Source organism: Actimicrobium antarcticum (assembly GCF_039536745.1).
In the GTDB taxonomy this organism is placed as follows: Bacteria; Pseudomonadota; Gammaproteobacteria; order Burkholderiales; family Burkholderiaceae_D; genus Actimicrobium; species Actimicrobium antarcticum.
Genome location: NZ_BAAAZE010000016.1, coordinates 56,838 through 222,867 on the forward strand (window position 1 = coordinate 56,838; position 166,030 = coordinate 222,867).

Annotated in this window: 141 protein-coding genes and 2 tRNA genes (1 of these 143 running past the window's edge); 97 read left to right on the plus strand and 46 right to left on the minus strand. The window is 57.6% G+C overall.

The window, feature by feature from the left end; all coding sequences use genetic code 11:
• Both ABD720_RS18520 and ABD720_RS18525 read left to right on the plus strand, forming a co-directional pair.
• Positions 1–219: the 3' portion of a VOC family protein gene (locus ABD720_RS18520; RefSeq protein ID WP_344765633.1), read on the plus strand. The gene continues 174 nt to the left of window position 1, outside the view; the window shows 219 of its 393 coding nt (coding positions 175–393); the start codon falls outside the window, past its left edge; it ends in the stop codon at positions 217–219.
• Between the two features lie 668 nt (positions 220–887).
• A complete protein-coding gene (locus ABD720_RS18525; protein ID WP_344765635.1) occupies positions 888–2,078 on the plus strand; it encodes a multidrug effflux MFS transporter in 1,191 nt (396 codons plus the stop codon).
• A 105-nt stretch (positions 2,079–2,183) separates the two neighbouring features.
• Here ABD720_RS18525 and ABD720_RS18530 read toward each other — a convergent pair whose 3' ends face one another.
• Genes ABD720_RS18530 through ABD720_RS18540 form a run of 3 tightly spaced genes read right to left on the minus strand, consistent with a single transcriptional unit; the run spans position 2,184 to position 7,180 of the window.
• Positions 2,184–3,029, minus strand: coding sequence for a DUF6671 family protein (locus ABD720_RS18530; RefSeq protein ID WP_344765636.1), 846 nt, complete (start codon positions 3,027–3,029; stop codon positions 2,184–2,186).
• A complete protein-coding gene (locus ABD720_RS18535; RefSeq protein ID WP_344765637.1) occupies positions 3,026–5,590 on the minus strand; it encodes a YbcC family protein in 2,565 nt (854 codons plus the stop codon). The genes ABD720_RS18530 and ABD720_RS18535 overlap by 4 nt, the downstream gene beginning before the upstream one ends.
• Before the next feature lie 18 nt (positions 5,591–5,608).
• Positions 5,609–7,180: an NADH-quinone oxidoreductase subunit L gene (locus ABD720_RS18540; protein ID WP_344765638.1), complete on the minus strand. Its 1,572-nt coding sequence runs from the start codon at positions 7,178–7,180 to the stop codon at positions 5,609–5,611.
• Positions 7,181–7,277: 97 nt separating this feature from the next.
• On the opposite strand from ABD720_RS18540, the gene ABD720_RS18545 reads away from it, so the two are divergent.
• Both ABD720_RS18545 and ABD720_RS18550 read left to right on the plus strand, forming a co-directional pair.
• Positions 7,278–8,186, plus strand: coding sequence for a LysR family transcriptional regulator (locus tag ABD720_RS18545; RefSeq protein WP_344765639.1), 909 nt, complete (start codon positions 7,278–7,280; stop codon positions 8,184–8,186).
• Positions 8,187–8,257: 71 nt separating this feature from the next.
• Positions 8,258–8,788 (plus strand): PaaI family thioesterase, encoded by a 531-nt coding sequence (locus tag ABD720_RS18550; RefSeq protein WP_344765640.1) that lies wholly within the window; start codon positions 8,258–8,260, stop codon positions 8,786–8,788.
• Positions 8,789–8,818: 30 nt separating this feature from the next.
• Here ABD720_RS18550 and ABD720_RS18555 read toward each other — a convergent pair whose 3' ends face one another.
• The 6 genes from ABD720_RS18555 to ABD720_RS18580 form a co-directional block, all read right to left on the minus strand.
• Positions 8,819–11,479, minus strand: coding sequence for an EAL domain-containing protein (locus tag ABD720_RS18555; RefSeq protein ID WP_344765642.1), 2,661 nt, complete (start codon positions 11,477–11,479; stop codon positions 8,819–8,821).
• 395 nt (positions 11,480–11,874) lie between these two features.
• The gene (locus ABD720_RS18560) at positions 11,875–12,456 is read right to left on the minus strand and encodes a hypothetical protein (protein WP_344765643.1); all 582 of its coding nucleotides are present in this window, start codon (positions 12,454–12,456) and stop codon (positions 11,875–11,877) included.
• Between the two features lie 266 nt (positions 12,457–12,722).
• Positions 12,723–14,726, minus strand: a complete 2,004-nt coding sequence (locus ABD720_RS18565) for a sensor domain-containing protein (protein ID WP_344765644.1) — start codon at positions 14,724–14,726, stop codon at positions 12,723–12,725.
• Between the two features lie 80 nt (positions 14,727–14,806).
• Positions 14,807–15,571, minus strand: coding sequence for a LytR/AlgR family response regulator transcription factor (locus ABD720_RS18570; protein WP_344765645.1), 765 nt, complete (start codon positions 15,569–15,571; stop codon positions 14,807–14,809).
• Positions 15,572–15,595: 24 nt separating this feature from the next.
• Positions 15,596–16,849, minus strand: coding sequence for a sensor histidine kinase (locus tag ABD720_RS18575; RefSeq protein WP_344765647.1), 1,254 nt, complete (start codon positions 16,847–16,849; stop codon positions 15,596–15,598).
• Positions 16,850–16,948: 99 nt separating this feature from the next.
• On the minus strand, positions 16,949–17,191 hold the full coding sequence (locus ABD720_RS18580; RefSeq protein ID WP_344765648.1) for a hypothetical protein: 243 nt from the start codon (positions 17,189–17,191) through the stop codon (positions 16,949–16,951).
• A 285-nt stretch (positions 17,192–17,476) separates the two neighbouring features.
• Between ABD720_RS18580 and ABD720_RS18585 the strand changes: the two genes are divergently transcribed.
• Positions 17,477–17,842 (plus strand): transposase, encoded by a 366-nt coding sequence (locus tag ABD720_RS18585; RefSeq protein ID WP_344765649.1) that lies wholly within the window; start codon positions 17,477–17,479, stop codon positions 17,840–17,842.
• 116 nt (positions 17,843–17,958) lie between these two features.
• Positions 17,959–18,303, plus strand: a complete 345-nt coding sequence (locus ABD720_RS18590; protein WP_344765651.1) for a hypothetical protein — start codon at positions 17,959–17,961, stop codon at positions 18,301–18,303.
• A 430-nt stretch (positions 18,304–18,733) separates the two neighbouring features.
• Here the strand turns inward: ABD720_RS18590 and ABD720_RS18595 are convergent, their stop codons facing one another.
• From ABD720_RS18595 to ABD720_RS18615, 5 genes are all read right to left on the minus strand, one after another.
• A complete protein-coding gene (locus ABD720_RS18595) occupies positions 18,734–19,624 on the minus strand; it encodes a Crp/Fnr family transcriptional regulator (protein ID WP_344765652.1) in 891 nt (296 codons plus the stop codon).
• Between the two features lie 854 nt (positions 19,625–20,478).
• Positions 20,479–21,123 (minus strand): response regulator, encoded by a 645-nt coding sequence (locus ABD720_RS18600; protein WP_344765654.1) that lies wholly within the window; start codon positions 21,121–21,123, stop codon positions 20,479–20,481.
• 33 nt (positions 21,124–21,156) lie between these two features.
• A complete protein-coding gene (locus tag ABD720_RS18605; protein WP_344765656.1) occupies positions 21,157–22,344 on the minus strand; it encodes a sensor histidine kinase in 1,188 nt (395 codons plus the stop codon).
• A 207-nt stretch (positions 22,345–22,551) separates the two neighbouring features.
• Complete coding sequence (locus tag ABD720_RS18610; protein ID WP_344765658.1) at positions 22,552–24,717, minus strand: CHASE domain-containing protein; 2,166 nt, start codon at positions 24,715–24,717, stop codon at positions 22,552–22,554.
• 352 nt (positions 24,718–25,069) lie between these two features.
• A complete protein-coding gene (locus ABD720_RS18615) occupies positions 25,070–25,852 on the minus strand; it encodes a 3-hydroxybutyrate dehydrogenase (RefSeq protein WP_344765660.1) in 783 nt (260 codons plus the stop codon).
• Between the two features lie 241 nt (positions 25,853–26,093).
• Here ABD720_RS18615 and ABD720_RS18620 point away from each other — a divergent pair, with 241 nt between their 5' ends.
• Both ABD720_RS18620 and ABD720_RS18625 read left to right on the plus strand, forming a co-directional pair.
• Positions 26,094–26,552 carry a DUF2721 domain-containing protein gene (locus ABD720_RS18620; RefSeq protein ID WP_344765843.1) on the plus strand — a complete coding sequence of 153 codons (459 nt, stop codon included), beginning with the start codon at positions 26,094–26,096 and terminating at the stop codon, positions 26,550–26,552.
• A 94-nt stretch (positions 26,553–26,646) separates the two neighbouring features.
• Positions 26,647–27,972 carry a dicarboxylate/amino acid:cation symporter gene (locus ABD720_RS18625; RefSeq protein ID WP_344765845.1) on the plus strand — a complete coding sequence of 442 codons (1,326 nt, stop codon included), beginning with the start codon at positions 26,647–26,649 and terminating at the stop codon, positions 27,970–27,972.
• Positions 27,973–28,046: 74 nt separating this feature from the next.
• Here ABD720_RS18625 and ABD720_RS18630 read toward each other — a convergent pair whose 3' ends face one another.
• The 7 genes from ABD720_RS18630 to ABD720_RS18660 all read right to left on the minus strand — a co-directional run bounded on the left by ABD720_RS18630 (position 28,047) and on the right by ABD720_RS18660 (position 35,947).
• On the minus strand, positions 28,047–28,373 hold the full coding sequence (locus ABD720_RS18630; protein WP_344765662.1) for an NIPSNAP family protein: 327 nt from the start codon (positions 28,371–28,373) through the stop codon (positions 28,047–28,049).
• Positions 28,374–28,437: 64 nt separating this feature from the next.
• Positions 28,438–29,646: an extracellular catalytic domain type 1 short-chain-length polyhydroxyalkanoate depolymerase gene (locus ABD720_RS18635; RefSeq protein WP_344765664.1), complete on the minus strand. Its 1,209-nt coding sequence runs from the start codon at positions 29,644–29,646 to the stop codon at positions 28,438–28,440.
• Positions 29,647–29,666: 20 nt separating this feature from the next.
• Complete coding sequence (locus ABD720_RS18640; protein WP_344765847.1) at positions 29,667–30,083, minus strand: CopG family transcriptional regulator; 417 nt, start codon at positions 30,081–30,083, stop codon at positions 29,667–29,669.
• 193 nt (positions 30,084–30,276) lie between these two features.
• Positions 30,277–31,407 carry an extracellular catalytic domain type 1 short-chain-length polyhydroxyalkanoate depolymerase gene (locus ABD720_RS18645; RefSeq protein WP_344765666.1) on the minus strand — a complete coding sequence of 377 codons (1,131 nt, stop codon included), beginning with the start codon at positions 31,405–31,407 and terminating at the stop codon, positions 30,277–30,279.
• A 156-nt stretch (positions 31,408–31,563) separates the two neighbouring features.
• Positions 31,564–32,997 carry a methyl-accepting chemotaxis protein gene (locus ABD720_RS18650; protein ID WP_344765668.1) on the minus strand — a complete coding sequence of 478 codons (1,434 nt, stop codon included), beginning with the start codon at positions 32,995–32,997 and terminating at the stop codon, positions 31,564–31,566.
• Between the two features lie 177 nt (positions 32,998–33,174).
• Complete coding sequence (locus tag ABD720_RS18655) at positions 33,175–35,316, minus strand: putative bifunctional diguanylate cyclase/phosphodiesterase (protein WP_344765670.1); 2,142 nt, start codon at positions 35,314–35,316, stop codon at positions 33,175–33,177.
• A 505-nt stretch (positions 35,317–35,821) separates the two neighbouring features.
• Positions 35,822–35,947: a hypothetical protein gene (locus ABD720_RS18660; protein ID WP_344765672.1), complete on the minus strand. Its 126-nt coding sequence runs from the start codon at positions 35,945–35,947 to the stop codon at positions 35,822–35,824.
• Between the two features lie 541 nt (positions 35,948–36,488).
• Here ABD720_RS18660 and ABD720_RS18665 point away from each other — a divergent pair.
• Positions 36,489–38,183, plus strand: coding sequence for an autotransporter assembly complex protein TamA (locus ABD720_RS18665; RefSeq protein WP_344765674.1), 1,695 nt, complete (start codon positions 36,489–36,491; stop codon positions 38,181–38,183).
• The gene (locus ABD720_RS18670) at positions 38,173–42,141 is read left to right on the plus strand and encodes a translocation/assembly module TamB domain-containing protein (protein ID WP_344765675.1); all 3,969 of its coding nucleotides are present in this window, start codon (positions 38,173–38,175) and stop codon (positions 42,139–42,141) included. The genes ABD720_RS18665 and ABD720_RS18670 overlap by 11 nt, the downstream gene beginning before the upstream one ends.
• Before the next feature lie 17 nt (positions 42,142–42,158).
• Here ABD720_RS18670 and ABD720_RS18675 read toward each other — a convergent pair whose 3' ends face one another.
• Together ABD720_RS18675 and ABD720_RS18680 are read right to left on the minus strand one after the other, a co-directional pair.
• Positions 42,159–43,325 carry a patatin-like phospholipase family protein gene (locus ABD720_RS18675; protein ID WP_344765677.1) on the minus strand — a complete coding sequence of 389 codons (1,167 nt, stop codon included), beginning with the start codon at positions 43,323–43,325 and terminating at the stop codon, positions 42,159–42,161.
• 37 nt (positions 43,326–43,362) lie between these two features.
• Positions 43,363–44,574: an EAL domain-containing response regulator gene (locus tag ABD720_RS18680; RefSeq protein ID WP_344765679.1), complete on the minus strand. Its 1,212-nt coding sequence runs from the start codon at positions 44,572–44,574 to the stop codon at positions 43,363–43,365.
• A gap of 242 nt (positions 44,575–44,816) precedes the next feature.
• Here ABD720_RS18680 and ABD720_RS18685 point away from each other — a divergent pair, with 242 nt between their 5' ends.
• The gene (locus ABD720_RS18685; RefSeq protein ID WP_344765680.1) at positions 44,817–45,023 is read left to right on the plus strand and encodes a hypothetical protein; all 207 of its coding nucleotides are present in this window, start codon (positions 44,817–44,819) and stop codon (positions 45,021–45,023) included.
• Between the two features lie 65 nt (positions 45,024–45,088).
• Positions 45,089–45,277, plus strand: a complete 189-nt coding sequence (locus tag ABD720_RS18690; protein WP_344765682.1) for a DUF1289 domain-containing protein — start codon at positions 45,089–45,091, stop codon at positions 45,275–45,277.
• A gap of 2 nt (positions 45,278–45,279) precedes the next feature.
• Here ABD720_RS18690 and galE read toward each other — a convergent pair whose 3' ends face one another.
• Positions 45,280–46,305, minus strand: coding sequence for a UDP-glucose 4-epimerase GalE (galE, locus tag ABD720_RS18695; RefSeq protein ID WP_344765683.1), 1,026 nt, complete (start codon positions 46,303–46,305; stop codon positions 45,280–45,282).
• A gap of 280 nt (positions 46,306–46,585) precedes the next feature.
• On the opposite strand from galE, the gene ABD720_RS18700 reads away from it, so the two are divergent.
• From ABD720_RS18700 to ABD720_RS18750, 11 genes are all read left to right on the plus strand, one after another.
• On the plus strand, positions 46,586–48,043 hold the full coding sequence (locus tag ABD720_RS18700) for a Ppx/GppA phosphatase family protein (RefSeq protein WP_344765685.1): 1,458 nt from the start codon (positions 46,586–46,588) through the stop codon (positions 48,041–48,043).
• A 68-nt stretch (positions 48,044–48,111) separates the two neighbouring features.
• The gene (locus tag ABD720_RS18705) at positions 48,112–48,609 is read left to right on the plus strand and encodes a hypothetical protein (RefSeq protein ID WP_344765687.1); all 498 of its coding nucleotides are present in this window, start codon (positions 48,112–48,114) and stop codon (positions 48,607–48,609) included.
• Between the two features lie 181 nt (positions 48,610–48,790).
• Complete coding sequence (locus ABD720_RS18710) at positions 48,791–49,564, plus strand: GNAT family N-acetyltransferase (protein ID WP_344765689.1); 774 nt, start codon at positions 48,791–48,793, stop codon at positions 49,562–49,564.
• A 362-nt stretch (positions 49,565–49,926) separates the two neighbouring features.
• Positions 49,927–51,834, plus strand: coding sequence for a threonine--tRNA ligase (gene thrS / locus ABD720_RS18715; protein WP_344765691.1), 1,908 nt, complete (start codon positions 49,927–49,929; stop codon positions 51,832–51,834).
• Between the two features lie 60 nt (positions 51,835–51,894).
• Positions 51,895–52,416 carry a translation initiation factor IF-3 gene (gene infC, locus ABD720_RS18720; protein WP_344765848.1) on the plus strand — a complete coding sequence of 174 codons (522 nt, stop codon included), beginning with the start codon at positions 51,895–51,897 and terminating at the stop codon, positions 52,414–52,416.
• A 152-nt stretch (positions 52,417–52,568) separates the two neighbouring features.
• Positions 52,569–52,766 (plus strand): 50S ribosomal protein L35, encoded by a 198-nt coding sequence (rpmI, locus tag ABD720_RS18725; RefSeq protein ID WP_326940747.1) that lies wholly within the window; start codon positions 52,569–52,571, stop codon positions 52,764–52,766.
• A gap of 27 nt (positions 52,767–52,793) precedes the next feature.
• Complete coding sequence (rplT, locus tag ABD720_RS18730; RefSeq protein WP_344765692.1) at positions 52,794–53,153, plus strand: 50S ribosomal protein L20; 360 nt, start codon at positions 52,794–52,796, stop codon at positions 53,151–53,153.
• A 122-nt stretch (positions 53,154–53,275) separates the two neighbouring features.
• Positions 53,276–54,292: a phenylalanine--tRNA ligase subunit alpha gene (gene pheS / locus ABD720_RS18735; RefSeq protein WP_344765694.1), complete on the plus strand. Its 1,017-nt coding sequence runs from the start codon at positions 53,276–53,278 to the stop codon at positions 54,290–54,292.
• An 87-nt stretch (positions 54,293–54,379) separates the two neighbouring features.
• Positions 54,380–56,809, plus strand: coding sequence for a phenylalanine--tRNA ligase subunit beta (gene pheT / locus ABD720_RS18740; protein ID WP_344765696.1), 2,430 nt, complete (start codon positions 54,380–54,382; stop codon positions 56,807–56,809).
• Between the two features lie 78 nt (positions 56,810–56,887).
• A complete protein-coding gene (locus ABD720_RS18745; RefSeq protein ID WP_486303575.1) occupies positions 56,888–57,241 on the plus strand; it encodes an integration host factor subunit alpha in 354 nt (117 codons plus the stop codon).
• Positions 57,242–57,250: 9 nt separating this feature from the next.
• Entirely contained in the window at positions 57,251–57,640 is a 390-nt protein-coding gene (locus tag ABD720_RS18750) for a MerR family transcriptional regulator (RefSeq protein WP_344765699.1), read from the plus strand.
• 502 nt (positions 57,641–58,142) lie between these two features.
• Here ABD720_RS18750 and ABD720_RS18755 read toward each other — a convergent pair.
• Both ABD720_RS18755 and ABD720_RS18760 read right to left on the minus strand, forming a co-directional pair.
• On the minus strand, positions 58,143–58,445 hold the full coding sequence (locus tag ABD720_RS18755) for a hypothetical protein (RefSeq protein ID WP_344765701.1): 303 nt from the start codon (positions 58,443–58,445) through the stop codon (positions 58,143–58,145).
• A 203-nt stretch (positions 58,446–58,648) separates the two neighbouring features.
• Positions 58,649–59,311 carry an ankyrin repeat domain-containing protein gene (locus ABD720_RS18760; protein ID WP_344765703.1) on the minus strand — a complete coding sequence of 221 codons (663 nt, stop codon included), beginning with the start codon at positions 59,309–59,311 and terminating at the stop codon, positions 58,649–58,651.
• Between the two features lie 292 nt (positions 59,312–59,603).
• Here ABD720_RS18760 and ABD720_RS18765 point away from each other — a divergent pair, with 292 nt between their 5' ends.
• Both ABD720_RS18765 and ABD720_RS18770 read left to right on the plus strand, forming a co-directional pair.
• Positions 59,604–61,328 (plus strand): pyrroloquinoline quinone-dependent dehydrogenase, encoded by a 1,725-nt coding sequence (locus ABD720_RS18765; RefSeq protein ID WP_344765705.1) that lies wholly within the window; start codon positions 59,604–59,606, stop codon positions 61,326–61,328.
• 90 nt (positions 61,329–61,418) lie between these two features.
• Positions 61,419–61,994, plus strand: coding sequence for a c-type cytochrome (locus ABD720_RS18770; protein WP_344765707.1), 576 nt, complete (start codon positions 61,419–61,421; stop codon positions 61,992–61,994).
• Between the two features lie 68 nt (positions 61,995–62,062).
• Here the strand turns inward: ABD720_RS18770 and ABD720_RS18775 are convergent, their stop codons facing one another.
• The 3 genes from ABD720_RS18775 to flgA all read right to left on the minus strand — a co-directional run bounded on the left by ABD720_RS18775 (position 62,063) and on the right by flgA (position 63,644).
• Positions 62,063–62,536, minus strand: a complete 474-nt coding sequence (locus tag ABD720_RS18775; protein WP_344765709.1) for a flagella synthesis protein FlgN — start codon at positions 62,534–62,536, stop codon at positions 62,063–62,065.
• 3 nt (positions 62,537–62,539) lie between these two features.
• A complete protein-coding gene (gene flgM / locus ABD720_RS18780; RefSeq protein ID WP_344765711.1) occupies positions 62,540–62,845 on the minus strand; it encodes a flagellar biosynthesis anti-sigma factor FlgM in 306 nt (101 codons plus the stop codon).
• Positions 62,846–62,951: 106 nt separating this feature from the next.
• Positions 62,952–63,644 carry a flagellar basal body P-ring formation chaperone FlgA gene (gene flgA / locus ABD720_RS18785; RefSeq protein WP_344765713.1) on the minus strand — a complete coding sequence of 231 codons (693 nt, stop codon included), beginning with the start codon at positions 63,642–63,644 and terminating at the stop codon, positions 62,952–62,954.
• 171 nt (positions 63,645–63,815) lie between these two features.
• Between flgA and flgB the strand changes: the two genes are divergently transcribed.
• Genes flgB through flgF form a run of 5 tightly spaced genes read left to right on the plus strand, consistent with a single transcriptional unit; the run spans position 63,816 to position 67,333 of the window.
• Entirely contained in the window at positions 63,816–64,229 is a 414-nt protein-coding gene (gene flgB / locus ABD720_RS18790) for a flagellar basal body rod protein FlgB (RefSeq protein ID WP_344765715.1), read from the plus strand.
• A gap of 5 nt (positions 64,230–64,234) precedes the next feature.
• On the plus strand, positions 64,235–64,639 hold the full coding sequence (gene flgC, locus ABD720_RS18795; RefSeq protein ID WP_344765716.1) for a flagellar basal body rod protein FlgC: 405 nt from the start codon (positions 64,235–64,237) through the stop codon (positions 64,637–64,639).
• A gap of 20 nt (positions 64,640–64,659) precedes the next feature.
• Positions 64,660–65,328, plus strand: a complete 669-nt coding sequence (flgD, locus tag ABD720_RS18800) for a flagellar hook assembly protein FlgD (RefSeq protein ID WP_344765717.1) — start codon at positions 64,660–64,662, stop codon at positions 65,326–65,328.
• 30 nt (positions 65,329–65,358) lie between these two features.
• A complete protein-coding gene (flgE, locus tag ABD720_RS18805) occupies positions 65,359–66,579 on the plus strand; it encodes a flagellar hook protein FlgE (RefSeq protein WP_344765718.1) in 1,221 nt (406 codons plus the stop codon).
• 16 nt (positions 66,580–66,595) lie between these two features.
• A complete protein-coding gene (gene flgF, locus ABD720_RS18810) occupies positions 66,596–67,333 on the plus strand; it encodes a flagellar basal-body rod protein FlgF (RefSeq protein WP_344765720.1) in 738 nt (245 codons plus the stop codon).
• Between the two features lie 51 nt (positions 67,334–67,384).
• On the opposite strand, the gene ABD720_RS18815 is transcribed toward flgF, so the two are convergent.
• Positions 67,385–68,365 carry an NADPH:quinone oxidoreductase family protein gene (locus ABD720_RS18815; protein ID WP_344765722.1) on the minus strand — a complete coding sequence of 327 codons (981 nt, stop codon included), beginning with the start codon at positions 68,363–68,365 and terminating at the stop codon, positions 67,385–67,387.
• A 119-nt stretch (positions 68,366–68,484) separates the two neighbouring features.
• Here ABD720_RS18815 and surE point away from each other — a divergent pair, with 119 nt between their 5' ends.
• From surE to rlmD, 5 genes are read left to right on the plus strand one after another with little or no spacing between them, the layout of a single operon-like run.
• Complete coding sequence (gene surE / locus ABD720_RS18820; RefSeq protein WP_344765724.1) at positions 68,485–69,222, plus strand: 5'/3'-nucleotidase SurE; 738 nt, start codon at positions 68,485–68,487, stop codon at positions 69,220–69,222.
• Positions 69,219–70,049 (plus strand): protein-L-isoaspartate(D-aspartate) O-methyltransferase, encoded by an 831-nt coding sequence (locus tag ABD720_RS18825; RefSeq protein WP_344765725.1) that lies wholly within the window; start codon positions 69,219–69,221, stop codon positions 70,047–70,049. Before surE ends, ABD720_RS18825 begins: the two co-directional genes overlap by 4 nt.
• Before the next feature lie 42 nt (positions 70,050–70,091).
• Positions 70,092–71,021 carry a peptidoglycan DD-metalloendopeptidase family protein gene (locus ABD720_RS18830; protein ID WP_344765726.1) on the plus strand — a complete coding sequence of 310 codons (930 nt, stop codon included), beginning with the start codon at positions 70,092–70,094 and terminating at the stop codon, positions 71,019–71,021.
• A complete protein-coding gene (rpoS, locus tag ABD720_RS18835) occupies positions 71,022–72,023 on the plus strand; it encodes an RNA polymerase sigma factor RpoS (RefSeq protein WP_344765727.1) in 1,002 nt (333 codons plus the stop codon). It begins immediately after the preceding gene.
• A gap of 55 nt (positions 72,024–72,078) precedes the next feature.
• On the plus strand, positions 72,079–73,422 hold the full coding sequence (gene rlmD / locus ABD720_RS18840) for a 23S rRNA (uracil(1939)-C(5))-methyltransferase RlmD (protein ID WP_344765728.1): 1,344 nt from the start codon (positions 72,079–72,081) through the stop codon (positions 73,420–73,422).
• Positions 73,423–73,491: 69 nt separating this feature from the next.
• Here rlmD and ABD720_RS18845 read toward each other — a convergent pair whose 3' ends face one another.
• Positions 73,492–74,184 (minus strand): Bax inhibitor-1/YccA family protein, encoded by a 693-nt coding sequence (locus tag ABD720_RS18845; protein ID WP_344765730.1) that lies wholly within the window; start codon positions 74,182–74,184, stop codon positions 73,492–73,494.
• A gap of 179 nt (positions 74,185–74,363) precedes the next feature.
• On the opposite strand from ABD720_RS18845, the gene ndk reads away from it, so the two are divergent.
• The 16 genes from ndk (at position 74,364) to ABD720_RS18925 (ending at position 90,983) form a co-directional block, all read left to right on the plus strand.
• Positions 74,364–74,789: a nucleoside-diphosphate kinase gene (gene ndk / locus ABD720_RS18850; RefSeq protein ID WP_344765732.1), complete on the plus strand. Its 426-nt coding sequence runs from the start codon at positions 74,364–74,366 to the stop codon at positions 74,787–74,789.
• 70 nt (positions 74,790–74,859) lie between these two features.
• Positions 74,860–76,026, plus strand: coding sequence for a dual-specificity RNA methyltransferase RlmN (rlmN, locus tag ABD720_RS18855; protein WP_344765734.1), 1,167 nt, complete (start codon positions 74,860–74,862; stop codon positions 76,024–76,026).
• A gap of 14 nt (positions 76,027–76,040) precedes the next feature.
• The gene (gene pilW, locus ABD720_RS18860) at positions 76,041–76,817 is read left to right on the plus strand and encodes a type IV pilus biogenesis/stability protein PilW (RefSeq protein ID WP_425548011.1); all 777 of its coding nucleotides are present in this window, start codon (positions 76,041–76,043) and stop codon (positions 76,815–76,817) included.
• Entirely contained in the window at positions 76,810–77,829 is a 1,020-nt protein-coding gene (locus ABD720_RS18865) for a RodZ domain-containing protein (protein ID WP_344765737.1), read from the plus strand. The genes pilW and ABD720_RS18865 overlap by 8 nt, the downstream gene beginning before the upstream one ends.
• Positions 77,826–79,109 carry a flavodoxin-dependent (E)-4-hydroxy-3-methylbut-2-enyl-diphosphate synthase gene (gene ispG / locus ABD720_RS18870; RefSeq protein ID WP_344765738.1) on the plus strand — a complete coding sequence of 428 codons (1,284 nt, stop codon included), beginning with the start codon at positions 77,826–77,828 and terminating at the stop codon, positions 79,107–79,109. Before ABD720_RS18865 ends, ispG begins: the two co-directional genes overlap by 4 nt.
• 48 nt (positions 79,110–79,157) lie before the next feature.
• Positions 79,158–80,537, plus strand: coding sequence for a histidine--tRNA ligase (hisS, locus tag ABD720_RS18875; protein ID WP_344765739.1), 1,380 nt, complete (start codon positions 79,158–79,160; stop codon positions 80,535–80,537).
• Positions 80,538–80,549: 12 nt separating this feature from the next.
• Positions 80,550–81,200 carry a tetratricopeptide repeat protein gene (locus ABD720_RS18880; protein ID WP_344765740.1) on the plus strand — a complete coding sequence of 217 codons (651 nt, stop codon included), beginning with the start codon at positions 80,550–80,552 and terminating at the stop codon, positions 81,198–81,200.
• A 149-nt stretch (positions 81,201–81,349) separates the two neighbouring features.
• Positions 81,350–82,465, plus strand: a complete 1,116-nt coding sequence (gene bamB, locus ABD720_RS18885; protein WP_344765741.1) for an outer membrane protein assembly factor BamB — start codon at positions 81,350–81,352, stop codon at positions 82,463–82,465.
• 9 nt (positions 82,466–82,474) lie between these two features.
• Positions 82,475–83,818, plus strand: coding sequence for a ribosome biogenesis GTPase Der (gene der / locus ABD720_RS18890; protein WP_344765743.1), 1,344 nt, complete (start codon positions 82,475–82,477; stop codon positions 83,816–83,818).
• 243 nt (positions 83,819–84,061) lie between these two features.
• A complete protein-coding gene (hfq, locus tag ABD720_RS18895) occupies positions 84,062–84,298 on the plus strand; it encodes an RNA chaperone Hfq (RefSeq protein ID WP_344765745.1) in 237 nt (78 codons plus the stop codon).
• Between the two features lie 38 nt (positions 84,299–84,336).
• On the plus strand, positions 84,337–85,455 hold the full coding sequence (gene hflX, locus ABD720_RS18900) for a GTPase HflX (protein WP_344765747.1): 1,119 nt from the start codon (positions 84,337–84,339) through the stop codon (positions 85,453–85,455).
• Between the two features lie 81 nt (positions 85,456–85,536).
• Positions 85,537–86,841 (plus strand): FtsH protease activity modulator HflK, encoded by a 1,305-nt coding sequence (gene hflK, locus ABD720_RS18905; protein WP_344765749.1) that lies wholly within the window; start codon positions 85,537–85,539, stop codon positions 86,839–86,841.
• Positions 86,841–87,755, plus strand: coding sequence for a protease modulator HflC (hflC, locus tag ABD720_RS18910; RefSeq protein WP_344765752.1), 915 nt, complete (start codon positions 86,841–86,843; stop codon positions 87,753–87,755). The genes hflK and hflC overlap by 1 nt, the downstream gene beginning before the upstream one ends.
• 193 nt (positions 87,756–87,948) lie before the next feature.
• Positions 87,949–89,100, plus strand: a complete 1,152-nt coding sequence (locus ABD720_RS18915) for an ATP phosphoribosyltransferase regulatory subunit (RefSeq protein ID WP_344765754.1) — start codon at positions 87,949–87,951, stop codon at positions 89,098–89,100.
• Between the two features lie 3 nt (positions 89,101–89,103).
• Positions 89,104–90,417: an adenylosuccinate synthase gene (locus tag ABD720_RS18920; protein WP_344765756.1), complete on the plus strand. Its 1,314-nt coding sequence runs from the start codon at positions 89,104–89,106 to the stop codon at positions 90,415–90,417.
• 11 nt (positions 90,418–90,428) lie between these two features.
• On the plus strand, positions 90,429–90,983 hold the full coding sequence (locus tag ABD720_RS18925) for a phosphoribosyltransferase (RefSeq protein ID WP_344765758.1): 555 nt from the start codon (positions 90,429–90,431) through the stop codon (positions 90,981–90,983).
• Between the two features lie 266 nt (positions 90,984–91,249).
• Here the strand turns inward: ABD720_RS18925 and ABD720_RS18930 are convergent.
• Positions 91,250–91,334, minus strand: a tRNA-Leu gene (locus tag ABD720_RS18930).
• Positions 91,335–91,589: 255 nt separating this feature from the next.
• Here ABD720_RS18930 and rnr point away from each other — a divergent pair.
• The 4 genes from rnr to ABD720_RS18950 all read left to right on the plus strand — a co-directional run bounded on the left by rnr (position 91,590) and on the right by ABD720_RS18950 (position 96,278).
• Positions 91,590–93,971 (plus strand): ribonuclease R, encoded by a 2,382-nt coding sequence (rnr, locus tag ABD720_RS18935; protein ID WP_344765760.1) that lies wholly within the window; start codon positions 91,590–91,592, stop codon positions 93,969–93,971.
• A gap of 14 nt (positions 93,972–93,985) precedes the next feature.
• Positions 93,986–94,714: a 23S rRNA (guanosine(2251)-2'-O)-methyltransferase RlmB gene (rlmB, locus tag ABD720_RS18940; protein WP_344765852.1), complete on the plus strand. Its 729-nt coding sequence runs from the start codon at positions 93,986–93,988 to the stop codon at positions 94,712–94,714.
• Between the two features lie 111 nt (positions 94,715–94,825).
• Positions 94,826–95,575, plus strand: coding sequence for a serine O-acetyltransferase (cysE, locus tag ABD720_RS18945; RefSeq protein WP_344765761.1), 750 nt, complete (start codon positions 94,826–94,828; stop codon positions 95,573–95,575).
• 10 nt (positions 95,576–95,585) lie between these two features.
• On the plus strand, positions 95,586–96,278 hold the full coding sequence (locus ABD720_RS18950) for a YceH family protein (protein WP_344765763.1): 693 nt from the start codon (positions 95,586–95,588) through the stop codon (positions 96,276–96,278).
• 58 nt (positions 96,279–96,336) lie between these two features.
• On the opposite strand, the gene ABD720_RS18955 is transcribed toward ABD720_RS18950, so the two are convergent.
• The 5 genes from ABD720_RS18955 to ABD720_RS18975 form a co-directional block, all read right to left on the minus strand.
• Positions 96,337–97,161 (minus strand): UDP-2,3-diacylglucosamine diphosphatase, encoded by an 825-nt coding sequence (locus ABD720_RS18955; RefSeq protein WP_344765765.1) that lies wholly within the window; start codon positions 97,159–97,161, stop codon positions 96,337–96,339.
• Between the two features lie 39 nt (positions 97,162–97,200).
• Entirely contained in the window at positions 97,201–97,689 is a 489-nt protein-coding gene (locus ABD720_RS18960) for a peptidylprolyl isomerase (protein ID WP_344765767.1), read from the minus strand.
• 71 nt (positions 97,690–97,760) lie between these two features.
• Positions 97,761–98,339 carry a peptidylprolyl isomerase gene (locus tag ABD720_RS18965; RefSeq protein WP_344765768.1) on the minus strand — a complete coding sequence of 193 codons (579 nt, stop codon included), beginning with the start codon at positions 98,337–98,339 and terminating at the stop codon, positions 97,761–97,763.
• 10 nt (positions 98,340–98,349) lie between these two features.
• Positions 98,350–99,609, minus strand: a complete 1,260-nt coding sequence (locus ABD720_RS18970) for a L,D-transpeptidase family protein (RefSeq protein WP_344765770.1) — start codon at positions 99,607–99,609, stop codon at positions 98,350–98,352.
• Positions 99,609–100,742, minus strand: a complete 1,134-nt coding sequence (locus tag ABD720_RS18975; RefSeq protein WP_344765772.1) for a L,D-transpeptidase Cds6 family protein — start codon at positions 100,740–100,742, stop codon at positions 99,609–99,611. Before ABD720_RS18975 ends, ABD720_RS18970 begins: the two co-directional genes overlap by 1 nt.
• Positions 100,743–100,947: 205 nt before the next feature.
• Here ABD720_RS18975 and cysS point away from each other — a divergent pair, with 205 nt between their 5' ends.
• From cysS to ABD720_RS19010, 7 genes are all read left to right on the plus strand, one after another.
• Positions 100,948–102,342, plus strand: coding sequence for a cysteine--tRNA ligase (gene cysS, locus ABD720_RS18980; protein WP_344765774.1), 1,395 nt, complete (start codon positions 100,948–100,950; stop codon positions 102,340–102,342).
• 5 nt (positions 102,343–102,347) lie between these two features.
• Positions 102,348–102,998, plus strand: coding sequence for a DNA-3-methyladenine glycosylase family protein (locus tag ABD720_RS18985; protein WP_344765775.1), 651 nt, complete (start codon positions 102,348–102,350; stop codon positions 102,996–102,998).
• 57 nt (positions 102,999–103,055) lie between these two features.
• A complete protein-coding gene (locus ABD720_RS18990; RefSeq protein ID WP_344765777.1) occupies positions 103,056–104,030 on the plus strand; it encodes an acetyl-CoA carboxylase carboxyltransferase subunit alpha in 975 nt (324 codons plus the stop codon).
• A gap of 13 nt (positions 104,031–104,043) precedes the next feature.
• The gene (gene tilS, locus ABD720_RS18995; protein ID WP_344765779.1) at positions 104,044–105,435 is read left to right on the plus strand and encodes a tRNA lysidine(34) synthetase TilS; all 1,392 of its coding nucleotides are present in this window, start codon (positions 104,044–104,046) and stop codon (positions 105,433–105,435) included.
• A gap of 194 nt (positions 105,436–105,629) precedes the next feature.
• The gene (locus tag ABD720_RS19000) at positions 105,630–106,880 is read left to right on the plus strand and encodes an aspartate kinase (RefSeq protein WP_344765781.1); all 1,251 of its coding nucleotides are present in this window, start codon (positions 105,630–105,632) and stop codon (positions 106,878–106,880) included.
• Positions 106,881–106,959: 79 nt separating this feature from the next.
• A tRNA-Ser gene (locus tag ABD720_RS19005) sits at positions 106,960–107,052 on the plus strand.
• Between the two features lie 413 nt (positions 107,053–107,465).
• Positions 107,466–108,317 (plus strand): PA4780 family RIO1-like protein kinase, encoded by an 852-nt coding sequence (locus ABD720_RS19010; RefSeq protein ID WP_344765783.1) that lies wholly within the window; start codon positions 107,466–107,468, stop codon positions 108,315–108,317.
• Positions 108,318–108,331: 14 nt separating this feature from the next.
• On the opposite strand, the gene ABD720_RS19015 is transcribed toward ABD720_RS19010, so the two are convergent.
• A complete protein-coding gene (locus ABD720_RS19015; RefSeq protein WP_344765785.1) occupies positions 108,332–108,727 on the minus strand; it encodes a hypothetical protein in 396 nt (131 codons plus the stop codon).
• 43 nt (positions 108,728–108,770) lie between these two features.
• Here ABD720_RS19015 and ABD720_RS19020 point away from each other — a divergent pair, with 43 nt between their 5' ends.
• The 24 genes from ABD720_RS19020 to ABD720_RS19135 all read left to right on the plus strand — a co-directional run bounded on the left by ABD720_RS19020 (position 108,771) and on the right by ABD720_RS19135 (position 138,983).
• Positions 108,771–109,358 (plus strand): hypothetical protein, encoded by a 588-nt coding sequence (locus tag ABD720_RS19020; protein ID WP_344765787.1) that lies wholly within the window; start codon positions 108,771–108,773, stop codon positions 109,356–109,358.
• Between the two features lie 287 nt (positions 109,359–109,645).
• On the plus strand, positions 109,646–109,795 hold the full coding sequence (locus ABD720_RS19025) for a hypothetical protein (RefSeq protein ID WP_344765788.1): 150 nt from the start codon (positions 109,646–109,648) through the stop codon (positions 109,793–109,795).
• Between the two features lie 224 nt (positions 109,796–110,019).
• The gene (flhD, locus tag ABD720_RS19030; protein WP_344765789.1) at positions 110,020–110,337 is read left to right on the plus strand and encodes a flagellar transcriptional regulator FlhD; all 318 of its coding nucleotides are present in this window, start codon (positions 110,020–110,022) and stop codon (positions 110,335–110,337) included.
• 68 nt (positions 110,338–110,405) lie between these two features.
• The gene (gene flhC / locus ABD720_RS19035; RefSeq protein ID WP_344765790.1) at positions 110,406–110,960 is read left to right on the plus strand and encodes a flagellar transcriptional regulator FlhC; all 555 of its coding nucleotides are present in this window, start codon (positions 110,406–110,408) and stop codon (positions 110,958–110,960) included.
• A 51-nt stretch (positions 110,961–111,011) separates the two neighbouring features.
• Positions 111,012–111,782 carry a class I SAM-dependent methyltransferase gene (locus ABD720_RS19040; RefSeq protein WP_344765792.1) on the plus strand — a complete coding sequence of 257 codons (771 nt, stop codon included), beginning with the start codon at positions 111,012–111,014 and terminating at the stop codon, positions 111,780–111,782.
• 302 nt (positions 111,783–112,084) lie between these two features.
• Positions 112,085–112,945, plus strand: a complete 861-nt coding sequence (gene motA / locus ABD720_RS19045; RefSeq protein WP_344765793.1) for a flagellar motor stator protein MotA — start codon at positions 112,085–112,087, stop codon at positions 112,943–112,945.
• Between the two features lie 35 nt (positions 112,946–112,980).
• Positions 112,981–113,970, plus strand: a complete 990-nt coding sequence (gene motB, locus ABD720_RS19050) for a flagellar motor protein MotB (RefSeq protein ID WP_344765795.1) — start codon at positions 112,981–112,983, stop codon at positions 113,968–113,970.
• 46 nt (positions 113,971–114,016) lie between these two features.
• A complete protein-coding gene (locus ABD720_RS19055; RefSeq protein WP_344765797.1) occupies positions 114,017–114,565 on the plus strand; it encodes a chemotaxis protein in 549 nt (182 codons plus the stop codon).
• Between the two features lie 90 nt (positions 114,566–114,655).
• Positions 114,656–115,021 (plus strand): response regulator, encoded by a 366-nt coding sequence (locus tag ABD720_RS19060; RefSeq protein WP_344765799.1) that lies wholly within the window; start codon positions 114,656–114,658, stop codon positions 115,019–115,021.
• A gap of 79 nt (positions 115,022–115,100) precedes the next feature.
• Complete coding sequence (cheA, locus tag ABD720_RS19065) at positions 115,101–117,287, plus strand: chemotaxis protein CheA (protein WP_344765801.1); 2,187 nt, start codon at positions 115,101–115,103, stop codon at positions 117,285–117,287.
• 13 nt (positions 117,288–117,300) lie between these two features.
• Positions 117,301–117,813, plus strand: coding sequence for a chemotaxis protein CheW (locus ABD720_RS19070; protein WP_344765803.1), 513 nt, complete (start codon positions 117,301–117,303; stop codon positions 117,811–117,813).
• A 173-nt stretch (positions 117,814–117,986) separates the two neighbouring features.
• The gene (locus tag ABD720_RS19075) at positions 117,987–119,699 is read left to right on the plus strand and encodes a methyl-accepting chemotaxis protein (protein ID WP_344765805.1); all 1,713 of its coding nucleotides are present in this window, start codon (positions 117,987–117,989) and stop codon (positions 119,697–119,699) included.
• Positions 119,700–119,735: 36 nt separating this feature from the next.
• Positions 119,736–121,286, plus strand: a complete 1,551-nt coding sequence (locus tag ABD720_RS19080; protein ID WP_344765807.1) for a methyl-accepting chemotaxis protein — start codon at positions 119,736–119,738, stop codon at positions 121,284–121,286.
• 19 nt (positions 121,287–121,305) lie between these two features.
• Positions 121,306–122,187, plus strand: coding sequence for a CheR family methyltransferase (locus ABD720_RS19085; protein ID WP_344765809.1), 882 nt, complete (start codon positions 121,306–121,308; stop codon positions 122,185–122,187).
• 8 nt (positions 122,188–122,195) lie between these two features.
• Positions 122,196–122,804 (plus strand): chemoreceptor glutamine deamidase CheD, encoded by a 609-nt coding sequence (gene cheD, locus ABD720_RS19090; protein WP_344765811.1) that lies wholly within the window; start codon positions 122,196–122,198, stop codon positions 122,802–122,804.
• Between the two features lie 14 nt (positions 122,805–122,818).
• The gene (locus tag ABD720_RS19095; protein ID WP_344765813.1) at positions 122,819–123,895 is read left to right on the plus strand and encodes a protein-glutamate methylesterase/protein-glutamine glutaminase; all 1,077 of its coding nucleotides are present in this window, start codon (positions 122,819–122,821) and stop codon (positions 123,893–123,895) included.
• A 99-nt stretch (positions 123,896–123,994) separates the two neighbouring features.
• Positions 123,995–124,393: a chemotaxis response regulator CheY gene (gene cheY / locus ABD720_RS19100; protein ID WP_344765814.1), complete on the plus strand. Its 399-nt coding sequence runs from the start codon at positions 123,995–123,997 to the stop codon at positions 124,391–124,393.
• Between the two features lies 1 nt (position 124,394).
• Positions 124,395–125,057: a protein phosphatase CheZ gene (cheZ, locus tag ABD720_RS19105; RefSeq protein ID WP_425548009.1), complete on the plus strand. Its 663-nt coding sequence runs from the start codon at positions 124,395–124,397 to the stop codon at positions 125,055–125,057.
• 64 nt (positions 125,058–125,121) lie between these two features.
• A complete protein-coding gene (locus tag ABD720_RS19110) occupies positions 125,122–126,336 on the plus strand; it encodes an EAL and HDOD domain-containing protein (protein ID WP_344765816.1) in 1,215 nt (404 codons plus the stop codon).
• 280 nt (positions 126,337–126,616) lie between these two features.
• The gene (locus tag ABD720_RS19115; protein ID WP_344765817.1) at positions 126,617–129,550 is read left to right on the plus strand and encodes a bifunctional diguanylate cyclase/phosphodiesterase; all 2,934 of its coding nucleotides are present in this window, start codon (positions 126,617–126,619) and stop codon (positions 129,548–129,550) included.
• Between the two features lie 374 nt (positions 129,551–129,924).
• A complete protein-coding gene (locus tag ABD720_RS19120) occupies positions 129,925–131,283 on the plus strand; it encodes an efflux RND transporter periplasmic adaptor subunit (protein WP_344765818.1) in 1,359 nt (452 codons plus the stop codon).
• A gap of 10 nt (positions 131,284–131,293) precedes the next feature.
• Positions 131,294–134,386: an efflux RND transporter permease subunit gene (locus ABD720_RS19125; RefSeq protein WP_344765819.1), complete on the plus strand. Its 3,093-nt coding sequence runs from the start codon at positions 131,294–131,296 to the stop codon at positions 134,384–134,386.
• Entirely contained in the window at positions 134,383–137,577 is a 3,195-nt protein-coding gene (locus ABD720_RS19130) for an efflux RND transporter permease subunit (RefSeq protein WP_344765820.1), read from the plus strand. The genes ABD720_RS19125 and ABD720_RS19130 overlap by 4 nt, the downstream gene beginning before the upstream one ends.
• A gap of 8 nt (positions 137,578–137,585) precedes the next feature.
• A complete protein-coding gene (locus tag ABD720_RS19135; protein ID WP_344765821.1) occupies positions 137,586–138,983 on the plus strand; it encodes an efflux transporter outer membrane subunit in 1,398 nt (465 codons plus the stop codon).
• A gap of 28 nt (positions 138,984–139,011) precedes the next feature.
• Here the strand turns inward: ABD720_RS19135 and ABD720_RS19140 are convergent, their stop codons facing one another.
• The gene (locus ABD720_RS19140; protein WP_344765822.1) at positions 139,012–140,736 is read right to left on the minus strand and encodes an amidohydrolase family protein; all 1,725 of its coding nucleotides are present in this window, start codon (positions 140,734–140,736) and stop codon (positions 139,012–139,014) included.
• 80 nt (positions 140,737–140,816) lie between these two features.
• Positions 140,817–141,293: a CesT family type III secretion system chaperone gene (locus ABD720_RS19145; RefSeq protein ID WP_344765823.1), complete on the minus strand. Its 477-nt coding sequence runs from the start codon at positions 141,291–141,293 to the stop codon at positions 140,817–140,819.
• A 219-nt stretch (positions 141,294–141,512) separates the two neighbouring features.
• Between ABD720_RS19145 and ABD720_RS19150 the strand changes: the two genes are divergently transcribed.
• From ABD720_RS19150 to ABD720_RS19200, 11 genes are all read left to right on the plus strand, one after another.
• Complete coding sequence (locus ABD720_RS19150) at positions 141,513–141,932, plus strand: type III secretion system chaperone family protein (protein WP_344765824.1); 420 nt, start codon at positions 141,513–141,515, stop codon at positions 141,930–141,932.
• A 244-nt stretch (positions 141,933–142,176) separates the two neighbouring features.
• The gene (flhB, locus tag ABD720_RS19155) at positions 142,177–143,319 is read left to right on the plus strand and encodes a flagellar biosynthesis protein FlhB (protein ID WP_344765825.1); all 1,143 of its coding nucleotides are present in this window, start codon (positions 142,177–142,179) and stop codon (positions 143,317–143,319) included.
• Between the two features lie 451 nt (positions 143,320–143,770).
• Positions 143,771–145,873: a flagellar biosynthesis protein FlhA gene (gene flhA / locus ABD720_RS19160; protein WP_344765826.1), complete on the plus strand. Its 2,103-nt coding sequence runs from the start codon at positions 143,771–143,773 to the stop codon at positions 145,871–145,873.
• Positions 145,870–147,213 (plus strand): flagellar biosynthesis GTPase FlhF, encoded by a 1,344-nt coding sequence (gene flhF / locus ABD720_RS19165; protein WP_344765827.1) that lies wholly within the window; start codon positions 145,870–145,872, stop codon positions 147,211–147,213. Before flhA ends, flhF begins: the two co-directional genes overlap by 4 nt.
• Positions 147,206–148,030, plus strand: a complete 825-nt coding sequence (locus tag ABD720_RS19170) for a MinD/ParA family ATP-binding protein (protein WP_344765828.1) — start codon at positions 147,206–147,208, stop codon at positions 148,028–148,030. Before flhF ends, ABD720_RS19170 begins: the two co-directional genes overlap by 8 nt.
• A gap of 31 nt (positions 148,031–148,061) precedes the next feature.
• Positions 148,062–148,796, plus strand: a complete 735-nt coding sequence (locus ABD720_RS19175) for an RNA polymerase sigma factor FliA (protein ID WP_344765829.1) — start codon at positions 148,062–148,064, stop codon at positions 148,794–148,796.
• On the plus strand, positions 148,778–149,518 hold the full coding sequence (locus tag ABD720_RS19180; RefSeq protein ID WP_344765830.1) for a flagellar motor protein: 741 nt from the start codon (positions 148,778–148,780) through the stop codon (positions 149,516–149,518). The genes ABD720_RS19175 and ABD720_RS19180 overlap by 19 nt, the downstream gene beginning before the upstream one ends.
• An 8-nt stretch (positions 149,519–149,526) precedes the next feature.
• Positions 149,527–150,369 carry a flagellar motor protein MotD gene (gene motD / locus ABD720_RS19185; protein ID WP_344765832.1) on the plus strand — a complete coding sequence of 281 codons (843 nt, stop codon included), beginning with the start codon at positions 149,527–149,529 and terminating at the stop codon, positions 150,367–150,369.
• 191 nt (positions 150,370–150,560) lie between these two features.
• On the plus strand, positions 150,561–151,601 hold the full coding sequence (locus tag ABD720_RS19190; RefSeq protein ID WP_344765833.1) for an ABC transporter substrate-binding protein: 1,041 nt from the start codon (positions 150,561–150,563) through the stop codon (positions 151,599–151,601).
• A 6-nt stretch (positions 151,602–151,607) separates the two neighbouring features.
• Entirely contained in the window at positions 151,608–155,057 is a 3,450-nt protein-coding gene (locus ABD720_RS19195; protein WP_344765834.1) for an ATP-binding protein, read from the plus strand.
• A complete protein-coding gene (locus ABD720_RS19200) occupies positions 155,054–157,135 on the plus strand; it encodes a diguanylate cyclase domain-containing protein (protein WP_344765835.1) in 2,082 nt (693 codons plus the stop codon). Before ABD720_RS19195 ends, ABD720_RS19200 begins: the two co-directional genes overlap by 4 nt.
• Before the next feature lie 132 nt (positions 157,136–157,267).
• Here the strand turns inward: ABD720_RS19200 and ABD720_RS19205 are convergent, their stop codons facing one another.
• The 6 genes from ABD720_RS19205 to ABD720_RS19230 all read right to left on the minus strand — a co-directional run bounded on the left by ABD720_RS19205 (position 157,268) and on the right by ABD720_RS19230 (position 164,463).
• Positions 157,268–157,582 (minus strand): hypothetical protein, encoded by a 315-nt coding sequence (locus ABD720_RS19205; protein ID WP_344765836.1) that lies wholly within the window; start codon positions 157,580–157,582, stop codon positions 157,268–157,270.
• A gap of 95 nt (positions 157,583–157,677) precedes the next feature.
• Entirely contained in the window at positions 157,678–158,904 is a 1,227-nt protein-coding gene (locus ABD720_RS19210; RefSeq protein ID WP_344765837.1) for an MFS transporter, read from the minus strand.
• Complete coding sequence (locus tag ABD720_RS19215) at positions 158,888–159,346, minus strand: MarR family winged helix-turn-helix transcriptional regulator (RefSeq protein WP_344765838.1); 459 nt, start codon at positions 159,344–159,346, stop codon at positions 158,888–158,890. Before ABD720_RS19215 ends, ABD720_RS19210 begins: the two co-directional genes overlap by 17 nt.
• Positions 159,347–159,661: 315 nt before the next feature.
• Complete coding sequence (locus ABD720_RS19220; RefSeq protein WP_344765839.1) at positions 159,662–161,203, minus strand: SpoVR family protein; 1,542 nt, start codon at positions 161,201–161,203, stop codon at positions 159,662–159,664.
• The gene (locus ABD720_RS19225) at positions 161,200–162,468 is read right to left on the minus strand and encodes a YeaH/YhbH family protein (protein WP_344765840.1); all 1,269 of its coding nucleotides are present in this window, start codon (positions 162,466–162,468) and stop codon (positions 161,200–161,202) included. The genes ABD720_RS19220 and ABD720_RS19225 overlap by 4 nt, the downstream gene beginning before the upstream one ends.
• Before the next feature lie 72 nt (positions 162,469–162,540).
• The gene (locus ABD720_RS19230) at positions 162,541–164,463 is read right to left on the minus strand and encodes a PrkA family serine protein kinase (protein ID WP_344765841.1); all 1,923 of its coding nucleotides are present in this window, start codon (positions 164,461–164,463) and stop codon (positions 162,541–162,543) included.
• Positions 164,464–166,030 lie beyond the last annotated feature (1,567 nt).

Below are 166,030 nucleotides of genomic sequence, written 5' to 3' on the forward strand. Positions count from 1 at the left end.
AACGGCGAAGGCGCAACCTTTGCCAACGGCGGCACCATCGGTTTTACCTGCACCTCGGCCGAGCAGGTCAAGGCGTTTCACGACATTGCGGTTGCCAATGGCGGCAAGTCGATCGAAGACCCACCGGGTCTGCGAGAAGGTGGCATGGGGGCGATGCACCTGGCCTATGTCCTTGATCCGGACGGCCACAAGCTGTGTGCCATTTACCGGGGCAAATAGGATCGTTTGGCAGATGCCGTATCGGTGCGCGTTTGGTGTATTGCTTCAGGCGAACTGCCAGCGCGCTCAGACGTGGCGTTGATACGGAGACGGTGGCGCCATCACCACATTTGATCGTGGTGGTCGTGCAGCATCTGGCTACTTGCCGCGTTGTCTCGCGTCCCGCCACAGGCGGTGAAGGGTATTGGGCGTCGAGGATGCCCCGACAGGACATTCCTGTATGGCTCTGATCCGGAACAGATTTAGTCCAGAACAGCCAGCGCTGTCGACCATGTTCACGCCCGTGTTCATGGTTGACTGGCTGTCGCAATCCTGTGCGTCCGACTAACGCGCAGGAAGATCACCGCGTCTCGGAACCAAACGATTCCAGGCTACACACATGGGTGGCTTCGTTGCTCCCGTCACGGTTGGTATTGCGCCGCAATGCAGGCCGCTATTGGTCGCAGCAGTTGCCCGTGTGGGTAACGAGCTTGTCAACGAAGATCAATCACGGTAGCCACGAAGACAACACCAGAATCTACGCCCACAAGGTTGACGTGCCACAATGCGGCCCGATAGACAGGCCGCGGGTGCTGGTGGCAGTACATGCACCCTGCAGGTGCTGAACATGACGCTGTCCATCCCGTCCAACCCGTTTTTTTACCTCTGCCGTTCCAAGGAAATCTTCATTGAATACCCGTACCCTGACGCTGGTGCTAGCCGGCCTGGCCATGCTTGGCCCGTTCGCCACCGACACGTATTTGCCGTCCTTCGTCGCACTGGGCGAACATTTTTCGGTGGGCCCGGTACAGGTCCAGCAAACCCTGAGCATCTACCTGTTCGGCTATTCGCTGATGACGCTGTTCTACGGCACGCTGTCGGATTCGTTCGGCCGTCGGCCAGTGATCCTGGCCTCGCTGCTGATTTTCATCACCGGGTCGATCGGCGCGACACTGGCACCGAGCTTCACATGGCTGCTGGTGTTCCGGGCGATGCAGGGCATGTCGGCGGGTGCCGGCATGGTGATCGGGCAAGCCATCGTGCGCGACCGGCTTAGTGGCGCAGCGGCGCAGCGGATGATTGCGCAGATCATGATGGTGTTCGGGATCGCGCCTGCGGTGGCACCGGTGGTGGGCGGACTGTTGCAGGTGGCATTTGGCTGGCGCGCGGTGTTCGGTTTCATGACGGCGATTGCGCTGCTGCTGTTGCTGGCTTGCCAGCGCTATTTGCCCGAAAGCCTGCCGGTGGCCGAACGCCAGCCGCTCCATCTGGGCACGATTGCCGGCAACTACTGGAAGGCGATCCGGCATCCGCAATTTTTGTTGCGTGCGCTGGCCATTGGCTGCTGTTTTGGCGGATTTGGCCTGTATATCGCCTCGGCTGCGAGCTTCGTGATGCAGGTTCTGCATCTGCCCGAGACCGCGTTTGCGTGGCTGTTTTTGCCGCTGATCGGCGGTATCGTGATCGGCTCGGCAATCAATGCAAAGGTCGCACATCACATCAGCACGGCCGTCATGATCGGCCGTGGATTCATGGTTATGGCGCTGGCCTGCGTGCTCAACCTGATCTACACCAGCCTGTTTGTCGCCGCCGTGCCGTGGGCTGTGTTGCCGATCATGCTGTATGCATTCGGCATGGCGCTGGCCTTGCCGGGGATGGTCATGAAAACGCTCGACCTGTTTCCGAAGGTGCGCGGGCTGGCGGCGTCGCTGCAGAATTTTGTGCAGATGCTGATCTTCGCCATTGTCTCCGGCTTCGTCGCGCCGCTGGTGTTCGACAGCGCCTTCAAACTGGCTGCGGGCCTGGCCGTCGGGTTGGTGGCGAGCGTGATTTTCTGGCGGCTTGCAGCGCAGGCGCAACCGGTGGCAAGACTGGCTTGAAAATCTCGCTTCAGGAATTGAACCCGGGACACCGACCTGAATCAAAGCAGCCAAAGTTCAGCGTATCCGTGCCTGGTCGTAATCACCATGCCGACAGGTCGCGACTCAAGGATTGCAGCTAGCGCAGTGTTTCGGCTCGGCGAACGCACAGTCGGTCCTGGTCTGCACGGACGTGTGCAGGCAACGACCGCATTTCCACACTTCCGTGAGATAGCCGGAGGTCGGTCGGCCGCACACCGAACATGGCAGGCCCGGCTGTCGCTCGCTGACCCAGTACCCGGGAGATGCGCACTCGGGGCAGCACGATTGCAGGCGCTTCAGCAGATCCTGCGCGGCCTGTTCAATGTGCTGCATGCGACTCGGGTTGGCAAAGGCCCGCAGGTCGGTCTCGACGAACACCTGCCGATTGCCGGACTGCGCCAGGCATTGCTCGAAACTCGCTTTCAGACCAGTCCAATCCGACACGCCTTTATGGACGCGGGTGTCGTCCTGGTCCTGAGGACGCAGCACCAGATGATGGTCCGGGAAGCCCACCCCAGCGGCAAAGGATTCGACCGCCGGCCAGTCACTTGCCTGCACATGGCTGCTGTGCCCGGGCCCTTGCGCCATACCGACCACTTCGATGCCGAGCCTGTCGTCAATCAACACCAGCAGTTCTATATTCCATGGAAACATGCCCGCAAAAGGATCGAGGTCGAAACTGCCCTCACTGGCCATGCCGAGCGACAGACCGGACAATTCCATGCCGATGCGCGCCTTGCGGCGTGCGGCGTCGAGCTGGGAGCCGGGGCGCCGGATGTCGCGCGTGAAGGTGCCGAGCTGGTCGGTATCGAACCCGGTCACATGCTTGATCACACAACCCAACGCAGGCTCCAGTATCGGCGCGATGACTTGCTCCTTGCCGTGCTGCGTCAGGAAAGCGATCTGTTGTCCGGCATAGCTGCTGCTCATGCCGCTTCCAGTTGCAACGGCTGCCAGACACCACGCTCGTACTGTCGTAACGCGTTCTGATCGTAGCGCCAGAGATGCAGCCATCCGTTGTCCAGCAGTTGCCGGAGTACGGCATGCTTGCCGATCACGCGATCGATGGCTTTTTGCGGCGCATCGATGACCACGGTCAGGCGCAGGGGTTCATGCATCCAGCGCTCGCCGTCGTGCAGCGATTGGCGCGACAAGCCGATGCGCAGGTCGCCGCCGTTACCCTCGAACACGCCGATGTTCCCGCCCACCACGTTGTGCAGCACCTTGTTACCGCTGCCCAGCCGAAGCGGATCGCAGGTCGAGGCGTGGTATTGCCAGTTGATCCAATGCGTCACCAGCATCGGCGCCGTCATCAGCAGTTCCAGCACGCTGCCGTCGCCATCCTGACTGGCGTCGTAATCGTGCAGGAAGCTGCGTCCTTCGAGGGTCAGACCCAGGCTTCGATGGCGTGGCGCGATCACGAAAGCAGCATTGCCGGCCAGTCCCCATTCTGGCCGGGTTTGCGCGCCGTCATTGGCGCGGCGGCGTAGCTGATCGAGCAACTCGCCGCACGGGGCGTGCGGATTCAATTTCAGGCTCGGTGCCCGTTCCCGGCGCACCTGATCGGAGGCTTGGGCAAAGCCATCCTGCAGACGGTTCCAGTGCTCCTGCGCAGCCAGTGGCGCCAGGTCGAGGTCGAAACCCTCGATCTCGTCCGTGGTGGTGTTGTGCAGGGCGGCGACAAACCAGGTGGCGTCGGGGATGTTGAGGCCCTGCGTGCGCAGTGCGGCGCGAACGTCAGACGCATTGAGCAATTGCGCCAGGCTGCGGGCGTTGACTTCACCGGTTTGGCCGCAGCACGCGCCGCAATCGAGGGCGGCCGCATGGGCGTTGTTGGTCGACTGGCTGCCATGGCCTACCAGCAGCACGAGAGGCGCGCAACGGCGGTCCAGTCCCATGGCATGTAGCACGCCGGAAGCAAGCGATACCCTGGCGTCGCGTGCCAGGCCCACCAACTGCGGCCGGCAGATGGAACGGTAGCGCGCAGGCAGTCCGTCGAGATCGTCACGCGCTCTGGCGTGTTTGGCGGGATTGATCCATTGCCCCAGCTTGGCCAGGTATCCGACGCCGGCGGCTTCGACAAAAGAGAACGCGGAACCGGGCCAGCGACTGGCTGCATGCCACTGTTCGGACCAGCCGAAGCGGTCATGGCGGGCCCGGGCGGCCGCGCTCTGCAGGGCGTCGTCCGTCTTGCCGCCAGCGGGTTTCGACGTAACGATACGGTCTGCCACTTCCATGGCCGGCGCCAGCAGCCCTGGCAGTTGCGGGCGCCTGGCCAGCGTTGCCAACGGGGTATAAGCCACCGGCAATCCGAAGAATCCCGCGAAGCCGACAGTTTCCATGGCGGGGCAGGCCGCTTCGAGTGCGCGGCGCATCGGCTCGCTGCGCACATCGATGCAAAAAGCCGCCTGTACAGTTAGCGCCTGCGCCACTGCGCTTGTGTGGTCAGTGCCGAGTAGCTGCTGTGCCAACCATCGCTGATAGCCCAGTTCCAGCGCGACTTGCCAGACCTCATCGACCAGCAGCGCGTCTTCGGCCTGTGCCAGCAAGGTCGCTGCCCGGCCCCATTCGCCATTCAACGCATCGTATGCCTGGGCGGCTGCGGCCTTATTCTTGCATTCCAGCAAAAGCACGCCCCACGCCAGTCGAATCGCCAGCAGATCACGCGTGTGGGTGTCCTGTCGCTCCTCCAGGCGGGCCTGCCAGCCCAGATAGGCACACCAGGAAGCCCAGCCGTTCACGGTCAGCAACACCGCCTCCAGGTAATCGGCCCAGACCGCAGGCGGCAGCCCCAAACGCTGTAGCACCCACCGCTCGGCATCCTGCCGTGTCGCTGGCAGCGCGTCGAGCGCGCGCTCCATGTCGGGCAGTCCCATCAGAAAGCCGATGCCATGATCATGCTGCAGCGTCTCGCGCCAGAAGGCATACAGACCCTGCGACCGTTCGGGCTGCCAGTCAGCCTGATGTTCGTCAAAATAAGCGGCACAGGTCTGACTCACCTGATGCGTGACCGCCTGCCGCCAGGATAGACGGGTATGACGCAGCGGATCGTTATCCAGAACGTCGATCAGCACCGGCAAACGTACTACTACTGGCGCGGTGCGCAAGGCCGCGACGCATTGCGCAGGCGTCAACCCGGCCGACTTCGCCGCCGGCACCCTGGACAGCGCAAGATCAAGATCCTCGCTGCCGATACGGCCTTCTTGCCAGGCGCGCAGCTGGCCATCGCGTGGTGGAAATACCTGAATCCCGCCCAGGACCGCCATGCGAGCGGCGACCTGGCGTACCGGCTTGTCGATGCGCGACCAGTGCGGGTTGACGGCGATGGCCCGATCCAGTGGCCAGGCAGGCGCAATCGTGTTGCAGGCCTGCTCGCAGGCAGCCTCGATGTCGCGGTTTGACACCGCGTGTCGTGCAGAATCGGCTGCGGTTGCGGTTGCGGTCGCGGTTGCGGGGACGTCTTCTTCGTTGGGTTCAACGTAATCGTTCATTGGATACTCCTCGAACAGTCATTTTTTCCGGGCATCATCGGTTTTCATCGTGGTCACGATCGGCCTGTCGATGGGGAGTGCCTTGGATATCCAGCGGGTAGGCCAAAGCCGCAACGCCAGTCGGGTGTAGATTTCATCCATATAAAAACCGGCGTAGATCCGTCGCCGCCAGGCGCCCAGGGATCGGGGACGCAGTTGCAGCGTCGCCAGACACAGATACAGAGCGGCCATGCCGGTCAGCGCGATTTTTCCCAGCGTGTGATGGGGTGCATCGTGTATGCCCAGCGGCAGGGCATGGGCCAGCAACGCCAGCCCGGTAAGTCCGGCCACCATCAGCAAACCAAAAAGTCCTTGCCGGAACAGGGTTCTCGTCTGATCGCTCCCGGCCGGTAGCCATAGCATGGGTGCCCAGGCCAGCCCCAGCACCACGCTCCACCACCAGGGCCAGGCTGCGTTGCTCAATACCGCCTGAATCAGTAACACCATCGGCACCGCGACAGCCGGGGCCAGCAAGAGACTGATCGGTGCGGCGGTTACCGTGCCGCGCATCACATGCAAGCGGGTCTGCCGCACCACCATCGACGCTGACAGAAAAGCGTGCGCCTTGTACAGCGAATGCCCGAACAGATGTAGTGCCGCCAATGTGTACAGCCCGAGACCGCATTCCAGCAGCATGAAGCCCATCTGGGCGACAGTCGACCACGCCAGTCGCACTTTGATGCTGATGCGGGTCAACATCACCAAACCGGCGATCACGGCAGTGCCCAGCCCGAAGGTCACCAGCAGCGTGCGCGCCAGGTCTGCCTGCTCCAGCAACGGCGCAAAACGAATCAGGATATAGCCGCCCAGATTCACCACGCCGGCATGCAGCAAGGCCGACACGGGCGTCGGCGCTTCCATCACCTGAATCAGCCAGCCGTGCACGGGCAGCAGCGCCGTGCGCACGACCACGGCGAGCACCAGGCATACCGCACTGAGCTGCAGATTGTCAGTGATGCCTTCGCGCGCCAGAAACTGCCACATGTCTGAGAATGAACCGCTGCCCACCGCGACCCACGCCGATGAGGCGGCAAGGATGAGCAGCACGTCGGCGAGCCGATCTGCGAGACGCTTCTTGTGCGCCGCCAGCGTGGCAAATGGCCGGTCGGGATAGAAGCACAGCAGATGCTGCAACGCCACGCCGACCAGCGCCCAGGCCGCGATCAGGACCACCCAGTGATTCGCCAGCACCAGCAACTGAACCGCCGACAACACGCCTGCCAGAGCCGCCGCGTAGCGCCGCTGTCCGGGCTCTCCTTCCAGGTAACGTGCAGAAAACGCAGCGATAACGGTACCGAGCAGCTGTACCAGCACGGCCATGATCATGCCGAACGGACTTGCAGCTAGCCAGTGCCGCAAGCCCGTGGCTTCCATACCTGTCAGACCTGTCAGACCGACCAGCACGGTGAACGCCAGTGCTAGCCCGGACAGCCGAATGAATATGCGCCAAAGCCCCGCGACCGACCTGCCAGGTCGCAGAGAAATCAGCATCAGCAGAAACATGAGTGTTGCGGGCATCAGTACTACAACGCCGAGAAGGTAGTGGGTCATCGAAGTGCTCTCAATTACTGGTTTGCGACAGTGTGGATACCGACGCTTATTCTGTAAAATACATTAATCAGAACGATTGAATACATAAAACAGAACGATGAAACTGGAACAACTGAATTTTCGCCATCTGTTCTATTTCTGGCGCGTCGCCAAGGTCGGCCATCTCACGCATGCGGCGCAGGAGTTGCACACCTCGCAGTCCGCGCTGTCGGCCCAGATCCGTCAGTTGGAGGAGCGCCTCGGTGAGGCCTTGTTCATGCGCGAAGGACGCCGGTTGGTGCTGACCGACGCTGGTCAGCTCGTGCTGGCCTACGCCGAGAACATCTTCGGCATCGGGCAGGAAATGCTGGGTCGTCTTCAGGGACGCAGCGAAGGGATGACACGGCTGCGCGTGGGCAGCGTGGCCACGCTGTCGCGCAATTATCAGGAGAACAGAATCCGGCCATTGCTGGAGGACCCGTCACTGGTGCTGACGCTCGAATCCGGTCTGCTGGAAGACTTGCTGACGCGCTTGATGCAGCATCAGCTCGATGTGGTGCTGACCAATGAAACGGTGCCTTCGGAACCGAATCGGCCGTTGCATTGCCGCTTTCTGGGTAGTCAGGCGATCTCGCTCGTCGGCCCGGCCCGACTCTGGAAATCCCGCAGCCTGCGTGTGCCGGAGGATCTCGACGGTCTTGACATCGCCTTGCCCGGACCGCGCAGTGCGCTGCGGGCACAGTTCGATGCCATGTGCACGGCATCCGGCGTCGCCCCGCGCCTGCGTGCCGAGGTGGATGACATGGCCACGCTGCGGCTGATTGCACGCGACAGCAGCTGGCTGACCGTTCTTCCGGAGGTGGTGGTGCAGGACGAACTGCGGTCTGGCTATCTGGTTTGCGTCGGCCAGTCGACATTGCTGCAGGAGCACTTCTACGCAATCACCACGCCGCATCGTCATCGTATTGCATTGCTGGAACGCTTGCTAAGCGGTGATCCGGAGAGTTCAACGGCAACGTCGGATTGAGCTACGCCGCACGAATATTGCGATTTAAAAAATTTCCGGAATTCCGGCCTACATCTTTAAAGAAAATCACCATGAATTCAAACGACCTGCTTGATGTCTGGAATGCGGACGCTGTGGCGGCGCGTACCCGCCTTGCGGCACCGGGCGTATCCAGCCTGGAACAATTACGGGAACGCAGTGGCATGGACTTTTTGCAGGCCATCGGCGACGGCGTGTTGCCATCGGTGCCGATCGGCATGCTGCTGGGGTTTGTCCCGGTACAGTGGGAGCCGGGCCGGATGGTGTTCCAGGGTACGCCCGGCACCGACCATTACAACCCGATGGGCAGTATCCACGGCGGCTATGCGGCGACCTTGCTGGACTCCTGCGTCGGTTGTGCGGTGCATTCGATGCTGCCGGCCGGCAAGGGCTACACCACGCTGGAACTCAAGATCAATTACATCCGGGCGATGACAGACAAGACCGGACCGGTGCGGGCCGAAGGCAAAGTCATCCACGTTGGCGGACAGACCGCGATTGCGGAGGGACGCATTACCGATGTCCACGGCAAGCTGTATGCGTTTGCCACAACCACCTGCCTGGTGTTTCCGATGCCGATGTGATGGTGCTCGACTTCCTGCGCCGACGTTTTTTCAGGCGGCCTCGCGCAGGCCGCTCACCAGATATTCGAACTCGGCAAGCCGCACTGGCTTGCTGAACAGATAGCCCTGATAGTCGTGGCAATCCAGTACAGCCAGAAAATCGCGTTGGGCTTGGGTCTCGACGCCTTCGGCAATCACTGTCAGCCCCAGGCTGTAACCGAGCGCGAGTATGGTGCGCACAATTGATGCATCGTTGGGATCGGTCAGCACGTCGCGCACGAACGAGCGGTCGATTTTCAGCTGGTCTAGCGGCAGGCGTTTCAGGTACGACAGCGACGAGTAGCCGGTACCGAAATCATCCAGAGAAAAGCGCACGCCCTGCGCCTGCAGCACGGTCATTTTCAGGATGATGTCTTCGACATCCTTGAGTAGCAGACTCTCGGTGATTTCCAGCTTGAGCAGTGCCGGGTTGGCACCCGTGCTTGCCAGGATCGCCAGCACCTGATCGACGAAATCCGGGCGCTGGAACTGAAACGCACTGACGTTGACCGAGATGGTGAGCGCGGCCAGACCGGGTTGCACTGCCCAGCTGGTCAGCTGCCGGCAAGCGTTATCCAGCACCCAGTTCCCCAACGGCAGGATCAATCCGGTTTCTTCTGCCAGCGCAATGAATTCGTAAGGGGCAACAATACCGCGCTGTGCATGCTTCCAGCGAACCAGAACTTCCACTCCGGTAATGGTGCTGTTGCCATCGACTTGCGCCTGGTAATAAAGGACGAAGTCTTCCTGTTCCACCGCATTGCGCAGTTCGACTTCCAGCGCGGCGTGGGCATCGACAGCATCCTGTATTTTCGGATCAAAAAAGCGCAATGTGTTGCGACCAGCAGCCTTGGCCTGATACATCGCGAGATCGGCACGCTTCAATAATTCGGCGTCGTTGGTCTTGTTCTGTGCGAACAGGGTGATGCCGATACTGGGCGTGCTGTGGTGCGCGTGCCCCGCCAGATCGTAGGGCACGTTGAGTGCGGTGAGGATTTTTTCGCCGATGGCTTCGGCCTGGATCGCGGCACTGCCCGAGTGCTCGCTCAGGTCTTCCAGCATCACGACGAACTCATCACCGCCCAGCCGCGCCACCGTATCGACTTCGCGTACCGAGGCGGCAAGGCGTTTTGCGACCTGCTGCAGTAGCAGGTCACCCTTGTCGTGGCCGAGCGTATCGTTAAGTGCCTTGAAATTATCCAGGTCAATGAACATCAGTGCGCCGTCGCGCCCGGTACGCAGGCTGCTGGCGAGGGCGCGGCCTAGCCGGTCCAGCAGCATGCGGCGGTTCGGCAGCGCGGTCAGTGAATCAAAAAAGGCCAGCTGGCTGATTTCTTCTTCGGCTGCCTTGCGCAGGGTGATGTCACGCAGCGCAAGATGCAAGATCCGGTAGTCGTCAGCATCGGTGGCAGGCGCATCAAACGCGGCAGATGCCCAGACGCTGACATCAACGATCCTGCCATCGCTGCATTGCAGTTGCAGTTCGACGTTGGGCATTTCATGCGTGCTTAAAAACTGCCGGAATGTGCTTTGTGCCAATGCGGCACTACCCGGACAACACAGCGACAGCGCCTTGCTACCAATGATCTGCTGCCGGCTGTAGCCGGTAATGGTCAGCAGGGTCTGATTGCAGCCGATGATATTGCGTGATTCCAGATCGACGCTCAGGAACATGTCGGGTGACTGATCGTAGAGGTCGCGATATTTGTTGTCGGCTTTGGCACGGTCGAGCTGGCGTCGATGGAAAAAATAGCCAGCGGTGGCGAGCAGGATGGTCAGCGCCGCCAGCAGATAGCCGCTGAAATCGCCGAGCCGGGCTTCCCTGACTTCATAGACGCCAAACCATTTCAGATACAGCGCCTCGTAGGTGCCATTGGACTTGGTCAGTGCCAGCGCTTCATTGAGCCGGCTGAGCAGTTCTGATTGCCCTTTGTTGACGGCAAAAGCGAAGCGCTGTGCGAAGCCGGCCTTGAGTTCGAGCGCCTTGAGGTTGGACAGATGTTCGGCCTGCAGGGTTTGCATGCCGGTCAGCTTACTCAGCAACATCGCGTCGTGTTTGCCTGATGCCAGTAATTGCAAGCCCTCGGCGGCGGTATCGACCAGCACGAGTTGCTTTGTCCATCCACGGGATGTGGCGTAGTCGAATGCCATGTCGGCGTTGACGACGATGACCGACTTTCCGGCCAGGTCGTCTTCGGTCAGGATTGTCGCGTTGTCTTTACGCACGAACACCGCGCCAGTGACGATCACATGCGGCACCGTGAAGTCGGCAAACTTGCGGCGTTCGTCAGATATCGCCAGGTTGATCAGGACATCAGCCTTGCCGTCTTTGAATTCCTGCAGGAGCTGGTGGAAAGGGCGCACATGGATGGCGTAATCCAGACCTGCTTCCTTGGCCACTGCCTTCCACAGATCCACCGTAAAACCGCCCGCGCTGTTATCGGTCATGCCCGTAGAAAAGGGCGGATATTGTTGTTCGCTGCCGACGACCAGTGTGACGCGGGAGTCAGACCGGTAGTCGGTCTCGGATGATGCGATCACTGCGCCGACCGGTCCGTTCACCAGCATTAATATCGACACCAGCATGAATCCGGACAGGCGGTCGCGCCATGCGGATCGCCGTGTTGAGAAGCACGTCCCTGAAGTCGATGGTTGATTCTGGTGGGGTTGCATGGGTGCTTTTGATCGTGAGCTCAGGTAGGCACTGCGGAAGGTCGGCAATCGCGATATGGCGCACCTCGCCTTTGTCAGGAGCAGTCTTCTAGTTTTTTGCCAGGGGTTGCATTAAATTAATAGTTTCTCTTGGCAACATGCTAAAGCAAATGGCGCGTGTCGGCTATCGGATCATTTGAGAAAGGAGGCAAGACGCAGTCGGGAGCAAGCTGCGGAATGGTCTGGCTTGCGAAATTGCGGGAAAAGTATCAGCGCAGCGGCGTGACGCCAAGCACGGCATTTTGTCGGCTTCAAGCGCAGGTCCAAGTGGCCTGCGTCGCCCGGCGTCGCAACAAATGCCGCTGTCAAAAAATGGATGCGCACTATTGGATGGCGCATCGCTGGTTGTTCGAGGATTACGGCTCGCCGTCCTGATCCTGTCTGATTTGGAGTGCAGGCAGCGCCTGCGGATCGAAGTCTACCCAGTCGCCATCGTCGATTTGCCCCTCCGTACGTTCGAGTTCATGGGCCCCGACCGAGCGTAATACCGCGAGAGCACGTTGTTCAGCCTGCGTATCCGATACGGTGACGGCGACCAGCAGGCCGGGATGGCGTGGCGCGACAAGATTCTCCTGACCCTGCTCGGATTCGCCACGTTCCTTCATCGAAGACAGTCCACCGACCAGTCCGGCAACGTGGGCGCCAACCAGGCCACCGGCGACAGGTGCCACCGGTCCCAGTACAGGCAAACCTGCCAAGCCAATGGCAGCGCCGACTATCGCACCTGCGGCTCCACCGGCGACCGTGCCCGTACCGCTATCTTTCGCTCCGGGAGATTGTTCGCGTTCGTCACCGATCGGGTGGAGATCGTGCCGGCCGTGAGGCGTGACATAAAAGCTGCTGATCGAGCGCCGATCAAAACCAGCTTGTTCCAGTGCTGTAATGGCACGTTCGGTTTCTGTCAGTTCTTGAAAGCGTCCGACTAAAATTGTGCTCATGGCAATCCCCTCTTGTTGTTGTCTTGGAAATAAGTATGACAAATGGTCGCTGGAAGGACTGTTCGACAGCGAACTTAGCCGGCGTGGGCTTGCCTCGGCGTTACGGCGATATTTTTTTCGGCGCTAGTCAGCGGCAACTGAATAATTGCGCCGAGTGGAATGACACTGGTTCGGCGTGACCGGCGCTTGAATGCGCCGGTTCCGTCGGAACTGGGTAAGCCGCGTTACGCCGGGAAGTGCGCGTCAGAAATCCGAACGCCGAGCGGTCAAGCCGTGCGCGCCAGCAAATACGATGTCCGGAAGGTATTGCGACCTGCCGCCTTGGCGTCATACAACGCCTCATCGGCACGGCGTAGCAACGCATCGCCATCGCTTTCGCTGTCATCACCAATGGCTATGCCGATGCTGGTACTGACCTTGCGCGCAACTCCAAGGATATCGAAATCGGCGGCCATCGCTGCGATGATCTTGGCTGCGACCATCGCGCTTTCATCCGGTAAATGCAAGCCTTCCAGGATGATCACGAATTCGTCGCCGGCCAGCCGCGACACTGTGTCGGTCGAGCGTACCGAACGCAACAGCCGACGCGAAAATTCGCGCAACACTTCATCGCCACTGTGGTGACCCAGCGTGTCGTTGATGGACTTGAAATGGTCGATGTCGAGAAACATCAGCGCCATCGCCTGGCCGCTGCGCCGACTGCGGGCCATGGCTTCGGCGAGTTTTTCATCGAACTGGTTGCGATTCGGCAGGCCTGTGAGGGTGTCATGACGCGCCAGGATGCGCAGCTTGTTCTCGACCACCTTCAGATTAGTGATGTCGTTGATCATGCTGCAGACGCCACTGAATTGCTGGTTCTGGTCGACCTGTGGCAGGTAAGCGGCCTGGTAATAATGGATGATGTCGTCTTGCCGGGATTCGAATTCGAAGCGGGCAATATGGCCTTGCCGTGCCTTTTCAAAATGGATTTTGTGGCGCGCCGCTTCGTCCGGCGTCATCAGTTCGACCACGTGGTGGCCGCGGATGCGTGAAAGTGGACGTCCGAACCACTGTTCATAGGGTTGATTGTTGAACTGAAAGCGCTCGTCGGCATCGATGAAGCTGACCAGCGCCGGCAAACTGTCGGTGACGCTACGCAGCAAGTGGTCACTCGCCTGTTGGCGCAATTCGGCGAGCTTGCGTGGAGTAATGTCGACCACCATCGAATAGAACCCGATGGTCAGGCCAGCAGCATCGAGGTCAGGAATGTAGTCATGCAGGAAATAGCGTTTGTCGTTCTTCTCGGACTGCTGTTCAAAGCTGACCCGTTCACCGCGCAAGACTTTCTTGATGTGGAGTGCGAGTTCTTTGTAGCCCGCTTCGCCGGTTACCTGGCGCACTGTTTGTCCCAGCACCTTCTCCGGCGCGAGATTCAGGATCGTCTCGTAGTGACCGTTGCAAAAACGATAGTGCTCTTCCTGGTCAATGTAGGCGATCAGCGCCGGCATGTTGTCCGTGATCATGCGCAAGCGCATTTCGCTTTTGGCAAAGGTGTGCTGGGCGCGCTTGAGTTCGGTAATGTCTTCTGCCAGCGAAATGAAGCCCGCTACCCGGCCATCGGCGTCGAGTTCCGGGACGTAGCTGACCCGTTCCCATCGCACCGCGCCAGTGTGCGTAACTAGTCGCTCAAAATTAATGGCGCGGCCGCCCATTACTTCACGCATGAATACCTCGCTCTGGGCATAGACATCTGGGCCAAGGAGTTCATGTAATGGCAGACCAGTGAGTTTGTCGTAGGCGACGCCGTAGTCTTGTTCGTATTTGCGGTTGGCAAAAATGACGCGTCTATCCGCATCAACATACGCGACCAGTGCCGGAATATTGTCGGCAATCAGACGCAGCCGCTGTTCGCTGGCGTGATAGCGGTGGTCGGCGTGCTGCCGCTCTTTCAACAACAGATCGAAGGCATTGGCCAGGTCAGTGATGTCATTGCCGGTGTTGCTGGTGCAGCCCAGGTTACTTGCATGAATGCGTTGTCGCAATTGCTGCAGCGGGGCGATCTGTCGATGGATGGTGTACCACACCAGCATGCCAAACAGCAGCGACAGTGCCACTGCACTGGCAAGAATGGTTTGCGCCATCGCCGATAACTGTTCAGACGTTAGCGTGCCGAGATATTGCCTGGTCAGGTTCAGGGAAGCTGCAGCGCCTAGCAGAATTGCCAGCGCAACGAGCAGACTGACTGTCAGGGCTACCCGGGTTTTCAAATTGAAGTTGTCCAGTAAGCGCATGCACGGAGGTCTCTTGCCGGTTAGTCGGGGAATTTGGCGACATTCTGATGTCACCCCAATACCTTACCATGGAGCGCGACCTACATTTGCTTGAAAAGGTGGGCGAAACTGCGGCTTACTTCGAGCTTGTCAGATTTGCCTTTGACCATCACTAGCTGGCGTCCGCGCAAGTCACGCGTGACACCGTCGATGGAATGGACGTTGACCAGTGTCGAACGATGGATTTGCCAGAACAGTTCCGGGTCGAGCTCGACCGCGAGGTCGCGCACCGGCTTGCGAATCAGGGCTTCATACCGCGCCGTCTGGACCCGGGTGTATTTTTCGTCGGATTGAAAAAACAGGATCTCGGCAACCGGAATCATCCGTAGTTCCTGCCCGACCGATGCCTGTATCCATTGCAGCCATACCGGTTTGGTCGTGCTGCCGATGTGGTGCGTCAGTTGCGCCAGCATGCCTTTCAGGTCTGACGACGTGTCGGTCGGCGTTGCCTTGAGACGGGCCTTGAGCCGCTCCACGGTCATTTGCAGGCGCTCGCTTTCGGCAGGTTTCAGCAGGTAATCGATGGCACCCTGTTCAAACGCGTCGACCGCATATTGGTCGTAGGCGGTGATGAAGACGATGTGGCTGGCATTGCCGATGGCTTGTGCAGCATCAAGTCCGTTCGTGCCCGGCATGCGGATATCGAGGAACGTGAAATCAGGCTGATGTTCCTGTACCAGGGCGATCGCTTCATTGCCGTTACGGGCTTCGCCGATGATCTCCAGTTCTGGCCAGACCTGTTGCAGCCGCAGCCGCAAGTGGTCGCGCATCAGTCGTTCGTCGTCGGCAATGATTGCTGTTGGCATGGGATGGCGTCCTGTAGCGAAGAGTTATTTTGCCAACGTGTAAGGGACTTCGATCGTGGCAATTACGCCACCCACCGGGTTTGGCACAATGATCAATTGTGCTTCGATACCGTGCATTAGCTTGAGCCGTTCGCGAATGCTTTGCAAGCCGAGTCCGGTCCCGTCGCTGGCAATGGCGCCAAAGCCGAGTCCGGTGTCGGTGACGGATACCCGCAACACCCTGTCGGCGATCTCTGCCGACAAGCGCAGTGTGCCGCCATCTGCTTTTGATTCCAGGCCGTGCTTGATGGCATTTTCGACCAGTGATTGCAGCATCATCGGTGGGAATGCGGCGCTGCGCAGGCCATCCGGAATCTGCCAATCGACGATCAGCCGCTCTTCCATGCGCATTTTCAGCAGATCGAGATAAGCCCGGACCATGTCGACTTCTCGACCCAGATTGGTAATCGGCGCGTTCTCGCGCATTTGCGGTAACACGGCGCGCAGATACAGGATCAGGCTGTGCTGCATGCGCGCTGCGCGCGGTGGATCGGTCTCGATCAGGTGCTCGACCGATGCCAGCGTATTGAACAGGAAGTGCGGCTCAACTTGCGCCTGCATCATCTGCATCCGTGCTTCGCTGACCTGGCGCTGCATGGCTTCGCGTTCGGCAGCCGCATTGGCGATTACAGCTTGTGCTTCAGCGCGCTTCTTGCCACCCATGAGTGCTTTGGTACCGAACAGGCCAAGTATCAGCAGCAGAACAAAATTCATGAACCAGTCAGATGATTTTTCGCGATAGGTTTCCACTTTCTGTGCTGCGGCGTCGTCGACTGCATCTGCGATGACATCCTGTACTTCCCGGCTGACTTCGGGAGGCAGGCTGATATGTACGTCGCCGGTGGCAGGACTTGTTGCGGTGACCGCGTTGGCGTCCGTTGCGGGTGTTTCCGGAATGACTGGCACGGCTGGTGGCGAGGCGGTCGCAGGCTTGCTTTTGGTGATGTGAATACCGGTGGCATCAATCCGGATGTCGGAATCGCCGTCGTCGATCAATTTTGATCGGCCGTGGGTTACTTTGCCGCTACCGTGTTTTTCCGAACGCACGTCGGGCGAGCTGGAAGAAAACAAGGTTTCCTGCATGATCGATCCAGCCGTTAAAACCAGGATGGCGAACAGGATGAATTTCCACCACGATAGCTGTGTCACCCAAGTGGCGGTCGTATCGAACGCCTGCCGGAATTTGTCGGACAGCGTGGCCAGAAATTGTTTGGTTGTTGCGCCTGAGATCGGAGTCATTGGGACAGTGTCATGGTGATTGCTATGATGAATCGGGTGCCAGTGTAACGTGGCCTTGGCGGAAAGTGACGGGCTGCGTGCCTGGTTTTACAGCACTTTTCAGCCTTTACGGCCAGCCAGTTTTACGACAACGACTTCCTTGCGCTCGCGATCTTGCAGCAAAGCTTGGGTCAATCGGATTTTCTCAATCTGACTCAAACGCTTCCCTATAACAACTATTTGTGGCAGGACGATGGTTTTTTCCTGGCTGGCGGAGGTCGTCGCGGTGCGGTCAGCGGCGAGGACCTGGGTGCTGCACAGGGTGAGCAGGGTGATGATCTTGAGAATATGGAATGTGTTCATCGGGTTTCCTTTGTTGTGATTGGTTGCGATGAGAGCACTTTAGGCAGAAACATTTGTCGGCACCATGCCATTGCGACGAACCGCGTAATTCGTGGGACGGACATCAAAAAACGGGGGATGGACAGTAGTCAGGAAGCCGCGAACGACACCGACTTCGCTGGTAAACAGGGCGTCCTTGTTGCCGAAGGAGGTAGCTGTCTGCCTGATCGCGTCTGTACCGAGTGCAGTGGTCTCAGTTGCCCGTAACCCTCCAACAGGTGGAAAATCACCACCTCAGGAGTTCACATGGCAAAGCAAGGCAAGACATTCGACCCGAACCTGAAACGTGCAGCGGTCCGCATGATCAAAGACCAAGGATTGAGCGTTCAAAACGTCAGCGAGTCGATGGACACCGAATCCACCGCGATCCGACGATCGTTGACGCGGTACGGCGAGGAGCAAAGTGGTCACCCAGGTATTGGCAGGTCGCTCGCCGCCGAGGAGCAACATATCCGACAGCGCGAACAGGAGAATCGCCAGCGCAAGGGAGACGTTGACCTGTTAAAAAAGCTTCGACCTTCTTGCCCGCGAACTGAAATGATTTATCAAGTCGTTCGTGGCTTCCAGAAGAAGGCCGTTTCAGTCACGCACAGTTGCGTGTCCTGTCAGTAAGTCGATCCGGCTAATACGGGATCCTTCGTCGTTCTGTAAAGCCACTTTTATGCAAGACCAGCGTGCACCTCAAGGTAGCTTCTGCGGCCAGCCATCAAAGCTAGGGCAGTCGTCGGTTGCTCACGGCCATGGAGAATTACGTTCTCCAGATTGGTCAGTACAAGGTGCGTAATTTGATTCGTAAAGATCTGTTAAAGCCAGTCTGGATGTGGAAATTTATCCAGACAACCGACAGCAATCACGAACTGCCAATCGCCGCCAGCATACGGAGTCGGCAATTCAACTCGGCTGCACCGAACACGGCTTCGGTCGCCGATATCACCCTCACGCGAACGGGCTACGGATGGCTCTGCCTGGCAATCGTGCTGGATTTGTACGCCCGACGCATGGTTGCATGGAATATGGTGCCGACCATGCAGGCCGAGTTGGTCTGGGATGCCTTGAATATGACGATTCAATAGCGACGACCGGCGCCGGAGCTGATTGTTCATTCCGATCGCGGCAGTCAATGTGCCAGCGCGCCTTACCAAGATATTGTGGATGAGCAAGGCTTCGTTTGCAGCATGGGCAGGAGAGGAAATTGCTGGACGTCAGAGCATTGCTCTGACGCCATCGCCGAACGATTCTTCTCGAATTTCAAGGTGGGGCGTGTCTGGCAGCGCCAATGCGCCAATCACACCGCGGCCAGGAATGACATCGTCAGCTTCTACAACTGTGAGCGGCAAACTCAGTACTGGGAAATCTGCTACCTACCGTCTACGAGCGGGAAATGGCAGCAAAAAACCCTATCGTCGTGTCCAAAATTAGTTGACCACAGCAAAGGACTGAAATTTGTCGTGCAATCGATTCCACGCAACGACCTCACATTTAGCCGTTCCTCCTGCGACTGGCTCACACCGCTGTCGGAAATGCCTCGCAAGGTGCGCCAGATCGCTGAGATGCCTCACGTGGCTGCTGTCGTGCTTTTCTTGAGGCGACTTGCTTTGCGCGCGCACTCGATGGCGGAAGTCGTCGTAATGTTTTTAACGCTTCCGGGTCCTTAATACCGATGGAGCGCTGATCGACGGTGATCAATCCGATTTCGTTGAATGCTGAAAGCGTACGGCTAACGGTTTCCAGAGTCAATCCGAGATAGCTGCCAATCTCATGGCGCGTCATGCGCAGATTGAAAAGACGGCTTGAGTACCCCATGTCGGCATATCTGTCGGATAGCGACACCAGGAATCTCGCCACCCGTGCCTCAGCGCTAAGGGCGCCGAGCATACTGATCATTGCCTGCTCCCTTACCAGTTCACGACTCATGACGCTATAAATCGAGTGTTCGAATTCTAGGTGGATTCTGCCGAGGGCAGTCAGCTTCTTGAATGGCAACAAAATTAAATCACAGTTTGACAGGGCGACAGCTTCTGATGCGTAGCGACGTGTGTGAATTCCATCAACGCCGAACAGATCGCCTTTCATGGGAAAGCTGAGTACCTGTTCATTACCAAACTCATCAATCAAGACTGTCTTCAGAAAGCCCGAGTGGACTATGTATAACGCATCAAACGGCTGGCCAATAGTGTGAATACGCTGTCCAGTTTTGAATTGGACATGCTGGAATAACAATTCTTCGTCAGCGATCAGCGACGCGGAGGACGCGGGAATACGCAGGACTTCGCATAGTTCCCTCAGATTGGACCAAAGCTTACCCTGGCGTTGCCAACCAGTTTCGAGTGGGGATGCATTTAACGCGGGCGGGGTCGATTCCGTTCGGACGGGAAGTATTTGAGTTGACGACATAACCGGCTCCTATTCCAGGATAAGACAAACTTTATGAATGCAGCGAATTGCTTCGCCGACATTGGTGCAGCACGGGAACGGCGACCGAAATTGAAAAACAATTTTCCTGAATTTCGCGCCACTTTTTGCAGAGACGCATTACAGGCGACTCTGCCGTTTGTCTCTTGGAGATGTTGAGAAGATGGCGGTCGATACCTGTCTATCGCATGGGGACGAATGGCATTAGGCCAGCGACATCTGATCGACTACCTTACTTATCACGAACTCCTGATGCACATTCGCCCAATTGGGTGAGGCGCACATTGTTTTTGGGCCAAGTTGACATTTACATGACTAAATAAACTTTAAAAAAAGTGATGTGCCAAACTCGGAATATTTTTACTAATTCAATATTTTTACTAATGCAATATTTTTAATTCCATTTCATTAATATGTGGCCTGAAAGCATCTGGGTTCATGCCACTCGGCACCCTGTTTTCTAGACCTGAAATTTCGTCATGGAGTAGATTTTCGGGTTGTAAGTGCTTGTTACAAGTTAGTATTATGGCAACCTGCATGACCAATTACTATCGGTATGCGCTGAATGCGAAGGTAGGTAGTTTGATTCTTGTTGTAGGGTTTTTCCTACTTTTTAGGCGCTTGAGGCCAATGTTTGATGCAGATGGTGACGCTTGAAGTGCCGGTCAGACGATGAGTCCGACCATATCGCTCGCTGAGAGTCTGGTGCAGGAGTATTCGTGAAGCTCACGTCACTGAAGTCCTGTAGAACCGATTGCTACGGACGCTGCTATAGCTGCTCCTCGCTAACTACTTTTGCATTTTGATGCCTCCATCGAGGGCGACCGGTGGCGCTGCTAAATTTTGAACGGTTTGAGCAAACGAAATGCGACGGCATATTGCACAAGTTCCGCCAATGAGGTCATGCTCATTTTAAGAAGGATGCGTGTCTTGTGCGTACTGACAGTTTTGGCACTCAGATGCAGCAGGTCGGCAATTTCAGTGATACTTTTGCCGTTGACCAGCATGCTGAATACCTCGAATTCCCTGTCAGACAACTTCTTGTGCGGGTAATGTTCATCAGAAGGCATCGCATCCATCGCCAATTGCTCGGCCACTTCATTGCTGATGTAAGGACGTCCTGATGCGACTTTGCGGATGGCGCTGAGCAATTGCGTTCCGGCACTCTCCTTGGTCAGGTAACCCCGAGCACCTGCACGAATTGCACGAATGGCGTATTGCTCTTCTTCGTGCATTGTGAGGACCAGGATAGGTAGTTTTGGGGCCTCGTCTTTGATCTGGCGTATTAGTTCGACTCCGCTACGGCCGGGCATCGACAAGTCAAGCATCAACAGGTCGAAGCCGCCTTTGCGTACCTGTGTGAGAACTTCAAAGCCGTCGATAGCCTCGCCGACCACCTCAATATCGTCTGCTCCATCGAGAATTCTCTTCAGTCCTTCGCGCATGATGGTGTGGTCATCAGCAATTAGTAGTCGGATCATTCGTTGGAGGCTTGGCGAGAAGGGGTGGCTTGACTAGTGGGGTACCAGTGGAATCGAAGCATGTATGGCCAAGCCTTTCGCCTCGATGTTGTTGATACTGATAGACCCGTTTAGAGTATAGATGCGTTCTTGCATGCCAATCAATCCATAACATCCTGGCTTGGATCGTGATCCGCCAGTCAGTCCAATACCGTCGTCCTGAATCAACACATCGAGCGTCGAATCGTCCTGCCAAAGGAAAATGGATACTTCGGACGCAAACGCATGACGCTCAATATTGAGCAAGCTTTCTTGTACCAGTCTGAAAACCGCCGATTCAATCGTGCCACTTGCAGCCATTGCCGGACAGTGGGTCGTCAACTTACAGAGGATGCCGGTTTTTTTTGGGAAGTCACTCGTGATCCACTGCAATGCTGCAATCAGTCCGAAATCATCCAGCAACGGTGGACGCAGCGTGGATGCAATACTCTTTGTTCGCGCAATGAGGATGTCGAGTGTCGTCTGCATTTGCGCGACATAATGCTGCGCCGTGGCCTGTTCCGAAATCACCTCATGCTGCAGCCAATCCATATCAAGCTTGAGTACGCTCAGACTCTGTCCGAGATCGCCGTACAGCACTTCAGAAAAGCGACGTTTTTCGACTTCGCAAGCTTGCTGCGAGGCTACTGCCCGAGTACGAAATTTTTTGTCGACATAATGCAAATCCAGGGCAGTAATGGCAATGTCCTTCTGCACACGCAGGACAATCGGAAAAAAAAGTTCACCACGAATGATGACGCTGGAGATAGAGGCTTCCAGAAGGAACGTACTGCCGTTCGCATGTCGTCCGGTTGCTTCCGAGCGAATACACAAGCGACGGCTTGCTTGTCGCTTATTGCTGATCGTTGGCAAAGAAGATTGATGTATCGGAAACGGGGATAAGGGTAGAAAGACGTCCAGTTGGTGGGCCACAAGATGGGATGCCCCATAGCCAAATAATGCACCTGCATCGCTATTGGCAAGTACGATCTGACTGGCGGCGTCGACCACAATGACAGCGTCCATCGACGATTGTACGATTGCTGACAACCAGGAGCCGAGGCGATCAGCTGGAAAACGTTTTGCCGTCGCAATGCGCTCGGACGCTCCGGCGATACGATCCCGGGGGTAATGCATTCCGTCAACTCTGCCTTCGGATAAAGTAACTGCGTGGTGCGTGTCAATGGGATGGTGATTCAGCATGGCAGTACGATCTCCGCTATTTTTTAGTGATCGAAGCCATTTATCCACGATGCTGGTCTCGAATGTCAGCAGACAAGTTACCGGAAACACATTTTCGGTAATTGATAAATCACAAAGCAGGACTGTATCTACGCGAAGAATGTGGGACGGGAAGCACCCTTCCACGGAGTAGTCTCGTTGTAAAGGCACGGGGCGTGACGAGTTCGATCATGCATCGATTTTGTTGACAGGGATCGAAATGGTAATGACGACCCCACCTCCCATAGTGGACGCGATCTGCATCGAGCCATCCAGTGCAAACACACGTTCCTGCATGCCGATCAAGCCAAACGATCCCGATTTTTCGCGATCCTGGTTGCTGATTCCCTTGCCGTTATCAGCCATCGTTAATAGTAATTCGTTGGCGGCGTAATCGATCTGGATGCGCACGGTGCTTGCTGCGGCATGTTTGGTCACATTGCTTAACGCTTCCTGGACCAGGCGATAGATCGGTGTTGCAAGACCCGGAGGGATGTGCGGCAGGGGCGCCGGAACCTGCAGGTCACAGTGGATCCGGTGTCGCTTGGCGTGCCCGTCGAGCAGCAGTTCGAGGGCTCTGAACAAGCCATATTCTTCGACCAGTTTCGGTGGAAGGTTTGCGACAATGCGTCGCACCGAAATCACCATCGCATCGACCAATTCGTGCAGCCCGTCGAGCTGGCGTATCAGGCTGCCGTCGGTTTTTTGCAATCGCAGATGCAGGGCATCGAGATCGATCTTCATCGCCGCGAGCAACTGGCCGAAGTCATCGTGCATTTCCTGGGCAAGGTATTTTTGCTGGCCTTCTCGAAGACTGTCGAGTGTGGCGATCCGGTGTTGTAATTGCCGTTGCGTCTGGTCGATGCTTTCCTGCGTCAAAGGTATTGCCTCCGCCGACATTGATGTCGTTGGTAATGCTGTTCCAGGTAACTCGTCAAGAAGAATGGTGTGCAGCGGAGCGGTCCAGCTACCAGTCCGGAAAATGGTCGCTTCAAATGGAAACAGTTCGCCATTAGCGCGTCGTGCCAACTGACTGTTCTCGTTGCGCAGTCGATAGGCGGCCAGTTTTGTGGCATTCAGTGTGGTCACGGAAATCGGTTGTGCTCCCTTCAGGCGGTGCGGTAGCAAACGTGACAGATGCACTCCGATGATGCTGGCGCTGCTGGTCTGGAACAGCTGTTCCGCGCCGGGATTGAATACCATGACACGCTGCTTGCGATCGAACGTGATGATCGCCTGCTTGCTCAGCGCGGTGATCGCGGCAAGTTGAAGTTGACTTTGGCCGATTTGCTGGGCGGTCAGGTGTGCTTGTTTGCCTGCCAATGCACGATGTCGCAGGACTAGTTGACACAGCCAGAATAGCAAAGCGCTGAACAGCAAACCTCCTGCTGCAACGAGTGTCGTCTTGCCGCCGGCAAAGGGGCCTCGCGGCGCCTCAGCTTCGATGGTCCATATCTGGTCGACCAGGGCGACAGACATCAGCTCGATAGCGTTGCTCATGTCGCGAATGGCACTCTGGTATAGCAACGATTGCGGTGTGCGTTGTGCGCTATCGAAAACGCGCAAGGCGATGCGCGGCTTCGGCAGGTCGGTGAGTCCAAGTAGTGCGTCGTTGATCTGCAAGACCGCGAAGACAAAGCCGACCAGGTTTTTTCGACGTTGGCCAAGCGTCGTCGGGATAGCGTTGCCCGGGAAAACCGGCAAGATCATCAATACGTCGCGAGAACCGGACGGCTGCCGCAAGCGATATCGATCCGGGGTGCTGCCCAGCACCATCAAGCCGGTGTCAGTAGCACGATCGAGCAGGGACGAAATTGCCGGGTCCGATAACAGGTCGAAGCCCGGCGCGCTGAGTTCAAGCCCGGACTCGGGCGCGACGTATACCACCGGTGTCAATGCGTCACCGGTGTGTAGCGGATGGATACGGTAGTCGGCGCGGCCGTCACTACGCATTGCATTGACCAGCGCCTGTTTTTCTTTGCCGCTGATGCGTTGCGCATAGCCGAGCTGTTGCAGACCATTTGGCAAACCGAGTCCGAGCAGTTGCTGCTGGTAAGCGGTCCAGGTGTGTCGCTGGACGATGCGATTGAGCATCAGCATCGCGGCGGTACTGCGCAAGAGCTGGATACTTCCAGCGAATTGCAATTGCAGGCTGGCGCTGACCTGCCGGGCTTGCTGTTCGGTATTGATCACTGCAATACGATGCTCACTGCTACGCATGACGGATACCAGTAATGCCGTTGCGCCGAGTGAAAGCAGAAGCACCAGCCATCCCGCATAGTGCATGGCGCCGACCATCAGCGTCTTCAGATATTGCGTGCCGGACGTGGTTGAAAAGTGCGGAATGGGTTGCATGGACTAGTGGGAAATAGGTGATGCATCAGGATCCTGCAGAAGCGTGTAATTGCTTTGCTGTCATGCGCGGAATCGTGTTTCATGGAAGTGAAAATGCCGGGCTAGTCTCCGTAAAAGCGACGGCCGATGGTATCAAGGGTTGATATCGAATTTGCAATTTATCCGCCGCGTGTGGCAGGCACGCATCATTGCCGGGCAGAATAAAAACGGGAGTGACGAACGGGAACTGAAGGTAGGAAATGAACGGGACGTATTGGGCAAAACCGGCTGTGGGAGGTCAGCGCCGGCTACAAAAAAATTCTGGTACCGCGGCCGGACCCGGCAGGTTCGGCCTCGGTATCAGGCAAGCAGATTACTGCATGAACCAACCATGGCTGACCACGATCGATTGTCCTGTCAATGCGTTGGTCGGGAAGGATGCCAGGAAAGTTGCTGTGCGAGCGACATCGGCGGTGGTCGTGAATTCACCATCGACCGTATCTTTTAACATCACGTTTTTGATCACGTCGGCTTCGCTGATGCCGAACTGCTTGGCCTGTTCCGGAATCTGCTTGTCCACCAATGGCGTACGTACAAAGCCTGGGCAGATCACGTTGGAACGGATATTGTTTTTGGCACCTTCCTTGGCGACTACTTTGGCCAGGCCAATCAAGCCATGCTTGGCGCTGACATACGGCGCTTTCAGCGGCGATGCTTCATGGGAGTGGACCGAGCCCATGTAAATGATGCTGCCTCCATTGCCGCTGGCAATCATCGCGCGCATGCACGCACGTGTGGTCAGGAAGGCGCCATCCAGATGGATCGCCAGCATTTTTTTCCACTTTTCAAGTGACAGGTCGACAATTGGGCTGATGATCTGGATACCAGCATTGCTGACCAGAATATCGACGCTGCCCCAGGCGGCGACGACGGCAGCGATGCCCTGGTCAACTTGCTCTTCGCTGGTCACGTCCATGGCGATTCCCATGGCAGTGCCACCGGTCTTGTTGATTTCGTCGGCGGTGGCGCGAGCGGCATCGAGTGCCAGGTCTGCAATGACGACGCGGGCGCCTTCCCTGGCATATTCAAATGCAATTTCCTTGCCGATTCCGCTGGCGGAACCGGTAATCACGGCGACTTTTTGGTTGAGTAACATGGGTCATTCCTTTTTCTGGTGGCGGGAAATTCTTTTGAGATGGCGCAGAACAATCGCGTTAGCCCAGCGAGTATAGAACCTGTGGCGATAAACTACCGTTTCGGTTCTGGCCTTGCGTCGATCCGGCAGTGCCCGGATTTTTACGTTACCCTCCGTGACTTCTTTCTGGTGCGCGCAGCATGGCAGCAAATCCATCAACCAGCCGACCATTTTCATCAATCGATTCTTCCCAAAAAAAATTATGGAAATCCAGCTCGGCGACGTCGGCCACATCATTCAACTTGCGATCGCCCCGGTATTTCTTCTGACGGGTGTAGGTACTCATCTGGTAGTGCTGACCAATCGCCTGTCCCGCATCATCGATCGGTCCCGCAAGCTGGAGGAGCGGATGCATGTGGTCGTGCAGGTTGACCCCAACGATGCGGTCGAGATTGCCGTTCTCTACCAGCGCGCGCATCTGATCAACGCAGCCATTTCCCTCGCAACGGCATGTGCCTTGCTGGTATGTCTCGTGATTGCGACCTTGTTCATCGGGGATGCGTTCAACCTCGGTTTCGGTAAATTCATTGCAGCGCTGTTTGTGCTCGGTATGCTGTCATTGATCGGCAGTTATTGTTTCTTCATGCGCGAAATTGTGATTGCTACCCGGACGCTGACCATGCGGCGCATGCTGATGAGTCCAACGATCTTGTCGAAGTGAATGTGGAAATCCGATATTGAACATAGTTCCTCGGGCCGTCAGAATGCGCCACTTCTTTTTGTGAATTGCCCGCTTTTTTACCGGAGACACCGCAATACCGCGCCAGCCTTTTTATAAATCCCTGTACGTCCAGGTCCTGACCGCGATCGTGATCGGCGTTGCGCTCGGTCATTTCTATCCTGAAGCCGGTGCCGCCATGAAGCCGTTCGGCGATGGCTTCATCAAGCTCATCAAAATGATCATCGCGCCGATCATTTTCTGTACCGTCGTCATCGGTATCGCCGGGATGGAAGACATGAAAAAGGTCGGCAAGACCGGCGGTCTGGCTCTGCTGTATTTCGAGGTAGTCAGCTCCGTCGCGCTGGTCGTGGGCCTGGTCATGGTGAATCTGTTCCAGCCGGGTGCCGGCATGAACATCGATCCGGCATCGCTCGACACCAAAGGCATCGCCAGCTACATCGCACCCGGCAAATTGCAAACGACCACCGAGTTCCTGCTCAATATCATTCCAACCAGCGTGGTCGATGCATTTGCCAAAGGCGAAATCCTGCAAGTACTGATGTTCTCGATCCTGTTCGGATTTGCGCTGCATCGTGTCGGTGGCCGTGGCACGCTGGTGTTCGACTTTATCGAAAAGACCTCGCACATCCTGTTCGGTATCGTTGGCGTGATCATGAAATTTGCATCGATCGGTGCGTTCGGTGCCATGGCATTCACGATCGGCAAATACGGTGTCGGTTCGCTGGTGTCGCTGGGCAAACTGATGGGGACGTTTTATGGCACCTGCCTGCTCTTCATTTTTGTCGTACTCGGCACTATCGCCCGTGCGCATGGATTCAGCATCTGGAAATTCATCAAGTACATCAAGGAAGAATTGTTCATCGTCCTTGGTACGTCCTCGTCGGAGTCGGTCCTGCCACGCATCATGGCCAAGATGGAAAACCTGGGTGTCAAGAAATCGGTGGTCGGTCTGGTCATTCCAACGGGCTATTCATTTAACCTCGATGGCACCGCGATTTATCTGACGATGGCCGCCGTGTTCATCGCCCAGGCCACCAATACGCCGATGACCCTGATGCAGCAAATCACTTTGCTGGCCGTGTTGCTGCTGACGTCGAAAGGTGCGGCGGGCATCACCGGTAGCGGTTTTATCGTACTCGCGGCGACCCTGTCGGCGGTGGGCGGCGTGCCGGTTGCGGGCCTGGCGCTGATCCTGGGCATAGACCGCTTCATGTCGGAAGCACGCGCACTGACCAATCTGATCGGCAATGGCGTAGCGACCGTGGTGGTTGCAAAATGGACTGGCGATGTTGACATGGCCAAGCTCAAGCAGACTCTCGATCATCCGGACGCCGTCGAGACCGACGAGCCGGAAGTATTGTCTGAGCAGACCCACGGGGTGCCGCAAGCGCCGCTGTAAGAAATCCTTCGAGTGCTCTGCATGACGCACGGAGCTGCATGCCAGCCAACGGCCACGACATCGTGGCCGTTGGCTTATCGCACCGCCGAATACGTGGTCGGTACCATCAACTGGTTGTCGATACGTTCGACAATGATACCTTCGGCCTCGCTGGCAGCACGCTTGGCGATCCAGTCGGTATCGCTGGCGAACGCATTCCACTTCGTTTCGCGGTCAGCGAGGCTGTCCCACTCCAGCATGTAGGTCAGGGTCTGGTTGCTGGAGCCGACCAGCGTGGTCCAGAAGCCGACTTGCCGGATACCGTACTTTTCCCAGAAGGCGAGCGTGGTGGTTTCAAAACGCTGGTGCAGCGCGGGCAGTCGCCCCGGTGCGCAATGGTAGATGCGTAATTCATGGATCAAAGTCGGTCTCCTGACATGGGAAGAAAGCCGATGGCGCAACCTGATGCACCATCGGTCGAATGCGCTATTGCGTTTGCGTGGCGAAGAATCGCATCATTTCGCGGGTTGCTTGCGGTCCGCGCTGATCGGTGTAGGTGCCTTTGCTACTGCCGCCCGACCAGGCATGACCGGCGCCATGAATCAGCCATTGTTCGGCCAGTGGTGCGCCGTCATTGGTGGCATGCAGGGTGCGGGTATAGGTGTGACCGCCGGGAACGCTGCCGGTTTCGACCGACGCGCGACCGCCAGCGCGAACCTGTTGCTGGATCAGTTGCTCGCCATTGCGCGGACTGACGGTGCTGTCCCGATCACCATGGAAAACAATAATAGGCAGCGCATCCCGATTCGATGATGTTGCTGCACGCGCCGCGTTCATGCCGGAGCGCATTGCCTGCATCGCCGATGGCAGATCCGTCGCTGCGCCGAACGGCAAGCCGGAATGCACGCCGACTGCGGCGTACAGATCGGGATAAGTGTGGCCCATGATCGCCGCCATCGCGCCACCTGCCGACAAGCCGGCGACATACACCTGTTTGGTATTGATGTTGTAGCTGGCGATGATCTTGCGCGTGATGTCGGCAATGATGGACGGCTCGCCCTGTTCGCGTTTCTGGTCGATCGCCTTGAACCAGTTCCAGCATTTCGAGGTGTTCGCCGATTCGGACTGGGCCGGATACAGCACGAAGCACGGCGTCTGCTCGGCCTGTGCATTCATTTCGGTGCCAGCGGCAAAGTCATCCGGGTTCTGGGTACAACCATGCAGCATGACCACCAGCGGCAGCGCCTGTCCGGTGTAAGCCTGCGGCACATACAGTTTGTACTTGCGCGTGCCGGCGGCATTCGTCAGCGACTCCGACAGAAACTGGCCACCCGCAGGACTGGGGCCATCGCCGTGTTTCGGCTGAGGACTACCGCCCGGCGTGTTGATGCCAAAACGTTCCAGCAGATCCGCAACAAACGCCGGAACGCCGGCATTCATCCCCGCGGATTGCGGGTTGGCCTCGGCGTCCGCCGACGGTGCCGTGTAGGGTGCTTTTGCCGAGGATTCCCGTCCTGGAGGCGGCGGATTGATGTCCTTCATCACAGGCTGGTCGGGCTGGTGTTGCGGTTGAGCGCCCGGCAACACCCGTTGCAGCACCTGCTGGATCAGACCGGTTGCGCTGCCTTTCTGGCCTTCTTTCAAAAGGCTGGTCGCTTTTCGCATTACGTCGAGCATGTCGATATTGATTTTCATGTGTGTCCTTTAAATACGAGTTATTTGATTCGGCCGGCCAATGCACGTTTGACCTCGGCGCTTGCATGCAGCGCACCGAGGACCGTGATCGATTCGATGGCCGCCAGCGCGAGTTCGCCACTAACATCGGTCGCAATACTGGCCATGCCGAGAATTTGAATGTCGAGTTTTTGACCGGAGGCACGCGCTGCTTCGAGGTCGCTGCGGGAGAAATGATGCAAACCCAGCACCATGCTCTTGCGTGCCACGGTTTGCCGTACGACGTCTGCGTGCGTCCCCAGCTGGTTGCGAATCGCCGTGCGTATCATGTCGGTGCGATTGGAATAGAACCCTTCCTGCACCAGCAAGTCGATCTGGCCCAGGTCGATCAGGCCGAGGTTGATGGTGATTTTTTCACTTTCGGCGATGCGCGGAGCAGGTTGCTCCGGCGTCACCATGTCGATGGTGCGCAGTGCATCGTCCGCGTAGCTGGTCTGCGATGTGCTACTTTTTTCTGCCATGTACCCTCCATAAGCCATCCATAAACCATCTGTATGGATGGAGTATAGGCAGATCGCCGGTACAGTCAATCACTCTGGCAGCGATTGACCGGGCTAAGCGAGGCGGCGCACATTGTGCAGATAGTGCGCATCAGCGCGCGGTCGCCGCGGCCGGCACACGTCGGTGCGGCGCAAAAAAATTCCACATCATCCGGCTCGCATCCGGTCCTTTACGCTCGTTGAATGGCAACTCGGGATCGCCGCCACTCCACGCGTGGTTGAGTTGCCGGATTTCGCACAGGCGCAACATGGTCTTTTTTCCGACGCGGTAATCGATGGTCTCGAACGCATGTGCCGAGCGAGCACTGCGCCCGCCTGCGCTGAATCTGGCGGGTTGCCGCTGTTCGTTTGTCAGGCCATTGAGCTGGCAAAACTGCTGCGCCAATTGATGAAAATTGATCGGTCGAACTACGGTGTCCAGCTGTCCCTGAATCAGGATTGCCGGCATCGCAGGGAAAGTCTCTATTGACGCCTCCGTTACCTCCCGGATCGCTGTGCCGACTAGTTTCAGGCCGCCGCGTTGCATCACGCCATAGCCGCCAACGCTGGTGCTGGCTGCGCCGAAGATCGTTCCCGAATGCAGTCCAACGGCCGCGATCAGTTGCGGATGGCGTAATGCGATGATGTGGGCCATCGACGCACCAGCCGACAAGCCGGCCAGGTATACCCGCGCCGGATCGAAGCCATGGCGTTTGACGACCTGTTCGATGATGGCCGCAATCAGACGCGCCTCGCCGCCACCATCCTGAATATCCTTGCGGTACCACGGCCAGCAACGGTTGCGCTGCGCGCGCGCCGATTGCTGCGGATAGAGCACTCCGAACCCCTTGTTTTCACCCAGCGCATTCATGCGCGTGCCTTGCGCGAACTCGACAGCGGTTTGTTCGCAACCATGCAGCATGACCACCAATGGCGTGCCTGCAGCTGCAGCGTCTGGCGCAGTCATTGCGGAGGGACGGTAGAGCCAGTACTCCATGCGTCTGCCGGGCACGGAATCTATGCCGGCTTTCGACACGAAGGTCGAGCGTCCCCAGACGCTGTCAGTTGTTTTTGCAGTAGCTGGCTTGATCGCAGTGGTATTCGCCGCTACCGATTTCCTCGCGGTTTTTTTCAGAGGTGTCGGAGCAAGCAGCGCCTTGACGAGTTTGTTGGTCTGTTTGCGCCCGACCTTGCCGATTTTTCGGACGTTACTTCGCCATAGGCTTTTGAAGAGAGAAAACATGATGGTTTGCCGGTTATGCTGGATCGGCCTAGGTTAGGCGATAGCGATGCGCGACTCAGTTAGACAGCGCACTTAAAGCATTGTGCAGTGCACTATCACGCGCTACGGTATGGCGTGACCGGTCAGCCGCGTACCGCCCCGGTAGCTTTTCTCCGCTCAGGTAGTCAACGACATGGTTACTTGTCGGACTTGCGCGCGCAGATCAACACTCACGTCACTCCCAAGCCGAAAACTGCCAACCAGCTGCACCAGCCGGTTGGCATGCTCGCGTTGGCTGGTTGCCGCTGCGGCAGATTGTTTAACCAGTGCCGCGTTTTGCTGAGTCATCTGTTCCAGTTGCATGACCGAGTCATTAACATGATGAATCCCGGCACTCTGCTCCGACGCAGCCAGGGTAATCTGGCCAATGATCTCGGCGACCCGCTGAGCCGACCCGACAATCTCGGCCATGGTTTTCCCGGCATCGCTCACTTGCATCGAGCCAGCTTCAACTTGGTCGACACTGGCGCCGATCAGATCCCTGATCTCGCGTGCAGCCTGGGAAGAGCGACCTGCCAGGCTACGCACTTCAGTGGCGACGACAGCAAAGCCACGGCCTAGTTCCCCCGCGCGCGCCGCTTCAACCGCGGCATTGAGTGCCAGGATGTTAGTCTGGAATGCGATGCCGTCGATTACGCCAATGATGTCCGCAATCTTGCGTGAACTGGTGTTGATTCCGTCCATGGTGCCGACTACCATTGCCACCACGGTACCCCCGTGTGCGGCCACCTCGGCAGACAGGTTAGCCAGTTGATTCGCCTGGCGTGCAGCGTCGGCGGTTTGTGAAACGGTGCGAGTCAACTCTTCCATGGAAGAAGCGGCGGTTTGCAAGTTGGTGGCGGCCTGCTCCGTTCGATTGCTGAGATCGTCGTTACCTTCCGATATTTCCGCGCTGGTTACCTGCATCGACTCGGCCGATCTGCGTACTTCGTACATGGTTTTGCTGAGTTGCCGTGACATTTCTCCTAACGCCCGGGTCATGTCACCAACCTCGTCATCGCGGCTGCTCTTGATGTCAAGACCAAGATTGCCCCGAGCGACTTCGCGGGCGATGGCGCTGGCACTTTTTATTTCCGTCACGACTTTTTTCTGTGCGCGCCAGCTCAGGCCTACCGACGTTGCGACTGCGCTCAGCCCAATCAGGGTCAGCAGCACATTGATATTTCTGGCTCGCTGTTGTGCAGTGACGATCACTGCTGCCGACAAGTCGTCGACATGCACGATCAATAGCCGCATGGCTTGCGCCAATTGTGCGAAGGTGGTGTCTGCGCTGCGCATGACAGACAATCCTGCGCCGGCGCCGGTCTCTGCCGATGAGCTGCTGATGGCCAGGTCGATCTGGCCAGCGTAGGTGTCGGCCAGTCTGGCGAGGCTGGATATTGCAGCGGCTGATTCCGTATCTCGCTGTGCCAGACCGGACGCGCCTTCAACAACGCGCTTGAAACCTGTGAGTTGTTGGCGCAGGTCTTGCCGCAGGGCTGAAATTTTTTGCTGGTCCATGGATCCGATCAGTCCCAGATTGCGATAGACGCTGGTGTGAATCTGGCTCATCTGCTCCTGCGCGTTGCTTAAAGTGCGGTAGTCATCAGATTGAGAAAGCACGGTATTTTCCACGATGCTGCTTTCTCTCCCGACTAGGAACAGCGTGGCTTGTCCGATGGAGAAAATGACCAGCGCGGTTAATAGCGGCGCAATGAGGAGTTTTTATCAAGTTTCACAGTAATTCCTTTAAGTTGGCAGGCCGTCAAACCATGCTTGCAAGGCGACGCCATGTAACGGACGGCCGGTCAAATAGCCCTGGATCACATCGCAACCCAATCGAATGATGGTGGCGCGCTCGGCCTCCGTTTCCACCCCTTCTGCGGTCACGGTCATGTCCAGCCCATGACCCATTTCGATCATGGCTTTGACCAGTTTTTGGGTGCCCGGCTGGGTATCCACGCCGTCAATGAAACTGCGGTCTATCTTGAGTTCGCTGACCGGCATTTGTTGCAGGTAGGCTAGCGACGAATAGCCGGTACCAAAATCATCAATGGAAAGTGGCATACCAATCTCGCGCAAGGCGTGCAACAGGGAAATGCTGTGCTGCGCATCGTTCATGAGCCCGCTCTCGGTAATCTCCAGTCGCAGGCTGTGGGCTGGCACACGGCTGGCAGTGAGTTTTTTGACGACGCGCTGTGCAAAATCCTTGTCCTGAAGGTCGCGTGTACTGACATTCACGGCGATGCTGAGCTCGGGGTGGCTGGTTTGCCAAATCGCCAGGGTATGCAGAGCCTGGTCCAGCATCCAGTCAGTTACTAACGTGATGTAGCCGGTTTGCTCGGCAAAGGGCACAAACTCGGCCGGCGACACAAAGCCGCGTGTGGGATGCTGCCATCGCACCAGCGCTTCGGCACCCACAGCGCTGCCGGTGACGAGCGAGAACTTGGGCTGCAGCCACATTTGCAGCTGCGAGGTCGCAACGGCCAACCGCAAATCGGAAAGCAGGTTGAGATGCCCAAGCCGGGCCGCCTCCTGCGCCTCGCTGTACCACGCAAACCCCAAGGCAGCGCGCTTGGCCGAATGCAGGGCCACTTCGGCGTTGCGTAGTAGCGCGTCCATCGCCTGTAGCGGCGCATTGTGATTGTTCGCGACCAGCCCAAAAGCGAGGTTGAGGTCAACGCTGTGACCATTGCAGACGGCTGGTGCTGCCATCGCTACCTCGATACGCCCGCGCAACTGATCCACACTGTCCCGGTCTGGCGCGTTGAACACCAGCGCAAAGGTGCCACCTGAAATTCGCGCCAGCACCGGTTGCGGACCAATCAGATCCGCTTCTGCAGCGCCCTGCAGAACGTCATTGATGCGCAACGCTATCGCCTTGATTACAGTATCGCCAGTGGCATAGCCGAGAGTTTCGTTGATAGTTTTCAGGCGGGCCAGATCCATCAGAGCCACGCTGTTTCCGACCATTGCGCCTGATGCGTCCGGCTGCAACAGCATGGCGCGGTTGGGAAGGTCCGTTAGAGGGTCATGAAACGCCAAGTGTCGTAGTTCGTGCTGGTGCCGGACTACCGCTTGCGTCATGCTGTTGAGCGCGTGTCCTACACGATCCACCTCTTGAGTGCCCGTCGAGGACACTCTGCTGGCGTAGTCGCCCCGGGCGATACGTTGGGCTGCTTCTTCGATTTGTGTCAGCGGATTAACCACGCTGCGCGCTGTTCCTACGCTCAATCCGATCGCCAGTGCAATGGCAACGCCTGAAACGATGGCACGCCACAATGCAACCTGTTCAACGTGATGCCGAGCCTGTTCAACCTGGGCTTCGATACGGCCGCGCTCACGTTGCAGCAAGGAGTTCGACTCCACCAACATCGCTTTAAGTGCCGGATTGAGCCGGTCATGCAGCAGCGCCGTGGCCGCTGGTAAATTGTTGCCTTCGATTTCGTCGGCGGTGTCGATAAATGCTTCGGCGTACACGGCGCGACATGCTTGCAGGCGCTTGAGGGTGGTTTCCTGATCGGTATCCATCAACTCTGTTGCGAGTAGTTCGATGATGCCGTCGATACGGCGGTTGCGGGCGTCGATATCGGTGTATTCTGCGATCCGGTTTTCGCGTGGTGCATAGACCAACCGCGTTAGCGCGATGCCAACTCCTTCGGTCTGTAGCGACAGCGATTGCACACGCAGCATGCGTGGCAAGTCGGTTGTGGCGAAGTGGTCATTCAAACTGGCTTGGGAGTATCCCTGCAGCGTCGCCTGCCCCAGGGTTAACACCATCATCACGACCATCAACCCGAATCCCAGCGCCAGTCGCCAGCTAATGCGTTGCGGAAGATAGGCACCAAGCCTGGCATGCCAGACAGATTTCGGTATGTCGGAACGCACCATCTTTTAATCCTCCAGCCAGCGGCGCAGCGGCGCAGCAGCGCATCCAGCAAGTTTTGCTGTTGGCGCACCAGGTGGCTTATGCCAACCCACGGTGTACACGTTCGGCTTCGTCCGTATAACTTCCTGCGCAGGCACGACAGTACTCGAGTGAGTCAGAGTGGCTCTGGCGCCAAAACGGTCGATGGCGTGGCGGTCTTTCACGCAGAGGGATGGAATAGTGAGTTCGCGCATGATCCCAAATGGCCAGGCCCACACCCGGGCCCAAAAAAACATCTTGGAATACCCTTACAGAGAATCAATTGCACGGCAGTATTCCTTCCGGTTGACATCATGAGAATGCTGCCAGCCTTGCCCATCGGGGGGCGGCGTCGGGTTTTCGCGGCGTCGTCCAGCGTCAGATCCTGTCGGTCTTTGCATGTGCCATTCGACAGGTATTTCCATTTCATTTTGTCTATGTAACCACCCTAGATTGATCCACACAGAAAATTACTCCCAAAATAACGGCTCAGTCATTTTGAGCGATTTTAGTAATGTCAACGTATGTATTTTTCTTGGCCACAGCGGGTAATGACGTCATGGATAAAACCATCAGTACAGTGGCGGTAGCAGATACCATTACGCGTTGATTCATCGTGACACTCCTACATGGAAAAATAATTCTGAATGGGTATTTAACTGAATCGTGCATGTTTCGAAAGCAAAGGGCCAGAGGTCACCGATACGCGAGTATCGCTTGGTCAGTTAAACAGGCGTGTGCTTACAGATTACGAACAAGAAAGTTAAGCTTTCGCTGTTACGCGCCATTTTCCTCATAGTCGTCGGCCCGTGCCATCGTTACCATGTATTCCAGTTCGACCCGTCGCCATGATTCTTGAATGCAGCGAAGCCCCGGACTCCATTGACTGCACGCACCAGGCTCGTCACTGTCTCGAACAAGGTCCAAGCACGCAGCATGAGTCGGGCTGTGTTTCCATAGCGAAATCACGCAGAAAATTATCGAAACAGCGAATACCTGTTAGACACTACAATGTGGCGAAATACCCTTACCGAGCCCGATTCGTTTGCCTAACCATTTACTGTTTCATCCCCTTTTGCGGGTTCCTGTCACATCACGATGCGTCCTCTTTTGCTGCGTGCTGGCGTCACTGTGTCTGCAGGCTGCGCAACCTGCAATGGCACAATCGTCCTCGGCTGCTTATACGCTCGAGATCACTGGTGCAGGTCCGCTGACCCGGTTACTCAACGACTTCCTCGATATTCGCCAGCATGCGAGCGACGCCGACATCGCGCCTGACGAACTCCAGCGGCTGGCTGGCGCTGCGCCACAGCAGGTCCGCGAATTGCTCGCTACCGAGGGTTATTTTGCACCGGCCATTCGGCAGGAAATCATCACCACCGGCACCCGTCCGCTGGTGCGCATCGAGGTCGACCCGGGCCAGCCGACCGTGGTGGATGCCGTCGATATCCAATTCGCCGGGGCCATCGCCGAGGACAACGATGTCAACGCGCGGCGCAGTGCCATCCTGCGACGGCAGTGGTCGCTCGCCAAAGGCGCCATCTTTCGCCAGGGCGACTGGGATAACGCCAAGGGAAACCTGCTCAAGAACCTGCTCAGCCGCGACTATCCGGCGGCCAGCCTGCCACAGAGCGAAGCACGCATCGACCCGCAGCGACATACCGCTACCTTGACCGTCGAAGCCGATTCCGGTCCTGCTTTTACGTTTGGTCCGCTGCAAGTGCAGGGTCTGAAACGCTATCCGCGCAGCCGCATCGATGTGCTCAATCCGCTGCAACCCAATGAACCCTATTCGCAAGACCGGCTCAACGAATTGCAGGCGCGGCTGCAGGACAGCGGGTATTTCAAGTCGGTCTTCGCCACCATCGACGTCAATCCGGAACAGCCGCTGACGGTGCCGGTACGCGTCGATGTCACCGAGAACCAGCGTCGCCGGCTGTCATTGGGTGGTGGTTTTTCGACCGACACCGGGCCACGCTTGCAGGCCAAGTTTCTTGACCGGAATTTCCTGTCGCGCGACTGGCGCCTCGAATCGGAGCTGCGGATTGATCGCAGCACGCCACTGCTGGCGGCCGAGGTCACGCTGCCGCCTATCAGCAATGGCTGGACGCCCAGCGTCGGTGGCCGGTTCGAGCGCACCGATATTTCCGGTGAAATCAGCGACCGATTGCGCACTGACGCGCGCCTGACCAGCCCTGACAAAAACAACGAACAAGCCATTGGCGTTTCCTATCTGGTCGAGAATCAGCGCATTGATGGCAACATCGCCAATAACCGGCACGCGCTGATCGCCACCCATGCCTACACACGCCGTCGCGTTGATAACCTGCTTGATCCGCGGCGCGGTTATGTGGCGGCGATTGAACTTGGTGTCGGCGTGCGCGGCCTGATGACGGAACAAAGTCTGGTGCGGGTGCTGGGTCGGGTGACCTGGCTCGAACCCTGGACCCGGCAGTGGAAGACGGTGGTGCGGGCGCAGATCGGGCAAGTCTTTGGTGCCAGTCGTGACAGCGTGCCGGGCGATCTGCTGTTTCGCACCGGTGGCGACCAGACGGTGCGCGGCTACGGCTACAACAGTCTGGGCGTATCCGAGAACAATGCGGTAGTTGGTGGTCGCGTGATGGCGCTGCTCAGTACCGAACTGGTCTACCAGCTTACGCCGCAGTGGGGCGCTGCGGTGTTCAACGATGCTGGCAATGCGGCCGATTCGTGGCGCGACTTCAAGGTGGTGATGGGTACCGGGGTGGGCGCGCGCTGGCGCAGCCCGATCGGTCCGGTCAACCTCGACCTGGCGTATGCGCACGAGACCCGACAACCGCGTCTGCATTTCTCCATCGGCTATGGCTTCTGATCCGGCACCGGTTCCCGTGCACCTGAAACGCTGGCAACTTGTCCTGATGCTGGTGGCGGGCCTGCTGTCGCTGCTCGTGGTGCTCGTCGGCGCATTGGTTGGCACCGAAATCGGTGCGCGCCTGTTGCTGACGCAACTGCTGCAGGTGCCGGGATTGCAGATCGAGGGCGTGCAAGGTCGCCTGCTCGGACCACTGCGCATCGCCAGGGTTCGACATGACGGCCTGGGTCAGACCGTCACCCTCAACGATCTGCGACTGGATTGGCAACCGCGCGCCTTGCTCAATGGCCGGCTGCATGTCAACAGGCTGCGACTGGCCAGTATCGACATCACCAGCAAGATCGACCGGCCCGACGAACCAGTGATGCTGCCGGCGCGCATTGCCTTGCCGTTCGACCTGCAGATGGATCAGGTGCAGGTGGATGGCGGCGAACTGCGCAAGGGGCCGGTCAGTCTTGTGCGACTGGGCGGCTTTGGCTTCAAGCTCGATTTCGACGGTGCGCGCTATTTGCTGCAACTGGATCGGCTGGACGCGCGTGTCGGTACAGGCGCAAGTGAAAACACCTCCGCACTGAGCGGTAACTTCAGTGGCCAGGCCACCTTGTCGGCGATCAGTCCGTATGCCCTGCAGGCACGCATCTCCAGCGGGGCACAGGCGACACTCGACCAACATGTCATCGGTGCCAGCGGTCGGGTCGATCTGTCCGGTTCTCTGGCCGAGTTGGTCGCGGCGCTGGACCTGACCATCAATCAGGCGCGCGTCACCGGCGAGACGGTGTTGCGGCCGTTTTCCGACAAGCCACTGGGACGCACGACACTGCTGGCGAAGGCGCTCGATCTGTCGGCACTGCAGTCGACATTGCCGACTACGTCGCTCGATATCGCGCTGCTGGCAGCCGATGTCGGCAGCGGTCAGCTTACCGTGCGCAATGTGCAGGCCGGAACGCTGGACGCGGCTCGCTTGCCACTGCGCGACTTGCTGATCGATTTCACGCAGCAAGACGGACGGATTACGTTCGGCAAGATCGACCTGGCGCTGGGCTCGGACCAGCTGCCAGCCGGATCGCTGCGCGGTGACGGCACGTTCGCGCAGGGTGCGCTGACGCTGGCACTGGTGGTCGACAAACTCAACGGCCAGCGCCTCGACAAGCGCATCAATCCGACCAGTCTCAGTGGCAATGTTGGTGTCCTGAGTGCCGGCGGCAAGCAGGAACTGACCATCGACCTGAGCGAGCCGGCTGGCCGCAACACCTTGCGCCTGTCGGCTCACGCCACCGTGGCCGATGCCGCACTGGCGATCGACCGCGCGCAATTGCAACTGGCCGATGGTCGCCTGAGTGCGACTGGCGAACTGGCTTTGGCCGGGACGCAGGCGTTCCGTGTTACGGGCAAGGCCAGCCGCATGCGCTTGCAGGATCTGGGGCAGTTCGCGCAAATGCCCGCGCTGGAACTGACCGGCGATTTCACGCTGTCGGGCGCACGTGCGCCGCAACTGAGCGCGGATCTGGTGTTCCGGCTGGTCGATAGCGTCGTGGCTGGCCGGCCATTGCGTGGAGAAGGCGAAGCCCGCTTGCGGGCCGATGTACTCAAGGTTCCGAATCTGTTGCTGGTGGCCGGCGACAACCGCCTGACGGTACAGGGCGAACTGGCCGACGCCGGATCGGCACTGGCGTTCACGCTGGAGGCGCCGAAGCTCGACCAGTTGGGTCCCCTGTTTGGTGGCGCGCTGACAGCCAGCGGTACCCTGCGTGGCAAGATCCGTAACCCCGACCTGACTGCGCAATGGCAAGCCACCAACCTGCGCCTGCCGGGCGCACTGCAGGTCGCCAGCCTGCAAGGAAAAGCTGCCCTGCGCATCAATCCGGAGCAAGCGTTTTCGCTGGATCAGGCCGTCATCGATGCCACCGCCAGCGGCGTCAATACGGCGACGCAAAAGCTGGCGGGACTGACTGCCCACGTCGAGTTTGCCACCCGTGCCGATGCGCCACTGGCCATCGCGATCGACGCCACCGGCATCGATGCGACGGGCCTGCGTGCGGACAAGGTATCGATCACCGCCAATGGCACCACCGGCCAGCATGCACTGAGCGCAAGCATGATCGATCCGGCGCAAACCCTGCGCGTAACTGCCCGCGGCGGCCTGAAGTCGTTGCGGCCCGATGCGCGCTGGCAGGGCAGTGTCGACAGCCTCGAAGGCAGCGGCCAGTATGTCGTGAAGCTGCTGGCACCGGCGGCGCTGTCGCTGTCGCAGGAGAAGGTCACGCTGGATAATTTCCGTTTGAAGGTGCAAGGCACGACGCTCACCGTCGAGCAGTTCCTGCGCGACGCGACCGGCATCGTTACGCGTGGCCGCTTCACGCAACTGGAGGTGGCGTCGCTGCTGGCCTTGCAACAGCCCGCGCCGCCGATCGCCTCCGACCTGCAGCTCGGTGGCGAGTGGAACCTGACGATTGCCGAGGCAATCAGTGGCAGTGTCCGGGTCCGGCGCGAAATGGGTGACCTGACCATGCGCGGCAATGCGCCGGTGGCGCTGGGCCTGAGCCAGCTCGACGCGGTCATCGACGCGGTGGACGGACGTCTGAGTGCGCGTCTGAAAGTGGAGGGCAAACAGCTCGGACACATCGATGTGTCAGGCAGCGCGGTGGCCGGACGCGGCGCCGAGCGCTACACGCTGCCGGCAAACTCGCCGCTGAAGGCGACAGCGACGATCGCAATCCCCTCGCTGAACTGGGCCGGTCCGATCATCACCGCGGCAATGGTCACCGAGGGCAGCCTGCAAAGCGACATCGCCATCAGTGGCACCATCGCGCAACCACGTTTTGGCGGGCGCATTACCGGTAGCGATTTGCGCGTATTCCTGTCCGACCAGGGCATCGATTTGCGCAAGGGCGTGCTCGACAGTACGTTCGAGGGCGAGCGGCTGGTGGTGCGCAAGCTGCGTTTTGAAAGCGGTGGTGGCACCTTGAACGCAACGGGCCCGATCAATCTGACAGCCGGTTTGCCGGAGGCGCAAATCAGCCTGAAGGCCGATCAGTTCCCTGTATTCAATCGCAGCGATCGCAAGCTGGTGCTCAGTGGCACGAGCGAAATCGGCTGGCGCGATCAGCGCGCCAGCGTGACCGGTGCGTTCAAGGTCGACTCGGGCAGTTTCGACCTGGGTCGCGCCGATGCACCGGCGTTGTCGGACGATGTCGTGATCGTGGGCAGCACCCGCAAATCCGGCCAGCGGGTGGCCGCAGCGATCGATGTCAGCATCGACCTGGGCCAGGGCGTGGCGCTGCGCGGTCGCGGCCTGGATGCGCTGCTCACCGGCGACATGCGCATTCTCGCCAGCGGCAATGAAGCACTGCGCGGGCAGGGCACGCTCAACATCGCGCAAGGCACGTACAGCGCCTACGGCCGCAAGCTGGCGATCGAGCAGGGTGTGTTGCGCTTCAACGGACCGCTCAATAATCCGTCGCTGGATATCGTGGCGATGCGGCGCAGTACGGTCGGCGCCAATGTCGATGTCGAAGCCGGTGTCGCGGTGCGCGGCACGGTGCTGGTGCCACGCGTCACGCTGGTGTCCGAGCCGACCGTCAGCGACGCCGACAAATTATCCTGGCTGGTGTTGGGACGCCCGCTGGCCAGTGCCGGTAGCGGTGATGCTGGTGCGTTACAGGCGGCTGCTTCTTCGCTGCTGTCGCAGGGTGCGGCGGCCGGTGTGCAGTCGCAACTGGCGTCGGCGTTTGGCCTGGAAAATTTCAGTGTCGGAAAAAGCAGCGACAGTCTGCAGCAGCGCATCGTCACCGTCGGCAAGCAGATTTCTGCACGGCTGTATGTCAGTTACGAGCAGGGACTGGAAAGTGCCAATAGCGTGCTGCATTTCCGGTACACGCTGACACCGAAACTGACGCTGGAAGCCGAAGCGGGCGCACGCAGCGCCGTGTCGCTGTTTTATAACGTGCTGTTCGACTAGTGCATGGCACCGGTGGATTATTTTGCGACCGCCTTCAACGGTGAGTTGTCATACGGTGGCAATTCATGCACCACGACGCCGACACCATCGGCGACTTCGTTGAGCCAGCCTTTTGACCCGATTGCCCGCAACGCATCCTTGTAGCCTTGTTCCCAGCGCCATTCAATCGAGCCCCTGGAAAAGTTGATGTCCTTGGATGCCATGTGCCAGTCGCGCCCGGCGTAAGGCAGGCGCACGATATGCATCGTGGTGTTGCAGCCGAGGGCTGCCAGTTCCTGAATGTCGCTGGCGGTTTTCAGATGCCCGGGCATCTTTTCGTGCAGCGCATGCAGCGTGCGGCGCAGGTTGTGCAGCTTCAGGTATTCATTGATGTATTGCTGCGAGCGCGAGGCGAACATGACGTCTTTCTGGCGCGTCTGGACCTGGTCCAGCGTGGTCGGTTCGGGGCCATTGGCACTCCACAGATCGACCATGAAACACAGGGTATTGGTGCGCGGTTCATCATCGAGCACGGTATCGAGCGGCGTGTTCGAATACAAGCCGCCATCCCAGTACAGCTCGCCGTCCACGCGGATGGGAGCAAACCCCGGGGGTAGTGCGCCACTGGCCATGATGTGCTCGACGCCAAGTCGCTGGTGTGCATTGTCGAAACTGACCAGTTCACCGCTGGTGACTTTGAGCGCATTGACCGTCAGGCGCATGCGCTTGCGCGAATTCAGATAATCGAAATCGACCAGTTCGCCGAGGGTGCTGGCGAGTTCGCTGGTGTCATAAAAACTGGCAAATTCCGGTTCGACTGCCAGCCCCATCGGGAACAGGCTGAACGGACGTGGTGCAAAAAAACCCGGTACGCCGCGCACCATCGCATCCATCGTGGCCACCACGGTATTGAGCCGGCGGGCTTCGTCGGTGACCTGGTTCAGGTCGACATTGTCCCGATGCGAGATGCGCTCCCAGAATTCACGCAGTCGCGGGATGCGCATCGGCTGCTCATTCCCGGCAATGATGGCCGCATTGATCGCCCCGATCGAGGTGCCCACTACCCAGTCGGGCGTCAGGTCGTGTTCGTCGAGAGCCTGGTAAATGCCAGCCTGGTAGGCACCGAGTGCGCCGCCGCCCTGAAGTACGAGGGCAATGCGTTGTGAGCGAGGGTTTTCAGGAACAGGGGGAGGAACGATTTTCATGCGGGAGTCGGGTAATGTACGAAATTGAACAACGACATTAAAAAAATTGAGACCATTCACGCATCCAGTTTGGCAGTGCGGTGGCGTCCATGGGTTTTGCGATATAGAAGCCCTGACCGTAAGTGCAACCCATTTTTTTGAGTAAATTCCACTCTTCGCGGGTTTCGATGCCGACCGCGACCGAGTTGCGTTCCAGCTTGCGCGCCAAGTCCAGTGAGGCACTCAGTACGATGCCGAGTTCCGTATTTTCGGTTGCGCCGGCGACGAACGATCTGTCGATTTTCAATTCGGAGAACGGAATTCGCAGCAGTTGCTGCATGCTGGTATTGCCGGTGCCGTAATCATCCACCGAGAGCTCGAAACCCTTCATGCGCAAGCGCAACATGTTCTCAAGTCCTGCCGGAGTCTCCTCGGTGAGGGCGGATTCCGTAATTTCAAAGATTACGAAGGGTGCATCCAGGCGATGTGCCGCTACCTGGTCGGCAATCGTGTCGGCGGCTTGCGGATCGCTCAGCAGCGTCGAACCGAGGTTGATCGATACCGAAATCAGGAAGCCCGTGTCGTGCCAGCTTCTGCAAGCTGCCGCCGACTGATCGATCATCGTGGCAGTGAGACGATCAAGCTGATGATGTTGTTCGAGCAGAGGAATGAATTTGGCCGGCAAAATAACGCCGTGGATCGGATGCACCCAGCGGGCGAAGGCTTCAACACCACTCACGCGTCCACTGTCGAGGTCGACCTTGGGCTGGAACCAGGGCACGATCTGGCCGCTTTCGAGGGCCAGCAAAACCTCATTGATACTGAAGTCGGGAGCCGCGGGGCTGTTCTCGTGTGCCGAGTGGGCGTCTCGCTTGCAGCGCAACATGTACCGTTCAAGCAGCGCTGCGATGGTGTCTTCCTCCACCGGTTGCTGGAGAAATCCGATCAGATTGATGCCATACGCCTTCGTCAGCGTTTCTACCGAAAACAGTAGCGTGGGGTCGACGGCACCGGACATGATGACCGCGGTATTGCTATTCATTTTGGCCATGTGGCGGATCATTTCCATGCCATCCATACCCGGCATGTGCATGTCGATCACGCCGACATCAATCTGTTGCGACTGATCCTTGAACATCCGCAATGCCATTTGACTGTCAACTGTGCCCGTCACATTGACGGCACCGAGGTTTCCTAACAGTGAACTGAGCCATTGCCGCTGCACGGCATCGTCCTGAACCACCAAAAAACGCAGATGCGCAATATCCATTCATATCCTCAACAGCTTTCATGCGAAGTCGGCTGACCTGCGCGAACCTCAGTGCACACCAGTATTGCATGGTTAATTATTACTTATGGTAACTATTTTTGGTCTCGCAGGAAATCGGCCGCCGCTGCTGATGCGTCATTTGTTATGTATTCGACATGGAACTATCGTCCTTGCGGGGGCGACTTACTGGGGTAAGGATTATCTAAAACACAATCACGCTCGCCACATTTCATGGAGTTCTTATGACCACCAAATTACTTAACTCGTTCGATGTCATTGAAATAATGGTTGCGGTCGCACATGATCAGAATAATTCGGAGCCCTATCGGGCGCGTTACCGCGAGGCCCTCAACAGTCTGGTTCGGCTGGTGCGTGCCGAGCAAATGCTGGAGATGCAGCGCGACTTCAACAAACTGACGCAGTTCAGCGATACCCGATCCCATTATTGAACGTGCTGGACCGGGAGGGTGCCGGAGATAGATAATTCCGGATGCCTTCCATGCCTCCCGCGCCCATGACCCCACCGATCCGTCCAGACACACCTTGCGTTGCCGTTTGCTCTACCACCTTCGATGATGTCTGCCGGGGTTGTGGCCGCACTGTGGCGGAAGTCGCGCAATGGGTTTTCATGAGCCAGCCAGAAAAAGATCGTGTCTGGCTGCGCATCATCGCCGAAGGATATCCACGACGCGCGGACAGATAATTTTATTCCGCGAAGCCTTGCGGATTATTGCTCTGCCAACGCCAGTGATCGGCACACATCTGGGCGATTCCTCGCTCTGCCGTCCAGCCCAGCAGTTCTTTCGCCTTGCTGGCATCGGAAAAGCACTGGGCAATATCGCCGGGACGACGCGCTGCAATGCTGTACGGCACCGGTTGTCCACTGGCTTGTTCGAACGCCCGCACGATGTCGAGCACGCTATAGCCAATACCTGTACCCAGGTTCACCGTAAATCCCTGCTGGCGATCGAACAGATGCCGTAGCGCGGCAACATGTCCGATCGCCAGGTCGACGACATGGATGTAATCGCGCACGCCAGTACCGTCGGCAGTCGGATAGTCATCACCGTAGACGGAGAGCTGTTTCAGGCGTCTGACAGCAACCTGTGCCACGTACGGCATCAAATTATTCGGGATACCGCGCGGGTCTTCGCCGATCAGGCCACTGACGTGGGCGCCGACCGGATTGAAATAGCGCAGCACGCCTATCGCCCAGGATGGATCCGACTTTGCCAGATCCGCCAGCAACTGCTCGACCATCAGTTTCGAGCTGCCATAGGGATTGGTGGTGTTCAGGCGCGCGTCTTCGCGGATCGGCACGCTTTCCGGATCGCCATAGACTGTGGCCGAGGAACTGAACACGAACACCGGTACGCCCGCTCGTTGCATTTCTTCCAGCAAAATGACGGTGCCACCGACGTTATTGTCAAAATACATCAGCGGTTTCGCGACCGATTCCCCGACCGCTTTCAAGCCGGCAAAATGGATGACGGCATCGATATGCACCGAGCTGAAAATCGCGGCGAGAGCGGCGCGGTCGCGTACATCGCCTTGCCGAAAGTCGACCGGCCTTCCCGCAATCTGGCGAACGCGCTCAAGAGAAATCGATGAACTGTTGCACAGATTGTCGAGTGCAACGACATCGAAACCGGCAGCGAGCAGTTCGACGCAGGTGTGTGAACCGATGAAGCCTGCCGCACCGGTAACGAGGATGGTCTTTTTGTCGGTCATGGGAATCCTGTGGAATTTTGTTGAATTTTGCTGGTAACAGAGATCGCAAGCGCGCACCGTGCGGCGTCGCATTCACTGCGACGTTGTCCGACACGCCGTCTGCCCGCAGTGTACGTGAGTGCCGTCATGATGTCGTCACGGCAAGGCGCTATCGTTCATTCACGGCAAACTCGGCCCGGCGCGTGCGGAAAAATTAATTCGCAATATTGTTTATATCAATTCCTATCCCTTACACTCTTGGCGAGTCAGTTGTGTCATCAATCATGGAAAGAGAAATTGCATGTTCGCTGCAGTGGATTTGGGATCGAATAGTTTTCGTCTGCATATCGGTCGTCACGAAGAAGGCGCCATCCGCATCGTCAAGTCGGCACGCGAACCGATTCGATTGGGCGCCGGCCTGGATAGTCGCGGCAACCTGACCGAGGCCGCGATGCAATCGGCGCTGGCTTGTCTGGCGCGATTCGCCGACATCCTGAGTGCGTATCCGTTGACCGAGGTCCGCGTGGTGGCGACAAACACCATGCGGATCGCAAAGAACGCCGCACAATTTTTGCCGCTACTGGAAAAGGCCATGCGCCATCCGATCGAGATCATTTCGGGCGAAGAGGAGGGGCGTCTGATCTATCTCGGTGTGGCCAGTTCACTCGATATCGAACATGAGCGCCGGTTGGTGATCGACATCGGTGGCGGTTCGACCGAGCTGATACTCGGCCACGGCAACGAGATCGAACGGGTCGAATCGTTCGGTATCGGAACGGTAATGCAAAGCCAGACGTTTTTTCCGGAAGGGCGCATCGATGCGGCGTCGTACGATGCGGCGATCCTGTCAGCGCGGTCGGTGTTCGAAGATGCCGCGCCGCCGTACCGTCCGCACTTCTGGAATGTTGCGTACGGCTCATCCGGCACGATCCGGGTGATTGCCGAGGTGATCGCCCGCAACGCGCTCGGCGACGGTCGCTTGTCCATCGCCGGACTGCACGCGCTGAAGTCACGTTTCATCGATGCCGGACAAGTCAGCCGGATCGAGCTGTCCGGCATGAAGCCGGAACGCGCCGCCGTCATGGTCGGCGGGCTGGCGATCCTGATCGGGCTGATGGAAGAACTCGGCGTCGAGCTACTCGCGCCAATTGAAGCTGGCTTGCGCATGGGCGTGCTGTGGGATCTGCAACTGCGCGGTACCCGACGCGATCGGCGAGACCAATCGGTGCGGGCTTTCCTGCAGCGGTTCCAGGCCGACGAATTGCGTGCCGGTCAGGTCGCCGAGGTGGCCAGCTCGCTGTACGCCCAGCTCAAGCCTGCCGGTGACACCTATATCAAGCCCCTGTTCTGGAGCGGTCTGCTGCATGAGATCGGGATTGCCATCTCGCACAGTGGTTACCACAAGCATGCGGCCTACATGATCGAGCATGGCGACCTGCCGGGCTTCACGACCCGCGAGCAGCGCACGATGAGTACGCTGATCCTTGGCCAGAAAGGTAATTTGCGCAAGCTCAACGATGCGTTAAGCGACGCTGACTTTGCCAAGGCTGTTCTGGCGCTGCGTCTGGCGGTAATGCTGATGCATGCCCGGATCGGTATCGAGCCCGGCTATCTGCGGCTGAAGATGAAGACACGCATCGACATCGAGCTGCGGCGCGACCTGATTGATCAGCATCCGACGCTGTTGTACTGGCTCGAAAAAGAGCGCGAATCCTGGCACGAGGTCGGCATCGATGTCGGGATCCGGCACATCAGCTAGGTCGATTTCTTGCAGAAAAAAATAAAACGATTTATATTGTTTATACGATTATAAGCGAGGGAAAAAATATGGCCACCACACCATCACAAAAAGCGCCGGCAAAAAAGCCGGCCAACACGACTGCCGTGACAGCAAAAGCGCCCGCCGCCAAGGCGGCAGTCATTGCCAAGGTCGTTGCACCTGCACCAGTCGTTGCGTCTCCCGCCAGTGCGGTAAAGGCGGAAGTCAAGCCAGCGGTGAAAGCGAAACCGGTGGCGCGTAAAGCACCAATTGCCGCACCAGCTCCTGCGCCCGCTGCTGCGCCGGCAGCCAGCCCTGCTGGCGTCGTTCGTGAAAAATCAAAAAAAGAGAAGCTGGTCCGCGACAGTTTCACCATGCCGCAAATCGAATATGCCGCGCTCGGTGAAGTCAAGAAAGCCTGTTTGAAGGCAGGCTTCGAAGTCAAGAAAAGCGAATTGTTGCGACTCGGCGTGATGCTGGTCCGGAATATGGAGCTGACCAGGCTCAAGGCTGCCATCGCAGCCTTGGCACCGCTGAAAGCAGGGCGTCCGAAAAAAGACAAGTAAGGTTATTCAGCGTCATTCGGCTCTGTCAAACGCGCGCTCCTCTCATCGGCAGCGCGCGATTTTTTTGGCGTTTTTACAGCGCGCGATCGGCGTTGTCGTGTCATCCAATTGACACGCAGTCGTCATTTCGCTGACACACTCGGCAGTTACGCTCTAGCCGTCTCCATACCGAGGGCGAAGAATGCAATTGCTGACGACGACGGCCGATGCCGCAAACAGTTCCCCCCGACTCACATTGAGCCTGGCGACCACGCAGGAAGAAGTGCGCGAGGTCCAGCGACTGCGCTACAAAGTGTTCATCGAAACCATGGGCCTGGTCGCACTACAAAATCCGGACGGGCTCGATCATGATGAATTCGATGCCTATTGCGACCACCTCGTCGTGCGCGACACAGGATCCCTGAAAGTCGTGGGTACTTACCGCGTCATGAGTCCGCATGCAGCCCGAACGCTGGGCCAGTATTATTCCGAAAAAGAGTTTGACCTCAGCCGACTCGATCACCTGCGTCCGCGAATTGCTGAAGCGGGACGTGCCTGCATTCACCCCGACTACCGCAGTGGCAGCGTCATCATGTTGTTGTGGGCGGGTCTTGCCGCGTTCATGAAGAAGGAGCAGTGCGACTACCTGATCGGTTGCGCAAGCATCAGTCTGGCAGATGGTGGTCACAACGCGGCGGCGCTGTATCGTGCGCTGGCCGCCAGTCACCAGGCACCCTCCGAATATCGCGTTACGCCGCATTTGCCTTTTCCGATGGACAGTCGCGAGACGGGCCATGTACCGCGCATGCCACCGCTACTCAAAGGGTATTTGCGCAGTGGCGCATGGGTCTGTGGCGAGGCGGCCTGGGACCCCGATTTTCACAGTGCCGACTTGTTCATGTTGTTGCCGCTTGCCCGGCTCGATAGTCGCTATGCCCGTCATTATCTCGGTTCACCGAAGACTGTTAGCCAGTAAACCCGGACGGGGAGGGTCGGGACGTCCATGAGTGCGGCACGTGCTGTCATCCCCTTTTGTGCAATCCGTCGGCAGGCCATGTCGATGCTGCGATATTCCATGCTAAGATTTGAGCCGTAAAAGTTTTACAGCCATTCATGGATCGGCTGCAATTTCCCGGTACGCAGAAAAGGAATCCGGTGATGACACCGCGAACGACGACCACTATTTGCAAGCGACGCTAGTCGGGTCTTTTTCGTGCATGGACAACTGGAAAAGCGCGACAGGCTCGCGCTTTTTTTCGTCCATAGTTTCCCGGTTTTTCCTGCCTTACAACCTAATTCAATCTGGTGCGGTATCGACTCCGCACCATGGAGCACACAATGGTTTCAGTTCGTCTTCCAGATGGTTCGCAGCGTCAGTTTGAACAGCCAGTCACGGTTGCGCAGGTGGCAGCCAGCATTGGTGCCGGTCTTGCAAAGGCCGCACTGGCCGGCAAGGTCGATGGCAAGCTGGTGGATACATCATTCCTGATCGATCACGATGTCGCGCTGGCGATCGTGACTGACAAGGACGTCGACGGACTGGAGGTGATCCGTCACTCCACCGCGCACTTGCTGGCGTATGCGGTCAAGGAGTTATTCCCTGATGCGCAAGTGACGATAGGCCCGGTCATCGACAACGGCTTTTATTACGATTTTTCGTACAAGCGCCCGTTCACACCGGAAGACCTGGCTGCCATCGAAAAGAAGATGGTCGAGCTGGTTAAGAAGGATGAGCCAGTAACGCGTCAGGTCATGGCGCGCGACGACGCCGTGGCCTATTTCATGTCCATCGGCGAAGCCTACAAGGCTGAGCTGATCGGAGCGATTCCGGCAGATCAGGAAGTATCTCTGTACACGGAAGGCAAATTTACCGATCTTTGCCGGGGTCCGCACGTGCCGTCGACCGGCAAGTTGAAGGTGTTCAAGCTGATGAAGCTTGCGGGTGCTTATTGGCGCGGCGACTCGAAGAACGAAATGCTGCAGCGGGTGTACGGCACTGCCTGGGCCAAAAAGGAAGATCAGGAAGCCTATTTGCACATGCTGGAAGAGGCAGAGAAACGCGATCACCGCAAATTGGGTCGCTTGCTGGATTTGTTCCATTTCCAGGAAGAAGCGCCAGGCATGATTTTCTGGCATCCGAAGGGCTGGTCAGTCTGGCAGCAGGTCGAGCAATACATGCGCCGCGTGTACCAGGACAACGGCTATCAGGAAGTCAAGGCGCCGCAAATCCTCGACATCAGCCTGTGGGAAAAATCCGGGCACTGGGAAAACTACAAAGAGAACATGTTCACGACCGAGTCGGAGAACCGCTCGTATGCCCTGAAGCCCATGAACTGTCCGGGTCATGTCCAGATTTTCCGTTCCGATATGCGCTCGTACCGCGATTTGCCGCTGCGTTACGGTGAGTTCGGTCAGTGTCATCGCAACGAACCCTCCGGATCGCTGCATGGCATCATGCGGGTGCGTGGTTTTACGCAGGACGATGGCCATATTTTTTGTACGGAAGACCAGATCCTTGAAGAATGCGTCGCCTACACCGAGCTGCTGCACAAGGTATATGCCGATTTCGGGTTCTCCGCGATCACTTATAAAGTTGCCACTCGTCCCGAAAAACGCGTCGGATCAGAAGAAGCCTGGGACAAGGCAGAAAATGCCCTGATCACCTCGCTCGAACGTTCGGGTTGCGCTTTCGAGATTTCTCCGGGCGAAGGTGCATTCTATGGTCCGAAAATCGAGTACACGCTGACTGACGCGATTGGTCGCGCATGGCAGTGCGGCACGATGCAGGTGGATTTTTCCATGCCAATCAGGCTGGGGGCAGAGTACGTCGCCGAAGACAATACCCGCAAAGTGCCTGTCATGTTGCATCGGGCGATCCTCGGGTCGTTCGAGCGATTCATCGGTATGCTGCTTGAAAATTACTCCGGCGCCTTGCCAATCTGGCTTGCGCCAGTGCAGGTGGTTGTCCTGAATATCTCCGAAGGTCAGGCCGACTATGCGAGAAGCGTCACACAAGCCCTGAAGAAACAAGGGTTTAGGGTTGAGTCTGATTTGCGCAACGAGAAAATAACCTATAAAATACGCGAGCATTCCGTTCAGAAGGTTCCATATATCGTTGTTGTGGGCGACAAAGAGCGTGATGCAGGTACAGTGGCAGTGCGTGCGCGAGGTAATGTTGATCTGGGTGCCATCGGTATCGATGCATTGATTAGCCGCCTCATCGATGAGGTGAATTCAAAGGCCTGATCGGAACAGCCGGAAGCGCGACAGCACAGCCGACCCATTTGATTTTTTAAGGAAATTACAATAGCTACTGACAAGTCACATCGCATCAACGGTGAAATTACCGCTCCAGAGCTTCGTTTGAGTGGTGTAGAGAATGAAGCTCTTGGTATCGTCACCCTTGCAGAGGCCTTCCGCATGGCGGAAGAGGCAAACGTGGATCTGGTTGAAATTGCGCCGACAGCGCAACCCCCGGTCGCACGTCTCATGGATTACGGCAAGTTCAAGTATCAGGAACAGAAAAAAGCCCATGAAGCCAAGCTGAGACAGAAAATTATTCTGGTCAAGGAAGTGAAATTCCGTCCGGGCACTGACGATGGTGACTACGGTATCAAGCTTCGGAACCTGATCAAGTTTCTGGATGACGGCGATAAGACCAAAATCACGCTGCGCTTCCGCGGTCGTGAAATGGCGCATCAGGATATTGGTGTGCGCATGTTGGAGCGATTGAAACTTGACCTTGAGCCGTACGGCCAGGTCGAGCAGTGGCCGAAGATGGAAGGGCGCCAGATGATCATGGTATTGGCGCCGAAAAAGAAGAAATAGAATTCGTGTCCGATTTGCAGCAATGCTAAACCGGCACAATAACGGCGGACTCGATTCCGCCGTATAACAAGTGAGAGCAGGCATCAAAGCGCAACGAAATGTTGCCACCTGCAATCATGTTAAAAATGGAGCTGTCTCAACGACAGAGTGCTATGCCTAAAATGAAAACGAAAAGTGCTGCCAAAAAGCGCTTTCGCGTACGTCCAGGTGGAACCGTTAAACGCGGTTCGGCTTTCAAACGCCACATCCTGACCAAGAAAACTACCAAAACCAAACGTCAATTGCGCGGTGCCAAAGAAGTCCATGCCACAAACATGGTTTCGGTACGTGCGATGATGCCGTTCGCTTAACCTCACACTCAAATTTAAGGAGTTACTATGACTCGAGTAAAACGTGGGGTCACAGCACGGGCCCGTCATAAAAAAGTTCTTGATCAAGCCAAGGGTTACCGCGGCCGCCGTAGCAAGGTATATCGTGTTGCCAAGCAAGCAGTCATGCGCGCTGGTCAATATGCATACCGCGATCGCCGCAACAAAAAGCGTGTGTTCCGCGCATTGTGGATCACCCGTATCAACGCGGCATCCCGCGAGCATGGCATGACTTACAGTGTTTTCATGAACGGTCTGAAGCGTGCTTCGATCGGTCTGGACCGTAAAGTCCTGGCTGACATGGCTGTGATGGACAAGCCGGCATTTGCCGCGATTGTCAATCAGGTGAAAGCCAACTTCGCCGCTTGATCGTGAATGAAGAATGAGTCGTCTGCGGACGACTCACCCGGCGGGGCAGAGGTTTCATACCTGTGCCCCGTTTCATTTTCAGATTCCTTTTCGGCCCCTTTTTCCTGAACGGGAAACCGCGCATGAACCCCCTCGAACAACTCGTACTTCAAGCTCAAGCCGATTTTCTCGACGCGCCCGATGCGGCCGCCCTCGAGAATGCAAAGGCTAAATACCTCGGCAAGACCGGCCAGATCACCGAGCAGATGAAGAGCCTCGGCAAACTGCTTCCTGATGAGCGCAAGCTGCAGGGCGCTGTGATCAATGCGGCAAAAGAAAAAATCGAAGCTGCACTGACTGCCAGGCGCGAAGCGCTGGCCGATGCTCAAATGCAGATTCGTTTGAATGCGGAAGCGATCGATGTCACGCTTCCAGGCCGCGGCCGCAGTATGGGCGGCATTCACCCGGTCATGCGGACCTGGCAGCGTGTCGAAGAGATATTCGGATCGATCGGTTTCGATGTGGCCGATGGCCCGGAAATCGAGACAGACTGGACCAACTTCACAGCGCTGAACAGCCCGGAAAATCACCCGGCCCGTTCGATGCAGGATACGTTCTATATCGACGGCGACGATAGCCACGGCAAGCCCTTGTTGTTGCGTACGCATACCAGTCCGATGCAGGTCCGCTACGCCCGCATGAACCAGCCGCCAATCAAAGTCATTGCGCCTGGTCGCACCTACCGGGTGGACAGTGACGCCACGCATTCCCCGATGTTCCATCAGGTCGAAGGACTCTGGATTGCCGAAGACATCAGCTTCGCCGATCTGAAGGGCGTGTACCTGAATTTCGTCAAGGCGTTCTTCGAGACGGATGATTTGAAAGTACGTTTCCGTCCATCGTATTTTCCCTTCACCGAACCCTCGGCCGAGATCGATATCGCCTTCGGCACAGGTCCCTTGAAAGGACGCTGGCTAGAGGTTTCGGGAGCAGGTCAGGTTCACCCTAGCGTGGTGCGCAACATGGGACTAGATCCGGAACGCTATATCGGCTTTGCGTTTGGTTCCGGCCTTGAACGCCTTACCATGCTGCGTTACGGCATCAGTGATCTACGCCTCTTTTACGAGGGTGATCTGCGCTTCCTGAAACAATTCAACTGATTACTCAGCCGTGTTGGCGGGCGAACGAGAATTCGCCTGCCGAGCATTTTTTGTCATTCGCTCCGTCTGTCGTCTAAAGGTCCACACATGCAATTTTCTGAAAGCTGGCTACGCTCCATGGTCAACCCGACAATGACGTCGGATGAACTGTCGCACACGCTCACCATGTCGGGCCTCGAAGTCGAGGAAGTCGAGCCAGTCGCGCCGCCTTTTTCGCACGTCGTCGTCGGCAAGGTGCTGGAACTTTCGCGTCATCCGAACGCCGACCGGTTGAATGTCTGCCAGGTCGATGTTGGCACTGGAACGCTGCTCAATATTGTTTGCGGTGCGCCGAACGTGCGCGCGGGAATGAAGGTGGTATGTGCGATGGCCGGAGCCGTCTTGCCACCTGGTACCGATGGTTTGCCGTTCGAGATCAAGGTCGGGCAGTTGCGCGGTGTCGAATCACAGGGCATGTTGTGTTCGGCCAAAGAGTTAAGGCTGTCTGACGACCACGGCGGATTGATCGACTTGCCGGATGACGCGCCGGCTGGCCAGAATTTCCGTGATTACTATCAGCTCAACGATCTGAAATTCACCATCAAGCTCACGCCCAACAAGGCTGACTGCCTTTCGGTTCTTGGCGTCGCGCGCGAAGTGTCTGCGCTGACCGGTACGCCGCTGAAAGTACCGGCCTTCAAAAAAGTCGGGATAACGTCGTCAGAAATCCTGCCGGTCAAGATCAGTGCGCCAGATTTATGCGGACGGTTTTCAGGACGCATCATTCGTGGACTGAACGCCAAAGCTGCAACGCCGGAGTGGATGAAGCGGCGTCTCGAGCGCAGTGGGCAGCGTTCTATTTCCGCGCTGGTCGATATCTCCAATTACGTCATGCTGGAGCGCGGTCAGCCGACGCATGTATTCGATCTGGCGAAAATTCATGGCGGGCTCGATGTGCGTTGGGGGCGCCCGGGCGAGACGTTGAAGCTATTGAACGGCAACAACGTTGATATCGATACCTGGGTGGGCGTGATTGCCGATGATCAGGCAATCGAATCCCTCGCCGGCATCATGGGTGGTGACGCGACCGCGGTCTCTCTTGAAACACAGGATATTTACCTTGAAGCGGCCTTCTGGTTGCCATCAGCGATGCAAGGCCGGGCAAGGCGCTACAATTTTTCGACGGATGCTGCGCACCGGTTCGAGCGTGGCGTCGATTTCGCCGCCACCGTCGAGTCGATCGAGCGCATTACTGCACTGCTAGTTGAAATTTGCGGGCAAGGTGATGCAACGCAGGTTGGGCCGGTGGATGACCAGGTCGTGAACTTGCCAGCCCGTACGCCTGTGTCACTTAGGACCGCGCGCGCCAGCAAAGTCATCGGTGTTCCGTTCACCGATGGGCAGATTGCCGATATTTTTTCCCGGCTCGGATTACCGTTCACGCAGCAACCCGGCCTGTTTGAAGTCACGCCACCGTCCTTCCGTTTTGATATGGAGATCGAAGAAGACCTGATTGAGGAAATCGCCCGGGTCTTTGGCTTTGAAAACATCCCCGCGTTGCCGCCCGTGGCAGCGAGTGCAATGCGCATCGCTCCCGAGCACAAGCGCTCGCTGTTCACCATACGCCGTCAATTTGCGGATGCCGATTACCAGGAAGTGATCAATTTCAGTTTTGTCGACGAGGCGTGGGAACGCGACTTTGCCAACAACCTCAATCCGATCAAACTGCGCAATCCGATTGCCAGTCAAATGGGTGTGATGCGATCGACGTTGATCGGAAGTCTGGTCGCGAACGTACGTTACAACCTGAACCGCAAAGCAAACCGGATCCGTGTATTCGAGATTGGTGCCGTCTATACACGCGACAGCTCGGTACCCGATGGTGCCCTGTCCGTTGCAGGTTATGCCCAGTCCAAGCGGTTTGCGGCACTTGCGTACGGTCCGGTGGCTGACGAACAGTGGGGGCAGCCGTCACGTAACGTCGATTATTTCGATATCAAGGCAGAGCTCGAAGCGTTGATGTTGCCGACAGTGCCGCAATTTGTACCCGCTCAGCATCCAGCACTGCATCCGGGGCGCTCCGCCAATATCGTGGTAGACGGTCGCGTCATCGGTTCTATCGGTGAATTGCATCCGCGTTTGCAGCAGCGCTATGAACTGCCACTGCCGCCTGTCGTGTTTGAAGTCGATGTTGATGTCTTGCAGGCAAGATCTTTGCCGACCTATCAGGAAATTTCGAGGTTTCCCGCCGTTACCCGCGATCTCGCAGTCGTGGTCGATCAGGCCGTTACGGCGCAAGCGTTGATCAGCGCGTTCGCCGAAGAAAAGCGCAGCAATCCGATTTGCAATGTATTGCAAGCCATTGTTTTGTTTGATGAATATCGTGGTGCTGGGCTGCCCTCCGGCCAGAAAAGTCTTGCATTCCGTTTCACCTTGCAAGATACTCAAAGTACGTTGCAAGACGAGAAAGTTGATGCTGCCATGGCTGAATTAATCCTTTCTGTCAATAAAAAACATGGCGCGAAATTGCGTACTTAGGCAGGGTATGAGCAAAACATGAACGACGTTAACTCTGGCGAATTCCAATCCGTGCTGAGTGCGGACCTGAATCGGGCCATGCGCGAAGCGCAAGTCCGTAGTCAGGCAGAAAAAGAACTGCCGACTCTGACAAAAGCGGAGCTCGCAGAGCTTCTGTTCGAACAGGTCGGATTGAACAAGCGGGAGGCAAAGGACATGGTGGAAACGTTCTTTGATGAAATCCGTGATGCGCTGGAACGTGGTGATTCGGTGAAGCTTTCGGGGTTCGGCAACTTTCAGCTTCGGGATAAGCCACAGCGACCTGGCAGAAACCCGAAAACAGGGGAAGAAATTCCGATCACGGCACGTCGTGTCGTCACCTTTCATGCAAGCCAAAAACTCAAAACCATGGTCGAAAACACCGGCACCACGACCAATCCAAGTGGTGCGTAACGTCAGCCAATGAACGATAGATCCAGCAAACCCGAATTGATCGTGTTGCCCCTCATCCCCGCCAAGCGCTACTTCACGATTGGCGAAGTCAGCGAGTTGTGCGGCGTTAAACCGCATGTGTTGCGCTATTGGGAGCAAGAGTTCACGCAGCTAAAGCCGGTAAAGCGACGCGGCAATCGGCGCTATTACCAGCACCACGAGGTACTGTTGATCAGGCGTATTCGTGAGCTGTTGTACGAGCAGGGTTTTACGATCAGTGGTGCTAGAAACAGGCTGGATAGCCGACTGGCTCCGGAAGAATTGTCCAATGACGTGCCGACACCGGTCGCACCTGTCGATCCGCTATTTATGGAGCTTCGTGCTGAGCTGTTGGATATTTTGGGCCTGTTGAATATATGAATTCCATCGCGACTCTATGCAGGAGGTCTTTTTAAAAGACTAGTCGCAGAGGACGCCGTCGGCATTATTTTCAACTTAAGCCAAGGCGACGGATGTAGCAAACGCACGGTATAAGGTTGGCAGTGTTCGGGTGTGGAAGGGTCCACGTCTTTATCACTGCACGAACACGAAAAACCTGTCGAATAAAGAAGAGCTCAATCAAGCTGATCCTCTCGCATTACGCTGAGTTACGGGGTGATTTGTTCTACCCTGATTGACGAGCGTTAGTCCGTCGCAGGTATCGCGTGACGACACGGTCCTGCCGGGTTGTACCTAGCAGATGCAGCGAGGCTGACGACCTACAGGAGGGATCTCGCGAGTCATCGACCAGTTGGTTTTCATCCGTCAGCACTGTTAAATATAACGTGCTCACTTGAACAATTGTTCGGTCGGGAATTGCCGCTACTTTCGCAACCACAACCCTCGACCCCGGTCGAAGCGATTAACTAACCCACTACCTCCATCAGCCTCGCGTCGACGGCATCCTGACGCCGCTTACACGGTACTTGCTCCGGCGGTCGCCCATCAGCGCGCGTAATTCGGAAATCGACAAATCAGCAACTTCGTGCATGCGAATTAACAGTGATGCACCGACTGGCAGACGGCGGTGGCGTATCTTGCTGATTACGGGCGGTGCGACTTCTAGCGCGCGCGACAGGGCCGCATCGTTCTTGATTGCCAGTTTCTGGATCAATGTATTCAACAGGTTATCGGGGTTGTAGGCCTGATCTTGAAAGTTTGAAGCGATGTGAGCATGTGAGGTCATGATGCAATTTACCTTTAGTTGTAAAAGTGCTTCAAGTCTGCCTGCTTCGTCAACCCCGGAATGTGCGTTATCTCACTTAGAGACACAGTAGATTGCAGCTTTTGCAAGATGATTGATTTTTTTCATCTTGTTTTGGTCGGTTGTTTTCGGACGTGGCATCAAATTTCACGTCGCGGTCGTTTCAAACACAGATGATTGATGCGCTATTGGCGCTCGTTGAAGTATTTCACAACGTTCATGTGTCCATTTTCTTCCGCCATTTGCTTCACGGTCTTGCCACGATTGTCAACTAATCGCGGGTCGGCGCCACGCTCGATCATTGCCTGAACTGTTGCCAGGTGCCCGTACGCTCCAGCCCACATTAGCGCAGTTAATCCATTCGGGTATGCGGCGTTGGGAAGTACGCCTTGGTCAAGCAGTTTGCCAACGATTGCCGTCTGACCGTTGCCTGCAGCATAAACCATGGCGGTTTTCGTCAATTGATCAACTGCATTGATATCGGCTTTTTTTTCGATCAACAGTTGTGCCATATCAGGCTGCCCGTAATACGCGGCTGCCATTAACGGCGTGACTTTGGCGGTATTGGCCAGGTTGACATCCGCGCCTAGATCGATCACTCGCTGTGCGATATCCGTTTTTCCGTTCTTGATCGCTGTCATTAACAGTGAGTCGCCGAGTCGGTTGCGAGTGTTCGGTGACGCGCCATCATCGATCAGTCTCTGGAGTTGCTTGATGTTGCCGCTGCGCGCTGCCGTCAGCGTCTGCAGATTGAGTTCGGCCTGATTGTCTGCAGCTTGTGCCGCAGAATGGAGAGCAAAGATAACGACTAAACACGTTGACAAAAAGCGCGGACGAAAAGCAGTCATTAATGATCCTGGATTAATTTTTATGGGAAGTTATGGAAAAAAATTGCATATTTCAAGTTATCGGAGGCATGCACGCGATGGATCAAACTTTAAACTAAATACACCATGCGTAAATCAAATCGTGGTGATTTATTTAAGCCAATGCTTATCGTTTTATTGTTGCATTTTTGAACCGATAGCATATAGTCCGGTGACTCTATTTTGTTTTTGAAAATACAGTCTAAAACAGTTCCCCCGGACGGTGAAACTAAAAAAAATGGTTGCGTTACGCAGCCTCACATGGAGAGAGACGATGGCAATTCACGGTGGCAAACTTATTAGTCACCTGACCTTTGTGACTGGGGCTTTGTTGGCCGCCGGCACGGGTCAGGCACAGGAAATTCAAGGCGGTGCCGGCATCAAGGCACCAGCCATGTCAAAAGCGCTCGCACCGGTCTCGCAAAAGATGCTGGATGGCGCTGCCAAGGATAGTGCGAACTGGCTGCATTCGAACGGCGACTACGGGCAAACCCGGTTTTATCCTGCAACGCAGATCAACACCAAGAACGTTGCCACTCTGAAGCCTAAATTTGTTTTCCAGACCGCAGTTGTCGAGTCGATGGAAACCGCACCGATCGTGGTGAACGGCGTCATGTTCCTGACGACTTCCTACAACCATGTGTATGCGGTCGATGCGATCACGGGTCAGGAATACTGGCATTACAAGCACAAGATGGGTGCCGTCACGACGTTCTGCTGCGGACCGAACAACAAGGGTGTGGCTGTTGCCGGTGACAAGTTGTTTATGGGTACGCTGGATGCAAAGATGGTCGCGCTCGATACCAAGACCGGCAAGCTGCTCTGGGAAACCGAAATCGCCGATCCTGAAAAAGGTTATAGCGAGACCATGGCGCCAACGGTGGCTGACGGCAAGGTACTGATCGGCACTAACGGTGGCGAATACGGTATCCGTGGCTTCGTCAAAGCATTCGATACCGAAACCGGCAAGCTGGTGTGGACGTTCAATACCATTCCGGAAGTCGGTCATGAAGGCGTCTGGGCCAAGACCGATGCAACCGGTCGTGACATGCATCGCGATATTCCTGCCGAAAAAGCAGCTTTCGCCAAGAAGTCGGACTTTTACACGACGCTCGGCGGCGGTGTCTGGATGACGCCATCGATTGATCGTGCCAGCAAAACCGTGTTCTTTGTGGTTGGTAATCCATCACCGGATTTGTACGGCGCAGAGCGTCCGGGCGATAACCTGTACACCGATTCGCTGGTCGCTGTTGATCTCGATACGGGCAAGTACAAATGGCATTATCAGTACATCGCGCATGATGTATGGGACCTCGATGCAGTCAGTCCACCGATTCTGGTCGATGTCAAAGACAAGACCGGCAAGATGATTCCCGGTGTGATTCACGGCGGGAAAACCGGCCACGTGTATGTGCACAATCGCAGCAACGGCGAATTGATTCGTTTCTCTGAAGCCATGGTTCCACAAGAAAACATGTGGGTACTGCCCACAGCAACGGGTGCACGTATGTTGCCAGGTGCAAATGGTGGAGTCGAATGGTCTCCTATGGCGTATCACGCTGGCAATCGCATGTCGTATGCATTGAACCTGCATCAGCCGATGACCTACCACGTCGAAGAATCCAAGTATCCGAATGGCAAGTTGTGGCTCGGTGGCGCATTCAAGAATGCGGTTGGCGAAGAGCAATGGGGTAATGTGACCGCGGTCAATATCGATACCGGCAAGATTGCATGGCAAACAAAGACACCGCAACCGATGATCGGTGGCGCACTGGCAACGGCTGGCAACCTGGTGTTCGCCGGTGAAGGCAATGGCTGGTTCAACGCTTATGATGCCAAATCCGGCAAGGTGCTCTGGCGCTTCCAGTGCGGTGCGGGTGTCAATGCGCCGCCAGTGTCGTACATGGTCAATGGCAAGCAATACATTGCAGTCGCTGTTGGTGGTAATTCACAGATGGACTTCAAGCGCGGTAACAGCGTGTTTGTCTTCGCTCTGTAAGTACAACGCTTCAGGTTATTTCGCGGTTGAAAGTTAAAAGAGGCAGTGTAGACGTCTACGCTGCCTCTTTTTTGATAGGACACTGGACACATGAAACTCAAGCACATTTTTGCCGGTTTGTTATTGGCACTGACGCTGCCAGCCTATGCGGCTGATCTCGCTGCAGGCAAGGAAAAAGCCCAGGCATGTTTTGCCTGCCATGGCGTGAACGGCAACTCGACCGTGCCGATGTTTCCGGTATTGGCTGGACAGAACGCACGCTATATCTATTTGCAGTTGCGGGATTACAAAGAGGGTGCGCGGACCAATCCGGTGATGTCACCGATGGCGGCGAATCTGTCAAAAGCCGATATGCAGGACATCGCGGCGTATTTTTCGGAACAAAAACCGCAGCTCATCGAGTTCAAGGCTGACCCTGCCCGCGTGAAGCTGGGATTTCAGAAGGCGGATGAAACCTTGTGCTCGATGTGCCATCTGGGCGGCTTGAAAGGGCAGAACGAAATCCCGAAGCTGAGTGGTCAACACTACGACTACATCTTCAAGCAGCTCACCAATTTCAAGGAACGTACCCGGACGAATGATGCGGGGAATATGACTGCGGTCGCGAAGACGCTGAGTGATGAAGACATTATCAATCTGTCTCACTACATCGCTAATTTGAACTGACGTTGTTGGTGGTCTTGCGATGCGCCTGTCGTGCATCGCTTGCAGGCAGCCGTGCAATGCGGCTCTGATCAGCCGATTGCCAGACCCCGTCCTATGCCTTTGCCAGTGCTTTGTCCATTGGCGCCGTACAGGCTGGTGTGCTGGGGCTTGCCCTGCAGAATATTGAGTTCGGTATTGGTTCGGACTAGGTGACGACCGATCAACATGCCATTAACCCGGTTGAGTTCCTTGGCCTCGGCGCTCACAGCGAGCAGCCCGTTCCATTCTGCGTCGATTTGCGCCGAGTCGCGGGTGGCGATCCAGTCCCGCATGCCACGCTCGCTGGCCTCAAAGCCATCGACAGCAAGCAGCGCGTGCCGTCCCTTGATCAGGATCGTCAATTGGGAAACGACCACCGACTTCGATTCCATCAATGCAGGTAATCCGTCAATGCGCGCCGCGATCAACTTCTGCTGCTCTTCTTTCAGCAACGCCACAAGTGCACTCGTCGCCTGATGTTCAGACGGCAAACTTGCTGAAGGAGTGGAAGCGTGCGATGACATGGTTTATCCCTTGCGTGATGACAGCAGATCCTTGACGGTATCGATCAAGCCATTGGCAACTTTTTCAGGATTGACCTGGAATGTGCCGCTGGCGATGGCTGCCTTGATTTCATTGACCTTCTTGACGTCGAACGTACTGTTGCCGCTCAGCGCCTGCGCTTGTGCCGAAATTTTTACGCTATCCGAGGCGGTTGCCGTGTTGGTGCTAACCGTGGCGGATTTTTCGGCGCCCTTGCTTGAACTGGCTTTGGTCGATGTCGGTGTGACACCGACAGAGCCTGTTTTTTTGAAAGAGTCGTCAATTTTCACGATGTTTCCTTGATTTGACGGTGCACATCGCCCCGTGTCATGACTTTGTTACGGCAACTACCAAAAAAACTTGAGGCTTTATTTTCTGGTTACTCAAACAAAGCTATCAATAGGTTACATCCACGAAACCGCCTGCCCTTGCTACGCCGCTGATGACTTGTCCGTTCGATGTGCGCGCCTGAGCAATTTGCCCGACGGCGGCATTATTGAGAGCACGTCCCTCGCTGGCTACCGAAAACCCTGGCCCGCTCGACACTAGTCTGACGGCCTGGCCCTGCTGCACCACCTGCTGGATTTTTAGCGAATCCAGCCGCATCGGACTGCCCAGCCCAATAGACATCGCGACGGTACGGCCAATTGCTTGTGTCGTATCGGTCAGAATGCCGGCAGGAAGCGTGGTCAGGTCACCCTTCATCAGGATGACGTCACCCTGTCCAACCAGTTGTCCCTGCGCCAGCGGCGCGGCACTGGCGACATACGCCGCGATGACCCGCACCTGAGCAGTCACATATACGGTCCAGGGTGATGGCGCGGCGCAACGTACACCGACACTGGTCTTGCCCCAGACCCGGCTGCCCGCTGGCAAGAACGCTTCCGGTGCAAGGCAGGTCGGCAAATTCAGGCGGGCATCGAGTTTTCCAACGGTAATCTGCACATCCCCTGGCAGGCCGACCGATTGGGTGCGCAGGAATTGTTCGACGCTACTGCGTATGGCGGCGGGGTCCTGGCGCGGCGCTTGCTGTTGTGCCAGGACAGGCAGGGACGACAGCAGGGCGATTGCAACGAGCACGTTTTTCATGATGGCCAATGAATTGATCTGATGACCGATTCTAAAGACTGCGTGCATCACCAAAGCGGCAAACAGAGCCGATTTATGCAATCTGCTCTACCGATCGTCCGATGTTGCCCCTACGTACTATCAAACCTGTAAAACACCTGCAGTAAATCCGCCCGAATAACGGAGAGTGCCATGATCGGAAAACTGGACGACTACCTGCGCTTTAACGAGACCGCTCTGAATTTGCGCGGTCAGCGCCAGCAATTGATTGCCTCGAATATCGCCAACGCCGATACGCCGAATTACAAGGCACGTGATATCGATTTCAACAGCGCAATGAAAACCGCCATGGCACAAGCCACGGCGCAGCCTGGCGAAATGGCCAAGACCTCGACGGCGCATTTGTCGGCAAAAAGTACTGGCGGCAGCGGCGCGAATGGCATACCTTTGCTCTACCGCAACATTCAGCAGGGTGCGATTGATGGCAATACCGTCGACATGGATGCCGAGCGCAACCAGTTTGCCGATAATGCGATTCGCTACGAAGCCGGTATCACGATGATCAGCGGTCAGATCAAGAGCATGTTGACCGCGATCCAAGGATAAACATCATGTCATTGTTCAGCATCTTCAATGTAGCCGGGTCCGCCATGAGCGCGCAATCGCAGCGCCTCAACGTGGTGGCTTCCAATATCGCCAACGCAGATAGCACCACCAGTTCTACCGGCCAGGTCTACAAAGCCAAACAGGTCGTCTTTAGCGCCGTACCTGTCGATGGCGCGGCGTCGAGCGGTGTCAAGGTCGAGAAAGTGATCGAGGATAGCGCGGCACCTCGGATGGTCTACGATCCCAAGCACCCGCAAGCCGACGAAAAAGGCTATGTCGCTATGCCCAACGTGAATGTGGTGGAAGAAATGGTCAACATGATTTCGGCGTCGCGTTCGTACCAGACCAATGTCGAAACGATGAACGCTGCCAAGACGCTGCTCCTGAAAACCTTGACCATTGGTCAATAATCCCCTCTACGAGAATTTTCATGACAACCATTTCCAACAACATAGCTTCACCCGCGCTGCTGGCCACGATGAATCCGGCTACCACCGCGTCGGCCAGTGCCGATGCGACCCAGGACCGCTTCATGAAACTGCTGATCACGCAGATGAAGAATCAGGACCCGCTCAACCCGCTGGATAACGCACAAGTCACCAGCCAGCTGGCCCAGTTGTCGACCGTCAGCGGGATCGACAAGATGAACACGACGTTGCAGTCGATGATCACCAGTTTCCAGTCCAACCAGTCGGTGCAGGCAGCCGGCATGATCGGTCATGGCGTACTCGCACCGGGCAAGCAGGTCACGCTCGCTTCGGGCAATGCCGTTTTCGGGCTCGATCTGGTGTCGTCGGCCGAGAAGGTGCAAGTCATGATCAAGGATGCCAGCGGCAAAACGGTGCACACGATGGATCTTGGTGGCAAGGACGCCGGTACCTTGCCATTGACCTGGGATGGTGTTAAAGACGACGGTGGCAAGGCCGCCGACGGCGCATATACCTTCGAGGTGGCTGCCACTGCGGGTACCGCCAAAGTCGAAGCTACCACCCTGGCATTTGGTCAAGTGGCCAGCGTGTCAACCAGTTCGGCTGGCGTGAAGCTCAACGTACCGGGTCTGGGTGCTATCACCATGAGCGACGTTCGCCAAATTCTGTAATTCCGCCCTACCTATTTCAAGGAGCACGACATGAGTTTCCAGCAAGGGTTAAGCGGTTTGAACGCCGCATCGAAAAGTCTTGAAGTCACCGGCAACAACGTCGCCAATTCCAGCACCGTTGGCTTTAAAAGCGCGCAGGCACAGTTCGCCGACGTGTATGCCAGTTCGCTCACCGGTGGCGGCGCCTCGCAGATCGGGATTGGTACCAGCGTCGCAACGGTCGCCCAGCAATTTACACAGGGTAACGTGACCGCATCGAACAATCCGCTGGATCTGGCGATCAATGGTGGCGGCTTCTTCAGACTGAGCAATAGTGGCGCAGTGACGTACAGCCGCAATGGCCAGTTCCAGCTCGACAAGAATGGATTAATCGTCAACGCCAAGGGTGCACACCTGACCGGGTATGGTGTAACCAGCCTGGGTACTCTGGCGACCGGATCGCCGACCGATCTGGTGATCAACACGGCCGATCTCGCGCCTAGTGCGACCTCCAAGGTGAATTTGCTGGTGAATCTGGATTCTCGTGAAACGCCACCGGCGGTTGCAACTTTTTCGGCTATTGACCCTACCAGTTACAACCGGTCGACGTCGGTATCGGTGTACGACACGCTGGGTAATTCGCATGTCGTGCAGTCTTATTTCGTAAAAACCGCGACAGCCAATACCTGGGATTTGCACGCGACCATCGATGGTTCGCCGATCACCCTTACACCGGGCACTACCCTTGCGTTTGGTAACAACGGCGCGCTGACTACTGCGCAGCCTTTTGTCGCAACGGCACTGCCGTCGGCGACACCAGGCGCGGCGCCACTGACGTTCAATTTGGACTTTACCAGCACCACCCAGTTCGGTGCTCCCTTCGGCCTGAATACACAGAACCAGGATGGTTATGCATCAGGCAAACTGTCCGGCTTTGCCACCGGCGCCGACGGCGTCATTACCGGTCGCTACACCAACGGCAAATCGGCTACGCTGGGTCAGGTTGCACTGGCCAATTTTACCAATCCGAATGGCTTGCAAAACCTTGGCAACAATGTCTGGACCGAAACCGCTGCGTCTGGCGGCCCATTGGTCGGCACACCATCGTCGGGCAATCTGGGCGTGTTGCAATCGTCTGCCGTCGAAGATTCCAATGTCGACCTGACCGCCGAACTGGTCAACATGATTACCGCGCAGCGTTTCTATCAGGCCAATGCACAAACCATCAAGACGCAGGATCAGGTTTTGCAGACGCTCGTGAACCTGCGATAAATCCGGGGAGCCCTGAATGGACCGCCTGATCTATACCGCGATGACCGGTGCCAAGCATGTGATGGAGCAGCAGAGCACCACCGCCAACAACCTGGCCAATGCCACCACCACGGGTTTTCGGGCGCAACTCGACACGTTCCGAGCGGTACCGGTCATCGGCCCGGGACTGGCCACCCGCGCCTTTGTGGTCGATGCCACTGCAGGTGCCGATTATTCGCAGGGCGCTTTGCAGCAAACTGGGCGGGCACTCGATGTCGCGATTCAGGGCAAGGGCTGGCTGGCGCTGGAGACGCCGGATGGTTCCGAAGCCTACACCCGCCATGGCAGCCTGAAAGTCAATGAAAACGGTATCCTGCAAAGTCAAAGTGGTCTCAATGTCGTCGGCGACAGCGGACCGATCACGATTCCGCCTGATGTCAGTATTACCATCGCCAAGGACGGTACCGTGTCCTCGGTGGAGGCGGGCTTCAAGCCGGGTCAGTCGACCATCATCGGCCGCATCAAGCTGGTTAATCCACCCGAAGATACGATGACGCGCGGCGACGACACGCTGTTCCGTGTCAAGACACCCGATGGTGTCGAAGCCGATGCCAATGTGACGCTCATTGGTGGCGCGCTGGAAGGCAGCAATGTCAACGTGGTCGATGCCATGGTGAACATGATCAGCCTGTCGCGGCAATTTGAAATGCACATGAGCTTGCTGAAAAATGCAGAAACCAATGCATCCAAGGCGTCGCAATTGCTGGCGTTCTGATAGCACAGGTACCTGGACCAAGAGATCGCTGATCGCCCGGCCCAGTCGTGGTTATTTGTACGGTTGAATCACCACTTTCCCTGTCACCTTGCGTGCCGCCATGTCGTTGAGCGCCTGCGCGGTATCGGCCAGCGCATAGCGTCCCGAAATATGCGGTTTGATGGTGCCGTCGGCCAGCCATCCCATGAGTTGACGCATCGCGGCCAGGTTGGCTTTCGGTTCGCGTTTGGCAAACTCGCCCCAGAATACGCCGACCAGTGAGGCGCCCTTCAACAGCGTCAGGTTGAGCGGCAGTTTCGGGATCTCGCCATTGGCAAAACCAACCACCAGATAGCGACCGCGCCAGCCGATCGAACGGAAGGCAGGCTCGGCATAGATGCCGCCGACCGGGTCGTAAATCACGTCCGGACCCTTGCCATCGGTCGCTGCCTTGATCGCTACACGCAAATCTTCGGTGCTGTAGTTGATCGTGGCATCGGCGCCGTGTGCGCGACAGATCGCCAGTTTTTCATCCGTCGAAGCGGCTGCAATCACGCGTGCGCCAAGCGCCTTGCCGATTTCAATCGCGGCCAGTCCAACCCCACCAGCCGCACCCAGTACCAGCATGGTTTCGCCGGCCTTTAACTGCGCCCGGTCGACCACTGCATGATGCGATGTGCCGTAGGTCAGCGTGATCGCTGCGGCAATGTCGAAGTCCATGCCAGCAGGCATCGGCATTACTGCCTGGGCTGGCACCACGATCTGTTGTGCGAAGGCGCCCTGGGCGCTGAATGCGATGACCTGGTCACCGGCTTTGTACTGGGTCACGCCTTCGCCGACCGACAAGACCACGCCAGCCAGTTCACTGCCGGGAATGAAGGGCAGGGAGGGTTTGAACTGGTATTTGTTCTGGATGATCAGGACATCGGGAAAGTTCACGCCGGCGGCGCGGATATCGATGGCGATCTGGCCCGGGCCGGGAACGGCATCCGGCTGGTCTTCCACGACCAGTGTGTCGGGCAGGCCCCATGCGTTGCAGACGATGGCTTTCATTGGTTGTCTCCTCAAGGCTGTACTGAAATAAAAAGAACGATCGTTTGATTTTTGATTATGCCGCATATTCTTGATCGGTTGGACTGAATCCGGATAGTGCTTCAGGTAAAATCTGCGGCATGAAAATCTTAATCAGCAATGACGATGGTTACCTCGCGCCCGGGATCGTGGCGCTCGCCGATGCCTTGGCATCGATTGCCGAGATCGTGGTGGTTGCGCCTGACAGCAATCGTTCCGGCTCGTCCAATTCCCTGACGCTGGATCGGCCGTTGTCGGTGTACACGGCGGCGAACGGCTTTCATTTTGTCAATGGCACACCGTCGGACTGTGTGCATGTGGCGCTGACCGGCTTGCTGTCGTTCCGGCCAGACCTGATTGTGTCGGGCATCAACCAGGGTCAGAACATGGGTGACGACACGCTGTATTCTGGCACTGTCGCTGCGGCGACCGAGGGTTTTCTGTTTGGGATTCCGTCGATTGCGTTTTCGCAGGTCGACAAGGGCTGGGGCGAGCTCGAATCTGCCGCCCGCATCGCACGCGAGATCGTTCTGCGCAAATTCGACCAGCTGCAAAAACCGTATCTGCTCAATGTCAATATTCCCAACCTGCCGTATGCCGCCTTGCAAGAGGTCGTGGCAACCCGGTTAGGCAAACGCCATCAATCCGAAGCCGTGATCAAGGCGATCGATCCGCACGGGCGTGAGATTTACTGGATCGGTCCTGCCGGAAAAGCCAGAGACGCTGGCGAGGGCACCGACTTCCATGCGACCGCGCAGGGCAAGGTATCGATCACACCGTTACAAATCGACCTGACGCATACCGCGCAACTCGATAACCTGACAAAGAGCTTGTCATGACCGGCAAGGACCGGCGATTTCCGCTGTCGCTGTCGTCCGTGGTTGATCAGCAAAAGCGGAGCAGTTCAGGTAGCCCGTCGGTCCGGGTCGCCACGCCACAAACGGCCACGCAAAATGCGGCGCGCAGCCTGACCGGTCGCGTCACTCCAGCGATCGAACGCCGCATGAGTGCCAATCCCGAACGACAGCAACCGCTGGTCTCCGAGAGCGTACGCCGTGCCATGGTCGCGCGTCTGGCCAATCAGGGCATCAAGGACAAGCTGGTGCTGGGTGCGATGGAAGCGGTGCAGCGTCATCTGTTCATCGAGCCCGGACTGGTCGCACAAGCGTATGTCGACGCCTCCATCCCGATCGGCTACCAACAAACTATCTCGCAGCCGTACATCGTGGCACGCATGATTGAAGTGCTGCGTAACGGCGGCGTCCTGAACCGCGTACTCGAAATCGGTACCGGCTGCGGCTATCAGGCTGCGGTGTTGTCGGTGGTGGCAACAGAGGTGTATTCGATCGAACGGATTCGTCCTTTGCACGAGCTGGCGCGTACCAACCTGCGTCCGATGCGCATCGCAAATGTCCGCTTGCAGTACGGAGATGGTATGCTCGGCCTCGCACAGGCAGCCCCGTTCGACGGCATTATCCTGGCGGCAGCGGGACTCAACATTCCGCAGGCATTGCTGGATCAGATGTCCATAGGCGGCAGGCTGGTCGCTCCTGTCGGAGCCCGCCATCAGGTGCTCCAGCTGGTCGAACGTGTCAGCAAGTTCGATTGGGTCCATACCACGCTGGAAGATTGCCACTTCGTGCCGCTGCAAGCGGGCACCGTCTGAAAATCGCCAGCAACCTAGCAAGACGAACCAAACCAGAATTGAATGAATAAACCTCACCTACTCTTCCTGATCTTGCTGGCCGGCGTCATGTCCGGTTGCAGCACGACGCGCAATGCTGCACCGGTCGTCGATCTGGCAACCCAATCTGCACTCTCCCGTACCGGTACTGACGGCGCCGTGATCCCTCGGGCACCCGACGAACGCGGTTTCCACACCGTCAAAAAAGGCGAGACTATCAATCGCATCGCTCAGGAGTACGGCCAAAATTCACGTGACCTGGTGACGTGGAATAACCTGACCAATCCCAACGACATTCGTGTTGACCAGGTATTGCGCGTCTTGCCACCGAACGGCGCTGCGCAAACAGGCGCTATTGCTCCCGGCTCCGGTGTCGACGTTCGTCCGTTGAACGGACCTGCCGCCACGACCGGGCCTGTCGTCAATAAATCCGGTCCGCGCGGTGACAAGCGTCCGTATTCCGAGGCGGCACTGGCCGAGCTGCAAAAGCCAGACAGCAATTCGACCACGCCATCCGTCGCGCCGGCAGCGCGTGCCGATGCACCGAAGTCGGCCGACAAGCCCGCCGACAATGTGGTCATGGACGAAGAAAACGTCGGGTTTATCTGGCCGACCGAGGGGCGCACCGTCGGCACCTTCGATGGTGGCAAGAAAGGTATCGACATTGCCGGCAAGCTCGGCCAACCGGTCGTGGCAGCGGGTGCCGGCAAGGTCATGTACGCCGGCAGTGGCATTCGTGGCTACGGCAATCTGGTGATCGTCAAGCACACCAATAACTTGTTGTCGGCCTATGCCCATAACAAGGCGATCGTGGTCAAGGAAGGCCAGACCGTGGCGCGCGGAGAGAAGATCGCCGAGATGGGAAACTCCGACGCCGATTCGGTCAAACTACATTTTGAAATTCGCCAGCAAGGCAAGCCGGTCGACCCGTCGAAATTCCTGCCCAACCGCTAAATGAACACAGATCGCGACGATGACGACGCAGCTGACGAGGCGTCCGACGATGTGCCGCTGAATGTAGCGGGACTCGCTGACGACGGCGAGATCGAGGTGGTTGGGCATGGCGGCGTGGTCGTCGCCGATACCATCGATGCACTGAAAAAAGTGCTGGCATCCGAGCTGTCGACCGACGCCACGCAGCATTACCTGAACCAGATCGGCATGCGTCCGCTGTTGACGGTGCCGCAGGAAGTGCATTACGCCACGCTTGCCAAGAGCGGTGAGTTTGCAGCAAGACAAGTCATGATCGAGCACAATCTGCGGCTCGTCGTGTCGATTGCCAAACACTACATCAACCGCGGTGTCGTGCTGCTCGACCTGATCGAAGAAGGCAATCTGGGCCTGATGCGGGCTATCGACAAATTCGAGCCCGAGCGCGGTTTCCGCTTCTCGACGTACGCGACCTGGTGGATCCGGCAGAGTATCGAACGGGCCATCATGAACCAGGCGCGGACGGTGCGCCTGCCCATCCACATGGTGCGTGAATTGAACCAGGTGCTGCGCGCCAAATACCATCTGGAGGCGCAGCATCACGATGGCAAGGACGCTACCATCGACGACATTGCTCACATGACCGAGCGGTCCGTCGAGGATGTGCAGGACATTCTGGCCCTGTCCGAGCATGCGACCTCGCTCGATGCACCGCTCGACAATGATCCGATGGGTAGCTTGATGGACTTGTTGCCGGGCGATGTGGCCGACAATCCCGAAGCGCAGGCAGAGCAGCACGAAACGTCGATACTGTTGCGCGACTGGTTGCTGAAATTACCCGACAAACAGCGCACCGTGATCCTGCGCCGCTTCGGTCTCGACAATGACGATCCCGCGACCCTCGAAGAGCTGGCCATCGAAATGGGCGTGACCCGCGAGCGCGTCCGGCAAATCCAGCAGGAGGCCCTGATCAAGCTCAAGCGTGCACTGGCCTCGCGTGGCGTTGGCAAGGACGCATTGTTGTAACCCCTACTTTTTTCATCGAACGGAGCCGTCATCCGTTCAGCTAACTCATCTTCTTATGCCGCACGATATTCTAGAAATCCGATCCCTCGACATGGAAGCACGCGGCGTGGGCAACCTCGTCAACGAGGATGGCAGCCATGGCAAGGTGATCTTTGTCGAAGGCGCTCTGCCAGGCGAACAGGTACGCTTTGTGTCCTTTCGCAAAAAAGCCAAATGGGAAGCGGCAGTCATGACCGGCCTGTTGCGCCAGTCGGCCATGCGCGTGACGCCAAAGTGCGTCTATTTTGGCACCTGCGGCGGATGCGCCATGCAGCATCTCGACCCGGCGGCGCAAGTCGCGATCAAGCAGCGCGTGCTGGAGGACAATCTTTGGCATATCGGCAAAGTGCGTGCAGGCATGATGTTGCGCCCGATTTACGGGCCAACCTGGGGCTACCGCTATCGGGCGCGGCTGTCGGTGCGCAACGTGCCGGGCAAGGGCGGCGTGCTGGTCGGTTTCATTGAAAAAAAATCGTCTTACCTGACCGACATGACCAGTTGCGAGGTGTTGCCGCCCAAGGTGTCGGCGCTGCTGGTGCCATTGCGCGCACTGATCGCGGCACTGAGCATCATGGAGCAGGTCCCGCAAATCGAACTGGCAGTCGGTGAAGGCGCCAGCGGCGTGGTCACGGTACTGGTGCTACGCATCATGGCGCCGCTGGCGCCCGCCGATGAAATCAAATTAAAAGCCTTTGCCGACGAGCACCAAGTGCACTGGTGGCTGCAAATCGCCGGGCCGGAAAGCGCCACGCCGTACTATCCGGCCGATCAGCAGTTGCATTACTCGCTGCCCGAATTCGGCATCCGCATGCCGTTCAAGCCAACCGACTTCACGCAGGTCAACCACCAGATCAACCGGGTGCTGGTCGGGCGCGCGTTGCGCCTGCTCGATGCGCAGCCGGACGACCGGATTGCCGACCTGTTCTGCGGTCTCGGCAATTTTACGTTGCCGATCGCCACGCAGGCGCGCGCCGTCGTGGGCATCGAGGGCAGTACTGCGCTGACCCAGCGGGCGATGCAGAACGCCGTCGTCAATGCGCTGGAAGCCAAGACCACGTTCGAATGCCGTAATCTGTTCGATGTCAGTAGCGCGGATCTGGTCGCGCTTGGCTATTTCGACCGCATGCTGGTCGACCCGCCGCGTGATGGTGCGATGGCGCTGTGCGAAGCGATTGCCGAGCTGACGCCGGCTCTGAAGCCGAGGCGGATAGTCTACGTATCGTGTAATCCGGCCACGCTGGCGCGTGACGCGCATTTGCTGGTGGAAGGTGGCTATGTGCTGTCGCAGGCCGGCGTGGTCAACATGTTCCCGCATACAGCCCACGTCGAGTCGATCGCGGTATTCGACCTGGCAGATTGAATCCGGAGTTGCCAGCAAAAAACCGACCTGCGGGTCGGCTTTTTGTTGGTCAGAGAGACGGCAACGGCATCAGTCGCGTTGGCCGCCGAAGATCCCTAGTAGTGCCAGCAGATTGGCAAAAATGTTGTAGACATCGAGATAGATATTCAGCGTCGCGCGGATGTAATTGGTCTCGCCACCGTTGATGACCTGTTGCACGTCATGCAGGATATAGGCAGAAAAAATGCCGATCGCCAGCACCGAGACGGCCAGATAAAGCGCCGGCATCTGCAAGAAAATATTCGCCACGGCGGCGACCAGAATCACCAGTACACCGGCAAACAGCCAGCGGCCCATACCCGAAAAATCCCGTTTCGATACCGTCGCAATGGTCGCCATCACGCCAAGAATGGTGGCGGTTCCACCGAACGCCGTCATGACCAGCGCGCCGCCGTTCGAATAGCCCAGCGTCTGGTTGATCAGGCGCGACAGCATCAGTCCCATGAAGAAGGTGAAACCCAGCAGGACGGCGACGCCCCAGCCGGAATCCTTGGTTTTTTCAATCGCGTAAAAGAAACCGAAGGCGATTGCCATGAAGGCGATCATGCCGATCATCGGATTGCCGGCAAACAGTGTGAATTTTATTTGCACACCGAGCCAGGCGCCCAGCACCGATGGAATCATCGATAGCGCCAGCAGCCAGTAGGTGTTGCGCATCACGCGGTGGCCTGCGCTTCGGGCGATGTCCTGATGTGAATAGGTTTGTTGCAGTGGTTGGTTCATGCGTCCTCCAGGAAATGCAAATTGAATAAAAAGAAGCGAAAAGAAGCGAAGTTCGACTGACTTGACCGGGCTATCGTCATGGCTTTGGCCTTATGCCTGGGCTTTCATGGTAAACTCCGCGGTTCATTAGTTGAGTGACTTTACCACTTAACCCTTTAATTTCATTGGAGTTTTTCCAGATGGCCATCGAACGTACCCTGTCAATTATCAAGCCTGACGCCGTTGCAAAAAATGTGATCGGTCAAATTTACACCCGTTTTGAAAATGCTGGTTTGAAAATCATCGCCTCGCGCATGATCCACCTGTCCCGCGCCGAAGCAGAAGGCTTCTACGCCGTGCACAGCGCCCGTCCATTTTTCAAGGATCTGGTTGATTTCATGATCTCCGGTCCTGTCGTGGTTCAAGCCCTCGAAGGCGAAAACGCCATTGCCAAGCATCGTGACCTGCTCGGCGCAACCGATCCTAAAAAAGCAGACAAAGGCACCATCCGTGCTGACTTCGCTGATTCGATCGATGCCAATGCAGTGCATGGCTCCGATGCAGCAGAAACAGCTCTGGTCGAAATCGCATATTTCTTCCCTGCGCTGAATATTTACTCCCGATAATTGATGTTTGATCGCTGTCGCGTTACTTTTGATGGCAACGCGATGCAGCGACACTGAAAATAGGTTTCATATGGCTCTCACCAATTTGCTGGACCTGGATCCTGCGCAGCTCGTGGCGTATTGCGGCGAGCTGGGTGAGAAGCCGTTTCGCGCCAAGCAGTTGCAACGCTGGATCCATCAATTCGGTGCCAGCGATTTTGCGGCGATGACTGACCTGGCAAAATCATTGCGCGACAAACTGGCGACGCGCGCGATCGTGGCATCACCCGCCGTGATCAGCGACCATACGTCGACTGACGGCACGCGCAAGTGGCTGCTCGATGTGGGGCAGGGCAATGCAGTAGAGACCGTGTTCATTCCGGAAGAAAATCGCGGCACGCTATGCATTTCGACGCAAGCGGGCTGCGCAGTAAACTGCCGGTTCTGTTCGACCGGCAAACAAGGCTTCAATCGCAACCTGACTGTCGGTGAAATCATCGGCCAGTTGTGGATGGCCGAATTCGAATTGCGCAAGACCAAAGGCATCGAACCCGGCCCGAAAGGCGAGCGCCAGATCACCAACGTGGTCATGATGGGCATGGGCGAGCCGCTGCTCAATTACGAGCCGACTGTCACGGCATTGAAGCTGATGCTTGATGACAATGCGTACGGTTTGTCGCGCCGCCGTGTAACTCTTTCTACCAGCGGCGTCGTTCCGATGATCGACAAGCTTGGCCAGGATTGCGCTGTTGCACTAGCGGTATCGCTGCACGCGTCCAACGATGCGCTGCGCGATGGCCTGGTCCCGCTGAACAAAAAATATCCGCTCAAGGAATTGATGGCAGCGTGCGTGCGTTACCTGCCGTTCGCGCCGCGCGACTTCGTGACCTTCGAGTACTGCATGCTCGACGGCGTCAACGATACCGAGCAGCATGCGCGCGAACTGGTGGCGCTGGTGCGGCACGGCGCCGAACCCGTGCCCTGCAAATTCAATCTGATTCCGTTCAATCCGTTTCCCGAGTCAGGTCTGACCCGCTCGAACAACCCGCAGATCAAGCTGTTTGCTCAGGTCCTGATGGACGCAGGCATCGTCACGACCATCCGCAAGACCCGCGGTGACGACATCGATGCGGCCTGCGGCCAGTTGGCAGGGGAAGTGCAGGATCGCACCAAAGTGCAGGAGCGCATGCAAAAAATGGCGGAATATCAGGAAAAATTCGGTAAGAATTTCGGTCGGCTTGTCGAGGTGACTTCTTGAAAAAAATTGGCTTGATGCTCGGAATACTGGTCGTGTTTAGTCTGGCCGGTTGCGTGACAACTGGGCCGGGTGTGCCCGGCTCGCAAGCAGAACTGGCAACGCCGTCAGACCGCACCGACAGCCAGCGACGTGCCCAGATACGCCTTGAGCTGGCGATCAATTACTACGAGCAGCGCCAGTTGCCGGTGGCGCTGGATGAGATCAAGCAGGCGCTCCAATCCGACCCGAATCTGTCCGACGCTTACAGCGTGCGCGCACTGATTTACATGGACATGGGCGAGACCAAACTGGCGGATGATAATTTTCAATATGCCATCAAGCTCGCGCCAAATAATCCTGACCTGACCAATAATTACGGCTGGTTTCTTTGCCAGAATGGCCGGGTGGCAGAATCGATCACCTACTTTGAAACGACCCTGAAAAGTCGCAGTTATCAATACCCGTCAAAGGCCTTGAATAACGCCGGCCTGTGCAGCCTGAAACTGAACAACGACGCAGCGGCAGAGCGTTACTTCAAGCAGGCATTTCAGTTCGATCCCGCGAATGCTTCTGCGGCGCTCAACCTGGCCAAACTCCATTACGGTCGTCGCGAATACGAGCGCGCCCAGTTCTATACTGGTCGCCTGCTGAAGGCGGACATCTTTAGCCCGGAAGTGCTGTGGTTGTCGATCAGAATTGAACATAAACTGGGCGACCGCACTGCGGAAAACAGCCTGGGAACACAGTTGCGACGACGCTATCCGGCGTCCACGGAATTCGCGACGTATCAGCGGGGAGCTTTTGATGAGTGAAGACGGAACCAACCCAGTATTGTTCGATGAGCTATCCGCGAACAAGTCTCCTGCCGACGGTGTCATGACACCGGGTGCGCAAATGGCGCGCCAGCGCCAGTCGCTCGGCTGGACGGTCGCCGAAGCGGCCAACCATCTCAATCTCGCACCACGGCAAATTCAGGCAATCGAAGACGACAACCATGCAGCGTTGCCGGGTATCGCGATTACGCGCGGTTTTATACGCGCTTACGCAAAACTACTGCGTATGGACCCGGTGCCGCTGATGGCGAAAATGGCGACTTTGTCGACGGACACCATCGGTGTCACCGATGGGGCACCGGCCCGCCGTACGCTTCCACCAGCGCATTTTTCGGAGAGCAGGACCGGTTCCGTGCGTTCGCACCGTGCTGCCTCGAAATGGTATTCGGCGCTGCTATTCGCGGTGGCGGTGATCGGGGGTGTTTCGCTGGCGCAGCATTTCGGGTGGATTCCCAATGACCTCGAAACCGCGTCTGCAAAAGTGTCGGACGGATTGACCAATTTGCGTGGTAGTGGCTCCGCCGGTGTTGAGGGTGCCGCTACGACGTTGAATGCTGACACAACAACAACGCCGGGGCATGTTGAAATTATTCCGGAGACACCCGCATTGCTTGCGCCGGGCGCTACTGCACCGAATGCCGCAGCAGTGTCCGCTCTGGTGCCCGCAACCACCGCGGCGATTCCGGTATTCAAGCCCGAATTGCTGGAGCCTGCGGGCAAGAAACAAGGTGCCGTTGCCACGCCAGTCGCCGGTAGCAACAAGCTGGTATTAAATTTGCGCAGCGACTCGTGGATAGAAATCCGCGGTGCAGGCAAGGATGCCGTTGCCTCGAAGCTGTACCGCGCCGGCACCACCGAGACATTCGATATTTCCGAGCCGGTACTGCTGGTCGTAGGCAACGCATCGGGCGTCGATGCGACCCTGCGGGGAGCCCCGCTGGAATTGCAAGAGACTGCAAAGAATAACGTTGCGCGATTGAATTTGAAATGACGACGATAGTGATCCCTCCTTGCCTGCCCATCGCGTCAGGTCCGTCGTTGCGCCGGCTCGTGCGTCAAGTCGCCATCCGGCACGGCGAGCGCGTTATCCTCGTCGGTGGCGATGCGCCCGTGGTCATCCAGTCGATGACCAATACCGATACGGCCGACGCAATCGGTACGGCAATCCAGATCAAGGAACTGGCCCGCGCTGGTTCCGAGCTGGTGCGCATTACCGTCAATAATCCGGAGGCGGCTGCGGCAGTGCCGGCGATTCGCGAGCAACTCGACCGCATGGGTGTGGATGTACCGCTGGTGGGCGATTTCCATTACAACGGCCACACCCTACTCAAGGACTATCCCGACTGCGCCCGCGCGTTGTCGAAATACCGTATCAACCCCGGCAATGTCGGGCAGGGTGCCAAGCGCGATACGCAATTTGCCCAGATGATCGAGGCAGCGTGCCGCTATGACAAACCGGTACGGATCGGTGTCAACTGGGGCAGTCTCGATCAGGCATTGCTGGCGCGGATCATGGATGAAAACGCCGGGCGCGAGCAGCCGTGGCCGGCGCAATCGGTCATGTACGAAGCCCTCGTCACATCGGCCATCGAAAACGCATTGCGTGCCGAAGAACTTGGCCTGGCACGCGACAAGATCATCCTGTCGTGCAAGGTATCGGGCGTGCAGGACCTGATCGCGGTCTATCGCGAGCTCGCCAAACGCTGCGACTATCCGCTCCATCTTGGCCTGACCGAAGCCGGCATGGGCAGCAAGGGCATCGTCGCCTCGACCGCGGCGCTGTCGGTATTGCTGCAAGAAGGTATCGGTGACACGATCCGGATTTCGCTGACGCCCGAACCCGGTGGCGACCGCACCCGTGAAGTCATCGTCGGCCAGGAAATCCTGCAAACCATGGGCCTGCGCAAGTTCACGCCGATGGTCATTGCCTGCCCCGGCTGTGGTCGCACCACCTCGACGACATTCCAGGAACTGGCTGACAGTATCCAGACCTATTTGCGGGATCAGATGCCGGTCTGGAAAGTCGATTATCCCGGCGTTGAAGCAATGAACGTCGCCGTCATGGGCTGCATCGTCAATGGCCCGGGTGAATCGCGCCATGCCAACATCGGCATCAGTCTGCCGGGCACTGGTGAAACCCCGGCAGCGCCGGTATTCGTCGATGGTGAAAAAACCGTGACCTTGCGTGGCGACCGCATTTCCGAAGAATTCCAGGCGATCGTGCTGGACTATGTGCAAACCCGCTACGGCAAAACCAGCGCAGTAGCCTGAAGCCGTTGCCGATTAGCTGTTACCTGTTACCCAACATCACCCAACACCATGTCAGATAAAAAAGCAGCACCAAAAAAAGCCGAAAAAATTGTCGGTGTGAAGGGCATGAACGATATCCTGCCAGCCGATGCCGGCTTGTGGGAGCTGTTCGAAAACACGGTGCAAACCGTGCTGAAAAGTTACGGCTTCCAGCAGATTCGCACCCCCATCGTCGAGCCTACGGCATTGTTCGCGCGCGGACTCGGCGAAGTCACGGACATCGTCGAAAAGGAAATGTATTCGTTCGCTGATTCGATGAATGGTGACCTGCTGACGCTGCGCCCCGAAAGTACCGCCGGCGTGGTGCGTGCCGTGATCGAACACAACCTGACCTACGAAGGGCCGAAGCGGCTCTGGTACGCAGGTCCGATGTTCCGTCACGAGCGCCCGCAGCGTGGTCGCTACCGACAGTTTCATCAGGTTGGCGCCGAGGCCGTGGGTTTTTCCGGCCCGGACATCGATGCCGAACTGATCATGCTGTGCCAGCGTCTGTGGGATGACCTCGGTCTCGATAACATCAAACTGGAATTGAATTCGATTGGCGACGCTGAAGAGCGCAATCGTCACCGCGCCGACCTGATCGCTTATTTCGAACAGCACATGGAGGTGCTGGATGAAGACGCCAAGCGTCGCCTGCATACCAATCCGTTGCGAATACTGGATACCAAAAATCCGGCGATGCAGGACATGGTCAATGCGGCGCCGCAGTTGCTGAGTTATCTCGGTGCCGAATCGCTGGCGCACTTTGATGGCGTACAGAATATTCTGCGTCACAACAATGTGCCTTTCACGATCAACCCACGCCTGGTGCGCGGCATGGATTACTACAACCGTACCGTGTTTGAATGGGTCACGGACCAGCTCGGTTCCCAGGGGACGGTCTGTGCAGGCGGGCGGTACGACTCGCTGTTTGAAATGTTCGGCGGCAAACCAACGCCGTCGTGCGGTTTTGCGATGGGTATCGAGCGCCTGCTGGAGTTGATGAAGGCCAGCGGCGAACAGTACTCGGCCAACCAGTGCGACGTGTACGTGGTCCATCAGGGCGAGGCCGCGCAGCTCAAGGCATCGGTTGTTGCAGAGCGTTTGCGCGATGCTGGCCTCGACGTTGTGCTACATTGCGCGTCGGCGACCACCAGCAGCAGTTTCAAGGCGCAAATGAAACGCGCTGACGCAAGTGGTGCGGCGTTCGCCGTGATCCTGGGCGAAGACGAGGTGGCTGGGGACCTGGCGACCGTCAAGGCCCTGCGTGCGACAGAGGGTGAAGCGCATCAGGCCAGCCAGGCATCGGTGCCGTTCGACAGCGTGGCCGACTATCTGGTGGATCAGATCATCGGTGGCGACGAGCACGAAGGCCATGACCACGCAGAACACGTTCACTATCACCACTAACACAGAGTCCACATGGCATACGATCACGAAGAACAAGAACAAATGGCCAGCCTGCGGGCTTGGTGGAATCAATACGGCAACCTGGCGACCTGGGCGCTGACGATTGTGCTGGCAGGCTATGCAGCCTGGTCCGGCTGGAACTATTACCAGCGCAACCAGACCACGCAGGCGGCCCAGTTGTACAACGCGTTGCAAGACGCCGTAACAGCAAAAAATAACGCCCTGGTACAGCGTGCGGCCACCGACATGCAGGACCGCTTTGTGCGGACCAGCTATGCGCAAATGAGTGCGCTGTTCGCCGCCAAATCGGCAATGGACGCGAATGACCTGAAGACCGCCAAGGCACAACTGCAGTGGGTTATTGACCACGGTGTGGATGCCGAATACCAGGCGATTGCCAAGATTCGGCTAGCCGGTATCCTGCTCGACGAAAAAGCCTATGACGACGGTCTGAAGTTGCTTGCCGGCGAATTTCCGGCGCAGTTTGCTGCCGATGTCGCCGATCGCAAAGGCGATCTGCTGGTTGCGCAAAACAAGCTGGACGAAGCACGCAGCGCCTACCAGTTGGCGCTCGACAAGGCTGAACAAAAGAATCCAGGCCGTCAATTGATCCAGTTGAAGCTCGATGCAATTGGCGGTGCGACGGTCAAGGCTGCAGCGTAAGATTTGCGGTGGGTTGCGTGGCGCCCGCAGGATGGGCCGCCAGCGTGGTGGGGCATGTCGTGAAGCGTAACGAAACAGCGCTTCAGTGGCATCTGCGGATATTCGGTTAAAGGAAAAAAATGCATAGTGCAGTGAAATGGGCAAGTGCAATGGCGTTGGTTACCCTCGCCGGTTGCGCCTCATTGAATCCATTCAGCAAGGCAGCGCCGCGCAATCCACCGGCGGCGCTGGTCGAATTCAAACCGACCATGGCGGTGCGGACCGCGTGGAGTGCGTCGGTCGGCAAATCGAACGGTTTCGTATTTTCGCCAGCAGCAGCCAACGGCAGTATTTTTGCGGCCTCTGCCGATGGCACGATCGCGCGCTTCGACGCGGCGACCGGTAGCGTGATCTGGCGTATCAATGCCGGTGCACCACTGAGCGCGGGTGTCGGTACCGACGGGAATACAGTAGCGGTCGCCGGCGAAAAAGGTGCCATCTTTGCATTCGACGAGAACGGCAAGTTGCGCTGGAAAGCGCAAACCACCAGTGAAGTCCTGTCGGCACCTGCAGTCACGGCAGACATGGTGATCGTGCGCAGCGTGGACAACCGCATCGCGGCCTTCGACATTGCCACCGGAACGCGTCGCTGGTTCCTGCAGCGGACTACGCCGGCACTGACATTGCGTTCCGCGCCGGGCATCGTCACGACGGCCACGACCGCTTACGCAGCCATGCCGGGTGGCCGTCTGCTGGCCTTGACGCTGAACAATGGCGCGCCGTTATGGGAAGCTGCCGTCGGCGATCCGCGTGGTGCCACCGAACTCGAACGGGTCTCGGATACCTCGGGTAATCCGGTCATCGCCGGTCGCGAAATCTGTGCCGTCGCTTATCAGGGCAAAGTGGGTTGTTACGACCTTGCCAGCGGCACCGTGCGCTGGTCAAAAGACTGGTCGAGCGATGTCGGTGTAGGCGTCGATGAGCGGTTCATTTTTGCTGCCAATGATGTTGGTGCCGTTGCTGCGTTTTCGCGTGATGGTGGCACCAGCGTCTGGCGCAACAACAAACTCGGATATCGCCGTCTGTCGGCGCCGGTCTCTCTGGGTCGTAGCGTGGCACTTGGCGATGGCCAGGGCTATATCCATTTTCTTTCACGTGAAGATGGCGCTTTCGTGGCGCGTGTCGCCACCGATGGCAGCCCGATTCTGGGGACACCTGTGGTGGCCGCAGATCGCGTGATCTTTCAAACTCAAGCAGGGGCATTGGTCGCGTTGGCGGCCGAGTAAACTTATTTAATGAAGCCGGTAATTGCACTAGTGGGCCGACCGAACGTCGGCAAATCCACCTTATTCAACCGATTGACCCGTTCACGGGATGCAATCGTCGCCGACATGCCTGGCCTGACCCGTGATCGCCATTACGGCGAGGGACGCATGGGCGAACGTCCGTTCCTTGTGATCGATACCGGTGGCTTCGAGCCGGTCGCCAAGGAAGGCATCATGCACGAGATGGCAAAGCAGACCAGACAAGCGGTCGCGGAAGCCGATATGGTGATCTTCATTGTCGATGGCCGGCAAGGCATGACGCCGCACGACAAGACCATCACCGACTTTCTGCGCAAGTCCGGACGCGCGGTCATGCTGGTCGTGAACAAGGCCGAAGGCATGCGTTACAGCGCGGTCACGGCCGATTTCTATGAGCTGGGCCTGGGCGATCCTTACGTCATCTCGGCAGCACATGGCGACGGCGTCATGGACCTGGTGGACGAAGCACTGAACCTCGCTCTGGCACAAAAGCCGGTGGAGGAAGAGCCGTTCGTCGACCTTGGCAAGACCATCAAAATCGCTATCGTCGGTCGACCCAATGTCGGCAAGTCGACGCTGGTCAACACGCTGCTGGGCGAAGAGCGCGTGATTGCGTTTGACTTGCCGGGCACCACCCGTGACTCGATCGAAATCCCGTTCGAACGCGCTGGCCAGCAATACACGCTGATCGACACGGCCGGTATTCGCCGGCGCGGCAAGGTCTTCGAAGCCATCGAGAAATTTTCGGTCGTCAAAACCCTGCAGTCGATTTCGGAAGCCAACGTTGTCCTGTTGCTGCTGGACGCGCAACAGGATATCTCGGAGCAGGATGCCCACATCGCCGGCTTCATTCTGGAGTCGGGCAGGGCGCTGGTGGTCGGTGTCAACAAGTGGGACGGACTGACCAGCAGTCGGCGTGACGAGATCAAGATCGACCTGGATCGCAAGCTCGACTTTTTGTCGTTCGCCAAATTCCATTACATCTCGGCGCTGAAGGCGACCGGTGTCGATCAACTGATGAAGTCGATTAATTCGGCGTACGCAGCGGCGATGAGCGACCTGTCCACGCCGAAGCTGACACGCGCATTGATCGAAGCGGTCGAGCACCAGCAGCCACGTCGCAAGGGCTCCATCCGTCCGAAATTGCGCTATGCGCATCAGGGCGGCATGAACCCACCGATCGTGGTCATTCACGGTAATTCGCTGGATGCCATTGACGACAATTACAAACGCTTCCTTGAAAAGCATTTTCGTGAAACCTTTGCTCTGGTCGGTACGCCATTGCGCATCGAGTTCCGGTCCGGAAAAAATCCGTTTTCACGGCACGAGAAGTAACTTCAGCGCCAGGCATGCGCTGTCGGGTGGCGGCAAGCCGGTCTTGTCAAGTCCGGTCGAGCGGCGGGGCCGGCAGCAGTGTGTGACCAGAGCGATCACATCAGTGGCACTTGTTGGACTGCCGCGTGGCAGCAGTCACCAAAATCGATTACATTTTCAAATGCAGGACAGGTTGGGGGTTGAAAAGCCACCGACCTGCCTCCAACTCCTCCTACAACAACACAACAACGCATCGGAGCTTTCATGAGCAACAAAGGGCAAATGTTACAAGACCCATTTTTAAACGCATTGCGCAAAGAGCACGTTCCCGTTTCCATTTATCTCGTCAACGGCATCAAGCTGCAAGGCCACATCGAATCATTCGACCAGTACGTTGTGCTGCTGCGTAACACGGTGACGCAAATGGTGTACAAGCATGCGATCTCCACGGTCGTGCCAGCACGCGCAGTCACCCTGAATCTCGACGCCGAGGCTGAATAAGCCGATGGTGACCCTCTTGCTCAAGGATCACTTCTAGGATGCGCGCCGCTTTGGTGGGCGTGGACTTTGGCAAGGGCGACTTCGCTGCCAGTCTCGATGAATTGTCGCTGCTGGCCAAGTCTGCCGGAGCGGTCCCTGTGACCACCATCACCTGCAAGCGCAGCAGCCCGGATGCGGCATTATTTGTCGGGTCGGGCAAGGCGACTGAAATCGCCGATGCTGTAGCCGACGATGAGCTTGAGCTGGTCATCTTCAATCATGCTTTGTCTCCTGCGCAGCAGCGTAATCTGGAGCGTCACATGAAGGTGCGGGTACTCGATCGCACCAGTCTGATCCTCGACATCTTTGCTCAGCGAGCCCAAAGCCACGTGGGTAAAGTGCAAGTCGAGCTGGCGCAATTGCAGCATCTGGCGACCCGGCTGATCCGCGGCTGGACCCATCTGGAGCGGCAAAAAGGCGGTATCGGTTTGCGCGGTCCCGGCGAAACGCAACTGGAGACCGACCGCCGATTACTCGGCGAGCGCGTTAAAGCCTTGCGTGCCAAGCTCGACAAACTGCAGCAACAGCATGCGACACAGCGCCGTGCGCGTGGCAAGGGACAAGTTTTCTCAGTATCACTGGTGGGGTACACGAACGCGGGCAAGTCGACGCTGTTCAACACCATGTGCAAGGCCCGGGTCTATGCTGCGGATCAATTGTTTGCCACGCTGGACACCACCTCACGCCGCGTCTATCTGGGCGAAGCGGGCAACGTCGTGCTGTCCGATACGGTCGGTTTCATTCGCGAATTGCCGCATCAACTGGTGGCGGCGTTCCGTGCAACGCTGGAAGAAACCATTCATGCAGACTTGTTGTTGCATGTGGTTGACGCAGCCAGCCCGAACAGGATGGAGCAGATCGAGCAGGTCAACAGCGTTCTGAAAGAGATCGGCGCTGATCAGATTCCCCAGATTCTTGTGTGGAACAAGATCGATGCAGCAGGCCTGGAGCCGGCGGTCGAGCGGGACGAATATGATAAAATCCGACGGGTCTTTGTCAGCGCTCAGACCGGTTCAGGCGTGGATCTGCTCAGATCTGCGATTGCTGAACATGCAAAGCCGAAAAAGGCTGATGACCCCGACATACCAGATAACCAGATGAGCGTTCTTGACGTATAAAGTCAAGTGCGGGCAAACGCTGGTTGTCGTTATCAGTACCAGCACTCCTATAAACCATCATTTCAGCCGGATCGCGACAGAATGCTCGTTTCTCTTCTCAAAAAATTTGGCTTGAAGTTTTCGCTGAACGACCCCCGATGGGGCCGTGGTCCGCAGGGCGACAAACAAAATCAGAATGGCAACCAGGACGGCAAGCGGCCTTCCTCGGACGGCCCGCCTGACCTCGAACAGCTCTGGCGTGATTTCAATACCCGCCTCACTCGCCTGCTGAGTGGCAAAAAAGAGGGTGGCGGCGGTGGCGGCGGTTCCGATTCGGGTGGCGGATTCACGCCGGACATGCGCAGCGCCGGTGTTGGTGCAGCCGTTGTCGCGGCCATCGCTGCATTTTTGTGGTTGATCAGTGGCTTCTTTATCGTGCAGGAAGGTCAGACCGCCGTGGTGCTGACCTTTGGCAAATACAGCCACATGACTCCCGCCGGTTTCAACTGGCGCTGGCCGTCGCCGATCCAGTCACACGAAATCGTGAATGTATCGTCGGTACGTACGGTCGAGGTTGGTTACCGCGGCAGCGCGAAAAACAAGCAGCCGCAGGAATCGCTGATGCTGACCGACGACGAAAACATCATCGATATCCAGTTCGCGGTGCAGTACAAATTGAAAGACGCTGCAGAGTGGCTGTTCAATAATCGTGATCAGGAAGAAGTCATCAAGCAGGTGGCCGAAAGCGCGATCCGTGAAATCGTCGGTCGCAGCAAGATGGATTTTGTGCTGTACGAAGGACGCGAAAAAGTCGCGCTGGATGTAAGCCAGTTGATGCAGCAGATCCTCGACCGCTACAAGTCGGGCGTTCAGATTGCCAACGTGACGATGCAAGGCGTGCAACCGCCGGAGCAGGTCCAGACCGCGTTTGATGACGCCGTCAAGGCCGGCCAGGACCGCGAGCGCCAGAAAAATGAAGGGCAGGCTTACGCCAACGATGTGATCCCGAAAGCACGCGGTGCGGCTTCACGACTGCTGCAGGAAGCCGAGGGTTACAAATCACGCGTGACCTCGACCGCCCAGGGTGACGCGTCGCGTTTCAAGCAAGTGCTGGTCGAGTATCAAAAAGCCCCGGCCGTGACACGCGACCGTATTTACCTCGAAACCATGCAGCAAATTTTCACCAGCACCACCAAGGTCATGGTTGATGCAAAGGCAGGCAACAACCTGCTGTATCTGCCGCTCGATAAATTGATAGCGCAATCTGCAGGGACAGACACCGTGGTAAAACCAGCCCAAAGCGCGCAGCCGGCTACAGCGCCGGCAGTATCGGCAGTCGACATGCTCGAAGCCCAGCGACAGCGGGACATACGCAGCCGTGATGGCCGCGATCGGGAGACGCGCTAATGAACCGCCTCGTCTCTTTTGCAGTACTTGCGCTGATTGCCCTGTACTTGTTCACGTCGTCCGTATTTGTCGTGAACCAGCGTCAATACGCCATCGTGTTTGCCCTCGGTGAAGTCAAGCAGGTGATCAGCGAGCCGGGCCTGCACTTCAAGTTGCCGCAGCCATTTCAAAATGTGCTGTTTCTTGACAAGCGCATTCTGACGCTGGATACACCGGACGCCGAGCGTTTCATTACGGCTGAAAAGAAGAACATCCTGGTGGATGCCTTTGTCAAATGGCGCATCGTTGCACCGACGCTGTATTTCGTCAGCTTTGGTGGCGATGAGCGTCGCGCCCTCGACCGCATGTCGCAAATCGTCAAGGCGGCACTCAACGACGAGATTACCAAGCGCACTGTGCGTGAAGTGATTTCCGGCGAGCGCGGCAAGGTGATGGATGCCATCCGCAAGAAGGTCGAAGACGAAGCCAAGGAGATCGGCGTGGAGATCGTCGATGTCCGTTTGAAGCGGGTGGACTATGTCGACCAGATCAATGCATCGGTGTATGACCGCATGAAAGCGGAGCGCGCACGTGTTGCCAACGAATTGCGTTCAACCGGTTCGGCCGAGTCGGAAAAAATCCGTGCCGATGCCGATCGTCAGCGTACGGTCATCCTGGCAGATGCGTATCGCGATGCAGAAATGCTGCGTGGTGAAGGTGATGCCAAGGCGTCGCAGATTTATGCACAGGCTTTTAGCCAAAGCCCGGAGTTCTACAAGTTCTATCGCAGTCTGGAAGCCTACCGTGCCAGCTTCAAGAGTCACAGCGATCTGATCGTGATTGATCCTAACTCCGAGTTTTTCAAGTACTTTAAAAATCCCGGAGTTGCTGCCGCCGGAGTTGGCGCCGGCACCGCTGCTTCACCTAAGAAATAAAATCGCAAGCGAGGTTGACTTCAGTCGATGCTGGAGTCGATCATCGCTGTCTTGACACTGTCGCTGCTCTTGTTGTTGCTGCACGTTGATCCGCGTCCCGAAGATGATGGTCGACTTGACAGTAAAACCAGTGCGGCGACAAGTTACGTGCGCACTCCGCATGTGACCTTTTTGAATCCTACCTGTTCCCACCATGCCCAACTGGCTTCTCCCCGAAAACATTGCCGATGTGCTGCCTTCCGAGGCGCGCAAGATAGAAGAACTGCGGCGTCTGTTACTGGATAATTTCCGGCGTTACGGCTACGAACTGGTCATGCCGCCGATGCTCGAATATCTTGAATCGCTGCTCACTGGCGCCGGTGCCGATACCGATCTGCGTACCTTTAAGTTGGTTGATCAGTTGTCCGGCCGGACCATGGGTGTGCGCTCCGACATGACCACCCAGGTCGCGCGCATCGATGCCCATTTGCTCAATCGTGTTTCAGTGACCCGGCTGTGCTATGCCGGCAGCGTCATGCATACCCGTCCGTCCGGCCTGCACGCGACGCGCGAGCCACTGCAGATTGGTGCCGAAATCTATGGTTTCGCAGGCCTGGAAGCGGATGCCGAAATCCAGGAGCTGGCGCTGGCTTCTCTGGCGCTGGCGGGCATTCGTACCGTCCGTCTGGATCTGTGTCACGTCGGTATCGTGCGCGCGATCATGGCTGTTGACGCAAACGCGCGTGCCAATGAAGGGGCCGTGTTTGCGTTGCTTAAATCCAAGGACGCGCCCGGCCTGCGCGACCTGACTGCATCCTTCGGCGCCGTAGCGCGCAATGCGATCCTGGCGCTACCGGACCTGTATGGCGATGTGTCGACCATCGAGCGTGCACGGAAGGTGCTGCCGCCTTTACCCGGCATCGTCGCTGCACTGGACGACTTGCAGGCGCTGTCAAAACTGGCAGGCACTGCACAAATCACGATCGATCTGGCCGACCTGCGCGGCTACCATTATGAAAGCGGCGCGATGTTTGCGGCGTACGTTCCGGGCCTGCCGAACGCGGTCGCGCGTGGTGGGCGTTACGATCATGTTGGCGAAGCATTTGGTCGGGCCCGACCGGCCACAGGATTCTCGATGGACTTGCGTGAGCTGGCGCGCTTGTTGCCAGCGGCCGAGCGCAGCAGCGCGATTCGGGCGCCGTGGGGTACCGAGGTCGCCTTGCGTGAACGCATCGTCGCGCTGCGGCAATCAGGCGAGGTCGTGATCCAGAATTTACCCGGGCACGAAAACGATCAGGAAGAGTTCAACTGCGATCGCGCACTGGTTCTCGATAATGGCAATTGGATACTTGAAAATTTAGGTTAAGTGATGACTCAGACTAAGATGGCAAAAAATGTGGTGGTGATTGGGACCCAGTGGGGCGATGAGGGCAAGGGCAAGATCGTTGACTGGCTGACAGATCACGCCCAAGGCGTGGTGCGTTTTCAGGGCGGGCACAATGCCGGTCACACACTGGTCATCGGCGGCAAGAAGACGGCATTGCAACTGATCCCGTCGGGCATCATGCGGGCGGGTGTAGCGTGCTACATCGGCAATGGCGTGGTGCTCTCGGTGCCGGACCTGCTGCGCGAAATCGACAAATTGCAGGCCGTCGGTGTCGAAGTCGAATCCCGGCTCAAAGTTTCGGAAGCCTGCCCGATCATCCTGCCGTACCACACTGCACTGGACGGCGCACGCGAAGCAGCCCGTGGCGCGGCAAAGATCGGTACCACCGGCAAGGGCATCGGCCCGGCCTATGAGGACAAGGTTGCACGCCGCGCGATTCGCGTGGCCGATCTGCTGAACGAAAAGCGCTTCGCCGAAAAGCTCAAGGAAAATCTGGATTATCACAACTTCGTGCTGACCGAGTACCTGAAGGCGCCGGCCGTCGAGTTCCAGAAAACCTTCGACGACGCGCTGGCCGATGTACCGCGTCTGGCACCGATGGCAAGCGATGTATCGAGCGCGCTGTATGCGGCCTACAAGGCTGGCGCCAATCTGTTGTTCGAAGGTGCGCAGGGCAGCTTGCTCGATGTCGATCATGGCACCTATCCGTTTGTCACCTCCAGCAACTGCGTCGCTGGCAATGCCGCGGCCGGCAGTGGCGTGGGCCCGAACATGCTGCATTACATCCTTGGGATCACCAAGGCCTACACCACGCGTGTCGGCAGTGGCCCATTCCCGTCCGAATTGCCGACTGATGAGGGTGTGGGCAAGCACTTGTCGAGTATCGGCCATGAGTTTGGTACCGTCACCGGACGCCCGCGTCGCTGTGGCTGGTTCGATGCCGCCTTGCTGCGTCGTTCGGTGCAGATCAATGGTGTCTCCGGCATGTGCCTGACCAAGCTCGATGTGCTCGATGGCCTGACGTCACTGAAGCTGTGTACCGGTTATGAAATCGATGGCAAGCAGGTCGATATCTTCCCGGTTGGCGCCGAAGATGCTGGTCGTTGCGTACCGATCTACGAAGAAATGCCAGGCTGGACCGACAGCACCGTCGGTGCAAAATCAATGGAGGCCTTGCCGGCAGCGGCGCGTGCTTACATCAAGCGCATCGAAGAACTGGTCGGTGTGCCGATCGACATGGTGTCGACCGGTCCGGATCGTGAAGAAACGATCGTCCTGCGTCATCCATTCAAATAAACGAGGCAGTCATGTCATTACCTGCTTCGAGCGACAAGGACCTGTGGGTTTCCTGGGACGACTACAACCGCGCGATCGAGCGTCTGGCGCTGATGGTGCACGAGTCTGGCTGGAAATTTGATCAGGTGCTATGCCTGGCCCGTGGCGGCCTGCGCCCTGGCGATATTTTCTCGCGGATATTCGACGTGCCACTGGCGATCCTCTCGACCAGTTCCTACCGTGAAGAAACCGGCACCAAGCGCGGTGAACTCGATATCGGCAAGTTCATCACGATGACCCGTGGCACACTCGGTGGCAAGGTCTTGCTGCTGGATGACCTGGTGGATTCCGGCGTGACACTGGAAAAAGTCCAGCATCACCTGAAGACCAACTTCCCGGCCGTCACTGAAGTGAAATCGGCGGTAATCTGGTGCAAGGCGTGTTCATCGATCCGGCCGGATTTCTATCTGGATTATCTGGAGTCGAATCCGTGGATCCATCAGCCATTCGAAGAATATGATGGCCTGCGCGCTCACCAGTTGCATGCCTGGTTGAAAAAGGGCGAGCACAAGGACGAGGTCAAGTAAGCGTCGATAAACCCTTGTGCCGGAGCCTTCCAGTACAGGGGGGCGGAGCATAAAAAAAAGCCACCGGATTCAACAGAATCCGGTGGCTTTTTTTATGTGTGCAGAACCATGTTGATGCATCTGTCAGATCGGGCAGCGCCCGTCACCACGGTACCAGACTGTCTGGTTGTTCCTCGCTAGTCGTGCGCGTCTACTCACATCGCAGCCTCACAAAACGCAGGCGAAAAAAAACCCGCTGACTAATCAGCGGGTTTTCTAGAAAGGCTTGGTGCCCACGGAGGGACTCGAACCCCCACATCCGAAGACACATGGACCTGAACCATGCGCGTCTACCAATTCCGCCACGTGGGCCTTCCGAAAGACCGAGAGTATATCGGAAATAAAATTGCTGTCAAACCCCGATTCGAGGTTGTCAGCAAATAACCGGACCGATAGGTTAATATCCCGCTGTCCGTTACACTATGCGCTAGCGCAGTTCGATTTTTCTGCGCCGGCTTTGACCGGACCCGACTTGGACAAACACCGCGGGTCGCGCTGAAAACGAACTCCCTGCCAGAGTGTGGTCCACACCTGTCGAACTACCAATAACAACTAACTGACCTACATTTGAGCCAATACACCATTCCCAGCCGCGAGGAAATTCTCGGCATACTGCGTACCGCTTCCGAGCCGCAGAGCGCACAGGCGATCGCCACTGCGCTGAACGTCACGGAAGACGAATTCGACGTCCTGATGCGTCGCCTGAACGCCATGGAGCGGGACGGACAAATCAAGCCGGACAATGCCGGCATCTATCAACTCTCCAACAGCACCAGCTTCATTTCCGGCAAAGTCAGCAGCCATCGCGATGGTTTCGGCTTCCTGGTGCCTGACGACGGTGGCGACGATCTTTTTCTGTCAGAAAAAGAAATGCAGAAAGTACTGCATGGCGACCGCGTTCAGGCCCGCATCATCGGCACCGACCGGCGCGGCCGTCCGGAAGGCACGATCGTTGAAGTCGTCACGCGTGCCAACACCCACGTCATCGGTCGCCTGCTGAATGAAAACGGCGCCTGGGTAGTGGCACCGGAAGACAAACGCATCGGTCAGGACATCATGTTGTCCGGCTCGCCGGGCAAGGCCAAGTCGGGCCAGGTCGTCAGCGTCGAATTGATCGAGCAGCCATCCCGCTTCACGCAGCCTGTCGGCCGCATCGTCGAAGTGCTGGGCGAGATCGATGACCCCGGTATGGAAATCGAAATTGCCGTGCGCAAATTCGGCGTGCCGCATGAATTTTCAGAGGCAGCCAAAAAAGCCGCGGCCAAACTGCCCGGCGAGGTGCGCGACATCGACCTGGCAGATCGCGTCGACCTGCGCGACGTGCCGCTCGTCACCATCGATGGTGCGGACGCCCGCGACTTCGATGATGCAGTCTATTGCGAGCCCATCAAGATCGGTCGCGCCGACGGATACCGCCTGATCGTCGCGATTGCCGACGTCAGTCATTACGTCAAGCCAAACGAGCCGCTGGACGTCGATGCGCTGGAGCGCAGCACCTCGGTGTACTTCCCGCGTCGCGTGATTCCGATGCTGCCCGAGAAGCTGTCCAACGGATTGTGTTCGCTGAACCCCGGGGTGGACCGGTTGACGCTGGTGTGCGATGCCGTGATTACGGCCAAGGGCGAGATCAAGGCCTATCAGTTCTATCCGGCCGTGATCCACTCGGCTGCGCGCCTGACCTACGACGAAGTCGCGACGATTCTGGCCAATACCAAGGGCACCGATGCGGCCAAACGCCCGGCGCTGGTGCCGCACCTGCTCAATCTGTACGAGGTCTACCATGCGTTGCTGAAAGCCCGTCATCTGCGCGGTGCGATCGACTTCGAAACCACCGAGACCTACATCGTCTGCAACCCCAACGGCAAGATCGAGCAGATCCTGCCGCGCACCCGCAACGACGCCCACAAGCTGATCGAAGAGTGCATGCTGGCTGCAAACGTCTGTGCCGCCGATATTCTCGAACGCCACAAGCAGGCCAGCCTGTACCGCGTGCACGCCACGCCGACCAAAGAAAAACTGAACCAGGTCCGCACCTTCCTGAAACAGGTCGGCCTGCATCTGGGCGGTGGCGACAAGCCTTCCGCGTCGGATTACGCCGAGCTGATGCCGAAGGTCAAGCTGCGGCCTGATGCAACGCTGTTGCAGACCATGCTGTTGCGCTCGATGCAGCAAGCGGTCTACAGTCCGGAAAACATCGGCCACTTCGGTTTGTCGTACGAAGCCTATGCCCACTTCACCAGCCCGATCCGCCGCTATCCGGACTTGCTGACGCATCGCGCGATCAAGGCCATCCTGCTTGGCAAGCGCTACGAGCCGAAAGGCATCGATACCACGGTACTCAACACCACGGTCTCGAACGCCGCACGCAAGCAGCAGGTCAAGGACAAGGCCGAAGGCAAGCAAAAGAAAGAAGGCGACCTGACGATCTGGGACGCACTCGGTGTGCATTGCTCGGCCAATGAGCGACGTGCCGATGAAGCATCGCGTGACGTTGAAGCGTGGCTGAAGTGTTATTTCATCCGCGACAAGCTGGGTGAGGAATTCACCGGCACCATCGTGGGTGTCGCCACCTTCGGTATTTTTGTCCAGCTTGATTCGTTGTTCATCGAAGGCCTGGTGCATGTCACCGATCTGGGTGCCGACTATTTCCAGTACGACGAAGCGCGTCATGAATTGCGCGGCGAGCGCACCGGCATGCGTTACCAGCTGACCGACCGCGTGACGGTGCAGGTGAGCCGGGTGGACCTCGATGCCCGCAAGATCGACTTGCGCCTGGTGACCGAACCGGGCATCAAGACGGTGCTGAAAAATGAAGCACGTCGTGCTGATGCCGAACAGAATGAGGCGGAAGGCGAGCAGTCGTCCCGCAGAAACAAATCCACCACCAAACCAGCAGACAAATCGCATGCGCCAAAAGCGTTTGCGAAAGCAGGCAAGAAGAAGCGATAAGAGCCATGAGCAAAATGATTTTCGGCTTCCATGCCGTGACAGCGCGTCTGCGCCACGAAGCCTCGACTGTCGAAGAAATTTACGTCGATACGGCACGCCACGACCAGCGCATGAAAGACCTGCTGAAGGCCGCTGCGGCCGTCAAGGTGCGGGTCATCCAGGCCGACGATCAGCGCCTGTCGAACATGGTGGGTACCCGTCGCCATCAGGGTGTGGTGGCCAAAGCCGGCGAAGTATCGCTGGCACGCAATCTGGACGAACTGCTAGATGCGATTGATGGCCCGCCGCTGCTGCTGGTGCTCGATGGCATCACCGATCCGCATAATCTCGGTGCCTGTCTGCGTGTTGCCGATGGCGCCGGCGCACACGCCGTGATCGCGCCGAAGGATCGTGCAGTCGGCTTGAACGCCACTGCCGCCAAGGTCGCCAGTGGTGCCGCCGAAAGCGTGCCGTACATCACCGTGACCAATCTCGCCCGTACGCTGCGTGACTTGAAGGATCGCGGTATCTGGCTTATCGGCACCACCGAAGATGCGGAACAAAATTTGTATCAGGGTGATTTCACCGGGCCGACGGCGCTGATCATGGGCTCGGAAGGCGAGGGCATGCGTCGCCTGACCACCGAGACTTGCGATTTCCTGGTGCATATCCCGATGTTCGGTTCGGTCGAGAGCCTGAACGTCTCGGTCGCCTCCGGCGTCTGTCTGTTCGAAGCGCGTCGCCAGCGCATCGTCAAGGGTTGATCGGGGCAGGCCGCCCGGCTGTCGCGGCGGCGCTGCCAGCACACTTCCAGTAACAGCGGGCCGGCGGTGAAGGGGTTACCATTGCCGGTCTCGCCACCATGCCTTTTATCCATGTTCAATCGACTTCGTGAAGACATCACCAGCATCATTGCCCGTGATCCTGCGGCGCGCAATGGCTGGGAGGTGCTGACCTGCTATCCGGGCCTGCATGCGATCGTGTTGCACCGTGCTGCCAGTTTCTGCTGGCGGCATCACCTGAAATGGTTTGGCCGCTTCATTGCCTATCTGGCGCGCATCGTGACCGGCATCGAAATCCATCCCGGTGCGACCATCGGCCGGCGTGTCTTCATTGATCATGGCTTCGGTGTCGTGATTGGCGAAACCGCCGATGTCGGGGACGATTGCACCATTTATCAGGGTGTCACGCTGGGCGGCACCTCGCTCAACAAAGGCACCAAGCGTCATCCGACGCTGGGTACCGGCGTGATCATCGGCGCCGGTGCGCAGGTGCTGGGCAGCTTCACGGTCGGTGCTGGTGCCAAGGTCGGGTCCAACGCCGTCGTGGTCAAGGAAGTGCCATCGGGTGCGACTGCGGTAGGCAATCCGGCCCGCATCATTCTCAAGCAAGACCGCAATCCACAAGAAGAAGCTGCCGCCCGGATGTTTGCTGCCTACGGCATTACGCCCAACGGTGATGATCCGCTCTCGAAAGCGCTGCACGGATTGATCGACAACGCCGCCACTCAGGAGCATCAGATTGCCAAGATACTGGCTGCGCTGAAATGCGCCGGTATCGGTTGTGAAACCATGGCCGGGCTGGACAAGTTTGATCCCGCTTCGCTCAATCGCATGGTTGAATAGGAGCGCCATCATGACCACCGAAGCTGCGCCTGAACGTGATCCTGACGAGCATATTCTCGACCAGGTCGAAATTCGTGTGCTGGCTGTGCTGGCCGAAAAAGAAGCCCTCACGCCCGACGCCTATCCGCTGTCACTCAATGCCCTGACCAATGGCTGCAATCAGTTGTCCAGCCGCGATCCCGTGATGACGCTGACCGATGCGGGCGTGCATGACGCGCTGCAACGGCTCATGCAACGCAAGCTGGCTGCGGAGGTGAGCCAGGCCGGCGCGCGCGTAGCCAAATACGAGCACCGTATGCGTGTCAAATGGACGCTAGAGCAGGACAAGCTGGCGGTGCTGACCATCCTGATGCTGCGCGGCAGTCAGACGGTCGGCGAAATTCGTGCCCGCAGCGAACGCATGCATGCGTTTTCATCGATCGAGCAGGTCGAGACCAGCCTGCAGTTCCTGATCGATAAATATCCGCCGCTAGTGGCGCGCCTCGCACGCATGCCGGGTGCGAAGGAATCCCGTTTTGCGCAGTTGCTATCGGGTGAACTGGCGATCGAACAACAGGAAATTGCGGCAGCGTTTTCTGGCAGCGCCAGGGTCGATGGCCGGCAGGATCGGGTGGCACATCTGGAGGCGGAAGTCGCGCAATTGCGCACCGCAGTCGACGATCTGTCGGCCGAGTTTGCGCAGTTCAAGAAGCAATTCGATTAGTGGTGCGTGCGTCGGCATTGCCGACGGTTGATGTGACAAAGTCCTGCCTGCTGCCGGCCTAAGCTGGCCTGTCAGAGTCTTGCTGATCTGGCGCAACCAGATCCCCGTTGAAATCGAAGCGCAGAATGTCGCCCGCAGCATTGACCGCTAGCCAGCCACCGCGTTTGGGAGTGCCATCGCAATCCCAGTCGGGCAGAACGTACCGCACATTGGTTCCACGGGCACCGCTGACCACATGTGTCGCCGGACGGTGGGTGTGGCCGTGAATCATGAGTGCGGTGTCGGACGCTGCGAACAAGGCATCGATGGCGTCGGGATGCACATCCATGATCTCCTCGCTTTTCATGCTCTGTGCTTCGCGGCTTTTGGACCGCATGCCGGCGATGATGGCTTTGCGCTGCGTCAGCGGCATGCCAAGGAACTGACGTTGCCAGGAAGCCTGCCTGACCTCGTTGCGAAATGCGATGTACGCCGTGTCGTCCGTGCATTGCGCGTCACCATGGGCGAGCACCATTTTTTTTCCGGCAATGTCCACGACGATGCCGTCTGCCAGCGGGGTCGCGCCCGTGGCAGTGAAAAACCCGTCCGCCACCAAAAAGTCGCGATTTCCAGCCATCCAGAACAGCGCCGTGCCGCCATCACTGACCGCACGTAGCGCCTCGATAACCTGCCGGTTGAGCGGCGCGTCGCTGTCGTCATCCCCGGCCCAGTACTCGAACAGATCACCCAGCACGTAGAGCTGCTGCGCATGCGATGCGTGCTGTGTCAGGAAGTGCAGGAATGCGGCGGTGGTGGCAGGCGCCTGCTCTTGCAAATGGACATCCGAAACAAAAAGCGCAACCAGTTCCGGTTGCGCTTTTGTCGCTGTGTCAGGGCGGGTCATGTCGTGACGTCAATGCTGGGGATCAAATGCAGTCCCGCATCAGACGACGGTGACTTTTTCGATCATCACATCTTCAACTGGCACATCGGCCGACATGCCGGCGCGCGATGTCTTGACAGCCTTGATCTTGTTGACGACGTCAGCGCCTTCAACGACTTTACCGAATACGCAATAGCCCCAACCGTCCTGTCCTGGGTAGTCCAGGAAGCTGTTGTTCTTGATGTTGATGAAGAACTGGGCCGAGGCCGAATGCGGGTCGGAAGTGCGCGCCATGGCGACACTGTACTCGACGTTTTTCAGGCCGTTCTTGGCTTCGTTTTCGATTGGCGCATTGGTCGATTTCTGTTTCATGCCTGGCTCGAAACCGCCGCCCTGGATCATGAAACCATCGATGACGCGATGGAAAATCGTGCCCGAATAGTGGCCGGCGTTCACGTAGGACAAAAAGTTTTCAACCGTCTTCGGTGCTTTTTCTGCATCGAGTTCAAGTTTGATGTCGCCGAAATTGGTGGTGATGATGACTGCCATGGTTGTGTTACCTCTGTTGATAGTGAAATGGATGGTTCAGTGACGCCGTGCACGCAGAACGTGCCGGTGACTTATTTTGCCAGCGTTGCATTCTCGATCACGATCGGCGTTTGCGGCACGTTCTGATACATGCCTGCGTTGCCGGTGGCGACCAGCCGTATCTTGTCGACCACGTCCTGGCCCGAGACGACCTTGCCAAAGACGGCATAACCGGCGCCGTCACGTCCGGGATAGTCGAGCATCGCATTGTTGCCGACGTTGATGAAGAACTGTGCCGTTGCCGAATCCGGATCACCGGTGCGGGCCATCGCGACCGTGTAGGCCGCGTTTTTCAGACCATTGCTCGCTTCATTCCTGATCGGTGCGCTGGTCGATTTCTGATGCATGTTCTTGTCAAAGCCGCCACCCTGGATCATGAAACCATCGATCACGCGATGAAAGATCGTGCCCTTGTAATGGCCGCTTTTGACATAGCTTAAAAAGTTGTCGACCGACTTGGGCGCCTTCTCGGCATCCAACTCAAGCACGATGTCGCCCATGCTGGTTTTGAGGAGTACGCGTGGCGCGTCAGCAGCAAAGACACAGGCGCTGCTGGTTGCAATGACCAGGCCGGCGATGAGCCGGTTTAATTGACGTCGGGTGCTGTGCATGTGTTTTCCTTTAAAGAATGCCTTCGTAGACGATTTTCCATGTCTTGCCTTCTTTGCTCCAGTACTGCCGCTTGCGTTGCGAGCTGTGCCGCTTGCCGAACGAACTGGCCTGCGTGAAGGTGCTGACTATCAGGTCCTTGCGCCCGGGATAGGCAAACATCGTGACATCCTGCAGCTTGATCGCCATATTCTTGATGCCCGCCATGGCGAGCTCGTGCTTGCCTGTCCAGACTGCCAGATCTTCGCCCAGGCCAGACTTGAAATGGGTCGAGTAGTTCGCGAGGAAGCGGGTCTGGTTCATGCTCTCGAAATCCTGACGCCATTCATCCAGCAATTTGTCTGCGGCATCCCGTTCCGTGACCAAGGCCTTGCGCGACACGAATTCTATCCGTTCGCTGATAACGACGGGCGTCTTGCCAGGTTCCACCGAGCGCAGCAGTTTTTCGAGATCCGGATTGGTCAGCACCACGCAGCCATCCGACGCCAGTGGCGGCCGGCTGTAGCTGGCCGACGGCGTGCCATGCAGCCAGATACCGGAACCACTGCGTCCGTTGACGCGGTCCCACTCGTTCGGATAATTGACGGGTAATGCTCCGGCGCCATAGAAGTCCGGCAGCCGGTTTTTTGCCAGTCGCCCGGTGATGTAATAGACGCCGATCGGGGTTTTCTGGTCGCCTTCCTTGACCTTGTTGGTTCCCAGCTTTCCCTGCGTGATGTAGTAGTCAGTCAGCAGCTTCAACTGGCCGCGTTGATGCTGGTACACATACAACCGCGAGCGTTTGGTGTCGACCACCAGGGCGTAGCGCTGGTCATCGCGCAGCTTGAGCAAGGCTTGCGGCACCAGATCAGGATCGGGCCGTTCGCGCAGCGATTTCAGGCGCACCATGGCTTCGTCGCGCAGATCGATCAGCTTTTCGGATGCACCATTGGAGGCCGAACCGAGGCCGGTGACCGGCCGCGTATGCATCATCAGCAAGTCGCCACGTATCAGTTGAGCGAGCAGGAAATTAGGGTAGGCCGCTACCAGCGCGTCGGCCTTGAGCTGCGCATGGCGCAGGTTGTTCGCGCCCAGATCCTTGTAGATGGCAATCAGTGTCGCATCCGGGTCCAGTGGGCCCGCAGCCGTGCGCGGTGCAGGTGTTTCAACTTTGCGTGCCATTGCTGGCGCGGCAGAAGCCGCCACTACCGGCAGCGTGCACAGCAGTCCAATCAGCAAGGCGCGCCTGGCATCATGCTCTGCCAGGCGGAGTTTCTTTAATAAACCAGACATCAGCTACCTGTTCGCTCCTGCTTGATGTGCCATTTGCCGGACTGCTTTTCCATGACCAGTGTTTTTGGACTGTTCGAGCGTAGCTGGTTTGACACGTATTGCTGGCGGAATTTGGCGGTGGCCGTATTGCCGTCTACGGATATTTTCAAGGACTCTATTTTAATATTGATATTGCCTTTGCCTTCAATGCGCGCCCGGCGATCGTCGGTCCAGGCCTTGCGTGGCTGATTGTTGGCAGGCTGGAAATCACTGGCGTAAAAATTCAGGTAGCCCGGTACATCCTTGGCCGCCCATGCTTTCGCCCATGCATTGACCACACCGGCGATTTCGTCCTGCTCGGCATTGCTGGCAGCAGCTTTGGCGGTGGCTTTTGGCTCGGGCTTGACGTCCGCTTTGGATTCCGCCTTGGGCTTTGGTTCGGCTTTGGCAACCACTATTTTAGCTTCAGGTTTCGGCTCCGGCTTTGCTTCCGGTTTAGCTTCCTGCTTTACCACCACAGGCGCCGGCATCTTTGGCGCTGCTGCAACTACCACCGGTGCCGGTTTGCTGGCGACCGGGACTGCTGGTGTCACGGCAGCCATCGACGTCGGTGCCTTGCTGTTGGCGATCGGGGTGTTTCCAGGATTGCCAACCAGCGTTTTCACCATCGTCAGCTTGGTTTTTGCAGTGGTGTTACCAGAGTCCAGTTGCAACGCCTTGTCGTAGGCCTGGCTGGCCAGTTTTGCATACACATCGCCGAGATTTTCATGGGCAGTAGAGTAGGTCGGATTGGTGCGTATCGCCATTTCCAGCGAGGCGCGTGCCTTGTCGTATTGACCGTTGGCGGCGAACAGGACGGCAAGATTGTTGTACGGTTCGGGCAGTTCGGGAAAGTCTTCAGTCAGCTTGGTGAACACCGCAATGGCTTCGGCCGGCTTGTTTTGCTCGGTGAGGATCACACCTTTCATGAAGCGCAATTGCTTGTCGCGCGGAGTCTGTACCAGCGAGGCATCGATTTTTGCCAGTGCTTCAGCGAATTGGCCTGACCGCATCAGCGCGCTGATATCCGTGACATTGTCGGCGAAAACAGGCGCCGAAAAGAGCAGGGCAAGGAGTGCGGAAAGGGCAAAATTCTTGCCGGCGCGGGAGAGCATGTGAGGCTGAAGTGACTGTCTTGGCATGGGTAGCATCGTTTTCATCGGTGATATACTTCGACGGGAAGCAACATATTATCAAAATTAGCCAACTAAAAGGGTTTTGGAGTACCCGTTGCGCGTTTGCGTCGAATGGTAATTCAGACTCGAATCTGTGCTCTGGCTGGCTACCCCGAATCCGTTCTGCCGAAATCTGAAATCCCCTATGAATTCCCTGAAAATCTACAACACGCTGGCACGTGAAAAGCAGCTGTTTTCGCCCATCGAACCGGGCCATGTTCGCATGTATGTGTGCGGCATGACGATCTACGACTACTGCCACATCGGGCATGGCCGGATGATGATGGCATTCGACGTGGTGCATCGCTGGTTGCAGGCTTCCGGATACCGCGTTACGTACGTGCTCAACATTACCGATATCGATGACAAGATCATTCGCCGCGCGGTCGAGAACGGTGAATCGATCTCGGCGCTGACGACCCGCTTTATTGCCTTTATGGCCGAAGACACCGCAGCACTGGGGATCTTGCCGCCGACATTCGCTCCGCGCGCGACCGAGTACGTGCCGCAAATGCTGAACATGATCGGCCGGCTTGAGAGCAACGGCCTGGCCTATCAGGGCAGTGACGGTGATGTAAATTTTTCGGTGCGCGACTTTCCCGGTTACGGCAAATTGTCGGGCAAATCCCTCGACGATTTACGCGCCGGAGAGCGCGTCGATATCAACACGGGCAAGCGCGACCCGCTCGACTTCGTGCTCTGGAAATCTGCCAAGGAAACTGAACCCGAGGATGCCAAATGGCCGTCCCAATGGGGGCGCGGTCGGCCCGGCTGGCACATCGAATGTTCGGCCATGGCGTGCGCACTGTTGGGCGAGCAGTTCGATCTGCACGGCGGCGGCGTCGACCTGCAGTTTCCGCACCATGAAAATGAAATTGCACAGTCCGAAGGCGCGACCGGCAAGCAATTCGTCAATTACTGGATGCATAACGGCCACATCCGTATCGACAATGAAAAAATGTCCAAATCATTGGGCAATTTTTTCCTGATCCGTGACGTGCTTGCCAAATACGATGCAGAGGTGCTGCGCTTTTTTATGTTGCGGGCGCATTACCGTAGTCCTCTCAACTATTCGGATGTGCATCTCGACGATGCGCGTCAGGCGTTGACCCGGCTTTACACGGCACTTAAGGAAGTGACGCCGATAGCCATCGAACTCGACTGGGATGCGCCGTATCCGCGCCGCTTTGCCGATGCCATGAACGATGACTTCAATACGCCATTGGCGATGGCCGTCCTGTTCGACATGGCGACCGACATCAACCGTACCCGGGCACCTGAACTGGCGGCACAATTGCTGGCGCTGGCAGGCACCCTCGGGCTGCTGGAGCGCAGTCCGCAAGAGTTCTTGCAGGGCGCGCACGGCGGTGCCACCGATGATCAGGGTGATACTCTGATTGCCGAAAAAATCGCCGCCCGTATCGCCGCCAAGCAGTCTCGTGACTTCGTCAGCGCCGATCGTATCCGTGACGAGCTGCTGGCTGCGGGCATCGTGCTGGAAGACAAGCCGGGCAACATCACCGAATGGCGAAGGGCTTAAGCTGCATGGCTAACTTGATGGAAACGGCTGGGCAGGTCGGCGTACCGTCTTACTGGGAAGAAGCCAAAATCGAGCTGATGAAGCGCGATCGCATCATGCGCAAGCTAATTCCGCAATTTGGCGATTTGCATCTGACTGGTCGCGGCGAACCGTTTGTGACGCTGGCGCGTTCGATCATCGGGCAGCAAATTTCAGTGAAGTCGGCGGAGGCGGCATGGCAGCGCTTTTTGCTGGTCTGCCCGAAGTCCACCCCGGCGCAAGTGCTGAAAGCCGGTGCACTTGACCTGGCAGGTTGCGGGCTATCAAAACGCAAGGCAGATTACATCCTCGATCTGGCCGAACATTTCAAGGCCAAACGGGTACATGCCGACAAATGGGCCGAAATGGAAGACGAGGCGGTGATTGCCGAATTGATCCAGATCCGTGGAATCGGTCGCTGGACCGCCGAGATGTTCCTGATTTTCAATTTGCTACGTCCGAATATTTTGCCGCTGGACGATGTTGGTTTGCTCAACGGTATCAGCCTGAATTATTTTTCAGGCGAGCCGGTTTCTCGCAGCGATGCGCGCGAAGTATCGGCCAACTGGGAGCCCTGGCGCACCGTCGCAACCTGGTATCTATGGCGCAGTCTCGAACCGGTTCCAGTGACATATTGACGACGCAATGATCACAGTGGTCCGGTGCAGGCCGGATCAATATAAAAAGGAGTGACAATGACAAAAACGACGTTCCTGGGGTTCGAGCAGCCCATCGCCGAACTCGATGCGAAGATCGAAGAATTGCGCTTTGTGCAGGATGATTCGGCAGTAGATATTTCGGAAGAAATCGAGCGGCTGGCCAAAAAAAGCCAGCAGCTGACCAAGGATATTTACGCCAAACTCACGCCATGGCAGGTCTCGCAAATCGCCCGCCACCCGCAACGTCCGTACACGATGGATTACGTGAATGAAATGTTCACGGATTTCCATGAGCTGCATGGCGACCGCAGTTACGCCGATGACCTCTCGATCGTCGGCGGGCTGGCCAGATTCAACGGTCAGGCCTGCATGGTAATTGGCCATCAGAAGGGGCGCGATACCAAGGAGCGCGCATTGCGCAACTTCGGCATGCCGAAACCGGAAGGCTACCGCAAGGCCTTGCGACTGATGAAGGTCGCCGAAAAATTCGGTTTGCCGATTTTCACGTTCGTCGATACGCCCGGTGCCTTTCCCGGTATCGATGCCGAGGAGCGCGGCCAGTCGGAAGCGATCGGGCACAACCTGTACGCGATGGCCGAATTGAAGGTGCCGCTGATCGCCACCATCATTGGCGAAGGCGGATCGGGCGGCGCACTGGCGATTGCCGTGGGTGACGCGGTGCTGATGTTGCAGTACGCGACCTACTCGGTGATCTCGCCGGAAGGGTGTGCGTCGATACTCTGGAAAACCGCCGAACGTGCGTCGGATGCCGCCGAAGCGCTCGGCCTGACCGCACATCGCCTCAAGGCCATCAACCTGATCGACAAAATCGTCAATGAGCCGCTGGGCGGCGCACATCGTGACCCGAAGCTGATGGCATCGCTGCTCAAACGTGCATTGGCCGATACGCTGCGCCAGTTTCAGGGCGTCAAGACCAAGGATTTATTGGCCGCACGTCATGAGAAACTGATGAGCTTCGGCAAATTCAAGGAAATCACCCCGCCAGAATGAGGCTCCGTCCGTCTTGAAGAACCAGCAAACATTGGGCATTGATGATGTCTTCGAACGCGCACTCGCAGTAATCCGGGCGCGCGTTTTTCTTTCCGGTCCGGCGATGGCAGTGGCGTATAGCGGCGGCCTGGATTCGTCAGTGCTGCTGCATCTGGCGCATCGTCATGCACAAAAAAACGGCATTCCGTTGTTTGCCTTCCATGTCCATCACGGCCTCAGTGCCGATGGTGACGCGTGGCTGGCACATTGCGACGCCGAGTGCGCCCGCCTCGGCATCACGTTTGCGGCGCAGCGCGTGCGGCTGGCGGGCGCCGAATCCAGTGGCATCGAGGCAGCCGCGCGCAGCAGTCGCTACGCGGCACTTGGTGCCATGTGCCGTGCACATCAGGTGCCATTGCTGTTGACGGCGCACCATCAGGACGACCAGGCCGAAACCGTGTTGTTGCAGTTGTTGCGTGGCTCCGGCGTCGCGGGTTTGTCCGGCATGGACAGTGCCAATTGCGCCGCCGATCTGCTCGGTGATGCAGAACTGGTGATGGCGCGGCCATTGCTGTCGCTGTCCCGTTTGCAACTGGCGGAAGTCGTTCGTGCCGAATCGATCGTGCATGTCGATGATGCCTCGAACCTCGACACCCGCTATGCACGCAACGCCCTGCGTCACGAAGTCATGCCGGCGCTGGACAAATTTTTTCCCGGTTTTCAGCATCGGCTGGCGCGTACTGCCGGCCATGCACAGGCCGCGCAGCGGCTGCTGATCGAGCTCGCGCGCCAGGATATGGCGCTGTGTGGCGTCGCCGAGGGCATCGATATCAGCAGGCTGCGCACGCTCAGTGCAGATCGGGCCGATAATTTGCTGCGTTACTGGTTCGGCTCGCGCGGCGTACGCATGCCATCGACCTCGTGGCTTCTGGAAATGCGCACGCAGTTGTACGAAGCCAAACCGGATGCCCAACTCTGCGTCACGCATGCCGATTGCCACATCCGTCGCCATCGGGATCACGTTTTCATTACGCCGCATCGGGTCGCGTTCGATCCTGAAGAACTTCCGGTGTTCGGATTTCGCTGGAACGGCGAGGCGCAGCTGGATTTTCCGGAGCTCGACGGCGTGCTGCTGTTCGAGAGTGCAGAGCAAGGCGTGGCGATCAGCTGGCTGACGCAGCAAGCGTTGTCGATCAGCGTGCGCAGTGGCGGGGAGCGTCTCAAGCCGGCACCAAATCGATCAACCCGTGCGCTGAAATATCACTATCAGGCTGGCAATATTCCGGCGTGGGAGCGCGAGCGTCTGCCGGTGGTCCGGGTCGGAAAAAAACTCCTGTTCGCTGCCGGCGTTGGCATGGATTGTCATCACTTCAGTGTCGAGGAGGAACCGCGCATTGCTCTGCGCTGGGTCTTCAATCCTGACTAAGACGGTAGTGCACCCGGCACACGGCGCAGTGATGAGTTTGGCGGCGGATTTGGCGGCGGATTTGGCTTCCAGTCACCGTGAATCGGGTCAGTCAGCCCGCCCCGGTCCTTGTCATTTTGTCTCGCAGCGAGTACAGTCTGCGACTCAATTTTCGATTGTTTTTCTAACGCAAGCAGCGCTTTTCCTCTACTCCTATGGCATTAATCGTTCATAAATACGGTGGCACCTCGATGGGCTCGACCGAGCGCATCAAAAATGTCGCGCAGCGCGTCGCCAAGTGGCACGACGCCGGTTACCAGATTGTTGTGGTGCCGTCAGCCATGTCGGGTGAAACCAATCGCTTGCTCGGCATGGCCAAAGAGCTAATGCCGCAACCTGATCCGCGCGAACTCGACATGCTGGCCTCGACCGGCGAGCAGGTCTCGGTCGCTTTGCTGGCCATGGCGCTCAAGGCCATTGGCAAGGATGCTGTCTCGTATGCTGGCTGGCAAGTCGCCATCAAGACCGACTCGGCGTTCACCAAGGCACGCATTCAATCGATCGATGACGCCAAAGTGCGTAAAGACCTCGATGCCGGTCGCATCGTGATCATTACCGGTTTTCAGGGCGTCGATGGCGATGGCAATATCGCCACTCTGGGTCGCGGTGGTTCGGATACGTCCGCCGTCGCCGTGGCAGTCGCGATGAAGGCTGAAGAGTGCCTGATTTTTACCGACGTCGATGGTGTCTACACCACCGACCCACGTGTGGTCACTGATGCGCGACGCCTCAAGACCGTGACCTTTGAAGAGATGCTGGAAATGGCGTCGCTCGGGTCGAAGGTATTGCAGATCCGTTCGGTGGAATTTGCCGGTAATTACAAAATGCCAACGCGGGTGCTGTCGTCGCTGACCGACCCGATGCTGTCGCTGGAGATCGAAGCCCGCTCCGGCACCCTGATTTCGTTTGAGGAAGATACAAATATGGAACAAGCCGCCATCACCGGCATCGCCTTCAACCGCGATGAAGCCAAAATCACCGTACTCGGCGTGCCCGATCGCCCAGGTATCGCTTACCAGATTCTGGGCCCGATTGCCGACGCGAATATCGAAGTCGACATGATCATCCAGAACCAGTCGGTGGACGGCAAGACCGATTTCACGTTCACCGTCCCGCGTGGCGAATATGTCCGTTCGATGGAAGTGCTCAACGGCAGCGTCAAGGAACACATCGGTGCTGGCAGTATTTCCGGTGACACCAAGGTCTCGAAAGTTTCCGTGGTCGGTGTGGGCATGCGCAGCCATGTCGGCATCGCGTCGCAAATGTTCCGTACCTTGTCTGAAGAAGGCATCAACATCCTGATGATCTCGACCTCCGAAATCAAGATCTCGGTGCTGATCGACGAGAAATACATGGAGCTGGCAGTACGCGCGCTGCACAAGGCATTCGAACTCGAAAGCGCCTGAAATGTTTGATTGACCAAGCAGGCCCGAATAGCTATCATTCGAAGCTTGCTGAAATGAGTCTTGCGACTTGTTGAAGCGTGGAGACGTGGCCGAGTGGCCGAAGGCACATCCCTGCTAAGGATGCATACGGCTTATACCTGTATCGTGAGTTCGAATCTCACCGTCTCCGCCAGTGATTCCGCAAGGTACTGCATTGTTAGGTGAAAAGCCTCTAAGGATTAATGACTTAGGGGTTTTTTTACGTCTGTAGCGTGGCCCATCGACAGGTGAGGCAACAGCGCGTACAAGTGGCGCGAGCTTGATTCCAGCGGTTCATGGCCCCGAAAAACCGAACAGTGTTTTCTGGGTCGTAACACGCGTCGTTCAGTGTTGGCAGGGTACACTGCCGGTATGGTGAAGGTGCCTGAACAATACGCCTCTGCCAATGACGGACACCGTTTTCTGAAGTTTTGCGGCAATACCGATTGACGCACCGGCGGCATCAGGAGAGCATCATTGCCGAACCTGCTGCAGCATTTCCATTGTTCTCGATCCTCATGCTTGCGGCATTTTTTGCGCAGGCCAACACCGAATTCTGTCATTGCCATGAAAACCCCAAAAAGAATCCAGCCTCTGGTCGAAGAAGGTCTGATCGACGAAGTCATTCGCCAGCTCATGAGCGGCAAGGAAGCCACCGTTTATGTGGTGCGCTGCGGCGACGATGTGCGTTGTGCCAAAGTGTACAAGGCAGCCACTGAACGAAGTTTTCATCAGGCAGTGGCGTACCAGGAAGGCCGCCGCGTCAAGAACAGCCGGCAGGCGAGGGCGATGGAAAAAGGTACGCGCTACGGCCGCAAGATGGCCGAGGAAGTCTGGCAAAACGCCGAGGTCGACGCCTTGTACAAGCTCGCTGCCGCTGGCGTGCGGGTGCCGGTGCCGTACATCTGCTTTGAGGGCGTGCTGCTCATGGAGCTGGTCACGGCAGCCGATGGCAATGCGGCGCCGCGCCTCAATGATGTCGAACTGACCCGCGAACTGGCGCTGCAATACCATGCAATGCTGCTCAATCAGGTCGTCCTGATGCTGTGTGCCGGGGTGATCCACGGTGACCTCTCTGAGTACAACATTCTGGTCGATGCCCAGGGACCGGTAATCATCGATTTGCCGCAAGCTATCGATGCGGCTGGCAGCAGTGTTGCGGCCGACATGCTCGATCGTGATGTGACTAACCTGGCCAATTTTTTTGGTGTCGTGGTGCCGGAATTGCTGACCAGTCAATATGGCAAGGAAATCTGGAATCTCTACAAGGCGGGCTTGTTGACGCCAGAGACGCCGCTCACCGGTCTGGTCGCCGCACCAACCGAGGTGGCCGACGTGGATGCGATCATCCGTGAAATTGCGCTGGCGCGCGAGGAGGAAGAAGACCGGCAGCGCCGCCTGGCCGAAGCGCAGGCCTGAGCCGCGTCGGGGATTTACTCGGCGGCGTATTCGGCGGCTGCTTTGGCGGTTGCGAGCGCTTTGCCGTAGCTGTCGAATGGATCATCGTAGCCATCGATGGCACCATTTTCTCCAATAAAATTGACCCACCAGCCGGTATCGGATTCATTGAGGGCAATATCGCCATCGCGGGCATGGTCAGCTATCGCGTCGCCGATAGCGAGCGTGATGATTCTGATAGTGTGGTGAACAATAACGGTCGCCATGGGAATGTCCGATCGAGGTGATGGGGAGTGCGGCTGGTTGGACCCGATCGTACTGCATCCTGACAGCGCGCGATAAGTAATTGCTTGTTTTACACCATGGTACTGCTGCAGCACGGTTGGATTCGACAGCTGTTGCGGGCATACTCTTAACGTATGGTTGTGCATGGTCGCGTCCGTGGCGATCCGTTTTAACGTAAAGGAGAGGGTATTGAAGTATCGTCATTACGGTGTCGTGGTCGTTGTAGTGGTCCTCGGTGTTGCCGTGCTGTGGCAAATAACCCGCGAGGCTGCGGTAATTGCGCCGCGACCGGTGCCTGGCCAGGCCCAGCGTGCACTGCCGCTACCACCTCCGGTGAATTCACCAGTCGCACGAGCCGTCCCGCCACTGGTCGTTGGTGCGGCATCAGAAGCGCGCGAACGCACTGCTGTCGTTGCCGGCACCGATTCGACCACGCCACCTGCAGTACAGCGTCAGGTGCAACGCGATCCGGATTTGCGTCTGAAGTCAGAGCAAGAGGCGCGCCGCAAGGCCGATGACGATTCCCGAAATCAGAAAGCAGAGTCGGCCCGCAGCGAAGAGGCGGACTTGCGAGCGCGGCAGGAAGAACTGTTGCAGCAAGCAAAAGCGGCCGCAGCAATGGACTCGCGGACCCCGCAACAATTATGTGCTGACCGTTCCAATTTTTTTAGCCGTGCGATATGCGAAGCGCGCGAATGCGAGAAACCGGAGCGTGCCACGCTGCCATTTTGCGTCGACATGCAGGAACGTCGCGCGCCCAAGGATTTTACGAATTAAAAAGATGCGCCAAACGTTGTCTTCCGAAGGCGTTTGGCAATCTGATCCGCACCATTTCCCCATTCTTCTGCGAAACGCACTCTGGACCTTCGCGGTTTCGGTGCACAACCCTTGTCTCATAGCGTAATTGCCTGACCTGATCGGATGCAGGCGTTCGAGGCATTGAAAATAAATTCACCGTTAACCCTAAAGTTTCGTTTTTGGCTGCCGTTACCTTATTTATGGCCCAAAAGTAGTTTGAAATTAATTTGTGTTCAGCCCTAAAGTTTGCGAAAGCGCTGCCGTTAATGAAACAGAAGTCGGCACTGAGCGTTGCTTTTGCGGTGAAATCAGGATTTTTCGACGAAATAGTTCAATTATTTTTTGGCGGAAACTCTCAAAGTTTCTCTGAAAAAAGGTTTGCGGCGGGGTTGCAGGTACTTGTTTTTATTTTATGAAAATGGTCCGAAACCCAATACCGTAGCCGAATGGCACATTGCGTCCAGCGGTGTGACCCGCCAATGATCTGGCGCTTGTAGGACAAAATCCGTCAACTCGCATGGCTGTGTTTCTGTCAAGAAATACGGCCACATACCCATTCCCGTTCCTGTTGTACCCCATCAGAATGCATTCACTGGCTGAGCAAAACCGCTTGCCAGGCCAACCGCTGAGGGGCAAGACAATGGATACGAACGTGATGATGGCTGAAATTCGTGATGCTAATCTGGGCTACCTGATGTTGGCTCAGCAAATGATTCGCTCCGACAAGGCAACCGCAATCTTTCGCCTTGGAATCAGCAGCGAAATCGCTGACCTGATTGCCGGCCTGAACAATGCCCAAATCCTCAAATTGTCCGGTACCAGCATGATGCTGGCGCGCTTCCGTTTCGATGATGGCGCCATCCTCGGCATGCTGACCAACTACAACAAAGACCGTGCGTTGTCCCAATCACATGCTGCCATCCTGATGGCCAGCCAGCGCGTCGAAGAAATTGCCTGACCTGAAGTATCGGTTAGCAAGTTAGTTGGGACACGTAACCAATCAAGCAACATCGTCGAGGTGACATCATGGCAAAAAAAAGCGTCGTAACAGAATCCCATGAGATCCAGTTGGCGATCGAGCTGATCAAGCTGGGTGCCCGGTTGCAGCTGCTTGAATCGGAGACATCGCTGTCTCGCGAGCGTTTGCTCAAATTGTACAAAGAACTAAAAGGCGTGTCGCCACCGAAAGGCATGCTGCCCTTTTCCACCGACTGGTTCATCACTTGGCAGCCGAATGTGCACTCCTCGCTGTTCATCAATATCTACAAGTTTCTGCAGGAGCATGCCCACATCACCGGCATCGAGGCAGTGGTGAAGGCGTACAAACTCTATCTGGAGCAGATGGGCCCGGAAGGTAGTGACGAGCCCGTGTTGTCGCTGACCCGCGCCTGGACGCTGGTGCGTTTTTTCGATAGCAAGATGTTGACGACTGCCTGCTGCACCGACTGCAGCGGTCATTTCGTCGTACATCAGCATGACCTGAATACCGGCTACGTCTGCGGCTTATGCCACATGCCTTCCCGCGCCGGGAAAACACGCAAGGCCAAAGAAGCTGCTCAGGCTATCGTTGCCATGATGTGATCCTGTTGGCATGATGTCGTAGGCATCATGTTTTCATTAAGGATCTTCGCTTTGCCATTTATTTCCTCTGTGTTGAGCGCGCCCGCGATCCGGGCGCTGTGCCTGCAATTCCTCTCCTTTTTCGTCGTTGCCCTGTCTCAGATCCTGCTCTGGAAGCTGGCGGGTATTGCGTGGCCGATTCTGGTAGCGGCGTTCATGCAGGGTGTGCTGGCAGCGGCTTTGTCGCGCTGGTGCCGGCTGGCACCGTGGTGGTTGCCGATGCAGTTGCTGTTCGCTCCCGCACTGGTGACGATGTTGTGGTTGCACTGGCCATCGTGGATCTTCATGCTGGTGTTTCTGTTGCTGCTAGGTGTGTTCTGGAGTACCTATCGTACTCAAGTACCGTTGTATTTTTCCGGTCCGCGGGTCTGGCATGCGGTGACGCAGATCTTGCCCGAGCGTCCTCTGCGTATGATCGATGTCGGCAGCGGCATCGGCGGATTGGTGCTGGATCTGGCGAGGCACCGTCCCGATAGCCGTTTTTCAGGTATCGAACTGGCGCCGCTGCCATGGCTGGTGAGCGTGCTGCGCGCGCGCTGGCAACGTAGTACGGCATGCTTTCTGCGCGGTGATTATCACGCGTTGGATTTCGCTGCTTACGATGTTGTTTTCGCCTATTTGTCGCCAGCTGCAATGCCGGCGCTATGGACCAAGGCGATGGCGGAAATGACGGCCGGTTCGCTGCTCATGAGCTATGAATTCGCGATTCCGGGCAAGCCTGCCGACGCCGTGTTGCAACCAGTCACCGACGGACCAAAACTCTTTGTCTGGCGAAAAAACTAGCGGGATCCGCACGTCATTGAAGACAAGTGTGTGATGACGGCCTCACTTTGATGTCATTCAAATAATGATCAATTTCGATTCCATCAAATAGCCATTAATATCGCTGTTTTGCATTCAGGTGTAGTGTTACCTGTGGTAAATTCTTACTGCGTCAAATCGAGACTTCTTACATTTGAAAACGCAGTAAGTCGGGTTGGTCTCCGGCAGTTATTTTTGCAAAAAGCCTGTATGCACGTGTTCTGCCAAGAGTAATCTCACAAACCACGAGTGGCATTGCCCTCAACATCGACCGGAGCACGTACTTGTTAGTCATCATTGGATATGTCGTTGTCATGTTGTCGGTGTTTGGCGGTTTCGCCATGGCCGGTGGCCACCTTGCTGCGCTCTGGCAGCCGCTTGAATTGCTGATGATTGGCGGCGCCGCCATCGGCGCATTCCTGGTCGGAAATAACGGCAAGGCGATGAAGGCGACCCTGCAAGCAGTGCCAACCTTGTTCAAGGGATCCAAGTTCACCAAGTCGCTCTACATGGACCTGATGTCGCTGATGTTCGAGATCCTGACCAAGGTGCGCAAAGAAGGCCTGATGTCGATTGAAGGTGATGTCGAGAAGCCGGAAGAAAGCCCGATTTTCAGCAAGTACCCCAGCATCCTGCATGACCACCATGTGGTTGAATTCATCACCGATTATCTGCGTCTGATGGTGTCCGGAAATATGGACGCATTCCAGATCGAAAATCTGATGGACAACGAAATAGAAACCCATCACCACGAGGGTGCGGTACCGGCCCATTGCATCGCGAAACTCGGTGATGGTTTGCCTGCGTTCGGTATCGTTGCCGCCGTGATGGGCGTGGTGCACACGATGGAATCTGTCAGCTTGCCGCCGGCCGAGCTCGGCATGCTGATTGCGCATGCGCTTGTGGGAACCTTTCTGGGTATTCTGCTGGCGTATGGTTTCGTTGGCCCGCTGGCCAGCCTGCTGGAACAAAAGCTTGACGAATCCACAAAAATTTACCAGTGCATCAAGGTGACTCTGCTGGCCAGTCTGAATGGCTACGCGCCGGCACTGGCCATCGAGTTCGGCCGCAAGGTGCTGTACTCCACCGAGCGTCCTACTTTCGGTGAGCTCGAAGAGCACATCAAGCAGTCGAAATCCAAGTAATCGAGCGATCATGACAACTTGCAACGGGACCGATCATGGCTGACGAAGGCACTCGCCCGATTATCGTCAAGCGTATCAAGAAAGTCGCCGGCGGCCACCACGGCGGCGCCTGGAAAATTGCGTATGCCGACTTCGTAACCGCGATGATGGCGTTCTTTTTGCTGATGTGGTTGCTGGGTTCGACTGCCAAGGGCAGCCTCAGTGGCATTGCCGAATATTTTCAGACGCCGTTGCTGGTCGCCATGGGCGGCGGCTCGGGTTCGGGCGACAGCTCCAGCGTGATTCAGGGCGGCGGCAAGGACCTCACGCGCAAGGATGGCCAGGTCAAGCGCGGCGAAAGCGTCGCGCCGAAAAAAACCTACAACATCAAGGCCGCCCAGGAGGCGATGGAAAAAATCGAAGCTGGTCAGCTCAAGGCGCTCAAAGGTCGGATTGAAGCATTGATCGAATCGAATCCGACGCTCAACAAATACAAGAACCAGCTGTTACTCGATATCACCAGCGAGGGTTTGCGGATACAGATCATCGATGAACAGAATCGTCCGATGTTTGCATCTGCCAAAGCCGAACTGCAGCCCTACACCAAAGACATCCTGCGCGAAATCGGATTTTCGCTCAATGATGTGCCTAACAAGATCAGTCTGTCGGGTCATACCGATGCCTCGGTGTATTCGAGTGGCGACAAGGGCTACAGCAATTGGGAACTGTCGTCCGATCGGGCCAATGCCTCGCGCAAGGAACTGATTTTTGGCGGCATGAATGAGAGCAAGGTCTTGCGCGTGGTCGGCCTCGCCTCAGCCGTGCTGTATGACAAGGACAACCCGTTCAATCCGATCAACCGGCGTATCAGCATCATTGTCATGAACAAGAAGGCAGAAGATGCGGCTGCCAACGAAGGCGCGCGATCCATCACCGTGACCAATGGCGACGAAGAAGCGGTTGATCCGGCGTCTGCGCCGCAAATTGCGCCGGCATCGCCAGCGCCGACGCCGGCGGCAGTCGCCAAGCCGCCAGCGCCACGATAAGTCTGCCTACCATGCTGATCGATATGTTTGCCAAAAGGATAGCTTGATGACGCAAGACAACCAGCTGGCCCTAAACCTGAGGCAATTACTGAATTCGGTTGCAGACAAAGGGGGCTCGCACCTCACTGAAGTCAATACCGACCTGGCGCAGACCGCCTTGTTGCTGACCGAGGCTATCGAAAAACTGGGGTCGAGCTTCATGTCGATCCACGCTGTCATCGGTGCCCAGCAGGAGGCGATCGCCTTGCTACTCGACGCCGGGACTGCTGGCGCCGGGCAGCAGGCTGCTCTGCAATCAATGCGCCTGGAAATGGACCGGCACGTCAATGCCGCGATCACTGGCTTGCAGTTCCAGGACATGACCAGTCAGCTCCTGCAGCGCACTCTGGGGCATGTCGATGGCGTGCGCGGCGTGCTGGAAGTTCTCGGCGAGACGGCAGAAAAAATCATTCACGAAGATCACGAAGGACGACTCGACATCTTGCTCGCCAAAGCCAATGAGGCGGTCGCCGAGCGCAGCGTGCATCCTCACGGCACTGCGCGCAAAGCAGTCAATCAGACGCACATGGAGTGCGGCGACATCGAATTGTTCTGAATTCACGCGCTCGTTGCGAGCGACTACCGCATCACGGCATCCGGGCCTTATCCGGAAGGCATAACAGCACAACAGCACAGCGGAGCACACATGGCAAAATCGATACTCGCAGTAGATGACTCTGGATCGCTCAGACAAATGGTGGTATTCAGCCTGAAAGCGGCAGGTTATCTGGTGACCGAAGCCGTGGACGGTCAGGATGGTCTGGACAAAGCCAAGGCGCAGGCGTTCGACCTGGTGCTGACCGACCAGAACATGCCGCGCATGGATGGCCTGACCCTGATCCGATCGCTGCGCGCATTGCCCAGTTATCAGCGTGTTCCGATCCTGATGCTGACCACCGAGGCCAGTGATGAAATGAAAGCCCGCGGACGCGCCGCCGGCGCCAATGGCTGGCTGGTCAAGCCGTTTGATCCGCAGAGGCTCACGGAAGTGGTGAAAAAGGTGATTGGCTGATCATGCTTGGGCAACCTTGTTCATATCGACGTGCGCTTGCAGAGCATGGGCAGGCATTGTGGATTAACGGAGTGCATCAATGACGATCGACATCAGTCAGTTTTTTCAGGTGTTCTTCGAAGAGACCGAAGAATTACTGGCAGAAATGGAAAAGCTGCTGCTGGCGGTCGACGTCACTGCGCCTGACCCGGAAGATCTGAATGCGATTTTCCGGACTGCCCATTCCATCAAGGGTGGCGCATCGACTTTCGGGATCACCGATCTGGGCGAAGTCACGCATGTACTCGAGACTTTGCTGGATCGCATCCGCAAAGGCGAGGCCGCATTGACCGCCGAGCATGTCGAAGCCTTCCTGAGTGCCAAGGATATTCTGAAAATGCAGCTCGACGGACACCGCCTGGGTACTGTCGTGGACCAGGACGCGGTGGGCGATATTCGCATGCTGCTGCAGTCGCTGTCGGAGCGGCACGTGCCGATGCCTGTCATTGCGCCAGTTGCACCCAAGGCGGTAGCGTCAGGCAATGTCAATTATTCCCATCGCTTCCATGTTGAATTACCGGCCACGACGAGTGTGCGAGATGTCGACGCGCTGGCTAGCGAGCTGGGACTGCTTGGTACCATTGCACGGTCGACGCTGCCGGACCAGCGTGCGGTATTCGACTTGTGGACCAACGAGTCGGTCGACGATATCATCGCTCTCTGCTCGTTCGTGCTGGACCCTGCCGACCTGAAAATTACCGCGCAGTCAGTCGGCACGACGGACAGCGATGCAGAGCGTGGCTACGGTTTTTTCGAGCCGCTGGATAGCCGTTTCGGTCAGTTGATACCGGACGAATCAGTGCGATCGGCGGGGGCCGATGACGCGACGCAGCAAGCCCGGGAGGAGCAACAGGGCTACGGATTTTTTGCACCGTTCGTGCCACTCGGACAATCTGATGCAGCTGCCGAGGTGTCGCCAGAGACCGAAGTGGAAGCGATATATGTCGGCAATGACGGGTCTCCGGATGTGCCGCAACTGATCTCCGAGGCCGAGAAACGCACGCATCAGCGCCGGGAACCAGAAAAAACCACGTCCGCCGAAGGCAGTTCGATCCGCGTCAGTATCGAAAAAGTCGACCAGCTGATCAATCTCGTGGGCGAGCTGGTCATCACGCAGGCCATGATCGAACAGCGCACTGATTCGCTCGACCCGATGCGACACGAACGCTTGCTCGACAGCGTTTCGCAACTCACCCGCAACACGCGCGATCTGCAGGAAGCCGTGATGTCCATCCGCATGATGCAGATGGATTACGTGTTCTCGCGCTTTCCACGCATGGTGCGCGACCTGGCCTCCAAGCTTGGCAAGAAGGTGGATTTCGTGACCCACGGCGCGTCTACCGAACTCGACAAGGGCCTGATCGAACGCATCGTCGATCCGCTGACCCACCTCGTGCGTAACAGTATCGATCACGGTATCGAGACGCCCGCCATGCGGCTCGCCGGTGGCAAGAACGAAGTCGGCCGTCTGTCCCTGTCGGCGGGCCATCAGGGCGGTAATATCATCATCGAAGTCAGTGACGACGGCGGCGGCCTGAACCGTGAGCGTATCTTGCAAAAGGCGTCTGAAAACGGCTTGCCGGTGTCCGATGCGATGACCGACCCCGAGGTCTGGCAGCTGATTTTTGCCCCCGGCTTTTCGACAGCGGATACCGTGACTGATGTCTCGGGTCGCGGTGTCGGCATGGACGTGGTCAAGCGCAATATCACCGCAATGGGCGGCACCGTCGACATACGTTCTGCCAAGGGGTTCGGCACCACGATATCGATCTCGCTGCCGCTGACGCTGGCCATACTGGATGGCATGTCGATCCGGGTTGGCGACGAGGTGTACATCCTGCCACTGGGCTATGTGGTCGAATCGCTGCAACCGCGCGCCATCGATGTCAAGGAAATCAGCGGTCAGGGCACCGTCATCAAAGTGCGCGGCGAATATTTGCCACTGATTCCGTTACACGCGATGTTTGGCATTGCACCACGCTTTACCCATCCTTCCGAAGGTATCGTCGTCATCCTTGAATCGGACGGACGCAAAGCAGGACTGTTTGTCGATGATCTGGTCGGCCAGCAGCAAGTTGTCGTAAAAAATCTTGAATCGAATTACCGCAAGGTGGCAGGCATCTCCGGCGCCACCATTCTGGGCGACGGCGGCGTGTCGCTGATTGTTGATGTTGCCGCGCTATTACGTTCCAGTCGTCAAACTACTGACGACGCCACCTTCTACTGAAAAGGATATTGTCATGTCAGATTCCGCAACCATCAATAACCAGCTCCACGGCGCAAAGTCGGCCTCGGATATCGCCTTGAACGAATTCCTTGCCTTTACGCTGGGCAAGGAAGAGTACGGCATCGATATTCTGAAGGTCCAGGAGATTCGCGGGTACGAAGCTGTCACCCGTATCGCCAACGCACCCGAGTTCGTCAAAGGCGTTGTCAACCTGCGCGGCATCATCGTGCCGATCGTCGACATGCGCATCAAGTTCAATCTGGGCGAGCCAACCTATGACCAGTTCACGGTCGTCATCATCCTCAACATCGGTGGTCGCGTGATGGGCATGGTGGTCGATAGCGTCTCGGACGTCATCACTCTGTCGGCAGAACAGATCAAACCGGCTCCGGAGATGGGCACCGCTTTCAACACCGATTACCTGATCGGCCTGGGCACACTCGACGAGCGCATGCTGATCCTGATCGATATCGACAAACTGATGTCATCGGATGAAATGGGACTGATGGAGAAGATTGCTGCTTGACCTGAAGATGAAGTCACATTGAATCTGGCTGGATTCAATGTGGGTTCAAACCTGATTCAAGCCCGTCCAGTCATCTGTGACCAGCCTGGCCACGAGCCGAGCAAGCACCCGACCTAGGCACGATAACTTCGTGTCTAGGGTCCTGGAAATGACATTGAAACTGGAGTATCACCATGAATTTTCGCAGTCTTCGTATTGGCAGCCGGCTTGGTGTTGGCTTTGGCAGCATCCTCGTGATTCTGGTGCTGGCGCTGGTCGCAAGTAGCGTTCTCGATGCAAATAACAAGCGTGCTCTATTCCGGGGACTGGACGCGGCAAATAACAAGCTGGCGCTCGCCGGTGCCATGAAAACTGCGCTGCTCGAAGCGGGCATTGCCATGCGTGATATCGGCCTGCAATCGGAGTTGAGCGTGATGCAACGCGACGAGCAGATCGTCAAGTCGTCACGCGCCCGCTATGCCGAAGCCCGCGCCAAACTGGAGGCGCTCGGACTCATCGATGCCGAGAAAAAAATGCTCGCCGAGATTGCCCGCCTCGATACCGAACTCGATGCGCCGCTCAAGGGTGTGATGCGGCAAGTGATGGCCTTCAACAGTGAAGAGGCCATCAAGATCATCGCCAGTACCATCGATCCGCTGAGCCGCCAGACCCTGATCGAGATCAACCGGCTGGTCGAATTCCAGCAAGCCGCGTTATTGCAAGTGAGGACGAATTCGGCGGCGGACGACGTGCGCCAGGTTCAGTTGCAAGTGCTCAGTGGCGCCATCGCGGTTGCGATCGGTATCCTGCTGGCGTGGTTCATCACGCGCAGCATCACGCATCCGTTGCAGGAAGCGGTCGTGATTGCGCGCAAGGTCGCCAACGGCGAACTCGATTCCGGAGTTGCCGTGCCGGTAGGCCGGGACGAAATCAGCGAACTGTTGTTGGCCTTGCATGAGATGCGCGACAACCTGCAGAAGATCGTCAGCAAGGTGCGCAGCGGCACCGAAACGATCGGCGTGGCCTCGCGCGAGATCGCCTCGGGTAACGCGGACCTGTCGTCCCGTACCGAGTCGCAGGCAAGTTCGCTGGAGCAGACCGCGTCGTCGCTGGAAGAACTGACCGAGACCGTACGCCAGAATGCCGGCAATGCGCAGCAGGCCAACCAGTTGGTGATTGCCGCCTCCGGGGTCGCCGCCAAGGGTGGCGCGGTGGTGGATCAGGTAGTCAGTACCATGGGAGCGATTGCCGCCAGTTCGCACAAGATCGTTGACATCATTGGTGTCATCGACGGGATCGCTTTCCAGACCAATATTCTGGCGCTCAATGCGGCCGTCGAAGCGGCCAGGGCCGGCGAGCAGGGGCGGGGATTTGCGGTTGTGGCATCGGAAGTGCGCAGTCTTGCGCAACGCTCCGCAGCGGCTGCCAAAGAAATCAAGTCGCTCATTTCCGACTCGGTCGCACAGGTCGACGCCGGTACGCGACTGGCTGATGACGCCGGCAAAACCATCCATGACATCGTCAGTTCGGTCAAGCAGGTGGCAGACATCATGAGCGAGATCACCGCTGCCAGCCAGGAACAAAGTGCCGGCATCACCGAGGTCAATCAGGCGATCGCCCAGATGGACGAAATGACGCAGCGAAATGCCGCGCTGGTTGAACAGGCGGCGGCCGCCGCAGAGAGCTTGCAGGATCAGGCAGCCTTGCTGATACAGGCAGTGGCATCGTTCAAGACGCAGGACGGCGTGGTGTCGTATCCGGCTGGCATGGCATCTCCGATGCCAGCTTTGCCGCAGCAGGCGCAGCGTACTCCGGTGGCTGCAGTTGCTCCGCGCAAGGCGATGGCATCGACCAGGAAAAACAGTGCACCCGCTCACGCCAATCAGGATGAGTGGGAAGAATTTTGAACACCATGTTTGCTTGAAAAAAAGGCACTAGTCGAGATGAATGCGCACCATAGAACCCACGTCCTTGCAGTCTTTGCTGCATTGGCAGCCGCCGGTCTGATCGCAGGACTGGTGCAATTGGTGTCGCCCGCACTACCGGGATTGCTGCTCACGGCCGCGGTGGCGTCGGTGGTCGGTGCCAGCGTGGCGCTGCTGGTCAGCGCGCAGCGTGATCGTGGCACGGAGTTTGTTCAGCGTGTCGGTGAAGAGATCGATCACATCATGATCGGTGCGGCCGAAGCGTCATTTTTCATCGAGTCGGTCAAAAAGAAAATCGACCTCGATGTCACCAGTACCGATGCCATTGCCGTCAGCGCCGGGCAAAGCGCCAGCGTCACCGAACAGATCGCCGCAAATGCCGAACGTGCGTTCGCGGTAGCAGGCGAAGTACGCGGCGAAAGCGTCGCTGCCCGCGCTGCCACCGAAAAGGTGCTGGCCGAAATTCGCGGTGCCGAAGCCGATGCACTGGCCGCCTCCGCGCTCATGGCGGTGTTGCAAAAGAAGGCAGGTCAAATTTCCAGCATTACCGAAGTGATCAATGAAATCGCCGCGCGCACCAATTTGCTGGCGCTCAATGCCGCCATCGAAGCAGCCCGTGCCGGAGAGCACGGGCGCGGCTTTGCGGTAGTCGCTGGCGAAGTGCGGCAACTGGCTCAGCGTACCCATCTGGCCACCGACGAGATTGGCGCGATGGTGCGCGAGATCAACCAGCAGGCCGTGCATGCAGCCGGTGGCATGACGGCCCTGAATCGGCGCGTCTCGGGTGCTGCCAGCGAGGTCAGCGAAGTCAATCATTTCCTCGGCAATATCGAGCGGGCCGCCACCACTGCCGAAGATGAAGTACGCCAGATTGCCGGTGCCTCGCGCGAGCAGGTAACCACCAGCCATGAAATCAGCAGTGCGATCGAAGCGATCCGTGACAGCATGGCGTCGACCGAGTCCGACCTGCCCGCCGCAGCAGCTGCGGCGATGCTGCTGTCGGAGCGTGGCGAGGCAATTTTCGATGCGCTGTCACACTCCGAAGCAGCGACCCGTCATGATGCGATTCGGGTGTGTGCGCTGGAAGCGGCGAGCCAGATTGGTAGCCTGATGCAGGCCGCGATTGCCAGCGGCCAGATCACACGAGAAGCACTGTTCGATCGCCACTACGTGCCGATTCCGCGCACCGATCCACCCAAGCACAGCACGCTGTTCGATACCTGGACAGATCGTGTCTTGCCGGCCGTGCAGGAAGCCGTCTTGCGCGCTACGCCCCAGCTGGCGTATGCCGGTGCGGTGGACAACAACGGTTATTTCCCGACGCATAACCGCAAATTTTCGCAGCCACTGACTGGTAACTATGACGTCGATCTGGTCAATAACCGCACCAAGCGCATCTTCAGTGATCGTACCGGCAAGCGTTGCGGTGCCAGCACAAGTCCGTTTTTATTGCAGACCTACAAGCGCGATACGGGCGAGGTGATGCATGACCTGTCGGTGCCGATCATGGTCGACGGCAAGCAGTGGGGCGGTTTTCGTATTGGCTACCGATCCATCCAGAATAACTGAACCTGCCAGGAAGAACGATTTGAAACCCTCCGGTAACGTCAAGCAGGAAACCAGCAAAGAGTTCGATTTCACGGCGCGTGACTTCGAGCGAGTACGTGCGCTGATCTATCAGAAGGCGGGGATCGCCCTCGCCGAAAGCAAACAGGAAATGGTCTACAGTCGTCTGGCAAGACGCTTGCGCGCGACCGGCATCAGCTCGTTCGCGGCGTATCTCGACGGGCTGGAAGCCGGTCGTGATGCCGACGAGTGGGAAGCCTTCACGAATGCATTGACGACCAACCTGACCTCGTTTTTTCGGGAAGCGCATCACTTTCCGATTCTGGCCGAGCACCTGAAGTCGCGTACTGGCCAGCTTGATCTGTGGTGCTCTGCCAGCTCCACCGGCGAGGAACCGTATTCGATGGCGATGACTGCCTGCGAGGTGTTCAACACACTGACACCACCGGTACGCATTGTCGCCACTGATATCGATACCAATGTCCTCAACACCGCCGCCAATGGCGTCTATACCGCCGATCGCCTCGACAAGATGTCGCCCGAACGGGCCCGCCGGTTTTTTCAGCGTGGCAAGGGCGAGCAGGAAGGCATGGTGCGCGTGCGCCAGGAATTGCGTCAGCTTGTCACGTTCAAGAAGCTCAATTTACTGGCGGCCGACTGGGCCTTGAAGGGACCGTTCGATGCAATCTTCTGCCGCAATGTGATGATCTATTTCGACAAGCCGACCCAGGGCAAGATACTGACCCGTTTTGCGCCATTGATGAAGCCGGACGGCTTGCTCTTTGCTGGGCATTCCGAAAACTTTTTGTACGTGTCGGACGCCTTCAGATTGCGTGGCAAGACCGTCTATGAGCTAGATACCGAACCCGGCGAGAAAGGACGCAGCGCTCTGCGCCACGCGTAATCAACACCATGTCCAAAACTAACGCCGAACAGTTCGCTTCCAATGTCTATTACGACCGCACCTTTGATTGCGATGCCGCCAAGATCCTGCCGGGCGAGTACTACTTCACGCCGAAGGACATGATGATCGTCACGGTGCTGGGCTCGTGTGTCTCGGCCTGCATTCGTGACCGCGTCAACGGCATCGGCGGCATGAACCACTTCATGCTGCCCTACGGCGGCACGGACCTCGACAGTCCGGTGTCGGCATCGATGCGCTACGGCACCTATGCAATGGAAGTGCTGATTAACGAATTGCTGAAGGCTGGCGCGCGGCGCGAAAATCTCGAAGCCAAGGTGTTTGGCGGCGGCAGCGTGCTGCGCGGTTTCAATGCCATCAATGTCGGCGAACGCAATTCGGACTTCGTGCGCGCCTACCTGAAACTGGAAAACATCCGCGTGGTTGCCGAAGACCTCAACGATATTCATCCGCGCAAGGTGTATTACTTTCCGCGCAGCGGTAAAGTCCTGGTCAAAAAGCTCAAGCAACTCAACAACAACACGCTGGTCAATCGCGAGCAGGATTATGCGAGCCGGCTGCAGTCGGCGCCGGTCTCTGGCGATGTCGATTTGTTCTAAGGAAAACGCACATCATGAAAATCAAAGTACTGATCGTCGACGATTCGGCGTTGATCCGCAGCCTGATGAAAGAAATCATCAATAGCCAGCCCGATATGGAAGTCGTCGGAGCCGCGCCCGATCCGCTGGTTGCCCGTGATCTGATCAAGCAGACCAATCCGGACGTCCTGACACTCGATGTCGAGATGCCCAAAATGGACGGTCTCGACTTTTTGGAAAAGCTGATGCGCCTGCGACCGATGCCGGTACTGATGGTGTCTTCGCTGACCGAGCGTGGTTCGGATATCACGATGCGGGCACTGGAACTGGGTGCCGTCGACTTCGTGACCAAACCGAAGATGTCGATCCAGAGCGGCATGCTTGAATACACCGACATGATTGCCGACAAAATCCGTGCCGCCGCCAAAGCCCGCATCAAGGCCCGTGTGTTGCCGGTGGCGGGCGCTGCCAGCCAGGGTGGGCGGCCGTTGCCGCAGGTTGGCAATACCTTCACCAGTAGCGAAAAACTGATCATCATCGGCGCCTCCACCGGTGGCACCGAAGCGATCAAGGAATTCCTGTTGCAGATGCCGTCGGATTGTCCGGGCATCCTGATTGCCCAGCACATGCCGGAAGGTTTCACGCGCTCGTTTGCGCAGCGTCTGGATAACCTGTGCAAGATCTCGGTGTGTGAATCGGCCGGTGGCGAGCGCATTCTGCCGGGACACGCGTATATCGCGCCAGGCCACTCGCACCTGCTGCTGGCGCGCAGTGGTGCCAATTACATGACCCAGCTCGACCAGGGCCCGCCGGTGAACCGTCACCGGCCATCGGTGGATGTGCTGTTCCGCTCGGCTGCAATAGGTGCCGGCAAGAACGCCGTCGGCGTGATCCTGACCGGTATGGGCAAGGATGGTGCGCTGGGTATGCTCGAAATGAAACAGGCCGGCGCGCACAATTTTGCGCAGGATGAAGCCAGTTGTGTGGTCTTCGGCATGCCGCGCGAAGCGATCGCCATTGGTGCTGCGGATGAAGTCGCACCGTTAATGGACTTACCGGCCAAGGTACTTGGCTATCTGGCGACGCACAGTAGTCGCGCATTGCGTGTCTGATTCATAGTTCGAGGGTGAAAGCGCGTGAACTTCCGTGCATAATGCAACGTAGGGCACACTACGGATCTGAACATTTTTGAAGAATTGATGGAGTAACTCATGGCCGGTCCAAATACCCGATTTTTAGTTGTCGACGACTTCTCCACGATGCGTCGTATTGTGCGAAATTTGCTCAAGGAACTTGGCTACACCAACGTCGATGAAGCCGAAGACGGCGCGATGGCGCTGGCCAAACTGCGCAGCGGCCAGTTTGACTTTGTGGTCTCTGACTGGAACATGCCCGTCATGGATGGTCTGACCATGTTGCAGAACATTCGTGCTGATCCCGCGCTGGCCAAATTGCCCGTACTGATGGTCACCGCCGAAGCCAAAAAAGAAAACATCATCGCCGCGGCTCAGGCCGGTGCCAATGGCTATGTCGTCAAGCCATTCACGGCAGCCACGCTGGATGAGAAGCTGGCGAAAATTTTTGAAAAGCTTGAAAAAATCGGAGCTTGAGGTGAGTGCGCCCGAGTCGGTGCTGTCGCAACAGCCTGAAGCCGATGTGACCGCCATCCAGCACGACGAGGTTCTGGTCCGGGTCGGTCAGATGACCCGCAGTCTGCATGACAGTTTGCGCGGCCTCGGCTTCGACAAACTCATGGAGCGTGCCACGCACGACATCCCGGATGCGCGTGACCGGCTCGACTACGTTGCGCGCATGACAGAGCAAGCCGCCCAGAAAGTTCTGAATGCGACGGAAGCAGCCAATCCACTGCAGGACCAGATCGACGGTGGTGCCAAGGCGCTGTCGGCACAATGGCAGGCTGCGCTGGACGGACCGTTTTCCGAGCAGCAGTTTCGTGATCAGGCGGTCAATACCATGGCGTATCTGGCGGCGACCCGATTGGCAACGGCAGCGACCCATGCTCACCTGCTCGACATCATGATGGCGCAGGATTTTCAGGATTTGACTGGTCAGGTCATCAAGAAAGTCACCGAACTGGCGCATGGACTGGAGCAGCAGCTGGTGCAGTTGCTGGTCGACTATTCGCCTGCTGACGTCAAGCGCGAGGTCGACAACAGTTTGCTCAACGGGCCTCAGATCCATCCCACCGGCAACAGCGATATCGTGGCCGACCAGAGCCAGGTCGACGATCTGCTCGATAGCCTGGGCTTCTGAGCAGATCTATCGGTCGAGTCGGTCACGCTGGTTTTTTCACCATACTTTTGCGAAAAATTTCTCGATGCAAGACATCAATTTTATTTCAAGAGAACCGCTGCTTGACCCGTCGCTGCGTGTCCTCGGTTACGACCTGAGCTGGCAGGGCGCCGACGGCTATCTGTCCCAGCCTAGCGAAAGCGACCTGCAGGCACTGGCCGCCTTCGTCGGCGAACGCTTCCATCACGCCGAGCGCGGTTATCTGATGGCCGGAACGACGATTTTCCTGAGTGCCACGCCGGAGACCATGCGTTCGGGCGCGCTGGCCGGCCTGTCACCCAAAGACACCATACTGATGATCGATCGGGTTGATCTTGGCGAGGCGTCGGCACGTGATGACATCAAGGCTGCTCGCGTTGCAGGATTCGGCGTGATGTTGCGTGACGTCGATCTGGCGGGTCAGGACAAGGCGTTTCTGCCGTTGTCGACGCATATCGAAATCCGTTTTGGCGGTGACGACTTTCCGGCCCAGGCGCGTTTGTATGCCGCCCTCAAGCAATCGACGATGCGCATGGTCGGCCGTGGTGTGCATACCTGGCAGGAATATCAATCATGCTCGACGCTCGGCATGGACGCTTTCGTCGGCAATCTGTACCTGACGCCGCGTCCCGGTGCCATCAGCAAGGGACTCAATCCGGCCCAGGCCATGATCCTGCAATTGATGGACATGGTGCGCAAGAATGCCGACGTGCGGCAACTCGAAGGCGTGCTCAAGCGCGATGCCGCGTTGTCCTACAAACTGCTGCGCTACATCAATTCGGCGGGATTCGGTCTGGGGACCGAAATTCAGTCGCTGCGCCATGCGGTGACCATGCTGGGCTATTCACCACTGTATCGCTGGTTGTCGGTCTTGCTGGCCTCGGCCAGCACCGGCTCGCATTCGCCGGTGCTGATGCAGACGGCGATCGTACGCGGCCGTTTTGCCGAATTGCTGGGGCAGAGTTTCCTGCCGCGCGGCGAGGCAGAGAACCTGTTCGTCGCCGGCATGTTCTCGTTGCTGGATCGCCTGTTAGGCATCCCGATGGCCGAGGTGCTCGACAGCATCCAGCTGTCGGAAGCGGTATCGCAGGCATTGCTGACACGGGAAGGCATTTTCGGGCCGTTCCTGCTGCTGGCCGAAGCCTGTGAAAAAGGTAACGGCGCCGCCGGACCGCTCGCCGATGCGCTGTTTATCAGCGCCAGTCAGGTCAACGAAGCCCATCTGGCAGCACTGGTCTGGGCCCAGAGCCTGAAGCTGTAAAACCGGCGCCTGTGGCGATCGCGGTATTCTCCTGCGATCGCCCGCCGTTACGTCTGTATCGATTCCCTGGTCGCGCATCCGGCCACTCCCGAGTAATCCATCGCATTTCCTTGCATCCTCGTTCTGATGCGTCATTTGAACTATCGACGCTGTTAATTCTCAAATTGGCAGGACGGATTTCGTCCAATGCTCATGCTTGCCTTCCTCGTCGGTGCGTGAAGTCCTGCACATGACGTTGCCGAAACCGACATGACGACACCAGCAAGAGGACTGACCGACGATGGACGAGAACGCGTACCCCGGCACGATACCGGAAGACCTGGAGCGCAGCTGCGCCGAAGAAGCCATCCACTTGAGCGGTACGGTCCAGCCGTACGGGTTTCTGATGGTAGTCGACAGCGCTACTGATCGCATTATTCAGGTCTCCAGCGGCATCCTGCGCCATTGGCCGCAGCTGCAAGATGCCAGCGCGCTGATCGACATGCCACTCGCCGACTGGGTCGATAGTCTGGATGACAGCGAGCCGGTGACGGTGCGGCCGCTGCCAGTCGCACTGGCCACCGTGCTGGCGTGGCGCCCGCGCTTCGAGCGAACCTGTCCTGTGCCGACGCCACCCGCTGCGACGCGCTGGGAGTGCCTGGCCCGCAGCTCCGGCAACCGGGTGGTTCTGGAATGGTTGCCGCTGGCTGCAGATACGGTCGGACTGCGACGGCAGACCCGTATATTTGCCAGTTTCACGAAACTGGTAGCACGCTTGCGCCGGGCAGACCGGCTTGACGAATTCTTTGGTGAGTGCGCCCAGGCGGTGCAGAATTTCAGCGAGTTCGACCGTGTCATGATCTACCGGTTCTTGCCGGACGAATCGGGTGAAGTCGTCGCCGAACAGACGTCCGCATCCTGCGAACAGCAATTCCTCGGTTTGCGGTTTCCGGCAACCGATATTCCTGCACAGGCACGTGCGCTGTATTTGTTGAACACCTTGCGCGTGATCGCGGATGTCGACGCACCGATGGACACACTGGTGCCCGAGCTGCTGCCGGATGGCAGCGTGCTGGACCAGAGCCATTGTCTGCTGCGCGGGACGTCTTCGGTGCATCTGACCTATCTGCGCAATATGGGCGTGCGGGCCACGCTGACTTTGTCGATCATTTTCGATGGCAAGTTGTGGGGCCTGATCGCCTGCCATCACATGCAGACCAGAGTGCCACCGCTGCGGGTGCGCGAAGGGCTGCGCCAGATGTGCGAGCTGGTCGCCGAAGTCGCCAACTTGCGTTTCGACGCGTTGTGCCAACTCGCAGCGATCGATCAACGACTGACACGGGATCGCTTGCTCAACGAAGTCCATCAGGCCTTGCTGAAGGGCGACGACCTGGTGTTCGTGCTGAATGAAAAATTACCGGCGCTGTTGCATGCCTTCGATGCCACCAGTCTTGGCATGCGGATCGGCAAACTGGTCTACGTGGGCGGGGAGGGCGCCCGCAGCGGTTCGCTGCAGGAGATCATGGAGGAAGTCGCGCTCAGGCTGCAGGATCGCGAACGCAGTCCGCGCACCCTGATGTGGGACGATCTGCTCATTCCGCCCGGCGATCGCGCGCTGCACTGTTTGCCGGAAGCGGCCGGCCTGTTACTGGCCCAGCGGTACGACGACGCAGTGATTTTTTGCTTCGTCACGCGCAAGGAATTGGTCGAGCAGGTGCGCTGGGCTGGCGAGCCCCGGAAGACCACCTCGCGTTTGCCCGATGGCCGTATCCGGCTTGAGCCACGCCGCTCGTTTGCCGAATGGCAGCAATCGGTGCAGGGTCGCTGTGCGCCCTGGCAACCGGTGGACGTCGAAGGGTTGAAAACCCTGCTGCAAATCGTGAGTGAGGTCCACAAACTGCAAGTCAACCGCGGCCTGCACGCCAAACTGTACTGGCGCGCCCATCACGACCAGCTGACCGGCCTCTACAACCGCCGCGCCATGGAGGACGAAGTCGCCCGACGGCTCGATGATGGCGACTTCAACGCCGCCCTGATCTTGCTCGACCTGGATAATTTCAAGAAAATCAATGACACGTATGGCCATGAGACCGGCGACGGCGTGTTGCAGCAATTCAGTCAGCGGCTCAAGGCGGTGATACGGGATTTTGACTTGCTGGCACGGCTGGGCGGTGACGAATTCATGTTGCTACTGCAGGTACCATCGCCTTGCCCGTTCACCGCGTTGACGCTGGCCGAGCGCCTGCACAAGGCCGTCGAGCGACCATTCGTCATGAACGGGCAGCAATTGCGAATCGGCATTTCGGTTGGTATCGCCATACCGCCGGCCCATGGCCGCACCGTCGGCGAGTTGTTGCGTCGCGCAGACCTGGCACTGTACCAGGCCAAATCCCGTGGTCGTTCGTGCAGCGTGGTGTTCGAGATGGCGATGGAGCTCGACCAGCTCGATGTGTACCGGCTCGAACGCGACCTCGACGATGCCATCGAGCGGGACGAGCTGGTGCTGGTCTACCAACCGAAGATCGACCTCGCCACCCGGCGCGTGGTTGGTCTTGAAGCGCTGTTGCGCTGGAATCATCCGACCCGTGGCCAGAACACGCCGAGCGTGTTTATTCCGGTTGCCGAACGCACCGATCAGATCGTTAGGATCGATCGCTGGGTCATGCACAGCGCTATCGCCGAACAGGCCAAATGGCGCGCTGAAGGCATCCTGCTTCCGGTTGCCATCAACCTGTCGATGGCCGATATCCTGTCCCCAAAGCTAGTGGAGTATCTGCGCGAACTGCTGGCGCAGTATCAGGTACCGGCCGCTGCCATTGAAGTCGAAGTGACCGAATCCTGCATCATGCGCGAACTGGAGCGGACCCAGCGCGTGTTGCTGGCGTTGAACGAGCTTGGCATTTCCACCACGCTGGATGATTTTGGTACCGGCTTTTCGTCGCTGAGCTACTTGCGCCAGCTCCCTATGCAATGCCTGAAAATCGACCAATCCTTCGTCAAGAGCATGCTGGACGATCCCAACTCCGAAAAGCTCACCCAGGCGATTCTCGCCATGGGTGTCGCCCTGAAAATGCGCATCGTCGCGGAGGGGGTTGAAACCCGTGACCAGATGGCATGGCTGGTGGCGCATGGCTGCCATATCGGACAAGGGTATTTTTTCAGTCCGCCGGTGCCGCCTGCGGACCTGCGCGATGTTGTTGAGCGTATCGAGGTTGCCTTGTCGGGCTGGGTTTGAGGCAGCAGCGCTTTCAAGCTGGGCTTTTGGGTGCCGACCAGCGTTTGGCTGGCTGCGGAGTCCAACCTGCGTCACATCGGGTGGCTGCTCCGGCAGGGCGACTGGACACCGCGATACCGTAGCATCTTCCTATGCCAAAGAGGCCGACCGTGCATGTGTCGGAACTGTTGCCCCCGTATGTCCGCATGCATCGGCTGTAAGGAACTGATGCGAACCCATCGCACTCGCCAGAGACGCTGTATTTTGTTTCCAAATGTTATGCACGCCGCAGCAGAGTTGCTGCCAGCATGCGATCATCCTGCCACTGAACGACAGCCAATGACCCGGTGAACGACCCGGCATCATGTCGTCCATGCCGACATCAAGGACCAATAATGGATTCACCTGTACCGCCGCTGCCTCCCGCATCCCCGCTCCTGTTACCTGCACCGCGTAAAAAGCTGGCGCGCCGCACCCTTGTCATCGGTGCGGTCATTGCGGTGCTTGCAGTGGGCGGGCTGGGTGGGTTGGCGTGGTACCTGACGCATCGCAATCCGGATGCGGCAGGTGGTGCCGGTGGACGGGGCGGGCGGCCAAGTACCACGGTCGGGATTGCCATCGCCACGGCATCCGACATTCCGGTGGTACTGGATGCGCTGGGCACGGTGTTGCCCGCAGCATCGGTGACGGTGCGTCCGCAAGTCGGTGGTGTCCTGCAAAAAATCCTGTTCCGCGAAGGCGAGACGGTGCGCGCCGGGCAAGTGCTGGCGATCATCGATCCGCGCCAGTTCGAGATGGCGCTGATGCAGGCTTCCGGCCAGCGCCAGCGCGATGAAGCGCAACTGGCCAGCGCAAAAGTCACGTTGCAACGCTTCCAGACATTGCTCACGCAGGATTCGATTGCACGTCAGGTAGTCGATACCCAGCTCGCGTTGGTCAGGCAACTTGAAGGAACGGTCCTGTCCGATCGCGCCAACGAGGGCACGGCCCGTCTCAATCTGGGTTACAGCACGATCAAGGCACCGATCAGCGGGCGCGTCGGTTTGCGCGTGGTCGATGTAGGTAACGTCGTCAGTGCCGGTGACGCTGCCGGTATCGTCGTGATCACGCAGGTCACGCCGATCGATGTCCAGTTCGCGGTGCCGCAGGATCAGGTCACCGAAGTGCTGGCCCGCTCGTCGGGTGACGCGGCACTGGCAGTGACCGCGCTCGACCGTACGCGCAGCAACACGCTGGGCATCGGCCGCTTTTCCACGCTGGATAATCAGATCGATGTACAGACCGGTACCGTCAAAGCCAAGGCGCGTTTTGCCAATGACAAGCTGACGCTGTTTCCGAACCAGTTCGTCAACGTGCGCTTGCTGATGCGCACGATTACCGGTGCCGTGACGATACCGGTGACTGCGCTGCGGCACGGCACCAAGGGCGACTATGTGTACGTCCTCACCAAGGACCGCACCGCGTCGCAACGTCCGGTCACACGCGGTCAGGCCACCGTCGACAGTGTCGAAATTACCGACGGCCTGCAGCTCGGCGAACGCGTCATTACCGAAGGCGCCGACCGCCTCAGCGATGGCGCTGCCGTGACGCTGCCGGGGGACAAGCCCGGTGGCAAGCGTGGCAATGGCAAAGGCAAGGGCAAGCCCGATACTGCCGGTGCGGCCGCCGGTGCTGCTGCCACTGCCGATGCCAAGCCGGCCGCCGAAGGTGAACGCCGCCGCCGGCCTCAACCCTCCGCTGCCGCCGCGCCGTGATGGTGTCAGCATGAGCCCGTCACGCCCTTTTATCGAGCGGCCGGTCGCGACCGCGCTGCTGATGGTTGCCATCGTGCTGACCGGTATCGTCGGCTTCCGGTTCCTGCCGCTGTCGGCATTGCCGCAAGTGGATTTTCCGACCATCCAGGTACAGACGCTGTATCCCGGTGGCAGTCCCGAAGTGATGGGCCAGACCGTGACTGCGCCGCTGGAGCGCCAGTTTGGCCAGATGTCCGGACTGCAGCGCATGAGTTCTACCAGCGCTGCCGGGGTGTCCATCATCACGCTGCAATTCGGACTCGGTCAGACCCTCGACGTGGCCGAGCAGGAAGTGCAGGCCGCCATCAACGCCGGTGGCTCGCTGCTGCCAGCCGACCTGCCGGCGCCGCCGGTGTATGCCAAGGTCAATCCGGCCGACGCGCCAGTGCTGACGCTGGCGATCACCTCCGCTACCTTGCCGCTGACCGAAGTCCAGAACATCGTCAATACCCGTCTGGCCCTGAAGATCAGCCAGGTCAACGGCGTCGGGCTGGTGTCGCTGTCGGGCGGCCAGCGGCCGGCCGTGCGTATCCAGGCTGATACCGCCGCGCTGGCCTCGTATGGCCTCGGGCTCGATACCTTGCGCACGGCAATTGCCGCAGCCAACGCCAACAGCGCCAAAGGCAGCTTCGACGGTCCGACCCGTTCGTACACCATCAATGCCAATGACCAGTTGCTGGCCGCCGACGATTACAAGAACCTGATCGTGGCCTACAAGAATGGCGCACCGGTGCGCCTGTCAAATGTCGCGCAGGTGGTCGACAGCGCCGAGAACGTCAAGCTCGGCGCCTGGTCCGGCCTGACGCCGGCGATCATCCTGAACGTGCAGCGCCAGCCGGGTGCCAACGTCATCGCCACCGTCGATGCGATCAAGGCGCGCCTGCCGGAACTGCAGGCTGGCTTGCCGGCGGCGTTGCGGGTCGAGGTGCTGAGCGACCGCACCACCGGCATCCGCTCGTCGGTGGAGCATGTCGAAATGGAGCTGGTGCTGGCCGTGCTGCTGGTGGTGCTGGTGATTTTCGCGTTCCTGCACGACTGGCGCGCCACCGTGATCGCCAGCCTGGCGGTACCGATTTCACTGATCGGCAGTTGCGGTGCGATGTATTTGCTGGGCTACAGCCTGAACAATTTGAGCCTGATGGCGCTGACGATCGCGACCGGTTTCGTGGTCGATGACGCGATCGTGATGATCGAAAATATCGCCCGCTATCTGGAAGAGGGCGAGACCGCGATGGCGGCGGCGCTGAAGGGCGCGGCGCAGATCGGCTTCACGATCATTTCGCTGACGGTGTCGCTCATTGCGGTGCTGATTCCGTTGCTGTTCATGGGCGATGTGGTGGGGCGTTTGTTCCGCGAGTTCGCAGTCACGCTGTCGATCACGATCCTGATTTCGGCCGTGGTGTCGCTGACGCTGGTGCCGATGATGGCGGCGCGCTGGCTCAAGCCTGCACCACCCGTGGACAAGAACGCCGCGCCGCCCGGCCGGCTGCAGCGCTTTTTCGATGACGTGATGGTGCGTTACGACCGAGGCCTGAGCTGGGTGCTGGCGCGCCAGATACTGACTCTGCTGGTCGCGGCGGCCACGCTGGCCGTGACCGTCGGGCTGTATCTGGTGATTCCGAAAGGCCTGTTCCCGACCCAGGATACCGGCCAGTTGCAGGCACGTATCGAAACCGTGCAAACCGTCTCGTACTCCCGCATGGCGCAATTGCAGCAAGCCGCCGCCAAAGAAATTCTGGCAGATCCGGATGTCGCCAGCCTGAGTTCGCTGGTCGGTGTCGATGCCGCCCGCAACACCATGCTGCATACCGGCAGCATGCTCATCAACCTCAAGCGCGATCGCATCGGCACGCAAGCCGAGACGATGGCGCGGCTGCGCGAACGGGTCAGCCGGGTCGCCGGTGTTTCGATCTATTTGCAACCGACGCAAGACCTGACCATCGATGCCGAAACCGGACCGACCCAGTATCGGGTCTCGCTGGAAGCGGCCGACAATGCCTCGGTGGTACTGTGGGCCGGCAAATTGGCGCAGCATCTGCAGGCGCAGCCGGACTTGCGCAATGTGGTGTCGGACGCCGCTGCCACCGGCCTTGCCGTGTTCATCGATATCGACCGCGATACCGCAGCGCGCTTGTCGATCAGCACGGCGGCGATCGATGACGCGCTTTACAGCGCCTTCGGCCAGCGCATCGTCTCAACGATTTTTACCGAGACCAACCAGTACCGCGTCATCCTCGAAGCCCGTCCCGATACGCTGACCACGCCGGCTTCGCTGGGCCAGTTGCCACTCAAAACCGGCTCCGGAAAAACCACGCCCTTGTCCGCCATTGCCACCATCACGGAACGGCCGGCACCGTTGCAGATCACGCACGTGGCGCAGTTTCCGGCCACCACGCTGGGGTTCGATACCGCGCCGGGTGTCTCGCTGGGCAAGTCGGTCGACGTGATTCGCCAGGCTGCGCTTGACATCAAGCTGCCGCCATCGGTGACGCTGACTTTTCTCGGCGCAGCCGGCGCGTACCAGTCGTCGCTGACCAGCCAGCTGTGGCTGATCCTGGCCGCGCTGGTGTGCGTCTACATCGTGCTCGGCGTGCTGTATGAAAGTTATATCCACCCGCTGACGATCCTGTCGACCTTGCCGTCGGCCGGCGTGGGTGCCTTGCTGGCGCTGATGATCAGCGGCTCCGACCTGGGCGTGATCGGCATCATCGGCATCATCCTGCTGATCGGGATCGTCAAGAAAAACGCCATCATGATGATCGACTTCGCCATCGATGCCGAACGCAATCAGGGCATGTCGGCGCAGCAGGCAATCCATCAGGCGGCGCTGTTGCGCTTCCGGCCGATCCTGATGACGACGCTGGCAGCGCTGTTTGCCGCGGTGCCGCTGATGCTGGGCTGGGGCGATGGCGCGGAACTGCGGCGCCCGCTCGGGCTGGCAATTTTCGGCGGACTGATCGTCAGCCAGGTGCTGACGCTGTTCACCACGCCGGTGATTTATCTCGGCTTTGACCGGCTCTCGCAACGCTGGTCGGGTCGCAACGCCAGGACGGAATCCGCGTGAACCTGTCGGCACCTTTTGTGCGGCGTCCCGTCGCCACGGTATTGCTGACCATCGGCATTGCGCTGGCTGGTATCGGCGCGTTTTTTGTGCTGCCGGTGGCGCCGTTGCCGCAGGTCGACTTTCCGAACATTTCGGTCAGTGCCTCGCTGCCGGGTGCCAGTCCGGACACCATGGCAACCAGTGTCGCAACGCCGCTGGAACGCCGTCTTGGGGTGATCGCCGGGGTCAACGAAATGACCTCGCGCAGCAGCAGCGGATCGACCCGCATCAACCTGCAATTTGACCTGAACCGCAAGATCGACGCGGCCGCACGTGAAGTGCAGGCAGCAATTGCGGCGTCCCGCGTCGACCTGCCCGCCACGCTGCGCAGCAATCCGACCTACCGCAAGGCCAACCCCGCCGACGCGCCCATCATGATCCTGGCGCTGACCTCGAAGACCAAATCGCCCGGCCAGATTTACGACGCCGTATCGAACCTGGTGCAGCAAAAGCTGGCACAGGTCGAGGGCGTCGGGGATGTCGAACTGGGTGGTGGTTCGCTGCCGGCGGTACGGATCGAACTGCTGCCGTATGCCCTCAATAAATACGGCGTCAGCATGGAAGACGTGCGCGCCGCGATTCAGGCCAACACCGCCAACCGGCCGAAAGGCGCGATCGAAGGCGACGACCGCCGGTTGCAGATCTACACCCCGGCCGGTGGCCGTACCGCTACTGATTACCGCAGCCTCGTCGTTGGCTGGCGCGGCAGTGCAGCGATCCGGCTCGATGATGTCGCCGATGTCATCGATGGCGTCGAAAATACCAACACGCTCGGCCTGTTCAATGGCGAACCGGCTGTGGTCGTCCTGCTGCGCCGCCAACCCGGTGCCAACGTCATCGAAACCGTCGATGGCGTGCGCGACCTGCTGCCCGAGTTGCAGGCGCAACTGCCACCGGATGTGCAGATGCAGGTGGCCTCCGACAGCACCAATTCGATCCGCGCATCGCTGCATGAAATCGAACTCACGCTGATCATTTCGATTTTGCTGGTGGTGCTGGTGGTCAGCGCGTTTCTGCGCAATGTGCGCGCCACCATCATTCCGGCGGTGGCCACCGTGGTGTCCTTGCTGGGCACGTTTGGCGTCATGTACCTGCTCGGCTTTTCACTCAACAACCTGAGCCTGATGGCGCTGACGGTGGCGACCGGTTTCGTGGTGGATGATGCGATCGTCGTACTGGAAAATACCGCGCGCCACATCGAAGCCGGCATGGACCGCATGGAAGCCGCCTTGCTCGGCGCACGCGAAGTCGGCTTCACGGTATTGACGATCAGTGTCTCGCTGGTGGCCGTGTTCATTCCGCTGCTGTTCATGGGCGGGCAGGTTGGCCGGCTGTTTCGCGAGTTTGCCGTGACGCTGTCGGCGGCGGTGATGATCTCGCTGGTGATTTCACTGACCACCACGCCGATGATGTGCGCGTGGCTATTGCGGCCGCATGACCCGTCGCGCAAGCCGGGTCGACTGGCGCGCTGGTTCGAGGCCGGCTTCAACAAATTGCACCGGATGTACGAACACAGCCTGGACTGGGCGCTGCACAGCGCCGGCCTGGTGATGCTGATTCTGGTGGCGGTGATCGGCCTGAACGTGTACCTGTTCATCGCCGCACCGAAGGGATTTTTTCCGCAGCAGGATACCGGTCAGCTCAATGGCGGTTTGCGGGCCGACCAGAGTATTTCGTTTCAGGCGATGCAGGGCAAATTGCGTCAGCTGGTCGATATCATCAAGCGCGATCCGGCGGTGGCGACCGTGGTGGGATTCACCGGCGGCAGTCGGGCCGGTGGTGGCTTCATGTTCGTTAATCTGAAGCCGATCGGCCAGCGCAAGGAAGGCGGCCAGGCCGTCATCGCACGGCTGCGTCCGCAACTGGCCAAGGTCACCGGCGTGAGTCTGTTCCTGAATCCGGTGCAGGATTTGCGCATCGGCGGACGGTCGTCGAACTCGACCTACCAGTACACGCTCAAGAGCGACAATCTGAACGACCTGAAACGCTGGGCCACGCGGCTGGCCGACGCCATGAAGGCACAACCGGCATTGATCGAGGTGGACACCGACCAGGAAGAAAATGGCGTCGAAACCTACGTCAGGATCGACCACGACACGGCCTCCCGACTGGGACTGACATCGCGCGATGTCTCGAACGCGCTGTACAACGGTTTCGGCCAGAGGCAGGTCGCCACCATCTATTCCGAACTGAACCAGTACAAGGTGGTGATGGAAGTCGCACCGCGCTTTGCGCGTAGTCCCGAAGCGCTGAAGGATGTGTATGTGCCGGCGCGGGGAGTGGTGTCGACCGGCACTGCGGCGACCGCAGCAAGTACCACGACAACCGTGGTCGCCAGCAGCAATCCCGGCCTGCGTGATCAGGCCACCGGCAGCGCACTGAGCACTACAGCCACCCGCATGGTGCCGCTGTCGGCCATCGCCAGTTTCGCCGAAAGTGCGACGCCGACTTCGATCAGCCATCAGGATGCCGAACTGGCCACCACGGTGTCCTTCAACCTGAGCGAGGGCTTTACGCTGGCGCAGGGGCAGGAAGCCGTGCGCCAGGCCGAGGCCGATATCGGCATGCCGAACAACGTGCGTGGCAGTTTCGAGGGCAGCGCCCGGGCCGCGCAGGATTCGCAGGGCGAGCAACCGTTGCTGATCCTGGCCGCCATCGTCGTCATCTACCTCGTACTGGGCATGCTGTACGAAAGCCTGATCCATCCGATCACGGTGCTGTCGACGCTGCCGTCGGCGGGTGTCGGTGCGATTCTGGCGCTAATGTTGTTCGGCATGGAGTTTTCGCTGATTGCGCTGATCGGGGTCTTCCTGCTGCTCGGGATCGTCAAGAAAAATGCCATCCTGATCATCGACTTTGCCCTCGATGCCCAGCGCAGCCGCAACCTGTCGGCCTTCGATGCCGTGCGCGAAGCCTGCCTGCTGCGGTTCCGGCCGATCCTGATGACCACGATGGCGGCGGCGCTCGGTGCGTTGCCACTGGCAATCGGCTTTGGCGAAGGCGCCGAACTGCGCCAGCCTTTGGGCATCGCCATCATTGGCGGACTGATCGCCAGCCAGGTGCTGACGCTGCTGACCACGCCGGTGGTGTATATCCTGCTCGACAAATTGCGTCATCGCCGCGCTCCCGCTGCGCTGGCAACCCAACCATGAGACTTCCGATGCCCCTGATTCCACGTTCCCGCTGGCTGGCGCCGGTCGCTTTTACTGTGCTGGCCGCCGCGATCAGCGGTTGCGCAGTCGGCCCGGTGTACCAGCGTCCGGTACTGGCCACACCCGCTTCCTACAAGGAATTGCCTGGCTGGGTGCAAGCCAATCCGGCCGATGCGATCGAGCGCGGCGCATGGTGGGCGTTGTTCAATGATCCGGCGCTCAATGCACTGGTGACGCAGGTCGAGGTCTCGAACCAGAACGTCGCTGCCGCCACTGCGGCCTATGCGCAGGCGAGGGCGCTGGTGCGCGAACAGCGCGCCGGACTGTTCCCGGTGGTCGGACTCGATGGCAGCGGGCGTCGTGCCGGTGGCGACGCAGCGGGTGCGGCCAGCACCTACCAGGCCAGTATCGGTGCCAGCTGGGAGCCGGATGTCTGGGGCCGCCTGAGCCGCACGGTCGACAGCGCCAGCGCCTCCGCGCAAGCCAGCAATGCCGACCTCGCATCGGCCTTGCTGGCGGCACAGGGCGAACTGGCGATCAATTATTTTTCATTACGCCAGACCGACGCGCAAAGCGCGCTGCTGCAAACCACAATCACCGGTTTCGAGCGCTCGCTGGCCATTACGCAGAACCGTTACCAGGCCGGCATCGCGCCGAAGACCGATCTGTTGCAGGCGCAAACGCAACTGGCCAACGCGCAAGCCGAACTGGTCGGACTGGTGCGCCAGCGGGCCCAGCTGGAACATGCGATCGCGGTGCTGGTCGGGCAGGCGCCGGGCAATTTCACGCTGGCCATGGCGCCGTGGACTGCGACCTTGCCACAGGTTCCCGTCGGCGTGCCGTCGACGCTGCTGCAGCGTCGGCCTGACATCGCCGCCGCCGTACGCCGTGTCGCGGCCGCCAACGAACAGATCGGGATCGCCCAGTCGGCCCTGTATCCAAGCCTGAGCCTGAGCGCTAGCACGGGTGTCGGTGCCAGCCGGATCGGTGAGCTGTTCTCGGCGTCGACGGCGGTCTGGTCGCTGGGCTTGTCGACAGCGCAGGTGCTGTTTGATGCGGGCGCCCGGCGCGAGCGTATCAACGAGTCGCGTGCGGCGCAGGAGCAGGCGGCGGCGCGCTACCGGCAAACCGTGCTGGTGGCTTTCCAGGGAGTCGAAGACCAGCTCTCCGCGACCAGCGTGCTGATGCAGCAGCAGGTCTTGCGTGAGCAGGCCTCGCGCGCGGCCGACGAAACCGAAGTCCAGACGCTGAATCGCTACCGCGCCGGACAGGTCGCCTACACCGAAGTGGTAACCGCGCAGGCCAGCGCACTTGGTGCGCGGCGTGCGCTGGTGCAGCTGGCAGCGGATCGGCAGGTGACGGCAGTGGCGCTGATTCAGGCGCTAGGCGGCGGCTGGACGGAGTGAGCTGTGCTGGTCACTATTTGGTATGCACCTAGTACCACGGTTTGCTGTTCGGCTTTTTAGGCGTCGACACACTCGACCGGCCCCGCTGTGATCCGGACGCGCCGCCGCGCTGTGCCTCAAGCAACGCTTCCAGCTCCTCGATGCGCCTGCCTTTGGAGGCATTTTCGAGAATTTTTTTGCCCAGCATTTGTCGCAATTCCAGTCGTTCGTTTGCTTGACTGATTTCGTGATGGTCAAAGGTGCGCGTGGTGCACACCTCAGTGCTCTTCATGCGGCTGTACAGCGCATCCCGAAAAATCCTGATTGCCGGAATATCCAAACGCAGTGTTGAAAAGTCGCATAGCTTGTCGCGCATGAATGGCAACACATGATTTTCGAATTTACGTACCGCGTCACGGGCACCCTTGATGTGAGTTTCGTAGCTTTTTTCGAGCACATTCAGGCGAGCTTCGGCGCTCAGGCCACGCAGGAGGTCCTTGTAGGCGATCAGGGTTTGCGACCAGTGCTGGTTCGATTTTGGTGCAAGAGAATCTGAACCGAACATGATACGTGACGAATGTTTTTCCAGGAATTCGGTCCACTGGCTCACGCGCAGACGGGCCTCATTGATGGGCAGATCAACCCCGGTTAACTGTCGCGCTACTTCACTCCATGCAATATCCAGAACCAGGTTCGGGTGCAACGCCAACATGTCTTCGAGGGCATTCAAATGCCCCTTCGATTGCTTCACGAAGCGCCCCAGTCCACCTGCATGCGCCCAGATGATCTTCGTGTCCCTGACTTTGGTGTCGCCGATGAAGGCACTGAACGCGGCCAGATTTTTTGGATTCCCGTCCTTGTCGGGAATCCAGTCATCGATATCGCAATGCAGGCAGACCGGCATGCCGGCCACCCCGAACGCGGCCATCAGTTGTTTTGCGGGTTCAATGTTGGTATCGCCTCCGTTATGACGGGCAATGTACGGAACTGGATGCAATGACGCCTGGCCGTCGCGTTCAAACATGTGCTCGACCAGTTCCTTGTTGAAGGTCAGTTCACCACCACCGGTAAAGACGCCGGGATTACGCGCCAGTTTTTTGAAGAGCGCGAAATCGGCACGGGTGCTGCCCAGATGCAGCCCTGTGATCATCGGATCAAGTACATTTTGTTCGTCCGGTTCCAGTTGCTTGAATTCGTCGGCAGTATGGTCATCGACTTCCGTGTCCAATGACAAGGTGGCTGCCGAGACGGCACACGCCAGAATCTCCGGCGTCAGCGTAACGCCGCGGTGGTTGAATTCCGCAGGTAAATAATAGCGGGGGCCGCAATGGTGCAAGCCGCCCGGAATTTTCATCAACTCATAGTGTTTGTAAGCCTTGTCGCCCTGTAGCGGAATGATGCTGGTGGGGATGGGCATCACGACAGAGGTCATGCAGTTGATCATCTTCATCCGCAGCACCAGTTCTTTGAGACCAATTCCTTTTTGAATGTAGGACCACGGGTGCATGTGTGCATCATTGTGCCGGGGGAGATCGTCGCGATCGTAACTGTTGCGATCGGCATGGCGTGCACGGGTGGCCGGCGACACTTCGTGGCTGTAGCAGGTGTAAAAGCTTGCTTCCGATACCGACGGAAAATCGGTCCGTTCGACATGCTCTCCGAGTGGCGGAGAACCGGGTGCGTGATGGGCCATCTTGGCGGCCAATTTTTGCAGCTCCGTATCCTCGCGGACGCGTTGCAAGGTATTCGGGATGAATAAGGGGAGGTGTTGCATCAGGGGCTCGCGCAATGAGTAGCAATAAGAATCAGGAAATTATCGGCGTAATGGTCTTGATGGAATTCACGGAGGATTGGTCAGGAAACGATCGATGGTCTGGTCCGCAGCGGCAGGATAAAGGCCGGGCGCCGCATTGGTGCCGGGGTAACGTATTCCCGGCCATCCGCATATTCCCGTTGCCACCAGATCGCCTGCTCGGCCAGCTGTGCGACCGTTACCGTCAGCATGTCGACGCTTAGCGTCGCTACCGACAAGGCGCGGGCACACACCACATTTCCGGTAAGCGACGAAACACAATACGTACCATTTCGGGTCGGGAACTCCAGATAGTTTTCACGTAGCAGTCGGTAGTACACCGCTGCTTTGTTGCCATCGGGTATGGCGCCAAAGTCGACGAAAAGCAAGATCGATGCATGCTGTTTTTTTGACTGCTCGCCGAAAGCAAAGGTAAAACCATTGACCCGAAATGGCGCACCGCCTGCCAGCTTGTCCGGCTCGGGCAAACCGATGGTCGTGGCGAATTCGCAGAGTAAGCCGGTGAGTTGCTGTTGCATGGGGATTGTTCCTGTCGACGATCTGACACATTCCGTGCGGATTCGACCAGCATCGTCAATGCTTGCATCGCCACACCGCACATAGGTGTTCGGCCGATATCGGCAGTTCCAAAAGAATCTGCGGAGAGAGATGGAATTTTCTGACTGGATACACCACAGACTGCGCAGTGAATTACTTTTGGCAATGTCGCCACATCGAAACGTACGGATGGCAGTGAAATGGCAACAACTTTTGGCGAACTGATTGAGGGATTTTGCAGGCTCAAGAATCTCGATTACGTCACCGAGCTCGCCGCAGGGGCTCCGCTGTCCGTGGACGGTACCTGCTGTGCCTTGATCCATAACGACATGCTGGATGCAGACGTGGTGTTTCTTTACGTTGAATATGCCTATGCGCCGCTGGATCGCCTGAGCGAAATTTATCAACACCTTCTGCGTCAGAATCACCTGAGTTTTGATGGGCTTGGACCGGGGTATTGCATCTCGCCGACCACTGGCAAGATCGTTGAAGTCACGCGACTGGCATTGCCGGAACTGACCCCGGATCGACTGGCCAGCACGCTGGTCGTACATGCCGATCGTTGCCGGCGCTGGCGCAGGATCAATCTGCCGGATGACGTGGAAACGCCGGTCCGGTAAGTCGGGTTGGCGGGTGCTGGTGCTCGTCGACCTGAGAAAAACCTTACTTGGACGCTGATGTCACTTATTCAATCCAAGCATGACTTGCCATGGATGACGTCTGTCGGGATCACCCGTTGCGGAACAACCGCGTATTTCGGCGCCTGTTCTGCCGATGATGTCTATTACTTAGGCGCAATAATGACGGCAAGTTGGACACTGACCATTACCCCGATGGCAGATCCCTTCATGCAAGGAGTGTGCGGTGTCTGATGACAGCGACATGGAAAAAACCGAACCGGCCTCGCAACAGCGCATCGACAAGGCGCGCGAGAACGGCGATGTGCCGCGCTCGCGCGAACTGGCCACCTGCACGATCCTGCTGGCAGCCGGTGCAGGTTTGTACATGAGTGGTGGCAGCATGTTGCAGCAGCTGAAAGCGACGCTGATGTCGGGCCTGACGTTCGATCGGGCGCAGGCGTTTGACTTCAGTTTGTTGCTGACCCGGCAGGGCGGGCACCTGGCTGATTTGCTGGTGGCGTTTGCGCCGCTGGCAGGCATCCTGATGCTGGTCGCGCTGGCATCGCCATTGCTGATTGGCGGCTGGCTCTTCAGCACGCAGGCGTTGTTGCCGAACTTTGGGCGGATGAACCTGTTTTCCGGGCTCGCCAAACTGGTGTCGATGAACGCGTTGGTGGAACTGGGCAAGGCACTGGCCAAGGCAGCCATTGTCGGATCGATTTCGTATCTGGTGATGTCACGTGAAATCAGTGAGGTCTTGGGCTTGATGGTGGAGCCGGTGCAGGCGGGCACGCTGCATACCTCGAAGCTGCTGTTCACCAGTTACATGCTGATCGTGATGGGACTGGTGATCATCGCGGTCATCGATGCACCATACCAGATGTGGAGTTACGCCAAGAAGATGATGATGACGCGCCAGGAAGTACGTCAGGAAGCCAAGGAATCCGAGGGAAACCCTGAAATCAAAGCCAAAATCCGCGCCCAGCAGCGCGAGATGGCGCGGCGGCGGATGATGTCCGAAGTGCCGACTGCCGATGTGGTCGTCACTAACCCGACCCACTATGCGGTAGCGCTAAAATACACCGACGGCAAGATGGGCGCACCGCAAGTGGTGGCAAAAGGTGCCGATGCCGTCGCTGCCAAGATTCGTGAACTGGCAGCAGCCAACAACGTACCGCTGCTGGAAGCGCCACCGCTGGCACGTGCGCTATTCCGGCATGTCGAACTGGGCGATCCGATTCCCGAGACGCTGTACACCGCGGTGGCCGAGGTACTGGCGTATGTGTTTCAGCTCAAAGCCTACAAGAGCGACGGTGGCAACCGTCCTGAAAAGCCGCTGGATATCGATGTGCCTGCCGGGCTTGATCCGTTGAATCCGAGTGCGTAACCGGCGCCGGAGGCGGGAATGGGGCGGTGAGTGACGGGTTGATTGACGTCGATCCCAATTGGCTCTGACCCCCCCCATTAATTCAGGTACGAAGCGGGGTAATTAATTGGGGTCAGACCCTAATTGATTGTCAAGCCGGTACGCTTACAGCTTGTGGCACTAGCTCGTCCGATTGCCGCTTCCCTCTGCTCTGATCCACCTTTCCCGGACGCATCATTGCGGAATACCCGCGATTTTCCCCTCTTGTTCGCCGGATGACTTTTCTTACTTCGGCGCAATAATTCAACCTGATCGGAAAACTATCGTCATGTCGATGACGAGGTGGTTCCGGCAAGGAGCAAGCGGTGGTCAACGACAACAGCATGGAACGGACGGGATCAGCACTGCGGTGCATGGCTGTGCCGCGCACGCGCCAGCTGACAGCTAACCAGCCTGCATCCGGAGCTGCACAATGAATAGCTTCAAGCTTCCGCTGTGGCTGAGCGGCCCGAACAGCAAGGCGATCGCTGCGCCTATCATCATCATCATGATGTTGTCGATGATGATCCTGCCGCTGCCAGCCTTCGTGCTGGATGTGTTTTTCAGCTTCAATATCGCGCTGTCGGTGATCGTGTTGCTGACCGCGCTGTACACCATCAAGCCGCTCGACTTCATGGCGTTTCCGACCGTGCTGCTGGTCAGCACCATGCTGCGCCTGTCGCTCAACGTCGCCTCGACCCGGATCGTACTGACCGAAGGCCATACCGGCGCGGATGCTGCCGGCAAGGTCATCGAGGCCTTCGGTCACTTCCTGATCGGCGGTAACTACACGGTGGGTATCGTGGTCTTCATCATCCTGACCATCATCAACTTTACCGTCGTCACCAAGGGTGCCGGCCGGATCGCCGAAGTCGGTGCGCGCTTCGCGCTGGATGCGATGCCCGGCAAGCAGATGGCGATCGATGCCGATCTCAATGCAGGACTGATTGCCGAACCCGAAGCCAAGCGTCGCCGTACCGAAGTCGCCCAGGAAGCCGAGTTCTACGGTGCGATGGACGGTGCCTCCAAATACGTGCGTGGTGATGCGGTCGCCGGCATTATCGTGACGGTTATCAACATCATCGGTGGCTTGCTGGTGGGCTTGTTGCAACACGACATGGGCTTTGCCGATGCCCTGAAAAACTACACGCTGCTGGCGATTGGTGATGGCCTGGTGGCACAGATTCCTTCGCTGATCATTTCGACGGCTGCCGGTGTGGTGGTCTCGCGCGTGGCCAGCGATGTCGATATTGGCAGCCAGCTGGTCAACCAGTTGTTTGCCAAACCCGAGGTGCTGTACATCACTGGCGGCATCATTGGCGGCATGGGCATGATTCCCGGAATGCCGCACCTGGCCTTCATCCTGCTGGGCCTGCTGCTGGCTGCTGCCGGTCATGCCGCTTCCAAGCGCAACAAGGTCGCACCGGAAGCGGCGCAAGAGCAAACTGCCGCCGCTGCTGCCGCAGCACAGGCGGCACCGGTCGAGAGCGAAGAAGCCACCTGGCAGGACATTGTTCCGGTCGATACGCTCGGTCTGGAAGTGGGCTATCGCCTGATCCCGCTGGTCGACAAAACCCAGAGCGGCGAACTGCTCAAGCGCATCAAGGGCATCCGTAAAAAATTCGCCCAGGAAGTCGGGTTTCTGTCGCCGCCAGTCCATATTCGCGACAATCTCGAACTCAAGCCATCGTCCTACCGGATCACGTTGAAAGGTGTCGAAGTCGGTGCCGGCGAAGCATTCACCGGACAGTTCCTGGCGATCAATCCTGGCATGGTGACCGGCACGCTGGCCGGTACCGCAACGACCGATCCTGCGTTCGGCCTGCCGGCTGTCTGGATCGAGGGCGGGATGCGTGAGCAGGCCCAGGCCATGGGTTACACCGTGGTGGATGCCGGTACCGTGGTGGCAACGCATCTGAATCATCTGATCACCACCCACGCTGCCGAGCTGCTGGGCCGCCTGGAAGTGCAGCAACTGCTTGATCATCTGGGCAAGGAATCGCCGAAGCTGGTCGAAGACCTGGTGCCGAAAATGGTCTCGATGTCGACGCTGCAAAAAGTCCTGCAGAACCTGCTGACCGAAGGTGTGCACATCCGCGACATGCGCAGCATCATCGAGTGCCTGGCCGAGTTTTCGGGCCAGGTGCAGGACCCGAGCGAGCTGACCGCACTGGTGCGCATCGCACTGGGTCGCGCCATTGTCCAGCAGATTTTCCCGGGTACCAACGAGCTGTCAGTGATGACGCTGGACAACCGGCTGGAACGCTTGCTGATGCAGGCATTGCAGGCCAGCGGTCCGGACGGTGCCGGCATCGAACCCGGTCTGGCCGATACCTTGCAGTACCAGACCCAGCAGGCCACCCAGCATCAGGAGCAGCTCGGCCTGACGCCGGTCTTGCTGGTACCTGCGCCGCTGCGTGCGTTGTTGTCACGTTTCCTGCGACGCGCATTGCCACAACTTAAAGTCCTGTCGCACGCCGAATTACCCGATACCAAGACCATTAAAGTCACCAGCCTGGTTGGAGCTCAAGCATGAACGTCAAAAAATTCTCCGCAAGCAGCTCGCGTGATGCGCTGCGTCAGGTCCGCGAAGCACTCGGACCGGATGCCGTCATCCTGTCGAATCGCAATCTCAATGGCATGGTCGAAATCCTGGCCCTGGCCAGCGAGGACATGTCGTCGCTCGCAGCACCGATGGTCGAGCGCGAAACCCTGCCGGCGCAGATCGCCTTGCCCGAACAGGAGTCGACCATGTTGTCGGCATTTGCCAGGCGTCGTAGCGAAGCGGATCAGGCCGCTGGTCTGGCTGGTGCGCTGGAACAGTCACGCAATGCCAATGCCCGTGTCGCCGAAGCGGCTGCGCCCGGCAAGAGTGCCCGCGACAGCGACAGCGACGGCGCCAGCACTGCGATGGCGGCGATGATGAGCGAGATCCGCTCGTTGCGCACCATGATGGAATCGCAGTTTTCCGAACTGTCGTGGTCGTCGCAGCAAAAGCAGGAGCCGATCAAAGGCGTCGTGATGCGCGAAATGCTGGCCGCAGGATTCAGCCCGAGCCTGGCGCGCCACCTGACCGAAAAAATGCCGGCCGGTTGTACCGCAGCCGCAGCGCTGTCATGGATCAAGTCGGTCCTGAGCCGCAACATCAGCGCCATCGGTGACGAAAGCGCGATGCTGGAACAAGGCGGCGTCTTTGCCCTGGTCGGCCCGACTGGCGTGGGAAAGACCACCACCACCGCCAAGCTGGCCGCACGCTGCGTGATGCGCCACGGCGCTGGCAAGCTGGCGCTGATCACGACCGACGGTTATCGTATCGGCGGCTACGAGCAGTTGCGCATTTACGGCAAAATCCTCGGTGTGATGGTGCATTCGGTCAAGGATGAATCCGACCTGCGCATCGCCCTCGATGAACTCAAGAACAAGCACACGGTCCTGATTGACACGGTCGGCGTGAGCCAGCGCGATCAGATGGTGACCGAACAGGTCGCGATGCTGCAAGGCGCCGGTTCCCAGGTCAAGCGACTGCTCTGCCTGAACGCTACCTCGACCGGCGAGACCCTCAATGAAGTGGTGCGCGCCTATCAGGGCAGCGGCCTGGCCGGTTGCGTGATGACCAAGCTCGATGAAGCCGCCACCATCGGCAATGTGCTGGACGTGGTGATCCGCCAGAAGCTCAACCTGTTTTACGTGGCCAATGGCCAGCGCGTGCCGGAAGACCTGCACGTCGCCAACAAGCAGTACCTGGTCGATCGCGCCTTCAAGCTCAAACGCGAAACCACGCCGTTCCAGTTCACCGATGCAGAACTGCCGATGTTAATGGCTGGCACCACCCGTTCCTCGAATGACAGAACCCTGCGCGAGGTGAATCTTGGCTAGTTTTACAACCGATCAGGCAGAAGGATTGCGGCGCATGCTGGCCGGTCCGAAGCCGCGCATCATCAGCGTCGTCTCGGCATTGGGCGCAGAGGAAAAATCCAGTACTCTGGTCAATCTGGCGGCCTCGCTGGCACGTACCGGCAGCAACGTGCTGTTACTGGACGCCTGTTCCGCATCGAACGGCCTGGCGCAGCGACTGGGCGCGGCACGGGTTGCCACGCTGATGCAGGTGGCGCGTCAGGAACGTGGTTTGAATGAAGTCGTGCAGATGCTGCCGCAGGGTTTTGGTGTCGCCACGCTGACGCGCGAAAACATGCGCAGTGCGATGCAGGACATCGATCAGGCGCGTCGACTTGCCAATGCGTTTGGCGTACTTGCGACCCAGAGTGACATCACGCTGGTCGATGCCGAGCTCGATGCCGACGACGCATTTCCGTTGCCAGCCATGCAGCGTGGAGAAATCGTGGTGCAGGTCTCAAGTAGCGGTAGCTCAATTACGGCCGCCTATGCGATCATCAAGCGATTGAGCGCACAACTGGGCCGTCGGCCCTTCGGCATTTTGGTCACCGGCGCCAGCGAACGCGAAGCACAACAGGTATTTGCCAACATGGCGCAGGCGGCCAGCCGGTATCTGGCGCTGGAATTGACTGCGATGGGGTCGGTGCCGGTCGATGCCGATTTGCGTCGGGCCACGCAGCTTGGACGCTCGGTCATCGATGCCTTCCCGATGGCACTGGCGTCAGTGGCGTTTCGTCGCCTGGCCGGACATTTTGCGAACACGGATGCGGGGGCCATGCGCATGCCCGGGTTTGCCTGATGGGACATCAACCAAGGAGTTTTTGAGTTTCATGTACACACCCAGCGGAAAATCGGACAAAAATCATCTGCTGGTGCAGCACGCGCCGCTGGTCAAGCGACTTGCCCATCAGATGAAAGCGAAATTGCCGCCCAGTGTCGAAGTCGACGACCTGATCCAGGCCGGCATGATCGGCCTGCTCGATGCCATTAACCGCTACGAAGAAACCCACGGTGCGCAGTTCGAAACCTATGCCGTGCAGCGCATCCGCGGCTCGATGCTCGATGAATTGCGCAGCAGCGACTGGCTGCCACGCAGCATGCGCCAGAACATGCGCAAGATCGAAGTCGCGATGCAGGCTTTGCAGCAGCGTCTCGGGCGTCCGCCGCTCGAAACCGAACTCGCCAAACACATGAAGATGTCGCTGACCGAGTATCAGGAATTGCTGGGTGAGGGCGGTGGGCATCAGCTGGTGTACTACGAAGATTTCCATGACACGGCCGAAGGCAACGAGCATTTCCTGGACCGCTATTGCACCGACCTGTCGGACAATCCGCTGCAAACGCTGCTCAATGCGGGCTTTCGCAATGCCGTGATCCGCGCCATCGAAGCCTTGCCCGAACGCGAAAAAATCCTGATGGGCCTGTACTACGAACAGGAAATGAATTTGAAAGAAATCGGTGCCGTGCTGGGCGTGACGGAATCGCGCGTGTCGCAACTGCACAGCCAGGCGATCGCCCGGATGCGCGCTTTCCTCAGGGAGAAAACATGGACTGGGGTAGCGTAGCCGGATTGGTGCTGGCACTGCTCGGCATCGTGGTCGGGCAGTGGCTGGAAGGCGGGCGGCTCGGCGCGCTGATGCAGCCGACCGCCTTCATCATCGTGATGGTCGGCACACTCGGTGCGGTGCTGCTGCAAAGCGGCTGGCCGACCTTCCGGCGTGGCATCGTGATGGCCGGAACGATCTTTCGCAAGGCGCCGGACCAGCATCGGCTGCATGCCTCCGATGTGGCGATGTGGAGCCAGGTTGCGCGGCGCGAAGGCTTGCTCAGCCTGCAGCGCTTCATCACGGGCAGCGACGACCCCTTCATCGTCAAGGGCTTGCGTTTGCTCACGGATGGTGTTGATCCGTACAAGCTGCGTGAAATCCTCGGCATTGAAATCAGCAGCTACGAAAACCGGGAACGCCAGGCCGCGCGGGTCTGGGATGCGGCCGGCGGCTACGCACCTACCATCGGTATTCTCGGCGCCGTGCTGGGCCTGATTCATGTGATGGAAAACCTGTCGGACCCGAGCCGTCTTGGTGCCGGTATCGCGGTGGCGTTCGTCGCCACGATTTATGGTGTCGGCCTGGCCAATCTGGTGTTTCTGCCGATCGGCGGCAAGCTGAAAACCGCCGTCAACAATGAAGTCATCCGCTTTGAAATGCTGGCCGATGCGTTTTGTTGCATCGCCGCCGGCGACAATCCGCTCTCGATCGAAGAGCGGATGATGGCCTACGAACGGTAGCCTTTGCCATGGCCAAACCACCCATCGATGCTTTGCGCAGTGACGCCAGTCCTACCGCGCGCAGTCGCAAGCATTTCGATGAAGACGCACCCAGTCATGATCGCTGGCTGATTTCGTACGCCGATTTCATTACGCTGCTGTTCGCCTTTTTTGTGGTGATGTATGCGGTCTCGTCGGTCAATCAGGGCAAGTATCAGGTGCTGTCACAGTCGCTCGTATCGGCATTTGGCAACGTGCCGGGAGCGATCCCGCCGCTGGTCAAAATGAGCGACCAGCCAACCCTGATCGTGCGGCGTCCGCCTGCCGCAGAACGCCAGCGCACCGAACAGCTGCGGCGTGAAAAAGAAAACATGACGACGATTGCACGCGATGTCCTGAAAGTGCTGTCGCCGCTGATCAGCTCGGGCAAGGTGCGGGTGACGCAAACCAGTCGCGGCGTCAGTATCGAGATCAATGCCAGTGTGCTGTTTGCTCCCGGCGAGGCGGGCCTGACCGGAGAATCCGGTGCGGCACTGAGCGCGATTGCACGCGTGCTGAGTGCGGATACCCACGCGATCCAGATCGAAGGCCATACCGATAACGCGCCGATCAGCAATGCCGCCTTTGCATCCAATTGGGAGCTCTCCAGCGTTCGTGCCAGCAGCGTGGTGCGCTTGTTTGCCGAAAACGGCGTCGCCGAGAATCGCCTGACGGCGGTGGGACACGGTCCGAACAAACCGGTGGGCGACAACGACACGCCGGAGGGACGGCTACGCAACCGGCGCGTGGAAGTGCTGATCCTGGCCGTTTTGCCGGAGGCGGTGACGGAAGTGCCTGTGACGGTGGCGCAGCCGCAGAGTCCGGTCCCGTAGGCACTGGCTCGGTGGCCCGTTGGCCCGGTTTTACTCTGGTATATTTCACTCAATAAATGGAGTGTTCACACGAATTGCCGGGAACAGACACAGTGCGATGTGTAACGTGCGCGCTGGCATGATGTGCTTTGCACGAAGGGTGCAGCAACTGACAGCGATGCGCTTTCCTGTCGACAGAAACGGAGCGCGCAATGAGCATTTCGCATCGCCTGATATCGCGCAGTTGGCGCAGGTGGAATTTATTCCTGCTGGTCGCAGCCGGGCTCGCCTGCATCGCGGCCTGGTTTTTTTTGCAGGACGATGTGACCACTAATTCGGCCGCCTTGCGCAATGTGGTGATCGCGCTGCCATCTCAGGTCAGTAGCGGCGCCGCGTTCGTGGCAAAAAATAAAAAACTCTTCGAAAGACATGGCGTGAATGTCACCGTCCAGCCTTTCGCCCTCGGCATGCAGGCTTTGAAATCGGTACTGGACGGTCACGCCAATCTGGCAGTCGTCGCCGATACGCCATTCATGTTCGCTGTCATGCGCGGCGAAAAAATAGCCATCCTGTCCAGCCTTTTCGATTCGCGTAAAACCATGGCCATGGTCGGACGCAAGGATCGTGGCATCTCCCGCATGCACGATCTGAATGGCAAAACCATCGGAACCATTTTCGGTACCAATGCCCATTTCTATCTGGATACCTTGCTGGTGGCGGAGGGCATCGACAGGTCGTCGGTGCGGGTGGTCGACATGAAGACGGCAGACGGGTTGATGGCGGCCCTGAAAAACGGCGAAGTCGATGCCGTGACCGCTTGGCATCCCTTATTGTCGCAACTGCAGCGTGACCTGCGTGAGCAAGTCGTTGTTTTGCTTGACCCCGATATTTTTGTGTATCGATTCGTGCTGGCGGCCACTCAGGAGTACATTGCGAGCCATCCCGTCGAGGTGCGTTCGGTACTGGCTGCGCTGGACGAGAGCATGGACTTCGTCAATGCCCGGCCCGCCGAGGCAAAAGACATCATAGGACAGGCCATCGGCATGGATCCGGCGCTCCTGTCCAGTGCCTTCGACCCTGCCGATTTTTCGCTGTCGCTGGACCAGGCCCTGCTGCTGGGCCTGAGCGACCAAACGAGATGGGCTCTGAAACGTGGCCTGGTACCTGCGCAGGAGGTACCCAATTATCTCGACCATCTACGGCAGGAACCGCTGGAATCGGTGCTTCCCAATGCCATCAAAGTGATCCACTAGCGTGTCATGACCTTAAAACTTCAAAGCAATCTCCTGGCGTGGCTTGCATGTGTGACCGTCGCCGTGATCCTCTCGGTGTTGAGCGTATTCGTCGTGAAGGTACACCGTCAGACCGAACAAATCAGGATCACGGAAAATACCGCCAAGGCAATCACCCATTTTCGCTTCCTGATCATGGAAACCGCCTTGTACAGGGACCCGCGGTCCGGCAAGCAGTGGCTGGACCGGATCGCAAGTCTGCGGCTGCTGCTGGCTAGCCAGCAGTACGGTGATCCGGCCCAGGCGGGCTTGCTCGACAAGCAAAAGGCCAACCTGAAAATCATTGCGCCGTTGTATGCGCGTTTGCTCAGTGCGGATTCGGTGCCAATTGCGACGCCGCATGCCAACTCCGACGCACTCGAGCGCACAGCAATGACGGTTAGCGCGTTGTACCTGACCACGCAGGATATGTTCGACGATACCTTCGAGCTGCTGCGGTTGAATCGCCTCGATCTGGATGCGGCCCACTTGCGGCTCGCGATCTGCATGTTGGCCAGCATTCTGGCGTTAGCGGGATTGATCGTGGCCACGTATCTGATCAATCTGCGGCGCGTGCTGGCACCGATTGCCTTGCTTCAGCAGGGCACCGAACAAGTCATGCGGGGCGACCTGACGCACCGCATTGATCTGGCGATCGGCAATGAGCTGGGCGTCTTGGCGACGACCTTCAACCAGATGACGACGCAGCTGAGCGGGTCCTATCAATCTTTGCAGCGCGAGAATGCCGAGCGTCAGCATGCCCAGCACGAATTGGAACGAACCGTGCAGCGCTTGGCACAGAAGAGCCGGGCATTGTCACTCGCCCGGGATGAACGCCAGACCATCATTGACCACATGCCCGCGGTGGTCGTGTACTGGGACAAGCAATTGTTGAACCGCTTTGCCAATACCGCGTACCTCGACTGGTTTGGCGTGACGCCACAGCAAATGCTCGGCAGGCATATCCGCGACGTCAATGGCGCCGAACACTTTTCCCGGATCGCGCCGTTTCTGAATTCGGCGCTTGCGGGGAATACCGAAATTTTCGAGCTCCCAATTGTGTTGCCCGATGGGTCTGAGCGCCATGCCCTGATTTCGTATGTGCCGGATCGCGTGGATGGCGAGATCGTCGGGATTTATGGTTTCCTGAGTAATATCAGCCAACTCAAGCAGGCCCAGAAGGCCGAGGCCGAGGCATCGTTGCTACTGGAAAGCATCGTCGATGCCGCCAGTGATTTTTCGATCATTGCCACGGATATGAATGGCATCGTCACATTGTTCAGTCGTGGCGCCCAGCGCATGCTCGGTTACACCGCAGCGGAGATTGTCGGCCGCTGCAGTCCGGCCAATTTTCATGTTGCCGACGAAGTCATTGCCCGTGCCAGCTCGCTTTCAGAGCAGTACGGTGTCCCGGTGGCGGGCTTCGAGGTGTTTGTCCACCTGGCCAGGCAGAACCTGTCGGAAACGCGCGAGTGGACCTATGTTCGCAAGGATGGCAGCACCCTGCCAATTCATCTGACGGTGACCGCCGTACGCGATCAGCGTCATCAGATCATTGGTTTTGCAGGCATCGCCAACGACATCCATGCCGAAAAGGCGATCCGCAAATCGCTGGCTGCCGCGCGCGATCAGGCCGAAGCGGCGAGCCTCGCCAAGAGTCAGTTCCTGGCCAACATGAGCCACGAAATCCGCACGCCGATGAACGCCATTCTGGGCATGCTGCAACTCCTGCAATACACCGGATTGACCCCGCAGCAGCGCGATTACGCTTTCAAGAGCGAATCGGCAGCCCGCTCGTTACTTGGGCTGATCAATGACATTCTGGATTTTTCAAAACTGGGCGCGGACAAGATGTCGCTGGAGTCGGTCCCGTTTTCGCTCGACACGCTGGTGCGCGACCTGTCGGTGATCCTTTCTGCAAACGCAGTGAACAAGGATGTCGAGATCCTGTTTTCAGTCGATCCGCGGTTGCCCGCTTTTTTGCAGGGCGATGCACAGCGTTTGCAGCAGATACTGCTCAACCTGGCGGGCAATGCGGTCAAATTCACGCTACAGGGAACGGTCGACATTGCGATCCGACAAATTAACGACTATCGCGATGCGACCGACGTTGCATTCAGTGTGAGCGACACGGGTATCGGGATTGCAGCGGACAAGCTGACTACGATTTTCGAGATGTTCAGCCAGGCTGAAGCGTCCACCAGTCGCCGTTTTGGCGGCACCGGTTTAGGCCTGACCATCAGTCAGCGTCTGGTGTCGCTGATGGGCGGATCTCTGGTCGCGGAAAGCGAGGAGGGGGTCGGCAGCAGATTTTCGTTCAACGCGATGTTTGAGAAGGTTGCCAGCGCAGACGTACGGACGTCATTCCCAGCACCCGTTGTTCTGCCGCGCTCCCGCGCATTGACCGGGTTGAGATTGCTGGTGATCGACGACAACCTGATCAATCAGCAAGTGGCGCAGGAGTTGCTGTCGGAGCAGGGTGCGCTGGTGGACGTCGCCGATGGCGGCATCGCCGGCGCCGCCAGGGTGTTCGCTGCATCGCCTTGCTACGACGCGGTTCTGATGGATATCCAGATGCCTGATATGGATGGCTACGAGACGACGCGGCAGATCCGTCTGGATTTGCGCATGCAGGCATTGCCCATCATTGCGATGACTGCCAACGTGATGTCAGGCGACCGCGAAGCGTGCCTGCGTGCTGGCATGAATGACCATATTGGCAAGCCAATCAGCATTGATGAACTTGTCAGGACTTTGCTGCGCCACTGCGCTGAAATACAGCCGGAGGACGTCATGGCAGATCCCGGTGCAGGGGGATGGGATGTACCACGCCAGCATGCCGACACAGCGGCGATCGAACTTGAACGTGCGTTGCAACGCCTCGGCGGGAATCGCTCGCTGTTTCTGAATATTGCCGGGAAGTTTGGCGCGGAAGCACGGACGATGGTGGCAAATTTGCGCGATGCTCTGGACGGTGCGAACTATGGTGCGGCGGCCGATATTTTGCATACGCTGAAAAGCACCGCTGGAACAGTGGGTGCGCAATCTTTGGCGGAACTTGCCGCCGCGCTGGAATTGGCATGTCGCGGGCCGAATCCTGCCCTGGATATCGCTGTGGTTACGCGACATATTGAGCGCTGTCTGACAAGCTGTCTGGCGTCGTTGGACGTCATCAGATTGCAGTTGTCGTCAAGCGCCGATCTGGTAGCTTTACAATCCGACGATATCGCAAAAATTCCGCTGGTGATTTTGCTGGATCGATTGGATGCGTATTTGCAGGATGCAAATATGGAGGCACTTGACGTGTTCACGATGATCGAGACCAGCTATCATGCGGAGTTGGGGGACGACTTGGTGCCACTGTCATCGAGCCTGTCCCGGTTAAATTTCAAACTGGCGCTGGAGTCCAGCCGTCGCTTGCGAAGTGGAGTTCCATGAGTGCGTCGGATTTAGCGTTGCCACCAGATGTGTTGATCCGGCTGCCTGCCGGCCGACCGCTGTTGCTGATCGTGGATGATCAGCCGTCCAATATCCAAGTGCTCTACGCAATTTTCAAAATTGACCATGACGTCTGCATGGCAACAAGTGGCGCCGACGCGTTGGCGTTTTGCCTGGCTAGGCAACCCGATCTGATATTGCTCGACGTCGTCATGCCCGACATGGATGGCTACGCTGTTTGTCGCGAGCTCAAAAACAATCCGCTGACCTCCCATATTGCTGTGATTTTCGTCACGGGACAAAACGATCCTTTGGTGGAAGCACGGGGCCTTGATGAGGGTGGTGTCGATTTCATTAGCAAGCCTTTCCACGAAAGAGTCGTCAGGGCACGCGTGCGCACCCACCTGATCCTGAAATGGCAGACCGACGAGTTACGCGTCAAGCAGCTTGAATTGCGTCAGCGACAGGCCGAGCTGGAAGCGGTCCATGATGCGTCACCACTGGCGCTGTTTCATATCGATATTTGGGGTGGGTGCACCTACGTCAATCGTGCCTACGAACAGATGTCAGGCATGGTTGACGGGGCTGCACTGGGACTAGGCTGGCGCAGGCAGATGGATCCCGACGAAGTTGCGTTGCTGCTGGCAACCTGTTCCGGCTTGACCAACGCGCAGCAACATTATGACGGCACGCATCGTTTCCGGCATATCGATGGCGGGACCGTAGTGGCGCAGGTGCGCGTCGCACCGATCGTGATTGATGACGTCGTCACAGGTTATGTCGGTACTGCCGAGGATGTCACGGAGCGACGTGCGGCTGACGCAGCGCTTGCTGCCAATGAAAAGCGCTTGCGTGTGCTGACCGATAGTATTCCGGCTCTGATTTGCTACATCGGCATTGAAGAACAATTCCAATTTTGCAATATTCACTACGAGCGCCTGCTTGGCCTCCATCCCGAAAAAATACTCGGAAAAACACTCTTGCAGGTCTACGGAGATGACGCGTATGCGGAAATGGCACCGCATGTCGCCGCGGTGCTGGCTGGCAATTCGGTTTCGTACGAGCGCTCTCTGCGGATCGATGAGCGCGAATGGTATCTGCAAAGCGAATATGTACCGGATCTGGGGCAGGACGGCCAGGTTCTCGGGTTTTACGCCATGGTGACCGATGTCACGCAGCGCCGCGTCGCAGAAAAAAATCTGGCAGCGGGTGAGCGCCGTTTGCGAACGATCACCGATAACCTGCCAGTGGCGATTTCCTACATGGATACATCGCAACGCTTTCATTTCGCAAATCCAACCTTGTATGCCTGGACGGGCACCACACCAGAGACCGTCCTTGGCAAGTCATTGCTCGAAGTAATGGGACCGGATTTGTACGAGGAGCGTCGTGTTCATCTCGAACGTGCACTGGCTGGCGAGCGAGTTGACTTCACGACGACGTCGACGATGGTTGGACAGGAGCACCATTTGCAGTCGATTTATCTGCCTGACATGGCTGCCGATGGTCAGGTCAAGGGGGTCTATACCCTCAGCAATGACATTACCGTTCTGAAAAAAACCGAACACGATTTGCGCAGGCTTGCTCGTGAGGACTCGTTGACCGGCTTGCCGAATCGGGCGCATCTGTATGACGCGCTCAACGTCGTGCTCACTCGCAACCGGCGTCGTGGCGGCGCGATTGCCGTGTTATTTCTGGATATCGATCACTTCAAGTTGGTCAATGATCGCTTCGGTCACGCCATTGGCGACCTGGTGTTGCAAGAATTTGCCACGCGGCTGACCAAGTCAGTGCGTACGACGGATTTGGTGGCACGTCTGGCCGGTGATGAATTCGTGATTATTCTGGAGGGATTGGGCGCCACTCAGGAAGCGCATCGGATCGCCGAAAAAATCCTGCAACTGGTCGGAAAACCATGGTTGCTCAACGGCGAAAAACTCGACATTACTACCAGTATCGGCATTGCCTTTGATGAGGCCTGCTTGCGCTCCGGCGCTGAATTGTTGAGTGATGCCGACGCTGCGTTGTATGAAGCGAAATCGGCTGGGCGCAACACCTTCAGGTCGCATGTGTATTGATATCGGTTCGGTAACTATCGGCCACGCCGGGCAGTAGGGGTGTGGGAACGGGAAACACGATAGCTACGTCAGTATGGTCCGGTCAGCGCCGACGAGAATTTCCGTTTGGCTTCGGCGGGCTGATCGTGCAAATTATTTACCTGACAGAACAGCTGCCTGTTGCATGATCGTCTGGTGAGCTTCATCGCGCGCATCCTTGTCGAGCAATTTGCGAAATACTGCGTCGGACAACGATTGATAACGCCGCCGGTTGGAACGCATATTGACGTGTCGCCATCCCATGATGCTCAACCATTCCCATTGCTCGTCACCCAGCGGATATTTCAGGCGCACTCTGAAATCGTTGCAGACAAGGCTGCTGCCGATCTGCGGTTTTGCACTGACAGGGGGAACGCGGCGGGCTTTGCGTATTCCAAGTACGGTACGCATCAGGTTGAAGAGATTCATGTTGAGCAATCGGTCAGGCCGGTGAGATGACTCTGATCATACCGTCCGGTCTACCTGTAATTCAACAAGAATAACTACCTTAAGTCACGTTCAACTCATGCTGGTAGAGCTGATCCGACTGGCGCTTCACGGATTGGTAAATTGACCAATGCCGCGGCCAAGGCAAGAACGATGTCGGCGTACCACATCCAGTTGTAATTGCCGAATCGCGAGATCGCCAATCCACCCAGCCACGCGCCGAAGAAGCCGCCGATCTGATGCGACAGTAACGTCAGTCCGAACAACGTTGCCAGATAGCGCGTACCAAACAGCTTGCTGACCAGGCCGGCAGTAGGTGGCACCGTAGCCAGCCACGTCAGACCCAATGCAGCGGCAAAAATGTAAAACGTCCAGGCATTTTTGGGCGCCATCAGATAGATCGCGACGATGACTGCACGACTGGCGTACATCCCCACCAACAGGTATTTCATGCGATAGCGCGAACCCAAGGCACCCGCTGACAAGCTGCCGACAATATTGAAGAGGCCAATCAGCGCCAGCGCCGTCGCAGAAACACTAGCCGACAGACTGCACAGGGCAACTTCGCCTGGCAGGTGCGTCACCAAAAACGCGATATGAAAACCACAGGTAAAAAACCCGGCATGCAGGCACAGATAACTGCGGTCGCGCAGGGCCAATCGCACTTGTTGCCCAAGCTTGACTTCAGTCAGCGAAACGGCCGCTTTTTGTACAGAGGCAGTGGCTTTTTTTCGTAAGGGCCAGGCGAGTGGAATCGTCAACAACGTTGTCGCTGCCATTGTCAGCATGGCAGCGACCCATCCGGCAGACGTGATGATCAGTTGCATCAGGGGCGCGAACACAAACTGCCCGAGTGAGCCGCCGGCATTGATGAAGCCGGCAGCAAACGCGCGCCGTTGTGGTGGCAGCGACTGGGCCGTTGCACCAATCAAAATGGAAAAACTGCCGGCACCTGCTCCCGCGGCGCTGAGCAATCCCATGCTCAGCAAGAGACCCCATTGGCTCGACATGAAGGGTGTCATTGCCATGCCGACAGCCAGCATGATTGCACCCGCGATGATGACCTTGGGCGTACCGTATTTGTCCGCCACCACACCAAAAACAGGTTGCGCCGCACCCCATACAAACTGGCCAATCGCGAATGCAAAACTGATCGAGACAATGCCCAGACCGGTCGAGGTATTGATTGGTGAAATGAACAGGCCGGTGGTCAGGCGCGCGCCCATGGTGATCATCAGGATCGCTGCGGCAGCGATCATCACGCCCCAGGCGGCGCGGGGAGACAGTTCAGTTGGTGTTTGCATGGCATTTTTCGTTAAGTAGGGGAGTCAGGTTCAGCATCGCTACATGCGCATCCTGATGCAGTGATTGCACCAGATCCACGCCAAGTGATTGTTCGAGTTCGTTTTGCGCATTGCGCCATGCCTGGTGGGCACTAGCGAGTTTGGCGCTGCCTTCGTCGGTGATGGTGACAATGCGTTGGCGTGCATCTGCGCCCGGCGACAGCCGAACCCATCCGGCCTCGATCAGCGGTTTGAGCGTCCGTGTGAGCGTAGTGCGATCTGTGGCAAGGTGTTCTGCCAGTTCAGCCATAGGCATGGCGCCGCGGGTGATGTTCTTCAGCAGTGAATACTGCGTGGTTTTCAAGCCCACGCCCGCCATGTGCAGGTCATACAGACGCGAGACAGTGCGCGTGAGTTTTCGCAGTGCGAAGCAGGTGCAACCGGGGAGGGGCGAGGGTGTCATGTGCTCGGCTAATGGCTGTGAGTACTTCGGTGACCGTCTTGGTCGCGGATAATCGTTCAAACGAAATATAGTGCATATGCACCCAATTGTGCCGAATTATTTTGATGTGATGCTTTCGCTGGCAGATGTTGGGGGACGGGTACGAACGGCTGAATGCGCCTGTACCGAGGCGGTCGATTCACTGTTGAGGCGGATACAAAAATTACTGATCCTGATCAACGGCGGGCTCAAGCGTTACTCCGGGTTGTAGAACCGCTCGCAGCCCGGCAGTCGTGTGGGCATCGATGCCTATAAGTGCGGATGGGACAGCCTTGCTCAGTACTTTTTGACCGGCTTATCCGCTTTGCAAGTCAGCGTGCTGACCAGACTGCCCTCCGGCGACGTTGTTTCAAGGTGAACATCGAAGCCCCATAAACGCGTCACATGTTTCAGCACCTCATCGGCTTGCTGATTCAAGGGGCGTCGTTGAAATTGTATGTGTCGCAAAGTCAGCGCCCGATTGCCATGCGTATCGACTGACAAGACCTGAATATTCGGCTCACGATTGCCAAGATTATATTGATCGGCCAAGGCCTGACGAACGTGGCGGTACCCGGCTTCATCATGAATCGCAGAAATATGCAGCTGGTCATTATTGTCGTCATCCAGCACGGAAAAAAAGTGAAAATCGCGGATGAGTTTGGGCGATAGATACTGCGCAATAAAGCTTTCATCCTTGAAGTTTTTCATTGCGAACTCAAGCGTTGCGCGCCAGTCACCACCGGCAATATCCGGAAACCAGAATCGATCTTCTTCTGTCGGATTCTCACAGATGCGCCGGATGTCGCGCATCATGGCAAAGCCAAGTGCGTACGGGTTGATGCCACTGAAGTGCGGGCTATGTACCGGGGGCTGGTACACGACATTGGTATGACTCTGCAGGAATTCGATCATGAAGCCGTTTCCGACGATGCCTTCATCGTAAAGTTGATTCAGGATCGTGTAATGCCAAAATGTTGCCCACCCTTCGTTCATCACCTGAGTCTGTCGCTGCGGGTGAAAATACTGCGAAATTTTGCGCGTGATACGGACTATTTCGCGTTGCCACGGTTGCAGCAGAGGCGCGTATTTTTCGATGAAATACAAAATATTTTCTTGAGGTTCCTCGGGAAAGCGGTCGTGATGACTTTCTGATTCTTCTTCCGCCCTGCGCGGCAGCGTGCGCCACAGATGATTGACCTGCGATTGTAAGTACGCCTCACGCTCCTCCTGCCTGGCATGCTCTTTTTCAAGCGACAGTTTAGCTGGCCGCTTGTAACGATCCACACCATAGTTTTGCAATGCATGACACGAGTCGAGTAATAACTCGACGGCATCGACGCCATGGCGGCGCTCGCACTGCGCGATGTAATCTCGCGCAAACACCATGTAATCGACGATGGCTTCTGCATCGGTCCAGGCGCGGAACAGATAGTTTCCCTTGAAAAAAGAATTGTGGCCATACGCCGCGTGCGCGATCACCAGTGCCTGCATGGTCAGGCTGTTTTCTTCCATCAAATACGCGATACAGGGATTGGAGTTGATGACAATTTCGTAGGCCAGTCCCATCTGGCCGCGCCGGTAACCTTTTTCCGTGGACAGAAAATGCTTGCCAAACGACCAGTGGTTATAAGACACCGGCATGCCTACCGAAGCATAAGCATCCATCATTTGCTCGGCAGAGATAATCTCCAGCTGATTCGGATAGGTGTCCAGTTTGAAATTCGCAGCGACACGCCGTATTTCTTCATGCACCCGCTCAATGAGCTCGAACGTCCATTCAGACTGCTCAGGCATTTTGTACGGCGCAACTTGGTCGATTGTGGCGGGCAGATTCATCGTTTCACCTGTTTCCGGAATAGTTCGCGAAATACGGGATAAATATCGGCAGACGAGGCGATTTTTTGCATCGCAAAGTGTCGGTGCTGAGCGGCTACCTGGGTATATTCCTCCCACAGATTTTGCGCGGCGCCATCGGTAATTTCGACGTAGGCGTAGTATTGAACTGCCGGCATGACGGTTTCAATCATCAGCTTTCGACAGTTGATTGAGTCGCTATCCCAGTTGTCGCCATCGGAAGCTTGTGCGACATAGCTGTTCCACTCGCCGCTCGGATAACGTTCCCGGATGATCTTTACCAGTAGATGGAGTGCAGAGGAAACCACGGTGCCACCGGATTCCCGGGAGTGGAAAAAATCATGCTCGTCAACTTCGGACGCCGCGGTATGGTGGCGGATGAATACCACCTCTATTTTTTCATAGGCACGCGTTAGAAAGAGATAGAGCAGAATGAAAAATCGCTTTGCAGTATCTTTCTTCTGCTGATCCATCGACCCGGAGACGTCCATTACACAAAACATCACCGCCTGGCTATACGGCTTGGGCACTTTGATGCGATTGCTGTAACGCAGATCAAACGGATCGATAAATGGTATTGCCAGCAAGCGTGTTCGTAAACGATGTATCTCTTGTTTTAAATTTGCGATGAGTACTGCGTCGGTATCTGGGTCGGCAAGTAACGCCTCCATCTCAAGTTCGGCTGCGCGCAGCAATTTTCGTGGCGCACCACCGACGGCAATACGGCGCCCGAGTGCTCCGCGTAGCGATCTGAGAACATGAATGTTGGAAGGCGTACCTGAGATGTTGAAACCAGCGCGTGTCGATTTGAATTCCTTGGCGGCGGTGAGTTGGGTTTTAACAAGGTTGGGTAGTTCGAGATCCTCAAAGAAGTAGTTCAAAAATTCTTCTTTGGTAAGTTCGAACATGAAATCGTCCTGATTGACGTCGTCACTGTTGCCTGCCTTGCCTTTGCCCGAACCACCACCTCCGTCAGGACGATCAACCACGTCCCCTTTCAAATAATCCTGATTTCCAGGGCGCACCGCTTCCCACACGCCGCCGTTTGCATGACCGAAGTTAGGTTCGTTTACGTCTTTGACGGGAATCGATATCTTCTCCCCGCTCTCGATGTCCGTGATTGAGCGACCTTTGATTGCGCGGGAGACAGCGTCTTTGATCTGACTTTTATATCGACGCAGGAAGCGTTCACGATTGACTGCAGATTTATTCTTGCCCTGTAGTCGCCGGTCGATGAGATGAACCAAGTTGACCTCCTTCTGTTGACACAGTTTCCAGCCTGTGTCGGCTGGAAACCCTGATCCGAACCAGTTGGTGCACTACGATGATTTCCGCACTCTCAGGTACCATTCGCACAACAGTCTTACCTGTTTTGCGGTGTACCCCTTATCGACCATCCGTGCCACAAATTCCTGATGCTTGTTCGCATCATCGGCGCTGCCTTTTGCATTAAATGAAATCACTGGCAAAAGTTCTTCGGTATTTGAAAACATCTTTTTTTCAATGACCGTTCTCAATTTTTCGTAACTGGTCCAGGCCGGATTTTTGCCGCCATTGTGTGCGCGCGCGCGCAGGACAAAATTAACGATTTCATTTCTAAAATCCTTAGGATTGGAAATGCCAGCGGGCTTCTCGATTTTTTCCAATTCCTGATTGAGCGAATTTCTATCGAAACTCTCACCAGTATCCGGATCACGGAATTCCTGATCCTGAATCCAGAAATCAGCAAATGTCACATAACGATCAAAAATATTCTGGCCATATTCGGAATAACTTTCCAAGTAGGCTGTTTGAATTTCCTTGCCAATAAATTCTACGTATCGCTGAGAGAGATGCTCTTTGATAAAGGCAAAATATTTTTGCTCGGTCTCGGGCGGGAATTGCTCGCGTTCGATCTGTTGTTCGAGAACGTAGAGAAGATGGACAGGATTCGCCGCCACTTCTGTGGTATCAAAGTTAAATACCTTCGATAAAATCTTGAATGCAAATCGCGTTGAGAGCCCATTCATCCCCTCGTCGACGCCGGCATAATCACTATACTCATGCATTGATTTGGCTTTGGGGTCAGTATCCTTCAGGTTTTCACCATCATAAACCAGCATTTTACTAAAAATGCTTGAGTTCTCAGGTTCGGCAAGGCGCGATAATATGGCGAACTGCGCCATCATCTTGAGCGTACCAGGTGCACACGGTGCTTTGGATAGCGAGGAGTTGCGTAATAATTTCTCGTAAATTTTTGTTTCGTCACTAACTCTGAGGCAATAAGGAACTTTGACTATATAAATGCGATCTAGAAAAGCTTCATTATTTTTATTGTTCTTGAACGTCTTCCATTCCGACTCGTTGGAGTGCGCCAGTACTACACCATCGAATGGAATTGCTCCAAAGCCTTCAGTCCCTTTATAGTTGCCTTCTTGAGTCGCGGTCAGTAGCGGGTGCAGCACCTTGATCGGTGCCTTGAACATTTCCACAAACTCCATCAGTCCTTGGTTGGCCAGGCACAAGCCGCCGGAGTAACTGTAGGCATCAGGGTCATCCTGAGCGTACTCCTCCAGTTTTCGGATGTCGACTTTACCAACCAGCGAAGAGATATCCTGATTATTTTCGTCACCAGGTTCTGTTTTGGAAATAGCAATTTGTTTTAGAACAGATGGGTAGCGTCGCACAACCCGAAACTGATCAATGTCGCCATTCATCTCTTCGAGACGCTTTACCGCCCAAGGACTCGGAATTGATCTCAGATAGCGACGCGGAATACCGTATTCTTCTTCAAGAATCGCGCCATCTTCTTCTTCATTAAATAATCCTAGAGGGCTTTCATTTACTGGTGAGCCTTTGATTGCGTAAAAAGGTACTTTCTGCATTAGTGATTTGAGTTTTTCGGCAATGGATGACTTGCCACCACCTACGGGGCCAAGCAAATATAAAATTTGTTTGCGCTCTTCGAGTCCCTGAGCAGCATGGCGAAAATAAGAAACAACCTGTTCTATGACTTCTTCGGTACCATAAAACTCGCGAAATGCCGGATATATTTTTATTATCTTATTGGCAAATATGCGCGATAGCCGAGTGTCATTTCGTGTATCCACCAGTTCCGGCTCGCCGATTGCCGAAAGCATTCGCTCGGATGCTGTAGCGTAGGTGAGCCGATCTTGCTTGCATAACTCGAGATACTCTCGTAAAGAAAATTCGTCCTCCCGGGTTCGGTCATATCGTGCTGCGTAATTGTCAAAGATTTTCATGAGAATTTCCTTTGAAGTTAAGCTATATGTTCGAGGTGATCGTATCTGTCGTTCTTTGTTTGCTGGTGTTCAAATAATACGCGCAGTTCAGTTTTGCAGTGTCGTTTTCCGGGCTATTTGTTTCTTTGTGAAATCAAATTGTATTTTTAAAAATGTTGCATTTAAGAATTATGTAATGTTTAGCGTACCGGCATGAGTTCACTGAATATTGTCGTCTTTGCATCGTTGCTGCTGTGCTGAACATCGTGAAACAGCACATAACTCAGTTCTTTTTTCTGAATGCATTTCAACTGTACTTCACTTAGCCGTGTCTTGCTTTATGTGCACTTGGGTCTCGTCACGAATTGCGTTTTTAATAATGTTTCTAGCTTCTGCATACATTTGCCTTGGCGTTGATCGATCGCAGTGATGCCGCCAATCTGCAAATTTTCTGAAAATGACCTACCCATCGAACTGTGCGGCGTATTTTAGAATTCAGGTGAGGGCGACATGTCTTGTGAACGAGACATTTTTTTGCATGTTTAACATTTGCGTTCCCCTCATGCAAAATTCTATGGGTCTCGAGATGTGATGTTTGGGTATGCGTTTTACGAAAATTGCCACGAGGTAATTTCACGGTTGGAGGATTGTCCTCAAGAGTTGAAATCTCTCAATTCGTGATCAAAGTTGAGCTGCTGTTCGTCTATGCATGAAGCGGTGTTGCCGCAGAGCGTATTGCCGGCAAAGCGCATCTGGAATCGTTAGAGTGGATTAGGTTCAAACGGCTGGAAGTGGCGCTAGGTCAAGATATGCGGTGTGTAGTCAGTTTGTTGTTCTATTGGTCTTCGTCATGTTGGTCATAGTAATTAGTAAGGCAGCTATAGGATACAAAGGCACGGGCTCGGCCCGGGCAGCGCTTACCGCATCTATTGATAAGCCGAAGCCTTCAGTAGGTAACATGTTGCCGATACTGTTTTGGGATGCGACTGCTTTTTCCTGAGCGATGCAGGACGGTGAATCCTGTCATGTTGAGCGCGACTGTGGTTGGTCGTGCAGCAATAGATAGTTTTGGCTAGATTTGGTTGACTGTTTCGATCGAGCATCCAACAGTTTGCTTCCCCAGCACTACGGGCAAATTTGTGAGGAGTCATCGCAATAACCGGCTCAGACTTCGCGTATAAAAAGGTCACGCGCTGTGATTGGATGTCTGACAAGAAACCTTGAAATTATTTATACCAAATACTTGCCAGCCTTCCGGGGTATTTGATATAGTTCGGCTCCCGTCGAGAGGCGGGCAGCAGTACGCAGTGAGTAAGGGTTTGAAGTGCAGGCGTTCTTTTGGTAGCAGTTGATCAAGGAACGCAGGTTTTGCTGGCAGTAACCAGCAGAACACGACAACGAAACAGTTGACGGCAGCGCGGCAAACCTCCATAATCTCGCTCTCTGCTGCAGACAAACAAAACGCTTTGTCTGAAGCGCGAAACGCGGCACGGTCGGCGAAGTTGGTCGAGGCGGTGCGGCTAGTGCGGTAGAAGTTCTTTAACAATTAACAGTTGATAAGTGTGGGCACTTGATGAAAGCGCACTGT

Coding starts and splice junctions, on each gene's coding strand:
- ABD720_RS18530 (WP_344765636.1), bottom strand. CDS start 3,029: ATGAGCAGCAGCTATGCCGGACAACAGATCGCTTTCCTGACGCAGCAC.
- ABD720_RS18535 (WP_344765637.1), bottom strand. CDS start 5,590: ATGAACGATTACGTTGAACCCAACGAAGAAGACGTCCCCGCAACCGCG.
- ABD720_RS18540 (WP_344765638.1), bottom strand. CDS start 7,180: ATGACCCACTACCTTCTCGGCGTTGTAGTACTGATGCCCGCAACACTC.
- ABD720_RS18545 (WP_344765639.1), top strand. CDS start 7,278: ATGAAACTGGAACAACTGAATTTTCGCCATCTGTTCTATTTCTGGCGC.
- ABD720_RS18550 (WP_344765640.1), top strand. CDS start 8,258: ATGAATTCAAACGACCTGCTTGATGTCTGGAATGCGGACGCTGTGGCG.
- ABD720_RS18555 (WP_344765642.1), bottom strand. CDS start 11,479: ATGCAACCCCACCAGAATCAACCATCGACTTCAGGGACGTGCTTCTCA.
- ABD720_RS18560 (WP_344765643.1), bottom strand. CDS start 12,456: ATGAGCACAATTTTAGTCGGACGCTTTCAAGAACTGACAGAAACCGAA.
- ABD720_RS18565 (WP_344765644.1), bottom strand. CDS start 14,726: ATGCGCTTACTGGACAACTTCAATTTGAAAACCCGGGTAGCCCTGACA.
- ABD720_RS18570 (WP_344765645.1), bottom strand. CDS start 15,571: ATGCCAACAGCAATCATTGCCGACGACGAACGACTGATGCGCGACCAC.
- ABD720_RS18575 (WP_344765647.1), bottom strand. CDS start 16,849: ATGACTCCGATCTCAGGCGCAACAACCAAACAATTTCTGGCCACGCTG.
- ABD720_RS18580 (WP_344765648.1), bottom strand. CDS start 17,191: ATGAACACATTCCATATTCTCAAGATCATCACCCTGCTCACCCTGTGC.
- ABD720_RS18585 (WP_344765649.1), top strand. CDS start 17,477: ATGGCAAAGCAAGGCAAGACATTCGACCCGAACCTGAAACGTGCAGCG.
- ABD720_RS18595 (WP_344765652.1), bottom strand. CDS start 19,624: ATGTCGTCAACTCAAATACTTCCCGTCCGAACGGAATCGACCCCGCCC.
- ABD720_RS18600 (WP_344765654.1), bottom strand. CDS start 21,123: ATGATCCGACTACTAATTGCTGATGACCACACCATCATGCGCGAAGGA.
- ABD720_RS18605 (WP_344765656.1), bottom strand. CDS start 22,344: ATGCTGAATCACCATCCCATTGACACGCACCACGCAGTTACTTTATCC.
- ABD720_RS18610 (WP_344765658.1), bottom strand. CDS start 24,717: ATGCAACCCATTCCGCACTTTTCAACCACGTCCGGCACGCAATATCTG.
- ABD720_RS18615 (WP_344765660.1), bottom strand. CDS start 25,852: ATGTTACTCAACCAAAAAGTCGCCGTGATTACCGGTTCCGCCAGCGGA.
- ABD720_RS18620 (WP_344765843.1), top strand. CDS start 26,094: ATGGAAATCCAGCTCGGCGACGTCGGCCACATCATTCAACTTGCGATC.
- ABD720_RS18635 (WP_344765664.1), bottom strand. CDS start 29,646: ATGAAAATCAATATCGACATGCTCGACGTAATGCGAAAAGCGACCAGC.
- ABD720_RS18640 (WP_344765847.1), bottom strand. CDS start 30,083: ATGGTGACGCCGGAGCAACCTGCTCCGCGCATCGCCGAAAGTGAAAAA.
- ABD720_RS18645 (WP_344765666.1), bottom strand. CDS start 31,407: ATGTTTTCTCTCTTCAAAAGCCTATGGCGAAGTAACGTCCGAAAAATC.
- ABD720_RS18650 (WP_344765668.1), bottom strand. CDS start 32,997: ATGAGCCAGATTCACACCAGCGTCTATCGCAATCTGGGACTGATCGGA.
- ABD720_RS18655 (WP_344765670.1), bottom strand. CDS start 35,316: ATGGTGCGTTCCGACATACCGAAATCTGTCTGGCATGCCAGGCTTGGT.
- ABD720_RS18660 (WP_344765672.1), bottom strand. CDS start 35,947: ATGAATCAACGCGTAATGGTATCTGCTACCGCCACTGTACTGATGGTT.
- ABD720_RS18665 (WP_344765674.1), top strand. CDS start 36,489: ATGGCACAATCGTCCTCGGCTGCTTATACGCTCGAGATCACTGGTGCA.
- ABD720_RS18670 (WP_344765675.1), top strand. CDS start 38,173: ATGGCTTCTGATCCGGCACCGGTTCCCGTGCACCTGAAACGCTGGCAA.
- ABD720_RS18675 (WP_344765677.1), bottom strand. CDS start 43,325: ATGAAAATCGTTCCTCCCCCTGTTCCTGAAAACCCTCGCTCACAACGC.
- ABD720_RS18680 (WP_344765679.1), bottom strand. CDS start 44,574: ATGGATATTGCGCATCTGCGTTTTTTGGTGGTTCAGGACGATGCCGTG.
- ABD720_RS18685 (WP_344765680.1), top strand. CDS start 44,817: ATGACCACCAAATTACTTAACTCGTTCGATGTCATTGAAATAATGGTT.
- ABD720_RS18690 (WP_344765682.1), top strand. CDS start 45,089: ATGACCCCACCGATCCGTCCAGACACACCTTGCGTTGCCGTTTGCTCT.
- galE (WP_344765683.1), bottom strand. CDS start 46,305: ATGACCGACAAAAAGACCATCCTCGTTACCGGTGCGGCAGGCTTCATC.
- ABD720_RS18700 (WP_344765685.1), top strand. CDS start 46,586: ATGTTCGCTGCAGTGGATTTGGGATCGAATAGTTTTCGTCTGCATATC.
- ABD720_RS18705 (WP_344765687.1), top strand. CDS start 48,112: ATGGCCACCACACCATCACAAAAAGCGCCGGCAAAAAAGCCGGCCAAC.
- ABD720_RS18710 (WP_344765689.1), top strand. CDS start 48,791: ATGCAATTGCTGACGACGACGGCCGATGCCGCAAACAGTTCCCCCCGA.
- thrS (WP_344765691.1), top strand. CDS start 49,927: ATGGTTTCAGTTCGTCTTCCAGATGGTTCGCAGCGTCAGTTTGAACAG.
- rpmI (WP_326940747.1), top strand. CDS start 52,569: ATGCCTAAAATGAAAACGAAAAGTGCTGCCAAAAAGCGCTTTCGCGTA.
- rplT (WP_344765692.1), top strand. CDS start 52,794: ATGACTCGAGTAAAACGTGGGGTCACAGCACGGGCCCGTCATAAAAAA.
- pheS (WP_344765694.1), top strand. CDS start 53,276: ATGAACCCCCTCGAACAACTCGTACTTCAAGCTCAAGCCGATTTTCTC.
- pheT (WP_344765696.1), top strand. CDS start 54,380: ATGCAATTTTCTGAAAGCTGGCTACGCTCCATGGTCAACCCGACAATG.
- ABD720_RS18745 (WP_486303575.1), top strand. CDS start 56,888: ATGCGCGAAGCGCAAGTCCGTAGTCAGGCAGAAAAAGAACTGCCGACT.
- ABD720_RS18750 (WP_344765699.1), top strand. CDS start 57,251: ATGAACGATAGATCCAGCAAACCCGAATTGATCGTGTTGCCCCTCATC.
- ABD720_RS18755 (WP_344765701.1), bottom strand. CDS start 58,445: ATGACCTCACATGCTCACATCGCTTCAAACTTTCAAGATCAGGCCTAC.
- ABD720_RS18760 (WP_344765703.1), bottom strand. CDS start 59,311: ATGACTGCTTTTCGTCCGCGCTTTTTGTCAACGTGTTTAGTCGTTATC.
- ABD720_RS18765 (WP_344765705.1), top strand. CDS start 59,604: ATGGCAATTCACGGTGGCAAACTTATTAGTCACCTGACCTTTGTGACT.
- ABD720_RS18770 (WP_344765707.1), top strand. CDS start 61,419: ATGAAACTCAAGCACATTTTTGCCGGTTTGTTATTGGCACTGACGCTG.
- ABD720_RS18775 (WP_344765709.1), bottom strand. CDS start 62,536: ATGTCATCGCACGCTTCCACTCCTTCAGCAAGTTTGCCGTCTGAACAT.
- flgA (WP_344765713.1), bottom strand. CDS start 63,644: ATGAAAAACGTGCTCGTTGCAATCGCCCTGCTGTCGTCCCTGCCTGTC.
- flgB (WP_344765715.1), top strand. CDS start 63,816: ATGATCGGAAAACTGGACGACTACCTGCGCTTTAACGAGACCGCTCTG.
- flgC (WP_344765716.1), top strand. CDS start 64,235: ATGTCATTGTTCAGCATCTTCAATGTAGCCGGGTCCGCCATGAGCGCG.
- flgD (WP_344765717.1), top strand. CDS start 64,660: ATGACAACCATTTCCAACAACATAGCTTCACCCGCGCTGCTGGCCACG.
- flgE (WP_344765718.1), top strand. CDS start 65,359: ATGAGTTTCCAGCAAGGGTTAAGCGGTTTGAACGCCGCATCGAAAAGT.
- flgF (WP_344765720.1), top strand. CDS start 66,596: ATGGACCGCCTGATCTATACCGCGATGACCGGTGCCAAGCATGTGATG.
- ABD720_RS18815 (WP_344765722.1), bottom strand. CDS start 68,365: ATGAAAGCCATCGTCTGCAACGCATGGGGCCTGCCCGACACACTGGTC.
- surE (WP_344765724.1), top strand. CDS start 68,485: ATGAAAATCTTAATCAGCAATGACGATGGTTACCTCGCGCCCGGGATC.
- ABD720_RS18825 (WP_344765725.1), top strand. CDS start 69,219: ATGACCGGCAAGGACCGGCGATTTCCGCTGTCGCTGTCGTCCGTGGTT.
- ABD720_RS18830 (WP_344765726.1), top strand. CDS start 70,092: ATGAATAAACCTCACCTACTCTTCCTGATCTTGCTGGCCGGCGTCATG.
- rpoS (WP_344765727.1), top strand. CDS start 71,022: ATGAACACAGATCGCGACGATGACGACGCAGCTGACGAGGCGTCCGAC.
- rlmD (WP_344765728.1), top strand. CDS start 72,079: ATGCCGCACGATATTCTAGAAATCCGATCCCTCGACATGGAAGCACGC.
- ABD720_RS18845 (WP_344765730.1), bottom strand. CDS start 74,184: ATGAACCAACCACTGCAACAAACCTATTCACATCAGGACATCGCCCGA.
- ndk (WP_344765732.1), top strand. CDS start 74,364: ATGGCCATCGAACGTACCCTGTCAATTATCAAGCCTGACGCCGTTGCA.
- rlmN (WP_344765734.1), top strand. CDS start 74,860: ATGGCTCTCACCAATTTGCTGGACCTGGATCCTGCGCAGCTCGTGGCG.
- pilW (WP_425548011.1), top strand. CDS start 76,041: ATGCTCGGAATACTGGTCGTGTTTAGTCTGGCCGGTTGCGTGACAACT.
- ABD720_RS18865 (WP_344765737.1), top strand. CDS start 76,810: ATGAGTGAAGACGGAACCAACCCAGTATTGTTCGATGAGCTATCCGCG.
- ispG (WP_344765738.1), top strand. CDS start 77,826: ATGACGACGATAGTGATCCCTCCTTGCCTGCCCATCGCGTCAGGTCCG.
- hisS (WP_344765739.1), top strand. CDS start 79,158: ATGTCAGATAAAAAAGCAGCACCAAAAAAAGCCGAAAAAATTGTCGGT.
- ABD720_RS18880 (WP_344765740.1), top strand. CDS start 80,550: ATGGCATACGATCACGAAGAACAAGAACAAATGGCCAGCCTGCGGGCT.
- bamB (WP_344765741.1), top strand. CDS start 81,350: ATGGCGTTGGTTACCCTCGCCGGTTGCGCCTCATTGAATCCATTCAGC.
- der (WP_344765743.1), top strand. CDS start 82,475: ATGAAGCCGGTAATTGCACTAGTGGGCCGACCGAACGTCGGCAAATCC.
- hfq (WP_344765745.1), top strand. CDS start 84,062: ATGAGCAACAAAGGGCAAATGTTACAAGACCCATTTTTAAACGCATTG.
- hflX (WP_344765747.1), top strand. CDS start 84,337: ATGCGCGCCGCTTTGGTGGGCGTGGACTTTGGCAAGGGCGACTTCGCT.
- hflK (WP_344765749.1), top strand. CDS start 85,537: ATGCTCGTTTCTCTTCTCAAAAAATTTGGCTTGAAGTTTTCGCTGAAC.
- hflC (WP_344765752.1), top strand. CDS start 86,841: ATGAACCGCCTCGTCTCTTTTGCAGTACTTGCGCTGATTGCCCTGTAC.
- ABD720_RS18915 (WP_344765754.1), top strand. CDS start 87,949: ATGCCCAACTGGCTTCTCCCCGAAAACATTGCCGATGTGCTGCCTTCC.
- ABD720_RS18920 (WP_344765756.1), top strand. CDS start 89,104: ATGACTCAGACTAAGATGGCAAAAAATGTGGTGGTGATTGGGACCCAG.
- ABD720_RS18925 (WP_344765758.1), top strand. CDS start 90,429: ATGTCATTACCTGCTTCGAGCGACAAGGACCTGTGGGTTTCCTGGGAC.
- rlmB (WP_344765852.1), top strand. CDS start 93,986: ATGATTTTCGGCTTCCATGCCGTGACAGCGCGTCTGCGCCACGAAGCC.
- cysE (WP_344765761.1), top strand. CDS start 94,826: ATGTTCAATCGACTTCGTGAAGACATCACCAGCATCATTGCCCGTGAT.
- ABD720_RS18950 (WP_344765763.1), top strand. CDS start 95,586: ATGACCACCGAAGCTGCGCCTGAACGTGATCCTGACGAGCATATTCTC.
- ABD720_RS18955 (WP_344765765.1), bottom strand. CDS start 97,161: ATGACCCGCCCTGACACAGCGACAAAAGCGCAACCGGAACTGGTTGCG.
- ABD720_RS18960 (WP_344765767.1), bottom strand. CDS start 97,689: ATGGCAGTCATCATCACCACCAATTTCGGCGACATCAAACTTGAACTC.
- ABD720_RS18965 (WP_344765768.1), bottom strand. CDS start 98,339: ATGCACAGCACCCGACGTCAATTAAACCGGCTCATCGCCGGCCTGGTC.
- ABD720_RS18970 (WP_344765770.1), bottom strand. CDS start 99,609: ATGTCTGGTTTATTAAAGAAACTCCGCCTGGCAGAGCATGATGCCAGG.
- ABD720_RS18975 (WP_344765772.1), bottom strand. CDS start 100,742: ATGCTCTCCCGCGCCGGCAAGAATTTTGCCCTTTCCGCACTCCTTGCC.
- cysS (WP_344765774.1), top strand. CDS start 100,948: ATGAATTCCCTGAAAATCTACAACACGCTGGCACGTGAAAAGCAGCTG.
- ABD720_RS18985 (WP_344765775.1), top strand. CDS start 102,348: ATGGCTAACTTGATGGAAACGGCTGGGCAGGTCGGCGTACCGTCTTAC.
- ABD720_RS18990 (WP_344765777.1), top strand. CDS start 103,056: ATGACAAAAACGACGTTCCTGGGGTTCGAGCAGCCCATCGCCGAACTC.
- ABD720_RS19000 (WP_344765781.1), top strand. CDS start 105,630: ATGGCATTAATCGTTCATAAATACGGTGGCACCTCGATGGGCTCGACC.
- ABD720_RS19010 (WP_344765783.1), top strand. CDS start 107,466: ATGAAAACCCCAAAAAGAATCCAGCCTCTGGTCGAAGAAGGTCTGATC.
- ABD720_RS19015 (WP_344765785.1), bottom strand. CDS start 108,727: ATGCACAACCATACGTTAAGAGTATGCCCGCAACAGCTGTCGAATCCA.
- ABD720_RS19025 (WP_344765788.1), top strand. CDS start 109,646: ATGAAACAGAAGTCGGCACTGAGCGTTGCTTTTGCGGTGAAATCAGGA.
- flhD (WP_344765789.1), top strand. CDS start 110,020: ATGGATACGAACGTGATGATGGCTGAAATTCGTGATGCTAATCTGGGC.
- flhC (WP_344765790.1), top strand. CDS start 110,406: ATGGCAAAAAAAAGCGTCGTAACAGAATCCCATGAGATCCAGTTGGCG.
- motB (WP_344765795.1), top strand. CDS start 112,981: ATGGCTGACGAAGGCACTCGCCCGATTATCGTCAAGCGTATCAAGAAA.
- ABD720_RS19055 (WP_344765797.1), top strand. CDS start 114,017: ATGACGCAAGACAACCAGCTGGCCCTAAACCTGAGGCAATTACTGAAT.
- ABD720_RS19060 (WP_344765799.1), top strand. CDS start 114,656: ATGGCAAAATCGATACTCGCAGTAGATGACTCTGGATCGCTCAGACAA.
- cheA (WP_344765801.1), top strand. CDS start 115,101: ATGACGATCGACATCAGTCAGTTTTTTCAGGTGTTCTTCGAAGAGACC.
- ABD720_RS19070 (WP_344765803.1), top strand. CDS start 117,301: ATGTCAGATTCCGCAACCATCAATAACCAGCTCCACGGCGCAAAGTCG.
- ABD720_RS19075 (WP_344765805.1), top strand. CDS start 117,987: ATGAATTTTCGCAGTCTTCGTATTGGCAGCCGGCTTGGTGTTGGCTTT.
- ABD720_RS19080 (WP_344765807.1), top strand. CDS start 119,736: ATGAATGCGCACCATAGAACCCACGTCCTTGCAGTCTTTGCTGCATTG.
- cheD (WP_344765811.1), top strand. CDS start 122,196: ATGTCCAAAACTAACGCCGAACAGTTCGCTTCCAATGTCTATTACGAC.
- ABD720_RS19095 (WP_344765813.1), top strand. CDS start 122,819: ATGAAAATCAAAGTACTGATCGTCGACGATTCGGCGTTGATCCGCAGC.
- cheY (WP_344765814.1), top strand. CDS start 123,995: ATGGCCGGTCCAAATACCCGATTTTTAGTTGTCGACGACTTCTCCACG.
- ABD720_RS19110 (WP_344765816.1), top strand. CDS start 125,122: ATGCAAGACATCAATTTTATTTCAAGAGAACCGCTGCTTGACCCGTCG.
- ABD720_RS19115 (WP_344765817.1), top strand. CDS start 126,617: ATGGACGAGAACGCGTACCCCGGCACGATACCGGAAGACCTGGAGCGC.
- ABD720_RS19120 (WP_344765818.1), top strand. CDS start 129,925: ATGGATTCACCTGTACCGCCGCTGCCTCCCGCATCCCCGCTCCTGTTA.
- ABD720_RS19125 (WP_344765819.1), top strand. CDS start 131,294: ATGAGCCCGTCACGCCCTTTTATCGAGCGGCCGGTCGCGACCGCGCTG.
- ABD720_RS19135 (WP_344765821.1), top strand. CDS start 137,586: ATGCCCCTGATTCCACGTTCCCGCTGGCTGGCGCCGGTCGCTTTTACT.
- ABD720_RS19140 (WP_344765822.1), bottom strand. CDS start 140,736: ATGCAACACCTCCCCTTATTCATCCCGAATACCTTGCAACGCGTCCGC.
- ABD720_RS19145 (WP_344765823.1), bottom strand. CDS start 141,293: ATGCAACAGCAACTCACCGGCTTACTCTGCGAATTCGCCACGACCATC.
- ABD720_RS19150 (WP_344765824.1), top strand. CDS start 141,513: ATGGCAACAACTTTTGGCGAACTGATTGAGGGATTTTGCAGGCTCAAG.
- flhA (WP_344765826.1), top strand. CDS start 143,771: ATGAATAGCTTCAAGCTTCCGCTGTGGCTGAGCGGCCCGAACAGCAAG.
- flhF (WP_344765827.1), top strand. CDS start 145,870: ATGAACGTCAAAAAATTCTCCGCAAGCAGCTCGCGTGATGCGCTGCGT.
- ABD720_RS19175 (WP_344765829.1), top strand. CDS start 148,062: ATGTACACACCCAGCGGAAAATCGGACAAAAATCATCTGCTGGTGCAG.
- ABD720_RS19180 (WP_344765830.1), top strand. CDS start 148,778: ATGGACTGGGGTAGCGTAGCCGGATTGGTGCTGGCACTGCTCGGCATC.
- motD (WP_344765832.1), top strand. CDS start 149,527: ATGGCCAAACCACCCATCGATGCTTTGCGCAGTGACGCCAGTCCTACC.
- ABD720_RS19190 (WP_344765833.1), top strand. CDS start 150,561: ATGAGCATTTCGCATCGCCTGATATCGCGCAGTTGGCGCAGGTGGAAT.
- ABD720_RS19195 (WP_344765834.1), top strand. CDS start 151,608: ATGACCTTAAAACTTCAAAGCAATCTCCTGGCGTGGCTTGCATGTGTG.
- ABD720_RS19200 (WP_344765835.1), top strand. CDS start 155,054: ATGAGTGCGTCGGATTTAGCGTTGCCACCAGATGTGTTGATCCGGCTG.
- ABD720_RS19205 (WP_344765836.1), bottom strand. CDS start 157,582: ATGAATCTCTTCAACCTGATGCGTACCGTACTTGGAATACGCAAAGCC.
- ABD720_RS19210 (WP_344765837.1), bottom strand. CDS start 158,904: ATGCAAACACCAACTGAACTGTCTCCCCGCGCCGCCTGGGGCGTGATG.
- ABD720_RS19215 (WP_344765838.1), bottom strand. CDS start 159,346: ATGACACCCTCGCCCCTCCCCGGTTGCACCTGCTTCGCACTGCGAAAA.
- ABD720_RS19220 (WP_344765839.1), bottom strand. CDS start 161,203: ATGAATCTGCCCGCCACAATCGACCAAGTTGCGCCGTACAAAATGCCT.
- ABD720_RS19230 (WP_344765841.1), bottom strand. CDS start 164,463: ATGAAAATCTTTGACAATTACGCAGCACGATATGACCGAACCCGGGAG.